Origin of the sequence: Acinetobacter sp. AS23 (genome assembly GCF_023612055.1) — a bacterium.
Classification (GTDB): Bacteria; Pseudomonadota; Gammaproteobacteria; order Pseudomonadales; family Moraxellaceae; genus Acinetobacter; species Acinetobacter oleivorans.
On record NZ_CP082274.1, the window covers coordinates 3,631,374 to 3,862,059 of the forward strand.

The 230,686-nt window shown below is 40.1% G+C and carries 207 protein-coding genes, 10 tRNA genes, 3 rRNA genes, 4 pseudogenes and 1 riboswitch (2 of these 225 only partly in view); of the genes and pseudogenes, 88 read left to right on the top strand and 136 right to left on the bottom strand.

Annotated features, from left to right (window positions below):
* Positions 1-164, top strand: the 3' portion of a protein-coding gene (locus K6I41_RS17215) for a DUF2798 domain-containing protein (RefSeq protein WP_250374840.1). It extends 97 nt beyond the left edge of the window; the window shows 164 of its 261 coding nt (coding positions 98-261); its start codon lies beyond the left edge, outside the window; the stop codon is at positions 162-164.
* 64 nt (positions 165-228) lie between these two features.
* On the opposite strand, the gene K6I41_RS17220 is transcribed toward K6I41_RS17215, so the two are convergent.
* The 3 genes from K6I41_RS17220 to gspF form a co-directional block, all read right to left on the bottom strand.
* Complete coding sequence (locus K6I41_RS17220; RefSeq protein ID WP_250374841.1) at positions 229-573, bottom strand: hypothetical protein; 345 nt, start codon at positions 571-573, stop codon at positions 229-231.
* Between the two features lie 269 nt (positions 574-842).
* Positions 843-1,292: a type II secretion system major pseudopilin GspG gene (gene gspG, locus K6I41_RS17225; RefSeq protein ID WP_167317673.1), complete on the bottom strand. Its 450-nt coding sequence runs from the start codon at positions 1,290-1,292 to the stop codon at positions 843-845.
* A 20-nt stretch (positions 1,293-1,312) separates the two neighbouring features.
* Positions 1,313-2,518, bottom strand: a complete 1,206-nt coding sequence (gspF, locus tag K6I41_RS17230; protein ID WP_005301929.1) for a type II secretion system inner membrane protein GspF — start codon at positions 2,516-2,518, stop codon at positions 1,313-1,315.
* Positions 2,519-2,666: 148 nt separating this feature from the next.
* Between gspF and K6I41_RS17235 the strand changes: the two genes are divergently transcribed.
* From K6I41_RS17235 to K6I41_RS17260, 6 genes are all read left to right on the top strand, one after another.
* Positions 2,667-4,895, top strand: coding sequence for a primosomal protein N' (locus tag K6I41_RS17235; RefSeq protein WP_250374842.1), 2,229 nt, complete (start codon positions 2,667-2,669; stop codon positions 4,893-4,895).
* A gap of 76 nt (positions 4,896-4,971) precedes the next feature.
* Positions 4,972-6,816: a monovalent cation:proton antiporter-2 (CPA2) family protein gene (locus tag K6I41_RS17240; RefSeq protein WP_192834273.1), complete on the top strand. Its 1,845-nt coding sequence runs from the start codon at positions 4,972-4,974 to the stop codon at positions 6,814-6,816.
* 163 nt (positions 6,817-6,979) lie between these two features.
* Positions 6,980-7,855: an Hsp33 family molecular chaperone HslO gene (gene hslO / locus K6I41_RS17245; protein ID WP_005301920.1), complete on the top strand. Its 876-nt coding sequence runs from the start codon at positions 6,980-6,982 to the stop codon at positions 7,853-7,855.
* A 135-nt stretch (positions 7,856-7,990) separates the two neighbouring features.
* Entirely contained in the window at positions 7,991-8,602 is a 612-nt protein-coding gene (locus K6I41_RS17250; RefSeq protein ID WP_005301917.1) for a LysE family translocator, read from the top strand.
* A 146-nt stretch (positions 8,603-8,748) separates the two neighbouring features.
* A complete protein-coding gene (locus tag K6I41_RS17255) occupies positions 8,749-9,705 on the top strand; it encodes a DnaJ C-terminal domain-containing protein (RefSeq protein ID WP_250374843.1) in 957 nt (318 codons plus the stop codon).
* Between the two features lie 11 nt (positions 9,706-9,716).
* Positions 9,717-10,046: a chaperone modulator CbpM gene (locus tag K6I41_RS17260; protein ID WP_151766772.1), complete on the top strand. Its 330-nt coding sequence runs from the start codon at positions 9,717-9,719 to the stop codon at positions 10,044-10,046.
* 242 nt (positions 10,047-10,288) lie between these two features.
* Here K6I41_RS17260 and K6I41_RS17265 read toward each other — a convergent pair whose 3' ends face one another.
* From K6I41_RS17265 to rpsO, 3 genes are all read right to left on the bottom strand, one after another.
* Positions 10,289-11,500 (bottom strand): magnesium transporter CorA family protein, encoded by a 1,212-nt coding sequence (locus tag K6I41_RS17265; RefSeq protein ID WP_005301909.1) that lies wholly within the window; start codon positions 11,498-11,500, stop codon positions 10,289-10,291.
* Positions 11,501-11,585: 85 nt separating this feature from the next.
* On the bottom strand, positions 11,586-13,673 hold the full coding sequence (gene pnp / locus K6I41_RS17270; RefSeq protein WP_250375806.1) for a polyribonucleotide nucleotidyltransferase: 2,088 nt from the start codon (positions 13,671-13,673) through the stop codon (positions 11,586-11,588).
* Positions 13,674-13,931: 258 nt separating this feature from the next.
* Positions 13,932-14,201, bottom strand: coding sequence for a 30S ribosomal protein S15 (gene rpsO / locus K6I41_RS17275; RefSeq protein ID WP_002114951.1), 270 nt, complete (start codon positions 14,199-14,201; stop codon positions 13,932-13,934).
* A 210-nt stretch (positions 14,202-14,411) separates the two neighbouring features.
* Between rpsO and K6I41_RS17280 the strand changes: the two genes are divergently transcribed.
* Complete coding sequence (locus K6I41_RS17280) at positions 14,412-15,710, top strand: serine hydrolase domain-containing protein (RefSeq protein ID WP_250374844.1); 1,299 nt, start codon at positions 14,412-14,414, stop codon at positions 15,708-15,710.
* Between the two features lie 700 nt (positions 15,711-16,410).
* Here the strand turns inward: K6I41_RS17280 and recD are convergent.
* The 3 genes from recD to K6I41_RS17295 form a co-directional block, all read right to left on the bottom strand.
* Complete coding sequence (gene recD / locus K6I41_RS17285; RefSeq protein ID WP_250374845.1) at positions 16,411-18,162, bottom strand: exodeoxyribonuclease V subunit alpha; 1,752 nt, start codon at positions 18,160-18,162, stop codon at positions 16,411-16,413.
* 108 nt (positions 18,163-18,270) lie between these two features.
* Positions 18,271-21,969, bottom strand: a complete 3,699-nt coding sequence (locus K6I41_RS17290; RefSeq protein WP_250374846.1) for a UvrD-helicase domain-containing protein — start codon at positions 21,967-21,969, stop codon at positions 18,271-18,273.
* 3 nt (positions 21,970-21,972) lie between these two features.
* Positions 21,973-25,608, bottom strand: a complete 3,636-nt coding sequence (locus K6I41_RS17295; RefSeq protein ID WP_250374847.1) for an exodeoxyribonuclease V subunit gamma — start codon at positions 25,606-25,608, stop codon at positions 21,973-21,975.
* Between the two features lie 169 nt (positions 25,609-25,777).
* On the opposite strand from K6I41_RS17295, the gene K6I41_RS17300 reads away from it, so the two are divergent.
* A complete protein-coding gene (locus K6I41_RS17300; protein ID WP_005301888.1) occupies positions 25,778-26,284 on the top strand; it encodes a hypothetical protein in 507 nt (168 codons plus the stop codon).
* A 22-nt stretch (positions 26,285-26,306) separates the two neighbouring features.
* Here K6I41_RS17300 and pap read toward each other — a convergent pair whose 3' ends face one another.
* Positions 26,307-27,725 (bottom strand): polyphosphate:AMP phosphotransferase, encoded by a 1,419-nt coding sequence (gene pap, locus K6I41_RS17305; RefSeq protein WP_250374848.1) that lies wholly within the window; start codon positions 27,723-27,725, stop codon positions 26,307-26,309.
* A 209-nt stretch (positions 27,726-27,934) separates the two neighbouring features.
* Here pap and K6I41_RS17310 point away from each other — a divergent pair, with 209 nt between their 5' ends.
* The 6 genes from K6I41_RS17310 to K6I41_RS17335 all read left to right on the top strand — a co-directional run bounded on the left by K6I41_RS17310 (position 27,935) and on the right by K6I41_RS17335 (position 33,901).
* Positions 27,935-28,642 carry a DUF8198 family protein gene (locus K6I41_RS17310; protein ID WP_250374849.1) on the top strand — a complete coding sequence of 236 codons (708 nt, stop codon included), beginning with the start codon at positions 27,935-27,937 and terminating at the stop codon, positions 28,640-28,642.
* Positions 28,643-28,789: 147 nt separating this feature from the next.
* Positions 28,790-29,737, top strand: a complete 948-nt coding sequence (gene ubiE / locus K6I41_RS17315) for a bifunctional demethylmenaquinone methyltransferase/2-methoxy-6-polyprenyl-1,4-benzoquinol methylase UbiE (RefSeq protein ID WP_005301878.1) — start codon at positions 28,790-28,792, stop codon at positions 29,735-29,737.
* An 11-nt stretch (positions 29,738-29,748) separates the two neighbouring features.
* Complete coding sequence (locus K6I41_RS17320; protein ID WP_005065906.1) at positions 29,749-30,417, top strand: ubiquinone biosynthesis accessory factor UbiJ; 669 nt, start codon at positions 29,749-29,751, stop codon at positions 30,415-30,417.
* Positions 30,418-30,429: 12 nt separating this feature from the next.
* A complete protein-coding gene (locus K6I41_RS17325; RefSeq protein ID WP_004794982.1) occupies positions 30,430-32,049 on the top strand; it encodes an ABC1 kinase family protein in 1,620 nt (539 codons plus the stop codon).
* Positions 32,050-32,174: 125 nt separating this feature from the next.
* Positions 32,175-33,488, top strand: a complete 1,314-nt coding sequence (locus tag K6I41_RS17330; protein WP_151988899.1) for an FAD-dependent oxidoreductase — start codon at positions 32,175-32,177, stop codon at positions 33,486-33,488.
* A gap of 26 nt (positions 33,489-33,514) precedes the next feature.
* Positions 33,515-33,901 carry a VOC family protein gene (locus tag K6I41_RS17335; RefSeq protein ID WP_013199069.1) on the top strand — a complete coding sequence of 129 codons (387 nt, stop codon included), beginning with the start codon at positions 33,515-33,517 and terminating at the stop codon, positions 33,899-33,901.
* Between the two features lies 1 nt (position 33,902).
* On the opposite strand, the gene K6I41_RS17340 is transcribed toward K6I41_RS17335, so the two are convergent.
* Positions 33,903-34,169, bottom strand: a complete 267-nt coding sequence (locus K6I41_RS17340; RefSeq protein WP_013199070.1) for a hypothetical protein — start codon at positions 34,167-34,169, stop codon at positions 33,903-33,905.
* A gap of 212 nt (positions 34,170-34,381) precedes the next feature.
* On the opposite strand from K6I41_RS17340, the gene hisIE reads away from it, so the two are divergent.
* From hisIE to K6I41_RS17385, 9 genes are all read left to right on the top strand, one after another.
* Complete coding sequence (hisIE, locus tag K6I41_RS17345) at positions 34,382-35,149, top strand: bifunctional phosphoribosyl-AMP cyclohydrolase/phosphoribosyl-ATP diphosphatase HisIE (RefSeq protein WP_250374850.1); 768 nt, start codon at positions 34,382-34,384, stop codon at positions 35,147-35,149.
* A 9-nt stretch (positions 35,150-35,158) separates the two neighbouring features.
* Positions 35,159-36,661, top strand: coding sequence for a UvrD-helicase domain-containing protein (locus K6I41_RS17350; protein ID WP_005301860.1), 1,503 nt, complete (start codon positions 35,159-35,161; stop codon positions 36,659-36,661).
* 23 nt (positions 36,662-36,684) lie between these two features.
* Complete coding sequence (locus tag K6I41_RS17355; protein WP_250374851.1) at positions 36,685-38,076, top strand: AAA family ATPase; 1,392 nt, start codon at positions 36,685-36,687, stop codon at positions 38,074-38,076.
* A gap of 316 nt (positions 38,077-38,392) precedes the next feature.
* Complete coding sequence (locus K6I41_RS17360; RefSeq protein ID WP_013199074.1) at positions 38,393-41,245, top strand: monovalent cation/H+ antiporter subunit A; 2,853 nt, start codon at positions 38,393-38,395, stop codon at positions 41,243-41,245.
* Positions 41,242-41,610 carry a Na+/H+ antiporter subunit C gene (locus K6I41_RS17365; RefSeq protein WP_003654595.1) on the top strand — a complete coding sequence of 123 codons (369 nt, stop codon included), beginning with the start codon at positions 41,242-41,244 and terminating at the stop codon, positions 41,608-41,610. Before K6I41_RS17360 ends, K6I41_RS17365 begins: the two co-directional genes overlap by 4 nt.
* Positions 41,610-43,421, top strand: coding sequence for a monovalent cation/H+ antiporter subunit D (locus tag K6I41_RS17370; RefSeq protein ID WP_250374852.1), 1,812 nt, complete (start codon positions 41,610-41,612; stop codon positions 43,419-43,421). The genes K6I41_RS17365 and K6I41_RS17370 overlap by 1 nt, the downstream gene beginning before the upstream one ends.
* A 2-nt stretch (positions 43,422-43,423) precedes the next feature.
* A complete protein-coding gene (locus K6I41_RS17375; RefSeq protein ID WP_005301847.1) occupies positions 43,424-43,951 on the top strand; it encodes a Na+/H+ antiporter subunit E in 528 nt (175 codons plus the stop codon).
* Complete coding sequence (locus tag K6I41_RS17380; RefSeq protein ID WP_004795001.1) at positions 43,948-44,223, top strand: monovalent cation/H+ antiporter subunit F; 276 nt, start codon at positions 43,948-43,950, stop codon at positions 44,221-44,223. The genes K6I41_RS17375 and K6I41_RS17380 overlap by 4 nt, the downstream gene beginning before the upstream one ends.
* A gap of 12 nt (positions 44,224-44,235) precedes the next feature.
* Entirely contained in the window at positions 44,236-44,640 is a 405-nt protein-coding gene (locus tag K6I41_RS17385; RefSeq protein ID WP_013199076.1) for a Na+/H+ antiporter subunit G, read from the top strand.
* A 55-nt stretch (positions 44,641-44,695) separates the two neighbouring features.
* On the opposite strand, the gene K6I41_RS17390 is transcribed toward K6I41_RS17385, so the two are convergent.
* The 9 genes from K6I41_RS17390 to tpiA form a co-directional block, all read right to left on the bottom strand.
* Positions 44,696-45,097, bottom strand: coding sequence for a ribosome-binding factor A (locus tag K6I41_RS17390; RefSeq protein ID WP_005301838.1), 402 nt, complete (start codon positions 45,095-45,097; stop codon positions 44,696-44,698).
* Positions 45,097-47,796, bottom strand: a complete 2,700-nt coding sequence (gene infB, locus K6I41_RS17395; RefSeq protein ID WP_005301836.1) for a translation initiation factor IF-2 — start codon at positions 47,794-47,796, stop codon at positions 45,097-45,099. Before infB ends, K6I41_RS17390 begins: the two co-directional genes overlap by 1 nt.
* Positions 47,797-47,806: 10 nt before the next feature.
* Positions 47,807-49,291, bottom strand: a complete 1,485-nt coding sequence (gene nusA / locus K6I41_RS17400) for a transcription termination factor NusA (protein WP_003654584.1) — start codon at positions 49,289-49,291, stop codon at positions 47,807-47,809.
* 36 nt (positions 49,292-49,327) lie between these two features.
* Positions 49,328-49,855, bottom strand: a complete 528-nt coding sequence (gene rimP, locus K6I41_RS17405) for a ribosome maturation factor RimP (RefSeq protein ID WP_004795010.1) — start codon at positions 49,853-49,855, stop codon at positions 49,328-49,330.
* A gap of 215 nt (positions 49,856-50,070) precedes the next feature.
* Positions 50,071-50,147, bottom strand: a tRNA-Met gene (locus K6I41_RS17410).
* Between the two features lie 88 nt (positions 50,148-50,235).
* Positions 50,236-50,312: transfer RNA gene (locus K6I41_RS17415), tRNA-Met, on the bottom strand.
* A 38-nt stretch (positions 50,313-50,350) separates the two neighbouring features.
* Positions 50,351-50,435 (bottom strand) — tRNA-Leu (locus K6I41_RS17420).
* A gap of 56 nt (positions 50,436-50,491) precedes the next feature.
* The gene (gene secG, locus K6I41_RS17425) at positions 50,492-50,821 is read right to left on the bottom strand and encodes a preprotein translocase subunit SecG (protein ID WP_004795012.1); all 330 of its coding nucleotides are present in this window, start codon (positions 50,819-50,821) and stop codon (positions 50,492-50,494) included.
* Between the two features lie 12 nt (positions 50,822-50,833).
* Positions 50,834-51,628 (bottom strand): triose-phosphate isomerase, encoded by a 795-nt coding sequence (gene tpiA / locus K6I41_RS17430; RefSeq protein WP_250374853.1) that lies wholly within the window; start codon positions 51,626-51,628, stop codon positions 50,834-50,836.
* 291 nt (positions 51,629-51,919) lie between these two features.
* Here tpiA and pilB point away from each other — a divergent pair, with 291 nt between their 5' ends.
* From pilB to coaE, 4 genes are read left to right on the top strand one after another with little or no spacing between them, the layout of a single operon-like run.
* Positions 51,920-53,632, top strand: a complete 1,713-nt coding sequence (gene pilB, locus K6I41_RS17435) for a type IV-A pilus assembly ATPase PilB (RefSeq protein ID WP_005301829.1) — start codon at positions 51,920-51,922, stop codon at positions 53,630-53,632.
* Positions 53,633-53,659: 27 nt separating this feature from the next.
* Entirely contained in the window at positions 53,660-54,886 is a 1,227-nt protein-coding gene (locus K6I41_RS17440; RefSeq protein WP_049837982.1) for a type II secretion system F family protein, read from the top strand.
* The gene (locus K6I41_RS19175; protein WP_284453895.1) at positions 54,886-55,746 is read left to right on the top strand and encodes a prepilin peptidase; all 861 of its coding nucleotides are present in this window, start codon (positions 54,886-54,888) and stop codon (positions 55,744-55,746) included. The genes K6I41_RS17440 and K6I41_RS19175 overlap by 1 nt, the downstream gene beginning before the upstream one ends.
* Before the next feature lies 1 nt (position 55,747).
* A complete protein-coding gene (gene coaE, locus K6I41_RS17455; RefSeq protein WP_049837984.1) occupies positions 55,748-56,344 on the top strand; it encodes a dephospho-CoA kinase in 597 nt (198 codons plus the stop codon).
* Here coaE and K6I41_RS17460 read toward each other — a convergent pair.
* From K6I41_RS17460 to K6I41_RS17475, 4 genes are all read right to left on the bottom strand, one after another.
* Complete coding sequence (locus K6I41_RS17460; RefSeq protein ID WP_250374854.1) at positions 56,341-57,255, bottom strand: DMT family transporter; 915 nt, start codon at positions 57,253-57,255, stop codon at positions 56,341-56,343. The two genes, coaE and K6I41_RS17460, sit on opposite strands and share 4 nt — an antisense overlap.
* A gap of 35 nt (positions 57,256-57,290) precedes the next feature.
* Positions 57,291-58,040, bottom strand: a complete 750-nt coding sequence (gene rlmB, locus K6I41_RS17465; protein ID WP_004795029.1) for a 23S rRNA (guanosine(2251)-2'-O)-methyltransferase RlmB — start codon at positions 58,038-58,040, stop codon at positions 57,291-57,293.
* A gap of 102 nt (positions 58,041-58,142) precedes the next feature.
* Entirely contained in the window at positions 58,143-58,469 is a 327-nt protein-coding gene (gene ppnP, locus K6I41_RS17470; RefSeq protein ID WP_004795031.1) for a pyrimidine/purine nucleoside phosphorylase, read from the bottom strand.
* Between the two features lie 76 nt (positions 58,470-58,545).
* Positions 58,546-59,856, bottom strand: a complete 1,311-nt coding sequence (locus K6I41_RS17475; RefSeq protein WP_250374855.1) for a tetratricopeptide repeat protein — start codon at positions 59,854-59,856, stop codon at positions 58,546-58,548.
* Positions 59,857-59,970: 114 nt separating this feature from the next.
* Between K6I41_RS17475 and recN the strand changes: the two genes are divergently transcribed.
* From recN to ruvX, 3 genes are all read left to right on the top strand, one after another.
* The gene (recN, locus tag K6I41_RS17480) at positions 59,971-61,638 is read left to right on the top strand and encodes a DNA repair protein RecN (RefSeq protein ID WP_250374856.1); all 1,668 of its coding nucleotides are present in this window, start codon (positions 59,971-59,973) and stop codon (positions 61,636-61,638) included.
* 125 nt (positions 61,639-61,763) lie between these two features.
* A complete protein-coding gene (locus K6I41_RS17485; RefSeq protein ID WP_003654562.1) occupies positions 61,764-62,318 on the top strand; it encodes a YqgE/AlgH family protein in 555 nt (184 codons plus the stop codon).
* A complete protein-coding gene (gene ruvX / locus K6I41_RS17490) occupies positions 62,318-62,758 on the top strand; it encodes a Holliday junction resolvase RuvX (RefSeq protein ID WP_004795038.1) in 441 nt (146 codons plus the stop codon). Before K6I41_RS17485 ends, ruvX begins: the two co-directional genes overlap by 1 nt.
* A 56-nt stretch (positions 62,759-62,814) precedes the next feature.
* On the opposite strand, the gene K6I41_RS17495 is transcribed toward ruvX, so the two are convergent.
* From K6I41_RS17495 to K6I41_RS17510, 4 genes and pseudogenes are all read right to left on the bottom strand, one after another.
* Positions 62,815-63,816 carry an HlyD family secretion protein gene (locus K6I41_RS17495; protein ID WP_004795040.1) on the bottom strand — a complete coding sequence of 334 codons (1,002 nt, stop codon included), beginning with the start codon at positions 63,814-63,816 and terminating at the stop codon, positions 62,815-62,817.
* A gap of 39 nt (positions 63,817-63,855) precedes the next feature.
* Positions 63,856-64,062 carry a DUF1656 domain-containing protein gene (locus tag K6I41_RS17500; RefSeq protein ID WP_004795042.1) on the bottom strand — a complete coding sequence of 69 codons (207 nt, stop codon included), beginning with the start codon at positions 64,060-64,062 and terminating at the stop codon, positions 63,856-63,858.
* Complete coding sequence (locus K6I41_RS17505; protein ID WP_250374857.1) at positions 64,055-66,154, bottom strand: FUSC family protein; 2,100 nt, start codon at positions 66,152-66,154, stop codon at positions 64,055-64,057. The genes K6I41_RS17500 and K6I41_RS17505 overlap by 8 nt, the downstream gene beginning before the upstream one ends.
* Positions 66,145-66,276 (bottom strand): annotated as a pseudogene (locus K6I41_RS17510) (hypothetical protein). The gene K6I41_RS17505 and the pseudogene K6I41_RS17510 overlap by 10 nt, the downstream one beginning before the upstream one ends.
* 367 nt (positions 66,277-66,643) lie before the next feature.
* Between K6I41_RS17510 and K6I41_RS17515 the strand changes: the two are divergent.
* Complete coding sequence (locus K6I41_RS17515; protein ID WP_250374858.1) at positions 66,644-67,417, top strand: IclR family transcriptional regulator; 774 nt, start codon at positions 66,644-66,646, stop codon at positions 67,415-67,417.
* A gap of 184 nt (positions 67,418-67,601) precedes the next feature.
* On the opposite strand, the gene K6I41_RS17520 is transcribed toward K6I41_RS17515, so the two are convergent.
* The 7 genes from K6I41_RS17520 to K6I41_RS17555 all read right to left on the bottom strand — a co-directional run bounded on the left by K6I41_RS17520 (position 67,602) and on the right by K6I41_RS17555 (position 74,299).
* The gene (locus K6I41_RS17520; RefSeq protein WP_151821438.1) at positions 67,602-68,213 is read right to left on the bottom strand and encodes an alpha-ketoglutarate-dependent dioxygenase AlkB family protein; all 612 of its coding nucleotides are present in this window, start codon (positions 68,211-68,213) and stop codon (positions 67,602-67,604) included.
* Entirely contained in the window at positions 68,210-69,064 is an 855-nt protein-coding gene (locus tag K6I41_RS17525; protein WP_350028587.1) for a methylated-DNA--[protein]-cysteine S-methyltransferase, read from the bottom strand. Before K6I41_RS17525 ends, K6I41_RS17520 begins: the two co-directional genes overlap by 4 nt.
* 125 nt (positions 69,065-69,189) lie before the next feature.
* On the bottom strand, positions 69,190-69,777 hold the full coding sequence (pgsA, locus tag K6I41_RS17535) for a CDP-diacylglycerol--glycerol-3-phosphate 3-phosphatidyltransferase (protein WP_004795051.1): 588 nt from the start codon (positions 69,775-69,777) through the stop codon (positions 69,190-69,192).
* A 118-nt stretch (positions 69,778-69,895) separates the two neighbouring features.
* Entirely contained in the window at positions 69,896-70,690 is a 795-nt protein-coding gene (locus K6I41_RS17540; protein WP_250374859.1) for a thioesterase family protein, read from the bottom strand.
* Positions 70,691-70,810: 120 nt separating this feature from the next.
* Positions 70,811-72,610, bottom strand: a complete 1,800-nt coding sequence (gene uvrC / locus K6I41_RS17545) for an excinuclease ABC subunit UvrC (RefSeq protein WP_049837991.1) — start codon at positions 72,608-72,610, stop codon at positions 70,811-70,813.
* A gap of 133 nt (positions 72,611-72,743) precedes the next feature.
* The gene (locus tag K6I41_RS17550; protein ID WP_191900600.1) at positions 72,744-73,274 is read right to left on the bottom strand and encodes a CHAP domain-containing protein; all 531 of its coding nucleotides are present in this window, start codon (positions 73,272-73,274) and stop codon (positions 72,744-72,746) included.
* A 188-nt stretch (positions 73,275-73,462) separates the two neighbouring features.
* A complete protein-coding gene (locus K6I41_RS17555; protein WP_250374860.1) occupies positions 73,463-74,299 on the bottom strand; it encodes a hypothetical protein in 837 nt (278 codons plus the stop codon).
* Positions 74,300-74,642: 343 nt separating this feature from the next.
* On the opposite strand from K6I41_RS17555, the gene K6I41_RS17560 reads away from it, so the two are divergent.
* Positions 74,643-74,915, top strand: coding sequence for a hypothetical protein (locus K6I41_RS17560; RefSeq protein WP_250374861.1), 273 nt, complete (start codon positions 74,643-74,645; stop codon positions 74,913-74,915).
* A gap of 45 nt (positions 74,916-74,960) precedes the next feature.
* Here the strand turns inward: K6I41_RS17560 and lpxO are convergent, their stop codons facing one another.
* Both lpxO and K6I41_RS17570 read right to left on the bottom strand, forming a co-directional pair.
* On the bottom strand, positions 74,961-75,875 hold the full coding sequence (gene lpxO, locus K6I41_RS17565) for a lipid A hydroxylase LpxO (RefSeq protein WP_250374862.1): 915 nt from the start codon (positions 75,873-75,875) through the stop codon (positions 74,961-74,963).
* A gap of 172 nt (positions 75,876-76,047) precedes the next feature.
* Positions 76,048-77,055 (bottom strand): hypothetical protein, encoded by a 1,008-nt coding sequence (locus K6I41_RS17570; protein ID WP_250374863.1) that lies wholly within the window; start codon positions 77,053-77,055, stop codon positions 76,048-76,050.
* 391 nt (positions 77,056-77,446) lie between these two features.
* Here K6I41_RS17570 and fadB point away from each other — a divergent pair, with 391 nt between their 5' ends.
* Together fadB and fadA are read left to right on the top strand one after the other, a co-directional pair.
* Entirely contained in the window at positions 77,447-79,600 is a 2,154-nt protein-coding gene (gene fadB / locus K6I41_RS17575; protein ID WP_009393257.1) for a fatty acid oxidation complex subunit alpha FadB, read from the top strand.
* Between the two features lie 12 nt (positions 79,601-79,612).
* Positions 79,613-80,785: an acetyl-CoA C-acyltransferase FadA gene (fadA, locus tag K6I41_RS17580; RefSeq protein WP_004795064.1), complete on the top strand. Its 1,173-nt coding sequence runs from the start codon at positions 79,613-79,615 to the stop codon at positions 80,783-80,785.
* A gap of 44 nt (positions 80,786-80,829) precedes the next feature.
* Here the strand turns inward: fadA and K6I41_RS17585 are convergent, their stop codons facing one another.
* Together K6I41_RS17585 and K6I41_RS17590 are read right to left on the bottom strand one after the other, a co-directional pair.
* Positions 80,830-81,321: a hypothetical protein gene (locus K6I41_RS17585; RefSeq protein WP_250374864.1), complete on the bottom strand. Its 492-nt coding sequence runs from the start codon at positions 81,319-81,321 to the stop codon at positions 80,830-80,832.
* Between the two features lie 244 nt (positions 81,322-81,565).
* Positions 81,566-82,213, bottom strand: coding sequence for an RBBP9/YdeN family alpha/beta hydrolase (locus K6I41_RS17590; RefSeq protein ID WP_250374865.1), 648 nt, complete (start codon positions 82,211-82,213; stop codon positions 81,566-81,568).
* 71 nt (positions 82,214-82,284) lie between these two features.
* Between K6I41_RS17590 and K6I41_RS17595 the strand changes: the two genes are divergently transcribed.
* Positions 82,285-82,650: a MerR family transcriptional regulator gene (locus tag K6I41_RS17595; RefSeq protein ID WP_250374866.1), complete on the top strand. Its 366-nt coding sequence runs from the start codon at positions 82,285-82,287 to the stop codon at positions 82,648-82,650.
* A gap of 21 nt (positions 82,651-82,671) precedes the next feature.
* Here K6I41_RS17595 and K6I41_RS17600 read toward each other — a convergent pair whose 3' ends face one another.
* Entirely contained in the window at positions 82,672-83,430 is a 759-nt protein-coding gene (locus tag K6I41_RS17600; RefSeq protein ID WP_250374867.1) for a hypothetical protein, read from the bottom strand.
* Positions 83,431-83,607: 177 nt separating this feature from the next.
* On the opposite strand from K6I41_RS17600, the gene K6I41_RS17605 reads away from it, so the two are divergent.
* The 3 genes from K6I41_RS17605 (at position 83,608) to K6I41_RS17615 (ending at position 86,834) form a co-directional block, all read left to right on the top strand.
* Positions 83,608-84,309, top strand: coding sequence for a DsbA family oxidoreductase (locus K6I41_RS17605; RefSeq protein ID WP_250374868.1), 702 nt, complete (start codon positions 83,608-83,610; stop codon positions 84,307-84,309).
* 360 nt (positions 84,310-84,669) lie between these two features.
* Positions 84,670-85,812 carry a hypothetical protein gene (locus K6I41_RS17610; RefSeq protein ID WP_250374869.1) on the top strand — a complete coding sequence of 381 codons (1,143 nt, stop codon included), beginning with the start codon at positions 84,670-84,672 and terminating at the stop codon, positions 85,810-85,812.
* 125 nt (positions 85,813-85,937) lie between these two features.
* Positions 85,938-86,834, top strand: coding sequence for a selenocysteine synthase (locus K6I41_RS17615; protein WP_250374870.1), 897 nt, complete (start codon positions 85,938-85,940; stop codon positions 86,832-86,834).
* 83 nt (positions 86,835-86,917) lie between these two features.
* Here K6I41_RS17615 and htpG read toward each other — a convergent pair whose 3' ends face one another.
* The 5 genes from htpG to K6I41_RS17640 form a co-directional block, all read right to left on the bottom strand.
* Positions 86,918-88,837 carry a molecular chaperone HtpG gene (htpG, locus tag K6I41_RS17620; protein WP_192455206.1) on the bottom strand — a complete coding sequence of 640 codons (1,920 nt, stop codon included), beginning with the start codon at positions 88,835-88,837 and terminating at the stop codon, positions 86,918-86,920.
* Positions 88,838-88,939: 102 nt separating this feature from the next.
* A complete protein-coding gene (locus K6I41_RS17625; protein ID WP_250374871.1) occupies positions 88,940-89,293 on the bottom strand; it encodes a lysozyme inhibitor LprI family protein in 354 nt (117 codons plus the stop codon).
* A 189-nt stretch (positions 89,294-89,482) separates the two neighbouring features.
* A complete protein-coding gene (locus K6I41_RS17630) occupies positions 89,483-90,064 on the bottom strand; it encodes an OmpW/AlkL family protein (RefSeq protein WP_250374872.1) in 582 nt (193 codons plus the stop codon).
* A gap of 330 nt (positions 90,065-90,394) precedes the next feature.
* A complete protein-coding gene (locus tag K6I41_RS17635; protein WP_005301747.1) occupies positions 90,395-91,819 on the bottom strand; it encodes a Na+/H+ antiporter family protein in 1,425 nt (474 codons plus the stop codon).
* A gap of 101 nt (positions 91,820-91,920) precedes the next feature.
* Positions 91,921-92,799 (bottom strand): alpha/beta fold hydrolase, encoded by an 879-nt coding sequence (locus K6I41_RS17640; protein ID WP_250374873.1) that lies wholly within the window; start codon positions 92,797-92,799, stop codon positions 91,921-91,923.
* Between the two features lie 117 nt (positions 92,800-92,916).
* On the opposite strand from K6I41_RS17640, the gene K6I41_RS17645 reads away from it, so the two are divergent.
* On the top strand, positions 92,917-93,402 hold the full coding sequence (locus K6I41_RS17645) for a DUF4442 domain-containing protein (protein ID WP_005301740.1): 486 nt from the start codon (positions 92,917-92,919) through the stop codon (positions 93,400-93,402).
* Between the two features lie 44 nt (positions 93,403-93,446).
* Here the strand turns inward: K6I41_RS17645 and K6I41_RS17650 are convergent, their stop codons facing one another.
* The 30 genes from K6I41_RS17650 to K6I41_RS17795 all read right to left on the bottom strand — a co-directional run bounded on the left by K6I41_RS17650 (position 93,447) and on the right by K6I41_RS17795 (position 122,730).
* On the bottom strand, positions 93,447-93,803 hold the full coding sequence (locus tag K6I41_RS17650; RefSeq protein ID WP_004795095.1) for a hypothetical protein: 357 nt from the start codon (positions 93,801-93,803) through the stop codon (positions 93,447-93,449).
* A 215-nt stretch (positions 93,804-94,018) separates the two neighbouring features.
* Positions 94,019-94,384 (bottom strand): hypothetical protein, encoded by a 366-nt coding sequence (locus tag K6I41_RS17655; protein ID WP_005301737.1) that lies wholly within the window; start codon positions 94,382-94,384, stop codon positions 94,019-94,021.
* A 180-nt stretch (positions 94,385-94,564) separates the two neighbouring features.
* Positions 94,565-98,758 carry a DNA-directed RNA polymerase subunit beta' gene (rpoC, locus tag K6I41_RS17660; protein ID WP_013199106.1) on the bottom strand — a complete coding sequence of 1,398 codons (4,194 nt, stop codon included), beginning with the start codon at positions 98,756-98,758 and terminating at the stop codon, positions 94,565-94,567.
* Positions 98,759-98,844: 86 nt separating this feature from the next.
* Complete coding sequence (gene rpoB, locus K6I41_RS17665; protein ID WP_199944907.1) at positions 98,845-102,933, bottom strand: DNA-directed RNA polymerase subunit beta; 4,089 nt, start codon at positions 102,931-102,933, stop codon at positions 98,845-98,847.
* 305 nt (positions 102,934-103,238) lie between these two features.
* Positions 103,239-103,604 (bottom strand): 50S ribosomal protein L7/L12, encoded by a 366-nt coding sequence (gene rplL / locus K6I41_RS17670; protein ID WP_005037257.1) that lies wholly within the window; start codon positions 103,602-103,604, stop codon positions 103,239-103,241.
* Positions 103,605-103,652: 48 nt separating this feature from the next.
* Entirely contained in the window at positions 103,653-104,159 is a 507-nt protein-coding gene (gene rplJ, locus K6I41_RS17675) for a 50S ribosomal protein L10 (protein ID WP_004699170.1), read from the bottom strand.
* 313 nt (positions 104,160-104,472) lie between these two features.
* Positions 104,473-105,168 carry a 50S ribosomal protein L1 gene (gene rplA / locus K6I41_RS17680; protein WP_005301727.1) on the bottom strand — a complete coding sequence of 232 codons (696 nt, stop codon included), beginning with the start codon at positions 105,166-105,168 and terminating at the stop codon, positions 104,473-104,475.
* Positions 105,169-105,171: 3 nt separating this feature from the next.
* Positions 105,172-105,600 (bottom strand): 50S ribosomal protein L11, encoded by a 429-nt coding sequence (rplK, locus tag K6I41_RS17685; protein ID WP_001074682.1) that lies wholly within the window; start codon positions 105,598-105,600, stop codon positions 105,172-105,174.
* Between the two features lie 109 nt (positions 105,601-105,709).
* Positions 105,710-106,243, bottom strand: a complete 534-nt coding sequence (nusG, locus tag K6I41_RS17690; protein WP_003654499.1) for a transcription termination/antitermination protein NusG — start codon at positions 106,241-106,243, stop codon at positions 105,710-105,712.
* A gap of 7 nt (positions 106,244-106,250) precedes the next feature.
* Complete coding sequence (gene secE, locus K6I41_RS17695; RefSeq protein ID WP_199943468.1) at positions 106,251-106,691, bottom strand: preprotein translocase subunit SecE; 441 nt, start codon at positions 106,689-106,691, stop codon at positions 106,251-106,253.
* A gap of 75 nt (positions 106,692-106,766) precedes the next feature.
* Positions 106,767-106,842: transfer RNA gene (locus K6I41_RS17700), tRNA-Trp, on the bottom strand.
* 60 nt (positions 106,843-106,902) lie between these two features.
* On the bottom strand, positions 106,903-108,093 hold the full coding sequence (gene tuf / locus K6I41_RS17705) for an elongation factor Tu (RefSeq protein ID WP_004794160.1): 1,191 nt from the start codon (positions 108,091-108,093) through the stop codon (positions 106,903-106,905).
* Positions 108,094-108,239: 146 nt separating this feature from the next.
* A tRNA-Thr gene (locus K6I41_RS17710) sits at positions 108,240-108,314 on the bottom strand.
* Positions 108,315-108,327: 13 nt separating this feature from the next.
* Positions 108,328-108,403: transfer RNA gene (locus tag K6I41_RS17715), tRNA-Gly, on the bottom strand.
* Between the two features lie 37 nt (positions 108,404-108,440).
* Positions 108,441-108,524, bottom strand: a tRNA-Tyr gene (locus K6I41_RS17720).
* A 52-nt stretch (positions 108,525-108,576) separates the two neighbouring features.
* Positions 108,577-108,652: transfer RNA gene (locus tag K6I41_RS17725), tRNA-Thr, on the bottom strand.
* A 98-nt stretch (positions 108,653-108,750) separates the two neighbouring features.
* The gene (gene trpE / locus K6I41_RS17730; protein ID WP_005301723.1) at positions 108,751-110,244 is read right to left on the bottom strand and encodes an anthranilate synthase component I; all 1,494 of its coding nucleotides are present in this window, start codon (positions 110,242-110,244) and stop codon (positions 108,751-108,753) included.
* A 108-nt stretch (positions 110,245-110,352) separates the two neighbouring features.
* Entirely contained in the window at positions 110,353-111,021 is a 669-nt protein-coding gene (locus K6I41_RS17735) for a phosphoglycolate phosphatase (RefSeq protein ID WP_005301721.1), read from the bottom strand.
* Positions 111,022-111,086: 65 nt separating this feature from the next.
* Positions 111,087-111,716, bottom strand: a complete 630-nt coding sequence (locus K6I41_RS17740; protein ID WP_013199108.1) for an FHA domain-containing protein — start codon at positions 111,714-111,716, stop codon at positions 111,087-111,089.
* A 39-nt stretch (positions 111,717-111,755) separates the two neighbouring features.
* Positions 111,756-114,023: a type II secretion system secretin GspD gene (gene gspD, locus K6I41_RS17745; RefSeq protein WP_005301716.1), complete on the bottom strand. Its 2,268-nt coding sequence runs from the start codon at positions 114,021-114,023 to the stop codon at positions 111,756-111,758.
* Positions 114,024-114,064: 41 nt separating this feature from the next.
* Positions 114,065-114,901 carry a type II secretion system protein N gene (locus K6I41_RS17750; protein ID WP_250374874.1) on the bottom strand — a complete coding sequence of 279 codons (837 nt, stop codon included), beginning with the start codon at positions 114,899-114,901 and terminating at the stop codon, positions 114,065-114,067.
* Entirely contained in the window at positions 114,901-115,644 is a 744-nt protein-coding gene (gene gspN, locus K6I41_RS17755; protein ID WP_250374875.1) for a type II secretion system protein N, read from the bottom strand. Before gspN ends, K6I41_RS17750 begins: the two co-directional genes overlap by 1 nt.
* A 332-nt stretch (positions 115,645-115,976) precedes the next feature.
* Positions 115,977-116,303 carry an H-NS histone family protein gene (locus tag K6I41_RS17760; RefSeq protein ID WP_002053185.1) on the bottom strand — a complete coding sequence of 109 codons (327 nt, stop codon included), beginning with the start codon at positions 116,301-116,303 and terminating at the stop codon, positions 115,977-115,979.
* Between the two features lie 194 nt (positions 116,304-116,497).
* A complete protein-coding gene (locus K6I41_RS17765; RefSeq protein ID WP_198308297.1) occupies positions 116,498-116,938 on the bottom strand; it encodes an acyl-CoA thioesterase in 441 nt (146 codons plus the stop codon).
* A gap of 7 nt (positions 116,939-116,945) precedes the next feature.
* Positions 116,946-118,139, bottom strand: coding sequence for a hypothetical protein (locus K6I41_RS17770; protein ID WP_005301703.1), 1,194 nt, complete (start codon positions 118,137-118,139; stop codon positions 116,946-116,948).
* A gap of 9 nt (positions 118,140-118,148) precedes the next feature.
* Positions 118,149-118,991 carry a hypothetical protein gene (locus K6I41_RS17775; RefSeq protein ID WP_198308296.1) on the bottom strand — a complete coding sequence of 281 codons (843 nt, stop codon included), beginning with the start codon at positions 118,989-118,991 and terminating at the stop codon, positions 118,149-118,151.
* 8 nt (positions 118,992-118,999) lie between these two features.
* On the bottom strand, positions 119,000-119,767 hold the full coding sequence (locus K6I41_RS17780) for a uroporphyrinogen-III synthase (protein ID WP_151826358.1): 768 nt from the start codon (positions 119,765-119,767) through the stop codon (positions 119,000-119,002).
* A 3-nt stretch (positions 119,768-119,770) separates the two neighbouring features.
* Complete coding sequence (gene hemC, locus K6I41_RS17785; protein ID WP_250374876.1) at positions 119,771-120,688, bottom strand: hydroxymethylbilane synthase; 918 nt, start codon at positions 120,686-120,688, stop codon at positions 119,771-119,773.
* Positions 120,689-120,789: 101 nt separating this feature from the next.
* Entirely contained in the window at positions 120,790-121,530 is a 741-nt protein-coding gene (locus K6I41_RS17790; RefSeq protein ID WP_013199115.1) for a LytR/AlgR family response regulator transcription factor, read from the bottom strand.
* A gap of 60 nt (positions 121,531-121,590) precedes the next feature.
* Positions 121,591-122,730, bottom strand: coding sequence for a sensor histidine kinase (locus tag K6I41_RS17795; RefSeq protein WP_250374877.1), 1,140 nt, complete (start codon positions 122,728-122,730; stop codon positions 121,591-121,593).
* On the opposite strand from K6I41_RS17795, the gene argH reads away from it, so the two are divergent.
* Both argH and K6I41_RS17805 read left to right on the top strand, forming a co-directional pair.
* Positions 122,721-124,154 carry an argininosuccinate lyase gene (gene argH, locus K6I41_RS17800; RefSeq protein ID WP_049838271.1) on the top strand — a complete coding sequence of 478 codons (1,434 nt, stop codon included), beginning with the start codon at positions 122,721-122,723 and terminating at the stop codon, positions 124,152-124,154. The two genes, K6I41_RS17795 and argH, sit on opposite strands and share 10 nt — an antisense overlap.
* Positions 124,155-124,163: 9 nt before the next feature.
* The gene (locus K6I41_RS17805; RefSeq protein ID WP_004795121.1) at positions 124,164-124,433 is read left to right on the top strand and encodes an oxidative damage protection protein; all 270 of its coding nucleotides are present in this window, start codon (positions 124,164-124,166) and stop codon (positions 124,431-124,433) included.
* A 307-nt stretch (positions 124,434-124,740) separates the two neighbouring features.
* Here the strand turns inward: K6I41_RS17805 and phoU are convergent, their stop codons facing one another.
* The 4 genes from phoU to K6I41_RS17830 all read right to left on the bottom strand — a co-directional run bounded on the left by phoU (position 124,741) and on the right by K6I41_RS17830 (position 128,475).
* Entirely contained in the window at positions 124,741-125,463 is a 723-nt protein-coding gene (phoU, locus tag K6I41_RS17810) for a phosphate signaling complex protein PhoU (protein WP_013199117.1), read from the bottom strand.
* A 105-nt stretch (positions 125,464-125,568) separates the two neighbouring features.
* Positions 125,569-126,915, bottom strand: coding sequence for a multidrug efflux outer membrane protein AbuO (gene abuO, locus K6I41_RS17815; protein WP_502800619.1), 1,347 nt, complete (start codon positions 126,913-126,915; stop codon positions 125,569-125,571).
* A gap of 80 nt (positions 126,916-126,995) precedes the next feature.
* Positions 126,996-127,901, bottom strand: a complete 906-nt coding sequence (locus K6I41_RS17825) for a DMT family transporter (RefSeq protein WP_250374879.1) — start codon at positions 127,899-127,901, stop codon at positions 126,996-126,998.
* Entirely contained in the window at positions 127,894-128,475 is a 582-nt protein-coding gene (locus K6I41_RS17830) for a TetR/AcrR family transcriptional regulator (RefSeq protein ID WP_192837156.1), read from the bottom strand. Before K6I41_RS17830 ends, K6I41_RS17825 begins: the two co-directional genes overlap by 8 nt.
* Positions 128,476-128,582: 107 nt before the next feature.
* Here K6I41_RS17830 and K6I41_RS17835 point away from each other — a divergent pair, with 107 nt between their 5' ends.
* From K6I41_RS17835 to gluQRS, 6 genes are all read left to right on the top strand, one after another.
* Positions 128,583-129,668 (top strand): hypothetical protein, encoded by a 1,086-nt coding sequence (locus K6I41_RS17835; RefSeq protein WP_250374880.1) that lies wholly within the window; start codon positions 128,583-128,585, stop codon positions 129,666-129,668.
* A gap of 34 nt (positions 129,669-129,702) precedes the next feature.
* A riboswitch (TPP riboswitch) is annotated at positions 129,703-129,837 on the top strand.
* 88 nt (positions 129,838-129,925) lie between these two features.
* Complete coding sequence (gene thiC / locus K6I41_RS17840) at positions 129,926-131,803, top strand: phosphomethylpyrimidine synthase ThiC (protein WP_004795134.1); 1,878 nt, start codon at positions 129,926-129,928, stop codon at positions 131,801-131,803.
* A 75-nt stretch (positions 131,804-131,878) separates the two neighbouring features.
* Complete coding sequence (locus tag K6I41_RS17845) at positions 131,879-132,514, top strand: NUDIX domain-containing protein (RefSeq protein ID WP_174766103.1); 636 nt, start codon at positions 131,879-131,881, stop codon at positions 132,512-132,514.
* Positions 132,511-133,323, top strand: coding sequence for a 3',5'-cyclic-AMP phosphodiesterase (gene cpdA / locus K6I41_RS17850; protein WP_013199123.1), 813 nt, complete (start codon positions 132,511-132,513; stop codon positions 133,321-133,323). The genes K6I41_RS17845 and cpdA overlap by 4 nt, the downstream gene beginning before the upstream one ends.
* A 211-nt stretch (positions 133,324-133,534) precedes the next feature.
* Complete coding sequence (dksA, locus tag K6I41_RS17855) at positions 133,535-134,071, top strand: RNA polymerase-binding protein DksA (protein WP_002121205.1); 537 nt, start codon at positions 133,535-133,537, stop codon at positions 134,069-134,071.
* Position 134,072: 1 nt separating this feature from the next.
* A complete protein-coding gene (gene gluQRS, locus K6I41_RS17860) occupies positions 134,073-134,969 on the top strand; it encodes a tRNA glutamyl-Q(34) synthetase GluQRS (protein ID WP_151821490.1) in 897 nt (298 codons plus the stop codon).
* Positions 134,970-135,018: 49 nt separating this feature from the next.
* Here gluQRS and ftsW read toward each other — a convergent pair whose 3' ends face one another.
* From ftsW to K6I41_RS17885, 5 genes are all read right to left on the bottom strand, one after another.
* Positions 135,019-136,215, bottom strand: coding sequence for a putative lipid II flippase FtsW (ftsW, locus tag K6I41_RS17865; protein WP_004795141.1), 1,197 nt, complete (start codon positions 136,213-136,215; stop codon positions 135,019-135,021).
* A 24-nt stretch (positions 136,216-136,239) separates the two neighbouring features.
* Positions 136,240-137,586 (bottom strand): UDP-N-acetylmuramoyl-L-alanine--D-glutamate ligase, encoded by a 1,347-nt coding sequence (gene murD / locus K6I41_RS17870; protein ID WP_250374881.1) that lies wholly within the window; start codon positions 137,584-137,586, stop codon positions 136,240-136,242.
* A 160-nt stretch (positions 137,587-137,746) separates the two neighbouring features.
* Positions 137,747-137,998 (bottom strand): DUF6587 family protein, encoded by a 252-nt coding sequence (locus tag K6I41_RS17875; RefSeq protein WP_013199125.1) that lies wholly within the window; start codon positions 137,996-137,998, stop codon positions 137,747-137,749.
* Positions 137,999-138,018: 20 nt separating this feature from the next.
* The gene (gene feoB / locus K6I41_RS17880) at positions 138,019-139,872 is read right to left on the bottom strand and encodes a ferrous iron transporter B (RefSeq protein ID WP_250374882.1); all 1,854 of its coding nucleotides are present in this window, start codon (positions 139,870-139,872) and stop codon (positions 138,019-138,021) included.
* A complete protein-coding gene (locus K6I41_RS17885) occupies positions 139,869-140,132 on the bottom strand; it encodes a FeoA family protein (RefSeq protein ID WP_013199126.1) in 264 nt (87 codons plus the stop codon). The genes feoB and K6I41_RS17885 overlap by 4 nt, the downstream gene beginning before the upstream one ends.
* Before the next feature lie 143 nt (positions 140,133-140,275).
* On the opposite strand from K6I41_RS17885, the gene xerD reads away from it, so the two are divergent.
* From xerD to thrC, 4 genes are all read left to right on the top strand, one after another.
* Positions 140,276-141,196: a site-specific tyrosine recombinase XerD gene (xerD, locus tag K6I41_RS17890; protein WP_049838278.1), complete on the top strand. Its 921-nt coding sequence runs from the start codon at positions 140,276-140,278 to the stop codon at positions 141,194-141,196.
* Between the two features lie 146 nt (positions 141,197-141,342).
* Entirely contained in the window at positions 141,343-142,158 is an 816-nt protein-coding gene (locus K6I41_RS17895; protein WP_013199128.1) for a DsbC family protein, read from the top strand.
* 243 nt (positions 142,159-142,401) lie between these two features.
* Positions 142,402-143,703 carry a homoserine dehydrogenase gene (locus K6I41_RS17900; protein ID WP_005301642.1) on the top strand — a complete coding sequence of 434 codons (1,302 nt, stop codon included), beginning with the start codon at positions 142,402-142,404 and terminating at the stop codon, positions 143,701-143,703.
* 54 nt (positions 143,704-143,757) lie between these two features.
* A complete protein-coding gene (gene thrC / locus K6I41_RS17905; protein ID WP_004795157.1) occupies positions 143,758-144,897 on the top strand; it encodes a threonine synthase in 1,140 nt (379 codons plus the stop codon).
* A 106-nt stretch (positions 144,898-145,003) separates the two neighbouring features.
* Here the strand turns inward: thrC and pbpG are convergent, their stop codons facing one another.
* Entirely contained in the window at positions 145,004-146,050 is a 1,047-nt protein-coding gene (gene pbpG / locus K6I41_RS17910) for a D-alanyl-D-alanine endopeptidase PBP7/8 (protein WP_147306163.1), read from the bottom strand.
* 212 nt (positions 146,051-146,262) lie between these two features.
* Here pbpG and gacA point away from each other — a divergent pair, with 212 nt between their 5' ends.
* From gacA to K6I41_RS17925, 3 genes are read left to right on the top strand one after another with little or no spacing between them, the layout of a single operon-like run.
* A complete protein-coding gene (gene gacA / locus K6I41_RS17915; protein WP_003654436.1) occupies positions 146,263-146,898 on the top strand; it encodes a response regulator transcription factor GacA in 636 nt (211 codons plus the stop codon).
* A gap of 10 nt (positions 146,899-146,908) precedes the next feature.
* A complete protein-coding gene (locus tag K6I41_RS17920; protein WP_198308288.1) occupies positions 146,909-148,477 on the top strand; it encodes a sensor histidine kinase in 1,569 nt (522 codons plus the stop codon).
* A 23-nt stretch (positions 148,478-148,500) separates the two neighbouring features.
* Positions 148,501-149,919: a sigma-54-dependent transcriptional regulator gene (locus tag K6I41_RS17925; protein WP_250374883.1), complete on the top strand. Its 1,419-nt coding sequence runs from the start codon at positions 148,501-148,503 to the stop codon at positions 149,917-149,919.
* Positions 149,920-149,921: 2 nt separating this feature from the next.
* Here the strand turns inward: K6I41_RS17925 and K6I41_RS17930 are convergent, their stop codons facing one another.
* The 4 genes from K6I41_RS17930 to lptF all read right to left on the bottom strand — a co-directional run bounded on the left by K6I41_RS17930 (position 149,922) and on the right by lptF (position 154,966).
* Positions 149,922-151,106 carry a S41 family peptidase gene (locus K6I41_RS17930; RefSeq protein WP_151989359.1) on the bottom strand — a complete coding sequence of 395 codons (1,185 nt, stop codon included), beginning with the start codon at positions 151,104-151,106 and terminating at the stop codon, positions 149,922-149,924.
* A gap of 15 nt (positions 151,107-151,121) precedes the next feature.
* Entirely contained in the window at positions 151,122-152,669 is a 1,548-nt protein-coding gene (gpmI, locus tag K6I41_RS17935) for a 2,3-bisphosphoglycerate-independent phosphoglycerate mutase (protein ID WP_250374884.1), read from the bottom strand.
* A gap of 126 nt (positions 152,670-152,795) precedes the next feature.
* Positions 152,796-153,866, bottom strand: a complete 1,071-nt coding sequence (lptG, locus tag K6I41_RS17940; RefSeq protein ID WP_013199135.1) for an LPS export ABC transporter permease LptG — start codon at positions 153,864-153,866, stop codon at positions 152,796-152,798.
* A complete protein-coding gene (lptF, locus tag K6I41_RS17945) occupies positions 153,866-154,966 on the bottom strand; it encodes an LPS export ABC transporter permease LptF (RefSeq protein ID WP_013199136.1) in 1,101 nt (366 codons plus the stop codon). Before lptF ends, lptG begins: the two co-directional genes overlap by 1 nt.
* Before the next feature lie 143 nt (positions 154,967-155,109).
* On the opposite strand from lptF, the gene K6I41_RS17950 reads away from it, so the two are divergent.
* From K6I41_RS17950 to K6I41_RS17965, 4 genes are all read left to right on the top strand, one after another.
* A complete protein-coding gene (locus K6I41_RS17950; protein WP_250374885.1) occupies positions 155,110-156,558 on the top strand; it encodes a leucyl aminopeptidase in 1,449 nt (482 codons plus the stop codon).
* Positions 156,551-156,958 carry a DNA polymerase III subunit chi gene (locus tag K6I41_RS17955; protein ID WP_111855735.1) on the top strand — a complete coding sequence of 136 codons (408 nt, stop codon included), beginning with the start codon at positions 156,551-156,553 and terminating at the stop codon, positions 156,956-156,958. The genes K6I41_RS17950 and K6I41_RS17955 overlap by 8 nt, the downstream gene beginning before the upstream one ends.
* Positions 156,959-156,995: 37 nt before the next feature.
* Positions 156,996-157,634, top strand: a complete 639-nt coding sequence (blhA, locus tag K6I41_RS17960) for a cell division protein BlhA (RefSeq protein WP_004795179.1) — start codon at positions 156,996-156,998, stop codon at positions 157,632-157,634.
* A 130-nt stretch (positions 157,635-157,764) separates the two neighbouring features.
* Positions 157,765-157,983 carry a hypothetical protein gene (locus K6I41_RS17965; protein WP_005301614.1) on the top strand — a complete coding sequence of 73 codons (219 nt, stop codon included), beginning with the start codon at positions 157,765-157,767 and terminating at the stop codon, positions 157,981-157,983.
* Positions 157,984-158,042: 59 nt separating this feature from the next.
* Here K6I41_RS17965 and K6I41_RS17970 read toward each other — a convergent pair whose 3' ends face one another.
* The 6 genes from K6I41_RS17970 to glnK all read right to left on the bottom strand — a co-directional run bounded on the left by K6I41_RS17970 (position 158,043) and on the right by glnK (position 163,548).
* Entirely contained in the window at positions 158,043-158,702 is a 660-nt protein-coding gene (locus K6I41_RS17970) for a riboflavin synthase (RefSeq protein ID WP_002121149.1), read from the bottom strand.
* Positions 158,703-158,745: 43 nt separating this feature from the next.
* On the bottom strand, positions 158,746-160,038 hold the full coding sequence (locus K6I41_RS17975; RefSeq protein WP_005301611.1) for a DNA adenine methylase: 1,293 nt from the start codon (positions 160,036-160,038) through the stop codon (positions 158,746-158,748).
* Positions 160,035-161,120, bottom strand: coding sequence for a bifunctional diaminohydroxyphosphoribosylaminopyrimidine deaminase/5-amino-6-(5-phosphoribosylamino)uracil reductase RibD (gene ribD, locus K6I41_RS17980; RefSeq protein ID WP_250374886.1), 1,086 nt, complete (start codon positions 161,118-161,120; stop codon positions 160,035-160,037). Before ribD ends, K6I41_RS17975 begins: the two co-directional genes overlap by 4 nt.
* Positions 161,121-161,135: 15 nt before the next feature.
* Positions 161,136-161,594: a transcriptional regulator NrdR gene (nrdR, locus tag K6I41_RS17985; protein WP_004795187.1), complete on the bottom strand. Its 459-nt coding sequence runs from the start codon at positions 161,592-161,594 to the stop codon at positions 161,136-161,138.
* A 164-nt stretch (positions 161,595-161,758) separates the two neighbouring features.
* Complete coding sequence (locus tag K6I41_RS17990) at positions 161,759-163,153, bottom strand: ammonium transporter (protein ID WP_004795189.1); 1,395 nt, start codon at positions 163,151-163,153, stop codon at positions 161,759-161,761.
* A gap of 56 nt (positions 163,154-163,209) precedes the next feature.
* Positions 163,210-163,548 carry a P-II family nitrogen regulator gene (gene glnK, locus K6I41_RS17995; RefSeq protein ID WP_000780326.1) on the bottom strand — a complete coding sequence of 113 codons (339 nt, stop codon included), beginning with the start codon at positions 163,546-163,548 and terminating at the stop codon, positions 163,210-163,212.
* 278 nt (positions 163,549-163,826) lie between these two features.
* Here glnK and K6I41_RS18000 point away from each other — a divergent pair, with 278 nt between their 5' ends.
* From K6I41_RS18000 to K6I41_RS19250, 4 genes and pseudogenes are all read left to right on the top strand, one after another.
* The gene (locus K6I41_RS18000) at positions 163,827-164,054 is read left to right on the top strand and encodes an accessory factor UbiK family protein (protein WP_151767111.1); all 228 of its coding nucleotides are present in this window, start codon (positions 163,827-163,829) and stop codon (positions 164,052-164,054) included.
* Between the two features lie 65 nt (positions 164,055-164,119).
* The gene (locus K6I41_RS18005) at positions 164,120-165,607 is read left to right on the top strand and encodes a YifB family Mg chelatase-like AAA ATPase (protein WP_250374887.1); all 1,488 of its coding nucleotides are present in this window, start codon (positions 164,120-164,122) and stop codon (positions 165,605-165,607) included.
* A gap of 90 nt (positions 165,608-165,697) precedes the next feature.
* Positions 165,698-166,243 carry an NADPH-dependent FMN reductase gene (locus tag K6I41_RS18010; RefSeq protein WP_250374888.1) on the top strand — a complete coding sequence of 182 codons (546 nt, stop codon included), beginning with the start codon at positions 165,698-165,700 and terminating at the stop codon, positions 166,241-166,243.
* A gap of 3 nt (positions 166,244-166,246) precedes the next feature.
* Positions 166,247-166,348: pseudogene (locus tag K6I41_RS19250) on the top strand (hypothetical protein); the annotation flags it as partial.
* A 25-nt stretch (positions 166,349-166,373) separates the two neighbouring features.
* Here the strand turns inward: K6I41_RS19250 and pdxR are convergent.
* Complete coding sequence (pdxR, locus tag K6I41_RS18015; RefSeq protein WP_250374889.1) at positions 166,374-167,807, bottom strand: MocR-like pyridoxine biosynthesis transcription factor PdxR; 1,434 nt, start codon at positions 167,805-167,807, stop codon at positions 166,374-166,376.
* A gap of 111 nt (positions 167,808-167,918) precedes the next feature.
* On the opposite strand from pdxR, the gene K6I41_RS18020 reads away from it, so the two are divergent.
* Both K6I41_RS18020 and K6I41_RS18025 read left to right on the top strand, forming a co-directional pair.
* Entirely contained in the window at positions 167,919-168,695 is a 777-nt protein-coding gene (locus K6I41_RS18020) for an aldolase (RefSeq protein ID WP_250374890.1), read from the top strand.
* A gap of 16 nt (positions 168,696-168,711) precedes the next feature.
* Entirely contained in the window at positions 168,712-169,590 is an 879-nt protein-coding gene (locus K6I41_RS18025) for a dihydrodipicolinate synthase family protein (protein ID WP_250374891.1), read from the top strand.
* Between the two features lie 43 nt (positions 169,591-169,633).
* Here K6I41_RS18025 and K6I41_RS18030 read toward each other — a convergent pair whose 3' ends face one another.
* Entirely contained in the window at positions 169,634-170,446 is an 813-nt protein-coding gene (locus tag K6I41_RS18030; RefSeq protein WP_049838290.1) for a TorF family putative porin, read from the bottom strand.
* Positions 170,447-171,406: 960 nt separating this feature from the next.
* Between K6I41_RS18030 and K6I41_RS18040 the strand changes: the two genes are divergently transcribed.
* Positions 171,407-172,723: an OprD family outer membrane porin gene (locus tag K6I41_RS18040; protein ID WP_049838291.1), complete on the top strand. Its 1,317-nt coding sequence runs from the start codon at positions 171,407-171,409 to the stop codon at positions 172,721-172,723.
* Positions 172,724-172,830: 107 nt separating this feature from the next.
* Here the strand turns inward: K6I41_RS18040 and ppa are convergent, their stop codons facing one another.
* Together ppa and K6I41_RS18050 are read right to left on the bottom strand one after the other, a co-directional pair.
* Positions 172,831-173,355, bottom strand: coding sequence for an inorganic diphosphatase (gene ppa, locus K6I41_RS18045; RefSeq protein ID WP_004795210.1), 525 nt, complete (start codon positions 173,353-173,355; stop codon positions 172,831-172,833).
* 127 nt (positions 173,356-173,482) lie between these two features.
* The gene (locus K6I41_RS18050) at positions 173,483-173,881 is read right to left on the bottom strand and encodes an MAPEG family protein (protein WP_004795212.1); all 399 of its coding nucleotides are present in this window, start codon (positions 173,879-173,881) and stop codon (positions 173,483-173,485) included.
* A gap of 106 nt (positions 173,882-173,987) precedes the next feature.
* On the opposite strand from K6I41_RS18050, the gene K6I41_RS18055 reads away from it, so the two are divergent.
* Positions 173,988-174,377, top strand: coding sequence for a hypothetical protein (locus tag K6I41_RS18055; protein WP_005301519.1), 390 nt, complete (start codon positions 173,988-173,990; stop codon positions 174,375-174,377).
* Positions 174,378-174,417: 40 nt separating this feature from the next.
* On the opposite strand, the gene K6I41_RS18060 is transcribed toward K6I41_RS18055, so the two are convergent.
* From K6I41_RS18060 to K6I41_RS18085, 6 genes are all read right to left on the bottom strand, one after another.
* Positions 174,418-176,097, bottom strand: a complete 1,680-nt coding sequence (locus tag K6I41_RS18060) for a long-chain-fatty-acid--CoA ligase (protein ID WP_004795215.1) — start codon at positions 176,095-176,097, stop codon at positions 174,418-174,420.
* Between the two features lie 296 nt (positions 176,098-176,393).
* On the bottom strand, positions 176,394-178,613 hold the full coding sequence (gene parC, locus K6I41_RS18065; RefSeq protein ID WP_013199151.1) for a DNA topoisomerase IV subunit A: 2,220 nt from the start codon (positions 178,611-178,613) through the stop codon (positions 176,394-176,396).
* A gap of 152 nt (positions 178,614-178,765) precedes the next feature.
* The gene (niaP, locus tag K6I41_RS18070; RefSeq protein WP_005301502.1) at positions 178,766-180,085 is read right to left on the bottom strand and encodes a niacin transporter NiaP; all 1,320 of its coding nucleotides are present in this window, start codon (positions 180,083-180,085) and stop codon (positions 178,766-178,768) included.
* Positions 180,086-180,164: 79 nt separating this feature from the next.
* The gene (locus K6I41_RS18075; protein ID WP_004795225.1) at positions 180,165-180,809 is read right to left on the bottom strand and encodes a trimeric intracellular cation channel family protein; all 645 of its coding nucleotides are present in this window, start codon (positions 180,807-180,809) and stop codon (positions 180,165-180,167) included.
* A 45-nt stretch (positions 180,810-180,854) separates the two neighbouring features.
* Positions 180,855-181,322: a YchJ family protein gene (locus tag K6I41_RS18080; protein WP_151822284.1), complete on the bottom strand. Its 468-nt coding sequence runs from the start codon at positions 181,320-181,322 to the stop codon at positions 180,855-180,857.
* A 72-nt stretch (positions 181,323-181,394) separates the two neighbouring features.
* The gene (locus tag K6I41_RS18085) at positions 181,395-182,987 is read right to left on the bottom strand and encodes a TerC family protein (protein WP_250374893.1); all 1,593 of its coding nucleotides are present in this window, start codon (positions 182,985-182,987) and stop codon (positions 181,395-181,397) included.
* Positions 182,988-183,313: 326 nt separating this feature from the next.
* On the opposite strand from K6I41_RS18085, the gene K6I41_RS18090 reads away from it, so the two are divergent.
* From K6I41_RS18090 to dinB, 4 genes are all read left to right on the top strand, one after another.
* A complete protein-coding gene (locus K6I41_RS18090; protein WP_250374894.1) occupies positions 183,314-183,937 on the top strand; it encodes an LOG family protein in 624 nt (207 codons plus the stop codon).
* Positions 183,938-184,108: 171 nt separating this feature from the next.
* A complete protein-coding gene (gene mdtD, locus K6I41_RS18095) occupies positions 184,109-185,500 on the top strand; it encodes a multidrug transporter subunit MdtD (protein ID WP_250374895.1) in 1,392 nt (463 codons plus the stop codon).
* Between the two features lie 77 nt (positions 185,501-185,577).
* On the top strand, positions 185,578-186,336 hold the full coding sequence (locus K6I41_RS18100; protein ID WP_250374896.1) for a glycoside hydrolase family 25 protein: 759 nt from the start codon (positions 185,578-185,580) through the stop codon (positions 186,334-186,336).
* A gap of 1 nt (position 186,337) precedes the next feature.
* Positions 186,338-187,393: a DNA polymerase IV gene (gene dinB / locus K6I41_RS18105; protein WP_250374897.1), complete on the top strand. Its 1,056-nt coding sequence runs from the start codon at positions 186,338-186,340 to the stop codon at positions 187,391-187,393.
* A gap of 4 nt (positions 187,394-187,397) precedes the next feature.
* Here dinB and K6I41_RS18110 read toward each other — a convergent pair.
* Positions 187,398-187,514, bottom strand: a pseudogene (locus K6I41_RS18110) (hypothetical protein).
* Positions 187,515-187,707: 193 nt separating this feature from the next.
* On the opposite strand from K6I41_RS18110, the gene K6I41_RS18115 reads away from it, so the two are divergent.
* The gene (locus K6I41_RS18115; protein WP_004795237.1) at positions 187,708-188,061 is read left to right on the top strand and encodes a RidA family protein; all 354 of its coding nucleotides are present in this window, start codon (positions 187,708-187,710) and stop codon (positions 188,059-188,061) included.
* Between the two features lie 147 nt (positions 188,062-188,208).
* On the opposite strand, the gene K6I41_RS18120 is transcribed toward K6I41_RS18115, so the two are convergent.
* The 4 genes from K6I41_RS18120 to K6I41_RS18135 all read right to left on the bottom strand — a co-directional run bounded on the left by K6I41_RS18120 (position 188,209) and on the right by K6I41_RS18135 (position 193,432).
* The gene (locus K6I41_RS18120; RefSeq protein ID WP_013199159.1) at positions 188,209-188,709 is read right to left on the bottom strand and encodes a DUF2726 domain-containing protein; all 501 of its coding nucleotides are present in this window, start codon (positions 188,707-188,709) and stop codon (positions 188,209-188,211) included.
* Positions 188,710-189,023: 314 nt separating this feature from the next.
* Positions 189,024-191,405 (bottom strand): YgiQ family radical SAM protein, encoded by a 2,382-nt coding sequence (locus K6I41_RS18125; protein WP_250374898.1) that lies wholly within the window; start codon positions 191,403-191,405, stop codon positions 189,024-189,026.
* Between the two features lie 212 nt (positions 191,406-191,617).
* A complete protein-coding gene (locus tag K6I41_RS18130) occupies positions 191,618-192,877 on the bottom strand; it encodes an esterase-like activity of phytase family protein (RefSeq protein WP_250374899.1) in 1,260 nt (419 codons plus the stop codon).
* A 150-nt stretch (positions 192,878-193,027) separates the two neighbouring features.
* The gene (locus tag K6I41_RS18135; RefSeq protein ID WP_005301469.1) at positions 193,028-193,432 is read right to left on the bottom strand and encodes a helix-turn-helix domain-containing protein; all 405 of its coding nucleotides are present in this window, start codon (positions 193,430-193,432) and stop codon (positions 193,028-193,030) included.
* A gap of 81 nt (positions 193,433-193,513) precedes the next feature.
* Here K6I41_RS18135 and K6I41_RS18140 point away from each other — a divergent pair, with 81 nt between their 5' ends.
* The 4 genes from K6I41_RS18140 (at position 193,514) to K6I41_RS18155 (ending at position 195,701) form a co-directional block, all read left to right on the top strand.
* Positions 193,514-193,999 carry a DUF2938 domain-containing protein gene (locus K6I41_RS18140; RefSeq protein ID WP_250374900.1) on the top strand — a complete coding sequence of 162 codons (486 nt, stop codon included), beginning with the start codon at positions 193,514-193,516 and terminating at the stop codon, positions 193,997-193,999.
* An 18-nt stretch (positions 194,000-194,017) separates the two neighbouring features.
* Positions 194,018-194,584: a flavodoxin family protein gene (locus tag K6I41_RS18145; protein ID WP_250374901.1), complete on the top strand. Its 567-nt coding sequence runs from the start codon at positions 194,018-194,020 to the stop codon at positions 194,582-194,584.
* 4 nt (positions 194,585-194,588) lie between these two features.
* Positions 194,589-194,801, top strand: a complete 213-nt coding sequence (locus K6I41_RS18150; RefSeq protein ID WP_250374902.1) for a DUF2798 domain-containing protein — start codon at positions 194,589-194,591, stop codon at positions 194,799-194,801.
* Positions 194,802-195,092: 291 nt separating this feature from the next.
* Positions 195,093-195,701, top strand: a complete 609-nt coding sequence (locus K6I41_RS18155; protein WP_111855775.1) for a lytic transglycosylase domain-containing protein — start codon at positions 195,093-195,095, stop codon at positions 195,699-195,701.
* Between the two features lie 52 nt (positions 195,702-195,753).
* On the opposite strand, the gene cysK is transcribed toward K6I41_RS18155, so the two are convergent.
* The 8 genes and pseudogenes from cysK to K6I41_RS18195 form a co-directional block, all read right to left on the bottom strand.
* The gene (cysK, locus tag K6I41_RS18160; protein WP_250374903.1) at positions 195,754-196,752 is read right to left on the bottom strand and encodes a cysteine synthase A; all 999 of its coding nucleotides are present in this window, start codon (positions 196,750-196,752) and stop codon (positions 195,754-195,756) included.
* A 275-nt stretch (positions 196,753-197,027) separates the two neighbouring features.
* Positions 197,028-197,570, bottom strand: coding sequence for a GNAT family N-acetyltransferase (locus tag K6I41_RS18165; RefSeq protein ID WP_250374904.1), 543 nt, complete (start codon positions 197,568-197,570; stop codon positions 197,028-197,030).
* A 142-nt stretch (positions 197,571-197,712) separates the two neighbouring features.
* A 5S ribosomal RNA gene (rrf, locus tag K6I41_RS18170) occupies positions 197,713-197,827 on the bottom strand.
* Between the two features lie 179 nt (positions 197,828-198,006).
* Positions 198,007-200,899, bottom strand: a 23S ribosomal RNA gene (locus K6I41_RS18175).
* A gap of 352 nt (positions 200,900-201,251) precedes the next feature.
* Positions 201,252-201,327, bottom strand: a tRNA-Ala gene (locus K6I41_RS18180).
* Positions 201,328-201,382: 55 nt separating this feature from the next.
* Positions 201,383-201,459, bottom strand: a tRNA-Ile gene (locus tag K6I41_RS18185).
* A 59-nt stretch (positions 201,460-201,518) separates the two neighbouring features.
* Positions 201,519-203,056 (bottom strand): 16S ribosomal RNA (locus K6I41_RS18190).
* Together the 16S, 23S and 5S rRNA genes with 2 tRNA genes alongside form the textbook arrangement of a ribosomal RNA operon.
* Before the next feature lie 519 nt (positions 203,057-203,575).
* Positions 203,576-204,146 (bottom strand): annotated as a pseudogene (locus K6I41_RS18195) (TetR/AcrR family transcriptional regulator).
* Positions 204,147-204,234: 88 nt separating this feature from the next.
* On the opposite strand from K6I41_RS18195, the gene K6I41_RS18200 reads away from it, so the two are divergent.
* Complete coding sequence (locus K6I41_RS18200) at positions 204,235-205,446, top strand: oxygenase MpaB family protein (RefSeq protein WP_250374905.1); 1,212 nt, start codon at positions 204,235-204,237, stop codon at positions 205,444-205,446.
* Between the two features lie 71 nt (positions 205,447-205,517).
* Here K6I41_RS18200 and K6I41_RS18205 read toward each other — a convergent pair whose 3' ends face one another.
* The 4 genes from K6I41_RS18205 to def form a co-directional block, all read right to left on the bottom strand.
* The gene (locus K6I41_RS18205; RefSeq protein ID WP_199988163.1) at positions 205,518-205,724 is read right to left on the bottom strand and encodes a hypothetical protein; all 207 of its coding nucleotides are present in this window, start codon (positions 205,722-205,724) and stop codon (positions 205,518-205,520) included.
* 54 nt (positions 205,725-205,778) lie between these two features.
* Positions 205,779-207,893, bottom strand: a complete 2,115-nt coding sequence (locus K6I41_RS18210; RefSeq protein WP_250374906.1) for a TonB-dependent copper receptor — start codon at positions 207,891-207,893, stop codon at positions 205,779-205,781.
* A gap of 72 nt (positions 207,894-207,965) precedes the next feature.
* The gene (locus K6I41_RS18215) at positions 207,966-208,391 is read right to left on the bottom strand and encodes a DUF2946 family protein (RefSeq protein WP_192834811.1); all 426 of its coding nucleotides are present in this window, start codon (positions 208,389-208,391) and stop codon (positions 207,966-207,968) included.
* 43 nt (positions 208,392-208,434) lie between these two features.
* Positions 208,435-208,965, bottom strand: a complete 531-nt coding sequence (gene def / locus K6I41_RS18220) for a peptide deformylase (protein ID WP_004795267.1) — start codon at positions 208,963-208,965, stop codon at positions 208,435-208,437.
* A gap of 122 nt (positions 208,966-209,087) precedes the next feature.
* Between def and K6I41_RS18225 the strand changes: the two genes are divergently transcribed.
* Genes K6I41_RS18225 through tsaC form a run of 3 tightly spaced genes read left to right on the top strand, consistent with a single transcriptional unit; the run spans position 209,088 to position 212,015 of the window.
* The gene (locus K6I41_RS18225; RefSeq protein ID WP_250374907.1) at positions 209,088-210,242 is read left to right on the top strand and encodes a LysM peptidoglycan-binding domain-containing protein; all 1,155 of its coding nucleotides are present in this window, start codon (positions 209,088-209,090) and stop codon (positions 210,240-210,242) included.
* A 20-nt stretch (positions 210,243-210,262) separates the two neighbouring features.
* Positions 210,263-211,396 (top strand): DNA-processing protein DprA, encoded by a 1,134-nt coding sequence (gene dprA / locus K6I41_RS18230; protein ID WP_250374908.1) that lies wholly within the window; start codon positions 210,263-210,265, stop codon positions 211,394-211,396.
* A gap of 49 nt (positions 211,397-211,445) precedes the next feature.
* Complete coding sequence (tsaC, locus tag K6I41_RS18235; RefSeq protein WP_250374909.1) at positions 211,446-212,015, top strand: L-threonylcarbamoyladenylate synthase type 1 TsaC; 570 nt, start codon at positions 211,446-211,448, stop codon at positions 212,013-212,015.
* Positions 212,016-212,407: 392 nt separating this feature from the next.
* Here tsaC and K6I41_RS18240 read toward each other — a convergent pair whose 3' ends face one another.
* Together K6I41_RS18240 and K6I41_RS18245 are read right to left on the bottom strand one after the other, a co-directional pair.
* Positions 212,408-213,328, bottom strand: coding sequence for a DMT family transporter (locus K6I41_RS18240; protein WP_128825334.1), 921 nt, complete (start codon positions 213,326-213,328; stop codon positions 212,408-212,410).
* 106 nt (positions 213,329-213,434) lie between these two features.
* Positions 213,435-214,088 (bottom strand): TetR/AcrR family transcriptional regulator, encoded by a 654-nt coding sequence (locus K6I41_RS18245; protein ID WP_250374910.1) that lies wholly within the window; start codon positions 214,086-214,088, stop codon positions 213,435-213,437.
* Positions 214,089-214,223: 135 nt separating this feature from the next.
* Between K6I41_RS18245 and K6I41_RS18250 the strand changes: the two genes are divergently transcribed.
* From K6I41_RS18250 to K6I41_RS18265, 4 genes are all read left to right on the top strand, one after another.
* Positions 214,224-215,438 (top strand): MFS transporter, encoded by a 1,215-nt coding sequence (locus K6I41_RS18250; protein WP_250374911.1) that lies wholly within the window; start codon positions 214,224-214,226, stop codon positions 215,436-215,438.
* Between the two features lie 21 nt (positions 215,439-215,459).
* Positions 215,460-216,224, top strand: coding sequence for an AraC family transcriptional regulator (locus tag K6I41_RS18255; protein ID WP_151767487.1), 765 nt, complete (start codon positions 215,460-215,462; stop codon positions 216,222-216,224).
* A gap of 121 nt (positions 216,225-216,345) precedes the next feature.
* Complete coding sequence (locus K6I41_RS18260) at positions 216,346-216,891, top strand: glutathione peroxidase (RefSeq protein WP_004795283.1); 546 nt, start codon at positions 216,346-216,348, stop codon at positions 216,889-216,891.
* 143 nt (positions 216,892-217,034) lie between these two features.
* Entirely contained in the window at positions 217,035-217,631 is a 597-nt protein-coding gene (locus K6I41_RS18265) for a PM1805 family lipoprotein (protein WP_250374912.1), read from the top strand.
* Between the two features lie 57 nt (positions 217,632-217,688).
* Here the strand turns inward: K6I41_RS18265 and K6I41_RS18270 are convergent, their stop codons facing one another.
* The 10 genes from K6I41_RS18270 to K6I41_RS18315 all read right to left on the bottom strand — a co-directional run bounded on the left by K6I41_RS18270 (position 217,689) and on the right by K6I41_RS18315 (position 225,865).
* The gene (locus K6I41_RS18270) at positions 217,689-218,108 is read right to left on the bottom strand and encodes a F0F1 ATP synthase subunit epsilon (RefSeq protein ID WP_004795288.1); all 420 of its coding nucleotides are present in this window, start codon (positions 218,106-218,108) and stop codon (positions 217,689-217,691) included.
* A gap of 17 nt (positions 218,109-218,125) precedes the next feature.
* Entirely contained in the window at positions 218,126-219,520 is a 1,395-nt protein-coding gene (atpD, locus tag K6I41_RS18275) for a F0F1 ATP synthase subunit beta (protein ID WP_004795290.1), read from the bottom strand.
* A 30-nt stretch (positions 219,521-219,550) separates the two neighbouring features.
* On the bottom strand, positions 219,551-220,420 hold the full coding sequence (atpG, locus tag K6I41_RS18280; RefSeq protein WP_002114131.1) for a F0F1 ATP synthase subunit gamma: 870 nt from the start codon (positions 220,418-220,420) through the stop codon (positions 219,551-219,553).
* Positions 220,421-220,497: 77 nt separating this feature from the next.
* Positions 220,498-222,042 (bottom strand): F0F1 ATP synthase subunit alpha, encoded by a 1,545-nt coding sequence (gene atpA / locus K6I41_RS18285; RefSeq protein WP_004795293.1) that lies wholly within the window; start codon positions 222,040-222,042, stop codon positions 220,498-220,500.
* Between the two features lie 46 nt (positions 222,043-222,088).
* Positions 222,089-222,625: a F0F1 ATP synthase subunit delta gene (locus K6I41_RS18290; protein WP_004795294.1), complete on the bottom strand. Its 537-nt coding sequence runs from the start codon at positions 222,623-222,625 to the stop codon at positions 222,089-222,091.
* Positions 222,626-222,637: 12 nt separating this feature from the next.
* Entirely contained in the window at positions 222,638-223,108 is a 471-nt protein-coding gene (locus K6I41_RS18295; RefSeq protein ID WP_004795296.1) for a F0F1 ATP synthase subunit B, read from the bottom strand.
* Positions 223,109-223,146: 38 nt separating this feature from the next.
* Positions 223,147-223,392: a F0F1 ATP synthase subunit C gene (atpE, locus tag K6I41_RS18300; RefSeq protein WP_000424060.1), complete on the bottom strand. Its 246-nt coding sequence runs from the start codon at positions 223,390-223,392 to the stop codon at positions 223,147-223,149.
* A gap of 84 nt (positions 223,393-223,476) precedes the next feature.
* Positions 223,477-224,352 carry a F0F1 ATP synthase subunit A gene (atpB, locus tag K6I41_RS18305; RefSeq protein ID WP_004795298.1) on the bottom strand — a complete coding sequence of 292 codons (876 nt, stop codon included), beginning with the start codon at positions 224,350-224,352 and terminating at the stop codon, positions 223,477-223,479.
* Positions 224,353-224,456: 104 nt separating this feature from the next.
* Positions 224,457-224,855 carry an ATP synthase subunit I gene (locus tag K6I41_RS18310; RefSeq protein WP_004795299.1) on the bottom strand — a complete coding sequence of 133 codons (399 nt, stop codon included), beginning with the start codon at positions 224,853-224,855 and terminating at the stop codon, positions 224,457-224,459.
* Between the two features lie 170 nt (positions 224,856-225,025).
* Positions 225,026-225,865 carry a metal ABC transporter solute-binding protein, Zn/Mn family gene (locus K6I41_RS18315; protein WP_215903578.1) on the bottom strand — a complete coding sequence of 280 codons (840 nt, stop codon included), beginning with the start codon at positions 225,863-225,865 and terminating at the stop codon, positions 225,026-225,028.
* 127 nt (positions 225,866-225,992) lie between these two features.
* Between K6I41_RS18315 and K6I41_RS18320 the strand changes: the two genes are divergently transcribed.
* The 3 genes from K6I41_RS18320 to znuB are packed head-to-tail and all read left to right on the top strand — an operon-like array spanning position 225,993 to position 228,064.
* Entirely contained in the window at positions 225,993-226,490 is a 498-nt protein-coding gene (locus K6I41_RS18320; RefSeq protein WP_005309148.1) for a transcriptional repressor, read from the top strand.
* Complete coding sequence (gene znuC / locus K6I41_RS18325) at positions 226,463-227,251, top strand: zinc ABC transporter ATP-binding protein ZnuC (protein ID WP_151767488.1); 789 nt, start codon at positions 226,463-226,465, stop codon at positions 227,249-227,251. Before K6I41_RS18320 ends, znuC begins: the two co-directional genes overlap by 28 nt.
* 3 nt (positions 227,252-227,254) lie before the next feature.
* Positions 227,255-228,064: a zinc ABC transporter permease subunit ZnuB gene (gene znuB / locus K6I41_RS18330; RefSeq protein ID WP_004795302.1), complete on the top strand. Its 810-nt coding sequence runs from the start codon at positions 227,255-227,257 to the stop codon at positions 228,062-228,064.
* A gap of 1 nt (position 228,065) precedes the next feature.
* On the opposite strand, the gene K6I41_RS18335 is transcribed toward znuB, so the two are convergent.
* Positions 228,066-228,692 (bottom strand): LysE family transporter, encoded by a 627-nt coding sequence (locus tag K6I41_RS18335; protein ID WP_049838245.1) that lies wholly within the window; start codon positions 228,690-228,692, stop codon positions 228,066-228,068.
* 160 nt (positions 228,693-228,852) lie between these two features.
* Here K6I41_RS18335 and K6I41_RS18340 point away from each other — a divergent pair, with 160 nt between their 5' ends.
* Positions 228,853-229,767 (top strand): Dyp-type peroxidase, encoded by a 915-nt coding sequence (locus tag K6I41_RS18340; protein ID WP_151767489.1) that lies wholly within the window; start codon positions 228,853-228,855, stop codon positions 229,765-229,767.
* 53 nt (positions 229,768-229,820) lie between these two features.
* Here K6I41_RS18340 and K6I41_RS18345 read toward each other — a convergent pair whose 3' ends face one another.
* Positions 229,821-230,686 carry the 3' portion of an NAD-dependent malic enzyme gene (locus K6I41_RS18345; RefSeq protein WP_013199187.1) on the bottom strand. The gene runs 832 nt beyond the window's last position, so the window shows 866 of its 1,698 coding nt (coding positions 833-1,698); the start codon falls outside the window, past its right edge; its stop codon occupies positions 229,821-229,823.

Genomic DNA, 230,686 nt, shown 5'->3' on the forward strand with positions numbered 1-230,686 from the left:
TAGTGTCCATGGTCAGTACTTTACGAAGTTTAGGACTAGAAGACTTTTCTATAAATGTCTGGATGTCTGCATGGGCAATTTCTTGGTTAATCGCTTTTCCAACGTTACTTTTAGTCTTACCTGTGGTTCGTAAAATCACGGCAATATTAGTACAACCTGCTTAACTAAAAAAATAAAACGTAGATGTTGAGTCTACGTTTTATTTAAAAATCTGGTTATAAAATATCATTAAAAAGCGATAGATAGTTCCAAAGATAAATAAGCAACTAGGCTTGATAAAAAGACCATGGGTACATAACGATAAGCTTTAAACAGTAATTGCTCATATTTAGTAGATATTTTTTTAGCTTGCCAGACACTCGCTTTTAATGCGGTAAAGAAGCTCACCATCAACCATGCACTCACAATACTTAATGCAAAGAAGCCAATCATAATTTGACTACTTCCCTCTGTACTCAGCCATAGCTTTAATGAAAATTCAGCAAGCGGCAATAAACCCAAAATCAATAGGACAGACTTGAGCATTACCCAAGGAAACTGAGTCAGTTCATCTAATATGAGAAATGCTTTCATTTAATCTCTCCTTTTTAATTGAATAAAGTGCTTTTTATTTATTATGCAAAGCTTTCATTTAAATATATAGCTTATTTTTCTCTACATTTTAACTTTCTTGTAACTATTAAATATGGGAATAATTCTTATTATAAATCTCAAATATCATTATTAATTTTAACTTATACTTTTCAAATATTTATTATATTTTCATGATTGAGAGAGATTATCAATTCGAATTTATCAGTTTATCTTTTTAACTGAATTGATAATCTCTATTATATTTTCAATTAAGGCTGATAATAAATATCCGCATCATTACCCTCACCACCATCTTTGCCATCTGCTCCAAATGAATACAAATCAAAAGCGCGACCATCTGCCCCAGGAATGACATATTGAACATCATTTTTCCAACTGTCTTTAGGATAGCCACCTTTTACATAGCCACCCGGCATCCAGTTTTTTGCTGTTGCAGGTTGATTAACTAAAGCATCTAGCCCGCCTTCTTGCATGGTTGGGAAATGTCCATTATCAAGCTTGTACTGATCTAAAGCTCCAGCCACACCTTTTAAGGTAATTTGAGTGGTATCAATTTTAGCTTTTTCACTACGCCCCATGACATTTGGTACGATTAACGCTGCTAACACGCCTAAAATTACAATCACGACCATGACTTCAATGAGGGTAAAGCCTGAGTTTTTATTTCGTTTGCGTTGCATAGGTTGTACTTTCATCATTATCTCTAATATCAAAGTTATTAAATCATATTGTTCATATTTACGATTGGCAGCATAACCGCGATTACAATAACCAGTACAATGCTTGCCATTAGAACCAGCATAAGTGGTTCAAGTAATGCCAGTAAGGTTGAAATAAATGTTGTAACCTCACGGTCTTGCATGGTCGATGCTCGTTCTAACATGCGGTCGAGCTCACCTGATGCCTCACCACTTCGAATCATTTGTACCATCATTGGTGGGAAATAACCACTGCGCTCAAGCTGCGTACCCAAGTTACCACCTTCTGTAACACGCTCAGCTGCATGGGCAATTGAATCTCGTATGACCCAATTACTGGTCACTGCTGCACCAATCTTTAAGGCATCGACCAAAGGTACGCCTGAACGAGTCAAAATAGATAAAGTACTGGCAAATCGTGCAGAATTAATACCACGTGACAGTTTACCGAATAATGGCAATTTGAGTGTTAATCGATCAAAAGCATAATGCCCAGCAGTCGTTTTTAAGAATCGTACAAATGCAACAATTCCCACAACTGCAAAAATAATAATAAACACCCAAGCATGACGGATAAAATCACTGGCTTTCATTAAAGCAACTGTAATCCACGGCAAGGCATCTTTGCTTTGGTCAAACGTTTTTACAATCTCTGGTACAACATAAGTCATTAAGCCCATCACAATACCAAAAGACATCAGCATTAAAATGATTGGGTAAATCATGGCGCCCTGAACTTTCTTTTGCATAGCAAAACGGTTTTCGGTGTAATCAGAGAGCTGATCTAAAATCAGATCTAAATGCCCAGAACGCTCACCAGCGGCGACCGTTGCAATATAGAGGTCTGGAAACCGTCCAGATTGCTGCATCCCTTGTGCGAGTGAATGCCCTTCTAAAACGCGAGAACGGACAGATAATAAAAGGTTTTGCACATGTGGTTTTTCACTTTGCCTGCTCACTGCACGTAAAGCTTCTTCTAGAGGAATTGCGGCTGCAACCAAAACAGAAAGTTGTCTGGTCATGAGTGCCAAATCATAAGCACTGAACTTTTTTTGGAATAACCCCTGACTTTGATGTTTATCTTTTTGTTCAACAGGGTCAACACTAATTGGTGTCCATGCTTTATCGCGTAATTGTTGGCGAATCTGGCGTGCTGAATCTCCTTCAAGCACTCCTTTTTGCTGCTTCCCTGAAGCATCAATGGCAGTAAATTGATATGCAGGCATGGTAATGTTCTAATTTTCCAAAAATAATAGTCGCTGCTGTTGCATCTATGCTACGCAATCATTCATATTCGTTCTATAGCCTGTGTAGAATACCCAAGTCCTCTTCACGACGCTATGCCGTTTTTTAAAATTGACGAAATGAGCCTCTATGACCATAACGCCAAAGCCAGATTCAGTTGTTTATCGTGTGCGTGTAGCCGTACCTGTGCATCTGTACGACACTTTTGACTATACACTCACCCAAGCACAATATGAACGGGCTCACGTAGGCTCACGCGTCGCTATTTCATTTGGGCGCCAAAACCTGATTGGCATCATTACAGAAAAAGTAAATCCACATGAGCCATTTACAGGTAAATTTCAGCTTAAAGCCATTTCTGAACTTTTAGATGAAGAACCAATTTTAGATGAACAAGTTTTAAGTTTATTGACATGGTCCGCGCAATATTACCAATTTCCAATTGGTGAAGTTATGCAAACTGCCCTACCCGCGTTATTGCGTCAGGGCAAACCGATGGATGTTTTGTTCCATCTTTGGAAAATCACACCCTGTGACAATGTTGACGCCCTGCTAAAACGTTCTGTTAAGCAACAAGATGCGTATCAAATTTTAAAATTACACCCTGCTGGAACTACAGAAAATATTCTCAATTTAAGTGGCGTAGAAACAGCAACGCTTAAAGCACTTCAAAAGAAAGGACTGGTTGACTGCACGCTCGAACCACATGACTTTAGCCCCACACCTGTTCAATTGGCACAAATGCCGCTCACCCTCAATGAAGACCAAAAGAAAGCAACTCAGCACGTCGTAAATGCACAGCATCAATACCAAGCCTTTTTGCTAGATGGTTTAACAGGAAGTGGTAAAACCGAAGTTTATCTGCACATCATGCACGAGGTGCTAAAGCAAGGTAAACAAGTACTGGTGTTAGTACCTGAAATTGGTTTAACCCCTCAAACGATTTCCCGTTTTAAGTCTCGTTTTAACTGTGATATTGCTTTATTGCACTCTGGCTTAAATGATTCCAAACGCTTACAAGCATGGCAACAGGCACAGACTGGAAAAGCGTCTATTATTTTAGGAACGCGCTCTGCCATCTATACGCCATTGCCACGTTTGGGCCTCATCATTTTAGATGAAGAGCACGACCTGTCTTATAAACAGCAAGAAGGCTTCCGATATCATGCGCGTGATGTCGCACTGTACCGCGGTCACTTGCAAAGCTGCCCTGTTATTTTAGGGTCGGCAACTCCAAGTATTGATAGTTATTATTTAGTCGAAACTGGCAAATTAACTGCACTGCAACTCAACAAACGTGCTGGACATGCACTTTTGCCTAAAATGCATTTGATTGACCTTAAAATTGTCAAAAAACAGCATGGAATCAGCCAGCCTCTTATTGAACAAATCAAGCATACATTAGCTAGAAAAGAACAGGTTTTAATCTTTTTAAACCGTCGTGGCTATGCACCTGTACTGGTTTGTGAAAGCTGTGGATGGCAAGCAAATTGTCCACATTGCGACGCGCATTTTACTTTACACACTCAGCCTTATTCTTATTTACACTGCCATCACTGCGGAACCATTCATCGCTTACCCGATCATTGCCCTGAATGTCAGCAAAAAAGCTTAAAAACTTTAGGTGCAGGAACCGCTAAGGTTGAAGAGCACTTACAAGAACTATTTCCAGATCATGATGTCATTCGGGTCGATCGTGACAGTACCAGTCGTGTCGGAAGCTGGCAAAAAATCTATGACCGTATTCATCAAAACAAACCAACAATTTTACTCGGCACTCAAATGTTGGCAAAAGGCCATCATTTTCCACATGTCACATTAGTTGCCATTTTAGATATTGATGCAGGTTTACTCAGTGTAGACATCCGTGCACCAGAACGTACGGCGCAGCTGATTGTACAAGTCGCTGGTCGTGCAGGTCGTGGTGAACACAAAGGCCATGTTTATTTACAAACCTTAAGACCTGATCATCCACTACTCACCACACTCATCGAAAAAGATTATCGCGCGGTTGCCAAACAAACGCTGGCTGAACGTAAAGTAGCTTTGCTGCCACCTTATCGTTATGCAGTTTTAATTCGTGCAGAATCTAAAGATCGTGACTATACCTTACAATTTTTAAATGAAGCTGCCGAGCAACTTCGTCAAGTCGCTGGTGAGATTGTTGATATTTGGGGACCTATTCCAGCGCCGATGGAACGTAAAGCGGGGCGCTACCGTGCCCACATGGTGATTTTATCTGCTGACCGTGCTCGCCTACATTTTTACTTAAGACAATGGTGGTCTCAATTGGTTCATGCACCAAGACAGCATCAACTCAGGCTATCAATTGATGTCGATCCGCAAGAATTTAATTAGATGATTTGAATATCATGGTGTGAAGAAGCCTTTTTGGCTTTACACTTAAAAGAGACTAATACATTCGAGGCAATGAATGTCATTCCTACTGCAAGCAACAATCTTTCTTGGAGCTTCTCTGATTTTAGTCCCTCTTGGCAAACGCCTAGGGATAGCAACAGTTTTAGGTTATTTATTTACAGGAATACTTCTAGGTCCTAGTGTTTTAAACATTGCACATGATCCTGAAGCAATTATGGAACTTGCCGAATTCGGTGTCATTTTATTGATGTTCCTTATTGGTTTAGAACTAAGACCACAGCGGTTGTGGGAAATGCGTGACTCTATTTTTGTAATGGGAAGTCTGCAAGTCCTCATTAGCGGTGGCGTACTTATGCTGATCATACTATTACTCTTTAAGCAGCAGCTTTCTGTTAGCTTTGTCATTGGTTTTGCCCTTGCGCTATCTTCCACCGCTTTTGTATTACAGCTTCTGACTGAAAAGCAGCAACTCAACACCACTTATGGTCAGCAGTCTTTTTCGATTTTGCTCTTTCAAGATATAGCGGCGATTCCCTTACTTGCCATCATTCCATTATTGGCAGGAACAGAATCAACCCATCACGGGATCGCTTATTTTGCGGCGATTATTGCAACCTTTACGGGCTTGTTTTTGTTTAGTCGCTATGTGATGCGTCCATTCTTCCGCTTTGTTGCCAAAAGTGGAGCGACTGAACTTATTACAGCAGTAGGATTATTTATTATCCTTGCAGTTGTCTTGCTTATGGATACTTTAGGAATTAGCACGACGTTAGGCGCGTTCCTCACAGGTGTATTATTAGCAGATTCAGAATTTCGTCACGAAGTTGAAGCGAGTATTGCACCGTTTAAAGGTTTACTACTTGGCTTATTCTTTATGACCGTGGGTATGACCACCCAACTGTCACTACTCATTGAAATGCCTTTACTTATTATTGGTGGAGCAGTCGGCTTATTGCTCATCAAAACACTGATATTGACTGCCATTGCCCGCTATAAAAAATACAGTTGGAACAATAGTTTGCTTTTGGGCACTTGCTTGGCACAAGGCGGAGAATTTGCTTTTGTAATTCTGAGTCTTGCCAAAAGTGAGAAAATTTTAACTCAAGCTCTATTAGAGCCAGTGACCCTTATTGTGACGTTGTCGATGGTACTTACCCCAGTGATTTACTGGATTATGGCAACCCAGGTCATTCCTCTGTTTAATAAAGAACGGCCACCTGAGTACGATGAAATTCCTCAGCAGGATAACCCTATTATTATTGCTGGTTTTGGTCGATTTGGACAAATTATTGCGCGTATTGCCCGCTTGCAGCACTTAGGCTTTACTGCAATCGACAATAATCTTCATCAAGTGGACTTTGTTCGTAGATACGGCGGTAAGCTCTATTATGGCGATGTGACCCAGCCAGATTTATTGCGTTCTGCGGGTATTGAAAAAGCCAAAGTATTTATTTTAGCGATTGATGATGTTGAGGATTCAATGAATGTCGCTCGCCATCTCAGATTAAATTATCCAAACTTAAAGCTGTTGGCTCGTGCTCGTGACCGTCACCATGTCCATCTTTTAAGAGATTTAGGCGTTGAATACATTTGGCGTGAGACGTATTTATCCTCATTAGGTATGGCTTATCGCGCCTTACGAGAACTTGGTATCTCAGATGAACAAGCCTATAACAATATCGAAATCTTTCGGGATTATGATGAGAAATTGCTCATACAGCAGCAAAGTATTTATACTGATGAACAGAAGATCTTTGAAACACATCGTAATGCCTTAGCCGAACTTGAACATTTGTTTGAAAGTGATGCGCAGCAACAGGCTACATCAAAACATGATGTGAATTTAAAGCGTCATTTACAGCCAAATCGCATCGACATTACAAGAGATCATCTAGAATAACTTGAGATTTCAGAAAATGGCTATATTAAGGACTTATTCACATTGCCTAAATAATTGGACAATGGGCACAAAGCTGCCCCTGTCCGGCTTGCGGCTTCGCTGCATTTCCTAAGCTTGATTAAAACGAAATAGTTATACTCTGCTTAGGGCCCTGGAGAATATTATGTCTGATTTACGCCAACGCTTTTATATTGAGAACTTTCCGGTTCGTGGGGAAGTAGTTCATCTAGAAGAAGCACTACAAACTATCTTAGCTCAACGTGACTATATGCCTGCGGTTAAAATTCTGTTAGGTGAAATGTTGAGTGCGACTGCATTACTTGCAAGTACACTAAAAATCAAAGGCCGTATCAGCTTGCAAATCCAGGCTAGCGGCACCTTTAAGTGGGCAATGGCTGAATGTAATCATTTGGGTGAAGTACGTGCTCTAGCTGATTACGAAACAGACCCACGCTTCATCGAAGCAACAGACAGTAGTACAGTTCTTGGCGCTTTAGTTAATCCAGTTTTATTTATTAATATTGAACCTGAATTTGGCGAGCGTTATCAAGGGATTGTCCCTCTTGATCAAAAAACTTTAGCGGGCTGTTTAATGCAGTATTACGATTTGTCTGCACAAATTCCAACTCGTATTGTGTTAGCAAGTACGACAAAACGCTCTGGTGGTTTACTGATTCAGCTTTTACCACGTCATGATGAAGAAGAGCAAAACTTGGTCGATGAAGATTTATGGCCACGTTTGACGATGTTGACCGAAACATTAAAAGCCGAAGAGCTGACCAATTTAGATGCAAACGAAATTTTATATCGTTTATATAACGAAGAAGAAGTTCGTTTACCAGAAATTGAAGCACTAAAATTTGGCTGTACATGTTCAAAAGAACGCTGTGCAAATGCGCTGATTCAAATTGGTGTAGACGCTGTTCATGAAACCTTAGAGGAACAGAACCCTATTCGTATGGATTGTCAGTTCTGTAATACTCAATACACCTTTACTGCTGAAGAAGCTTTAGCATTATTTGGTGAACATTTGAGTTAATTATTAAAATTTATAAAAAGGCGGATATACCGCCTTTTTATTTGTCTGTACTTTTGATGATAGTTTTCAATATTTTATTTTAAATAGGATAATATAAGGCTACTTTATAGCCTATAAATAGATCCTTAAAACGCCATGAATTATTTTGATTATTTTCTCTTTATTTTTAGCGTAATTATTATGATTGCGACCCCTGGCCCCGTAATGATTTTAGTTGCAAGCGCTGGACTTAAAGGAGGCTATAAAAAAGCGCTTGAAACCATTTTTGGTACAAATCTAGCATCTCTTGTCTTAATTTTTATTTCAGTACTCGTTTTAAAGGGAGTACTGAGTGTTAATGATAGTTATCTCAATATCATTCGAATTCTAGGCTGCCTATATATTGGTTATTTGGGTTTTAGTATTCTTAAAGAAGTGATTCAAGCACCTCATCCAGAAGCAATACAAACAGTTTCAGCACAAAATGGTGGCTTTAAAAAAGGCTTTCTCGTCGGTATTTCAAACCCTAAAGATATTATCTTTTTCTCGGCCTTCTTTCCGCAATTCGTCTCTATTACCCCTCAATTAAATTTAAGTCTAACCATACTCACCCTGACATGGATTGTTTTAGACTTCCTCACCTTATCTTTGGTTTATATATTCTTCCGTCGCCTCTCTAACAGTCATTTATATCCAAAAATATTAGGGCTATGCGGTTTATTACTTTTACTTATTGCCCTGTATGGCTTATATCAAAGTTTCATCTAAATCATGAAAGGTATGGGCCTCATTTGCCTATACCTTTTTCTATCAATTTCATTAGGGAATAGAACAACTCTTATACAATCTAGCTTATTGAAAACTCTAAAAATCGTTTCATAATGAAATAAACAACTCCATCGTGATAAAACATTATGGCAAAAAATTATTATGAAGAATTAGGGGTTACACGCAAAGCCTCTGCTGATGAAATTAAAAAAGCTTATCGGAAACTAGCCCGTAAATATCATCCTGACATCAGCAAAGAAAAAGATGCAGAAGAAAAGATGCAGGCCATTAATGTTGCCTACGACACGTTAAGCAATGCAGAAAAAAAAGCTGAATATGACCAGATGTTAGATCACCCTCAAGGTTTTAATAACTTTGGTCAGGGTGCTGCACAAGGCGGTTTTGATGGAGCACAGTTTTATCGCCAAGGCTTTACAGGTGGTGAACAAGCAGATTTTAGCGGTTTTGAAGATTTATTTGGACGCTTTGGTGCAGGATTTGGTGGTGGTCAGCAACAGTACCAGAGACAACAGCGTAGTTATCGCGGTGAAGACCAACATGCCAGCATAGAAGTTGATCTTGATATTGCCTATCATGGATCAACGCAACAGATTACCCTGCAAATCCCGACCATGAATGCTTATGGCGAACCTGAAGTTCAACGCAAAACCTTACAGGTGAAAATACCAAAAGGTATGAAAGAAGGTCAGCAAATTCGCTTAAGTGGACAAGGACAAAGTGGTATCAATGGCGGTGCCAACGGCGATCTTTATATTGAAATTCAGTATAAAGATACTGACCGCGTTCATGTTGAAGGTAGCGATGTATATTTGACTGTAGATGTCGCGCCATGGGAAGCTGCCTTAGGTCAAGGTATTGAGGTAAAAACACCAGCTGGACCTTTAAACGTCAACTTACCTCACAACGCAAAACAAGGACAACAGCTACGTTTAAAAGACAAAGGGATACCACATAAAACGCCAGGCCATCTCTATTTAATTTTAAATATTGTATTCCCACCCGCACATTCTGAAAAAGAAAAACAAGCTTATCAGCAACTGGCTGAAGCCTTTGCTTCATTCGAACCTCGTTCATCTCATTAGGGAGCAAGATCATGACAACCATTCATTATCGCGAAATTGTATATGACGGCCATACCTTTAGTGCGGAGGTCGTTGATGAACAATCTACATTTGATCTACAACAATTTGCTCAAGCTTGTGGTCAAAGCCCTGAGTGGATTATTCAGTTAATTGAATATGACATTTTATCAGTCGACAAAACACCAGAAGCACACCAATTTATCGGTGAAGATGTGGCACGTGCACGTAAAGCTTATCGTCTGCAACGTGACTTTGACGCAAGTTTGGCAGCAGTTGCGGTGATGTTAGATTTGATTGATGAAGTACAACAACTTAGAAAACAGTTGAAGCATTTTCATTGAGGAATAGCATTCATACAGCATAAAACCCTAGTTGAAATCTGATAGTCGGGAAAGCCATCTGCAACCTGCGTGGTATCAATCAGATAGTGCTTTTGTAATACTGTTATTTAAAAGTATTGAACAGGTTTTGCAGATGGCAATGGTTTTGCCTACTTTTGCCGAAACAAAAGTAGGTCGAACCGAAGGTTAATGACTATATTAAATAACAACTCAGCAAGACCCCGACGTGCAAAAATAAAAATTCATTTCAACCGAGTAATTTTCTCTAATTCCTTCACAGTCTGTTTAATCGGCTCATATTCCAAAAACCAAAACAAATTCATCCGATCTTGACGATGCTGTTGAGCCAGTAAATCAATCACACTTTTTTCACCACGCCCAACCAAGTGCTGCCGATAAAAATAGTACAACAGAAAAATCGTACTAATCAGCATGGCACCCAACATAATCCAGAAACCAACAGGTGATTTAAGACCAGGAATAAACTCAAAGTTCATTCCATAAATGCCCGTTAAAAGGGTAAGCGGCGCAAAGACTGCCGTGATAATCGCAAGAATCCGCATGTTTTCATTAGTTTGGTTCGCAATAGCAGAAAAATGTAAATCAATGGCCGACTGAATTGCGCTACGTAACCGTAAAGTATGTTTTTGAATACGTTCCACATGACTCATTAAATCATTTAAACGAACCAGTAAAATATCTTGAGAATTATGGATGTGACTGCCAACAACATGATGGTAATTTTCTACAATTTCATCTCGAAATTCTTGAAGGGTTTCGATTTGTTCTTCACATAAATTTTCGACCTGTTGAAAGGCCATATTCTCATGGAACAACTGGTGCCATTGTTTAAAACGACGATTACCCTGCAATAGTTGTTGTTGCCAATGCTCTACTCTTCTCGTCAATGGTGAGCGGATATCAAGATAACCATCAACCATACTATTTAACAAGCGTAACGATAAATCGACGGGTGAATTCGGTAATTTACGGGTTTTGTTTTGTTCTTCTAAAGTTTTACATAAAATATTTTCGAGACGTTGAATATAGTTTTCAATCGACTTATTCCCCTGCTCGCGCACACTAATCAGCACATCAGGTGTTAAAATAAAACTAATCGGCGTCGTTGCTAAGCCAAAAACACTATCTTGTGATTCTGCATGCTTAATTTCATCGTCAGGCGTAACCAATTTCTTAAAAATTAATAGGTCATATTCTTCAAGTGTGTCAAATGCACAGGGATGTTCAATGTTGGCAATATCCCGCATATGAAACTCATTAATAACCACACCTGAAAGCTTATGAATCTCTTGTTGCCATTCTTCGTTATGGTTAACCACATCCGTTCTGACACTATCAATCCAGAAAAACTCCAGAACATGTTCACTATGCTGTTCGCGGCTTAAAAAGACATAGCCGTCGCTTTGATGGCGATAAAAATAATAAACCTGCATACCACAACGATCTGTTTTTGTATTACTTGCATCATGCCATAAAAAAAGTCCGCATCAAGCGGACTTTTTCGTGTCATTCAAACAATTATGCTTGTTCGATGTCTTTCATAGTCAATTTAATACGACCACGATTATCAACATCAGCAACTTGTACTTTCACTTCTTGACCTTCTTTAAGAACGTCAGTCACGTTCGCAATACGTTCGTTTGAAATTTGCGAAATGTGAAGAAGACCATCAGTACCCGGCATGATGTTTACAAACGCACCGAATTCTACAATACGGATTACTTTACCGTCATAGATCTTACCTGGTTCAACTTCAGCAGTAAGTGCTTGAATTTTTGCAATCGCAGCACGAGCAGCAGCTTTAGTTTCACCAAATACGCGAACTGTACCGTTATCTTCAATATCAATTGCAGCTTTAGTTTCTTCAGTAATGGCACGAATCGTTGCGCCACCTTTACCAATAACATCACGGATCTTGTCTGGATTGATGTTAATCACTTCAAATGTCGGTGCATGTGCGCTGATTTCAGCACGAGCACGTGAAATGACTTTATTCATTTCATTCAGGATGTGCATACGACCAGCAAATGCTTGGTTTAATGCAACTTCCATAATTTCTTCAGTGATACCTTCAATCTTGATGTCCATTTGAAGCGCAGTAATACCATTTGCAGAACCTGCTACTTTAAAGTCCATATCACCTAAGTGATCTTCATCACCCAAGATGTCAGAAAGTACTGCAAAACGCTCGCCTTCTTTCACTAAGCCCATTGCGATACCAGCAACTGGTGCTTTAAGTGGAACACCCGCATCCATAAGTGATAATGAAGCACCACATACAGAAGCCATTGAAGATGAACCGTTAGATTCAGTAATGTCAGATACGATACGGATTACGTACGGGAAGCGGTCAGCAGCAGGAAGAACTGCTTGAACACCACGACGCGCTAAACGACCATGACCAATTTCACGACGCTTAGGGCCAGACTCACGACCAGTTTCACCTACAGAGTATGCAGGGAAGTTGTAGTGCAACATGAAGTTGTCAGTTTTAGTACCTGACAATGTATCAACCATTAATGCATCACGAGTATTACCCAAAGTTGTTGTTACCAACGCTTGAGTTTCACCACGTGTAAATAATGCAGAACCGTGAGCGCGGTCTAATACACCAACTTGAACGTCGATACCACGAACAGTTTTAGTATCACGGCCATCAATACGTGGTTTACCTGACAAGATGTTGTCACGTACTGTACGGTATTTAAGGTCTTCAAATAATTCATTTACTTCGTCAGCAATACCAGTTTCGTCATTTTCAGGAACGAACTGAGCTACAGCTTCTGCATAAAGTGCATCAAGTGCTGCATAACGGTCTTGTTTAACCGCAATTGTATATGCTTCAGAAATTTTAGCTTCGAAATCTGCTTTTAATTGCTCAAGAAGCGCTTCGTTTTTGCTTGGAGCAACCCAAGTTGATTCAACTGCACCAGCAGCTGCAGCAAATTCTTTAATTGCTTGAATCGCAATTTGCATTTCGTCATGACCGAAAAGCACAGCACCAAGCATTTGGTCTTCTGAAAGCTCTTTAGCTTCAGATTCAACCATTAATACAGCAGATTCTGTACCAGCAACAACAAGGTCAAGATCACTTTCTTTCAACTGTTCAAAGTTCGGGTTAAGAACATATTCACCGTTGATTAAACCAACACGTGCGCCACCGATTGGACCACGGAAAGGAGTACCAGCAATAGATAATGCTGCTGATGTACCAAGCATTGCTGCAATATCAGCATCCATAGTTTTGTCAGAAGAAACAACTGTTGCTGTTACTTGGATTTCGTTGAAGTAACCTTCTGGGAACAATGGACGAATTGGACGGTCAATAAGACGTGAAATTAAAGTTTCAGCTTCAGAAGCACGGCCTTCACGCTTACCGTAACCACCAGGGATACGACCAGCTGCATATTGTTTTTCTTGATAGTTAACTGTTAACGGGAAGAAGTCTTGACCCGCTTTTGCTTTAGGTTGAGCAACAACTGCAACTAAAACAGTTACGCCACCCATTGTAATTAAAACTGTGTTTGCTTGACGTGCAACGCGACCCGTTTCTAAAACGACTTGATGTTGACCGAATTGGAATTCTTTACGAACGATATTAAACATTGACATGTATTGTATTTTCCTAATTTTATTCTAGTGAGACCCCTAAGGTTTGGCATTCAGACTACAACTGTTGGTAGATAAATGACAAAGCTTAGAAGCCATCACACTAGGCCAAAAATTTTAAATAATATTAAACGCAAAGAAGGAGCGCACAAGCGCCCCTTCTAAACATCACTTAATCTAAAATTAAGTGAAACTCTCTTTTCAGCGATAAAGCATTGCGACATGCGAAATAGCGAAAACAAAGTGAAAATCGAATTAACGACGTAAACCTAAAGCACCGATCAAAGCAGTGTAACGACCGTGGTCTTTACCATTTAAGTAGTCGAGCAATTTACGACGTTGGTTAACCATACGAATCAAACCACGACGGCTGTGATGGTCGTGTTTGTGAGCTTTAAAGTGACCTTGTAAATCATTGATTTGAGCAGTCAATAAAGCTACTTGTACTTCTGGTGAACCAGTGTCATTTTCAGCGCGAGCAAATTTAGCAATGATCTCTGCGCGGTCTGCATTAGTTAAAGCCATTCGATTTCTCCGAGATGCTTAAAAAAGTAAACGATATGAATCAGTTGAGGCAACTGACTGCCGTGCATCACTACAGCAAGTTGCCTATTTTAAGGTATCTATAGGTGGATTGCAAAATAGTTTTCAGTAACTTGTCATTTTAGACACTGACATGAGCATGCTAACCCTGCACACTAGCTTTGAATAAAAAGAAAGAAGCGCGAGGGACGTGTGAAAATTTTTTCAACCAACACTTGTCCAGTACCGGACAATATTGAGCAAGTTATTCGTCATCAAGATGAAGTTGCTGCTGAACAGGGTGAAATGAGTGAGCGCCAGGTTAAAAAGATCTGGAACAGTATAGAAGCACTATATAAAACCGGAAATTATCCACTTATTACCTTCTGCTTACGTAGACAAGGTAAAGTTTTGCTGAACAGAAGCATTGGATATGCTCAAGGGAACTCTCCGGCAGGACTACAAGAGAATGCCCTGATTGCGACTCCAGATACGCCCGTTTGTCTGTTTTCAGCATCTAAAATGATCACGGCCATGCTCATTCATCTACTAGATGAAAAAGGCGAAATCAATTTGCTTGATCCTGTTAGCTACTATATTCCGGAATACGGCGTAAATGGTAAGCGCCGTGCAACTCTCTTTCATTTATTAGCACATCGTGGCGGTATCCCCTATATTGATGGCGATGTCACGCCCGAACTCCTATTTGATAAAGATGAAATTTTAAAACGTTTATATGCTGCCAAGCCTGTGTCTCCTGCTGGGAACCATCTTGCCTATCATGCGGTTACGGCGGGTTATATTTTAGGAGAAGTCATTGAACGGGTGACTGGGCAAGATTTACGTGAGTTTGTGCATCAAACTATCGAAAAACCGATGGGAATGCCTTATTTCAATTATGGCTTAAAACCAGAATACCGCTCAGAGGTAGCCTTAAACTGCGCAACGGGTCTACACCCTCGGCTTGGTACCGATCATTACCTGAACCATGTATTAGGTGGAGGGTTGCAACTTGCAGTTGATGTGACTAACGATAGCCGTTTTATGGATACAATTTGCCCAGCCGGCAACATTTATACGAGTGCAGAACAAGCTGGACGTTTCTTTGAAATGCTTTTAAGTGGTGGAAGCTACGGCGGTCAGCAAATATTCAGTGAGAAAACAATTTTCAGGGCAACACTGCCGACCACAGGCGTTAACATTGACCGTACTTTATTAATTCCTATGCGCTATGCCTTAGGTCCAATGTTAGGTAGTAATCCTGTAGGTCTTTTTGGTCCAATGACGGGGCAAGCTTTTGGTCATTTAGGATTCTCCAACATTTTATGTTGGGCCGACCCAGAAAGAGATATTAGTGTTTCTCTATTAACAACGGGCAAATCGGTCGTGGGAACTCACCTACCTGCTTTAGCCAACGTGCTTTATCAGATTTCAACACAATGCCCACGCATTCCTAGAGATCAGCGCCGGTCTTTGTTTGGCAGCGACGCTCATGAAACGAACTTAGTGTAAATCAAATAAAAAACCCAAGCATTTCTGCTTGGGTTTTTTGCGCTGTAGTTTTTGTTTATCGTGTTATTTCTATTTTTATTATCGTTGGTGAGACGCTAGTCACATCCTTCTTGTTGTTTTAACTGACTTCCGTTGTTTTGTTTCTATTTCCTTATGTGATGTATTGTGACATATCCAATTATGAAGAAAAGTAGTATTTTTCTTATCATCATGTAAGCAAAAACGTACAGGTCTGTCTAATATTTAATAAATAACGGTTTTTGCCCCATTATCGTACAGTTCTGTATAACATTTAACTTAACAATTCACAGGAAAAATGGGTGTTTAAAAATCATATTACAGATAAATATATTGATATTATTGATATAAATTTTTAAAAGAAATTGCACTCAATATTGGCTTAAATCCGAACTTTTCTGATAATTTTTAGAAGTAAATAAAATTGAGAATATAAAAAAGCCCTGTAGTCTCTCCCAAAACTACAAGGCTTAGCGGCTGTAAGTTTCCTCTTTATACACCTACATCATTGTAAGTTCGCAGTCTCTCGACTTAAGCTATTATTATTGTGCGATTTTGCCCGACATTCCTTGCCAAGCTCGTTGTGCGTTTATAATCTCAAAAACGTGGGGTGTACTCTAGCAGCAAATATCTCGAATCTATGTAAGCTTTTTCTTACAAGGGTAAAAATATTAAGTTTGGCTTAACGAACTAACCGATTAACTTTCTGAACTAAACCACTTTTTCGTGTCGTACGAACTGTAAAGGACTGTAGTAAAGCTTCGGGATGAACCAAAAGACTTACTACTTTTTTAGCGCGTGTAATCGCAGTGTAAATAAGCTCTTGGCTTAATAAATTCTTTGCGGCTTGATCTAAAACGACAGCAGTGTGTGTAAATTCAGACCCTTGCGATTTATGAATCGTTAAAGCGAAAGCACTTTGAATACTTTTAGGTAATCGATTTGCAGCGACCCATTTATTCAAACTTGGAAAATATACTTCAAACTGCTGAGGTTGAGTTCTGTGTTCAAAACACAGACCAATGTCACCATTTGAAATACCGAGCTGATAGTCGTTATAAGTCATCATTACCGGGCGACCCACATACCATCCCCCTACTGTCACTATTGAAAGTTGTTGCTGTATCCAACGCTGCGCATATTGATTTAACTGCTGTAATCCAAATGGACCATGACGAACAGCCGTTAAAATGCGGTAGTCATCAAATGCTTTTACTATGTTTTGGACTTGTTCAATCGAGCGTTCTTCTTTTAAATAATTTTTTAGGCTTTTTACATATCCTTGGAAACCGAGCATGAGCTTCTGATAGTAAATTTCAACTTCTGCGTGATTCCCTTCCGGCAAATACTCAAGTTGAACCACATCTGGCATATCAACTTCTAAAGGAATTGAACGTAACTCCGAAACCTGAACAATGTCGATTTCAAACTGTTGCAAAACCTGCTCATGATTGATCTGACTGGTTTGCATTTGAATAAAACGTGCCACCTGCCCAATCAACGCCCCTTCAGCAAAACGGCGACTGGTTTGTAATTGTATCCTGTTGTCGGCGAGTGCCTGTATTTGTTGCAAGTCAGCAAGTACCGCTCCCACATCGACGGAAGCGAGCTGATTTGCATCTCCTAATAAAATAATTCGACAAGACTCTGGCACCGCCTCAAATAGAAGAGTAGCTAGATTTAAATCCAGCATGGAAGCCTCATCCACGACAATCACGTCATAAGGAAGTGGTTGTTTTTGATTAAACCGTGGTGTTTGACTATGTCCCATCCCCAATAATCGGTGAATTGTTTGCGTTTCCTGATTCCTTAGTTCTTCACTAATTAATCCAGACTCAAGCAATTTAGGGTCATTAAACGAGTTCTGTAAGGCTTCTTGCATGCGCTGTGCAGCTTTACCCGTCGGAGCAGCCATCGCTACACGAATATGTGGAATTGCTTGGCTAAGCACTGCAATAATACGTGCAAGCGTATAGGTCTTACCCGTACCCGGCCCACCCGTAATGATACTCAGGCTCTGCCGAGCAACCATTTGTAAAGCTGCCTGTTGATGCGGGTCTGTGAGTAGGTCTAAGTGGTCATCACAAGATACAGGTTGAATTAATTGTTGCTTTAATCGACAAATTTGTTCTGCAAGTCGTTGCTCTAGATGCCAATATCGGTATAATGCCAACCCCTGCTCATCGTAGACGCATGGGGCAACATTTGAGGCGGCTTGATCGGCAGATATAGCAAGCTGACCAAGTGCTGCAATTTGCTCAGAACTGACATCGATACAGCTATCACCTTGTAAGCTCGCTTCAATAAGCTGCTGCAAGTAAGAAGTGGCTTCTGACACTTGCGATTGCTCAGTAAATGGAGCCTGATTTAAGAAGTTACTCCACGTTGTTACCCAGCTTAAATCGGCCTGTTCAGAGCTATTTAGATTGTCCACACACTTATCCACCTAGTTTTCCACACGCTTGTCCACATGGTTATAGACAGGCTTATCCACATGCCAAATATTTGTTAATATTAAAATTACATACTTTATCAGCATTTTTCATGCAATTTTATCCTCAGCAAAATACCCTAAAATGGCATCAAGACGCAGAATAAACTCAATGCTAGGCTGCCAGTAATAATAGCCCTGCTCAGCTTCACCATTCATGCCACGTAAATAAAGATAAGTTGCCCCACCTAAGTGTTGCTCAATTTGGTAATCCTGCATTTTGACTTGCAAATAGCGATGTAATGCAACGAGATATAAACCTGCCTGTAGCCAATAACTTGCTAAAGACATGCTTTGGGCAATGCTATCGCTACGATAATCTGCAAGATCATCACCTAAGTAATTACTTTTATAATCGGCAATGTGGTAACGCTGCCCATCAAAATAAACTAAATCGATAGAACCATTGAGGTAACGTGCTGAACGTGCTTCAAGTAATTCAGGCATATTCAAACCATACTCAGCGAAAAGCTGCTGAATACGTGTCATCGCTAGAACCCGATCTGACAACGCCAAATAAAAAGGAAACTCTGACAAATACTGCTCTTGTTGAAGCTGATTTAGTCGGAAACCTTGATCAAGCGGCGTTCGCAAAATATCTTTCAGCCACTCGGCAACGGACTGGTAAAGCAGATTTTTGGCATCTTCTTGCTCTGGGAAGCTCTCGTTATATTTATTAAGTAAATCTTGCCAAAGACTACTATAGTCATTTTTAAAACGACGACGTATTTCACTTACCCAGTCATCTGAACATTGAAAATCGATGTGCTCAAAGATTTCATGTAAGAAATTACCAGCAAGCGTTCCTCGCGGAAAGTTACTCTTGATCCAATCAATCGGCTGAGCACTGATTGCTTCAGCAGTGTTAATTAAATCCAGCTCATCTTCTGCTAATACAGCATCATTGCTCTGACTCGCTAATAAATCTGTGCCAGCCTTATGTTTTAAATGCTGTGCCAAGTAACTGAAACTGGTTTTACCTCTCGAATAAAAACGTTGTTCAGGAAACCGTTGTGCTTGTATTTCAATAATACTTGTTTGTTTGGCTAAATGAATTGCCTGTGGAATCTGCTCTAAAACCATTTCATCCGTACAGCAACGGTGTTGAAAAGGCTCAGTCCTATTTTTCCAAAACGCGAGGCCTGATACTGATTTACCATCAAGATCTTGTAAAAGCGCGTAGACGCGGTGGCTTGCTCTCGTTAGAGCCACATACCAGAGGCGATTCTGTTCAGCTGATGCCCGCTCTTCATGCTGCTTAAGTTCAACTTCATTCAAATAAGTTTTATCAGCAATCGCAACGACACGTTGAGTCAAGGTCTGACTTGAGTCTGGTTGGACTACATCTTGGGTCGAAAAATTCAGAGTTTTGTTATTTTCTCGAAAGGGCTTGTCTGCACCTAATAAGAAAACAATCTTAAATTCCAGTCCTTTTGACTGGTGAATTGTCATGAGCTGAACACCAGCTTCACTCGACAATTTACGCTCTAACTCCCAATCACGATCGAGAGGAGAACTCAACTGTTTGAGATACCAATGATAGAGGTTTTGCGCGCCTGAGTATTTCTCACTATGCTGACTCAAAATTTCAGTTAAATGACGCAAGTTCACCACAACCCGTTCATTATCTTTACTTTGGGCAGCGACCAAATTTTGCCATATATCAAACTGGATGAGGCATTGTTGCCATGCCACTAAAAAGCCTTGAGCGAACCACAACTCTCTAATAGTGTCAAAACCAGTCATAAACTGGCTTAACCCTTCGGCTGTCTGCTCAAGCTGCAATAGTTGTTTTAAATCCATGGCAAATAGACGGCTAATTAAAGCCCGCTTCACTTTTGCCTCATCGTAAGGGTGAAGTATTGCTGTCAATAAAGCACCGACGTCTTGAGCAATCGTGCAATCAAAAACACTTCGTTTCGATGGACGATTAACCCGAATGCCTAAACGCTCTAACTCATATTGAACTTTATCAAGCCCATCATGATTACGGGACAATACTGCAATATCATCTTCGTTTAAGGCTTGAGTCTGAGAGTCTTTTTGAAAATATAAATGACCCTCATGAGAACGGTTGAGTAAATCCCGAATCTTCCATGCAACTTGCTGAGCCTCTGTTTCTTTGTCTTTGAGCATCAACCAGCGCAAAGGATGAGGATTATTATTGTTGTGTTCAATCAGTACAGGATGAGGTCGAGTACCTGCCCGAATCGGGTCATATTGAACCTGTTCACCAAAGTCAATTTGCCGTTGAAATAACGCATCAACAACTTCAACCAGATCGGCTACCGAACGGTGGTTATGAATTAACTTATATTCGCGCCCATGTTTGGCTTGAATATCTTTATAGGCATTTAAGAAGGTGAGCATATCCCCACCACGGAAACCGTAAATCGCCTGTTTACGGTCACCCACCATAATCATGCAACCTTTTTGGTAGCGCTCTGGATGGCGCCAAATGCTCGCCAGCATATCGTCTTGATCTTGGTTAGTGTCCTGAAATTCATCAACCAAAATTAAGGGATAACGTGCCTGAACAAATACAGCAAAACGCTGCCCCTGCTCACCTTTTAAAGCTTCAGAAAGTGTACGAATTTGCTGAGAAAAAGTCGTCTCACCCTTGTTTTGCAAAACCTGAGGTAAACGTTTTTTCACCTCTACACATAAATAGGCTTTTAAAAAAATATGAAGCTGGTCGAACTGCTCGGCGTAGTTTTTCAGCACACCAAATAGCTGTTGAATCTGTTGGATACAAGGATGTTGATAGAATCCATCTGAAATTTCAGCAGGACATTTCTTGAAAACTTTCTGATCGGCAAGTTGACCTAAAAACTTAAAAACAAGCTCACGTTGTGCAGTCAAAGACCCATCAAAAACCAAAATGCTGTCGCTTTGCGTTAGAACTTGCAACAGCTGCGGTAAGCATTCACTAAATAATTTGTTAAACGCCCCATTACGAAATACGGTACCACTCACATGTTTATAGTGTTCGCCATCAAGCTGGTAATAGTTTTCTAAAAGGCTTAAGTCAATTTCTGTCGCCAACTGTTTGAGCTGAGCAAGTTGTTCAAACTGAATGGTTGGTTTTTCAGGAAGTTTAAAATGAGCAGAACTAAAATTCAGTGAGTCTTCGACAAGTTTGACAAAACTATCGACACTTTTTAACTCACCTGCCAGATACAACGCATCAATCACGGTCTGAGGTTGAGACTGTATCCATTCACGCAAAACATCATGAATTAGTTGTCGACTATAAGTTTTGGCATCATCAGTAATTTGAGCACGTTCAATTTTGCCACTCTCAAAGGCAAACTCACGTAACAATTTTTGGCTAAAGCTATCGAGTGTTCCGACAAATAACTCGTCTAACTGATCGATGACCAGTTTTAAACGTTCACACGCATATGCAATACGCGTCGCAAAGCTTTTTAAAATATGTTGGAGTAATAAGTCAGGCTCTTGCTCAGCCTGCGTCATTAATTCGTGTTCTGTAAAACTGCGTTTGGTCTCTAAGTAACGATACGTTTCGACCAGACGGGCGCGAATACGACTTTTTAACTCAGCAGCGGCAGCACGGGTAAACGTGGTCGCAATGACTTGTCTAGGCAAGTACTTTTCAAGAAAGATACGGACCATCAAACTTGATAAGGTATAGGTTTTTCCTGTACCTGCCGAAGCTTCAATTAAGTGTAAGCCACTAAATTCAATATCAATAATAGGTTGATAAGACACCTGTACTCTTGAGTTCATGTCTTACTCCGAATGTTGAAATTGAAAAACCGGATGATACAGATCATACGCAAACTCATCACAAGCATGTTGAAGCAAAGCTTGCGCATCTTGTTCTTGTAAAATAAAGCTCCAGTCTCGATGCAACTTGCAAGCTTCATTTTGAGTCATATCCATTGTGGTAAATGACCCTGTTTCATTCCAGTATTTTAACAGCTCAGTGTAGCTCTTCTCATCCAGTTTTGCTTTTTCTGCCTGATTTGTTGTTTCCCACTGATATGCTTTGGCTTTTTCTAATGGTTTTAATAATAAGGCTGCTGGTAGAACCAATGGTTGTTGCTGTGCATGACGCCAGATTTTAAACCATGGTTGTAAATATTGCCGAGCTTGCTCAGAACTAACCCCACTACAAATCACAGTTTGATCGCTAAAAACAACAATACGGCGTTTTTCAGCTCCTGCACTTCTCTCATTCAAATAAGCTAACCAAAGTAAGTGTTCCAACCAGACTTTCGCGCGTCTTTTTGCGCGGGCACTTGAAGGTTCCATACTGACCCAATCCTGAGTTTCAGACTTTGGAACCGTAATATTCATATGAAGCTGTTTAGCAATTCGCCAAATACGCTGAGTTGTTTGTGTCACTGCTGGTGCATATTGATGAAGGCGTTCAAGCAAACATTCTTGCTCAAACACACCTTGTTGCCATGCGCTATATTTGACTTTACCTACAGGCAACTGATCAATTAATACTTCTGGTTGTGCGTGCTGTTCCGATTGCTGTAAAAAATGTCGGATCGCATAGCGCCCTAAACCATCTAATAATAACGGTTCATTTTGGTCGAGCACTCCGACACTTCCTAAGTTTTCTACCCCTAAAGTTTTCAAATATAAACGTGCAGGAAACGTCACATCCTGTATCCACTGCTGGCTATCTAAAACCAACATGTCAGGGGCTTGTAGCGGATAGGTCGTATTTGCCCAAGGTTGGCGGTTTCCTGAGACTTGCTGAATTTGTGAAGCGACTTTAAACCAGTGATCTTGATAACGGATCACACTTTTTTGTACAGTAAAACCTTTCGGGTCGAATGGCTGTAAGTCATGTAAGTGATAGAGTTGTTTTAATTGTGATGGAATCTCAATTCCTTCAATAACTACATTTTCAGGTATATCGTCTTCAGCTTTCACAATCAGGGCAAGGTGTTCACGGAACTCTTGAAGAATACTGGAAGGATCCCGTACCTCTCCATCGTTCACATCAAACCCGTTATAAAACAGCCATAAATTGTCTTGGGCTAATAATAAAGCATCTAAAAAAGCACCTTGATCGTCTTCAAGACGAGAGCGGTCACCTAACTGTTGACGCAGTGCATCCATTAAATCAAATGGCACATGGGTATCACGGTTTGGAAATTGCCCTGCATCCAGATTTAGCATGACCATTAAGCGATAAGGTAACGGCCGAATATGTCCAATTTGAGCAAAGGTAATCTGCCCTGTTGGTTCAGCTTGTGCACTTTGGCTTTCTAAAGTTCGCTGAATTTCTTCAATAATATAAGGCAGAGGCAACGTAATTTTGCGCAAAGTTCCGGTTTCTGTCTCGGCGTAATAGCTTGCGAGCGTCAACATTCGCTCTTGTTTCTTAACAATTTCCCGAACAGCTTTTAAAGCAGCAACACCGACCTGCTCAAATTCAACAATATCTCTGCCCAATACCTGAAGCCAATATTCAACCGTGTAGACTTTCCCCTGTTCATGTAGAGTCAGCCAATCACGGCGCTCATTCAAATCTTGATAAATTTGAATGAGTGTACCAATCAGCTCGAAATCGCTCGGTTGGACTTTGGCATAACTCAACACCTGATTAAATGTCGCATGCACAGGCACGGCAATACCAAGAGCCAATCGCTCTAAGGCAAATTTAAAGCTATATCGGTAATCATCATCACCGTCACACAAACTTCGCTTGAGATGTTCTGCATCAAGCCCTCGTTTAAAGCCTGCATCGGCGAGTAAATTTAAAATTCGCTCAACCTGAACATATTCAAGTTCATAACGTTGCTGAGTCGCATGTAAGCTTAACCAGTCAGCAAAATCATCAAAGCTAAAACGTCCCTGCATCAGTTGAATACGCCCAATCACGGCGCGCCATGCATTCAGTGCATCAAGTGATGCAACACCTGCGATTTTCACAGGCAAATGCACACCTTGCTCTGTGGCCATAGCAGGAAATACACTTCGAATTAAAGGCTCTATGTCAGCCAAATTAGGAACTAAAACTAAAATATCGTTTGGTCTGCGCGGCTGCTCATGCGTTTTAGCCAACCAACAGATTAATTGCTCTTTTAATACTTCAAGTTGACGTAGCGTCGAATGACAAACATGAATCTGAATAGAGTCATCGTCTGGGCCAAGCTCATATTGTTTAGCTTGGGGCTCCACTAAATGCAAAATATCTGACTGAACTTTACCGAGTAAACTTTCAGGAAAATCATCCACAAAAGCATCAACCCACTTACCTTCTTCACCCGTAGATAAATTTGATAATAGTGAAAAGTGGTCGCGGGCTTGTTTACCCAGTCTGGTTAAAAGCGGATGTCTGGACTCACGCGCTTCTGCATTAAAGTTGAGTGTAAATTTATTAAAGAAATCACTAATTTCAGCATCTGTTGCCTTGGGATTTTTTGCAATAAAACGCTCTTTTACCCCTAGGTCATAACGCTGCTTCCACAGTGGATCGACACTATCGGCCCAATATTCTTGTGAAGGGTTATAGTGCAAAATCAATACATCAATATATTGACCTAAACGGCGCAAGAACTGTAACTGGCTTGGTGGTAAATCTAACAAAGTAAAGATCACCACCTGATTAGGTAATCTTGAAATAGCGTGCTTACTACGGTCCGGATGATCTAACTCTTGCCAGAACAACGCATCAATTTGCTGCATCTGCACAAAATCATCATGAAAATGTTGCTGCCACAACCAACGCTGCCAGCGTTCTAGCTCCACTGTTTGGTGCAATGCAAAAGCAGTCACTTCTTCATCTTTTTGTACAATATATTTTTCAATATCGAGTGCTCGACCCTGCCCCCAAGCAGACAACCAGTTTTCAGGGCAAGTGCAACCATTTTCACAACCACGCTGGCACTGTCCACGATAAATCATATAGTTGCTAAATAAATCAGCAACCTGCTCAGCGACCCAATACAGCATTTTTTGTTTTTTTAATTGTTTATCTATGCCTTGTTCGAGTCGATCTGCGCTGTCATAAATACGCTGAACTATAGAATGTAAAGGATGCGATGTATCTATACTCATCGTGTCAGGTTGGATAAATTCGTGCAAAGCCTGATGCACCCGCCATTTAAAAATCAAACGGGGGATGTTGGCTTTACGGACCTGTTCTTTATGCGCAGTTAAGACTTGCTGATAGGCATACCACTGGAAGCCGCGTACTCGTTGGTGAAACTGGTAATTGGCACTCATGCCTTGCTGTTCTGCAAGTTTTTGTATCAGCCACTGCTCGACTGCAGGACTTGGAACAATAAAATGCTGGGTTTTCAAAACCTGTAATGGATGCGCTGAAGCTTGAGATGTAGACGCTAATACACCTTGCAACAACACATCAATACGTTGACTTTGAATAACATGGATCCCCATTTATTTCATTTCCTGCTTGCATAATTTATGCACAAAATCATAAACATTCATTACTATACAACTGAATCTGACTATGTCACGTTGGTTTAAACACAGCATAATTTAACTTCAGGTGTCACTTACACTTGGTTTGAATGACGCCATCAAGAAATTTATACAGGTAGACATTATGAAAATTGACAAGATTCCTGACTATATTGATCCTAGCCTAAATCTGGAACAAATTCGCGATGAGTGCCATGATCTCATCAAAAAAAGAGCTTACGTCTCAGCAGGGGCGGCAATTGTACCGATTCCTTTTTTTGACGTGGTGATAGATTTGGGAATTTTGTCGTACCTGATTCCAGATATCAATTCCCGTTTCGGTTTAGCCCCTGAACACGTAAGTGTCTATGACCCAAAAACTAAAACAATTCACTGGGATGAGCTACGTAAACGTGGTTTTGAATTTTCAGGCTTTGTAGTGGCACGCACGACCGTTAAAAAAACATTTAATGGCTTTTTTGGCAAAATCGTAACGAAACAGGTGACTAAATTTATACCGCTAGGCGGACAAATTGTAGCAGCTAGTTTAGGCTATTTCATGATGAAAAAAATAGCAGAAACTCATCTTACTGACAGTTATAATCTTGCAAAACGTATTCAGCAAAAAAGCCGAACCACCATTGTAAATTAATATATGCCTTATGGCTGAGAGCTTAATCTGCTCTCAGCTGTTTTAAAACCGCCCTTAATACTTCTAGACGTGCCGTATATTTATCATCAGTTGCAACAATATACCAAGGTGCGTAGTCAGTACTGGTTCGCTCAAACATATCTGCTGCGGCTTTTAAATAATCATCCCACTTATCACGATTACGCCAATCTTCTGCGGTAATTTTAAAACGTTTATGCGGTGTCTCTTCTCTGGCCTTAAAGCGCTGCTCTTGCTCATCTTTGCTAATCGCAAGCCAAATTTTTACAACAATTGTTTGGCTATCAAATAAATCTCTTTCAAAACGATTAATTTCGTCATAAGCGCGCTGCCACTCTAAAGGTGAAGCAAAACCTTCAACACGTTCAACAAGTACGCGCCCATACCATGTCCGATCAAAGATTGTGATTTTCTCGGCTTCATTAATGCGGTTCCAAAAGCGCCATAAGTAAGGATGTCGTGCTTCAAAGCGTTCAGGTGCTCCAATACAATGAATATCATATTCACGCGGGTCTAGGTTTTTAACAATTCGCTTAATTGCACCCCCTTTACCAGCAGCATCCATTCCCTCAAAAGCAATGACGACATTACGTTTATCGAAACGCATGGCATCAGCAATTTTTTTGCTTAGTTTATCGAGCTCTTTTTTGTATTCGGCTTTTTCAAGGGGTTCATTAGAAGGTTTTAATAAACTCTCTGGAATTTTAGCCTGCTGCCATTTTCCTTTGACTTCGGTTTGATGATCAGGAAGCTGACGCATGTGTTGTAAAAGGTACTGAGCAAAAAACTGATCACGTTGCTTTTCATCTTCGCCATCAATAATGTACCAGTCGTCGGTAAAGCGACGGCGTAACTTTTGCAAAGTGTCATATTGTTTCTTGTTACGCCAGTCTAGGCCATGGAGCTTATGCCAGTGTTGCTCAGATGGGTCAATTTTGTCTAAACGCTTTTGTAATGATTTCCATGAAAGATCGAACCAGACTTTAACCACATCGACATAGTTATTTTTTAGATCTTGTTCAAATGCCCGCATATTTTCAACATAAGCATCAAAGCGTGCCTCATCTAAAGGTTCAGATACATGCGTTGCTGTAACGAGCAAATCGCTATACCAATTACCAAACATCACCACAATTTGACCTTCGGTAGGAATAAAACCCGAATAAGATTGCCAAAATGCTTCTGTATCTGTCAGTACACGTGGTGCATCTGCTTTGACTCGTAAATATCTAGGGTCTAACCACTCGCGAAGCTGCTTAACCGCTTCCCCTTTACCTGCCAGCTCAATACCACTCATTAAAATCAGCGTGCTTTTAGCGTTGGGTTTTCCCCGACTTTCTTTTAACGCATATTGTGCTTCAATCAAGTCAACTGAAAGCAGTTCTTCATCTCGAATTTCAAATTTTGGTTGTTGTTCACTCATAGTCCACGGCTCTAATCTTTTATTGTTTAATTTCGATGATCTTTAACTTATGCGGTTAAATGATGAATTGCTATACAAATTATGTCATTGCGACAAAAATCTGTCTAAGAATTGACGCATGAATCATTTTTTTTACATCTACTCGCCATAGTACAAGGTTACAATGCCTTTTATGATTTTTTGCAAATAGCCCAATATTAGAGCCTTAAATGTCTAAACTCGCTGCTTTTGATGATCTTTTACAACAATATAAAACATTTAATTATCACGATAATCCAGTGCTTGCCCAGCGTTTGCAAGATGTACAAACATGGCTAAAAGAGCGGATGAAAGATACGCATCACGACTTTTTTAATCTGCCTGAACATAAACTCATGTCAGAATATTTTTTAAATCGTTTATATGGTGGTCCAGAGTTTGATGCTCTTGCCGCTCAAATTGAACGCTTATTGAAATATGCTCATAAAGCCGAAAAAGTATTGCCTGAAAATGCAATTAAAACTGGCACTAAATCAGTAAGTTTAGCTGTACTTGCAACTCAACTTGATGAGCAAGTAGCTATGCAGCTTCTTGAGGACTATCCGGCTGATACAGTACTCACTGATGAGATTATGCGTTTAACCTTAATCAAGCTTGACCAGGCAGAAGCTCGTTATCAACAGCTTGCTCTTCTTGATGATTTAGGCGCAGCACTCGATAAATACATGCGCTCATTTATGATGTTTACGGCCTTTAAAATGTGTAAAGGTATTGCCCAGAAATATCAATTCGAATTGATGTATGATTTTATCCAAGATGGTTTTAGTGCGATGAAACCGTTAAAATCAGCTGAGAACTTTATCAAGACTTTTACTGAAAAAGAACGCCAAATTATTGAAAATGTACATTCAGGGCATCCGAATCCGTTTAGAGTGTGATAAGGTCGGCACAGAGAAAAAATCAACCTTACGAAGTTGAGATTTTATTCATTATATTTGCATGATGATGCCTGTAAAAATAGACAAAATCTGTCATCATGCAGAACTTATTCCGTTTCACTTGAGTTTGAGTCTAGGAGAGACAATATGTCTAACGAAAACCAAAAGCCAACATCTCCAACTGAGCAGGCACAAAGTTCAGACAAAGTTAGCCCATTCCTAAGCTCACCTTTACCGTCAGGTACCCCTCAAGGGCAACAACAATCTTTACAACAAACCTTAACCGACACACCTGTTAATGGTTCTGTACCGAAATACAATTTACCACGTGGTGCTGGCAATACTGGCAACGTTGGTGAAACCACCCACTTCGGTTATTCAACTGTTAGAACTGAAGATAAAGCTCAAAAAGTTGCAGAAGTATTCCACTCGGTTGCAAGCAAATATGACTTGATGAATGACTTAATGTCATTTGGTATTCACCGCCTATGGAAACGCTTCGCAATTAACATGTCTGGCGTACGCCGTGGTCAACACGTATTAGATATTGCTGGTGGTACAGGCGACTTAGCAAAAGTATTTAGCCGTGAAGTTGGTCCTCAAGGTCATGTCGTTCTTTCAGACATTAACGAATCTATGCTGAATGTTGGTCGCGACCGCCTAATTGATGCAGGCTGTACCAATGTTGACTTCGTACTTGCTAATGCAGAAACTTTAGAGCCTTTTGCAGATAACAGCTTTGACTTACTCACCATTAGCTTTGGTTTACGTAACGTTACGGATAAAGATGCAGCGCTTGCTTCTATGTTCCGTGTGTTGAAGCCAGGTGGTCGTTTACTTATTCTTGAATTTTCTAAACCTGTATTTGAGCCATTCTCAAAACTTTATGACCTCTATTCATTCACTGCTTTACCGATTATGGGTAAATTGGTTGCGAATGACTCAGAAAGTTATAAATATTTGGCTGAATCAATTCGTATGCATCCAGACCAACGCACCTTAAAAGGTATGATGGAAAATGCTGGCTTCCAGAACTGTGACTATCATAACCTTACTGCTGGTATCGTTGCCGTTCACCGTGGCTTCAAACTGTAAGGGATAACGATATGTGGTCGATTCTGGCACTCGGTGCAGTCGAACGTATCATTCATCATCTGATCGATCTGGATGCGGTTACACGCATTCAGCTTAATCAGTTACAGGGCAAAATGTTGCGTGTTGTGATTGATAGCCCGCAGCTTTCTGTCGATGTATTCTTTGACCAAGAAAAAGTACGTCTTGAACCTACTGCAACAGGGCACAGTGAAAAGCCTTCTATTTTTGAACAACGCCCTTTTGATGCGCAATTCAAAATTTCTGAAGCAACAGCAACTTTGCATGTTAAAGATGTCGTCGAACTGATTAAATTATTGGTCAGCGATCCAGATCAGATTGGCAATATCCCATTGCAAGGTGATTACCACCTGCTACAGGATATTCAAAAGATTATGCAGCAAGCTGAACCAGATTTAGCTTCGCACTTATCCAGATGGGTCGGTCCTCAACTCGCCCACGAAATTGGCAAGATTCAACTTGCACCAAAACATTTAAAACGCTCTCTTCAAAGTCATCTATTTTTTGCAGAAGACGCATTAAAAGAAGACAGCGGTCTATTTGCCCCTCGTTGGGAAATGGATGATTTAACTCAAGCAACTCGCAAGCTTAATCAAGACATTGACCGTTTAGAAGCAAGATTGCAGCAACTCAACACACAACTACAACCCTCTCAAGACTAGGTAAGACCGTATATGATTCCGCACGTTTCACGTTTACTCGAACTTTGGCGTATTGCAGCGCACTATAGACTCGATACGTTGTTCCCTGCGGATGAATTACCAGTTAAAGCTCAACGTGCATTAAGTGTTATTAAAATGCACCCAGCTGCATGGTCTAGTCGCGAACGTAAAAATCCTTTAAAGCTCAAAGAAGCTTTGGAAGAGATGGGACCGCTTGCAATTAAGCTTGGACAATTACTGTCAACTCGACGTGATTTGATTCCACCTGAAATACTCGCTCAATTGGTCTTACTTCAAGATCAGGTAAAACCTTTTGATAGCAATGTTGCCAAACAACGTATTCAAGAATCATTAAAAGCTGACGTAAATACCTTGTTTGCACGATTTGATGACCAGCCATTAGCTGCTGCTTCAATTGCACAAGTTCATACTGCTGCTTTGCACGACGGTCGAGAAGTTGTTGTTAAAGTGACTCGCCCCGACATTCGCAACCAAATTTTGCAAGACTTTGAGATTTTGGCATGGTTAGGCAACACATTAGAAAGTCGCCTTGAAGCTGCTCGTGCCTTACATCTCTCTGAAATTATTCAAGACTACCGCCAGATTATTTTAAATGAGCTGGACTTGAGTATCGAAGCAGACAACACCCGTCGTATGCGCCATTATTTTACTGGCTCAACCATGATGTATGTGCCTGAAGTCTACATGGACACCAAAGATGTCATGGTAGCAGAGCGCATTACAGGTGTTCCTATTTCAGATACGGCAACCTTTGACCGTCTAGGCATGGACCGTGCACAACTTGCAGAAAAAGGATTAACCATTTTCTTTACGCAAGTATTCCGCGATAACTTTTTCCATGCCGACATGCACCCTGGCAATGTCTTTGTAGAAACAATTAATCCAAGCAATCCACGCTTTATTGCACTCGACTGTGCAATTATGGGTGAGTTGTCTAAGCATGACCAGATGACCATTGCCCGCATGTTGCTTGCTGTAATGAACAGCAACTTTATGCAGCTCATTCAAATTGTGCATCAAGCTGGTTGGATTCCACCGGGTACAGACCAAGATGCGCTATCGCGTGAAATGCGCCGCACGGTTGGGCCAATGGTGTCTAAACCAATGGATCAACTTGATTTTGCTGGCATCTTGATTCAAGTAATGGATATTGCCCGTCGCTTCCATTTAGAGATTCCACCGCAACTCATGTTGTTGCTAAAGACTTTAGTGCATGTCGAAGGTCTAGGTACCGATCTTTACCCGCAGCTCGACATCTGGAAATTAGCAAAACCAATTTTGACTGAATGGGTTAAAGCCAACATGAACCCAGTCAAAAATATAAAAGAGTTAGGACAGCAACTACCTGACCTGCTTTTAGGTGCTCAAGATTTCCCAAGCTTAATTGTTGATAGTTTAAATGGTTTAAAAAATCAGTCTGCTTGGCAAGACCGTCAGTTACGCGAAATGCAGCAACTTCGTTTGCAAATGGAACATCAACAACGCCGCAGTTGGATGTTCGGTAGTAGCATGCTGATTTTATTGACCATCGCGATTATTAGTCCTTGGTTTGTTTCTATTATTTTAATTGTGCTAAGCAGTTTATTAGCGCTTTGGCGTATATTGAAATAAGTTTTAAATCCCTTGCCCACGCAAGGGATTTTTTATGTGAAAACTTTTAATTTTCAAAAAAAATTATAGATCAGCTATTCGTTGATTGCTAAATTGAATCTATAAATGCATCAAAAGAACAAACAATGAAAACACCTCATTTTGCGATTATCGGTGCCGGTACCGCAGGTTTAGCCACTGCAATTTTGCTCGCCCGTGAAGGTAATGACGTTACTATTTTTGAACAAGTTGATGAGTTATCTCCAGTAGGCGCTGGTTTATTACTACAACCTGCAGGCTTAGCAGTATTTGAACATTTAGGGGTGCTCGATAAAGCTCTGCCATTGGGTGCAAAAGTAACGGGCTTAGAAGGACAACTTCCCAACAAGCGTCTTTTAGTCAACAGCCACTATCACGAAGCATCCGCAAATCTTTATGGCCTAGGTATACACCGAGCCACTTTATGTCATGTACTCACTCAAAAACTTAGTGAATATTCGAGCCAAATTACTTGGTGTATGAACCATTCTGTTGAGAGTTTTGAAGAACATAATAATGAAGTTCGACTATTCGGAACTCATCAAAATCAAAAGTTTGATGCTCGGTTTGACTCCGTCCTTATTGTGAATGGTGCTCGTAGCCAATTACGCCCCAAAGCATGGGTCAAAGTTGATCAAGCCTACCCTTGGGGCGCTGCGTGGAGTATCGTGCCTGAGTGCCAAGTACTCGACTCTGAAATTCTGCATCAATTTTATGATCGCTCGAAAATCATGATGGGGATTCTTCCTACAGGAGCGATTCCAACAGAACCTCAACAGCGCCTTTCAAGTATCTTCTGGAGCTTACCTACCCCACAATTACAAAGCTTCTTGCAAGATGAGCAAGCTAAACAAACTTGGTTAAAGCAAGTCTCAGAGCGATGGCCCAAAGTTGCAGAATGGCTAAAAGAGATTTTATACGACAGTCAAACTCAGCCTAAATGGCTATCTGCAAACTACCGTGATGTCGTCATGACTCAATTTGGTCAAGGCAGAATTGGAGTGATTGGCGATGCCGCTCACGCGATGAGTCCTCAGTTAGGACAAGGGGCCAATATGGCATTATTGGATGCTTGGGCTTTCTCTCAATCGTTGCAACATGCCCAAAAGAATCAAAATATTGATTGGCCCCTGCTCTGGCAGCACTACCACCAGCTTCGCCACTCATCTACTCAGTTTTATCAATTTCTTAGTCGCTTACTGACACCCCTTTATCAATCTGACCATTGGTGGGCTGGAGGCTTAAGAGATTTAGTTTTCCCTTGGATGTATCAAATCCCCTATTTTCGAAAAGAAATGGCAATCACGATTTCGGGATTAAAGACTGGTCCATTTCAGCAAATTGATTATGATCAAGTCGCTCAAACGCCTAGAGAAAGCCGTGCTTTCAATTTAAAAAACGAATCTTTGTCTGACTATTAACCCAACTAAATGATAGTGAACAACACATGAAAATTAGCCATCTTGATCATCTTGTTTTAACCGTCTCAAATATTGAAATTACCTGTAATTTCTATCAAACCGTATTAGGGTTTGAGGTCATCACTTTTAAAGGTGATAGAAAGGCTCTACAGTTTGGAAATCAAAAAATAAATTTACACCAGCAAGGTAACGAGTTTGAACCTAAGGCATTACAGCCAACTCCTGGATCTGCCGACCTGTGTTTTATTTCAGAAACTCCCATTTCCGAAGTGATTGCGCATCTTAATCAATTAAATATTACAATTGAGGAAGGCCCCATTGAACGTACGGGTGCGGCGCACCCTATTCTTTCAGTTTATATTCGCGATCCAGATCAAAATTTGATTGAGATTTCAAATAACATAAAGTTATAAGTCATTTATAGTTTGCAGGGATATTTTGTAATTGTTTTTCAATATCCCAATCTTTGGGTTTCTCTTTTGATGTCCACCAATTAGCACCTGCCTCCAACCATTTCTTGCGGTACGTTTTTACAGATGCTTTAGTATAATCCTCATATCCAAATTCAACACCACAACAATCACAAATGTCAAAGTTTGGATTTTCCCCATCTTCACCCCATGGTTCTTCAGGTTGTATAAGCCCACATATTCGACAAGCAAAATTTTCTATTTTTTCCAAAATTTATTTTCCTAAGTTATGCAAGACGATTAAATAATTTTATAATAACGATAACTTCGCAAATCAAAATTAATTTGAACAACTCTTAAATTACAATTTACTCATAACGATCTTATAGACAAATCATATAACCGATTTTTTATACAACAAGCATAGCCAACCCTAAGCACAAGCGCTACACTAGCTGCTTTCCACCCAATGGATTTCCACTCATGTCAAACTGGTTAGATGAAGTTAAATTTGATTCCAATGGTCTTATCCCTGCCATTGCTCAACATCATCAAACCGGACGTATTTTGATGGTGGCGTGGATGAACCGTGAAGCACTCGCGCTCACAGCAGAAAAAAATCAGGCTGTTTACTTCTCTCGCTCTCGCCAAAAACTTTGGCACAAGGGTGAAGAATCAGGCCATTTCCAAACTGTTTATGAAATTCGTCTGGACTGTGACGGCGACGTAATTATTCTACAAATTGAACAACACGGTGGTATTGCATGCCATACGGGTCGTGAGTCTTGTTTCTATCGTAAACTCACACCACAGGGTTGGGAAATTGTCGATACACAATTAAAAGACCCTACTGCAATTTATGGTGACAAAGCTAAAACTGAAAGCCACGATCATGCTCACACCACAGAACAAGTCGATGTACTTGCTCACTTAGGGCAATTGATGCAAGAGCGTAAGCAAGCTGAAGCTGATACTTCATATGTTGCAAGCCTCTACAAAAAAGGTATCAATAAAATCTTAGAAAAAGTGGGTGAAGAAAGTGTAGAAGCAATTATTGCTGCTAAAGATTTTGCTGCACAGGATTCAGAAGCTCACTTAAACGATCTCGTTTATGAAACAGCAGATTTGTGGTTCCATACTATTGTGATGTTGGGTTATTTCGATCTTAATCCACAACTTATTATTGACGAATTAGCTCGTCGTCAGGGTTTATCTGGTTTAGTTGAAAAAGCTAACCGCAACAAGGTTTAAAATCACTCAGTGTCGAATATTGAAAAACCTAAAGCCACCTATGAGCAAGCCATTGCCATAGATAACGCACGTCTTGGGCAATCATTTAAAGTGATTGCCTATGCTGGCACAGGTAAAACCACCACTTTACAAATGATTAGCGATGCCATGCCTGAACGCCGTGGTATGTATCTAGCATTTAACAAAGCTATTGCTGGTGAAGCACAAAACAAATTCCATCGTAATGTAGACTGCCGTACTTTTCACTCGCTCGCTTTTCGGAGCGTGCCGCGCGGTGTGACTGATAAATTACGCTTGCCTCGTTTAAGTCCAAGTTTTATTGCTAAAGAATATCGATTAGAACCCATTACGCTGCGACGTATGATGGGTGGGCGTTATGAAAAATATGTCTTAATGCCAAGTCGTCTAGCGAGCCTTGTCGCTAATGCTGTCAGCTATTTTTGCTCGACCAGCTCGCAATACCCTGCTCCTCGACATATTCAAGCGCCCAACTGGTTGCATCCAGACGATATTATCGAATTACAAAATCACCTTTACCCTGCTGTGGAGCGACGTTGGTTAGAGTCGATTGACCAAAACCATCAAGCTGGTATTGGACATGATATTTATCTCAAACTTTGGGCATTGTCTGAGCCAAACATTCCTACTGACTACGTATTATTTGATGAAGCACAAGATGCTGACCCACTAATGCTAGGCATTCTGCTTCGCCAAAAAAATACTCAAGTTATTTATGTCGGTGATGCACATCAACAAATCTACGCTTGGCGTGGTGCAATTAATGCCATGCAACAATTGCCCTTGCCAGAATCTCGGTTAACCACTTCTTTTCGTTTTGGCGAAACGATTGCCGATGTGGCCAATGCACTGCTTGGCGGTTTAAATGAAACTGTTCCCTTACTTGGTAATCCAAACCAGAAATCAAGCGTAGTGAATAAACCGCATACCAAAATGCGTGACGCGATTTTATGCCGCACCAATGCTCGTGCAATGGAACTTTTACTGGCAGGCTTAGTTCACGGCGATAAAGTGAGTTTGCAGGCGGATCATCAAAAGCTAAACCGTTTTGTAGATGCCGCAAGCCTTTTAAAACAAGGCAAACGAGTTACTGACGTTCCTGAATTGGCATGGTTTAACTCCTGGCACGATGTTCATGAATACTGTGAAACCAATGAAGGAAGTGACATTAAACCATTGGTTAAACTGGTTGATGATCACGGTACAGACCCACTAAAAAAAGCACTTGCAAAGATTACTCCACTTGAGCAAGCTGATTATGTCATCTCCACAGCTCATAAAGCGAAAGGGCTAGAATGGAATCGCGTTCATATTGAAGATGACTATCAATTTAAAATTAATGGCTTAGAACACAAGATTAGTGATGAAGAGTTAAGATTACTTTACGTTGCCTGTACTCGTGCTAAAGTAAGTCTAAATATCCATCATCTTTATGATCTGATACAACAATTAAAACTAAGGGCGCCTTTAAGTCTTCGTCAATCGGTTGGTTGAAGCGCTCATAATTAGGTGAGCCTATGCAACTTGAATCTATCCAATTTAAACATATTGCTCTGTTTCACGATCTTAAAATACAGTTTCAATATGAAAAACAGCCGATTACCTTAATTTTAGGTGAACAAGCAACGGGTAAAAGTATGTTGCTCAAACATACTTACCATGCTCTAACTTGGTTCCCTGCCCGTTTTAAAGATTTACGTAGTCCCGGTATTGTTATGCCTGACCAAGACATTACTCAATCGCGTCTACAGTCAAAAATCGAAGTGACCCTTCAAGTTCCACCAGAAATTGGCTCTTTGCCAGAAAGTACTTCTGCACAAGAGGTAGATTCTTCACTGTGTAGCTGGAAACTTTTTAAAACCCTAAATTCAAGTGGCATTGGAATCAGCCAAGTTGAAACTCAGCAACTTGACCAAACTATGGCCCTTTATCAACAAGTCATCAAAAAAGATCCATTACAAGGGTTACCCTTAATCGCTTACTACCCAACCGAGCGATTTGTAAATGATATTAATCTGCTCAATAAAAATTTACCCGGCATCACTCAAGCCATTTCAGCCTATGATATTAGTCCAGTTCCGTTCACAACCTTCACTCGTTTTTTTGAATGGTTACGTGAAATTAGTGATATCGAAAATGCTCAAGCTGCACATCTAGTACAACGCATTAAATCTAAACAATCAGATCCACAAGATCAGACAGAACTATTAAATGAGCTTCAAAAAGAGTTATCTGGGCAGCCTAAACAGCTCACCGCACCTAACCTCTACGCTCTTAAAAATGCATTAAATATTGTTTTGCCTGAGCTCAAAGACTTATATTTACAATATCAGCCTAGGCTTCAACTTATGGCTGATTATGATGGCCAAACCCTACCTTTTCATCAACTTTCCAACACTACAAAAACATGGATTGCTTTAGTAGGCGATATTGCCCGCAGGCTCTGTTTACTCAATCCGCTAAGCCTAAATCCTTGCCTTGAAGGTGAAGGAATTTTATTGATTGATCAAATTGATGCGCAACTTGATGCACAGCATTGTTCAGAAATTTTAAACAAACTCCATCAGGCATTTCCACGCTTACAAATTATTGCAACTGGAAGTCGTGAAGAGTTATTAGAACATGCCTCGGCTTATCAATGTTTAAAATTAGAGCATGGTAAAATTAGCCATCTTGATTTAAATACCACCAAACAACAGCTTGAACACATCTATACATTACTCCAAAGAAGTGAGTCATTAGTTCCACATATAGAAGCACAGCTTCCAAGTTTAATAGACCCTACTCCCTCTCCAGCACAGGTTGATGTTTTATTTCAGCAAATTCAGGGCTTAAATGAACAACAAAAAAACGAATTGCTACGCATGATTCATGCAGGAGACACACCAGAAGAAAGTCCTTCTGTTTAAATTTTATAATCAATCGGCTCTCTTTTTATAATTAAAAAGTAGAGTCACAAAATATATGGTTAAGTCAGGTTTTTTAGCTTTAAAAATAACTAGATGTTGTTACTACATGTAATAACATCAGATTTTTACTGCTTTTTTAGTGTACAATAAATTTCATTTTGCGTTTTTATTCTTCAAGTTGCGCAATACAACTTGTTTCTCGCTTTATTTTCTAATTTGGTTGGGTTTTCAGAATAACAAAGTCTTGGAACTCTCTTTGAATTCCTATCTATTCTGAAATTAAAAATTCACCTTTAGGTTTCGGCCTAAATCACATATGGATACGAGTGTGCTACCGATAATTATCTTATTACCGTTAATATTAGGCACCACCCTTGTTTCATTGCTTCAACGGTTCTCGCGTGGAGTAACGGCTTTAGGGGCAATTGGAGTCAGTTTAACCAGTTTTGGTTTATTACTGACTCAAGCTAAAACTGTGCTTGGTGGTGCAAGCATTCAACAAAGCTGGGATTGGTTACCTCAACTAGGAATTAATCTAAGCTTCAGACTCGATGCTCTTGGTTTACTATTTTCTTTACTTATTACCGGTATCGGTACCCTCATTTATATATACGCCTATTACTATCTTGGCCCTAAAAACTCTTTAAGCAAACTCTATGCTTTACTCATGCTGTTTATGGCAGCAATGCTGGGAATTTCGCTCTCTAATAATCTTATTATTTTATTAGTCTTTTGGGAGCTCACCAGTATTTCATCTTTCTTATTAGTGGGTTACTGGAGTCATTATGAAGCTGCGCAACGCGGCTCTCGAATGGCGCTCACTATTACAGGAATGGGTGGTTTGGCGTTATTGGGTGGATTTGTTCTATTAGGGCAAATCACAGGAACCTATGAAATTAGTGACATCATGGGGATGAAAGACGCCATTCAAGCCCATGCTCTATTTATTCCAATGCTATTGCTTATTTTGCTTGGTGCATTTACGAAGAGTGCTCAGTTTCCATTTCATTTTTGGTTACCTAACGCAATGGCAGCACCAACACCGGTATCTGCCTACCTACACTCTGCGACCATGGTAAAAGCCGGGATTTTTCTACTTGCCCGCTTACTGCCAATTTTTGTAGGCGCTGCGATCTATCACAATATTGTGACATTTATCGGCCTGTTTACACTTTGCATGGCCGCATGTTTTGCCATTTTTAAAGAAGATTTAAAAGGACTGTTAGCCTATTCAACGATTAGTCATTTAGGGCTCATTGTTTGTTTACTTGGTATCGGTTCGCCTTTAGCAGTTGCTGCTGCTATTTTTCATATTATTAACCATGCAACATTTAAAGCTGCACTCTTTATGATTGCAGGGATCATTGACCATGAAACGGGTACACGTGATCTTCGAAAACTCAGTGGTATTTGGCAATTACTTCCTTTCACTGCCACATTAACCATGATCACCGCTGCCTCTATGGCAGGTGTACCACTCACCAATGGCTTTATTTCTAAAGAGATGTTCTTTACCGAGCTATTGGCGAATCTTTCTGGTTCAGCAGTTATTTTTGCCAGCATCATTGCAACGCTTGCTGGTATTTTTGCAGTGAGTTATTCAATTCGCTTAGTACACGGCGTGTTTTTTGATGGTCCAATTGGTAAGCAAGTGCCAAATAAAGATGCACATGAACCGCCTATGGGCATGCGCGCACCAGCCCTTCTTCTTGCTGTGCTATGTATCTTGGTCGGTGTTTTACCTTCTTTGTTGGTAGAACCACTAGTAAATAGCGTAACCAGAGCAAGCTTGATGCAACCAGAGTTTGCAGGAACTCATCTTGCGATTTGGCACGGATTCAATGCTCCTCTTGTGATGAGTATTATTGCTTTAGTCGGCGGCTCACTGTTCTATTTTGCTTTGGCAAAAGATGGCATGATTCGTAAAATTGACCTTGACCCACGTCTTGGTAGATTACAAGGCCGCATTTTATTTGATTTATTTTTAAAACATCTGTTGCTTACAAGCCGAAAAATCAAACAAAAAACTGAAAATGGCTCACTGCAAAGTTACTTGTTCTTGATCATTGCTTTTAGCGTCATCATGGTCACTATGCCTCTACTTAATCAAGGACTCACTACAGGCACACGTGAACTTACCCATGCCCCATGGATTGCCATCGTTCTATGGCTAACCCTGTTCTCAGGTTGCTGGATGATGCTGTGGTTCCATCATGAGCGTATTAAAGCAGTCCTTATTAGTGGTGCAATTGGTTTAGTGGTAACAATGGTGTTTGTTACCATGTCAGCACCAGATTTAGCACTGACTCAAATTACCGTGGATGTTGTAACCACTGTTCTTCTATTAATGAGTTTATCTTTACTTCCACAGCTAACCCCGTATGAATCTCTTCGCTCTAGACGTTTAAGAGATGCTGCTTTAGCGATTATTGGAGGCTTAGGAATAGGCTGGATCGCGTGGCTCATTTTAACCCGTGATCATAATTCGATTTCATGGTTCTTTGCGCAGCAGTCTTTACCACTAGGTGGTGGCTCAAATATTGTAAATGTCATTTTAGTTGACTTCCGTGGTTTCGATACCTTTGGTGAAATTACGGTACTAGGCATTGCTGCTATTGGTTCACTTTGCCTCATGGATGGTATGCGTGTACATGGTACAACCATAACCCAAGGTCTCACCTACCGTTTTAATCCATCTCCACTCATGTTCCGTATTACAGCTTCTTGGGTATTACCATTGGCGCTTGTCGTGAGTGTTTATATCTTTATGCGAGGCCATAACTATCCAGGTGGTGGATTTATTGCAGGTCTAATCACCTCAATGGCGTTAATCATTCAATATATTGCGCTAGGTCAAGACCAGACAGAACAATTACTTAAAGCAAAATCAGGTCGTCTTTACGAAGTGTGGATTGGTTCAGGTTTAACTATTGCTGGGCTTACTGGTGTAGCTGCATGGTTCTGGTTACGCCCATTCCTAACTAGTGCGCACGTCTATGTTGAATTACCAATTTTAGGAAAACTACATTTGGCTTCGGCTGCGAGTTTTGACTTAGGGGTTTATATCACCGTGGTTGGTGCAACGATGTTGCTCATCTCGGTATTGGGAGACTCTCGCCACTCAAGTATGTCTGGTCCTGTAGTACCACATCGGGAGGAATCATCATGATCAGTTTAGAATTCTTATTGGCTTCTGCGATTGGTTTACTTGTTGCCACAGGTATTTATCTGATTTTACGTGCTCGTACTTTCCCTGTCGTGCTTGGATTAGCTGTAATTGGCTATGCTGTAAACCTATTTTTATTTGCGATGGGCCGATTACAAATTAGCTCACCCGCGATTTTAACCGAGACAACAAAAATAACCGATCCACTTCCTCAAGCACTGGTGTTAACAGCCATTGTGATCGGTTTTGCAACCACCGCTTTTATTGTACAACTGGCACTGCGTAGCCGTTATGAATCAGGTAGTGATCATGTTGATGCTAAAGAAGACATCTCTCCAACATACGACCCACGTGAGGATGAGCCGTAATGTTTGATTTTTTATCTTTCTGGCAAGAACATGCGCCGATTTTTAGCATTCTCATTCCGGCATTCACTGCTTTTATCTTATTACTGCTAGGCAACCCAGGTGCAGGTGCTTTAAAAGATGACTGGCGACAACCATGGCGTCGTGGCATTAGTCTTGTTTCCGCAATTGCTGGATTAATTACTGCAATTGTATATTTAAGCTTTGCAAGCACAGGCCAAATTACCACTTACCAGCTGAGTGAATGGTCAGCACCGTTTGGTATTGTGCTCGTATTAGATCGTCTTTCTGCTTTTATGCTGGTACTGACCTACGCGTTAGTCGCTCCAGTTCTATGGTATGCAAGCGACAATTGGGATACTCGTGGTCGCTATTTCCATGCCATGGTGCATTTCTTATTAATGGGTATCTGCGGAGCATTTTTAACAGGCGATTTATTTAACCTTTTCGTCTTTTTTGAGATCTTGTTGATGGCTTCGTATGTTTTGCTTTTACATGGGCAAGGCAAACCACGTTTTCAGCTTGGCGTTCACTATGTCATTATCAATCTTCTAGCCTCTGCCCTATTCTTAATCGGCCTTGGTATGATTTATGGCAGTGTAGGCAGCCTCAACATGGCGGATGTTTCACGCCTTATTCCGACACTTGAAGCAGATCAACACAAATTAGCCGTAGCAGGCGCCCTGCTTTTATTTGTAGTGTTTGGCATTAAAGCAGCGATGCTTCCTGTAGGTTTTTGGCTACCAAAAACTTATGCTGTTGCAAGTACACCTGTGGCTGCAATTTTCACCATTATGACCAAGGTCGGGATCTATTCGATTTTGCGTGTAAATGGAACAGTATTTGACGATGCGCTTAGCCAAGAAATCTTAAAAAGCTGGTTACTTCCGATTGGTTTGATTACTTCACTTTACGGTGTGATTGCAGCAATTGGAGCAGATCGTTTACGTCGCTTTGTCGGCTTTATGGTACTTTCTTCAATTGGTACATTGCTCACAGCAATTGCCATGTCAAATACTCAAGCATGGTCTGGTGCTTTGTATTACTTAGTGCACAGTACGCTAATTGGCGCGGCCTTTTATCTATTTTGTGGATGGATAACTTCACAACGTGGAGATTTTAAAGATCATTTAAAAGTTGCCCCAAGAATCAAACAAGAAAAAGCGGCTATGGTGACTTATTTCTTGATTGCCATGATGCTCGCGGGTTTACCACCTTTTAGTGGTTTTCTTGGAAAGGTATTTATTTTACAAGCGACAGTCGAAGCCAGCTATCAAGGTTGGATCATTGGTGTTGTGCTTGTTGTGAGCCTATTAAGTATTATTGCTCTAACGCGAGTTGGTTTTATCTTGTTCTGGCGAGCAACACCACCAGAGGAAGATCCAATTCATCCGGCTTATATTCTTTATCGAGCATTACCAGAACGAGCACCACCACGTAATGATCAAGTGATTTATGTGTTACTTGCTGGCTTAATCGCTTATGTCGTCTTTGCTGCACCTATTCAGCATTACACATTAAGTACTGCCCAGCAGATTCAAGACCATGCACTTTACCAACACACTATTCTTAAAGTAGATAAAAATGGTGAAACTATCAGCGTACAACCATTTGACCCTGCTTACCTACCAGAAACTAAATATGGTGGTGAGGTTGAAGATCATAATGCTTACCTCGTTCCAGATATTATTTCGAAAGATACCTTCAATGGTGAACATATTTCGGAATATAAACTTCGACAAATTCAGCAACAGGACAAACTACAAACGCCTACCATTGTTGATGAAAGTCAATTGAAACCTATGGAGCCATAAAAATGCAGTTATCTCATTTGCTTGAACGCTGGTTTCCACATCCATTTGTTTCCGTTCTTATCATTTTATTTTGGCTGATGCTTTCACATAGTCTTGATGCTAGTGACATTCTGACGGCAGTACTGTTAGGTTTAATTATTCCTCGTTTAGTTAAACCGTTTATCACCCGTACACCGCATATTCACTGGAAACCAGCTATTAAATTATGCTTTGTGGTTCTTTGGGATATTGTCATTTCTAACTTTCGGGTGGCAAAGCTTGTTTTGGGACCTACCAAAAATTTACATCCTAAATGGTATCGTGTGCCATTAGAAACGGAACATGAGCAGGTTAATACTTTACTGGCAATGATCATTACCACAACACCAGGTACGGTTTCTGCGGGTATTGATCAGGAACGTGGAGATATTCTGGTTCATGCGTTGAGCACGGATAATACCGAATCTGATATTGAAGACATCAAACAACGTTATGAAATTCCACTTATGGAAATTTTTGATGTAAAAAGCAAAACGGAGGCAAGTGCATGACCATCCTACCCTATGCTCTAGGTATTAGCTCAATTGCCATTACGATTTCTATGCTACTTTGCCTCTTCAGATTGGTCATAGGCCCATCAATTGTAGATCGGCTTTTAGCACTTGATACTCTCTTCTTAAATGCAACTTGCCTCATTGTTGTTTTAGGCATTTATTGGATGACGACCTCTTTATTTGAAGGAGCCTTACTGGTTGCAATGCTAGGTTTCGTATCTACAGCAGCCTTAGCACGTTACTTCACAACCGGTCATGTAATCGATTAAGGAGGGATCAAAATGCAATTTACAATGGAAATTATTGTTTCGGTCTTTCTAGTTTTTGGTGCTTTCTTTATGTTAGTCGGCTCGATTGGTATGGTGCGCTTGCCTGACTTATTCATGCGCTTACATGCCCCCACAAAATCGAGTACGTTAGGATTAGGCAGTTTTTTGATTGCATCTATGATCTTTTTTGCTTTTCAAGGCCGCTTTGGTTTTGCCGAGCTACTGATCACACTTTTAGCTTTTATTACCGCACCGGTTTCAGCAAATTTAATTGCTCAAGCTGCGCTACATTTACGTTTGCGCTCATTGAGTGGAGAAGTTCCTGAGTCAATTGAACGTCCCTTGCCGTGGGATCGTTATAAAATTGGACAGCGTTTCTCGCAAAATAAGCCTCCTATGGACCCTCCTAAAGACTAGGAAAAAGTCCACCAATAAAAAAGCCACCCGAAGGTGGCTTTTTTATTTTTTTACATTACTGTTCTTCGTCTGAATCGCGTTTCGGTAAATCATTTACCGCTTTTTCGATCAAACCAAACATATAGTTACCATAAGCATTCGTCTTGTCATAATGGAAACGCAATCTCGGCGTAATACGTGTCTTGATACGACGGCTCAATTCATGACGCAAGAAACCAGAAGCTTTATTTAATACATCTAAAGTTTCTTTATTTGCTGCTTCACTTTGCTCATCGCCAAGCTCACGTCCCATTACGGTGACATAAACTTCAGCATAACCCATGTCTGCACTGACTTTCACCGCAGAGATGGTCACTAGACCACCTAAGCGAGGATCTTTAAGCTCTTGACGAATCAGCTCAGACAACTCGCGTTGAACTGAATCCGCCATGCGCTTTAAGCGTTGGCTACCCGCCATTAAAGACTCCGTTTAATCAATTGAACATCATAGACTTCAATTTTATCTTTCACTTTGATGTCTTTATAACCTTTCACCGCAAGACCACATTCCATACCGGCACGAACTTCTTCAACCACTTCTTTATAGCGACGAAGAGATTCAAGCTCACCTTGGAACACAACCACGTCATCACGTAATACGCGAATCGGTTTATTACGATGCAATACACCTTCAAGTACCATACAGCCTGCTGCTGCACCAAACTTACTTGAGTGGAATACTTCACGTACTTCAGCAACACCCAAGATAGTTTCACGATGTTCAGGAGCAAGTTTACCGCTCATGGCATCTTTCACATCATCAATTAATTCATAGATGATGCTGTAGTAACGAATATCGATACCGTCTTGGTCACTTCTCTGACGAGCAGTCGTATCAGCACGAACGTTAAAGCCTAACAATACAGCTTCTGAAGATTCAGCAAGAATTACATCAGACTCAGTAATCGCGCCAACACCCGAACTAATTACACGAACTTTTACTTCATCAGTAGATAATTCATGTAAAGCTGCATTCAATGCTTCTAAAGTACCACGTACGTCTGTTCTTAAAACAACATTCACTGTAGGAACATCTTTTTTGCCCATTGACGACATGATATTTTCAAGGCGCATTGCGCTTTGACGATCAATACGTTTTTGACGTTCACGGTCAGCACGAGCATCAGCAACTTCACGCGCTTTCTTCTCGTCATTTACAACAAGAACTTCATCACCTGCCATTGGAGCATCTGGAAGACCCAGAATTTCTACTGGAATAGATGGTCCTGCTGATTTAATCGGCTTACCATTTTCATCAGACATTGCACGGACACGACCATATGACGAACCTGCAAGAACGAGGTCACCAATGTTTAATGTACCGTTTTGAACAAGAATAGAAGTTACTGCACCACGGCCTTTATCAACACGCGCTTCAATAACAACACCTTGTGCAGCACCTTCAGCAGATGCTTTTAATTCCATCAATTCTGATTGAATAAGAATTAAGTCAAGGAGTTCATCAATACCTTGTCCACTGTGTGCAGAAACCTTAGCAATCGGAACATCACCACCCCATTCTTCTGGAACGATTTGTTTCGTTGTTAATTCATTTAACACACGGTCTGGATCAGCAGATTCTTTATCCATTTTGTTGATTGCAACAATAATTGGAGTTCCTGCTGCACGCGCATGGTCAATTGCTTCTGCAGTTTGTGGCATTACACCGTCATCTGCCGCAACAACTAATACCACGATATCCGTTGCTTTAGCACCACGTGCACGCATTGAAGTAAACGCAGCATGTCCCGGTGTATCAAGGAATGTAATGATTCCTTTGTCTGTTTCAACGTGATATGCACCAATATGCTGGGTAATACCACCTGCTTCACCTGCCGCCACTTTCGAACGACGGATACGGTCAAGCAATGATGTTTTACCATGGTCAACGTGACCCATAATGGTAACAACTGGCGGACGAGTTGTTTGCTCACCACGAGCTTCTTCAGCCGCTTCAAGCAAGTTATCTTCAGCTTGAGTATCAGAAACTAAAACAGGGTTATGGCCCATTTCTTCAACAACAAGTGCTGCTGTATCTTGGTCAATAGCTTGTTCCTGATTAACCAACTCACCCATTTTCATAAGTGTTTTGATAACTTCACGTACTTTAATCGCCATTTTTTGAGCAAGATCGGCAACAACAATGCTTGAACCGATTTCTACATCATAAACTTGCTTTTTAACTGGTTTTTCAAATCCATGCTTATTAGCTTGGCTTGATTTTAAACCACGTTTGTTATGGTTAACAAAGCTTTGCTCTTCTTGACCACGACGACCACCTTTTTTACCCGCACGAGGGTTAGTGGTTGCGCCACCGCGTTTAATTTCACGGTCTTCCTGCTTGAAAGAATCTTCATAAGCTTGGCCTACTAGACCTGAAGCAAGTGGAGAATCATCAATTACACGAATTGTGGTAGTAGCTTCGTCACTTGAATACTTAGACGCCATTTTGCGCATTTGTTCAAGTGTACGTTGCTGAGCTTCTTCAGCCGCTTTACGACGCGCAGCTTCTTCAGTTGCTTTCAACTGAGCTGTTTGTGCTTCACGAGCTTTCTTTTGCTCTAATGTTTCTGCTGGTTTTGGTGCAGGTTTTACTGTACCACCACCACGTTTTTTCACTACTACAGCAGCTTTAGGAGCTGTCTGAGCAGCGCTATCTTGTTGATGAGCAGCACGCATCGCATCTAAAGTTGCTTTTGCTTTTTGCTCTGTTTGAAGACGCGCGTTTTGCTGTGCAGTGTCACGCGTTTGCTGTTCTACACGTGCTTTAGCTTCAGCTTCTGCACGTGCTTTAGCTTCAGCTGCAATTTGTTCAGGGTTTGGTTTAGCAAAAACCTGTTTTTTACGTACTTCTACGTTAATTGTTTTTGCCTTACCTGAAGTACTTGCAACTTTAGCGGTACTGGTTGTTTTACGTTTCAACGCAATTTTTCCTGTGTTACCACTTTCCTGACCATGCACTTTTTTCAAATGATTGACTAAAGTATCCTGTTGTTCAGTGGTAATAATGTCGTCTGCTGTACGTTGAGGCAAACCTGCTTCACGAGCCTGTTCTAGGAGCTTCTCAACAGGACGTTCTACACTGAGAGCTAACTCTTTAATCGACTTGTCCGTCATATTTCATCTCCTAGTTAAACCATGATTCGCGAGCTTTCATGATCAATTGACCTGCTTTTTCATGATCAAGTCCTTCAATATCAGAGATATCGTCAGTAGCTTGATCTGCCAAATCATCGACAGTAATAATACCGCGAGCGGCAAGCGAGTAAGCGATCTCAGAAGTCATGCCTTCCATAGTGAGAAGGTCTGCGCTCGGTTCTTGAATATTTTCTTGCTGTTTCAAAGCATCAGTAAGTGCTGCTTCTTTTGCACGACTTTGCAATAACTCAACCAATTCAGCATCAAGCTCAATTTCGTCAAAAGTTTCAGCTGGAACATAAGCAATCTCTTCTAAAGAGGTAAAGCCCATTTCCACCAATGCCATTGCTAAATCTTCTTCAATATCGAGACGTGATACAAACATATCAAGATATTGCTGAGCTTCATTTTGCTGACGAGCACGATACTCTTCTTCAAGCATCATGTCGAGTTTGTAGCCAGTTAAATCAGAAGCCAAGCGAACATTTTGACCTTGTGAGCCAATCGCGCGAGCCAATTGATCGCTGGTTGCAAAAATAATATCGGCACTTCTTGCATCTTCATCAAGCACGATGCCTGAAACATCAGCTGGTTCTAATGCACTTGCAATGTACTGAGCTGGATCATCAGACCAGACCACTACATCAATACGTTCACCGTTTAACTCTTGTTGTACTGCTTGAATACGTGTACCACGCATACCAATACATGCACCTACAGGGTCAATACGATGGTCATTTGTTTTCACTGCAATTTTAGCACGAACGCCTGGTTGACGTGCCGCTGCTTTAATTTCAATAATTTCTTCAGAAATCTCAGGAATTTCTTTTTTCATTAAAGCAATTAACATTTCAGGCTTAGCGCGTGATAACAACAACTGAGCGCCACGACCTTCACGGTTCACATTGTATAAAATAGCGTTCATACGTTGTTTCGGGCGAAGAATTTCTTTAGGAATCATTTCTTCGCGCGCAAGATAAGCTTCAGCGTTGTCGCCTAAATCAATAATAAAGCCGTCTTTGGTTTGTTTTTTCACTTCACCGTAAATTAACTCACCAACTTTAGACTCGTATGCATCAGCAACTAAAGCACGCTCAGCTTCACGAATTTTTTGTACGATAACTTGTTTTGCAATTTGTGCAGCGATACGACCAAACTCAATAGATTCCACTTCGAGTTCACGAACATCACCAATTGACCATTTAGATGGGTCAAGGTCAGAAATCGCATCTTGGCAAGCTGGCATTTCATGATCTTCATCTGCCACAACAGTCCATTGACGGAATGTACTGTAATCACCAGTTTTACGATCAATTTCTACACGAAGCTGAGCTTCTTCAGCATGCGTACCTTCGTAAAATCTTTTCTTCGTTGCAGCAACTAGAGCTTGTTCTAAAGCCTCGAAGATCGCTTCACGACTAACACCTTTTTCATTACTAACCGTTTCAACAACGGTAAGAATTTCGCGGCCCATAAGTCACCTACCGATTTCTTATAAAATTTAATAAATTTAATCTTGATAGATCAAGTTTGCTTTATCGATATTGTTGCTGTCGATCTCAAGCACGTGCTTCCCATCAACTTCAACCTGAATTTCTTCATTTTCAAGGTCTACTGCAATAAGCTTTGCTTGAAATTTACGACGGTTTTCTACTGCTGCAATCAAACGCAAAGCAATTTGTTGTCCGATGTAGCCTTGTAACTGTTCTAGTTGAAAAAATGGACGATCCCAACCTGGTGAAGAAACTTCTAATGAATACTCACCTGAAATTGGATCATGAACATCCAACATTGCGCCAACTTGTTGTGTTACACGCACACAATCTTGTACACCAATACCACGGCCTAGTTCTACTTCACCATCTTCATTAAGTACTGGCTCAGCATCTTCTTCACTTACCGCTTTGTCGATATAAATACGCAATAATGAACGTTTACCTTGTGGGAGAAACTCGATTCCCCAAAGGTCGACACCACATGCTTGTACTGCAGGAACAATTAAGTCATGCAATGCTTGGGATTTATTTGATAATTTCATTTACTCTCGTCATTCTCGTGCGATTCAATCGGTTGTTTTAACCGACACAGACCTACTATAGTGAAGCATGACTATTTGACCAATTGATGTCGAAACTACACGATAGCGATACGATAACCAATAAAAAAGGGCGTTAATCGCCCCTATGTAGCACAGAAAACAATAGTCCACTGTGCAAAAAGGCCCACTTGTCTGTGAGCCTCTTTTAAGAAACTTGGTAGCGGGAGCTGGATTTGAACCAACGACCTTCGGGTTATGAGCCCGACGAGCTACCAGACTGCTCCATCCCGCATCAACGTGCAAAAATTATATACAAATATCAAATAAAGTCAATGTAAACTTTCTAGATACTGTCTGATTAAGTTGCACCTTAATCAATTTGGTAGCGGGAGCTGGATTTGAACCAACGACCTTCGGGTTATGAGCCCGACGAGCTACCAGACTGCTCCATCCCGCATCAAAAAACTGCTTGCACTCAACTTTCTGGTTCAAAGTTGGTGCGGAAGGGGGGACTTGAACCCCCACGCCCGAAGGCACTACCACCTCAAGGTAGCGTGTCTACCAATTCCACCACCACCGCAGCTTGTGGGACGCATTCTAGTCCTTCCAATTATAAAAGGAAAGCCCTATTTCGAATTATTGACCCGTTTTTGGTGCATTTGGTGAAGTTTCAGGCGATGTTGTTTGAATTGGTGCTGTTGTTTGTACAGATTTCAAACTATATGCCTCAGTAGTCTGTTTTTTTGCAAAAACAGCCAAGGTTAAACTCGTCACAAAAAACAGTGCCGTTAAAATAGCAGTAAGGCGAGTAAGGAAATTAGCTGAACCCGATGCGCCAAATACGGTTGCTGCTCCGCCGCCACCGAAAGAAGCACCAGCATCCGCACCTTTACCGTGTTGGACTAGAATCAAGCCAATCATCAGTACCGCTAAAATAATATGTACGATCAGTACAAAAGAGTGCATACCCTATCCTCGTTATTTACTTTGTGCAAAGGCATGTACGATTTGGTAAAAAGATACTGCATTTAACGAAGCACCTCCAACCAACGCGCCATTAATATCTGGACATGCTGCCAACTCGACTGCATTCTCAGCTTTTACACTACCGCCATATAAAATCGCAATGTCTGGACCCGCAGAAGTAATCTGACTTAAACCTTCACGGATTTTAGCATGCATTGCCTGTGCATCTTGTGGTGAAGCAGTTTTACCTGTACCAATTGCCCAGATTGGCTCATAAGCAATTACAATTTGCTTTTGCCATTGCTCTGCAGTCACCACAGGAGCTATATCACAGATTTGTTGCAATACAACCTGCTCTGCCAAATCTTGTTCACGTTGTTCGAGACTTTCACCCACACAATAAATGACAGTTAAGCCTGCATTTAAAGAATTTTGGAGTTTTGCCTTCAAAATTTCAACGTTATCACCTAACAAATCACGGCGTTCAGAGTGACCCACCAATACAAAATTAATTTGGCTATCTTTTAATAATTCTGCACTGACTTCACCAGTATAGGCGCCTGTACCTGCTACACGTGATACATCTTGTGCAACTGTATATACTGTTTTTGCAGCATCTTGCAATTGTGTTTGTACCATTGCAAGTGCAATAGAAACCGGAGCAACTCCGACATGGCAGCTTTCATCTGCAATTTCGTTTTGTTGCAATAGTTGTTTAAATTCTTCTATAAGTTGTTTGGCATTGGCACGCATTGGGTTCATTTTCCAGTTGCCAACCACCCAAGGCGTAATCGTCGAACCCGACATACGGCTCACCTTTCATCAAAAATGCAGCACATTCTACACGCATTTCTACAAATTTCAGATACTTTTCTTTAACGGCTTTGCTCATATCTTTTCTACTATTTAAAAACAGTCATAAAACTTTATTAAGACTAAAGCTCCGCGTTTTAAAAATTAATGAATAAAAACTTCGACTGGTTCAAGCTTTAATATATGGATCAAGACGAGAGCATCATTTTCTCAGGTAGTAATTTTAGATAACAAAAGTATAATTTTTTATATACCAATTATAAACATATGAGCACAGGTAGGCAGATGTCAGTCATACATACATCTCCAAAATTTTCGGGGTTTTTTCGACGATTAGTCGAAGAAAAACATGTGTCGGCAGCGACCATGCAAGCAGCACTAGATGCAGCAAAAAGAGCTAAACAGGATACTGTTGCGTACCTGATTGAAGAGGTTAATCTCTCCCCTTCTTTATTAGCTGAGACAATTTCTATTGAATTTGCTGAACCATATTTTGATCTGGACGTTTACGATACCAGCCAGATTCCTAAAGATTTGGTCGACCAGAAACTGATTTTAAAACATCGGATCTTGCCTCTCGTACAAAGAGGACAGATTTTATATGTTGCAACCAGTAATCCCAGCAATATTGATGCTATTGATGCTATTCGCTTCAACAGCAAGCTTATGGTTGAGCCAGTTATTGTCGAGCACCATAAACTCGAGAAAATTCTGGTACAGCAATTTACTGAAGAAAGTAATTTCGAGTTTAGTGATGAAGAGTTTGATCTAGATGTAGATCTTGATACCTCAACTGCTCCAGAAGAAGATGAGGATACTCCGCAAGGCGATGAAGCACCTATTGTTAAATATATTAACAAGTTATTGATTGATGCGATTCGTATGGGGGCTTCTGATTTACATTTCGAACCTTATGAAAAATCGTATCGGGTCCGTTATCGGGTGGATGGCGTTTTGCGTCAAATTGCAAATCCACCTCTGCAACTGGCTAATCGTTTGGCTTCACGCTTAAAAGTGATGTCTCAAATGGACATTTCTGAAAAGCGTGTCCCTCAAGATGGTCGTATCAAGCTCAAGCTATCAAAATCTAAAGCAATTGATTTTCGTGTGAACTCTCTTCCGACCTTATTTGGTGAAAAGCTAGTTCTACGTATTCTCGATCCATCGAGTGCTATGCTGGGAATTGATGCTCTAGGATATGAAGAAGAGCAAAAAGCGCTCTTTATGGAAGCATTAGATAAGCCACAAGGTATGCTTTTAATCACAGGTCCGACAGGTTCTGGTAAGACTGTATCTTTATATACAGGCCTCAATATCTTAAATACTGAAAGTTCTAATATTTCTACTGCCGAAGATCCAGTCGAAATTAACCTTGAAGGCATTAATCAGGTTAACGTGAACCCTAAGGTAGGTCTGACTTTTTCAGCTGCACTTAAGTCATTTTTACGTCAGGACCCTGACATTATTATGGTCGGTGAGATTCGTGATTTAGAAACAGCTGAAATCGCGATTAAAGCGGCTCAGACAGGTCATATGGTGATGTCCACGCTACATACCAACAGTGCGCCTGAAACACTGACTCGTCTACGCAATATGGGGGTTCCGTCTTTCAATATTGCGACATCGGTCAATCTGGTCATTGCTCAGCGTTTGGCACGTCGACTATGTTCTCAATGTAAAGTACCTACTGACATTCCTAAACAAAGCCTATTGGAAATGGGTTTTACCGAACAAGATCTGACACATCCCGATTTTCAAGTTTTTCAACCAGTCGGTTGTCCAGAATGTCGTGAGGGTTACAAAGGTCGAGTTGGTATTTATGAAGTAATGAAAGTCACACCTGAGATTTCCAAGATTATTATGGAAGATGGCAATGCTTTAGAAATCGCTGCCGCTTCTGAAAAACTGGGGTTTAATAATCTACGTCGCTCAGGTTTAAAGAAAGTTATGCAAGGTGTGACTTCTTTACAAGAAGTCAATCGCGTAACCAGTGAATAAAAGACAATTTAAAATAAGGATAATGTCATGACTGTCAAAAAGGCACAATTGATGCCGACTTTTGCTTATGATGGGGTTGACCGTAAAGGTGTAAAAATTAAGGGGGAACTTCCGGCTAAAAATATGGCTTTAGCCAAAGTCACCCTACGCAAGCAAGGTGTAACTGTTCGTAATATTCGGGAAAAGCGTAAAAATATTCTTGAAGGTTTATTTAAGAAAAAAGTATCAACGCTCGATATCACGATTTTCACGCGACAACTTGCAACTATGATGAAAGCTGGTGTCCCACTGGTACAAGGCTTTGAAATTGTGGCAGAAGGTCTAGAAAACCCAGCTATGCGCGAGGTGGTACTGGGTATTAAAGGTGAAGTTGAAGGTGGTAGTACTTTTGCCTCAGCTTTAAGAAAGTATCCTCAGCACTTCGACAAACTGTTTTGCTCTCTTGTAGAGTCTGGCGAACAGTCTGGTGCGCTTGAAACCATGCTGGACCGCGTGGCAATTTACAAAGAAAAGAGTGAATTGCTTAAGCAGAAAATTAAGAAAGCTATGAAATATCCAGCAACGGTTATTGTGGTTGCTGTGGTTGTTACCATTATTTTGATGGTTAAAGTAGTTCCCGTCTTCCAAGATCTGTTTTCTTCCTTTGGCGCAGATCTACCTGCTTTTACACAAATGGTCGTAAATATGTCGAAATGGATGCAGGAATACTGGTTCATTCTGATTATTGTGATCGGTGCAATCATTGCCGCATTTTTGGAAGCTAAAAAGCGCAGTAAAAAATTCCGTGATGGTTTAGACAAACTTACCCTGAAACTACCTATCTTTGGTGATCTGGTTTATAAGGCGATTATTGCCCGTTACAGCCGTACTTTAGCAACAACTTTTGCAGCTGGTGTTCCTCTCATCGATGCGCTTGAATCAACGGCTGGTGCAACCAACAATGTCATTTACGAACAAGCCGTCATGAAAATTCGTGAAGATGTTGCAACAGGACAACAACTCCAATTTGCGATGCGCGTTTCAAATCGTTTTCCATCTATGGCTATACAAATGGTCGCAATTGGTGAAGAATCTGGTGCACTAGACAGTATGCTCGATAAAGTTGCAACGTACTATGAGAATGAAGTTGATAATGCCGTTGATGGTTTAACTTCAATGATGGAACCTTTAATTATGGCAATTTTAGGGGTACTTGTAGGCGGTCTGGTGATTGCTATGTATCTTCCAATTTTCCAAATGGGCTCAGTTGTATAATGCAAGAAATTATTGCTTATTTTATTCAAAACTTAACTGCACTTTATATTACAGTTGCATTATTGAGCCTATGTATTGGTAGCTTTCTGAATGTGGTGATTTATCGCACCCCAAAAATGATGGAACAAGATTGGCAACAAGAATGTCAAATGCTACTCGACCCTGAACAACCAATCATTGATCATGAAAAACTGACATTAAGCAAGCCTGCCTCATCATGTCCAGAGTGCCATCAGCCCATCCGTTGGTATCAAAATATTCCTGTCATTAGTTGGTTGGTTTTAAAAGGTAAATGTGGCCATTGCCAGCATCCAATCAGTATTCGCTATCCAGCGATTGAACTATTAACAATGGCATGTTCACTGGTTGTGGTCATGGTGTTTGGTCCAACCATTCAAATGCTTTTCGGGCTAGTCCTGACTTGGGTCCTGATTGCCCTCACCTTTATAGACTTTGATACTCAGCTGCTACCTGACCGTTTCACCCTACCTTTAGCTGCGCTTGGTTTGGGCATTAACACCTTTAATATTTACACCTCACCTAACTCAGCCATTTGGGGTTACCTGATTGGTTTTTTATGTCTTTGGATTGTGTATTACTTATTTAAAGTGATTACAGGCAAAGAAGGCATGGGCTACGGCGACTTTAAATTGCTTGCCGCATTAGGCGCGTGGATGGGGCCATTGATGCTGCCATTAATTGTGTTATTGTCATCTTTACTCGGTGCAATTATTGGCATCATTTTATTAAAATTACGCAATGACAATCAGCCCTTTGCCTTTGGGCCCTACATTGCCATTGCAGGTTGGGTTGCCTTTCTATGGGGTGACCAGATTATGAAAATCTATTTGGGAGGTTAAGATGGCTTTTATTCTGGGAGTCACAGGTGGTATTGGCAGTGGAAAATCTGCTGCAACACAATGGTTTGAATCCCAAGGAATACAAGTCGTCGATGCCGACATCGTTGCTCGCGAAGTGGTTGAAAAGGGCCAACCTGCCCTGCAAAAAATCCAACAAACTTTTGGAGACTGGGTGCTTCAATCCGATGGTAATCTCGATCGTCGTGCCCTACGCGAATATATTTTTCAAAATCCTGAAGCAAGACAAACACTCGAGAAAATCACGCATCCAGCTATTCGCCAATCTATTATTCAGCAGTTGCAAAACCCAAAAAGTCCTTATGTGATTTTAGTTTCACCACTACTTTTTGAAACCAACCAGCATGAATTGGTGAACCACACCTTATTAGTTGATGCGAGTGAACAAACTCAAATTCAGCGTGCAAGCCAACGTGATGGGCAAAACCAAGAACAAATTCAGAAAATTATTGCAGCGCAAATGCCACGCGAACGTAAACGCGAACTTGCCAATGATATTGTGTTTAATGATGGATTACTCGAACATTTACATCAGCAATTAGAGCCGTTACATCAAAGTTATTTAAAGCGTACAAACTAATTTGATTTATTTTGCTGCTTAATTTGTTGTGCCAAGCTATCTGGTCGGAACCATCGCCAAGGTTGTAAGGCACCGATTCCCATTCCGACCAAGCCCACAACAATAGATGGACTTAATGCTTCACCGAGTAAAGGTACCGCTAAAATGGCAGCAATAAACGGCGCCAAAGTTACAATACTTCCTGTTTTAAAAGCGCCAAGTCGCTGAATCGCTGCCACATAAGTCAGAGTTGCAATAATAACCACAAATACACCATGGAAAATGCCCTGTATCGCTAAATGGACAGGACTAACTTCCATAAAATGCTTTGGTAAAAATAAAGCATAGATGGGCAAGTAAATAATTGCAGACCAAATCGCAACACTTGCCATAGAGTGCCATGCAGAAAGTTTCCACTGTTTAAGTAATACAGTGAAAATACCCCACCAAATCGCACTAATAAAAAGAAGTAAATCACCCACGCCAAAAGCAGAAGCATTACCTTGCAACATCAACACACTCATGAGCATCAAGGCAGTAATCATAATTACCAGACTCACCCATGTATGCTTATCAAACGGTTGCCTAAATAAAATGTATGCTGCAAAAGCAGTACAAATTGGGATACAACCATTTAAGAAAATTGCAGCATGCGCAGCGGGAGCATAGAGAAAAGCGGTATAGACGGTGAGACAATAAATGACCCCGCCAATCAAGGCCAAAATAACAGCATGCTTACTCCATAAAAAAGCGAGATCTTTTTTATAGATTAAAATCGGCATCAAAATCAGGAAGGCTATAGCGAAACGCAGTGCGGCAATGTCCCAAGCACTGATATGCCACTGTGCATTTAAACGGGCAAAAAGCGTAAACCCGCCCCAAATGCACATGGTCACCAATACAAAGAAATAACCTTGCTTACGGGGAGACATATCAAGATGACTTAAAAACTAGAAAGGCAGCGAGATTATACCTCAGAACGCTGACGGCAAGCCTCATAAAGTGCCATACCTGTCGCTACGCTGACATTTAGACTTTGTAGATTTCCTGACATCGGAATATAAACTTTATGATCACACTGCGCCTGTGTAATAGGACGCAAACCAGTGTCTTCAGCTCCCATTACAATCACAACTGCGCCAGAAAAATCACATTTTTGTAGTGGCAATGCACTTTCATCAAGCATAGTGCCAATTACGCGTACATGAGTTGTTTCTTTAAGATGAGCCAATGTACGAGCTAAATTTGTGACTTGAATAAATTTAACTTTCTCGGCTCCACCCGCTGCAACCTTACGAGCAGTTGGTGTCAAACTAGCCGAACGATCACGAGGCACAATAACAGCTTGCACGCCCATCGCAGCAGCGGTACGGATGCAAGCCCCTAAGTTATGCGGGTCTGTCACCTGATCCAATGCCAACAACAAAGCATCTGGAGTTTCTCTTAAAATTTGATCAAGATCTTGCTCATTCAAGACAGGATGTGGACGTACGGCGGCAACTACACCTTGATGAAATGGTAGACCTGCAAGTTTCTCAAGACTATCACGGCTTGCTTTTTGTACACTGATTCCAAAAGGCTCTGCCAATTGCAAAATCTTTTGCAAACGCTGATCATCCCGTCCTTTTAAAGTAAACAGGGTTAGCACACGCTCCGGCTCAAGTTCTAACAATGACTCCACTGAATGAACGCCATAATAATATTCCTGTTTTGCCATGCATGACCTCTAACAACGTTTGAGCAAAAAAATAAAAATCCTGCAAAGCCAACTTCACAGGATTTCTTTGGGCATAGTGTACCCGATTTGAACAGGAATTTCTTAGCCTTCTAAATGGCATACATAATCGAGTACTTCGTCAGTTTCGATTTTAAAAAGACTGTTGCCCGGTACATAAAATGATTGGCCTGCACGGAACAATTCACTTTCAGTACTGTCTGCAATTGTTACGCGACATTCACCTGAAATAATTTCCATACGTTCAGGAACATGCGTTTCAAAAGTTAAAGCTTGCTCAGTCGGCAAAATAACACCTAATGTTTTTTTAGTTCCATCTTCAAATTGCACGGTATGGCTGATACATGCTCCACCAAAATAAACGTTTGATTTTTTGATGACCGTTACATGATCAAATTGGGTTGAACTCATGCAGATTCTCCAGATAATGCCGTATTTATATAAATTATGATGAATGTAGTTTAATTGTGCCTAAATAACTAATCAATCAGTTTTCATACGGATAGACTTGTAATTTCCACTGCTGTGCCTGAATTTTTTTGGCAAAAGCATAAGGTAAGTTAATCTCAATATTTCGACTATTCGACACAATTGCATCGTATCTGCAAACTTCGACCTGATTTTCATCTAGGAGTATCCAACACACTTTTTGCGCCGTTGGATGGACAACTGCTGTAGCAATTACCGGTGAACCGTCATTCATTCCTACATGAAAATTTTCACTGTCGCTTTGCATTAACGCCAGATCATAAGCTGGAAAATCGATAGCATCTGAATCGAATTGCTGACTATCGTGTATAAGCACACTTTGTTTTAAAGTCGGCCAAATACAGTAGCGCAAATAATGTTGATCCATCACCCGATTATCCAGATAACGTCCGGTGGCAACATAATCTCTGATATGTGCTTCAATATTATGAAAAATCCCTGTACACCCGCCCCACATTCCAGCCAAAATTAACTCAGTATGAGAATAATTATCGCGCATTAAATGAAACCATTTATCACTCTTGAGCCATGCATCTACAGCCGCCTTTTCGCGGTGCGACACAATAGAGTCGGCATCACGTATTAGAAAACGCTTAATTGTAGGATCATCCATCACAAAAAAGCGCCAAAACAGGCCAGATAGTTGTTTTTGAGAATCTGTAACTTGAATGACTTGCGCACCCTTTTCTTTTAACCGCTGTTGTACCAGTACTGGCACACTATCATCGACATAAAATCGACACGTCCATTCTGGATAAATCTGTTTGGCTAGCTGAGTATTTAAAATAGAGGTTTCACAATAACGAGGATTTGCCCCAAATAATGAGAAGGCAATAATATTTTCTGCAGGGTTTGTACTAAATGCTGGTGGTGCATGATCTGGAATCGATAAAATAGGTTCGCTCTTGGCTAGCTCTTTTTTTGTTGTAATTGCTAAGCGTCCAAATTTGATTGTTTCTTCTTTTTTATTTAAATGATGACAAACCTCTGTGAGTCCATCATATAAGTTTGTATTTACGTTAGTTCCACTGGCCTGAATCGCTTGTAAATAATGTTGATAGGCTTCGTTATAACGGCCTAAGCGTAATTCGGTATAAGCCAAGTCAGATAAAGCTCCCGGATGCTTAGGAACTAAGCTAACAGCTTGTTTAACATGTTGATAAGCTTTGGCATAATCACCTTGTGCAGCTGCTTGTTTAAATGCATTAAAATGTTGATTTAAAATTTTATTCATTTCCGCAGGATTGTTTTTTTTATGACGATTGACCATCCCTATGGGTGGTTTCGGTAAGCTGAATGTTTTTTTCATTGTAAATATCCGCAATCTTGCTGTTCTATAATTTCAGTTAGAATAATAGATCACTTGTAGCAAATTCAAAACTTCTCTATCTTTAACCCATAATTTGGCGCGTTGGATGCGTTTATGCTCACACATTTAACTTTAATTAATTTTGCATTAGCTGATCATTTAGCTATTGATATAAAACAGGGATTTAATGTTCTAACAGGCGAAACAGGTGCCGGAAAATCATTATTACTGGATGCACTTTCTGCCTGCCTCGGGGAACGTACAGATACAAATTATGTCCGTTATGGTTCGGACAAAGCGGATATTACCGCGGTTTTCACCTATCAGAATAATAGTCCTGAAGCAAAATGGCTCCAAGACCACGAGCTAGATGATGATTCTGGGGAAATTCATTTACGTCGTGTTATTTTTGCAACTGGCCGTAGTAAGGCATGGGTTAATGGGCGCCCGAGCAGTCTATCTGAACTTAAAGAGTTAGGGCGTTTACTGGTTCAACTCTATAGTCAGCACAGCCAGCAGCAGCTACTTGAACCGCCTTATCCAAAGCATTGGCTAGACCGTTATAACAATTTTTATGCTGAAGCTAATGATGTCCGTGAAGCCTATAGCTTATGGCAACGTACCATTCGTTTGCACCAAGCAGCCCTAGATGCACAAGCAACCCGCCTACAACGGATTGGTACTTTAGAGCATCAAATTGAAGAACTCGAAGAGGTCATTCAAACCGACTATAAAGAAATTGAGCAAGAGTTTGATCGACTTAGTCATCATGAACATATCATGCAAGACTGTAGCTTTAGCTTAAATGTCTTAGATGAGGCTGAGCAGAACATTACTCAAGAAATATCTTCGATTATTCGCAGATTAGAGTCCCATGCGGGGCGCAGTGAACAACTTTCTGAGATCTATAATTCTCTACTAAATGCTCAAAGTGAAATAGATGATGCAACGGCAAACTTGCGTCAATTTATAGATCGTCAAAGTTTTGATCCCGAGCGAATGGAAGAACTAAATTCCAAATTGGAAGTTTTCCATCGTCTGGCACGTAAATACCGCACTCAACCGGAAATACTTAAAGAAGAATACGAAACTTGGCAGAGTGAGCTTGAGCAATTGCATCAACTTGAAGACCCAGAAACACTGGCAGAACAAGTTGAAAAATCGCATGAGGAGTTTTTAGAAAAAGCTCAGCATTTAGACAATATTCGTCGTGAAGCTGCCGCTCCGCTTGCGAAACAATTAACTGAACAAGTGAAACCTTTAGCACTACCAGAAGCACACTTCGAGTTTAAGTTCGAACCATTAGAGCAGCCAGGCGCAGAGGGTTTAAGCTTTATTCAACTTTTATTTACTGCCAATAAAGGTATTCCTCCACAACCATTGGCACGAGTGGCCTCAGGTGGTGAGCTTTCTCGTATTGCCCTCGTAATGCAAGTCATGAATGCAGAAAAAACTGAATCTGAAGTTTTGGTGTTTGATGAGATTGATGTCGGGATTAGTGGTGGTACCGCAGAAGTTGTAGGACGTTTACTTGCTGACTTAGCACAACATGTCCAGCTCTTATGTATTACTCACCAAGCACAAGTTGCTGCACAGTCTGATCAGCATTTATTAGTTAAAAAACAACAAACTGACCCAGCCAGCAGTACAATTGTAGAACTTGATGAAAATCAAATCATTTTTGAGTTAGCTCGCATGTCAGGTGGTGTTGAAATTAATGAAACAACCTTGCAGCACGCAAAACAATTACGCCAACTTAAATTTCAGGCTTCTTCAAATTAATAAAGAAAATGAGAGAAAAAGATTGGCGAAATCCGATTAACTCTTGTATGTTGATAAAAAGAACCTATATAGATAAAAGGGTCGAGAGACCCTCTAGTGACATTTTTTGAGGGAGAACCGCTTAGGTGACCAAACAATATCTGACTCACCGTTGTCTGATTGCCCCGCCAGAAATGGCAGATGACTTTTTCGCAAACACTGTAATTTATCTTGCCCGTCATGATGAAGAAGGTGCTCAAGGCATTATTATTAATCGTCCTTCTGGTATTCAAATTAAAGAATTACTCAATGATCTCGACATTGAAGCAGACAATGTAAATCCACATGCGGTTTTACAAGGTGGGCCATTACGTCCTGAAGCTGGATTTGTTCTTCATACTGGACAACCAACATGGCATTCATCTATTGCTGTAGGTGAAAATGTTTGTATTACCACCAGTAAAGATATTCTTGATGCGATTGCCCATAATGAAGGCGTAGGTCGATATCAGATCGCTTTAGGCTATGCGAGCTGGAGCAAAAATCAGTTAGAAGACGAAATCACGCGTGGTGACTGGCTCATTTGTGATGCTGATATGGATCTGATTTTTAACCTGCCTTATGACGACCGTTGGGATGCAGCTTATAAAAAAATTGGTGTAGATCGTGCGTGGCTAGCATCTGAAATCGGACACGCTTAATGACCGAAACACAATCAAAATCGATTATGGCTTTTGACTTTGGTACTCAAAAAATGGGAATGGCGATTGGCCAGTCTTCAATTGAAAGTGCCAACCCTCTCCCTCTATTTGTTATGAAAGATGGCATCCCAAATTGGGATCAACTCTTAAAAATTGTGAAAGAATGGCAACCCAATTTATTTTTGGTTGGCCTGCCATTAAATATGGATGATAGTGAGTCAGAACTCTCTACACGTGCCCGCAAATTTGCGAGACGTTTACGCCATCAAACCAACATAGAAACATTGATGGTAGATGAACGTTTAACTACTCGTGAAGCAAGAGAAGAGCTAGGTTTTTACCAAGAACAAGGTCGAGCAAAAAAGCTCTCGGCTGATAGTTTTGCTGCTGCACTACTCATTCAGAGTTGGTATCGAAATCCAGTTGGATTAACGCCATAAAACAAAAAAGCATGTAATTAAAACTACATGCTTTTTTTAATTAAATCATTTCGATTTTATTTTTCAACGATATGCACAGTCGCAGTTCGTCCAGAGACAAAAGCAAGTTCATTCTTCGGTGTTTCATCTAATACAATTTTCACAGGCACACGCTGCGCTAAACGAACCCAACTAAAAGTTGGATTTACATTAGCAAGAAGCTTAGAACTGCTTGAGCGCTCACGATCTTCAATACCCGATGCAATACCTTGTACATGACCTTTAATTTTCTGGTTATCACCCATTAATTGCACAGTAGCCTGATCGCCTACATGAATACGATTTAACTTCGTCTCTTCAAAGTAACCCACCACATAGAGCTGTTTACGATCAAGTAATGCTGCAACAGCCTGTCCAACTTGAACATAGTTACCTGGGCGCATATCAAAGTTAGATAATGTACCATCAGCTGGAGCAATGACTGCGGCACGATGCATATTAAGCTCGGCCAAATGCAAATTGCTCGTTGCAACCTCAATGAGGGCCTGTTGTTGTTTAACAGTTGCTTCCGCCTGCTGAATTGCTGCTTGGAGTTGCTCATGCTCTGCAAGGGATTGATCACGTGTGGCAAACACTTGGTCTTGTTCTTGTTTAGAGATAGCGCCATCCATTAGGTTCGAGTAACGACCAGCATTTTTCTCGGCCAATTTGATATTACTGGCCGATTTAATCAAGTTCGCTTTTGCTTGTGCCAAACCCGCCTGCGCTTGAGCAAAGGCAGCGTTTGCTTTTGCTAAATCCGATTTGGCCTGCTCTACATCTAAAGCTCGACGAGAAACATCAATTTTAAAGAGCACCTGACCTTTTTTTACAGTCTGGTTATCTTGAACCAATACTTCTGTGACAAGGCCAGCGACATCCGAAGATACTTGAATAACATCACCACGCACTCGACCATCGCGTGTCCACGGCGCTGCATTATAGTAGTTCCACAAATGCACAATGGTATAGACCGCCACCATTAATGCGACAATCAAAATTACTGGACGGATGACCTTTTTCAAATCCACCTGATTCATTTCACTCACCTAACTCAATCTTTAATTTCGCAATCATCTCTATGCACCCACTCCAACAAAAATTTGATGTATTACCAAAAGCAATAAAAGGTAAAAGCACAAATTGAAAATACTAGGTAATGCAATCCAGCCTTGTGCAATCCACTTGTTGGTCAAAGGACTTAACCCACGAAAACATATATATGCCAAGAGGGCTTGAACGAGCAAAGAAGGCACGTAAATACCATAAACATTAAACTCACCCATTTGCTGTCGCTCCTCTCAAGGTACTGTTCTCATTCATTTGATCTGATGAAACATGACACATGCTATAAGCAATATTGTTAAGTGAAATGAGTAATCTTTGTCGCATCGTCATATCTTCAATATTTGAAGCAAGCTGTTTTAATTCAAATAAACCGTGATGGATTTGCTCAACCAAAGCCACCGTATTATCTACATCATTTTCTTTGGCTCTAAACAATTCATCTAGATTTTGTTGCAAATTTCCGATGTGATGAGCCAGTTCTGAATTTTGCGGAGACTGATTTGCCAGTTCTTGTAATCTACTTAAATCGACAATACTGCTCGACTCAATCAATGCTTGATGAATTGAGGTTTTAATCTCATTAGATTGCACTACTTTACTGTTAAGAATTCCAATTCGGTCCAGCATACTGCGTAGGTGAACTTTAAAATCAAGACCATAAGGCAAATAGATCGCTTGTCTCATTGCACGATAATGCAAGGCCAGAATACGGCTGGCACTCGTGTCTGGAGACATTGCACGAACAACGTCGATAACAACTAAAGACACTAAGACACCTAAAATCATGGCAAAAGAACCATCAAGATAAGACACCGCATCCATGCTATAAGCATTATGTAGATTTAGGCCCATCATGGTATTAATACCCAACACCATACCTACTGGCATAAGCATTTGATTGGCCATCATAGACACAGCAAACAGGAACATCGGCAATAGAACCAGTCCAAGTTCCCAGAATGTGGTGACATGAGGGAAAATACCAAATGCATAAACAAAGACTAAAACTGCTGAAGCAATACTGCCCCAGATAAAAATACGTAAAACCGGAACGGGATTATCTAAGGCCGTTAAAATACAGGCTGTTACTGCGCCCATTTGCGCCATCATAAATCCAGCTTTCCATCCCGAAATAATCCAGACCCCAGTCACAATAAATGTAATAAGAACTGCACTAATGCCACCTCGAATAGCCACACCATGGTCACGGTGTAAACTTGGATATTTGGTGGTCATTGGCGTAATGTTGTCAGGGATTTCTTTATTGCCTTGCTGAATTCTTTGCCACAAGACTTTAACCGCTAAAACATTGCTAATGAAATGGCGTACATCCATTTTCATAGCTGCGACCAAAACTTGCTGATGTGTCGAAGCCGATTCCATCAAACTCAAGAAATCACTTTCAAACTCATCTGGTAACTGCAAAATATTTTCATCAATAATTAAATCTTTTTGCTCCAGAAAATGAACAACATGTGCTGAGAGCTGTTGCAGTTTTTCTGAATGAGTTTCGATAAACCGAAGTTCTTGAAGCTGCTTAATACGTTCAGATAAAGCAACCAGATTCGCAACGACCATTGAGATTTGATGAAGCATTTCCTGCAAGGGTTTGGTCATGCCATGCAACTCACCCTTCTCATAACTCAAATGTACTGCCAAAGCATGAATATCTGTGGTGTCGCGAGTAATAGTGGCTAAAAGTTGAGTATTGTTCTGCTGAGGGTCAGCAGTTAATAAATTAGCAAACAAATTCTCTGTATCTTTAAGCGTTTTGATGACGCGCTGCTTAATCGCAGAACCAATGTGCATTGGAAGAATCGTGGCAGAAACCACAGCGCTTGAAATTACCCCAATCGAAATCTCAATGACCCGAGCTAAAGCAATATCAAAAATATTGTATTGATCAATATACGTAATCGCATTGAAGACAATCATGGCTGTCGAGTAACCCACCAGCATAAAAGCATAACTGCGTGGAGTCCGGTCAAGTAAAGACACATAAAGTGCAAAACCTACCCACAACGACAACACTACGGTAAACAACCAAGGTGTATTAATGAGATGTGGCGTTAGTGTTAAGGCAACCACTGCCCCACCCATCGTTCCTATAACACGATAGACACACTTAGAGGACACCATCCCTGAATAAGGATTGGCAATAATCAGGACTGTACCAATCGACCACATCGGGTTAATCAGATCTAATTCAAATGAAACAAATAACGCCAACATTCCGGCAATAAATGTTTTTATTGCAAAGATCAGATCAAGCCTACTCGGGCGAAACGCCAGTATTTGCTTTAATAACATGAACTCATCTCAAATACAGATTTGAACTGATGAGCATGCCCTTCAATGTTCAATTGTCTTTCTAGAGACAACAAAACTTTGCCATTTGCCTAAAAGCAAATGAGATGAGGAGCATCCTTCAATACAATGATTTTTCCACATCCTGCCTGATTGGCCCAGATGATTTCAATTTGGGCGCTATTTAAACGGCCAAACTTTGGAAAGAAGAGGTATCAAGAAATTCGCCTAGAACCGACTAATTTCTCGATTAGATATTTTGTTTGGCAATTTTTTCAAAATAAAGCAATTTAGTCAACTAAAATATCTCCATTTGATAATTTGATATGTTTTTTAATTATCGTATATGATGTATTAGCCAAGAGAAGTTTTCTCTTTGTCAGAGTAAAATACTCAAATCAGGCATTTATTTTAGAATTGAGACAAATTCTCTTTTTTTCTGTTATAAAAACTCAAAGATGACTCATTGTTAAAGGATACGAACAAGACACTATGGCAATTTCAAGTTTTGGCAAAATTTTAACCGTACTGGACTTATTTTCAGTTTCGCGTCCAGTCATTAATGTCGATATTATTTGCGAAGAACTTGGCTTGTCTAAACCAACCAGTTACCGTTACCTCAAAGAACTAGTGTCTACTGATCTATTAAAACGCATTAATGGGACATCTGGCGATTATACCTTAGGCTCAAAAATTGCAGTTCTTGACTATATATCTCGCACAACAGACCCATTAGTTCAAATCAGCACACCGTTTATGCGAAATATTGTAGAGCGCACCGAACTGTGCTGCTTGCTTACCTATTTAAATGATGACTATTGCATCGACATTCATCATGAAATATTTAAAGACACCGAATTACTTTCATATGGCCGAGGCTGCCCAAGACCGATTTACGTTGGGTCATCTCCAAAAACGATGGTTTCGCATTTAAGTAAACAACGGATGCAAGATTACTATCATCGCTATCAGCAAGAATTAAAACAATCAGGTTTTGCTGAAGATGAACCGAGCTTTATTCAGCGTATGCGTAAAATTAAAAAACAAGGCTTCTATTTCTCACAAGGTGAGATTGACCCAAATGTTTCTGGGCTTGCCGTTCCAGTACGTTTTTCGAACAAAGAAGTACCTTTAGCTTTAACTCTAGTTGCCTCTAAAAATCGTTTTGATTTTTTAAATGTTGAAAAGCTCATAGAAATTTTACAAGAAAATGCAGGACTTATTGAGCAGCGTTTTATGGAGTTATCTGAAAAAGGTGAAATCTAAAACCCCACCTTATGATAATTTAACCTTTTCTTACACTTTAAAATATTGAATATCTCACAATATTCTCATATTATGATTTTAGCTCCTATTGATGATTCTTTTCATCAGCAGCTCATCAATAGAAGCATCCCCCTCAGAGGAATAAGCTCATGTTGCCATCATGGGCTTTTTTCTTGCCCAATTTTTATAAGAACTGAAATTGTCGAAAAGTAAGATTAATACGTGGCTGTAAAATTTTTGTTGAACGATTTAAACGGTGTTGCCAATATTGTTGCGTCTCACCACGCATCACAATGAGTTGACCTGGCTGGAGCCACAATTCAACTTTCTCTTTACTTTGAATATGTCTAAAAGAAAATTTTCGGGTAGCACCAAAGCTTAAAGAAGCGATTGTTGTGGTTTTTGCCAAAGACACATCCGAATCGCTGTGCCAAGCCATGCCTTGAGTTCCATCTTCATAGAGATTTGCTAAGCAAGAATTAAATTTCTCTGAAAGTATTCGCTCTACCTGTTGTTTTAGTTTGGCGAGTGCTTTGTCCCACGGCAAAGAATCACGTGCGACACCCGAATATTTATATTGATAGTAGTCATCTCCATACCATGCAACTTTTCGAGCTGTAATAAAGTGCTTGCCATACAACTTAGCCTCGTCATGTTTCCATGCGAGGTGCTGGTAAAGATAGTGAAAATATTGTTCAGCTTCTTCAGGGCTTAAAATACAACCATAGTCCTGAACTTCACCATCGTAGGGTAATAAATTCTCACAGGGCTCTGGAGAAAATAAATCCAAGGTCATACGGTCTCTCCAGGTTGCTTTGACATCTCCCAAGCTAACAATGCCAATTTACGCCCCTTTTGCCAATGATATTCTCCGACCATTCCTGTTGCGCGGATCACTCGATGACAGGGAATCAAATATGCAATCGGATTTTGTCCAATTGCGGTGGCAACGGCTCGAACTGCTTTAGGTTTGCCAATTTGCTCAGCAATATCTTGATAGGTTCGTAATTGACCTTCTGGAATAGTCAATAACGCTTCCCAGACTTGCAACTGGAATGGAGTTCCAGCCAAATTAAGAGGAAGTTTCTGCTGTAAGTGTTCTGAAAAGTCTTGTTCGAACCACTCTGCAACTTGTTGATGCCAAATCGGTGACTGATTTTTCAATTGAGCTTTTGGAAAATACTGCTTAATTAAATCTTCAATATTGTCGTGAGTTTCGATAAACCGTATAGAACATATGCCTTTTTCACTACTGACAACCAACAACTCACCGAAGGGGCTTGTCTCAACCGAATAATTAAGAATAACGCCTTCGCCTTGCTGTTTATACTCACCAGGTGTCATCCCTTCGAGCTGAATAAACAGATCATGTAAACGACCAGTACCCGACAAACCTGTGTTTAAAGCAGTTTCTAATAAGCTTCGCTTTTGTAGCAAATAATATTTAGCCTGCTGCAAACTCATATATTGGACAAATTTTTTCGGGCTAATACCCACCCATTCCTGAAACTGACGTTGGATATAACCTGAACTTAAATTCATATGACTCGCAACATCGTCCAGACTCGGTTGTTGGTCTAGATGTTCATATAAATATTCAATTACATTGGCAATTACAGCAAATTGCCGAGAAGAAAGCATTTGCATGTGTCACCTCCTTAGCACTTATATCTTACATTAAAGTAGCTAAAGCCCCATGACGACCCGATTCTTGCACTTTTGAAAATAAAAAAGCCTTTCATTATAGAAAGGCTTAATCATTCAATATGTGCTTAAGGTTGCTTTAAATACGGCCAAGCTGCTTTAAGGTAAATAAACATTGACCATAAAGTTAAAATGACTGCTGTATATAACAACGCGTAAGCCAACATTTCTAAAGGTTGCCAATTGAGTAAGAACACACTAATCGCAATCATCTGAAAAGCTGTTTTATATTTACCTACTGTCGATACAGCCACACTCGTTCTTGCGCCAAGTTCTGCCATCCACTCACGTAAAGCAGAAACTGTAATTTCCCGTGAAATAATAACAATTGCCGCAAAAGCCATGGAAATGGTTGGATTCCACTGCACCAAAACAATAAGTGCTGCCGCCACCATGAGCTTATCTGCAACTGGATCTAAAAAACGGCCAAATGCTGAAGTCTGGTTTAAAGTTCGTGCCAAATAGCCATCAAACCAATCGGTAATAGCAGCCAACACAAAAATAGCCGTCAAGATAATATGACGACTCATATTTCCTGCTTGCTCACCAATACCCATTGCAGGCGGCCAATACGCAATCACCAAAAATACAGGAATAAGCGCGATACGCGCCAACGTTAGGATATTTGGGATATTCAGGATTCGCCCTGTGGTCATAAACACCGCCAATTTAGTCTTCATGCATCTTGTAACAGACAAAAATACATTCTTCAATATTGTATCTATCTGTAACAGCCACTTTATACGAAATATACGAATCGAGGAAGTGGACTGCTTAGGTAAATACCGTAACAGTTTGCCGTAAAATTGCAATTAAATGATCATTTTGGTCCCAAAGATGGGCATATTCCGTGGAATAACCTTCACCAGCATATTCAGTCACCACTTTATATTTAAACCAGTCACATAATTGATGTGGAAATGGATGGACATAGGTAATGTGCCAAGTTAAAGAACTTGCAGGTGCAACTTGTTTAAACATCGGCAATACACCAGGTGGCCAAATATCCATCAAAACAATTAAATCTGGCAATGTCATTTGACGATTTTCATGCTTCTCTGGAGAGAACCTTGACCATCCTCCAAAGTCAGCATACTGACTTCCTGTAACAGGATAATGACCTTCTGCCCAGCATACATCAAAATGTTGATAGCATTCTGGCATTTGTCTAGCAAAAGGAATTGATTGTAAATCTTCTGGTGGTGCATAAATTGGAACAATAGGTTCTTGTCGTACTTCAATATTCGACGTACGAGGCACACCAAAGCTTGCAACCAAAATGGTTTGTACCGCGCCATCTTGCCATAAACGGGTTTCAAGTGTAGTAACCGATTTCCCTTCCCTTAAAATTTCAACAGTCAATTGAGCGGGACCCTGCTGTACAGGCCCCACAAAAGTAGCACTACAACTCAATAATCTTTTATTTGGATCTTGAATATTGGCGCACGCTTTTTGCATCAGCAATCCCGCAACAAGACCGCCAAACACTGTGCGTCCCTGCAACCACCCTTCGGGTATTTCAATCCATTCCTTTTGTTTTATTTCTTCAAACAATTGCAGCAAAGACATTCCTTTCCCTAAAACAAAAGTGTTATTAGGGACGATCTTTCATCATTTTGATTGGAATGTGAATGGTCAATCCTTTAGTAATTGGCGAGTTATTTTGTCACTCCGCCTTTAAAACGATACTTATTCATGCAGAATTTTATAAATCGTTCGAGCCATCATTTCACCAAAACCAGGCACAAGCGTAAGCTCTTTTTCAGATGCTTTTAAAACACCTTGAATCCCACCAAAATGAGTTAATAAATCTCGACGGCGCTTTGGACCCAATCCCGGAATCGCTTCTAAAACTGAAGTGCTACGGCGTTTATCACGTTTAGCTCGGTGTTTAGTAATTGCGAAGCGATGGGCTTCATCACGTACCTGTTGAATCAAGTGCAATGCTTTATGATCTTCGGGTAACTGGATTTTTGTGCCATCTGTAAAATGCAGGGTCTCAAGGCCCGGTTTACGCCCTTCACCTTTCGATACGCCCACCATAAAAGCATCGAGCCCAAGCTCTTGCATAACTTCCATCGCCATGTGAAGCTGACCTTTACCACCATCAATCAACAACAGATCAGGCAATATGGCTTTTTTATAACGGCGTGTTAAGGCTTGGCGCATAGCAGCATAGTCATCGCCTGCGGTAATGTCTTGAATGGCAAATTGGCGATAGTCACGCTTACGAGCACCACCTTGGTCAAACACCACACACGACGCAATTGGAGCTTCGCCCATGGTATGGCTAATATCAAAACATTCGATGCGATCAACGGGTCTTCCAATCACTTGCTCTAACTGATGGAAACGTTCATTGAGTTCTAAATGGTTACTCAACTGCCCCTTAATGGCATGTTGAACATTCATTTCAGCTAACTCTAGCCACTCGGCACGAGTTTCTCGAACATTACTCTTAATCTGAACCTTTTTGCCAAACTGCTGTGCCAACGCTTCTTCTAATTCTTTACGGTCAGGCAATGCAATGTTCACAATCAGTTCATTGGGTACTTCATCTGCAACTTGAAAGTAAAAGTTTGCCATAAAGTCACTCAGCATTTGCCCAAGATCATCACCAAGCATGTCAGGGAAATAGCTTTTTCCACCTAGCATTCGTCCATTGCGTACATACATAATCTGTACGCATGTCACGCCAGCCTGATATGCAATAGCCAGAATATCTGCCTCACCTTTGACTTTAAACACAGCTTGTTGCGCTTGAACTTCACGAAGTAAAGATAGTCGATCACGGTAAAACACAGCTTTTTCAAATTCAAGTTCAGCTGCCGCTTGTTCCATTTTGGCAATAAGCTCTTGATTGAGCTCCTTCGTATCACCTTGCAAAAAGCGAATACTATTATTAATGTCTTCTTTATAATCTTCGGGTGAAATCAGCCCTACACAAGGTGCAGAGCAACGCTTGATCTGATATTGCAAACACGGGCGCTTGCGCTGTGCAAAATAGCTATTTTCACACTGACGTACATTAAAAAGCTTTTGTAGAACAAGTAAAGTATCACGCGCACTATAGGCACTTGGATAAGGTCCAAAGAACTTACCAATTTGGTGCTTCCCTTTGCCGCGACCACTAGCAAGCCGAGGATAGGGCTTATCTGCCGACACAAAAATATAGACATATGACTTATCGTCCCGCAGCATGATGTTATAAGGCGGACGATGTTGCTTAATTAAGTTTTGCTCGAGAAGTAATGCTTCAGTTTCTGAACGAGTGACTAACGTTTCAATATCATAAATTCTGGCAACTAAAGCCTGAGTTTTAGGATGCTCAATGGTTTTAACAAAATAACTCGATACCCGATTCTTTAGGTTTTTCGCTTTGCCGACATATAACAATTCTCCCTCTTTTCCTAGCATTTTATAAACACCTGGAAGTTGGGTCATGTGGGCTAAAATTTTTTCAATATGGGGACGAGCGTTTTGATTCACTATCGGCAGACATGGCTTAATACTGAATACCTAATGTGATGTTTTCAACCTGAGTTTTCAAGTGCTTTACTGTGCCACAAGCCAAATTTGGAAACAGATTTGGATATGCCCCGACAGACTATGTCGTACTCGCTTAAGAATCTAGGCGATAGTAGCTATATTTCACATCTTTTTCTTTATAGACCGCATAGGTTTTTTGACGAAAATCTGAGAACCAGCCATTCCCTGTATATCCCGCAATATGACCATATGTGTGGCCACTTGTCCGCTCAATAATATAAATATCGCCTTCTTGAGGACGATTAAAAGCAGGTTTAATTTTCTTATAACCGTTCTTCTCAAGCGTATGTCCCCAGTCTGAAGCTGCTACCGGATGCTTAGACACATCGGCGCCTGCTGCTTGTAAAGCAATGCGAATATTCTTGGCGCATTTCTCTTTACTATGGTTGGCAGATATACTTTCAAGCTTACTTGAGAACTTATGCAAATTAATATTTTGATCTTCAGATTGATGATTTTTCACATCAGATTTTTTATGTTTTTCAGTCGACGAAGCTGTTTGTCTTAACATCACTTTCATTTTTAAATCATCCTGAGAGCTTTCTTCTTTTCTCTCTGCGATATGATGAACATGTGCATGAACTGCGTGATGAGCATGAGCCATTTTAAAACCTACTTCCGCTAACCAGTCTTCGAAAAAACCGCGCCATTGTAGAATCAAAATTGGTCCTTGGCTTTTAATAGTTGTAACAAAATGCCAGCACTGTGAAATGAGTCACAAATTCTATTAAGTACTGTACAGCATAAAAAAACGCCCTTTCGGGCGTAATAAAAATACTTATTTATCTATCATTACTGGGTTAAAGATTCACCTTTCCAAGCCTTAAGCATAGTATTCGCAGCATTTTCAGTGACAAAATCACAATATTTACCTGCATAAGGTGGAACATATTCGTCAACACCAGACTTATGATGGTACTGTCCAGAATATTCGGTATCGTTTATTGTAAATTTCATTGCTAATAATAACTCATCACGCGACCAGTTAATACCTTGCCATGTTCCCATTACAGGCGCAGTAGCATTTGATTCTGTATATAAAGGTGCAGTACCGTCACTAGAGAACCCAATATAATCTTTATTGCTGTAGGTTTTATTAATCATCCAACAGGTTGAACCTTTAGGAAAATTAGCTACATTTTGTTGTAATAATGCATTGTAATAATCTTCAAAAAAGCCCTGTTGACTAAGTGGTAATGACTCATAAATCCACTGGCCTAAATATTTAGTCACTGGTTGACCGGAAATATCAATTTTAACTAAATCTTGATTTAGAAATAAATTATCGCCTTTCACTAAGTTGGCAGGTTGATAGTTTAAAGCTGTATCAGAAAATTGGACTTGAGAACCTAACAAATACCATGTGCCATCAGTTGTTTTAATCGGATCTAAAGTCACTCCCTGATCAGTGAAATAATGCTGACTAAGTTCATAACCTAATGGATGATTATCAGGATAGCTTATATAAATCTTATTATCCTGAATCTTATAGTTTTTCTTCTCAAGCATTGGATTTCCAGCGATCTGACTCGCAGAAAAACCGACAAGTCTCTCACCTTGTTCCTCTGTCTCATCATTACATGCCGAAAGTCCAAATGCACATAAACATGAAAGTATTAACTTTTTCATTATGTTCCTAAATTATTAATATAATGTAATCCGTATTATCAATGATTTGCTTTTTTTGGCAATGCAAATATTAAACAATTCAGATGAGAGGTAATATAGTTTTATTAAAAATTATTCTATAAAACTTAATATAAGACTAACTAAAACCATATAATTAGATAGGATAACTCACTGCTATCATCTTTTTCCCTAAATTATTTCATAGTCATTTTTATTTTAAAAAAGAGATCTAAAATTTTCTATGCTAAATTAATCTAAAAGTCTTCAATATTAAAATTTAATTATTGACATCACGAACCTTTAAAAAAGTTTTATGATAGTTCGAATAACAGGTTAGATCCCATTGAAATACCCCCTATCCCTACAAGACATGATATCAAATATTGAATATATTTCTGATGAGCACACCATCTATGCTGAACAACCTTGGGGTATTACATCCAAGGCAATTGCTCTATCAAATGATGAAAAGATGGAGATTATTATCAAAGATAAGTGTTACAGCTATTTTCTTGAAGTATTTATTATCAAAGAGTTAATAGAAGACCTAGATGACTCTTTAAATAATCAAGAGCTTGTATTTAAGATCATTCAATACGCAATAAATGATGCATGATAAATATCATTATTTAAAATAAAAACGCCCTTTCGGGCGCTTTAATTAAAATATATATGGTCGAACAAAAATCAGGAAGAAAATTCCAAGCATCAAGAACCATTTTAAGAAGTAATACAACTTACGGTTTTTAGCTTTTAGTGCTTTGGCTTTAATGCGAATTTGATAAACATAACCAAAAGCTTTATTTAAACCACCTGTTTGGTCACCTGTTTCATTCGGTGAACTTGCAGCAGTCATCACTTTACGACCAAACCAATGATTGAAACGTTCCATCCATTTCACTTTCATTGGTCGTTCAACGTCTGCGAAGAAAATAATACGGTTTTGATCAGTCTTATTTTCAGCATAGTGAATATAGGTTTCATCAAACACAACACTTTGGCCATCTCGCCAAGAGTATCTTTCACCATCAACATCAATAAAACAAAGATCATCATTTGGCGTAATTAAGCCCAAGTGATAACGCAGTGAACCTGCATATGGGTCACGGTGTCTTACCAAACGGCTGTCAGGTGCAAGCTCTGTAAACATTGCGGCTTTAATTGTCGGTAATGTTTTAAGAAGTGCTGTGGTTTTAGGGCAGAGCTCAGCAGCAGACGGATGGCTCGATTCGTACCATTTTAAGTAAAAACGCTTCCAACCCGTTTTAAAGAATGAGTTAAAACCTAAGTCGTTATATGTACTTGAAGCTTTGATCCCACCTTGGTCATATAAAGCTTTCGCTTCATCACGAATCATTTCCCAATTTTCATCCAACACTTTTAAATCTTTAAAATGCTGGGTGTCGATATAAGGTTGATTCGGCACCTTTGAAAAGATGTACATTAAAAAGTTAATCGGTGCGAGCAAGGTTGAATGGTCAAAAAACTGACGATAAAACGAATGCTTTACTTTCCCACGATGCTGAATATACAACGCTGAAATGATAAAAATCGCTAATATGATCCACTTAATCATATAGTTACTCGCATTTAAGTATTTTTAAAGATACTTTGAAGAAATTTGAAATTGGCAGGAATAATAACAAACTCTAGAAGAAAATTCAGACATAGATCGGCAAGTATTATTTTTAATAAATAGAAATCTCAAAAATATTCATTTTTGAGATTTCTTAAACTTAGCTTTTGAATTAGTTTTGATATGCTTGCCAATTTAATGCAGTCAGAGAATCAAGTGCTTTTGCAGCAGTTTCATTGTAGACATAACAACCAGATTTCAATTGTGCAATTCTTAACTGAGCGAGACGGATACGCTCAGGAGTATCGGCATTTTTCAAGAATATTTCCCAATGCTTAATTTCTTGATCAGCCGTCCAGCCAATATTACCCGTATAATCTGCTCTATATGTGTTACCTTGATATTGCACCGCAACACTACTACTCTCACCAAAACCTAAAGTAGTATCATAAATCGTTGTCCATAGAACATTTTGCCATGATCCCTTAACTGCTTTATAAGTAAAGCCGAATGGATTCGTTTGGTTCAAATAATTCAAATACTGAGCGTTTTCAGCATCAAAATCCTCAAAACTTTGATCAATTTCGTGATTTTGATCAACATTAAATGTGAAGGTTTCTTGATTAGATTTTTTTGAAATGAAACGATAACAACTACTTCCTTGAGGGAATTTACTCTGTCCGTAAGTATTAAGAAATATACGCCCATTAGTCGTACTATCATCGCTCACTGGAAAACCTAGCGCTCGATAACCAGGTAAAACTGTATCAAACATATTCTTATCAGACAGATCAACTTTTTGAAATTTCCAATCCTCTTTGACATCTCCAATGACGTCAAATCTCCAATCTGTCATTGAATTAAAATTCATGACATTGATTGCTTTATCAATAGGGAAATAGAGTTTTTTCTCTGTTAACAAATACTCACCTAAAGCTTGATTAGAAGAGCCATCCGTTGATTTTTTATTAAATATTTCAAAATAAGCCTTATCTAACTCATCTGTTTTTCCATCAGAATAGTAATCCATAAAATAATAACGGGTACCATTAGCAATAGAATCTTGCGAAGTACCACTTTGATTGTTATTCGCTGAATTATTATCACTAGAACCACCACCTCCACATGCACTCAACATAAAAGGAAGGATGGCTAAAATCATAAATTTATTTTTTAACATAATACATACTTTATTGAACATTTTTATAACACAAAGTTTATCCAAAGATAAAAAAATAGACAATACTTTCTGTCTAATAATTCACAAAGAACCTTATTTTTTATTACTAGTTCAAAAATTAAAGTAATCAACTATCTGCTAGTTTTTCTCACTTCATTATTAGATTCCTGCTAGAAATCAGTTTTTAAATAAAAATGTATTTTTCATATATATAGTTCAAGAAAGTTGTTTAAAAAAAATTGATGACCCTTGCGTCACGGCTTGATACAACTTGTCAGGTTTTTTTTAGATATAGTTATCGTAAGATTAGCGAAGCATAAATGTGTACCAAAGCTGTGCACACGCTTCATAACATCAACTTAGAAGTCCTCCAAAACCAAGGAGATCAGGCATGATCCACGCTGGCAATGCCATTACCGTCCAAATGCTTTCGGACGGAATTGCAGAATTCCGCTTTGACTTACAAGGTGAGTCGGTCAATAAATTTAACCGTGCAACAATTGAAGATTTCCAAGCTGCTATTGCTGCGGTAAAAGCAAATAACGATATTAAAGGCTTAGTTGTTACGTCGGGCAAATCAACATTTATTGTTGGGGCAGACATTACCGAATTTGGTGAAAACTTCGCTCAAGGCGAAAAAGCGATTGTTGACTGGCTTATGCCTGTTCACGAAATCTTCAATAGCTTTGAAGATTTAGAAATTCCAAAAGTTGTTGCTATTAACGGTATGGCGTTAGGCGGCGGTTTTGAAATGTGTTTAGTGTGTGACTATCGTGTGATGTCAGAAGCTGCACAAGTGGGCTTACCAGAAATTAAACTTGGTATTTACCCAGGTTTTGGCGGTAGCGTACGTTTAAGTCGTGTTATCGGTATCGACAACGCGGTTGAATGGATGGCAATGGCTGCTCCTAAAAAACCGGCTGCCGCCCTAAAAGATGGTGCTGTAGATGCGGTTGTAGCTGCTGATAAATTACTTGAAGCTGCAACTGACTTAGTTAAGCAAGCAATTTCTGGTCGTTTGAACTGGAAAGCGAAACGCCAAGAAAAACTTGATGCTGTAAAATTGAACCCACTTGAACAAATGATGGCGTTCAACACAGCAAAAGGTGCTGTACTTGCTAAAGCAAATCCTGCTCAATACCCTGCTCCAAAATTATTACTTGACTCATTACAAGCAGGTGCAAGCCTTGCGCGTGACGAAGCATTAAAAGCAGAAGCCGAAGGTTTTGCAAAAGCTGCGATTACTCCACAAGCTGGTGCATTGATTGGTTTATTCCTTAATGATCAAGTTGTTAAGAAAACCGCTAAAAAACATGAAAAAGGTGCACACCCAGTAAACCAAGCAGCTGTACTTGGCGCTGGTATCATGGGTGGTGGTATTGCTTACCAAGCGGCAAGCAAAGGCACACCAATCATCATGAAGGATATTGGTAACCCACAACTTGCACTAGGTATGTCAGAAGCGAACAGCTTGTTAACTAAACAAGTTGAACGTAAGAAAATGAAACCTGCGCAAATGGGTGAAACCCTTGCACGTATCCGCCCTACTTTAAGCTACGATGAGTTTAAAGAAGTTGATATCGTGATCGAAGCGGTTACAGAAAATCCAAAAGTTAAAGAAATCGTTCTTGCAGACACTGAAAAGCATGTTCGTGAAAACACAATTATTGCGTCTAACACGTCTACAATTTCAATTACACGTTTAGCTAAAGCTTTACAACGTCCTGAAAACTTTGTAGGTATGCACTTCTTCAACCCAGTTCACATGATGCCGCTTGTAGAAGTCATTCGTGGTGAAAAGACTTCTGAAGAAGCGATTGCAACTACTGTAGTTCTTGCTCAAAAAATGGGTAAAACACCAATCGTTGTAAATGACTGCCCAGGGTTCTTGGTTAACCGTGTATTGTTCCCTTACTTTGGTGCATTTGACCTTCTTGTAAAAGATGGCGCAGACTTCCAGCAAGTTGACAATGTAATGTCTAAGTTTGGCTGGCCAATGGGTCCTGCTTACCTCATCGACGTTGTTGGTATCGACACTGGTGTACACGGTGCAGAAGTCATGGCTGAAGGTTTTCCAGACCGTATGAAGCCAGACTACAAAGGTTCAATCCAAGCAATGTACGAAGCTAAACGTCTTGGTCAAAAGAATGACGTTGGTTTCTACAAATACGAACTCGATAAGAAAGGCAAGAAAGCAAAAACTGTTGATCCAACAGCGTATGAAATCATTGCTCCTTTCGTAACGGGTGAAAAACGCGAGTTTGATAACCAAGAAATCATTGACCGCATGATGCTTGCTTTCTGTAACGAAACAGTTCGTTGCTTAGAAGACAACATCGTTGCAACTGCTGCTGAAGCAGACATGGCAATGATTATGGGTGTAGGTTTCCCTCCATTCCGTGGTGGTCCATGTCGTTATATCGACCAGACAGGTGTTGCTGAATATGTTGCGCTTTGCGACAAATATGCACACTTAGGTAAGGCTTATGAAGCGCCACAAATGTTGCGTGACATGGCTGCTAACAACAAAAAATTCTACGGTTAAGGAGCAACGTGAATGGCTACTTTAAATCCACGTGACGTTGTCATCGTTGATGGCGTACGTTCTGCAATGGGTAAAACCAAAAACGGTATGTTCCGCAATGTACGTGCTGACAGCTTATCTGCTGAGTTAGTTCGTGCACTCGTTGCTCGTAACCAATTTGACACCAATGAAGTTGAAGACCTGATCTGGGGCTGTGTAAACCAGACTTTAGAACAAGGTATGAACATTGGTCGTAACATCGGCTTATTGGCTGACTTACCAAAAACTGTAGCAGGTCAAACTGTAAACCGTCTTTGTGGTTCATCTATGCAAGCACTTCATACTGCTGCTGCACAGATTGCAACTAACCAAGGTGATATCTTCATTATTGGCGGTGTAGAGCACATGGGCCACGTAGGTATGATGCACGGCATCGACCTAAACCCAGAAGCATCTAAACACTATGCTAAAGCATCTAACATGATGGGCTTAACTGCTGAAATGTTAGGTCGCATGAATGGTATTAGCCGTGAAGAGCAAGACGCTTTTGGTGTTGAATCTCACCGCCGTGCTTGGGCTGCAACTCAAGAAGGTCGTTTCAAAAACGAAATCGTTGGTGTTGAAGGTCACGATGCAAATGGCTTTAAAATCCTTTGTGACATCGACGAAGTAATTCGTCCAGACGCAAACCTTGAGTCGTTCAAAGCATTACGTCCTGTATTCGATCCGAAAGGCGGTACGGTAACTGCGGCTACATCTTCAGCTTTGTCTGACGGTGCTTCTGCAATGTTGCTTATGTCTGCTGAGCGCGCACAAGCGTTAGGTTTAAAACCACGCGCTGTGATTCGCTCTATGGCAGTTGCAGGTTGCGATGCTGCAATCATGGGTTACGGTCCAGTTCCAGCAACTCAAAAAGCGCTTAAACGTGCTGGTTTAACGATGGCTGATATTCAAACTATCGAATTAAACGAAGCATTTGCTGCTCAAGGCTTATCAGTAATGAAAGGCTTAGGTATTTATGACAAGCAAGACATCATTAACTTAAATGGTGGTGCAATTGCTTTGGGTCACCCACTAGGTTGTTCTGGTGCGCGTATCACCACTACGCTGTTAAACGTAATGGAACAACAAGATACTCAAATCGGTCTTGCGACCATGTGTATCGGCCTTGGTCAAGGTATTGCAACAGTGATCGAACGTGTTTAATTAACACCAAGATAAAAAAATCCCCGCTCAATGCGGGGATTTTTTTATCGACCAGCTAAACCATTCTCGATTTTCTTCTGTAAATCTCTAATATCTTGAATATTCACTTTCATCGTACCCTCACGATAAGCATCGACATTACTTCGATTAATATTCAAAGGTCTTAACATTTCAAAGATACCATTGGTTGGATCAGAAGACTGTATTCCACCCGCTACCGCTAAAATGTATTGTTGTAAGAATGGAGAAAGTTGAGACAAATCAGGTTGTGCCATAACTGGCTGATAATCTACTGTAGTCATGCCTTCAAGGACTAAAGCATTCTGTATATCATTATGAATTTTATACTCACGGTGTTGCAAAGCCTGACGCACTTTTTTATCTTCTTGGAAGGGTACAAATCCCACCTCTTCACGTAGCTCAGATTCAGCCATAACGCGAATTGTTGGTAAAGTAGCCACTTCTTCTGCTTGAACAGTCGGTAAACCCATAAAAGCAAATGCAGCAATGAAGGCTGATTGTTTTAGAAAGTTCATAACTTGCTCCAAAAATCACTCATCCTATTCAAATTAAAAAGATGATGATTAAATTAAAAGTATCTATAAATAGGCTACAACAAAGTCGAATTTGATTCAGTAATGCTCAGATAAACGGTAAATATAATTAAATTTTTTAATGTAATAGTACGGTTCTTCTATTTATTAAAACTGCATTCTATAAAGCACTCTATAATTTGAACAAAAGTGTTCAGATTATAGAGTGCGATTTATCTTATAAATTTTATTTGCTCTCTAACACCCCTTTTAAAGAATTGACGACTTGTGGAAACGTCGTAAAACCTTCTCTACCTAAAAAGTGCCCGCCATTAGGTACTGTAATGTACGGCGCATCAATTTCTTTCGCTAATTCAATAGTGAGTTTAGGCGGAACCAAATCATCATTATCAGACAAATACACCAGCTTTTTCTTTATGTTCTTAAAGTAGTTCGTATCGACTTTGCTTTTTGTTATATAGGCATCGAGTGGAGAGAAGTCTGAAATTGGGCCAGAAAATCCAGATACTAAAATCATTCCTCCTATATGTTGATAATCATGACGTTGCAAAAAGTACAGTAAAGTAATGACACCCAAACTGTGCGCAACAAAATAGGTATTTTCATCCACACTCGGGATCTGTTTGTCTAAAACCTTTTGCCAAGCATCCACATCTGGATGCTCAGAATCTGGAAATGGAATTAAGGTAACCGTTGTATGTTCATCTTCTATTTGATGTTTTAAATCTAGAAACCAATGATCATCTATAGAAGCAGAGTAACCATGAAGCACAAATATTTGACGCATGTTCTTCTCCTGAAGTTCCAATGTTTTGGCATTTGCAACAAATGACATTAATCCGAATAACACCAATAAAATGAGTTTTCTGATCATGGAACAAGTACCATTTTGAAAGATAAAAACATGCTAAACTATGACACCACTGTTAAGGTCAACCCCATTTTATGAACCTTGCCAAAGTTGCCGAACTCACAAAAGTCAGCCCGCGTATGCTGCGTTACTATGAAAGTTTAGGACTTATACAGCCTCATCGAGCAAGTAATAACTATCGAAGCTATACACACAAAGACATTGAAAATATTAAGAAAATTAAAATATTAAATGATGCAGGCATGCACCTAAAAGACATTCAAGCCTTGCTGCCTTGTTTTGATTTAGATGAACGCGTATTTACGCTGTGCTCAGTGGTTCAAGAAAAACTGCAAACTGAACTCATGCATGTGTCTGAACAATTAAACAAACTACAAACTTCTCAAAGTTTATTACAATCTTTTTTAACCAAAGGAAAAGCTGAGAGCACCAAATCATAATTTTTGATGCTCATGCCACGCTTATTCTTTTAAATCTCCTTCGAGTGCAGCTACATTCTTTTTCTTAATTTTTTCAATTTTTGCATTTAGTTTTAGAACATCTTGATAAAGCCCATTAAACTTTTTGACCTGCGCATTTTCATGAAAAAGAATCATCTGATCTTTCTTCTGCCATTCATAATTTTTTAGAAGCTTAAACATTTCTTCTGCTTTATCTAAAATTTGTAGCTCAATCATAAAAATTGCATGATCTTGATCAGCTTTTTGCTGAGTTCCTAATTTCATTTCAAGGAGTTGTCTCATCTCTGCATCAACAGATAATTCTTGAACCTTTGCTAAGAAAGTTTTATGAATTTTTTCATATTCAGTTTGATATTTATCTGAAGCCATCCTGACATCAGCTAGCATCTTTTCAGTTTCTACAAACTTTTGCTTTTTATCAAGATCTAGACGATCAACATTTAAAAAAGTGTCCCATTTGGCTGCTTTGAGTTCTCTTAAATATGCATTTCGTGCATTAATATTTTGAATCCAATAACTTAAAAGAAATTCTGAAATTTGCTTATAGTGTCCTGCCAACCGTTTATCGTGAATATTAAGCTCGACGGGTTTAGACCAGTCTTGTGCTTGTTCATAAAGCTGATTCATTTTTTCAGTCATGACCACATCAAACATTTGACTACTGTCTTTGGCCTGCTGCTGTTTGATATGTTGATAGGTGAAAAAAATAATGCTTATGACAACAATCAGACTTGCTATCGCAATCAAAACTCGGCGCATACACACCTCCTATTTCCCTTCTTATAGTTTTGCTCTTTATAGTTATAAAATAGAGCTTATTCTTCTTTATATGCCATTTATTTCACAATACGCAACACTGTATTCGCTACTCAAAGCTTTAAATCCTTGTGCATCATCCCTATTATGATGGGTAATTAAAATTTATGAGATTCTCCCATGCGTGTTGATGTCTGGTCTGATGTAGTTTGCCCTTTCTGTTATATCGGCAAAAAACGCCTTGAACATGTAGCTGCGGAAGCAGGTATTGAGCTTGAAATTCACTGGCATAGTTTTGAATTAGATCCTGATGCGCCAGCAAAACATGACACATCAAATACTGAGCGTTTAGCTAAAAAATATGGCCGCACCTATGAAGAGATGGAAGAAATGGAGCGCAATATTGCGGCCATGGCTGCCTCTGAAGGTATTGATTTCCAATGGCAAAAGGCGAATTCTGGCAATAGTTTCAATGCACACCGTATTATTCACCTTGCGCAAAGCAAAGGCTTAGGCAACCAAGCAAAAGAAGCTTTTTTCCATGCTTATATGACCGAAGGTCTGGCAATTGGTGAACGTGAAGTTGTAGAAGAAATTGCTTCTCGTATTGGTCTTGATAATGCGGAAGTTGAATTTGTATTAGATACAAATGAACTATCTGACTTTGTTCGTCATGACGAAAAGATTGCTAAAGAGCAGTTAAATGTTACGGGTGTGCCATTCTTTGTATTTGATCAAAGAATTGCTCTCGCTGGTGCTCAACCACGTGACGTCTTTTTAAAAGTCTTAGAGCAAGCACAACTTAAAGCAAATTCTGAAGCTGTTGAGCAAGATGATGCTGCTGTTTGTAATGATGAATCATGTGATATTCCACAGAAATAAATCAACACAATTGAAAATGTGATGAAATCGTATGTTTTATCACCATTTTAGCAATAGAGCGTTCTAAAAAAAGAACTATCTAATTGTTTAAAATCAGTTTATGATTGCTTCTTAGAATATTCGCGCTGTAATGTTCTGTTTTTTATGTGTTTAATGATCGGAATTTGAAGTTTCCTTGATCTATCATCCCCCTTAATTGGGGGATTTTTTTTGCTTAAAAATAATCGCTACTAGCTTAAACTTTTTCATTTATTTCAAATATGTAAAAAAAGTTAAATTTACTTAACTTTTGTGTCGTCCTCTTGATTTTATTAGAAAAATCAACAAAAGTGGAAACAACAACAAAACATAAAGATAGATATGAAAACATTTCACGTAATGCCTTATCGGCAGCTTTTTGCACTTTTAACTCTTGGATTCGGTTCGGTATGCATTGCTCATGCAGAAACGAGCTCTTCCTCTCAACACCAACAAGTAGAAGGTTTGTCATCTGGAGTTCAAACCGAAGCTACAACAGATGAAAATCTGTTAGATCAGATCCCCCGTTGGGTAGATGCGACCCCAACCATTTTTCCAGAGCAGTCTAGTCAACCTATTGTTCCCCCTACCGAACAAACAGAAGATCAAACGTGGGTTGACCGTAAGCAAAAGAAAATTCGTAATTGGGCCGATCGTACTTCTGAAAAAATTGATAACTGGTTTGGAGAAGTCGATCCACAGAAGCCAGCTACTGCAACCATCCGCGTAATGGTCGATAACTATTGGAATGAATACGATAATTTTGAAATTAAGCCCAGAATACGAGGCAGGATTAAATTACCAACGCTAGAAAAACGTCTAAGTGTGGTATTTGGTGATGACTCTCTCGATAACGAATTTAATAACAGTCCGGCCAATATTAACCAAAACCCAAATCAAGACTCCAATAAGAAGTTAAATGGTAAACAAACGAGAGATGACAACAGTTCTATTGCTTTACGTTGGTCAGACTTCTCAAAAAAATTGCCTTTTGAAACAGATGCTGACTTAGGTATCCGTTCCGGAGATGATATTTATGTTCGTTTAAAAGCATCAAGAAATTGGCAACTCCGTAATGATTTTAAATTTTATGCTGAGCAAATTTATCGTTACGGCATAGACAGTGAAAACTACTTACGTACCAATCTTGAACTTACCCATGCCAGACCAAATCAACCGATTTTATCAAATCAGTTCAGCTTAACTTATGCCGATGATCAAGATGATGATCTAAGTTGGGAAAATAGAGTTTTCCGTGAACATAGTTTCTTTGCAAATAACCGTTTTAACTATGGTATTTATACAGGTGGTTATTACAACGACAATGACTTGCGTTTAAATAGTTGGGGACCATTTGTTTCATGGCGCCAACCTGTTTTACGTGAATGGTTCTTTGTTCAAGGAGATGTAAATTACTTTAATGATCACCGTGAAGATCGCAACCATTTCGTCAGCACCTTCTTGCGCTTAGAAGCTCTTTTTTAAGCTGCCAAACATCACCTTGGAACCCATCCAAGGTGATGAATAATAAAATACTTTTAAATAAATTTTTAAGCTTAGCCTTTTAAAGTATTGTTCTAGTTTTTATTTTTGATTCCTTCTCCTTAAAAATGAATCAATTCTCCTCTTTTTCATTTCAATACAAATCAGCTGCCTTAGTTTGTATTTATAGTTTAGGCGTATTGGCTTTAATTCCGCATACTCAATTTTTTTATAATACGTTCAAGCACCAACGGTCACGGCGTTATCCTTATTCTTCTACGAGTTTTACTAAAGTAAAAAGACAATCACTTTCACTCTCTCCTTGTGAAATAGAGACAAATAATGCTTTACCTGATGACACCTTAATTCAAGAACTAATGGCTGTATTTGGAAATGATACGTTATGGAAACGTGCGACTCAGCCTGAACTAACTTATAAAACCTTTGGTAAGAAAAAGAGGAAGAACTCTTCAGCTCAGGTTTCGACAACTAACCCACTGAGTGCAAGCTGGGCGACTATTTCAACCTGGATGCCTTTTGAAAATAATCTTGATTTAGGTTCAAACTCAGAAAACGATGTTTATGTACAATTTTTGGCAAAGAAAAAATGGAATTTAAGACATAACATTAGTTTGGATACAGAACAGGTATTTCGCTACGGCTCTACTAGCCGGAACTACACCGAAACAACGCTAAACCTAACGCAAAAAATGCAAGACAACACTCTTTTCGCTAATAAATTTAATGTGAATAAGAGTGAAAATGAAGATTATATTTGGGGAAATTGGACTTTCCAGCAGTATCAATTTTTAAAGGATAATCATCTTACTTACGGTGTCTATAGTGGTGGCGTATATACCAAAAATGACATTCGACTAAATAGTTGGGGGCCTTATATTTCATGGCGGCAGCCTGTGTGGCGAAATTGGCTTTTTATGCAAAATGACCTTAACTTTTTTAACCATATTGATGATGATTCGAAACATCAGCTCAGTGTTCAAATGAATCTCGAAGCTAATTTTTAATCAAAAAATATCAAATTGTGGATAACTCTTTCTTTATCCACAAAAAAAGCCCCTGAAAGTTCAGAGGCTTTTTTTACACTGAATTATTTCAGCAATAAGCTATTAATGCGTTTTACATAAGCTGCTGGGTCTTCCGGTAAACCACCTTCAGCAATAACAGCCTGATCAAAAATGACGTTAGCCAAGTCATCAAACTGTTCTGAACTTTCGAGTTTCTTCACCAATGGATGCTCAGGGTTAATTTCTAAAATTGGTTTGATTTCTGGTACTGCCTGTCCTGCTTGTTTAAGCATACGAATAAGTTGAGGTGATAATTCACCTTCACTTGTCACTAAACATGCAGGAGAATCAACTAAACGCGTTGTTACACGCACTTCTTGCGTTTTAGCTTTCAATGAGTCACTTAGTTTCTCAACAACAGGCTTAAACTGTTCAGCAGCTTGCTCAAGTGCCTTTTTCTCTTCAGCATCTTGTAAGTCACCTAAATCAACCGCGCCTTTCGACACATTCTTTAATGGTGTACCGTCAAACTCTTGAACAAAATTCATTGCCCATTCGTCAACACGTTCAGCCATTAATAATACTTCAATGCCTTTTTTCTTGAACAACTCAAGCTGCGGTGAGTTTTTCGCTGCCGCTAAGCTGTCAGCAGTCACATAGTAGATAGCTTTTTGGCCCTCTTTCATACGTGCCTTATAGTCAGCAAAAGAAGTTGTTACTTCATCATTTGTTGATGTCGCATAACGTAATAATTTTAAAATACGTTCGCGGTTACCAAAGTCTTCGCCCAAGCCTTCTTTAAGTACTGAGCCAAACTCACTGTAGAACGTCTTGAATTTTTCTTGGTCTTTTTCATCTTCCGATTTAGCCAAGCCATCAAGTACAGTTAATACGCGGCGTGCATTACCTTCACGAATCGTTTTAACATCACGGCTTTCTTGCAACAACTCACGGCTGACATTCAGTGGTAAATCAGCACTGTCCACTACACCTTGAACAAAACGTAGATAATTTGGAATTAAATTATCCGCATCATCCATAATAAAGACACGTTTTACATAGAGCTTAATACCCGCTTTGGCTTCACGAGTAAAAATGTCATGTGGTGCTTTACTTGGAATATAAAGTAACTGCGTATATTCGGTACTACCTTCAACACGGTTATGCGCCCAAGCCAGTGGTGCTTCAAAGTCATGCGTTAAGTTTTTATAGAACTCAACGTACTGCTCTTCTGTCACTTCGCTCTTGTTACGTGTCCATAAAGCACTTGCCGAGTTAATCGCTTCCCACTCGTCAGTTTTAACCATTTGGCCGCCTTTAGGCTCTTCACCTTCAGCAACCTCTTCTTCTTGCCAAACTTCTTTTTGCATTTCAATTGGCAAGCTAATGTGGTCAGAGTATTTATTAACGATCTGCTTAACTTTATAAGATTCTAAATAATCAAGCGCATCATCACGTAAGTGCAGAATAATGTCGGTACCACGTGAAGCCTTATCAATTTGCTGAACTTCAAACTCGCCTGTACCACCACTAATCCAACGCACCCCTTCAGATGCATCTAGACCTGCACGGCGTGATTCCACGGTAATTTTATCGGCAACAATAAAACCTGAGTAAAAGCCAACACCAAATTGACCAATCAACTGAGCATCTGCTTTTTGATCACCAGTCAATTTTGACATGAAATCTTTAGTACCCGATTTTGCAATCGTACCTAAGTTATCAATCGCTTCTTGCTGATTTAAGCCGATACCATTATCAGAAATCGTTAAAGTTTTATCTTCTTTATTTAAAATGACTCGTACATGTAAATCGGGATCATTTTCATAATATTCAGGATGATTAATTCCTTCAAAACGCAACTTATCACATGCATCTGATGCATTAGAGATCAGTTCGCGTAAGAAAATCTCAGGGTTAGAATAGAGAGAATGCGTCACTAAATGTAAAAGCTGTGCAACTTCCGCTTGGAAACTATAATTTTGTGATGCTTGTTCACTCATAAATCACTCCTTAAATTTTGAAGTCTGTTTGTTCTCGAATGCTTTATGAATGGAGTACTTCTAGAATTTTTCAATCCTGAATATTAAAAATTTTTACTCTAATTAAAATGGACCGTGGCTTAACACTCTATCTTGCAATATCGCGTCTAGCTGCTGTTGTCGTTGTTGATAAGCTTTGCTAATACAACTTACACCAGCCACACAGGCATTTCTTTTTTTCAGCCATTGCTGCTGAGCATCTTTTTGGTTGTCCCGCCCGCCCATTGGTAAAGCATGCAGAACAATTTGATAGGTCGTCGCCATTTTCACATCGGCATCATTTAAAGAACGGTTTTTACAAATACTTTTTTCCGTTTTCGTTTTTGCAGCATCACATGAGAAACTTGCGGCTTGCAAACTCTGTGTAAAAGCAATACCACTAAAAACAGCCAAACACATCGCTAATTTTTTGTTCATGATTTTATTCCCATGTTTTGTAATGAATAGAAATTAGTTTAGAAAAAAATTGGCATAAGATATGTATAAAACTGTCTGTTTTATGCTTTTTTTAGTGCAAATAAAATCCATAAAAAAACCTCACATAAAATATATGTGAGGTGCCTGAGTCTAGGTTTATTATTATATTTTTTCTATTTATTATTATGCTTAAAATTTATAGCTATAACCTAAAGTGTAAACAAACGGATTGATATCAAGATCAAATTTATAATCATTTGTTAAAGTAACTTCCGGACTAATATCCATATAACGAACATCTACAAATACTCCCCAGTTTTTAGCATCCGCAGGTTGGAAGTTAAAACCAACTTGTCCTGCCACACCAAAATCTTCTTTAACTTTTACCGCTGCTCCTTGTTCATCCCAAGGAATAAATGCTGTAGCACCAACACCAATATACGGCGTAAAACGAGTCGAATTTTTAAAATGATATTTAGCAGTAATCGTTGGTGGCAACTGTTTAATACGCGCTACATTTTTACCATCTAACAATACGTCATGATTAATAGGTGCTGCTAATAATAATTCTGCCGAAAATGGAGACTGGCCAAAAAAGTATTCTACCGATGGTGTAAATGCATATTCATGATCTGCTTTTACCACGCCTAAAGGTGTTGTTATATCTTCTGATGGAGCAATAACACTACCACCAAATTTCACTTGCCAGTTACCAGCAAAAGTAAAAGAAGACATCCCCATTAATGCAACAACCAAAGCTTTTTTGAACACTTTAATATCTCCAAACTTATTTATATTTATAATAAACATGTATTTTAAAATCATGCAATACACATTATAAAATTAATTTATCATTTATTTTTAAATAACTGTTTTAAATAAAATTATATATTAACCAACTATTTTAATTGGTTTTTATTCCAACCTTATTAATCAAGATTATTTTATATTACCAACCATTTTAATATACTTTATAACTCTGAGTGTTTTAATATAATTTATTTTAAATACATCTTTTTATTTAGCCAATAAAAAACCTTCTTAATTTAAATCTAAAGATCATCATTAAGAAGGTTAATAATTTAATATTTTATAAAAAATCTATAAAACCATTGCAGCAATCCAGCCAAAAATTAATAGCGGAATATTAAAATGAATAAATGTAGGTACAACCGTATCCCATATATGGTCATGTTGCCCATCTACACCTAAACCAGCTGTTGGGCCTAAGGTCGAATCAGAAGCTGGTGAGCCTGCATCACCTAATGCTGCTGCTGTCCCAATAAGGGCAATCGTCGCTAATGGTGAAAATCCAAACTGTACGCATAAAGGCACATAAATAACGGCCAACACAGGTACACTTGAGAAAGATGAACCAATACCAATCGTGACAAATAAGCCAATACAAAGCATTAAGAAAGCTGCAAGTGCTCGATTATCCCCAATGATTTCAACTACACCTTTTACCAGTTGATTGATATCCCCTGTATGCGTCATTACCGATGCAAAGCCCGCAGCAGAAATCATAATGAAACCAACCAAGGCCATCATTCGCATGCCTTGTACAAAGACATCATCTGCATCTTGCCATTTAAAAATTCCGGCAGTAGATAGAACAGCAAAACCGACTAAACCACCCAAAATCATTGAACCTGAATAGAGCTGTGCAGCGAGTGTCAGGCCAATTGCAAGCAATGCCATATAGATCGTTTTCTTTGCAATTACGGGCGCTTGCTCTGCCTCATGCTTTAACTCTTCTGCATCTGCTTTTAAGTCAGCTGTTTCATCTTGCGCTGTTGCACGAAGAGGTTTATCTAAATCAATCGTTGTAGTTGGTGTAATAGCACGATCAGCATAAATCCTTGGTTTACGGTAGCTAATAAATACAGCAACCAAAGTACCTAAAACCATTCCCAAAACTGGAATAGCCATGCCAATTGACATCATGCCACGCTCTACATGCAAGCCATACGCTGCACCAACTTTGTTGATATTCCCCATCAAAATTTGTTCAAGGAAAATTGCACCAAATCCAACCGGAAGAAAAATATAAGTTCCGACTAAACCTAGCGTAAGCACACAGGCTGCTGCTCGACGATCTAACTTTAAATGGTTCATTACCCGTAATAATGGCGGAACGAGTACAGGAATAAAGGCAATATGAACCGGAATTAGGTTCTGAGAGAAAATAGCAGCGATGAGTAAAATACCTAAGAGTAGATATTTCACTTTCGTTTCGCGGCTTTTTCCAGCTTCCATTCCCAACAAACCAATCAGTTTATGGGCAAGTAAATCAGGTAAACCAGATTTTGAAAGTGCCAGAGCAAATGCCCCTAACACAGCATAGGCAAGTGCAACTTCAGCACCATCACCAAGACCAGCATTAAAGGCATCAACGGTTTGAGAAAGGCTTAAACCTGCTACGAGGCCGCCTACAATGGCAGAAACCACTAAAGTCAGTACGACAGAAACGCGCGCCAGTGATAATAAAAACATCACTGCAATCGCAATAACGACAGCATTCATGAATAAATTCAGAGCAAAACAAAAGGCGACATTCTATCAGATTCAGACCTATGAAGCCGAAAATATCGCCGAATTAACAGTTTTATGCAGTCACTCAATGATTAAGCTTGGGCCTTAATAAACTGACGAATATGATCTGCAATTTTTGCCGGCTCACTTAGAATTGCCCAGTGATTTGCTTCAAGCTCTACATATTCAAAATTTTCTACCCACTTTGGCATAGCCTCAGTAATATATTCAGGACTCACAAAAGTGTCATATTTTAAAATAACGGCTTTAACTGGACATTGAGCATAACGCTGACGAGGGCCAGTTAAACGAGGAATAAAATTTGCTCGGTATAAATTAATGCCATATTTACCATCTGCATTAATATTATTATTTAAAGGTAAATTACTTTTTCTCTCCAGCTGAGTCAGGACTTTCCCCCATTTTTCAGGGCTAAAAAGAGACCATACTGTTGGTGCTAACAAAGGAAGATGGAATGCACCGATATACCAAGATTTGGTTAATATTTTTAGGATCTGAGCTGGTGAAGATTTAAATTTATCACGCAAAAATAAAGCTGCATGGTCAAGACATGGTCCAGAAATGGTTGTGTATGATAATAACCGTCCTTTAAATTTAGGCTCAGTTACCGACTCCCAAGATTGAATTGAACCCCAATCGTGTGCAGCCATATGGAATTGACGATTTGGTAATAATTCATCAACCACTTCTTGTAAATCTAGAGATAACCGCTCTAAACGGTAATCGCGTATACGTTTTGGTATAGACGACAAACCCGCCCCACGTACATCATAAGTGACAATGTAAAAGTCATTGATCAAATGTTCAATGATTGACTCCCATACTTCTTGATTGTCAGGATAACCATGTACTAAAACCAACGGTGTATTTTTATCGTCGCCCCATGTTTTGGCACAAAGGGTTTGTTGGTCACTTGTTGTTACTGTATGAACTTTTGGCTGCATAATCATTTCCTATCTTGTTTTTCAATCGATCATGTCGTTAGTCGGATAGAGCATTGCCATCAATATAAAAAAGATGATACTTATCTAGTATGAATACTGTTTCAATAAAAAAAATTGACTATTATGGCTATTTTAAGAAGACTTCAGAACAATCCTACGATTTCAAAATTTCTATTTAATCACTACCCACCTTATCGTGGTGCAGGGATTTATATTGAAATCATGAATTTAGAACTTTGCCATGTACGTGTAAAAATGCCGCTGACTTGGAAAAACCAAAACTTGGTCGGAACACACTTTGGGGGCAGTCTTTATTCAATGGTTGATCCATTTTACATGATGATTCTGCTGCATCATCTCGGATCAAAATATATTGTCTGGGATAAAGCTGCTGAAATTAATTTTCTTTCCCCAGGTCGAAGTACGGTACATGCAGACATTCGAGTAGATTTAGCTGAGATTGAGCAAATACGTGAGCTTGCCGAAAACTACGACCCTGTTTTAAGAACTTATCATCTAAACATTTTTGATGAATCTGGGGTAAGAATTGCCGAAGTTAAAAAAACGCTTTATATCAGACGTAAAAAAGCAAAACCTTTCCCGCAATGAAAATAAGCGCTAAAAAGCGCTTATTTTATTCAATCAATACTGTGTTATCTTTTTTCTTCAATCGCTGCACCAGCACCACCACCGATCGCACCGCCAATTGCAGCACCAGAGTCACCACCCAATATTGCTTTACCTACCACAGAACCGATACCAGCTCCGATCGCACTCTTAGTCGTGGTTTGCTTACTACCGCCTTGGCTATTTGAACCAACACCAGCACCTACTGCTGCACCTAAGCCTGCACCAACACCACCACCTACATGGTTACCTAAGCCACCACCTAGCGCTCCACCTGCTGCTGCTGCACCAATACGCTGATCAGACGGACTCATATTTTGACAACCCGTAATCATAAGCGTAGACAACATTAAAGCAGAAACTAATCCTATTGTTTTTTTCATGGCCATACTCCTACTACCTGTTCTAATAAAAAGAATAATCCTCTTTTATGAGGAATTTGATCAGATTGTGTTATTCATCTGTCCTAATCGATTGATATTTTGTAAAGCTCTTCTATTTATGATCATCAAGCAAAATTTTAATTATAAAAAAGACATAAAAAAGAAGTCTCTAACAGGTTAAAGACTTCTAGGTTTAAACATCATTAGGAATAGTTTTAGTACTTCCCTTTCTTCTCTTCATAAGCTGCACCCGCACTGCCACCCAGTGCACCACCTGTAGCAGCACCAGCATCGCCACCAATGATTGCGCCACCTAACACCGCACCCACACCGGCACCAATTGCACTATTACGCACGGTTTTACTACTAGATCCTTTTGCATTAGCTGCAACGCCGGCACCGAGAGCCGCTCCTAAACCTGCGCCAATATTACCGCCCACATGTTTACCTACAGCACCACCTGCACCACCACCGATCGCAGCCGAACCAATACGTTTACTTTCTGGGCTTGCATTTTGGCAACCAACAAACAAAGTTGTTGACATCAGGCCAACACTCACAATCATCATCATTTTTTTCATTAGATTTACTCCAGTCTTCATAAGCATGTAGCCTAATCTGTTTTTGTGGAGCGTTTATCCCGCTTAAGTAATAAAATAATGACTCTTTAATATGTTTATGTAATTACCACTTTTAATTGTTATAAATAAATATAAATAAAAAAGGCACCCTGAGGTGCCTTTTTTAGTGCCAGTCTAAACTTAGAATTGTTCTGAGTTTAATGCTTGGCTAAATGCTTGGTCTACTTCGCTGAAGTCATTGTGAAGCTCATGTTCAGCAGCTTCTGCTTCTTGACGACGACGTTCTAAGTGGTATGCAAGACCAGTACCAGCTGGAATCAAGCGACCCACTACAACGTTTTCTTTCAAGCCACGTAAATCATCTTCTTTACCTGTTACAGCAGCTTCAGTTAACACACGAGTTGTTTCCTGGAACGATGCAGCAGAGATGAACGAGTCTGTAGAAAGCGATGCTTTCGTAATACCCATCAATTGACGTTCAAACTTCGCAGGGAACTTGTTCTGAGCCAAGACAGCTTGGTTCTCTTGAACAACGCGGATGTAATCAACTTGCTCGCCTTTGATGAAGCTTGTATCGCCGCCATCAGTGATATCAACTTTACGCAACATTTGACGTACGATAACTTCAATATGTTTGTCGTTGATTTTTACACCTTGGAGACGGTATACGTCTTGAACTTCGTTCACGATGTAGTTAGTTAATGCAACTTCACCTTTCAAACGTAAGATGTCGTGCGGGTTTTGTGGACCATCAGAAACTGTTTCACCACGGTTCACATGCTCGCCTTCGAACACGTTGATTTGACGCCATTTTGGAATCAATTCTTCGTAAATCTCAGAACCATCATCTGGGGTAATTACTAAACGGTTTTTACCCTTAGTTTCTTTACCGAAGCTTACAACACCTGAAACTTCAGCAAGAATTGCATGTTCTTTCGGTTTACGTGCTTCGAATAAGTCAGCTACACGCGGAAGACCACCGGTAATATCACGAGTACGTGATGTTTCTTGTGGTACACGACCAATTACGTCACCGACACCAATCGTTTCGCCATCGCGAACAGTTACGATTGTGTTTTGTGGCAAGAAGTAGAACTGTTCGCCGCCATCTGTTGTATCCAACACGATTGCAGGACGTAAATCTTTACCAGAAGCAGGACGAGCTGTTACAGGCAAGATTTCAACAGTAGTCATACCAGTTGCATCATCAGTTTTCGATGTTGCAGTTACACCATCAGCGATTTGACTGAAACGTGCTTTACCAGCAACTTCTGTTACTAATGGATGTGTATGCGGATCCCAAGTCGCTACGATGCCGCCAGCTTCTACAGCTTCACCATCTTTCAACAAGATGCTTGCACCGTAAGGAAGTTTATAACGCTCGCGCTCACGACCTAAGTCATCGGCAATACCAATTTCACCTGAACGTGAAACTGAAACCAAGTGGCCTTTTGCATGTTGTACAGTTTTCACGTTATGGAAACGTACAGTACCTTTATTACGTACTTGAACACTGTTTGCAGCAGAAGTTCGGCTCGCAGCACCACCAACGTGGAACGTACGCATCGTTAACTGTGTACCTGGTTCACCAATAGATTGTGCTGCCATTACACCAACTGATTCACCTGGGTTAACCAAGTGACCACGTGCAAGGTCACGGCCATAACATCTAGCACATACACCAAAAGCAGATTCACAAGCAATTACTGAACGTACTTTGACTTCATCCACACCCGCTTCTTCAAGATGAGCTGCGATTTTTTCGTCAATTAACGTACCACGAGGTAATACAACTTCATCATCAGATGCACGACGTACGTCTTCAGCAGTTACACGACCTAATACGCGGTCACGTAATGGCTCAATGACATCACCACCTTGAATGAATGGAGTCATTACCAAACCACCAGCTGTACCACAGTCAGGCTCAGTAATTACCAAATCTTGTGCTACGTCTACAAGACGACGAGTCAAGTAACCAGAGTTCGCAGTTTTCAATGCCGTATCGGCCAAACCTTTACGCGCACCGTGTGTTGAAATAAAGTACTGAAGTACTGTTAAACCTTCACGGAAGTTCGCTTTAATCGGTGTTTCGATAATCGAACCATCCGGTTTTGCCATCAAGCCACGCATACCAGCAAGCTGACGAATCTGTGCCGCACTACCACGGGCACCAGAGTCAGACATCATATAGATGCTGTTGAATGATTTTTGTTTCTCGTCTTCACCTTGTTTGTTTTTCACAAGTGTATAAGACAAGTTATCCATCATCGCTTTAGCAACTTGGTCGTTTGTACGCGCCCAGATATCGACAACTTTGTTATAACGCTCACCAGCAGTTACGAAACCTTGTTCGAACTGTTGTTCGATTTCACGAACTTCTGTTTCAGCTTTATCAATAATTGTGTGCTTAGTAGGTGGAATTAACATGTCTTCCATACCTACAGATACACCTGAACGAGTCGCTTGACGGAAGCCCAAGTACATTAATTGGTCAGCAAAGATAACAGTATCTTTCAAACCAAGTTTACGGTAGCAAGAGTTGATTAACTTCGAGATATTCTTTTTAGTCATCTCAAGGTTGATCATGTCAAAGCTTAAGCCTTGTGGAACAACTTCCCAAAGCAAACAACGACCTGGTGTCGTATCAACAATAATAGTTCCGTGTTCACGTTCACCATTTTCATTGATAACAGTTTGATGCACACGTACTTTAACACGAGCATGGATCGCAACCTGACCAGTTGCAAGTGCACGGTTTACTTCGTGAGTATCAGCAAACACCATGCCTTCGCCTTTAGCATTTACTGCATCACGCGTGATGTAGTAAAGACCCAAGACAACGTCCTGAGAAGGAACGATGATCGGCTCACCATTCGCTGGTGACAAGATGTTGTTTGTTGACATCATCAATGCACGAGCTTCTAACTGTGCTTCAAGTGTCAATGGAACGTGTACCGCCATTTGGTCACCATCGAAGTCGGCGTTAAACGCAGCACAAACGAGTGGGTGAAGACGGATTGCCTTACCTTCGATAAGAATAGGTTCAAATGCTTGAAGACCTAAACGGTGAAGTGTTGGCGCACGGTTCAACATTACTGGATGTTGACGAATTACAGAAGCAAGAACGTCCCAAACTTCTGGAGTCTCGCGCTCAACCATTTTCTTCGCAGCTTTAATGGTTGTTGCTTGACCTGAAGCTTGTAGTTTCGCAAAAATAAATGGCTTGAATAATTCAAGTGCCATTTTCTTCGGAAGACCACATTGGTGAAGACGTAAAGTAGGACCTACAGTAATTACCGAACGACCAGAATAGTCAACACGCTTACCAAGTAAGTTCTGACGGAAACGACCTTGTTTACCTTTGATCATATCTGCCAAAGATTTTAATGGACGTTTGTTAGAACCGGTAATTGCACGACCACGACGACCGTTATCAAGCAATGCATCTACAGACTCTTGTAACATACGTTTTTCGTTACGTACGATAATGTCTGGTGCTGCAAGATCAAGAAGACGCTTCAAACGGTTGTTACGGTTAATGACACGACGATATAAATCGTTCAAGTCAGAAGTCGCGAAACGACCACCTTCAAGTGGAACCAATGGACGTAAATCAGGTGGAAGTACAGGAAGTACATTCATCACCATCCATTCTGGCTTATTGTTTGAATCGTTGAATGCTTCCATCAATTTCAAGCGTTTAGACGCTTTTTTCAACTTCGTTTCAGAAGTTGTCTGAGGAATTTCTTCACGTAAACGTGCGATTTCAGCTTCAAGATCGATATCTTTTAATAGGTCCTGAATCGCTTCTGCACCCATTTTCGCAGTGAATTCATCACCGTGCTCTTCAAGTGCATTGAAGTATTCTTCGTCTGTTAAAAGTTGATACTTTTCAAACGGAGTCATACCAGGATCAGTTACAACGTATGATTCGAAATACAATACGCGTTCGATATCACGAAGCGTCATATCAAGTAATAAACCGATACGAGATGGTAACGATTTTAAGAACCAGATATGTGCAACTGGAGAAGCGAGTTCAATGTGACCCATACGTTCACGACGAACTTTCGCTGTAGTTACTTCAACGCCACATTTTTCACAAATGACGCCTTTGTATTTCATACGCTTGTATTTACCACACAAGCATTCGTAATCTTTTACTGGACCAAAAATTTTGGCACAGAACAAACCGTCACGTTCTGGTTTAAAAGTACGGTAGTTAATTGTCTCAGGTTTTTTAACTTCACCATGAGACCATGACTTAATCATTTCTGGTGACGCAAGACCAATACGGATACGGTCAAACTCAATTGGTGCATGACCATCTGAGTCCGTTTTCTTACGCATGATATCGAGCAAGTCTTTCAATTTTTTTCTCCGTGTGTCGGGAAGCAACGCTTACCCGACTGGGTCACAAATATTGTTTTTTCCTAAAAAATCGTGAGTCTTACGACTTAGTCACCATTTTTCAGTTCAATGTTGATACCTAAAGAACGGATCTCTTTGGTCAATACGTTGAACGATTCAGGCATACCCGGATCCATATAATGGTTACCATCTACAATATTCTTATAGATGCGTGTACGACCTTCAACGTCATCCGACTTAACAGTTAACATCTCTTGAAGAGTATATGCTGCGCCGTAAGCTTCGAGTGCCCAGACCTCCATCTCACCGAAACGCTGACCACCGAACTGTGCTTTACCACCAAGCGGTTGTTGTGTAACAAGTGAGTAAGAACCAGTTGAACGCGCATGCATTTTATCATCAACCAAGTGGTTCAATTTGAGCATGTACATGTAACCTACAGTTACAGGACGATCAAACTGTTCACCCGTACGACCATCAAACAATACTGTTTGACCAGTACGTGAAATGTCAGCTAATTCAAGTAAGTCTTTAATTTGGCTTTCTTCAGCACCATCAAATACAGGAGTAGCTAAAGGCACACCAGCACGTAAGTTGCCAGAAAGAGCTAAAACTTCAGCATCAGTTAAGCTATCAAGATCTTCTTGCTCGCCACCAACTTTGTTATAAATCTTGTCTAAGAATTCGCGAAGTTCTAAAACTGTACGCTGTTCTTTCAACATTTTTTCGATTTTATCGCCAAGCCCTTTAGCCGCCATACCCAAGTGAGTCTCAAGAATCTGACCCACGTTCATACGAGATGGTACACCCAATGGGTTCAATACGATATCTACTGGTACACCGTTCGCATCGTGTGGCATGTCTTCAACAGGTAAAATGTTAGATACAACACCTTTGTTACCGTGACGACCAGCCATTTTATCACCAGGCTGAATGCGACGTTTAACTGCTAGGTAAACTTTAACAACTTTCAGAACGCCTGTTGTTAATTCATCACCAGTCGAAAGCTTACGTTTCTTCTCTGCAAACTTCTCATCAATTTCTGCGCTCTTCTCTTTCAAGAACACTTGAATTTGAGATAAACGTTCAGCAATTGCTTCGTCTGTAGGTTGGATTTCAAGTAAGTCAACAAGCTCTAGACCAGACAACATCTCTTCAACAAGTTTGTCGCCACGTTTAGTCGAACCACCACCGTTAGATTCTTGGCCTTTAAGCAAACGAATTACACGCTCACGAGCTGCTTCTTCAAAGATCTTGTATTCTTCTTTCAAGTCTTTACGGTAAGAGTCAAGCTGTGCTTTTTCAATTGCTAACGCACGGTCATCTTTCTCTAAGCCATCACGAGTGAAGACTTGAACATCGATAACTGTACCTTTAGTACCAGATGGAACACGTAAAGATGAGTCTTTAACGTCAGCTGCTTTCTCACCGAAGATTGCACGAAGCAATTTTTCTTCAGGAGTTAACTGAGTTTCACCTTTAGGCGTTACTTTACCAACAAGGATGTCACCAGCAGTAACTTCAGCACCGATATAAACGATACCTGATTCATCAAGTTTAGAAAGTGCAGCTTCACCTACGTTAGGAATATCGGCAGTAATTTCTTCTGCACCTAACTTAGTATCACGCGCTACACATGATAATTCTTGAATATGAATAGAAGTTAAACGGTCTTCTTGAAGTACGCGCTCAGATAACAAGATCGAGTCTTCGTAGTTGTAACCGTTCCACGTCATGAACGCTACACGCATGTTTTGACCAAGCGCAAGCTCACCCATATCTGTTGACGGACCGTCTGCCAAAATGTCACCGCGAGCAACTTTGTCGCCCAAATTCACGATAATATTTTGGTTAATACAAGTGTTTTGGTTAGAACGTGTATATTTAATGAGGTTGTAAATATCTACACCAGCCTCACCTGCAATCATTTCATCTTCGTTTACACGAATAACGATACGAGAAGCATCTACATATTCAATCGCACCACCACGGTTTGCGATCACACATACACCAGAGTCACGTGCTACGTTCGCTTCCATACCTGTACCTACAAGCGGTTTATCCGCACGTAGAGTAGGAACGGCCTGACGTTGCATGTTTGAACCCATTAATGCACGGTTCGCGTCATCGTGTTCAAGGAATGGAATAAGTGATGCAGCTACAGATACAACCTGCTGTGCAGATACATCCATATGCGTCACTTTTTCAGGTGGAATACGTACGAATTCACCTTGATGACGAACAGAAACAAACTCTTCTGTTAAGTTACCATCTTTATCTACAGCAGAATCGGCCTGTGCAATAACAGTACCTACTTCTTCAATAGCAGAAAGGTATTCAACAGCATCAGTTACTCGGCCATCTACCACTTTACGGTAAGGTGTTTCCAAGAAACCAAAATCATTTGCTTTTGCATAAACAGAAAGCGAGTTGATCAAACCAATGTTTGGACCTTCAGGCGTTTCAATTGGACATACACGACCATAGTGAGTTTGATGTACGTCACGTACTTCAAAGCCCGCACGTTCACGCGTTAAACCACCAGGTCCAAGCGCTGAAACACGACGTTTATGTGTAATTTCAGATAATGGGTTGTTTTGATCCATAAACTGAGACAATTGGCTTGAACCAAAGAATTCTTTGATTGCAGCTGCAACTGGTTTCGCGTTAATGAGATCTTGCGGAGACAAATTATCTGTTTCTGCTTGGCTTAAACGCTCTTTAACAGCACGTTCAACACGAACTAAACCAACACGGAATTGGTTTTCAGTCATTTCACCAACAGAACGTACACGACGGTTACCCAAATGATCGATATCGTCGACTTCACCTTTACCGTTACGGATTTCAACTAATGTACGTAATACATCGATGATATCTTCGTGCGATAAAATACCTTCTACTTCACGTGACTTCTGGTCAGTACCAACTTCGTATGGGCGACCCAAACGACGGTTGAACTTCATACGACCTACTGGAGATAAGTCATAACGTTCAGAAGAGAAGAATAAGTTATTAAATAAGTTTTCAGCAGCTTCTTTTGTTGGTGGCTCGCCTGGACGCATTACTTTATAGATTTCAACTAATGCTTCTTCACGACCAGATGTTGTGTCAGCACGTAATGAGTCAGCAACAAATGAACCACGGTCAATATCGTTCGTAAACAAGATATTGAATTGTTTAACGCCGCCTTCTGCCAGTTTCACCATAACTTCATGGCTTAACAATGTATTTGCAGCAATCACATCACCATTACGTAAAGTAATATCTTCAGCAGTGATACGCTCATACAAGTACTCATCAGGAACTGATAGCTTAGCTAAACCAGAAGCTTCCATTTGACGTACGTGACGTGCATTAATACGTTTACCTTGTTCAACAATGATTTTACCGTCATTGTCAGCAATATCAAATTGCGCCATTTCGCCACGCAGACGATCCGGAACGAGGTCAATTTGATAGCTACCCATATCAAGATATACAGGCACTTTCTCATAGAACAAATTCAAGATTTGTTCATTGTTATAACCCAATGCACGCAACACAACAGTTGCTAATAATTTACGACGACGGTCAATACGTACATAAACTAAATCTTTAGCATCAAATTCGAAATCTAACCATGAACCACGGTAAGGAATAATACGTGCAGAATAAAGTACTTTACCACTTGAATGTGTTTTGCCTTTATCGTGATCGAAGAACACACCAGGTGAACGATGTAATTGAGATACAATTACACGCTCAGTACCATTGATAACAAAGGTACCATTGTCTGTCATAAGTGGCATTTCACCCATGTAGACTTCTTGTTCACGTACGTCTTTAATAGATTTAGTTTCGCGATCTTTAATAATCAAACGAATTTTTACGCGCATTGGTGCCGCATAAGTCGAACCACGTAAAATACATTCACGCACATCAAACTCAGGCTTACCAAGGCTATACTCAACAAATTCTAAAGCAGCATTGCCAGAATAACTTTCTATAGGAAAAACTGAACGAAATGCGGCTTGGAGACCGATATCTTCGCGGTTTTTTGGAGATTTGCCACCTTGCAAGAACGTTCTATACGAATCGACCTGAATCGAAAGTAAGTACGGTGCTTCCATTACTTGGGGCAATTTACCAAAATTCTTACGGATCCGTTTCTTTTCGGTATATGAGTATGCCATCTGGAGTCCTCGGAAAGTAAACCAAGCCCGCCTGCAGAACGGGCTCAGAAGGAATTACACAGGCCGATATGGCCACCACTGTTTACAAATGCTGCAATTTTTAGTGGTATTAAAACGCTTAACAATATTTTTTAAAAAGAAAAATATTGGTAAGCATTTGAAATTACTTTGATTCTTCTGAAATATAACAGTTATTGTACAGAACAAACAAAAATCGAGCCGATTATTGTAACGCAAAAAGGCTGATGACCCAAGAGCCATCAGCCATTTTATGGAGCCGATTTAAAAACCGACTCCTTTTACAATTACTTAAGTGTAACTGTAGCACCAGCTTCTTCAAGTTTCTTCTTAAGTTCTTCGCCTTCTTCTTTAGAAACGCCTTCTTTAAGAACTTGTGGAGCACCTTCAACTAGGTCTTTAGCTTCTTTAAGACCAAGGCCAGTTGCTTCACGAACTGCTTTAATTACAGCTACTTTGTTAGCACCAAAAGAAGTCAACTCAACGTTGAATTCAGATTGTTCTTCAGCAGCAGCAGCAGCAGGAGCAGCAGCTACAGCTACAGCAGCAGCAGATACGTTGAATTTTTCTTCAAAAGCAGAAATAAGTTCAACAAGTTCAAGAACAGTTTTTTCAGCAACTGCGTTTAGGATTTCTTCGTTTGTTAAAGCCATGAGATTAACTCCAAATGGGTATTGAATGGTGTGGAAGTAGATTTAAGCTTAAGCAGCTTCTGACTCGTTTTTCTCTTGAAGCGCTGTAAGTAAGCGACCCAATTTCGAAATAGGAGCTTGAAGAACAGATGCGAGCATAGTAAGCGCTTTTTCTTGGTTTGGAAGATTTGCGATAACGCTAACATCAGCACCTTGATAAAGTTTGCCGTCAAATGCAGCAGCTTTTAATTCAAATGCTTTGTTAGTTTTAGCAAATTCTTCAAACAAGCGTGCAGCTGCACCCATATCGTCTTCAGAAGTTGAGAATGCTAAGATTGTTGGGCCAACAAGGTTGTCATTCAAGATTGCAAATTGCGTATCTTGAAGAGCACGTTTAGCCAAAGTGTTACGTACAACACGTGTAGCAACACCTAGTTTACGAGCTTCAACACGAAGAGTAGTTAATTGCTCAACGGTTAAACCTTGATAGTCAGCAACAACGGCAGCGAACGCTGTAGAAGCAGTTTGAGCCACTTCAGCAACGATCTGTTTTTTGCTTTCAATAAGAAGAGCCATTGTAAAACCTCCTAACGGTGATTTATGTACTCAAAAAAGTACACTCCCAATTCGCAAGTCAATAAAGATTTGACTTGCACGCGGAGGAGGAATAAATCACACCACCGCGTCTACGCAGGCTGGGCTATTAAGAAGATATTCAAAAGAAGTCTCTTCGCCTGTGGTCTTTGACGCTGATAAATTTACATTTATCAATTCAAAGTCCGCCTGATGAGTGAGGAAACAAAGCAATACTTTGAATGGGTATAAAAACCTATGATTTTTATACCCTGCCCTCAATCAGGACTTTAAAATTCTTGACCAAGTTTTAAACTTAGTTAGAAACGTTGCTTACATCAACAGTAAGACCAGGACCCATAGTTGAGCTCAAAGTGATCTTTTTGATGTATACACCTTTAGAAGTTGCAGGTTTTAACTTTTTCAAGTCAGCAACTAAGGTTTCAACGTTTTGACGGATAGCAGCAGCTTCAAAGCCTAATTGACCGATCGCAGCATGGATAATACCCGCTTTGTCTACACGGTAACGAGCCTGACCAGATTTAGCGTTTTTAACAGCATTCGCTACGTCAGGAGTTACAGTACCAACTTTAGGGTTTGGCATTAAACCACGTGGACCAAGAATTGTACCGAGCTTACCAACAACACGCATAGCGTCAGGAGCAGCGATTACAACATCAAAGTCAAGGTTTCCACCTTGGATGCTTTCAGCAAGGTCATCAAAACCTACAACATCAGCACCAGCTTCTTTAGCAGCTTCTGCTTGCGCGCCTTGAGCAAATACAGCTACACGTACAGTTTTACCAGTACCTGCAGGTAATGTAGTTGCACCACGAACAACCTGATCAGATTTACGTGGGTCTACACCAAGATTTACAGCTACATCCAAAGATTCTTTGAACTTTGCAGCAGGTAGGCTGTTAAGAACTTGCACTGCTTCTTCCAAAGTGTAAACTTTGTTTGCTTCAACAGCAGCAGCAATGGCTTTTTGACGTTTAGTTAACTTTGCCATGTCTTATAGCTCCACTTCCAAGCCCATAGAACGCGCAGAACCAGCAATGGTACGTACACGTGCGTCTAAATCAGCACCAGTTAAATCTGGTTCTTTAGTAGTCGCAATTTCTTCTAACTGAGCACGAGTCAACTTACCAACTTTAGTTTTGTTTGGTACAGATGAACCCTTTTGGATACCAGCAGCTTTCTTAAGAAGAATAGAAGCTGGAGGAGTTTTCATGATGAATGTGAACGACTTGTCGTTGTACACAGTAATCACTACAGGAATTGGAAGACCTGGTTCAACTTTTTGTGTAGCAGCATTGAATTCTTTACAGAATGCCATGATGTTTACACCACGTTGACCTAATGCAGGACCAATTGGTGGAGATGGATTTGCTTTACCAGCTGGAACTTGCAGCTTGATATAGCCGTCAATCTTCTTAGCCATTTTAAAATACCTCTGGGTACGAACGCCGCTAGGCTCCCCAATCTTTACGCAACACTACTGTTACAACAACAATGCCCGATAAAATCGGGCGCTTTTCAACCAATTAAGATTAAATCGTTTTTTCGACTTGGCGAAATTCGAGTTCAACCTGAGTTGGTCGATTAAATACATTAATCGTCAACGTTAAACGTGACTTTTCGTATTGAACTTCTTCCACCACACCTTTAAAGTCTGTGAATGGACCGTCAATAACAAGTAATTCTTCACCAGGCTCAAACATCGTCTTAGGACGTGGTGCTTCACCTGTATTACGTACACGCGCAAGAATCGCATCTGCTTCGCGCTGAGTGATTGGTGCTGGTTTTTCAGGTGTACCACCAATGAAACCTAGAACCTTTGGACATTCTTTAACGATATGCCAAGTATCATCATTCATCTCCATTTCGACTAATACATAGCCAGGAAAGAATTTACGCTCAGATTTACGTTTCTTACCATCCTTCATTTCTACCACTTCTTCGGTAGGAACAAGGACATCACCAAAGCTATCAGCAACAGCGCTACGCTGGATTCGTTCTGTAAGCGAACGCAACACTTGTTTTTCATAGCCAGAGTAGGCATGAATAATGTACCAACGTTTCATAGCTCTTTTACCCGATAATCAACTTAATTAACCAACCCAAACCATAGTCAAAGCACCATAAAACCAATGATGCAACAACTACAACCAATAGAACCTGCCACGATGTAGTGACTGTTTCTTGTTTTGTTGGCCAAGTTACTCGACGCAATTCGACTCGTGCATCTTTTAGCAAACGAACGAAGCCTTTACCTTGATGGGTGGCGTATAATAAACCTAAAGCCACAACGATACAAGCAAAAATTGCCCCAACGCGCACCCAAACATTATTTGCAGGCGCCCAATACGCTGGTAAATACTGATTCACCATAGTAGCTAAAAGCAAGAATGCAATTGCAATCACCCATAGAACAATATCTAGAGGCGAACCAGAACGAACAACTTCAGCAGAATTATTTCTTTGAGGAATTGGCGCGTCGCTCAATGCGTCACGCGATTTATCATTCGACATTTTTGTACTCGTCGTAGAACTCGCGACTTATTATATGAACAACTAAGCCAGCATCAAGCTTTTTATTTCAAAATATGGCAGGTCAGGAGGGACTCGAACCCCCAACATTCGGTTTTGGAGACCGACGCTCTACCAATTGAACTACTGACCTATAATGCAAGTTGAGAGCCAAAGCCCTCAACCTGAGACGTAATCCGTCACTATATTATGCTTATGCAGTTACTTTCGCAACAACACCAGCACCTACAGTACGACCACCTTCACGGATCGCAAAACGTAGACCTGGGTCCATTGCGATTGGGTGGATTAATTCTACTGACATTTCAACGTTGTCACCTGGCATAACCATTTCAACGCCGTCTTGTAATTGGATTGCGCCAGTTACGTCAGTTGTACGGAAGTAGAACTGTGGACGGTAACCGTTAAGGAATGGAGTATGACGACCACCTTCTTCTTTAGAAAGTACGTATACTTCTGCATCGAATTTAGTGTGCGGCTTGATTGTACCTGGTTTAGCAAGTACTTGACCACGTTGTACGTCTTCACGCTTAGTACCACGTAAAAGAACACCACAGTTCTCGCCTGCACGACCTTCGTCAAGAAGTTTACGGAACATTTCTACGCCAGTTACAGTTGTTTTAACTGTATCTTTAATACCAACGATCTCTACTTCTTCACCAACTTTAACGATACCAGCTTCTACACGGCCTGTTACTACAGTACCACGACCAGAAATTGAGAATACGTCTTCGATTGGCATTAAGAATGCTTTGTCGATAGCACGTTCTGGTTCTGGAATGTAAGAGTCAAGCGCTTCAACAAGAGCAAGAACTGAAGACTCGCCATATTGACCAGCATCACCGTTAAGAGCAGCAAGAGCTGAACCACGGATAACAGGAGTGTCATCACCTGGGAAGTCATAAGTAGAAAGAAGTTCACGAACTTCCATTTCTACTAATTCAAGTAATTCTTCATCATCAACAAGGTCACACTTGTTCAAGAATACGATGATGTAAGGTACACCAACCTGACGAGAAAGAAGGATGTGTTCACGAGTTTGTGGCATTGGACCATCAGTCGCAGCACATACAAGGATCGCGCCATCCATCTGAGCAGCACCAGTAATCATGTTTTTAACATAATCGGCGTGGCCCGGGCAATCTACGTGAGCGTAGTGACGGATTGGAGAATCGTATTCTACGTGTGAAGTATTAATTGTAATACCACGTGCTTTTTCTTCAGGTGCTGAGTCGATTTGTGAGTAATCTTTCGCTTCACCGCCGTAAGTTTTTGCACAAATAGTTGCAATCGCAGCAGTTAAAGTTGTTTTACCATGGTCAACGTGACCAATTGTGCCCACGTTTACGTGTGGCTTATTACGTTCAAACTTAGCCTTAGCCATGTTTATAGTCCTCGTTTACGTCGAACACAATTCTGAGCAAGACTCAGCATCGACATATCGCCTAAAAAATCAAACACCCAATACTTGAAAAGCAGACTAATAAGCCTGCTTTTTAAATCTTTGTAGAAAACCTACTAAACTGTATCTGGAGCTCTTATCGAGATTTGAACTCGAGACCTCTCCCTTACCAAGGGAGTGCTCTACCACTGAGCTATAAGAGCGATTATCCTTCGATGGAGCGGGAGACGAGGGTCGAACTCGCGACATGCAGCTTGGAAGGCTGCCGCTCTACCAACTGAGCTACTCCCGCACGATGCTGGTATACTTAGCACTTCAATCGAAGTTAATGGTGGTGAGAGAAGGATTCGAACCTTCGAAACTTTCGTAGCGGAGTTACAGTCCGCCCCCTTTGACCGCTCGGGAATCTCACCATATCACACTTATTTCAGTGTTATCCTACACTTAACAACTTTACACTTTAGATGGTGCCGGCACACGGATTCGAACTGTGGACCTACTGATTACAAGTCAGTTGCTCTACCAACTGAGCTATGCCGGCGCTTCTTAGTGTTTCGTACGTTTCGTATCGGAACGGTGTGCAGTTTAGCAAAACTTCCAAACGATGCAAGCAGTTTTTTTAAAAAAACTGCTAAAAACTCATAAAATCAATCCGTTTGACGATAATTCAACCGCTTTGATCACTGCGCGAGCTTTTATTTGGGTTTCATTCCATTCCGATTCAGGATTTGAGTCAGCAACTAAGCCCGCTCCAGCCTGTACATACACTTTTTTATCACGGATTACACACGTACGGATTGCAATCGACATATCCATTTCACCATGCCATCCTAAATATCCCACTGCCCCACCAAAAACACCTCTTTTCACAGGCTCTACTTCGTCAATAATTTCCATTGCACGAATTTTCGGTGCGCCAGACAAAGTACCTGCTGGAAAAGTTGCCTTAAATACGTCTAGTGCATCGATATCATCACGCACCTCACCTTGTACATTTGAAACGATGTGCATGACATGCGAATAGCGTTCAATGACCATTTGATCAGTCACTTTGACCTTACCAATTTTAGAAACTCGCCCAACATCATTTCGACCAAGGTCAATCAACATTAAATGCTCTGCGATTTCTTTTTCATCAGAAAGCAAGTCTTTTTCTAAAGCAATATCTTCTTCTTTAGTTTTTCCACGTGGTCTCGTACCAGCCAATGGGCGAACTGTCGCAATACCATTTTCAAGACGAGAGAGAATTTCAGGTGATGACCCTACAATATGGAATGGTTTTTGATCCGTAATTGTTTGACCTTGTACTAAGAACAAATAAGGCGAAGGATTTAAATGGCGTAAAGCACGGTAAACCTGTAAAGCCTCTCCATCAAAGTCAGAAACCATACGTTGACCAGGAACAACCTGCATAACATCACCCGCACGAATATATTCTTTAACCTTTTCTATGGTCTCTAAGAATTTCGCTTTACCCGTAATCGATTCAAAATGTGGGGGTGTATGTGGCTTAGCCTGCAAACTAACTGGTGTAGCCAACAACTGTTCCAATTGATCTAACTTTTGCTGCGCATCTTCATAAGCATTTGGCTGTGCTGTATCGGCATGAACAATTAAAAACAGAGTATCTTTAAGGTTATCAAAGACAATGACCGTTTTTGATAGCATTAACCATAAATCCGGCAATGTGATTGGATCAGCCGCAGGAACATTTTTTAAACGTGGCTCTATGTAGCGAACTGCATCATAGCCTAAATAACCAACCAGCCCACCAGTAAAACTTGGTAAGTCTGGTAAAATCTCAGCTGGTGGAACTGTAAATTGCTTCTGGAATTCACGAATATATTCAAATGGATCTAGACAATCTTCTTGTGTGATCGAACCATCAGCATGCTGTATAGATAAAACGCCAGCATTACATGAAAAAACTGTCGATTCACCCAAACCAATCATGGAGTAACGCGCCCAGTTTTCACCACCCTCAACCGATTCAAATAAATAAGCTTGTTTTTGCTCCTTAAAACGAGCAAAAACAGATAAAGGTGTTTCCGTATCTGCCAAACGTTGACGATAAACTGGAATAGTGTTGTAACCTGATGCTTTAAGCTGTTCGAATTGCGCTAAAGTAGTCATGAATTTTTCTCTAATATGGTTTCGATTTAAAAGTGTGTTTTCTAGTTTCGATTTAGACACGCCATCGAAAAACCATACGCTTATTCATGCTGATCTCCATTTCACTCATTAGATAATTAACTCAGCCAAACTATCAACCACTTGCTGAGGTTTGCAATCATAGATATTTTCTCCATGATTATAGCCATAGCTAACCACAATACAATCAATTCCCGCACGACGCGCAGCCTCAATATCATTGCTTGAATCGCCAATCATTAATGATTGTGACGCAGATATTTTTAGACTTTGCATGCAATGCAATAAAGGCAATGGATGTGGCTTTCTCTCGGGCAAACTATCGCCTCCAAGTACAACTTGAAAATAAGAAGAAAGTTCTAATGCATCAAGTAACCCTTGAGCAAGTTGCACAGGCTTATTGGTAACACATGCCATATGTATATTCAAAGTTTTACAATGCTTTAAAAACTCAGTTACACCAGGATAAATTTGAGTATTCACACAAAGTTCAGCACGGTATATGTCAACAAACTTCTGCAAGAGGACTTTATGCTGTTCAGCATCTAATTTTCCAAAAATATGAAGCAGAACACTTTCACAGAGTTTAGACACTCCCTTACCTACCCATGCTCGGATCTGGGCTTCTGTTATTAAAGGCCATTTTAATTCTTGTAAACTTAAATTCATTGATCTATATAAATCAGCAGCAGAATCAACTAGTGTTCCATCTAGATCAAATAAAATTAAATCGCGCTTACTTAATTGTGCAACAGACATCTTCTTCTTCTCAAAATTTAAAAGGCATGCGTTTAGCATGCCTTGATTGTAAAAGCAGCAATGGATTATTTAAAGAATAACCATGCCAATAAAGCTAAAATTACTAAAATAATAATAGTGATTAAACCAACTGAGGCATTCTTCTGTTGCTCTTTTTCTTCAGCAACACGAGAAACAGGCTCCTCAAAGGCAACAGGTGATGGTTGTTTTACATTGACATCCACACCCTCTGGAATAGGTGCAGGCTTTGGTATAGAGATATTCTGTGGCATACCATCACGACGAACTTCTGTTTCTGCAGCACGCTCTGCAAGACTTGGCATTCCTTGATCACTTAAGTCTTGTGTTAGTGCAGCAGTTTGCACTGGTTCTGCTTCGATTTCGGGTAAATCCAATATTTCTTTCGCAGGCGCTAATACAGAAAATTTAAAGCTAGCAAATTGAACAATATCACCATCATGCAGCTGTTTTTCTTGCTCAATACGAATATCGTTTATGAATGTACCATTTGATGAATTAAGGTCTTGCACCCATAGCAATTGATCTTTTAAAAGCAATGCAGCGTGGCGACGTGAAATTTCAGCGGCTTGCAACAATACATCAGCATCTTGATGGCGCCCGACTAACATATCACGATCAACACTAATTTCTTGGCCAGTAATCTCGCCAGTAATTGCTTGTAATTTCCAAGTCATGCGTATGTCCTATCATTTTTTATCAATCATAACATGCTACTACGGTGCTGTGCTTGGACGCAGTGTCGTTGTTGTTACGGTATTTTTAGTACGATTAACTTCAGGTTCAGGCAACTGTAAGGCTTGTCTTTGAACCGATGGCTGTACAGCTACAGGCGTTGTTACTGTCGAGCTTTTGCCACCTGAAGGAACCTGCTGATAATTTTTTGGCTGTGAGGCAATACTTGGCGGTGTCATCTTTTGATTATAGACATCATCAACCTGTTCAGGCAATTTGGCAAAGTTGCCATTTTTATCCATCGCCAATTGTAAGCTGTAAAGCTGATTGTAGCGCTGCTGAGACAAACGGCGCACATCATTTGCATCACCCACAATTGTTGGATGAATAAAGACGAGAAGATTACGTTTTACATTGCTTCGAGTATCCGAGCGGAATAATCGACCTACATATGGAATACTGCTTAACCCAGGAATACCTTGACGGTTAAATTCAACATCGTCAGAAACTAAACCACCCAAAACTACTGTCTGCCCATGCTCAGCCAATACAGCTGTTTTAATCGCACGTTTATTGGTAATTAAATCGGCCGCTTGACCTTTACTCGCCTGAACATTCGAAACTTCTTGTTCAATTTCAAGTCGAACTGTGCCATTTTCACCTATGTGAGGTATAACCTTTAATGTCACGCCTACGTCTTTACGCTCAACAGTTGTGTATGGATTGATGCCTGTACTGTTTGTAGTGACCGATCCTGTTACAAATGGAACGTTCTGGCCAACAACAATATAAGCTTCTTCATTATCCATCGTCACAATAGAGGGCGTAGACAACAAATTAGAAGCTGTATTCTCTTTTAGAGCTTGAATTAAAGCTCCATAAAGTTGGCGAGAACCATCTGCACCCTCTTTATACTTTCCTAATGCAATTGAACTACCTGCTCCAATTGCACTTCCCAAACCAGAAGCACCGCCCGTTAGATAACCAGCTGCCAGTGAAGCTAGACTTGAACCAGCGTTCGTAAAATTAATTAAACCAATACCACTATTGATATCACCAAGTGCCCATTGCACCCCTAATTGATCGGCATCTTTACCCGAAACCTCAATAATGGCAGCTTCAATAAGAACTTGCTGACGGCGAACATCTAGCTGCTGAATCGCAGATTCAATTTCACGCATTAATTGTGGGTCAGCCTTAACCACTAACGAGTTTTGGGCATTATCCGCAATAATGCTCACACCATTTTGGCTAAAGCTAGAGATATTGTTTTGATTACTACTATTTGAATTGCCATTTAGGTTAATAGATGGCGTAGAAATTGAGCTACCATTTGAACCCGAGGTATTTGAACTGGAATTTTGGTTATTACCCATCAAATTATTGATCGGATTCGATGAGTTAGAAGAACTATTATTATTTGACGAAGAAACCGCTTGTCCTGTTACGAGGCCTTGCAAAATCTCAGATAAATTTTTTGCACTTGCATATTTTAATCGAAAAACTTTTAAGCCACCTAAACGGTCTGCTGAAGGCACATCCAGCATTTCAATCATGTGACGAATACGCTTACGTGTTTCAGGATCACCCTTTACTAAAATACGATTCGTTCGGTTGTCTGCAATAATACGAATACGTGCACCGTTAAAATCTTTCGAAGCCCCCGTTGCGCTCATTGCCTCAAGTTGAGTAATGATTTCTTCTGCCTGACTTGATTGTAAGTTAATAGCTTCAATATCATTTTGCCCCGTACCGTCGAGGTTACGAATAATATTTTCAAGTTGATAGATATTTGCAGCTCGGTCCGAGACAATCAGCGCATTAGTGCCTGCTATCGCAGCCATATGTGCAAATTGTGGCATTAAAGGACGAAGTGCTGGAATTAAATCATTTGGATTCGTATTTTCAAGCCAAATAACTCGAGTAACAATTTGATCACCACGCAGTCTATTTCTAGAATCGTAAGGGATTCCTGAATTCTTAACATTACTATCTGGCACAAGCTTGATGGTATTCCCTGAAGGAATTGCCACCACCCCATTTACATTCAAAACCCCTAGAAATAGGTCATAAACTTCATCTTTATTAAGGGGTTTATTCGATATTACTGTGACATTGCCACGCACTCGCGGATCTACTGCAAAGTTTTTCCCCGTAATGTCTGCAACTTCATTAATAAATGCAGTTAAGTCAGCATCACGTAAATTGATCTTCCATGTCTGGGCATAGACGCTGCTGCTCACTGTCGCAATCAATGGGGCTGCTGCAAGTAATGCCCAAAGTGGACGTTGATGATTCAATAAAGCCATAACTTGCGATAATTCCTAACTCTTATGGTGACGTGTTATCACTAAAAATTTTGTTGTATGGTCATCACTTGATCACCACGTTTTATTTCTAATTTCACTTGCCCAGCTCGACGAGCCTGTTCAAGTAACTGCACATCCGTTTGTCCTTGCCCAACCGTTTGACCGTTTAAAGAAACAATTCGGTCACCCGGCCTTAAACCTAACTTATTTCGAAGCGCAGTGGGTGTACGTTCTGTAACTTCAAAACCCTCACCGGAGTTCCCACTAACACCCATGTCACGTAGATATTGTTCACGGTTGCCTTGCATTTGCTGAATAGCCTGTCCTAACGCCTCTTGAGTCGTATTAACAGGTGCCGATGACTGAGGCGCAGTAGCAGTTGGCTGTGAAGCATCTGGCGTCATAGGTTGATATAAACCGTTTGGCAAACCTTTAAATTGGAGTTCACGAGTACTTCCATTACCTTGACGTAATATCACGTGATCCCAATAAACTTCTGCCAACTGATAAGAAGTAGAACCTATTGTTTCTCCCACCCGATACCGGTCAGCAGTATTATCAAGCTTAATAACAGCCGAAGAAAAACGGTTGGGATAACCCAGCATCACGCCTTGTAATTCTAGGTTGACATTTTCCTGAGGTGCATTGGCTGAAGGTTCATTAAAAAGCGAAAAAGTACTAATGTTAGGAATTTGTGGTTGCTGTGATCCTAACTCTACCCGATCAAACTGCATCATTTGAGGAGGTGCAATCACCCACCAAAATAATGAAGCCAATTTCCAGCACAGCCACAGAATTAAAACGGCAAATACAACCACACTTAACCGATCTAATTTTTGCCATTGTAGGTGCTGTAATTTCTCAATCCACACTTTCATTAGTTACCCCCTTGTATTAAGGGCTGACGAGAACTAATGACAAATGTATCTAAACCAGCTTTTCCATCATAAGATGGAATATTCAGTAATAATCTTTGCGTAAGCTGCACATCAAGCATCATGTTGCCATCTAATAAAAGATTCGCCATTTTTTGACTGCGTTGATCACGTATATCAACTTGTAATTGACCGTTTTGATCCGTTAGTTGCCCATTTAAAGAAGGCATATTCATCCGGTCTTGACGGTCACCAATATTATAAATTAAAGCACCGCCACCCCAATGCAATTGACCATCAACTGCGGCGAAACCCTGCTCTTTTTTATAATTAAAATTAATATCTTTTAACTGGATACTATTCACAGGCCATTGCCAGTTCACAATTTGTTTTAATGTTTCAGGCGCAACCTGACCATTCATAGCTTTTACAATTACTTTTTTGCCCACGCCATAGCCCATTACCCCAGATAATTGGGTATTTCCACTATGGATATCTACATCAGCAGCGAACCGTAATAAAAACAGGTCAAGAGGTCTAGTTTTCCAATGAATCGAGCCTCTCAAAGTACCACGCCGCCAATCTGCTTGGCCTTGCCAGATATTTCCACTTACATTGTGTAGAGTTTGATTATTCTTTGAAAATTTAGAAATTAGCCACGTCGCCGGGATCTGTAAAATAATAAAAATTAAAAATGCAATGAGTGCAAATAACCACCACTTCCATTGCTTAGACTTTTTCTTCATTCAGCCTTACCAACATGCAAATTATCGTCCTTATTTTGAGAGTAGCTCCCTAGTCTGACATTATGCATACTTTTTCAACATCGCCAATTCACTTCATATAAAAAAACCAAGCAATCGGGCTTGGCTTCGGTATTAAGACTATAAGTTGAACGTATGACAAAATCATGAAAACCGAGTGCTAAAAGAACTAAATGCAAATTTGATCTCAACAATCTATTTAAAGATGAATCTAAACACCCAATTTCTTAAATAATTTTCAAAACACACTTTAGTTATTTTTATGCATAAAAAAACCAGGCAAATCTGCCTGGCTTTTTAAATCGGCAATACGATTAGATTAAGAAATCTTCAAGTTTTGCGCCTTTTTCAATTTCAGCAACTAACCAGCGTGGTTGTTTACCACGGCCAGTCCAAGTCTCTTCAGAATTGTTTTTGTTGCGGTAACGTGGCTCAACAGATTTACGTGTTGTTTTCTTACGTTTTTGAGCACCAAACTCAAGAAGTTGTTCAACACTAAAACCTACATTTTCAGCGATTTCGATAATTTGATTATAAGCATCTTCGATTGCTTGATCTTTTTTACTTGCAATTAAAGCTTCCGCTTCTTCTTGTAAGCGTTTTAACTCTTCAACAGATAATTCACTGATATCCGGTTTCATTAATAAATACTCCAGTCTTACAGACAATTCAAAATAATACAGACAAAATTTAAAAACATAAAATCAAGACCAATATTATTTATAATCTATTCAATAAGCAATAGTTTGAAAGCCGTGTTCATCAGAATAACTAAAAAAATTACCTTTTAATTACATTATCAATTATAAATGAAATATATTTTATTAATATTTATTTAAGATAAATGTATTAAGTCATGCCCAACAGATTTTTCTAGCTCAATAATTTTTTGTTTTATTTCCTGAGGTATTTCACATTTTCGTTCTGTTAATTTATCTACGCAGACCATAACTGCTTCGCCAGTAGCCACGATTTGTTGCTGTGTTTCGCTCCATAATATATAAGCCATACGGAATGCACTATTACGGAGCTCTTCCACGCGAACACCGACTTTCAATATATCTGGATAAAAAACTGGCTTTAAATATTTACACTGACTTGAGGCTACAACGGTATATAATTGTGGCGTTAATATATTTATAGCTTCCATATATAAAATACGCGAGCTTTCAATATATCGATAATATTGTACATTATTGACATGACCGAAAGCGTCCATATCTCCCCACGCTACTTTCTGTTCATATATTATCGGGTAGACAGACAGTTCTTTCATTTTTGCCTCATATTTTAAATTTTAAAAAATTCGCATCATTTTCAAAGATTAGGTTTAACTGTTTGATTAACACTTCATCTTCATTAAGCGTAGACTTAATACGTAAATAGCTCATTAAAATATTATCTGGATATAATGATAATAATGTTTCAGCCTCCGCTTGACGTCCAGTTGCCATATAGACATGCCATTTTGCAAAGGTTAAAACAGGCAAATTCATATATTGATTTTCAAACTCGATAATTTTTTCTTCGACATCTGCATAGTCTGGAACCTGTTTAAGCAGTTGCTGTTGAAACCACAGATAAAACACTTCCGGATCGAACTGTTCTTTTAATAAGTGTAGTGTTAAGGCTGCGTGCTGCATGCTCATATCAGGCATACGCGCCAATAGTTTGAGCCATAACAACTTACTGCTATAAGGTCGAGTTTGAATTTCAGACTCTAAATCCAGATAACGTTGTTGCAAAGCATGCAGATCATCAACAGAAGCTTCATCAAACTGCTGAAGAAGTTGCTGTAACCATAAATCACGGTGCTCAGCATCTAGCAAACCATACTTCATTGACCGTAAATACACCCATGGGTGTTGCAGCGCCAATTGCCCCCATAACGCTGTTAATCGTTGCTGGTAGGCTGTTTCTATTTCCTCAAGCCAAGGCGATAACTGATGCTGGTATAAAAACTCAAGATGAGTTAATGCACGTTCAGCTTCGTTTTGGGCTAAAAAGATTTCGATTCGCTCTAACTCTGCCAGTTCAAATGCCATGGGCGGTGATTGATCTAAAGCAGCCAATGCTTTTGGATAGTCTCCACTTAAAACCAGAAATTTGGCATCAATAATATTTTTTAAAAGCGCTGACTGAGTAAAAACACGTTCAATAAATACACGTTGATCTTCGGCGGCCTCTAATAACCAGACAATACCTAATTGTTCATAGGGATGAAGGTTTTTAAACTGGAAGATGTTTTCACTTTTCCTCTGCTCGCGAGAGGAATAACGTTTAACCCAAAGCCATATAAGTTGAGCAATAAAACTCATGGCAACAAAAGCAAGGGTTAAGCCCCAGACATTTGTTTGCAACTGCAATTGTCGCCAGTAAATGTAGACATACCCCATTCCATAGCCATAACTCAATAAAGCTAAAGCGGCAAAGAGTATTAAACTAATTACGAAATAAACCGACAGGAGGTGTTTCATATCTCCTCCTTATGAGCCAATTAGACCAAGTGTAGATAATTTAGGAACAGGCACTATCGATAAATGTGCCACTTTAGCAATACGTTTTTTTAACTGTTGACTCGTTGCATCAGGCATTTCATCTAGTTTTTGCATCACAGATTGCAACTCGTTTTGGTACTCTGTCATTTTGCCTTGATTGAGTGCCTGTTCAGCAATTAATAGTCTTAATTGCACTTCTTTGAGCACCACACTTCGATTCATTAAATTAATAGACGGCGTTTCTACTTTTTCTATGCGGAACCATTTTTTCCACCAAGATACAGACTCGGATTGATCCATCTCAAGCTTAGGCTGAGCTAAAGCGTGCTGAATATTTTTATCAATCGTCTGTAATAAATCATCAATCAATTGATGGCGCTGATTTTGAGCCAAAGTGAATTGTTGAACTGCTTGCTTATCCTGCTCAAGCGATTGGTTCAAGCTATGTTGCAATGCTGGAGCAATTTCATAGTGCATGAGAGATAGCTGCAACTGATTTAATTGATCAACTGCATAAATCAATTGCTGCTGATCAATTGCAAATTGAATTAAATCTAACTTTTGTTTAATTAAAACTGTAGGAGCAATACCTGTCGGTGGAGCATCTGGATGAGCCACTGAACTTAGTTTATCGCCTGTATTTACAGGTTGATTCTGTAATTGTCGCTGTAAAGCAACCAATTGATCATTTAGATTGGCATAGTGCTGTTCTGATTGAAGCAGACTTTGCTTAAGCTCGGGAACAGTACGAGAAATTTGCCACATATCGTAACTGAGCTTAGCCAACCAAGCCATGCCCAGTAAAATGATGATAGAAACAAGTTTTCTCATACGAATCCTTATAATGCCTGAATGTGATGAATCATCCCCGAAGGCGATAAATTTTCAAGTTGAATAATGTGAAAATGAGCCTGTTGTTGATCGCGATATTCTTTAACAATTTGAAAAAGACGTGGTCCTAAAACCAAATATACACAATCAGGTTGTACATTATTTTTTGAACAAAGCTCTAACCAATATTTCCAGCTGGCCTCACTGGTAATTAAGACTAGCCATTTGTGTAAATTATAATTTGAATTCTGTGTCAGATGTTTGAATGTAGAATATGAGGTTTCTGGGCATTGCCGATGATATAAAACGAAATTTAAAATCTGAATACCTTGCTGCTGCAAAGTTTCCATCATAAATTGACGTCCACCCTCTCCTCGCCAGAAAGCGACACTACCGGCTTGCTTCATATTATGAAGAATCGGTAGGTTTAACATTCCCTCAGAAGTTTCAACATCTGGAATATGTGCGTCAACGCCATATTCATGAAGGTGATTAGCAGTAGCCTGCCCGACCGCAATCCACTGAATATGTTTTAAGTCATCTAGCTTTAAACCACTTTCTATTAAGTACTGCATACCCACATCAACAGCAGTTGGGCTGACCACCACAATAGCTTGTGCTTTAACTAATTGTTGGTAAAGCTGAAGTAAGTGTTCGGAAAAGGGTTTAGCAACGAGTTCTAAAAGAGGTAAAGACTCAACCTGATAACCTTCATTTTGCAAAGCATCTGTTAATTCAGCTGCACGAGAATCAGGTCGAGTATTAATAAACAACATGGTTTAGTAGAGAGCCTTTAATAGCTCGCCCGCGCCTTGGTCTAGTAAGTTTCGAGCAAGATTTTCACCCAGTTGATGAGCATTGCTAGCTTCATCTGTCAGTTCAGCACGTAATAATGTTTGCCCATCAGGACTTCCGACACGACCTTCAATATGGATTTGTCCATTTTGTAGTGTGGCATAACCTGCAATTGGAACCTGACAACCACCTTCAAGATAGGCATTAAAAGCACGCTCAGCACGAACACAAACATCTGTTTCTTCGTGCAATAGTGGTTGAATTAAAGCTAATACATCTTGGTCAGCTGCACGGCATTCCAAGCCCAACGCACCTTGACCCACCGCAGGCAAACTAATATCTGGTGTTAAACAATGACGAATGCGTTCTGACAAACCTAAACGTTTCAAACCAGCGCTAGCTAAAATAATAGCGTCATATTGACCATCATCTAGTTTCGCTAAACGTGTGCCAACATTTCCACGCAAGTCAATAATTTGCAAATCAGGACGTTGTTTTAAAATTTGGGATTTACGGCGTAAACTTGATGTGCCCACTTTTGCACCTTGAGGTAGGTCAGCAAATTTTTCAAAAGTATTTGAAACAAAAGCATCTAATGGGTCTTCACGTTCGCAGATGACTGCCAAAGTTAGACCTTCTGGTAGTGCCATCGGGACATCTTTCATTGAATGTACAGCTAAATCTGCACGCCCATCTAAAAGTGCTGCTTCTAACTCCTTAACAAACAGCCCTTTCCCACCAATTTTTGCTAAAGGCGTATCTAAGATTTTATCGCCTTGCGTGACAAATTTAACCAACTCCACCGTTAAATCTGGGTGAAGCTCCTGTAATCGGGCACGAATATATTCTGCCTGCCAAAGAGCAAGTGGGCTTTGTCGTGTAGCAATTTTCAAGGTTTTCATAAATTCAAGCATAGGCTGGTCAAACGATACACCCTAAACTTAACTTGATCCCTTAAAATTGCAAGTAAAATCTCGCACGCCCAAGATAACTCTTTTTAACTTTAGAGCTGATGGATCCGCTCTCTAAGCATAGATAAATGTCGACGACTCACAGAAAGTCGCTCATCTAAGCCACGTAAACGAACCTGATATTGCCCAGAGCTAACGAGCTCCAGTCCATCTAAATATGCAACTGCAACTAAGGCATTTCGATGAATACGAATAAATTGATCTGCAAATTCGGTTTCAAGCTCTTTTAAAGTTTCATCAATTAATACACTGCCATTTTGATGACGCACCGTGACATATTTTTGATCGGCTAAAAAATAATAAATATTTTCAACAGGAATTAGCTCAACCCCACGATAGGTTTTTGCAGCAATTTGATGTCGTTGTGTTTTTAGATCATGTAAAAAATCATGTTGTGGTAAAGCATTAAGCTGTGCTTGAGTAAGCTGAGTCAATTGACTAAAAACTTGTTCAAGTTCTTGAGGATCAATGGGTTTAAGAAGATAAGCTTGAGCTTGAGACTTAAATGCTTCCAATGCATGTTGGTCATAGGCCGTACAGAATACAATCGCAGGTCGAGGATTTAGCTGGCTTAGCTGTTCCGCACAGACAAGACCATTCATACCTGGCATTTGAATATCAAGTAAAATTACATCCGGTTGATGAAGCCGCGCCTGTTCCAAGGCTTCTTGTCCATGATGAGCCGTTGATACAACTTCATGTCCCATCTTTGAAACTAAACGTGATAATCGCTCCACTGCAAGTGGTTCGTCATCACAAATCAGCACCTTCATTCATCCTCCTTGTCACCGTTAACTTGATCCATTTTTTTATGGTTAACTCTGACTAACTTATTATTTTGTTTGATATTGATAGCTCATAATGGTGGTATATAAGGTTTCACCTTTATAAACCTGAAATCTTACGGAACTCCCATAATATGCTTTCAGGCGCTGCTTAACATTTTCAAGCGCGATTCCATGCCCTTTCCTTGAATTTATTGTATCGTCTGTATATGGGTTGGTAATGACTATACTGACCTGATTTTGCAATATTTCAACCAATACCCCTATGGTTGCCTTACCCATCATTGGTTCTACCCCATGAAAAATACTATTCTCTAACAAAGGTTGTAATGTCAATAAAGGAATGGTGATCTGTTTGAGTTGCACAGGTGAAAGCTCGATTTTCCAATCTACTTTTAAACGCTCCCCCAAACGTACCTGCTCAATCATTAAATATTGTTTACTTAGCTCAATTTCTTCATGCAGACTCACCAATTTCAATTCTTGGAAGCTGGCACGAAATAAACGTGACAGACTAATGAGCATGCTTTCTGCTTTATCTGGATCTATCGCAATTAAACTGACTACATTATTTAAACTATTAAATAAAAAATGAGGATGAATTCGCGCTTGCATGGCCTGAATACGGGCATTTAATTCTGCATATTGCTGATGTAACCATTGTTCTCTGACATATAAATAACGTAGGCAGAAAGCCCCGAGTAATATTCCATAGCTTAGATATAAAGGTACATTGGTAAAATAAATACTCCAGCCCTGCGTTAAAGAAGCATGTTTATTTAAAAGACCAAACTGAAAAAAATTACTCATTAAGGTGGTTAAAACAACAATACCTTGCAACATGACAAAACCAATAACCAAAGCAAATTCTTGACGTAAGCTGCTAAAAAAACCTTGAAAGCGTTCAACCAATGCAAAAAATGACAATATTACCCAGTTAATAAAAACGATGTATTGTAAAAGCCTTCCCCCGCTTAACGCTTGCCAAGACTGTGCTTCAGCCAATGCTAAGACCAGTGCCAAAACATTACTTGCGATAATTAATTCGAATAAGTGTTGCCAACGCCCGTTTTTCGTAAAAAAATAGGAGGAATTTTGATTTCGGTATGCTGTAGGAAACAACTTTGTTTGTTGAGCTTCGGCAAGTGATATACTCTTTTTTATTTTACTGAGCCACCATGACCACATCTTCAAATCCCCCTAATTCAGTAACCCCAGACCAAACCTCAGGTATGTGGGGTGGTCGTTTTTCTGAAGCGACGGACGCTTTTGTAGCCGAATTTACCGCCTCTGTTCAGTTTGACCAACGTTTTTATAAACAAGACATCGCTGGTTCGATTGCGCATGCTACCATGCTTGCGAAAGTTGGCGTACTCACAGAAGCAGAACGCGATGACATTATTGAAGGTTTAAGCACCATTCGCTCAGAAATTGAGGCTGGAAACTTTGAGTGGCGCATCGATCTTGAAGATGTTCACATGAACATTGAATCACGTTTGACTCAACGTATTGGCATTACAGGTAAAAAATTACACACAGGTCGTAGCCGTAACGATCAAGTTGCAACTGATATTCGTCTTTATCTACGCGACGAAATTGATGATATTTTAAAATTATTAGAACGTTTACAAAAAGGCTTGTTAGGCTTGGCTGCCAAAAATGTAAATACAATTATGCCGGGCTTTACACACCTACAAACTGCTCAGCCTGTGACTTTTGGTCACCACTTGTTAGCATGGTTTGAAATGTTGATTCGTGACTCTGAACGTCTTCAAGATTGTCGTAAGCGCGTTAACCGCATGCCTCTTGGTTCTGCTGCTCTTGCTGGTACAACTTATCCGATTGACCGTGCCTATACAGCAGAACTTTTAGGTTTTGAAGCAGTATCTGAAAACTCTCTTGATGCTGTATCTGACCGTGACTTTGCCATTGAATTTAATGCTGCTGCTGCACTGATCATGATGCATTTATCACGTATGTCTGAAGAACTGATTCTTTGGACTTCTGCACAGTTCAAATTTGTGAACATTCCTGACCGCTTCTGTACTGGTTCTTCAATTATGCCGCAGAAGAAAAATCCAGATGTTCCAGAGCTAATCCGTGGTAAATCTGGCCGTGTATTTGGTGACTTAATTAGCTTGCTTACGCTCATGAAAGGTCAACCATTGGCGTACAACAAAGACAACCAAGAAGACAAAGAACCTTTATTTGATGCAATCGATACGGTTCGTGGTTCACTCATGGCTTTCGCAGATATGATTCCTGCATTGGTTCCAAATATTGAAATCATGCGTGAAGCTGCACTTCGTGGCTTTTCGACTGCAACCGATCTTGCTGACTACCTAGTGAAAAAAGGCGTTGCATTCCGTGATGCGCATGAAATTGTAGGTAAAGCTGTTGCATTAGGTGTTGCTGAAGAAAAAGATTTATCTGAGTTAACACTTGAGCAATTACAACAATTCTCTGACTTAATTACAGCAGATGTATTTGATAAAGCCTTAACACTAGAAGCTTCTGTAAATGCACGTGATCATATTGGCGGAACTTCACCAAAACAGGTTGAAGCTGCGATTGCTCGTGCCCATACACGTTTAGAACAGTTATACGCTTAAGGATAAACCATGAGTCGACAAGTATTTTGCCGCAAATATCAAAAGGAAATGGAAGGTCTAGATTTCGCTCCTTTCCCGGGTGCTAAAGGCCAAGATTTTTTTGAAAATGTTTCTAAGCAAGCATGGCAAGAATGGTTAAAACACCAAACTACGCTGATTAATGAAAAACGCTTAAACGTGTTTGAACCAGATGCGAAGAAGTTCCTTGAAGAACAACGTGAGAAGTTCTTTAACAATGATGAAAGCGTAGAAAAAGCTGAAGGCTGGAAACCAGAATAATCGGTTTATTTTAGCTTCTTCATCATTAAAAAGGCGGGTCCTATACACATAGACCCGCCTTTTTTTTTACGTGAAACTTACACAAGCATAAAAAGCCTTACATAGAGCGAACAGGACTCTACATGACATCAAAAAGTAAAGAACTTAATATCAATTCATAGCAAGAAGAACACGATCCCTGTCGTGTTTATGCACTTGATTTTCTGTCCTGAACTTCCCCCCAAAGTTCGGGACATTTTTTTATCTATTATTTTGAAAATAAAAAAGCCTTGTTTTAAACAAGGCCTTTAAATATTTCAGCTCAAAATTACTTTTCGTGGACTTTAGCTTCAATTTCTTCAATTTTGGTATGACGAGCATCAAAGCCTTTTGCCATATAAATGACTTGCTCAGCAATGTTACGTGCATGATCACCAATACGCTCTAAAGAACGTAGAACCCACATGACATTAATAACACGGGCAATGTGGCGTGGATCTTCAATCATATAGGTCATTAATGTGCGGGTTGCTGACTGATATTCACGATCAATGTCAGCATCGGCTAAAAGTACACGTAAAGCTTGATCTGCATCTAAACGTGCAAAAGCATCAAGTGCATCATGAATCATGACACGAACTTGGTTACCAATATGACGTGTTTCCATGTAGCCACGAGGCGAACCACCCTCTTCACAAAGGTTCTGTGCAATACGGGCAATTTTTGCTGCTTCGTCACCAATACGCTCAAGGTCTGTATTGGCTTTACTCATGGCAATAACCATACGCAAGTCAATCGCTGCTGGATGACGACGCGCCAAAATTAGCGTCAAGCCTTCATCAATATCACGTTCATATTGATTGACTGCATTATCTTTAAATTGAACATCAATCGCTAAATTTGCGTCTGTATCAAGTAAAGAATGAATTGCATTTGCGACCTGTTGTTCGACCAAGCCACCCATGGTCATAAACTTTGTGTTTACATCTTGCAAATCTTCATTAAATTGAGAAGAAATATGATGGGTTAACACCGGATTACTTGGACTCAAGGGAAGCCTCCAACATGATGGCGCAGGAATAAAATGATTGAGCATTAAAACACAGCAATCATTAAGTTTTTATGACAAAATTAAATTTCAGATAAAAGCAATTTATTACTGATAAGTTAACCAGCTATTAAGCTCAACCAGATCTTTTTCACCGAGCTGGCCTACCGCAGCTTTTAAACGAAGCACATTCAATAAATAGTCATATTGAGCATTAAGATAATCCTGTTTTGCAGAAAAAGCATTACGCTGCGCCAATAAAACATCAACCATACTTTTCAAGCCTTCGTTATAACTCGCTTTTGAAGCTTGAGAAACTAAAGAAGAGGAATCCATTGCAGCCTTTCTTGCTTCAAGTTTGGCTTGATCTGTATCTACCTGCATAAACGCACTTTTCACATCGACATTGGCACGGCGAATGGCTGCATCAAGTTGTGCCTGCGCTTTACTGGCTTCTACAGTGGCTTTTTTAATTGATGTTCGGGTCCGTCCACCATTAAATAAATTCCAGTTCATTTCTACACCGACCTGATCAAATTTTCCGTCAGTCGAAATGAGTGTCTCTGGTGTTTGTTTGGTATAGCCATAGCTCGCCACAGCATCTATTTGAGGATAAAGCGCGGCCTTTTCGACACGGCGCTGGTCTTCACTATATTTTTGCTGTAAACGGACTTGCTGGATCTTTAAGTTTTTTTGCTGTGCCAAAGAAAGCCAGTCATTAAGCTCTGCTGGATAAGGCTTTTGAAAATTAAAATCACTTCGCAGTACAGCGAGTTTATCTTGATAAGAACCAATATATTCAGACAGCTGTTCTTGGGCTAAAAGTAATTGAACATTGGTTGAAATACGATTGGCTCTGGCATTTTGATATTGAGCATTGGCTTCACTCACATCACTACGCGCCACCAAACCTTCTTTGAGTTTGGCATTCATCATATTCAGCTGCTCAAGCAAAGCTTTTTCTTCTTGTAGGTATGCAACACTCAATGCCTGCTGACGCAACACATTAAAATAGGCTTCTGCTACATTTAAAACATGATCTTGTTTTTGCAGTCTTAAGGTAATTTCACTTAAGGCAACCGAAGTTTTAACTTGCTTATAACCTTCCCAAGCATCCATTCGAAATAATGGCTGACGCGCTGTTAAGGTCGCTTGCCGAGTCGTTGAGGTATTACTCACCAAAGCATCAGAAAGACCTTCTTGATCAACACCTGGAAAGTTTGAACGCTTTACAGTTTGTCGATTACGAGTAATGTTTCCAGACAGTGTAACGGTGGGTAATAACGCTCCTGTTGCCAAGCCTAAATTAAGTTGATCTGCTTCAAATTGTTGTTGATTGGCTTGCCATGTCGGATCATTTTGTTTTGCACGCTCATAAGTCTCAACCAAATCTAGAGCAAAACTCGAAGATGCAAAACTCCAAAGGCCAACAGCGACCATTAATTTTATTTTCATTGTTCAAATCAACGATAAAACTTGCCTTTAAGACTAAGAAAAATTCGAATCAAACTCAAGCCATTAAAAGTTTTAGTTTTTTAAGCGTTCTCAGTTTTTGACAATATTAAAATACAAATAAAAATCAAAAGCATGCCTATCCAACCCAACCATGAAACATGCTCACCCACCAACACAATGGCAAAAATCGCAGCAACTAAAGGTTCAAATAAAGTTAAGGTCGTCGCTTTGCTGGCATTTACTGTTTTTAGTCCAAAACCGAAAAGTAAATAACCCAAAAACATAGGAATTAGCATCATATAACCAGCCACAAGTAAATTGGTTGAGCTTTGTAATAACCCACCACCTGTAACCAACAAAGTAGGAAGCAAAATAACTGCCCCACCACCCATAATCATGCCCATTGCAGCTTTAGAGGCAACACCCCGATCTATTAATCTTTTTGCAGCCCATGAATAAAGTGAATAAGTTGTAGCTGCGACAAGCCCAAGAAAAATACCGAAGTATTTATTCCATTGACTTGTACCGTCTACAACTACATGACTTTCACCCATCGACAACATCGTTACGCCAAACACACCGCAAATAAAACTTAGAAACCAGATGGCAGACAAAGCTTTGCGATCAAAGAATCGCTCTAAAATTGCTGCGATTAGTGGAGCCGAACCAATTGAAACCACAGTGCCAATCGTAATGCCTGCATAATGCATTGAGGAATAAAAAGCCAAAGGATAAATACCAACCGCCGCTACACCTAAAAGCAGTATTAAAAGATTTTCTCTTATAAATTGTCGGTTTTCACGTATCGCTCGTGATGCAACCAAAGCTTGTAAAAGACCACCTCCGCCCATCGCTACGGCACCAATAGCGAGTGGGCCAAGTGTTGGTGCAAATGCGGCCGCAGTACCTGTTGTTCCCCACAAAACAGAGGCAACTAAAATCGCGATTGTGCCTCCATAACTACTATTTTTAATGAGGCTAATCATGCGGACATTCTCTATTTAAAATATCTTCTGCCATTTGTTTTGCTAATAGAAGTTGACGACTGTTTCCTTCTAAGCCTGCTCGTGCCATAGAGCCTTCTAAAAGAAATGAAAGCTGTGTAGCCACATAGTTAACACGCTGCGAGTCTGGTATTAATTTTTTTAAATGCTCAGCAACAATAGCCTCAACTTCTTCTTTATGTTGTCTTACCGAACTTCGCCCTGAACTATTTGCAGGAAACTCTGCGGCAGCATTCAATAACCCGCAACCTCGAAAGCCTTTTTCATAGGCAAATTCCGCATGGTCTTGATAGGCATCAAATACGGCCAAAATGGCTTCTTTAGCTGTTTTTATTTTTTCTAAACGCTTTTGGTAGAGATCAAGCCACTCTTGATGGCGTGCAGCAATGTAGGCATCGACAAGCTCACCTTTTGAAGAAAAATTATTATAAAGCGACATCTTAGCAACATCTGCTTTAGCCGTAACCGAGTTAATTCCAGTTGCAGTAATGCCATCGTTATAAAACAAAGTTGAAGCGGCATCGAGAATTTTCTGTCTTGCTGTTTTATCATTCATAGCTTTAATTTAAGTAGACCGACCTACCTAATAATAAAGATTTCTAACAATGATGCAATCTTTTTCCGAGTTATAATTTGAGCAATATTCACTTTGATAAAAATACAATGATGAAAAAAGTTCTAATGATGAGTATGTGCAGCGCACTACTTTTAGCTGGATGTAATAAAACATCAGAGCAAGATCAGACTATATCTAAAGAGCAAAAATCAACTGAGCAAAAGGCCACTCAAAAACAAGACAGTAGCTGCTTACAAATTATGGTAGCTATGCACACGATTAATCAAAACAGCAAAATAGAAGACTTAAATCAAATTAATGAAAAGCTTAAAACCTGTGTTCCGTCTTTAAAAAATGATGAACAGCTTAAGCTGATTGATGCATCAACCGCCATGTATCAACGTTTTATTAAACAAGACTACACTGAAAAAACAGGTAGAGCGTTTGAGGCTTTTGGCTATGCTGTTTTAGAACATAAACAACAAGACCTTAAAAAGGTCATTCAAAGTCAGAAAAAACTCTTTGGCCAACTGAGCCCACGTGATCAATATTTACTTCAACATGAAGGTCAAGCCTATATTGAACTACTCTATCAAGGCGAAGGCATGTTTACCTATCGACGTCAACCAAACTATTTAGTTGATGTTTTTTCTAAAGCCTTACCTGCTGACCAAAAAGATTTTTTAACTCGTATGGCGAAAGACAATCAAAATATTTTTTATAACGATGGTGCGTTGGCTATTTCATGGAAAGAGCTCACTGAACGTGCATTATTTTGGGAAAAGTTTATTCAAAAGTATCCAAAAAGTCATTTTATTAGTGATGCAAAACTACTCTTTAACGAATATCGCTATTTTATTTTCTTTGGTCTCGATAATACACCTGTGTCAGATGAATATGCTCCGAACACATGGTTTGATAAAGATGCGCTTCAACAAATTCAGTTTCTATCTACACAAAGCCAATCGAGTTTAGCGAAACCTGCTCAACTATTTCTTAAGTTTATTGCCACGCCTGTAGAGGAGCGTAATAAGCAATTTAAAATAGATTTAACTGATAAGAATGGCGATAAAAAATCAAATTATCAGATGACCCATGAACAACTTGAGCAGCTATTAAAATTAGACTCCCCATGGAACACTGAAGTGTATCGTGACTGCCATATGGATGCGGTTTGTATAGATACAAATTGACAATGCCACCCAACCTAAAACATGTTAGTCTGTAAATCGCTTGACGGAGCGCGAGTAATAACTCGCTGAGATTGTGTAAATTTCGTGTTATCGCAACACAAGTTTGAACATGAGTACCGTTGAACCTGATCAGGTTAAGACCTGCGTAGGAATCAAGCCATCTGAAAACTTAAGCCTTAAATTTATCTAGCAAAGATAAATCCGCCATCGTTTTTGGTCGTGCTTGATTCGTTGATGTTATTCATAAGGATCATGTAATGAACCAGTTAACGAATCTCTCTTCTGCTGAAATTTCAGCACAACATGAACAAGATGCAAAAGATTTAACCCGCATCTTACCCGCTTCTAAAAAAGTTTATATTGAAGGCTCTCGTCCTGATATTCAGGTTCCAATGCGAGAAATTTCTTTAACAGATACTCCAACTGGTCTGGGCGGTGAACATAATCCCCCTGTTATGGTCTATGACACTTCAGGTGTTTATACAGATCCAAATGTTCAAATTGATTTAGACAAAGGTTTACCTTCAGTTCGCCAAAACTGGATTGAAGAACGTAACGATACTGACGTACTTTCTGGTTTAACTTCAACTTTTGGTCAAGAACGTTTAAAAGACATTCGCACCGCTGACATTCGTTTTGCTCATATTCAAAACCCACGCCGCGCTAAAGCTGGCAAAAATGTCACTCAAATGCACTATGCCAAGCAAGGTATTATCACACCAGAAATGGAATATATTGCAATTCGTGAGAATCAGCGCCAGCGTGAAGGTGTTGATATGCGTCAACATGCTGGACAAAATTTCGGTGCAAAAAACTTAAAAGAAATTACACCTGAATTTGTTCGTCAAGAAGTTGCTGAAGGTCGTGCGATCATTCCTGCCAACATTAACCATCCAGAACTTGAACCAATGATTATTGGCCGTAATTTCTTGGTTAAAATTAATGCCAACATTGGTAACTCAGCGCTTGGTTCTTCAATTGACGAAGAAGTTGCCAAAATGACGTGGGCAACCCGTTGGGGTGCTGACACCATTATGGATTTGTCGACAGGTAAAAATATCCATGAAACACGTGAATGGATTATTCGTAACTCACCTGTTCCAATCGGTACCGTACCAATTTATCAAGCACTTGAAAAAGTTGATGGTGTTGCAGAAGACCTAACATGGGAAATCTTCAAAGACACACTGATTGAACAAGCTGAACAAGGCGTTGACTACTTCACGATTCACGCAGGTGTATTGCTTCGTTATGTGCCACTTACAGCAAACCGTTTAACAGGTATTGTGTCTCGTGGTGGTTCAATCATGGCGCAGTGGTGTCTAGCGCATCATGAAGAAAACTTCTTATACACTCATTTCGATGAAATCTGTGAAATCATGAAAGCCTATGACGTTTCATTTAGCTTAGGTGATGGCTTACGTCCGGGTTGTATTCAAGATGCAAATGACGAAGCACAGTTCAGCGAACTTAAAACCCTAGGTGAGCTTACTCATCGTGCATGGGAACATGATGTTCAAGTCATGATTGAAGGCCCTGGTCACGTACCAATGCACATGATCAAAGAAAATATGGATCTCCAACTAGAAGTATGTAAAGAAGCACCATTCTATACACTTGGGCCTTTAACGACAGATATCGCTCCGGGTTATGACCACATTACATCTGCAATTGGTGCAGCCATGATTGGTTGGTACGGCACAGCGATGCTTTGTTATGTGACACCAAAAGAACACTTGGGTTTACCAAACAAAAAAGATGTTAAAGACGGAATTATTACCTACAAGCTTGCGGCACATGCTGCTGACCTTGCTAAAGGACATCCGGGTGCACAGGTTCGCGATAATGCCTTGTCAAAAGCACGTTTTGAATTCCGTTGGGATGATCAGTTCAACTTAAGTCTAGACCCTGACACAGCACGTAGCATGCATGATGAAACCTTACCAAAAGAGGCGCATAAATCTGCTCACTTCTGTTCAATGTGTGGACCAAAATTCTGTTCAATGAAAATCACCCAGAATGTTCGTGACTATGCCAACAACCTCACTAATAGCAATTCAGAGGTTGAAGAAGGCCTCAAAGCGATGAAAGAGGTTTATCAAGAGCAAGGTCAAAAACTGTATCATAAAGTGTAAATATTCAAAAAAAACACTTGCCTAGCCATGATTCTCGGTTAGGATGAAATAAATAGATTTCGTCCTGATCGAATCATGAGTATTGTTGAACGTCCAAGTTATACATCTAAAGATGTCGAAGTAACATCACGTGAATCTCTATTCCGTGGTTTTATTCAAGTTGAAAAAGTCAGCCTTCGACATCGTCTATTTAATCAAACTGAATATACTCATGTATTACAACGTGAACTCATTCATCGGCCTGAAGCGGCTGGCGTTCTACTCTACAATGATCAAAGACAACAGTTTGCGCTGATTGAACAATTTCGTGTAGGTGCAATTAATGATCCCGATTCGCCGTGGCAATTGGAAGTAATTGCTGGTGTTTTGGATGGAGATGAAACGCCGGAGAGCTGTATTCGCCGTGAAACACTTGAAGAGTCAGGATGCATAGTTAATCATTTACATCATCTATTTAGCTTTTATCCATCTGCTGGGGCGTGTTCAGAACTATTTCACTTATATGCTGCTGAAACAAACTTACCCGCTGAAGGCGGGGTTTTTGGCATGCCTGATGAAGGTGAAAATATTCTTTTACACCTGTTTGACTACAGCGAAATATCAACATTATTGAGTCAAGGACGTTTGAGAAATGCCCCTGTCATTATGGCGTTACAATGGCTATCTCAACACATCACAACGATAATAAAATCCGACGAGGTAGGACGGTGACTTTTCAAGTCTCAACACTTTCACAAAAAGACCATGTCATTATACAAATTACCGATACCCACTTATTGGAGTATCCACACTTAGAATTTGTGGGGATGAATCCTGAAGAAAGTTTTCATGCCATTATTCAACAGATCCTGAAAAAACATCCTGAAGCTGATGCCATTATCCACACTGGAGATTTGGCTCAAGCACCAACGCCTATTACCTACAAACGTTATATTCAATATATGCAAACGTTAGGTCTGCCATTTTTCCAGACACTGGGCAATCATGATAACGTTGATCATTTTCCATTACATAAAGAAAATCATCAGGAACCTGTGGTCATTTGTCTAGGCAACTGGCGCGTTATTTTATTAAATAGTGCAGTAAAAGGTCAGATTAATGGGCACCTGTCGCCAGAACAACTACAAAATTTAGCGGCATTACTCGAAGAATTTTCAGATAACCCTGTTTTATTGGCTTGCCATCATCATCCTTTTGCAATGAAATCCAAATGGATTGATCATCACAAGTTACAAAATTCTAATGCTTTGCTTACTACATTAGCTCCATTTAAAAATGTAAAAGCTTTAATCTGCGGGCACGTTCACCAAGACTCACTAAACACTTGGCAAGGGATCGAATTTTTCTCGACCCCCTCAACAAGCGTTCAGTTTAAACCGTTTAGTAATGAGTTTGCCCTAGACCAAAATGCTCCCGGCTACCGTTACATTCGTCTAAAAAACGATGGTAGTTTTGAAACAGAAGTCTTCCGTCTTGAAAATTTTCAAGGCCTTATAAATACCAATATTTCAGGCTATTAGCTCTATTTTATATATGCTTATATGCAATTATGACTAGGGTAAACACGTTTTGAAAATATTTACGGGACGGAATGACTATCATCTTGCAGGAAAAATCTATATGATGACGACCCGATGGGAAAATCCCATCGATGGTTTTCTATAAAAACACTTGCATATCACCATATTTTTTGCGTATAGATAATACGTGTATGATGAGGAATGCCCTATTATGGCGAATGACAACCACAACCAAGTTTTGGATGAACATACAGAAGTTGTAGTGGAAGGTGACAAAGCTTCTGCAAAACGTGCACGTAAAGTGAAACCTAAAACTTCTGACATAGGCACAACTGCAAGTTTATTTGGTATTGCACCTTATCAACCTAAGAAAAATGAAGAGTACATGTCTGAAGGACAGCTCGAGCATTTCCGACAAATTCTGCAAGCATGGAAAGCTGAATTAATGTCTGAAGTTGATCGTACGTTGAATACGATGCAAGACGAATCAACTGCATTGCCAGATGTAAATGACCGTGCCACCCAAGAAGAAGAGTTTGCAATTGAATTGCGTACACGTGACCGTGAACGTAAGTTGATTCGTAAAATCGAACAATCTATGGAAGCAATTAAAAACGAAGACTACGGTTTCTGTGAAACATGTGGTATCGAAATCGGTTTACGTCGTTTAGAAGCACGTCCAACTGCAACGTTATGTATTGACTGCAAAACTTTGGCAGAAATTAAAGAGAAGCAAAATAACGGTTAATATGACCGCTGTAGCTACTCAAGAAAAGCCTAGCTTTTCATACTCAGGTCGGTTTGCGCCCTCGCCAACCGGCCCTTTGCATTTTGGATCACTCATTACCGCCGTCGCCAGTTATTGTGATGCTAAAGCTCACCAAGGCAAATGGCTGGTTCGTGTCGAAGACACAGATATCCCTCGTATTTATCCGGGCAGTGAAGAGCATATTCTCACTTCACTGGATGCCTTCCAGTTCGAACCCGATGCAGAAATCATCTTTCAAAAAAACCGTTTAGACATTTATGAAAGTGTACTAGATCAACTTAAAAAAGAGGGTCTAATCTATGCGTGTCAATGTACACGCAAAATGCTGGGTTCAAATGCTATCTATGCGGGAACATGCCGTAATCTCAATCTTGATTTTCAAGACCAAGCAATTCGCGTAAAAGTTAAAGATCAACAAATCTGTTTTGATGACCGACTACAAGGACTTCATTGTTCTAATCTGCAACACGACCTTGGAGACTTTGTTCTTAAACGCCGTGATGGGATTATTAACTATCAACTTGCTGTCGTCGTGGATGATTATCTACAAGGCATCACCCATGTCGTTCGAGGCTCAGACCTATTAGATAACACCGAACGTCAGATCTGGCTTGGCGAGCTTTTAGGATACCCTAAACTGAGCTATATGCACCTTCCTCTCGCCATGAATGATCAAGGGCAAAAGCTTTCTAAACAGAATCTTGCTCAGGCACTCGATTTAACTAAAGCGCCTGAATTGCTACAACAAGCCATACAAGCACTGGGACAACCTAACGTTGATTTAGACCTCCCCGAAGTGATGCTCAAGCAAGCTGTAGCACAGTGGAATATTGATTTAATTCCACATGGACAAGAGCTCAGCGGAATATACCTATAAATAAAAAAACCCGATATCAAATCGGGTTTTCTCATGCCTAAATGTTCAACTAGAAGTTTGATTCTTCCCTTTCTGGGTTTACTTCTTGGGTTGAAGCATCAATCTTTAAGATCAAACTAATCATCGCAGCACACATCATTAAAGATGTACCACCATAACTAATAAATGGCAGAGTCAAACCTTTAGTCGGCATCAAACCCATATTCATGCCCGCATTTACTAAGATCTGGAGCAAGAAAATAATACTAATACCGTAAGCCAAATAGCCTGCGCGAAGATAATGATGTTTCAATGCACGATGACCAATTTTGATACAGCATGCCAACATCAAGAAAGACAAACCAATGACAATCGAAATACCAAAGAAACCAAACTCTTCACCTAACACCGCCAACATAAAGTCAGTGTGCGCTTCAGGTAAATAAGATAACTTTTGGACACTATGTCCTAAGCCTGTACCAAACCACTCACCACGGCCAAAGGCCATTAATGCATTTGATAACTGATACCCCACCCCTAATGGATCTGCCCATGGGTCAGTAAATGAAATCAAACGCTGGAAACGATATGGTTCAAACAAAATCAAAAATACGATACCGGTTACAATCGCACCTAACATAATTAAGAACTGTGTCGGCGGTGCACCAGCTAAAAAGAATACCCCGACCATCATCAATACAATTACGATCGTAGCACCCAAGTCAGGCTCAGCAATAATCAAACCAACCGTAATTGCCATGACCCCACTTAAACGTAATAAGCCTTTCCAATGAGTACGAACCTCTTTGGCACGGCGCACAACGTAGTCTGCGGTAAAGATTGCCATCATGACTTTGGCAACCTCGGTTGGCTGTAAGGTAAAGCCACCAATCTTAATCCAACGTGTAGAACCGTTCACTTCTGAACCTACCACCAAAGCAGCAAGCAGCAGAACCATGGTCAACAGCCACAGCGGGAAAGTATTTTTAAACCACGTATTGAGTGATATCCGATAGGTCAAATATGCCACCACAGCCGCAGCGACAATCGAAATACCATGACGAATCACATAGTGAAACGGGTTTTCATGCATATATTCAGCATAGGGCATCGAAGCAGACGCTACCATCACTGAACCGATACACAACAATGCAACGACACAGAAAATCAGGACATTACGTGGCGTCACTTCCGCTGGCCATTTAGGCAATATCCGTTCATACCAATGATTGATTTTCTGGATTGTGGTCTGAGCTAAGCCTGCCATACTACATTCCTAATCATGTTTTCTTTAAACCAACGAATTGACGCAGGCAACAAACTGCTGACCACGATCATTATAACTTTTAAACATATCAAAACTTGCACAGGCTGGTGATAACAACACCACATCTTCAGCTTGTGTTTCACGTTGACACAGCTCTACAGCTTCTTTGAGTGTTGCTGCATGCAAAATTTTGGTTGCGCCTTGAATAGCCTGTTCAATAACTGGAGCATCTTCACCAATCAATACCACAACTTTGGCATATTTTTCGATAGAAGAACGTAATGGAGCAAAATCTTGACCTTTACCCTGCCCACCTAAAATCAAGGCAACCTTACCTTTTTTAACCTCAATTGCAGCCCCTAAACCATCAATTGCTGCAAGTGTAGCACCAACGTTAGTCCCTTTAGAGTCATTATAATAACGTACATCATGTACTGTTCTCACATACTCACAGCGGTGCTCTAATCCTTTAAATTGTTTTAAGGTTTCAAGCATAGATTCCATTGGCAAACCAATTGCTTCACCTAATGCCAAACAAGCTAAAGCATTAGCTACGTTGTGCATGCCTTGAATATATAAATCTGAGCTTTTAATTAAACGCTTCAAACCACGTGCAAGCCAAAGCGTGCCATCACCATCTCTTAAAACACCATATTGATTTAGGTCTGGTGCATTTAGACCAAAGCTTTGCATTGGTGTTGTATCTGGAACAAGAGGGCGACTTAAAGCATCATCACGGTTAAATATAACTTTTTTAACCCCTTGGAAAATACGATGTTTTGCTTGGTGATAACCCCACATATCGCCATGACGATCTAGGTGATCTTCACTCATGTTAAGAACCACAGCAACCTCAGCATTTAAATGTGATGTGGTTTCCAACTGAAAACTTGATAGCTCAAGTACAAGCAACTCTGGTTGGTCTTTTAGCAAGTCTAGAGCTGGGCGTCCTAGGTTTCCGCCCACAGCAACTTTTTTACCTGCATCTTTAGCCATTAAACCAATTAAAGTCGTTACTGTACTTTTGGCATTAGAACCCGTAATAGCCACAATAGGCACTTCAGTCGCACGGCGTAATAGTTGAATGTCACCTACCACTGAAATCCCTTGAGCAATAGCTGCCTGAATTTCTGGTAATTGCGGTGCAAGGCCTGGGCTTAAAATAACTTCTTCTGCTTGTAATAATAATTCTTGGTCGAGTTGACCAAAACTGGTTTTAACACCAGCTGGAATCTGGTCATGACCAGGAGGGGTTGGACGAGAGTCCGTTACTGCAACTTGGTAGCCTTGTTCATGCAGGAAATTAACAGCAGAAACACCTGATATTCCTAAGCCTGCGACAACTTTTAATCCACCACGTTGTATTAACATTTTTGCCCCACAATTTATCAATCGACAGAATGGCAAAAATGTTAGCACTTTGCTGTTTTGAATGCTTTTTCAGTTTGAACTTTATTCATCTTTTTTTGTGTCAGTGCGTAAAAAAGCCATCAATATGATGGCTTTTTAAACGAAACAGGAAATACTAAGTTTATTGCCATTTAATCGGCTTAATTTCTTGAACTGTATTGGTTGGTTTATCTTCGCTTGAACAACCACAGCCACCAGCACAGCCAAAGGTCATTTTTGGTTTAAGCCATTTTGCCAAGGTTGTCCAACCCTGCTTTTCACAAAATACAGAGAGTGAAGAAAAGACTGAATTTGCTGTTTTTGGAAATACTTTCTTAAAAACAACAACCGCACTCCAACTCACTACAACCGCAATAATCAGATATTGAATCATATACAACCTCCTTTCTTGCTTTAACCCCAATAGTGGGAAGCAATTTGATAGGTAACAAACGATGCCAAATAAGCCAAACCGAACAGATATGCAGTCATGGCAGCAACATGTTTCCATGAACCTGTTTCACGTCGTACTGTTGCCAACGTAGCCAAACAATGTGGGGCATAAATGAACCACACTAAAAGCGACAATCCTGTTGCCAAAGACCAACCTGTGCCATCTGCACTAATCAGATGTGACAAACCTTGAGCTACAGCATCGTCACTCGTTGCAGACAAGGCATAAACCGTACCTAATGCTGCAACCACAACTTCACGCGCAGCCATAGCTGGAATTAAAGCAATACAGATTTGCCAGTTAAAACCAATTGGAGCAAATAAAGGTTGAATAAGGTGTCCGAGCATACCGGCAAAACTATAATCTATAGCAGGTAATGTCGCCCCTTCTGGTGGTTGGGGGAAAGTACACAAAAACCAGAGCAAAATAGAGAGCGCAAAAATGATTCCGCCGACGCGCTTCAAGAAGATCTTTGCACGGTCCAGCAAACCGATTCCCACACTTTTTAAATCAGGGAAACGATAACTCGGCAGCTCTAGCAATAAGGCATGTTGAGACTTATCTTTTTGGAAGAATTTCATTAAAAATGAAACACAAAGTGCACTCACAATACCAGCCATATACAGACCGAATAGCACCAGACCTTGTAGGTTGAAAATACCCCAGACCATTTTCTCTGGAATAAATGCAGCAATCAGCAAGGCATATACTGGTAAACGTGCCGAACAAGTCATTAATGGCGCAACCATAATGGTCGTAAAACGATCACGAGGGTCACTAATACTACGCGTTGCCATGATTCCCGGTACTGCACAAGCAAAGCTTGAAAGTAAAGGAATAAAGGCTCGTCCGCTTAAACCAGCTTGAAACATTAATTTATCAAGTAAAAATGCTGCACGCGGTAAATAGCCCGATTCTTCTAATACTAAAATGAAGAAGAACAAGATTAAAATTTGTGGCAAGAACACCACAACGCCACCTGCACCCGCAATAATTCCGTCAACAACCAAACTATGCAGTAGTGGCTGTGTAATCACAGTTCCCACCACTTCACCCAACCAGCCGAAGAAACCTTCAATGCCATCCATGAATGGGGCTGCCCATGCAAAAACTGCTTGGAACACAATAAACATCATGAGTGCAAGGCTAAGTAGGCCTAAAACTGGATGTAAGAAAATTCGATCTAGAAAATCAGTACGCTTATCGCCCTGATCGACATATTGAACAACATCTTTAAAAATCATATCGATTTTTTGATGATGAGTTCCAGTCAAGCCACTCAGTTCAGTCTGTGGCACACTGTATTTTTCTTGATCAAGGGCATGTAATAAATTTTCAATGCCCGCATTACGAACAGCAACTGTTTCAACAACGGGCACACCCAAACGTTGAGATAACTTTTGAGTATTAATTTGGATACCACGACGACGCGCTTCATCCATCATATTCAGTACAAGTAAAATCGGACGGCCTAGCCCGATCATTTCGAGTACTAGTCCTAAATGCAATTTTAAGTTAGTGGCATCAACCACACACAAAAATGCATCTTGCTGCCCTTCTTCTGTAATCTTACCCAAACAAACGTCACGGGTAATAACTTCATCAGGACTAGTTGCATTTAGACTATATGTACCCGGTAAATCGAGTACACGCACTGCTCGACCTGACGGTAACTGAAAATGACCTACTTTACGCTCAACAGTTACGCCCGCATAGTTTGCAACTTTTTGTCGAGTTCCAGTTAAGTGGTTGAAAAGAGAGGTTTTACCACAGTTCGGGTTTCCCACAAGGGCAATACGTAACGCATCACTCATGCGGGTACTCCTTCTTCTACTAAAATTTCAATTTTTTCCGCTTCTGCTTTACGTAAAGCGAAACGAGTAAAGCCAATTTGGATCAAGATCGGATCACCACCAAAAATACCCTTGGTAATCACTTCCACTCGTGTGCCTGGTACAAAGCCCAGACTTTCCAAACGAATTGCGACCAAATCTTGCTGCTCGGACTCTACTTCTATCCGATTCACTTTGGTGATGGTCGCCGCTTGCTTCACTTTTAAAGCTGATAAACGCACCGCATCCGATCCTAAACCTTTTTTTCTAGTATACATATAAATGAGAATAATTACCAAATAAGGTTAAATTTCACTTCTTATTCAGTGTAATCGACAAACCTTAAAGTTTCTTTTAAAGTACAGAGGTTTAGAGGATGTAGTGTATGTTGAATAAAAAACCGCGTATTCCAAGCCCAGTTCAAATTCCTGAACATTTAAGCTTTTTACAAGGTTTCCGCGACTATTTAGTTGCACAGACAGTAAGTCCACATACACGAAATGCTTATTTATCTGACCTCATTCAATGCAGTGAACTTCATAAAAAAACAGCTCTTCCAGAGTGGACAAGTGATGATATCGCTGATGTTCTAATTGAACTGACAAAAGCAGGGAAAAGTCCCCGCTCGATTGCTCGCTGCTTATCTGCTCTACGCCAGTTTTACAAATTTTTACGTGAACAGAAATTACGAAGCGATAATCCTGTAGCAACTCACCATTCTCCAAAAATTGGACGGGCCTTACCCAAAGATTTATCTGAAGAAGATGTTGAAGCACTGATCCAAGCACCCGATATCAATACAGCACTTGGCTTACGTGATCGAGCAATGTTTGAAGTACTTTACGCCTGCGGTTTACGTGTTTCAGAACTACTTAACTTGCGATTAGAGCTCATTAATTTAAAGCAAGGCTATTTACGTGTTACAGGTAAAGGCAATAAAGAACGTTTAGTTCCATTAGGACAATTCGCTTGTGAATGGGTAGAACGCTATTTGCATAATGCTCGGCCTCAGCTCTACAAAAGCTCGACTGACTATCTTTTTTTGACCCAACATGGCGGAATTATGAGTCGGCAGAACTTTTGGTATGCCATTAAACGCTATGCGCTTCAAGCCAATATTCAAGCTGAACTCTCACCTCACACCTTACGTCACGCCTTTGCAACACACTTACTCAATCATGGCGCTGATTTACGCGTAGTACAAATGTTACTGGGTCATAGCGATTTATCTACAACACAAATCTATACACATGTTGCACAAGTACGAATGCAACAATTACATGAAAAACATCACCCTAGAGGATGATAAAGATTTAAAGTTCCAGACAATTATTTCATATCAATCGTTTGATTTCGTTCACAAAGGTTAAGAAAGTTTTAACAATACACATTAGATTTTTTGTTATGCTTAGCAGCTTCTGACTATAAATACTGATGAAATAAGGGTTATCTATGTCTTTTACCCGCTCTCAAATTTTTCTTGCCTGCACTCTGGCATCTAGCCTTTTGTTCAGTGCTTGTTCTAAAGAAAACAAACCACAAAAAGAAGATGCGCTCACAGCGACTGCACCTGCTACTGGGGAAGCTTCAACCATTATCGAACGTAATGATAAGCAGCGTTTAATTGAAACTTTGCAGAAACAATTTAAGAATGCAAATATCAATGCCAAAATTTTAGATATCAAGCCGACAGAAGTTCCTAATTTGTATTGGGTAAATCTCGAAGGGATGACATCGATTTATACAACCAGTGATGGAAAATATTTAATTCAGGGTGATGTAATCCGATTAGGAGGCAAAGAGCTTCATAATATTGGAGATAATCTTCAAGCTTCAGAAAATAAAAAGCATCTTGCTGCGTTAAAAAATGAAGATTTGATTGTTTACCCAGCGAAAGGCGGTAAAGCTAAACATGTGATTTATGTGTTTACCGATGCAAGCTGTCCTTATTGCCATAAACTACATGAGCACATACCTGAAATTAATGAAAAGGGTATTGAAGTACGCTATATCGCTTGGCCACGTGGTGAGCAATTTATGCCGACCATGGAAGCTGTATGGTGTAGTGCAGATCGTAAAGCTGCCTTTAGCCAAGCAGTACAAGGTGTCAATATTCCGCCTGCTCAATGTAAAAACCCTGTTCGTGAACAATATCAACTTGGCTTAAACATGGGTGTAAATGGTACACCTGCTATTTATAGTGTTGATGGCGAGTACTTAGGTGGATATCTAACACCAGATGAATTAATTAAACGTCTGGATAAATAATCCATTTAAAGTTGATGAATGATTAATCATCTATCTCTTACAAAAAGCGCTGCTCTCATTGCAGCGCTTTGTTTTTTCAATAAATAATGCTTTAACTCTCTGTGTTTAAAGACTGATCTACTCTTCTTTTCCAAACATCGCACTCTAATTCATTGAACAGGCACTAAAAGCGCTAGAGTCTGGCGTTTTTTTTAGCTATGATCTAGCTTCAACTAAATGATTAAATGATGAATGGAGTGTGACGTGAAACCAGTTCGCCTGGCAATACTCGGTCTAGGAACCGTAGGTGGAGGAGCCCTTAAACTACTACAAGAAAATGCCGCTGAAATTAAACGTCGCACCGGTCGAGAAATTCAAATTACCCACGTTGGAACACGCCGCCCTCGTCCAGATCTAGAATTGGAAGGGATTAAACAAAGCGCCGATTTACTTGACATCGTTCGTCAACCAGACGTTGATGTAGTTGTAGAAGTTATGGGTGGGATCCACCCTGCTTACGAAGTTATCATGGAAGCGATCAAACACGGCAAACAAGTCGTGACTGCAAACAAAGCGTTACTCGCTGAACATGGCAATGAATTATTTAAAGCAGCAGAAGACAATGCTGTGCAAATTGCTTATGAAGCAGCAGTTGCTGGCGGTATTCCAATTATTAAAGTCATCCGCGAAGGCCTTGCTGCAAACCATATTGAATGGTTGGCAGGCATCATTAATGGTACAGGCAACTTTATTCTGACTGAAATGCGTGAAAAAGGCCGTGCATTTGATGATGTATTAAAAGAAGCTCAAGAACTTGGTTATGCAGAAGCAGATCCAACTTTTGACGTTGAAGGTATTGATGCTGCGCACAAGCTTACAATTTTAGCGTCTTGTGCTTTTGGTATTCCTCTTCAGTTTGATAAGGTCTATACCGAAGGTATTAGTAAAATCACTGCACAAGATGTGAAATATGCAGAAGAACTTGGTTTCCGCATTAAACACCTAGGAATTGCACGTCGCGCTGAAAAGGGTATTGAACTACGTGTTCACCCAACGCTCATTCCAGATGAACAGCTTATTGCGAATGTAAACGGCGTTAAAAATGCTGTTTTAGTTCAAGCGCATGCTGTAGGCCCAACGCTCTATTACGGTGCTGGTGCGGGTGCTGGTCCAACAGCTTCTGCTGTTGTTGCCGATGTAATTGATATTGTTCGTGACATCTCTTATACCGAAGACGGTGCAGGAACAATTCCTCAGTTGGCTTTTGAAGCATTAACAAATGTGCCAATTTTAAGCCGTGAAGAAATGACTACAGGTTATTACATCCGCTTAAATGCAGAAGATCAAACTGGCGTACTTGCAGATGTTACTACCATCTTAAGCCGCGCTGGAATTAGTATTGATGCCATCATGCAACAATCCCGTTTAAAAGACCTTATTCCAATCGTGATTCTGACCGATCCAATCGTTGAATCTAAAATGGATGAGGCTCTTGCACAAATCCAAGCATTACCTGCTATTCGTGGCGAAATCGTAAGAATTCGTTTAGAATCGCTCGATAGTTAATCAGGTTGAGGGAAAGATTCCCTCTCCCGCTTCACCTCTAATTGGAACACCATCATGTCTAATGCCAATCGTTATACTGGTCTTGTAGATCGTTATCGTGACCGTTTGCCAGTTTCGGCAACTACTCGTGCTATCTCTTTGGGTGAAGGCAACACCCCACTCATTAAACTTGAGAATATTCCACGTATTATTGGCAAAGATGTTGAAATTTATGTGAAATATGAGGGCTTAAACCCAACTGGTTCATTTAAAGACCGTGGTATGACCATGGCTGTAACCAAAGCGGTTGAAGAAGGCTCTAAAGCGATTATCTGTGCATCTACTGGTAACACTTCTGCTGCTGCTGCTGCTTATGCTGCACGCGCAGGTATCAAAGCATTCGTTTTGATTCCAGAAGGCAAAATTGCAATGGGTAAAATGGCGCAAGCGATGATGTATGGTGCAATCACTATGCAAATTCGTGGTAACTTCGATGATGGTATGCGTCTTGTAAAAGAAGTTGCTGATCAAGCACCTGTAACAATTGTAAACTCAATCAACCCTTACCGTTTGCAAGGTCAAAAAACTATTGCTTATGAAATCGTTGAAGCTTTAGGCCGCGCACCTGATTATCACTGCTTACCTGTTGGTAACGCAGGTAACATCACAGCTCACTGGATGGGTTATACCGAAGCTGTAGCAAACCAACCTGCTGATCAGTTTGAACAAGTGATTTATGATGCAGCTACTGATCAATTCACTGGTCCAAAACCTGAAGGTTTACCAACAATGGTTGGTTACCAAGCTTCTGGCGCAGCTCCATTCTTACGTGGTGCTCCAGTTGAAAGCCCTGAAACAGTTGCAACTGCAATTCGTATTGGTAATCCACAAAGCTGGAACCATGCAAAAGCTGTAGTACGTGACTCTAAAGGCTGGTTCGATGAACTTCAAGACAGCGAAATTTTAGAAGCTCAACGCTTACTTTCTATGTATGAAGGTGTATTTGTTGAGCCAGCATCTGCTGCTTCTATTGGCGGTGCGATTCGCGATATTAAAGCAGGTAAGATTGCTGAAGGTTCTGTAATTGTATGTACAGTAACTGGTAACGGCTTGAAAGATCCTGACACTGCAATCAAACAATGTGCTGATGCAGTGATGTTGTCAATTGATGCGACAATGAGCCAAGTAAAAGATTCGATTTTATCTAATATGTAAAATCTGAGTTTTCAAAAAACGGCTGTTCAACACAGCCGTTTTTTTATGTCTTTTTTATAGCCATAAAAAAACGCTTCTTGATAGAAGCGTTTTTAGAATATTTAAATTAAATACGTTTTGGTAAATTACTTAACCAACCTAATAGGTTAGTTGCATCGTTATTACGTGCCTGCGTACTTGGCTCGCCAAGCAATACAATCACTGCTGGACGCGAGTTTACAGTCGTATGCATGACAACACAGCGACCTGCTTCATTGATATAACCTGTTTTAGACAAGTTAATATTCCAACCACCATTACGCACTAGAGCATTCGTATTGTTAGATTTCAACACACGATAACCCAAGTTAAAGTCATAGGTCGGTGTAGTTGAGAATTGGCGAATCAAACCATATTGAGAAGCTGTACTCGCTAAAATCCCTAAGTCACGCGCAGAAGATACATTGCGTGGATCTAAACCAGTTGACTCATAATAATGAGTTGCATTCATACCTAAAGCACGTGCTTTAGCGTTCATTGCCGCTACGAATGCAGGACGACCACCCGGATAAGTACGCGCTAAAGCTGCCGCTGCGGGATTTTCAGACTTCATCAAAGCAAACAACAATACTTCTGCACGGTTCATTTTGTCGCCAACACGAAGTGTTGAACTTGAATTTTTACCGTTTGCCCCAGCAAAATCAATTTGCTCAAGCATAATTTCTTCTGACATGTTCAAACGAGCATCTGCCGTTACCACTGCTGTCATCAACTTGGTAATAGACGCAATTGGCACAGAAGCATTGGTGTTTTTACTAAACAGCACTTCACCCGTTTGCGCATCCATCACTAACGCAGCTCGAGCACTGACGCTCGGCTGAGCATTGTAACCACTCGTATCACGAATTGGAGCAAGCTTAGGAGCAGATGCTATAACTTTAGGTGCATTACTACCACGTAAAGTTGTAGTTACAGATGTTGATCCTTGAATAGTCGGCTCATCATCTTCATCATTCAACAGTTGACTAACGTCAGCTGAAGACCAATTTAAATTTGCAGTCCCAGTACTCCCTGAGGACGGGTTATTGACGAGTTCTGCAAAGCTTGTTGAACTCAAACTAAGCAAAATAGACATGCTTAGCACATGTATTAAAGACTTTTTAGAATTTTTCACGGCACAATACTCGACTCAGGGTGATACACATTTGCGCTTACTATAATTATGCCTTACATTTGAGGTATAAGGTATAACGCTTTTACCGACACAATTGTGCACAACTATTCGCTCACTATATAAGAATAGGATTGCTAATTTTGTCATTCCATTGCAAGCTAATTTTGCTTTATGTAACAAAAAACTTGTTTTTTGAAAGAAAGGAGGTCTTCTTGATTACAGTTTTAGTTGTGGATGACCATGAACTTGTACGTACAGGCATTTGCCGTATGTTAGAAGATCATGCCGATGTAGAGGTCATTGGACAAGCCGAATCGGGTGAAGAAGCAATTGCTATTGTTCGTCAGAAACATCCTCAAGTTGTGTTGCTTGATGTCAACATGCCAGGCATCGGGGGCGTAGAAACGACACGTCGTTTACTACAAACCGCACCAGACACAAAAGTTATTGCTGTAAGTGGTTTATCAGAAGAACCGTACCCTTCTCTTCTGCTTAAAGCAGGAGCTAAAGGTTATATCACTAAAGGTGCTCCAATTACCGAAATGGTTCGGGCAATCAACAAAGTCATGCAAGGCGGCAAATACTTCAGTGCCGATATTGCTGAGCAGTTGGCGAGTTCCTATCTATCTGACACGCAACAATCGCCTTTTGACGCTTTATCCGAACGAGAAATGCAAGTTGCAATGATGGTTGTAAATTGTATTAGCGCTCAGGAAATTGCGGACAAACTTTTTGTAAGTGTCAAAACGGTGAATACTTACCGCTACCGTATTTTTGAAAAACTCGCTATCGATAGCGACGTTAAACTCACTCATCTTGCAATCCGTTATGGTTTGATCAAGCCATAATTAAACTTATATGCAATTTCCCTTAAACTCATCGTTGTCCCATACGATTTTTCGTTTGGGCACGTGGTATGGTTTATATCGTCTTATTATTGCGGTTAGCCTCAATATTATTTTGGTTTTAACCGATGCTCAAATCGACAATAGTCTACAACAACCTTCTTTATATTCTTATACCCTGCTCGGCTATTCCATATTAAGCCTTCTTCAGCTTTTGTGTTTTAAGTTTGTTGCAACTCAGGCAACCAAACAGCTTATTTTATTTTTTGTAGTTGATGTTATCTGCCTGAGCTTACTTACATTTTCTGTAGGTGAACCAAATCTACAACTCAGCTTGCTGTATGTTATTGCTATATTTACCTCGGCAATTTTACTCAGCGCAAGAATGTCTTTACTCATTACATTACTTGCTGTCATTGCCGTTATTTACCAACGTTTTGTTGGTAGTTTGTTTGACTACAATAATCTAAATACGATTGGTAATAGTGCCTTATTAGCCTTCTTATTTTTTGTGGTGCATGGCATTGGGCAAATTGCGGTACAGCGCTTTAAACTACTTGAAGCACTGACTTTCCACCAATCCATAGAACTCTATCAACTACAAAATATTAACCGCTATATTTTGGAACAAATTGAAGAAGGCTATTTGGTTCTAGATGAAAACTATGACATTGTTTTAAGTAATCCGGCTGCCTGCTCTCTGTTAGGGATTCCTCCTCAATTTGCTAGTGAAAAATACCCTTTAGCGAAATGGCACCCCGATTTATTTGAAATTCTTAAGTTTGATAACCTGCAAGAAGGCGATCGATTTATTTTTGAGTCTCGGCTGTCGGCGTATTCTATTAATATTAAAGTGCAACATCTTGTGGTGCCACAACAAGCATTGACACTACTCATCTTACAAGATGCACAGCAAATTAATCAGCAAGCTCAACAACTCAAACTTGCTGCCTTAGGGCAACTTTCAGCCAGCATTGCACATGAAATCCGTAATCCCCTAGCAGCCATTGTTCAGGCAAATGAATTACTTAAAGATAGTGATTTAGAACAGCAAAATACTTTACGTCGTATGATTGGTAAGCAAACAAAGCGCATCGATAGTATTGTTCAAGATACATTAGGACTGGCCAGCAGCGAAAGAACTTACCCAATCCAGATTGAATTAAACAATTTCATAAAGACGTTATTAGACGAAGATCTTTTAGATGTTAAACATTCTATACAGCTTAAAATTTCCGATTCATCCTTAAAATTATTATTTGACGAGAAACAACTTAGGCAGGTGCTCATTAACCTTGTCAGAAATGCTTTACGACATAATGCACCCGATTCACCCCATGTTCTGATCAACATTCATTCACAGACAAATAAAATTTATATTGATGTGATCGATTACGGCGAAGGGGTTTCAAAACGTGATATATCTCAATTATTTAAACCATTTTTTAGTACCGAAATTAATGGAACTGGTTTAGGATTATATTTGTCTCATAGTTTTTGTGAGGCAAACCATGCAAAGCTCACTTATGTAGAGCAAAAACAAGGGGCATGCTTCCGAATGGAATGCCCAATAATATATTGATTTTTTATTAGGTTTTTGGGGAAATGGCAGAACAGCAACCACTGGTTTTGCTTGTAGACGATGAAGAAGATTTGTGCCTTTTAATGCAAATGACTCTTGCACGAATGGGGATTAAAACACATCTTGCTTATCGGGTTGAACAGGCCAAACAACTCTTTACTCAGTTTCATTACGATGCATGTTTAACCGATTTAAACCTACCCGATGGTAGCGGTTTAGAATTGGTTAAACACGTTTCTCAAACTTACCCACACACACCAATTGCAGTTTTAACTGCATACGGCAATATGGATATTGCAATTGCAGCGTTAAAAGCAGGAGCTTTTGACTTTGTAAGTAAACCTATTAACCAAATTCATTTAGATCAGTTATTAAAAAAAGCGCTTAACCAGCCAAAACCAGAACATGAGTTTGGTGAAACAACTTTGGAAAATGACCTATTAATTGGTCGTTCTCCCCCAATACAAAACTTACGAACAGCTATTAAAAAAATAGCTCGTTCTCAAGCTCCTGTGTTTGTTACAGGTGAGTCTGGTACAGGTAAAGAGGTTGTTGCTAATCTTATTCACCGCTTGAGTAATCGCAGCGAAGGCCCGTTTATTGCGATTAACTGTGGAGCCATCCCAACTGAGCTCATGGAAAGTGAACTTTTTGGACATAAAAAAGGAAGTTTTACTGGAGCGACCCAAGACAAACAAGGCCTTATTTTGTCTGCGCATGGCGGCAGTTTATTTTTAGATGAAATTGCCGAATTGCCATTAAGTATGCAGGTTAAATTGCTTCGGGCAGTGCAAGAGAAAAAAATTCGTCCAGTAGGTTCAGATCAGGAAATTGATGTTGATTTTCGAGTAATCAGCGCCAGCCACCAAGATTTAGATTTGTTAGTCCGACAAGGTAAATTCCGTCAGGACTTATTTTTCCGTATTCATGTGATGGATATCATGTTGCCGCCACTACGTGAGCGCGGTGGCGATATTTTGTTATTAGCCAATCATTTTATTCAAAAAGTTTGTATGGAATGGGAAATTCCAAGCAAACAATTAACTACAACTGGTGAAACTTATTTATTGCAGCAAGATTTCCCGGGTAATGTTCGTGAATTAAGAAATATGATTGAACGAGCTATTACCTTAAGTGATGATGAATTTATTGATTTAACACATCTAGCACCTCTTCTCAGAGGCAGTAGTGTTAACTCTCAAATCACCACCCAACCATTGAATGACACCTCAAATGCGATTGCCCAAACTCGACCAAAACTACCAATGGAAGGTTTAGAACGCTACTTAGAAAATATTGAAAAAGATCTTCTATTGAACGCATTGGACATGACACATTGGAACCGAACATTAGCAGCTAAAAAGCTAGGAATGACCTTTCGTTCTTTACGCTATCGACTGAAAAAGTTTGGCTTAGATACCGAATTAGGAGAAGAAGTATAAAACTACTTTTTCTTTAGAAATAAGTCTGCAACGCGATCTAAATAAACGTCTTCTTTCATTTCTGGGGGCAAAGGATAGGTCTGATTAGGCTGAATACCTTGCCCTTCAATCATATTGCCGTTTGGCGTGTAGTAATGTGAGACTGTCATTTGTAGTGCAGCACCACTTGGCAAAGGAAATAGCTTTTGTACTACGCCTTTTCCATAACTTTTTTCACCCATGACCCATGCACGCTGATGTTCTTTCATGGCTGCAGTAAAAACTTCGGCTGCCGATGCAGAGCGATGATTAATTAATATACCTAATTTTATATTCTGAAATTCATTGCCGGGCAAAGCCTGAAATTGCTGGTTACCTTCCGAGCGGCTTTTTGTTGAAACAATAATTCCGTTATTTAAAAATAAATCTGCCGACTCGACTGCTGCCGATAACAGTCCACCCGGATTGTTTCGCAAATCGATTAAAACGGCTTTTAAACGTGGTGAACTATTTTCTTCAATTAACCGTTTAATTTCATTTGCCGTATCTTGCTGGAATACTCTAATTTTGAGTACTAAAACCTGATTATGTAGCATTACAGGTTCGATATCGGTTTCTATTTTTTTATTACGAACTAAGTTAATGTTTCCACTTAACTCTTCTGCTTGTACTTGAAGCGTACTTCCAATAGAACCGTAAAGCAGACCAAGTACCTGATCTTGGTTTAAGTTTTTTAGGTCTTGATTATCAATCTTGAGAATCGTCTGACCATTTCTTAAGCCTAATTTATATGAGTCTGAACCTGTTTTAAGATCACGAATCATCCATTTATGGAGATGCAATTCAGGGCTTAACGCAAAATCGACCGAGGCAAGATCACCTTCGGTATATTGAATGAGTTGACGATATTCTTCTGCCGACAAATAACGTGAATAACGATCTAATCCACTCACTAGCCCTTTAATGGCTTGTTGAAATAAAGCATCGTCAGACTTCACATCGACATAGTTATCTCGAACGATTCCATAGATTTGTACAAACTGTTGAATCGACTCGATCGGCACCTCTGCATAACTATGTTCCGGTTCTTCCGAATCAGAATGCAAAGGTGACAATTTCTCTTTTACAACGGGCGCCGCAAAAGCAAATTGGCTGCAACACAGCAACATACTTACAATAAGTTTTTTATATTTAATGTGTTGCAGCATCCAATCACCTTTGGTTTATGCAGATAATGTAATCAGGTTACGTCCTTGCATTTCAGCAGGAACAGGAATCTGCATTAAATTGAGAATCGTTGGTGCTACATCGGCAAGCACACCACCTTCTGCAATTGTTGCTTGTGTTGGGCCAACATAGATAAACGGTACAAGTTCCGTTGTATGTTGAGTATGAACTTGACCACTCTCGTAGTCTTGCATTTGTTCAACGTTACCATGGTCAGCGGTAATGAGCATGTGGCCTTTTTTCGCCATAACTGCCTCATAGACACGACCTAAACAAGTATCAACCGCTTCAACTGCTTTAACTGCCGCATCAAAAATACCTGTATGGCCTACCATATCACCATTAGCATAGTTCACAACCAATAAATCGTATTCACCAGAATTAATGGCTTTAACCAATTCATCAGTTACTTCATAAGCACTCATTTCAGGCTTAAGATCGTATGTCGCAACGTTTGGAGATGGAATTAAAATACGTTTCTCACCTGGATATTCATCTTCACGCCCACCACTAAAGAAGAACGTTACATGAGCATATTTTTCAGTTTCGGCAATACGCAACTGAGTCTTTCCAAGAGAAGATAAATATTCACCCAATGAATTTTTGAGAGCTTCTGGCATGTATGCAACTGGCGCATCGATGCTAGCCTGATAACGTGTAAGCATCACAAATTTAGAAAGATTTGGAACAACTTTACGTTCAAAGCCAGCAAAATCTTTTTCTACAAATGCGCGAGTAATTTCACGAGCTCGGTCAGCACGGAAATTCATAAATACAACGCTATCACCGTCTTGGACTTTAGCAATATCACCAATACGAGTCGCTTTTACAAACTCATCGTTTTCATTGGCTGCATAAGCTAACTCTAATCCTTCTACTGCTGTTTGTGCAGTACGAAGTGCTTCGCCTTCAGTTAACAAGCGATAAGCTTGTTCAACGCGATCCCAACGGTTGTCGCGGTCCATTGCAAAGTAGCGGCCAATCATCGTCGCGATACGGCCTTGACCTGGATATTGAGCAAATAACGCATCCAATTTTTCTAAAGATGGCTGAGCACTACGTGGAGGTGTATCACGACCATCTAGGAAAGCATGTAAATAAACTTTTGCACCACGTTTTAATGCAAGCTCACACATCGCCACAATATGGTCTTCATGTGAATGGACGCCACCTTCTGAGAGCAAGCCCATAATATGAACAGCGCCATTAGCACCTTTGGCCTTTTCAACAGCGTCTATCAACACTTCATGTTTAAAAAAGTCGCCAGTACGAATATCTTTAGTAATACGGGTAAAGTCTTGATATAACACACGGCCTGCGCCAAGGTTCATATGACCGACTTCAGAGTTACCCATTTGTCCATCAGGTAAACCAACATCTTCGCCAGAACCAGAAATTAGACTATTTGGATGCTTTGCGGTCATTGCTGCCAAATTCGGTGTTTTTGCTGCAAGGAAGGCATTATCTTCAGTCGCTTCACGGTGACCAACACCATCCATAATGACCAGAACGTGAGGGATCTTGCCAGCAGTTGCATCCGTCATAATCTATTTCTCTTTTGTCTACAATTTCGTCACAATATCTTACCGAATTTTCGGTCAAGACTCTATTTTTTCCTATGGCTTTCACCAATATCTACGATTGATGAAAACCATAAATTTCAATTATTACTAGCGGGCGCGGTAAAGCAAATAACTTCCGGCACCAAACATTAACAAGATAGGTACGAGTACGAACCATGCAGGAGATGGGGCATAAACCAAGCTGGCATAACCCAAGAAATCCTGCAAATAATAGAAACTCAAACCAATAAACAATGCGATCACCAAACGGAAACCCATCGATTGTTGGCGTAATGGCCCAAAAATAAATGAGCATGCCACGAGAACCAGAGCAATCAACGAAAATGGTGAGGCAACTTTTTGCCAGAAAGCCAATTGATAGGTCTTTGGAACCTGACTATATTCATCCATATAGCGCATGAAGCTGATGAGCTGGCTTGGTGATAAGTCTTCAGGATCTAAAGTCACCATGTGCACATATTTAGGCTGTAATGCTAAAGAAAGTGATTGTTCATCATGGTCGGTTTTGATGGCATTTCCTGCCGCCAAAATATCCATTTGTTGTGCTTTCTTCAAAGCCCATTGACCATCTTTTACGAACTGTCCTTGCTGAGCATTGATTAATGATTGTAAGTAATAGTTCTGGTCAAAATCGACCACTTGAATATCTTTTAAATTGCCTTGAGAGTTAGCATAGTCGATATAGATAAATCGCTGCCCTTCACGTGACCAATAACCTTTCACTTCGCCTAAAGCAGCTACAGAGCGGTGACTTTTAACACTTGCTGCTTTTTCATTAGTATATGGAATAACCCATTCACTTAAAGCGAAAGACAAAATAATAAGCAGTAAAGCTGAGCGCATCACCCAACCAACAATACGCCATAAGCTAATGCCAGCAGAGCGCATAACAATAAGTTCACTGCTAGTTGCTAGTGACCCTAAACCAATTACCGCACCAATCAAGGCAGAAATAGGCAAAATTTCATATAGATAACGAGGAGCACCCCATAACACATAGATGAGAGCTTGCCATGCGTTATAGTCTGGTTTGAGCTCACCCAACTCGCCCAGATACGTAAATAAGATCTGTAAAATCGACAAAACAACTGTGGTGCCAAACATTGCAAGCGCAGTGGTTTTCGTCACATATTTGGCGACTATTCGACGTGCTAACATTATAATTTCACTCGCTTGATCTGTTTCTTGATTTTTGGTGCCAACTTTTGTTTACGTGAAAATAAGGCTGCTGCAACGCCATAAACCACCAACACGGCAGGATAAGCCCAAATATCGAGTTCTTCTTTACTAATACGAGTCTTGATTGCAATCATTAATACGATCAGACTGGAAAAAATAAAAATCGCCGGAATAAGACGGTAATAACGACCTTGTCGTGGACTCACCTCAGACAATGCCACAGAAAGCATTAAAGCAATAATAATGGTGAATGGTCCAAACAAACGCCATCCCAACTCACTTCTTATGACTGGATCATTTGTTTTTGAAAAGAGTTTAGTCGTTGATAATGCTTCCACATCACCACTCTCAAACTTAACATCTTTGTCATTTTCTAAACGTAGACGATAAGACTGAAACTCTGCTTGCGTATATTTTGGTTGTCCCGGAAATATTTCATAACGACGGCCTTGCACCAGATCAACGACATTGGCTGTGTCATTTGCAACTTCTACACGAGTCGCTTCTTTTGCCAAGATCATGACATCTGGCTTATCTTCTTTGGTCGCACGTTGATAAAAGAAAATGTCCTTTAAATTCTTTCGGTCTTCCGACAATGAACCTGCATAAATCGTATAGGGTCCAGAAGAAATAAATTCTCTTGGGCGAACCAAATCGAAGCCTGTCCGAACCGCTTGGGTGGTGGTTAATTTCTCAAACTCACGCAGTCCCCACGGCGTCATCCAGAGCATAAGCACAGACTGACAAACCATATAAACAAGCGTCATTGGAATGAGTAATCGTGCTAATTGATGACGGCTCACACCACTACCGTTCAGTACTGCCATTTCATGGTCAACATATAAACGACCAAACACCAACATTAAACCAATGAAAAAACCCAGTGGTAAAATGAGGGTTAGAAATTCAGGTAAACGATATCCAATGATGCTAAACAAGATACTGGCATCTAAACGCCCCTGCGCCGCCACACCAAAGTATTTGATCAGACGACCACCCATCATGATTAAGGTCAATAAAGAAATGACCACCAATGAGGTAGAGACAACTTGCTTGACGAGATAACGCCGAATAATCAAAGTAATACTTCCAAAAGGCTAATCGGGACGACTGCTAGTTTACCCGAATGTTAAAAATATAAAACCGCACATTGCAACGCTATGCTTGAAAGTGTTTCAATGTTTTAATTCATCATAACTTTCTATAGGCAATCACGACAGCCATGAAATTTACAACTTATACAACTTTTCCCGAACAGACATCTAATGAATCTTTGTGGGTTTTAGTTGATTCAGAACAGCTACAAAGCAACGTCAACACATATCAAATCAATAACCTAGAAAGCGTTCTGAACGCTACCCAATTTAAAGGTAACTTCAATGAAACTCTGCCTTTATTTGGTCAGATTTCAAATCAGCCTCACAGCCAATTACTTGGCTTAGGAAAAACAGCTGAACTTCAGGCAGTCAAGCTCGCTAAACTTGCCCAAACGATTATCAAATCGACACAAAATAAATTTAAGCATATCGCAATTGATATTGCTGCTTTACCTGTCGAGCACCATTATTTATTTGCTTTAAGCTTAACTCAAGCAGCTTATGGTTATGATGAGTTTAAATCGAAAAAAAATGAATTTGTGTTAAAACAGGTTGATTTAATTAGTTCAAAAACTAGCCTAGATGAAAAACAACTGGCTTTAGTACATGCAGTACAGTCTGGTCAGTCTTATGCACGTGATCTTGGCAACCGTCCGGGCAATATTTGTTTCCCAGAATATTTGGCAGAACAAGCTCTAGCTTTAGCCGCAGAATTCCCTGACTTACTTAAAGTAACTGTTTTAAATGAGCAACAAATGGCTGATTTAGGCATGTATGCTTTTCTTGCAGTCAGTAAAGGATCTGAACGTCCGGGCCGTATTGTAACGCTCGAATATCAAGCACAGATTGATCAAGCTCCGGTTGTTCTAGTAGGTAAAGGCGTAACTTTTGATACAGGTGGTATTTCATTAAAACCAGGCCTTGGCATGGATGAAATGAAATTCGATATGTGCGGTGCAGCATCTGTGCTTGGTACCATTCGCGCCCTATGCGAAGCAAAACTTCCTATTCATGTAGTTGGTGCAATTGCAGCAGCAGAAAATATGCCTTCTGGTAAAGCAACTCGTCCAGGTGACATTGTGACCACCATGAGCGGTCAAACTGTTGAAATTTTAAATACAGATGCTGAAGGCCGTTTAGTACTGTGTGACACATTGACCTATATTAAACGCTTTAATCCAGCAGTCGTGGTTGATATTGCGACCTTAACAGGTGCGTGTGTAGTTGCTTTAGGCAAAGTACTCAGTGGGTTATTCTCACCAGATGATGCTTTGGCAGCAGAGCTCCAACAAGCTGGCGAACAATCATTTGACCGTGTATGGCGTATGCCAGTGATTGATGATTATCAAGAATTACTTGATTCACCATTTGCCGATATTGCAAACATCGGTGGTCCATACGGCGGCGCGATTACAGCTGCATGTTTCCTTGAGCGCTTTACACGTGAATATCGTTGGGCTCATTTAGATGTAGCAGGAACTGCATGGTTATCTGGTCCAGCTAAAGGTGCAACAGGTCGTCCAGTACCATTACTCATGCAATTTTTAGCGAATCGTGTAAATACGAATGGCTAAAGTTAGTTTTTATCTGTTTGAAACCAGCGAAGAACGGCAAGTCGATAGTGCTTGCCGTTTATGTCGAAAAATATTACAGAAGCATCCCAAAATCTGGTGGTATTGCCCAGATGTGCAGCTACAACAGATGCTTGATGAAAGATTATGGGAATTCGATCCAGTCAGTTTCATTGCGCATGGCGTTGATCAGACTGATGCTGCTGTATGTATTTCGGCTAAACAACCACTTGAACAAGGCCTGTTAGTATTTAATTTTAACAATCATGCACTTGAACAAGTTGATCATTTTAGCCACATTATAGAAATTGTTGAAAATAATGAAACAGCCAAGCAAATTGGTCGAGAAAAATTTAAAATGTATCGCCGTTTGGGTATAGAACCGCGGACCTTTAAATTATAACGCGCTAAAATGTAAATACTGTTGATCAAGGAGAAACATGGTGGCATTAAATGTCGGGCAAGATTTTAAAAAAAGATGGTTAAATGCGCCTGAAGCTGTCCGTCATACCTATCAACAGGATCTGGCACGTATTTGTGACTTACTAGAGCCTCAAACGCCTATTCAACTTTGGGTTTTAAATGATGAAAAAGCGCAGTTAGAATCACAGCAAAAAATTGAACAAGCTTACGCAGATCTTAAAGCAGAGCTCATTGAGCAAGCACGTATTCGTCGTCAACTCGCTTTAGAAAAATCGCTTGCTGACAAACGTGCATCAGAAGCTGCTTATGCTGCGGAGTTGCAAGCAGACGAAGTTCGAAAATTTAATGAACAGACTGAAACATTACACACATTACGTAGCCATTTAGAACAAGAAGTTGCAGAGCAAACTGCGCGTTATCAGAAAAACCCTGAAACACCAGCAGTCAATTATTCTGCTGGTGTAAAACTTAGTATTACCGATGATCAAATCTTATCTGAGCTTGAAAGTTTACGTATTCGTTTAGAACTTGAAGCTGAGAGCTTAATTGAACAGTCTGTAACAGCTTTCCGAGCAAAGCTAAATTCGGCAGCTCAAGAAGAAATTGAATACATTTTAAAGAATTCTAAGTTTTCTGATGAAAAAATAGAAAAGTAAAGTTTTTAAGACTCTCTTTGTCATAAAAATGACATTTAATTGTCACAGAATAGTCATGCACAATATTCTTTTAGTTCAAATAATTATTAGAATACCGCATGGTTATTTATGAAAATTAATGAGGGTAAAAATGGACATTCCGCATCAGATTTCAATGCAACTTGAGCAGCTTAATCAGGGTGAACAATGGACATTTTCAGCACAAGAACTTTATATGAGTCATAACGACTTTAACTCTTTATCTATCTTACTCACACGAGAGTCAGAAAAAGGCGAATTTTCAATTACACGCACCCAACATAATAAACCATGGGTCGGCACAAACTCGGTTACGCTAACCAAGCAATAAGTTTTCAAAATAAAAAACCGGAACAAGTGTCCGGTTTTTTATTTTAACGATTTAGCTTTTTATTTTAAAAAACCATTCTCAGCTAAAAAAGCCATACTAATATTTGACTCTGTTTTTTGTTCAGCTGCTTTGTCACCTAGCAATAAACGCTCGATATAACGCGCCAAAACATCGACTTCAAGGTTTACTTTGCTACCAACTTGCCATGTTCCAATGTTAGTACGCTCTGCTGTATGCGGAATTAAGTTTAAGCTTAAAATATTTCCACGTAAGTGGTTAATCGTTAAGCTAATCCCATCTACGGTCACAGAACCTTTTTCGGCTAAATATTTAGCAAGTTCTGTCGGTGCTGTAACTTCATAATAGATTGAGCGAGCATCTTCACGTACTACAGTAATTTCACCCACACCATCAACATGGCCACTCACAATGTGTCCACCAAAGCGGGTTGTCGGTAACATTGCCTTTTCAACATTGACACGTTGCCCAACTTTCCAGTTACCTAAAGTCGTACGATTCAAGCTTTCACGAGAAACATCCGCTGCGTACCAATTATCGCCCCATTCAATCACGGTGAGACAGATTCCATTGGTCGCAATTGAGTCACCCAAATGTACATCTGACATATCCAGATCAGTCTGAATACGTAAACGCACATCACCACCTACGCTTTGCAGGCTTTCGACTTTTCCTAAACTTTCAATAATGCCTGTAAACATGGCTCAATCTCCAAATCTTTTTACACTGCTTAAATTGCAGCGCTTACCAAAGTGCGAGCTGTGTACTATTACCTGAGGTATCTACACCACCTAGCTCGGCGAAGTGGTAAAGCTGGCCTAATAACTGACGTAATGGTGGTCCTGACTTAGCATGAGTATCAGTAATCACAATAAACTCTAGTACGCGTGCACGTTCAGACTGTCGCTGTTTACTTACTCGATAGCGTGGAACATCTTGTGTTAACAAGGTCACTTTGCCGCGCTCCAGATTGGCCATAAGCAAATCTTTAGGCTCGATATTACCATCAGTTGAATAACTGGTCAGAATATAGCGGGCATTGATGGTTGAAAGTAACTTTTCATACGCATCTTTCGCATATTTAGAAGAGTTATATGGACTTGGACGCTCTTTACGCCAAGCTCTATCAATTCCACTTTTATAACCTTTAGTATCTGGTGATGGTAAATCGACCTGATCCCATAAAGTTAATGCATTTAAAACATGGTAATTACTGCTATATGCATGCTGGTTATAGGGTGGATCGAGATAGGCAACATCGACTTCAAAACCACTCATTTGATTTGCTAGATGCTGTGAATCTACACACCACATTTCAGCAGCAGGACGTTTACGGTCACCAATCTCGCAAAAACGGCTTGGTGTTAACCAAAGCAATGACTCAATTCGTTCTAATGCAGTTTGTGTACGTCCGCCCCACCCTTGGTGGAAGCTTTTAAATACACCACTGGTGTTACTGACAAAACTTGCTGAATAGAGTAATGGAGCGAGCAAAGCACTCATCTCTACATCATTAATTGCGCCTTGTGCCTGCCATGTTGCAATCTGCTGGCGAATCGCATCAATACGCATACCATTACGGCGTTTAAAGAACAAACGGTCACGGGTTGGATCGTATACATCATCGTTACGTGGGCAAAGGTTATGAGTTACCCAACCTTTAACTTCAGGTAAGCGATTTAAATAGTCAATTGCCTTCTGATAACCACCCAGCTCTTTAAAAGCAGGTGCATCGGTACAAGCTAAAATCGCATGATTTAAAGCATGGCTGTAAGGTTCCCAGTCATTTGCAATCACACGGTAACCATTTTGACGTGCTAAACGAGACACGACACCACTGCCGGCAAAAAAGTCGGCAAAAATCGGAGGATTCTTTTTCTTGCTATTCAGTGTCCCTGTAATTTCAAGGGCTTCTAAAATTAGATGGAGCAATCGGCGCTTGTTACCTAGGTAAGGAACAAGCTGATGGAAAAGATATTCGTCTGTCGTACGGGCCGCATGACGACGTTTGTGATAAACCGAAGGCTCTGAATTCATACTTTCTCTTGCGTAGGGATTAACCTTAAGCGTATATCTTGATCAAGTTGTGTCACATCAAGAAGTGTAAAACGAAGTTGTTGTGCCATATATTCAAACTCTGCATTGAACATGGCTCTTGCACTTTTCCCCAAGAATGTTGGGGCAATATAACTGATCAACTCATCTACCAAACCTTCTTGTAAAAAGGCAGTAGATAATGTCGCACCGGCTTCCACCAATACATCATAAATTTGATGTTGCTTAGATAGGGTCTGTAACAGCATTTTTAAAGGCTGAATATCTAATTGTATCACGCCTAAATCGGCAAGTTCTTCACGATATGGTCCCATGACCATCACAGTTTCAGGGTTTTCTAAAATTTTAGCATTAAGTGGCAAACGCCCCTGACGATCTAAAACAACCCGTTTTGGTTGAGCAACTGTCTCAATATCAATATGACCGAGTGAGCGCACATTAAGCTGACAATCATCTGCAATCACAGTTTCAATACCTGTAATCACTGCTCCTGAAATAGCACGCCAATGCTGGACATCTTGACGGGCAGCAGAACCCGTAATCCACTTCGATTCACCAGATGCCATTGCCGTACGTCCATCTAGACTTGAAGCTACTTTTAAACGTACATAAGGCATGCCCGTAGACATCGCCTTTAAGAAACCTTGATTTAATTTCTCTGCTAAATCTTCACAAATGCCAACGTCTACTTCAATTCCGGCATTTTTCAAAATCTGAACGCCCTTACCCGCAACGAGCGGATTTGGATCAGGACATGCCACAACCACCCTTTTAACCTGAGCCTTAACCAGTGCTTCAGCACAAGGAGGAGTTCTTCCATAATGCGCACATGGCTCAAGTGTGACATAGGCTGTTGCACCTTGTGCTTGTTCAGCTGCCTGACGTAAAGCAAAGACCTCTGCGTGTGGTTGACCCGCTTTAGGATGGAAGCCTTCACCAATTAACTGATCATCTTTGACAATGACACAGCCAACATTTGGATTAGGCTTAGTCGAATATAGACCTCGTTTGGCAAGTTCAATGGCTTGCTGCATCCAATATTGATCTTGTTTCAACTCAGACATAAAAATCTCAAATAGTTATTGTTCACGTTGCTGCATTTGCTCAATTTGACGGCGAAACGCCTCAACATCCTGAAAATCTTGATATACAGAAGCAAATCGGACATAAGCGACATGGTCAAGGGCAAATAGCGATTGCATGACGATTTCGCCAATTGTTCTAGATTTTACGTCACGTTCACCTAAACGGCGAATCTGCAACTGAATATCACTTAGAACTGTTTCGATCTGCTCTTGTGTGACCGGACGTTTTTGCAGAGCATGCATTAACGAACGACGTAATTTGGCCTCATCGAAAGGTTCATTTTTTCCATTCGATTTGATCACACGGGGCATTACCACTTCATAGCTTTCAAAAGTGGTAAAACGTTCACCGCAACTTACACACTCACGACGTCGACGAATCTGACAGCCTTCGGCGGCTAAACGTGAATCGATGACTTTACTATCTGCGGCGTTGCAAAATGGACAATGCATAGCGGATTTATAGGGTCGATTACTTTGACCTAGTGTAGCAAAATTTCTACACTTACAGAACCAGCATTCTATAAGACAAAAAAACAGCCCTGAGCAAGATCAAAGCATCGCTTTGATCACAGCTCAAGACTGTTCTTTTCAGACAGCAGATATATTAATGATGATTATTCAATACGTTCGCCATGTTGGCTTAAATCCAGACCCATGCGCTCATCATCAGCGTTCACACGGATACCGATTACAAGATCAATCACTTTAAGAATAACGAAAGTCGCGATACCACTGTAAACCATGGTTGCCAATACGCCTTCAACTTGTACCCATAATTGGCCAGCGAATGTTGGAGCTAAGGTAACGTTAGCTGCTTTAATAATTTCGTCACTGTAGAATACGCCAGTTAAAATCGCACCGACAATACCACCTACAGCATGTAAACCAAACGCATCCAAAGCATCATCGGCTTTAAGTAAGCGTTTAAGTGCAGTAATACCCCAGAAGCACACTACGCCACCGATAAGGCCCATGACTAAAGCACCGCCTACACCGACAAAACCTGCTGCTGGTGTAATCACAACCAAACCAGCTACAGCACCAGAAGCACCACCTAATACAGATGCTTTGCCGCGGATCATACGTTCAACAACTAACCAAGAGAATGCAGCAGCAGCGGCAGCAACTTGAGTCACTAAAATTGCCATACTTGCACGAGCACCCGCGCCTAAGGCACTACCACCGTTAAAGCCGAACCAACCCACCCAAAGTAAGCTTGCACCAACAACTGTTAGAGTCAGATTATGAGGAGCCATAGATTCACGGCCAAGGCCAATACGCTTTCCAAGCATGTAAGCAGCAACTAGACCTGCAACACCTGAGTTGATGTGTACAACTGTACCACCAGCAAAATCTAACGCGCCTGCTTTAAATAACCAACCATCTGTTGCCCAAACCCAGTGAGTAATTGGTGCATAAACAACAAGTACCCAAATTGCAATGAATGCCATGAAAGCTGAATATTTCATACGGTCTGCAATAGAACCACTCAGGATTGCAACTGTAATGATGGCAAAAGTCATTTGGAAAATAACAAAGAGACTTTCGGGAATTGTCCCGCTCAATGCATCAAACGCGACTCCGTTGAGCATGGCTTTAGACAAATCACCAAAAAATGCACCTGTGCCAGAGAACGCGATTGAATACCCTGCAATCACCCACAGCAAACTTACTAAAATTGCAGCGGAAAGGCTGAACATCATAGTACTTAATACATTTTTCTTACGTACCATACCGCCGTAGAATAGTGCCAAACCAGGAATGGTCATTAATAGAACCAAAGCTGTTGAAACTAAAATCCAAGATGTATCGCCTGTATCAAGTTTTGGTGTTGGTGCTGGAGCTGCTGGAGTTTCAGCAACTGGTGCTTCTGCAGTGGTTGCAGTAGCTGGAGATGTTGATGTAGCCGCAACTTCCGATGTAGGCGTTGTTACAGCATCTTCTGCCCAAACGGCAGTACCACCCAAAAGAGCGCCTGATAGACTCAGCGCCATAAGCATTTTTTTCATTCGTGTCCCCCAACCTCATTTGCGAGTTATTTTCTACTCAGCAAGCTTTGTGCCAATTAGACAGCATCTGGTCCAGTTTCACCCGTACGGATACGGATAACTTGTTCCAGGTTAGTCACAAAAATCTTACCATCGCCGATTTTTCCAGTGCTTGCTACACGAGTAATTGATTCAATTACCGCGTCAACCATTTCATCACTAATCGCAATTTCGATTTTTACTTTAGGTAAGAAATCAACCACATACTCTGCGCCACGGTAGAGTTCTGTATGTCCTTTTTGACGACCAAAACCTTTAACTTCAGTTACGGTAATCCCTTGTACACCAATGTCAGAGAGCGCTTCACGCACATCATCCAATTTAAACGGTTTTACAATTGCAGTTACAAGCTTCATGTTTGTTTCCTTCGGCTTCTTTTCACCAGTAAGGTTTTATGTTCAATTTTCATGCCAATATTTCAAAGGTTGAGGGAAATGAATCTATTGCATGAACTTTCTTTATAACCTATTTAGTGATCAAGATGTAGATGAGCTATTAAAAATAAAATGAATTTTCAGTATCGTTGAGTGCTTATTTAATGTTCTATTTGTACTAAAAGAATTGAAACCTATATCCCAAGTTCAAGCAGTGTTAAACTGTAAACTATAAGGTAATACAACACTTTGGATATTTTATGCTAGAAACATTACTACAGGCCATTTTGGAACAAATTGATGAGCCTAAAAAAGATTTGGAAAAAAATTTACGTGCATTATTAAATGAAGCAGTCGAAAAGTTGGATCTTGTGTCCAAACAAGAGATCGAACGTCAAAAGACCGCACTTCAATCGGCCACTCAACGTTTAGAAGAGCTACAAAAACAAGTAAGTCTGTTAGAAGAAACTTTAAAGAATAAAAAATAAGCACCAACGTAGCGCACTTATACTTTACAACGATTAAAAATGAAGCACCATAATGGAACAATAAGATGTCTTTTTCTAAAATTTATACACGGGGACTTTTGGGTTTGCATGCACCTCTAATTGAAGTTGAGGTACATGTGAGTCAAGGCTTACCTTCTCTTACCATTGTCGGACTAGCAGAGGCGGCTGTAAGAGAGAGTAAAGATCGAGTTCGCTCAGCCATTATTAATAGTGGATTTCAATTTCCAACTAAACGGCTGACCATTAATCTTGCACCAGCAGATTTGCCCAAAGATGGGTCACGTCTGGATTTACCAATTGCTGTAGGCATTTTAATTGCCTCTGGTCAGCTTCCCGAAAGCTGTGCCGAAGATTTTGAATTAATTGGTGAATTAGCGCTAGATGGTCATGTAAGACCAGTGTCAGGTACTTTAACTTTGGCAATGGCCTGTCAACAGGCCAAGCATAAAATGCTTTTACCTCTCGATAATAGTCAAGATATTAACCATTTACCGGACCTTGAGTGTTATCCGGTGAGCCATTTAAAAGAAGTCTGTGAACATTTTCTGGGCACGAAATCTCTATCTTCGATTGAACCTTCAACAACATCAAATCAAATGCCTTATAAATTTGATTTGGCAGATGTAAAAGGTCAGCTACGCCCACGTCGCGCACTAGAAATAGCCGCAGCAGGGGGACATTCTCTGCTCTTTAAAGGACCACCGGGCACAGGTAAGACTTTACTCGCTTCACGCCTTCCTTCAATTTTGCCACCTCTTTCTAATCAAGAAACACTTGAAGTTGCGAGTATTTACTCGATTTCGAATACACCGCATACGTTTGGACAGCGTCCTTTTCGTGCGCCCCACCATACCGCATCAGCAATTGCACTGGTTGGGGGCGGATCTCATCCTAAACCGGGTGAAATTACCCTATCTCACTTAGGTGTTCTATTTTTAGATGAACTTCCAGAGTTTGACAGAAAGGTGCTAGAAGTTTTACGCCAGCCGCTTGAGTCAAAAGAAATCATTATTTCACGAGCAGCTCGGCAGATTACTTATCCGGCTAACTTTCAATTGATTGCTGCGATGAACCCCTGCCCATGTGGTTATGCGTTTAATCAAGACAGCCGTTGCCAATGTTCACCTGACAGCATTAAGCGCTATCAAAACCGTATATCGGGCCCGTTACTTGACCGTATCGATTTACATATTGATGTACCGCCTTTAAAAGCTCAGGAACTGCAAGATCCAACACCTGTTGAAGGTTCTACGGCTGTAAGACAGCGTGTGATTTCTGCTTATGAACAACAAATGCAAAGACAAAATTGTTTAAATCAAGCGCTTTCACCGAAGCAACTAGAACAATATGCTGTCCTTGATAGTACTTCACAGCGAATGATTGAAATGGCACAGCAACGTTTAAATCTATCAGCTCGTGCTTATCATCGTGTTTTACGAGTAGCGCGGACCATTGCCGATTTGGCTCAAAGCGAGATGATTCAAAGCATTCATCTTACAGAAGCACTCTCTTATCGAGGCAATCATTCTTAAGGTAAAACAGCGGATGATGAATCCGCTGTCTATACAATGTCTTAATTAAAGAAGTTATTACTGCCTATGTAAGAAGGCAAAGAGGACGCTATGAAAATTTTGGCTATCTCAGGTAGTACAAGAAAAGCATCGACAAATACAGCGCTATTACGAGCAATGAAAGATATAGCACCGTCCAGTATTAAATTTTCAGTTTTCGATCAAATTAATACTTTGCCTATCTTTTCTCCGGATGATGAGGGAGAAAAAACGCCTGCTGTAGTAGAAGAATTTATCAAATCTGTTTCTGCATCAGATGGCATTATCATCTCAAGTCCTGAATATATCCGTTGTATTCCAGGCGGTCTCAAAAATGCAATTGACTGGATGGTTTCACGCACTGAAATCATAGATAAACCTATTGTTCTAGTTCATGCATCTAGCCGCGGCGACGATATGCTAGTTTCTTTAAGAAGAGTACTTTCGACAGTGAGTAGCAATTTTTTTGAAGATTTATTTTTACGCTTCTCTCTTCTTAGCAAATCGCCTGAACAAATTGTTGAGATGCTACAAACTGAAGAATATAAATCACAAATTACACCTTTTCTGCTGAGCTTTGTCTCAGAGATTCAAAAGTATAAAGATCAATTAGAGTGAACTTTTCATCGTGTTTTACAAGTAGTGCAGATCATTGCCGACTTAGCTCAAAGTGAAGTGATTCAAAGTCCTCTCCTTACAACAGCGCTGTCTTATCAGAGATAATCAGCCCTAAGATTAGAACAAAGGATTATGAGTCGGCTGCTCTTTTATTAAGAACCTCATTTAACTTCTCGATTAAAGAAGTAATTTCTTTCTCTGATAGGGCAGCAAAACCCAAGCGAATACAACGATTAGAAGACTCGTTTTGTTTAAACTTATGCTCTGTATCAATGTTGAGTTCTTTTAATTTTATAAGCTGATCTCGATTAAATGGTTTCTGGAATTTCACCCATAACGCCATTCCACCCGCGGGTGGTTGTACCTGAACCCGCTCTGCAAAAATTCGGTGGAACTCAGCTAACGCATGGTCTCGGCGTAGTTGATATATTTTTTTCATTTTACGGATGTGTCTTTTAATTTCACCTCGTTGCATTAAATCTGCCAACGCAAGTTCAGTAATGTTATTACCTTGACGATCAATCAGTAAAATATCTTCAGTAATCGATTGAATGATTGGCGAAGGTGCCACGATGTAGCCTAAACGGATCCCTGGCGCAAAAACTTTAGACAATGAACCCACATGAATAACCAACTCAGAATGAGGCAAACTCGCTAAGGGTGGCATAGGCCGACTGTCATAATGGAATTCATGATCATAGTCATCTTCAATAATATAAAAGCCCCATTTTTTTGAAAGCTCTAAGAGTTGAAGACGGCGATTCATTGGCATCGTGACAGTTGTGGGATATTGATGATGCGGAGTTGTATAAATGGCAGCAACCGAATGTTCTTTTAAAATACGTTCTAAATCCTCAATGACAATACCTTGTTCATCTAATTTGACAGAAACGACCTGAAAACCATTCGATTGGAACGCTTTAAAAGCAGATGGATAGTAAAGCTCTTCAACAACGATAATACCCTGCCGATTAGGTAGTGCACGAGATGCAAGAAAAATTCCCATCTGGCTACCACGTACAATACAAATCTCACCTGCGGCAACATTCATAAAACGTTCCATCGACAACATTTGTTGTAAGGCTTGTCTTAACCCAATCATACCTCGTGGGTCACCATATCCCATGTACTGGTTTTGGGTAATCTTAATCAGTGCATGCCGATAGGCGCGTGAAAATAGTTCGTAGGGAATGAGCCGTGGATCTGGTACACCATCGTTATGTGGATATAAAGCAACTTCTTGACTAATTGGCTTCTCATTAACTTTTCGCTCAGATACTGACTCTATTTTGAGTTGTTTTTCAGGCAAAATATCTGCCACAAATGTGCCTTTTCGGGGGCGAGTCACAAGCCATCCTTGTGCTTCTAATTCTTCATAGACCGCTTGTACTGTTTTCCGATTAATTCCTAATTCTTTTGATAGGCTACGAGACCCCGGCAGCATAGTCCCTTGCGCCAACCGGCCACTTAAAATTTCCTGACTAATCAAGTTGGTCAGTTTTAGAAAAACCGTCTTTTCTTCTCTTTCATCGATACGAAAATGTACTTGCCAAGGTCTTAGCATATTTGCCCCATCTGGACCATATAACTTATTAAAACTGGATGTATTGATTCATCCAGTTGTTTTCTATTCTGCCTTCACCTACTTAATTTGGTCAACTGGACTGGAGAAGAGATGAAGACTGCTTCTGTAAACAAACAAGACCTTATGCAACACGCACAGCAAGACATGCAAAAGTGGATTAGCGACTCACATCTAACTGACCGCCAAAAGCTTGCACTCACTTGTCGTATTTTATTTGATCATGGCCATGATGCTGGTTTAGCAGGCCAAATTACTTGCCGTAGTGAAAATAAAGAATCCTTTATTACCCAACGTTTTGGTTTAGGTTTTGATGAAATTACTGCCTCAAACTTGCTTGAGGTGAATCAAGACCTAGAACCCATTAATCAAGAAGGAATGGCAAACCCAGCCAACCGTTTTCATACATGGATTTATAAAGAACATCCAGAAGTTAACTGCATTATCCATACGCATCCGACTCATGTAGCGGCTCTTTCCATGCTCCAGATTCCACTCATAATTTCTCAAATGGATGTCTGTGCACTTTACGAAGATTGCTCTTTTGTAGGCCATTGGCCGGGTGTTCCTGTGGGCAATGAAGAAGGTATTTTGATTTCTTCTGCTCTGGGTAAAAATCGCGCTGTTTTGTTGTCTCACCATGGTCAACTGGTCACAGGAAAAACCATTGAAGAAGCCTGCAACTTGGCGCTTTTAATTGAACGCGCAGCTCAACTGCAACTTTTAGCCATGTCGGCCGGGCAAATTCAGCCGATCCCACACGATTTAGCAACAGAAGCTCATGATTGGGTATCTACCGATAAACGCAACAAAGTGAACTTTGCTTACTACGCACGTAAAGCTTTGAAAAAACATTCTGACTGTATTTAAAAAAGAGACTTCAACCATGAAACTAAACGGCATTATTGGCTACCCTGTTACCCCATTTTCTGATGACAACACTATTAACCTTCTTGTTTTAAAACAGATGCTCGACTTGCTGATTGCAAATGGCTGCGATGCAATTGCACCTTTAGGCAGTACTGGTGAAAGTGCTTATCTTGAATGGGATGAGTGGTGTTTAGTCGCTAAAACTTCAATTGAAAGCATTAATAAACGCTTACCTGTCATTATTGGAATTTCAGAACTCACGACGGATCAAGCCATCAAAAAAGCGCAGATCGCGCAAAGCTATGGTGCAGATGCACTTATGGTGATTCCTGTATCTTATTGGAAGCTAACTGATCAAGAGATTTTTGAATATTATCAAGCGATTGCTCAGGCAACGACTTTGCCAATTATGATTTATAACAACCCTGCAACGAGTGGTGTTGATATGTCTCCAGAATTAATCGTGCGCATGTTTAACAACATTGCAAATATTACGATGGTAAAAGAAAGCAGCGGTGACATTCAACGTATGCATAAAATTCAAGAACTCTCAAAAGGAGAACTTCCGTTTTATAACGGATGTAACCCTCTAGCTTTAGAAGCTTTATGTGCTGGAGCAAGTGGTTGGTGTACAGCAGCACCAAATCTGTTAGGTCAACAACCTCAACAACTTATCGAACATGTAAAAAATGGTGAATTACAACAGGCCCAAAAATCATTTTATCAACAACTTCCTCTACTACGCTTTATTGTAACTGGGGGTTTACCCAAAACGATTAAAGCAGGTTTACAGCTAAAAGGTGTTGCTGCGGGTTCACCCCGTAAGCCACTGTTCAAAGCCACAGATATTGAGCTTAATCAGTTAAAACAACTACTTTCTGAAATAAAAAACTAATAAAAAAAGCGGGTCAATAAACCCGCTTTTTATAACTCAAAGCTTAGAATGTTTTAGTTAAACTAAACACTAAACCTGTGTCATAAGGTTTTTTCTGAGCATCGGTCATGCCAGAAGTACTAATGTCCGTACCCACTACATCTAGCTCAGCAACAATACCCAAGATGTTATAGTTTACGCCGACTTTATAATCGATATAGCTATCGTCTTCACCTGGTCCACCCGCAACTACAAGTAAAGAGTCTTTATTTTTGAGCTTGTTATAACCAACTGAAGCAAGGCCTGTAAATCCTGTATCTGCAATTGGTGCTGAATAGCCAACGTTGAAATACCAGAACTCATCAGAGTGGCCCCAATAATCATCTGAGTAGCTTACACCCACACTAAGTGCATCACCTTTAAATAAAGAATCAGCAAAAGTTAATTTTCCGTAAAATTCGTTAAAGTCAAAACCAGTATCCCCATTGTATGGGTTAGTAAATTTTGAGTCAGAACCAATATAGCCGTAATGAATTACACCCACGTCATAGGTTGGTGCCAGCTTATCTGATAGTTTTAAGGTATTGGTATAACCTAATGAGATATCAGTTTCAGTTGAAACACCTGGCGTATTAAAGTCAACGCTTGAACCCCAAAGCGCAACATAAGCACCCGACTTATGAGAAAAAGTAAAACCACCTTGAATGGCTGGATTATTTGATGATTGGGTAACTCCGCGGAAGCGGTAGTCTGTGGTTGCTGCGACGCTCCCTGTTGCGGTGATACCATAAAAAGATGGTGCATCTTCAGCCATAGCCATGGTTGAACCTGCTGCAAAGATACCAAGACCTAAGGCCTTAAGTGCAAATTTCATCATTCTGATCTCCCCCATAATGAATGCACGATTTATGTATATAAAACACATTGTGTTACTTAAGCTTTAGCAATTGCTGTGCCAATTCCATATTTGCTATCAACGCACTTCATTAATTTTGAGATCAAACTTGTTTTACAATGAAACCCCTGCTTGTTTTTTATAAATATATATCTATAAAAAACAATAAAATAAAATAAAACTCTTGTGCACTTAGAAATAATAAACATATGAAAACCCCTTATCGGAAACTAGTAACCGAGATGGGAAGTATTCATTTACTCAATGTAAACTTTCTATTTAACCTTGATTAGGAAATATAAAAATTACGTAAATTTCTTAAAGCTAGGCTTTTAATGATCTGTAAATGGGCATTTCATTTAATTAGATTTCTTTATTTTTTCTATTTTTAAACTTATGAACTATTTTGGGTCTTTTTTAATCAGCAATATAAGCAAAAAGAGTAATGCACAAAATTTACGCAGAATATCGCACTAAATTTGACCAATTAAACTAAATTCTATTGGCCTTTTAGAGTGGTCTATTTTTGCACATCACTCTTCAAAATAATGTTATAAAGTAACAATTTAAAAAATATTTAAAATAATTTGTCGAAAAAATCAACTCAAGAGAAGATTAAAAAGTAAACATATCCACCAAAAAAGATCAAAAAACAAACAGAAGAATCAACTATTTTTTGAGCTTGGAATATAAAATAAATGGTAAAAATACACTAAAAAATAAATTACTTTTTTTATTTTAAACAATACATTAAGTATAAAAGGTTAATAGTAAATTTAGTCAACAAGCAGTAGCACATTAATCAATTTCTGCATAGCATATATAAAATAAAATCAACAAAAATATATCTTTTTTATAGATTACTTATACAATTGATTCAAATCCTAGGCCCTGAACAATAACAAGGCACAGGATTTATCGTTTTTATGAGGTTCTTTAAATATGCTAAATGCACAAAAACTTACATTAGCAGTTCTCATTTCTGCGGCAATAATTTCCTCAGCTCAGGCAAGCGAGCAAAGCGAGGCAAAAGGATTTGTTGAAGATGCGAACGGTTCTATTCTCTTCCGTACAGGTTACATCAGCCGTGATAAAAAACAGGGCGCAAAAGATACTAGCTCATTTGCTCAATCAGCAATTGTAAGTATCGATTCAGGCTTTACCCCTGGTATTGTTGGCTTTGGTGTTGGCGTTGTTGGCGATGGTTCATTTAAGATCGGTGAAAATAAAAATGCCGGAAACCAAATGATTCCTAAGCATAATGACGGTTCAGCTTACGATCACTGGGCTCGTGGTGGTGGTAGCGTTAAAGCACGTTTCTCGAATACAACAGTACGTTACGGTACTCAAGTACTCGATTTACCTGTTCTTGCAAGTAATACTGGACGTATGGTTCCTGAATACTTTACAGGTACTTTATTAACTAGCCATGAAATCAAGAACCTTGAATTGGTTGCTGGTAAATTTACTAAAGACCAAATGTCTGATCAAATTAATACCGATGCTGATGCTTCTGGCAGAGGTCTTGATCGTGCCATTGTTTGGGGTGCGAAATACAAGTTTGATGATAATTTAAATGCATCTTATTATGGCTTAGACAGCAAAAATGCTCTTGAACGCCATTATGTAAATGTAAACTTTAAACAGCCTTTGGCTAATGACAGTTCATTAACTTACGATTTTAGTGGTTATCACACTAAATTCGATGCAAGTGCACATACTTACTCAGCAACTGGGGCTGTAGCACCAAATTATGGTAATGATGGTATCGCAGGCGAAGAAAAGACAAATAATATTTGGGCAATTTCAGGAACTTATGCAACTGGCCCACATAGTGTGATGTTAGCATACCAACAAAACAGTGGTAATGTTGGTTATGACTATGGTCAAAATGCTGATGGTTTCCAAAGTATCTATTTACCGAACTCTTACATGTCTGACTTCATCGGTAACGATGAAAAATCTGCACAAATTCAGTACAACGTTGATTTCGGTAAGTTAGGCGTATTGCCAGGTCTAAACTGGACAACTGCATTTGTATACGGTTGGGACATCAAAGTTAGAAATGTAACTGACAGTGCTCAAGAACGTGAGTTCTTTAACCAAGTGAAATACACTGTTCAAAGCGGTTTTGCTAAAGATGCAAGCCTTCGTATTCGTAACTCGTACTATCGTGCAAGTGATTCATACCAAGGTGCTTACATTGGTGACACCAATGAATGGCGTTTATTCCTTGATATTCCTGTGAAATTATTCTAATTCACAAATTTATCAAGTATAAAAAAACCTACGTCTGGCAACAGGTGTAGGTTTTTTATTAAGCTCAGAATATCAATTAAGGCATTCTGAGCCTTATCAATTAAAGCTTATTTAGCAGCTTCAATTGCTTTTAATACTTCAGCTTTAGCAACGTCAGCACCTTCCCAACCACTGATTTTTACCCACTTACCTGGTTCTAAATCTTTATAGTGACTGAAGAAATGCTCAATTTGGCTAATTAATAACGGAGGAAGATCTGTATATTCCTTAACGTCTTTATACAATGGAGACAATTTTTCGTGTGGAACAGCGATTAATTTCGCATCGATACCACCATCATCTTCCATTTTTAATTTGCCCACTGGACGGCAACGAATGACTGAACCAGCAGCAACAGGATGTGGAGTTACAACAAGTACGTCTAACGGGTCACCATCTTCAGACAAAGTATTTGGAACATAACCATAGTTCGCTGGATAGAACATTGCTGTGCCCATGAAACGGTCTACAAACAATGCATCAGAATCTTTGTCGATTTCATATTTAATTGGTGCTGCATTTGCAGGAATTTCAATGATGACATAGATGTCATTTGGGGCATCTTTACCTGCTGGGATATTGCTGTAACTCATATCAATACTCTTTCGTTATGAAGTCAGATGTAAAATCCACTCGATTATAGCGTGGATATCATCAAAATGATGCCGATTATACAATGCGCACACGCGAAAGTTGATATGAATGATGACAGAATGACACTCAAGTCAGTTTAATCGTGACCACTAATAAGAAGATTGGGCACAATATAGATAAGAACCAGACAATCGAACGTAAAGTTGCCCAGTTACTTAAATAACAGATCCCATAAATAACTCTTAAAATAATATATGCCCAACCTAATCTCAGAATAAAATATTCTGGAACGACCATATATTCAGCCATTAAAATAGCCGTTAAGAATAAAGGTAAGCTTTCAAAGCTATTTTGTTGTACGGCATTTGCACGAGCAGCCAGACCAGTTGTTTTGGCAAAAAAAGCTCTCGGGTTTTGATTATCGGCAGGCTGAAACCCACCTGTAAACTTTGCAATTACGGTAAATGCGTATGGCAGCAAACATGCCACTAAAATAATATAGATAATGCCGCTGATGCCCTGCATAGTGCCATCCATCACTGAAAATACTGTTGATCATGCTATCATAACATTGCGTTTTTACCTGAAATTTTATGCAATCACTTGTCATCACTGATTAATAGGGCCATGTATGCAACAACCTGATCAAAAAGAATTGTTTGAAGTCTTGGATAAGCAAAAACAGAATCAACTTCAGATAGATCGCATATTAAAGATCGTACTCCCTATTATGGCTTTTTTACTTAGTGTGATTTGTGCAAATTTGAATTGGCAATCGACACTTGGCACCTTTGTTATTTTAACAATTACCTTTATTGCAGTCGGTATTAAACGACTTACTTTGTGGCACTGGCTCATTGTGATTACGATATATTGCTTAGCAGATAATTATTTAAGTTATGGTCAGCTTGATTTAACTCACTTACGTCTGCAACTCGGCACAATGCTTGTTTTTGTTGGGATGGTCGGAATTGGACGTCCTTATATAGACCGCTGGTTTATAAAAAGCCATAAAAACTAAAATAAAAAAAAGCGCCCTAAGGCGCTTTTTTATTAACAGATTAGGCTGGTTTACGTAAGTCTTTACGTAAAATTTTGCCTACATTTGACTTTGGTAATTCATCCATAAACTCAACATAACGAGGGCGTTTATAGCCTGTTAAGTTTTCTTTAGCGAAGCTCAAAACTTCTTCAGTCGTTAAGCTTTGATCTTTTTTCACAATAAAGAGTTTTGGCACTTCACCTGATTTTTCATCTGGAACACCAATAGCTGCAACTTCCAATACTTTTGGATGTTTAGCAATAACTTCTTCAATTTCACTTGGGTAAACGTTAAAGCCAGAAACCAAGATCATATCCTTTTTACGGTCTACAATTTTTGTATATCCACGGCTATCCATCACACCGATGTCACCCGTACGGAAGAAACCGTCTGCTGTCATGACTTTAGCTGTCTCATCAGGACGATTCCAGTAACCCTTCATCACTTGAGGACCACGAATTGAGATTTCGCCTTGCTCACCTAAAGCAACTTCTTTACCGTCATCATCTAAAATAGCAACTTCAGTTAAAGGTAACGGAATACCAATAGTGCCGCTAAATTCAGTAGAAGCAGGTGGATTTGCAGTTGCTACCGGTGAAGTTTCTGACAAACCATAGCCTTCAATAATGGTTGTACCAGTAATTTTCTTCCACGCTTCTGCTGTAGAAGGTAAAACGGCCATACCACCGCCCATCGCCATTTTTAAATTGCTATGGTCAAGTTGTTTGAATTCTTCATTGTTCACTAAAGCATTAAACAATGTGTTTACCGCTGGGAAGAATGATGGTTGATATTTACGTAATTCGTTAATAACAGCTGGTAAATCACGAGGGTTCGGAATCAAGATATTTGCCTGACCTTTATACATACCGTACATCGCGCAAACCATGAACGCAAAAATATGATAAAGCGGTAAAGCACAAACAATACGGTCGCCTTTAGCACCATCGTTTGCTCCAAATTTACTTTGGAAAATACCATCACACTGAAGTAAATTTGCTACAAGATTACGATGAGTAAGCTCTGCACCTTTTGAAACGCCTGTTGTACCACCAGTGTATTGAAGTACAGCAGTATCACTTAGAGTTAAAGTCGGACGCTTATAATTACTCGCATTTTCTTTATTTAATGCTGAGTTAAATTTAACGTGCCCTGGAATATTCCAAGCTGGAATTTGTTTACGTACTTTACGTAATACAAAATTCACCAGAGTACCTTTGAGTGTACCGAGCATGTCTCCTACTGATGCAACTACAACATGCTTCACTGGAGTTTTACCTAAAATGCTTTGGTAAACACTGGCAAAGTTTTCGATAATTACAAGTACTTCTGCACCTGAGTCATTTAATTGATGCTCAAGTTCACGCGCAGTATAAAGTGGGTTAACGTTTACTAACACTAAACCTGCACGTAACACAGCTAATGCAACTACAGGATACTGCAATACGTTCGGCATCATCACTGCCACACGAGTTCCTTTTGCTAACCCCAAATTTTGCAAATAGGTCGCGAACTTACGGCTTGCAAGCTCTAACTCATTAAATGACATCGCTTTATCCATAAAGATAAAGGCATCGCGAGAACCAAATTTTTGGAAATTACTCTCAAAAATATCAACAAGTGAGGTATTTTCCGCAGGCAATGCTACTGTTTCTGGAATCCCTGTTTTTTGGTATTCTGCAAACCAAATTTTTTCCATAATGCCATTATCTCCGATTCGTAATCCTTAGTAATAACTGTTATTCAATGCCCCAGCTATTCTTTAGCTTCTTGGTGCCAGAACATATTTAAAACTTATTGGCACATTCATGACACTTCGAACAAGATTATGAGACAGAAGTTTTGACAATTTAACCCTGCCAAATTTTTTGCATGGAGTACAAATTACGTACTCCAAATTGCTGTCCTTTTAATCGTTATTCAATACCAACAAGTTCAGTTCATTGCTTGAACATGTTGCCATATATAGCGTATTTATGTTGCCAGACGCTAGCTTTATCTCTGAATCAACAGTTTATTTGCTTTTTGATATCCACGTGGTAAGAGCTGACCTTTTGAAGCTCGTTTACCCATATATTTTTGTAGATCATCACCTTTTAATTTTAGATGTTGCTGACCCGCAACCACCTGAATTATTTCATCTAAGTTCAGGGTTGTCATGGATAAAATTTGCTCTTTCGCATCAAGTTGTATCAACTTATTACCTTTACCCTTATTTAGATTTGGTAGTTCTGCCAAATCAATAATCAAGAGTCGACCTGCTGAGCTGAGCACCGCTAAGTGCGTCATATTCTGAGCAGATATTAATGGTAAAGCTTTTGATTTTTCAGGAACAGACAAGAATGTCTTACCTGCCTTGGCATTGGTATCTAGCTGTTTGGTTTGAGTTTTAAACCCGTAACCAGATGTACTTGCAGCGATAAGTTCAGACTCTTCGTCTTCTAGATAAACCTGAATAAACGACACACCACTTGCAGGAGCAAGTTTAGAACTTAAAGGTTCGCCCAAACCTCTTGCTGATGGCAAACTGCTAATAGGCAAGGCATAACTACGCCCTGTCTCATCAAGGAAATAGATCCGTTGATTGGTTTTACCCACAGCGTGGCTTAAATATTGGTCACCCGCACGATAGTTTAAATTCTCTGCATCAACATCCGCACCTTTTGCAGCACGAATCCATCCCGCTTCAGATAAAACCACCGTTACCGCTTCAGCTGGCATTAAATCCTGTTCTTTAATCTGAACAGCTTCAGCACGCACCACGATTGGAGAACGGCGTTCGTCACCAAACTTTTTCGCGTCTTCTTTTAATTCACCAATAATCAGATTTTTTAAAGATTCCGGATTTTCTAATTGCTCACGAATAATGGCAGCTTTTGCAGCAAGCTCATCTTGTTCATGACGGATTTCCATCTCTTCAAGTTTTGCCAAATGACGCAACTTGAGTTCTAAAATTGCTTCTGCCTGTATCTCATCAATATTGAAATGTTCCATCAACACTGGTTTAGGCTGATCTTCTTCACGGATAATACGAATCACTGTATCAATATCAAGATAAGCAATTAAAAGACCTGCCAAAATATGCAGACGTTTTTCAATTCGGTTTAAATGATATTCTAAACGGCGAGTTACCGTTTTTTTACGGATCTCAATCCATTCAAGCAAGATACGACGAATCGATTTAACTTGAGGACGACCATCCTCACCAATCATGTTTAAATTAACACGGTAGCTCGACTCTAGATCGGTGGTTGCAAATAAGTGGCTCATTACCGCTTCTGCATCAATACGGTTAGAGCGAAGTACAATCACTAATCGTGTTGGGTTTGCATGATCCGACTCGTCACGAATATCAACGACTAATGGCAGCTTTTTGGCCTGCATTTGGTCGGCAATTTGAGTAATCACCTTAGAGCCCGATACTTGATAAGGCAGTTCGGTAATCACGATTTCATTTTTTTCAATGGTATAAACCGCTCGCATGCGGTAACTGCCACGACCAGTGGTCTGGATTTTGAGTAATTCTTCTGGCGGAGTAATAATTTCAGCTTTTGTTGGTAAATCTGGCCCTGGAATATATTCAGCCAATTTTTCATCTGAAGTTTGCGGGTTACGAATTAATGCAATCGTGCCTTTAATCACTTCACGTAAATTATGTGGAGGAATATCCGTCGCCATACCAACGGCAATACCAGTTGTGCCGTTGAGTAGAATATTAGGAATACGCGCTGGCAACGTAATAGGTTCTTTTAATGAACCATCAAAGTTATCTTGCCAGTCAGTTGTGCCCTGACCTAACTCATTTAACAACAACTCACTGTAAGCAGAAAGCTTTGCTTCGGTATAACGCATCGCAGCAAATGACTTAGGATCATCTGGTGCCCCCCAGTTACCTTGTCCTTCAATTAAAGGATAACGATAACTAAATGGCTGAGCCATCAATACCATCGCTTCGTAACATGCCGAGTCACCATGAGGATGGTATTTACCGAGCACATCACCTACTGTACGCGCTGATTTCTTTGGCTTGCCGCTATTTTTTAAGCCTAGCTCGCTCATGGCATAGACAATACGGCGCTGTACAGGCTTTAAGCCATCACTGATATGCGGCAATGCACGGTCCATAATGACGTACATGGCATAATTCAAGTAAGCCTGTTCAGTAAATTCGGCTACAGAGCGGTTTTCTGTCGCTTGATGCGCAAGGCTGGTCATAGTCAGCTTATCTTCCAAATCAGTCGTTATTTTAAATGAGTCTTATGCTAAGTGGGCTATGTTACAGACACAAGAGGGAGTCTGTCACCTGAGCGTCAAATTATGTCTCATCTCTCTATATTTTTAGTTACTTGCTATAAAGTTAGGCAAAACTACAAGCCTATCGACTCTAGTCTTTTCCCTTGGGTTTCTTCACCTAATATTAAAATTACAGCCGCGACCAAAAGTAAAACAACGGTAAACATCATAAAAACATGGCTAAACCCATGCTTTGCAACCATCATATGGGTAACAACGATCGGCGCCAAAATCCCGCCTAAACGCCCCATTGCCGAAGCCCAACCAGAACCAAAAGCTCGAATATTGGCTGGATATTGCTCTGGCGTATAGGTGTATAACACGCCCCATGCCCCTAAATTGAAGAACGACATGAGACAACCCCAAAACATAATGCTATTTACGCTATCGGCTTGTCCAAAGAAATATGCAGACAGTGCACAAAACCCGATAAATGAAGCAAGAGTAATTTTTCTACCCAATCGTTCTACAAACCATGCCGCCGCCAAGTACCCCGGCAGTTGCGCCAAAATCATCAGCAAAACATATTCAAAAGATTTAACAATGTCATAGCCCTGCTTCACCAATAAACTTGGCAACCACGTAAAGATACCGTAGTAGGAATACACAATTCCAAACCAGATGAGCCACAGCATTAAACTACGGCGTGCAAAAGGACCACTCCAAAGTTGTTTAAAAGAGACCTTTTGTTGTATGGCGACAGGCACAACTTCAATGTGATGAACAATTTGAACACCCGCCTGAGCTTCTAGTTTTTGTACTAAAGCATGCGCTTCTTCGATACGTCCACGGTTAATCAGATACGGTATCGACTCGGGAAGTTTTTTCCAAATCACTAAAATATAAATTAGAGGGAGGCCGCCCATCAGAAATGCGATATGCCAGCCAAATTTAGGAATAATAAAATAAGAAATTAACGCAGCAACTAACCAGCCTAAACCCCAAAAACTTTCAAGTAATACAATAAAACGACCACGCACATGTGAAGGTATATACTCACTCACCAATGTCACTGCAACAGGTAACTGCCCGCCAAGTCCAAGGCCAACAATAAAACGGAAAATCAATAACCATTTTAAATCTGGAGCAAATGCACATAAGGCAGTCGCAATACTATAAATTGCCATGGTCGTGGCAAATATTGTCTTTCGACCAAAACGATCTGCTAAGGCTCCCGAGCAAACTGCTCCAATAGCCATTCCGACAAAGCCAATACTGACAATCCAACCGCTTTCGGCTGGTGTTAATGCCCAGTCTTTAACAAGCGTTGTCATGATAAAAGCAATGATACCGGTGTCCATCGCATCAAACATCCAACCTAACCCAACCACCCACAATAAAGTGTAGTGGAATTTGCCAATTGGAAGATTTTGTATACGTGAAACCAGATCCATAAGAAAACTCTACTGGAAAGAATAAGTGAGCAATACAATATTTAATTGTTATAGCATGCTCACATCGTATTCTGCATGATTAATGTTCATCGGTTGATGAAGCTGATTCTGCATCGTCATCTTTATAAATAAACTTAGGCATTTCTAAGCCGAAATAGATCGCAATCAAACGCAGAGTAAAACCGAAAATTAAGGTTGAAATAACAGTTAACTCTAAACTGAATCCCAAATCTAAGCATACCCAATAGCAAATGACCGCTACAAAAGAAATACTCGCATAAAGTTCGCGACGGAAAACGAATGGAACATCGTTACATAAAATGTCACGCAAAATACCGCCAGAAACCCCAGTTAACACCCCTGCTACTGCCGACACAACAAAACCATGCCCCATTTGTAAGGCAATCTGACAACCAATAATGGTAAATCCAATTAGACCTAAAGCATCGAGCACCAAAAAGATGTTATGTAAGTGACGCATCCATTTGGCAATAATAATTGTGACAAAAGCAGCACAACAAGTCAGAACAAGATATTCAGGATGTTTTACCCAAGTTAAAGGATAGTGACCAAGTAATACATCGCGTACAGACCCACCCCCTAAAGCAGTCACACAGGCAATCAGTACGACACCGAACCAGTCCATACTCCGTCGCCCAGCGGACAGTGCGCCTGTCATGGCTTCGGCAGTAATCGCAATAATATAAATAACGGTGAGTAACATTGCCCTTTCCCTCAGGCCAAACGGTGCGCGTATTTTAAGATAAAGTTATAGGAATTGTGCACAGCATTGTTTAAATTTTTTTCCAGAGCCACATATACAAGGCTGTTTCATGGTGACATGCATATCGACCGTTGGATCAAGAAAAAACCATTGTTGTTGATGATATACAAAATGTGAAACCTCATGGTGAACCTGAGCTTTTTGTCCATCATGATAATGTGCCTTGAATTCAACCTGTGCATGGGTTTTATCGAGTTTTTCTTTGGCGTTAACGACGTCTAAACCCAACCATTGATTTTGTTTACTCCAGTCTGCAATGGCATCTTTATCAAGTGCAGTTTGCTGGCCTAAAGCGGTTGTTTTCACAATATAATCAATTTGCTGTAATGCAAAAGCACTATAACGCGAACGCATAAGCTGCTCTGCCGTCAGGGCTTTTGCTGTGCCTAAATGTAAAGGCTCACAACATTCTGCATAGCTGCCTTTTCCACATGGACAAGTGTGTTGAGTCATTCTGTGTTTCTCAAATAAAAAAATAGCTCAGAGTTGAGCTATTTTATGATGTTTCTAGGCTTAAAATGTCATTTAATCTTTTGATTCATCTTGTTCGATAGAAACAATATGAACTTTCTCGATTTTATGGCCTTCCATCGTCACCACTTCAAAGCGATAACCATCTGCTTCAACAGTTTCACCATTTTCAGGCAAGCGACCTAAATGGAATAACAAATAGCCCGATAAAGTAGAATACTGTTCACTTTCATCAACCAAATCACGACCTAATAACAAAGATACGTGACGAATGTCCGTTGAACCTTCAAGTATTAATGAACCATCTGCCAAGCTCTCAGCGGCTGCATCTAGCTCATCTTCATCAGGGAATTCACCCGCAATGGCTTCTAAAATATCAATTGGCGTTGCAATACCTTCAATTGAACCGTATTCATTTAAAACGATTGCCATTTGTAACGGTGCTTGACGTAATTGCTCCATCACCATAAGTACTTGAGCATTTTCATGCACAATGACAGGTTCACGTAAATGCTTTTGGAAATCGACCACACCTGTTTCAATAAAGCCATTTAGAACTTTATGAGTAAGTGCAATACCTTCAATATTATCAAGCTCACCACGTGCAACAATCAAACGAGAATGTGTCATTGACATTAAACGTTCTTTTAAAACTTCTGGTTCGTCGTCTAAATCAATCCACTCAAGTTCAGGTCGTGGAGTCATAACAGACTTTACAGGACGCTCTGATAAACCAAGAACACCTTGCACAAGCACACTATGATAAGCGCCATTTTCTTCGTCAAAAACTTCATCTGCAAAAGCTTGTGTAGCCAATACATCTTCTTTATCAGAAGATTGCGTATCTGAGCTAGAACCACTGCTTTTACTTCCTAGCATACGTAACACGGCTGAAGCAGTGCGATAACGTAAGTCGGTGGTTGTAACCAGTTTTTCCTGATTGCGACGCATGCTCTGGTTGATAATTTCCACCAAAACCGAGAAGCCAATTGCAGCATATAAGTAGCCCTTCGGAATATGGAAACCAAAACCTTCCACCACCAAAGAGAAACCAATCATCATCAAGAAACCAAGACACAGAATAACGACCGTTGGATGCTTATTCACAAAGTCCATGAGCGGTTTCGATGCCCACAACATGATTCCGACAGCAATTACAACTGCAACCATCATGATTGACAGCTCTTTCACCATACCTACAGCGGTAATCACACTATCTAACGAGAACACGGCATCAAGCACAACAATCTGAACAATGACCATCCAGAACGCAGCATGAACAGGATTATCTTCTTTATGAAGTTGATTACCTTCCATGCGTTCATGCAATTCCATGGTGCCTTTAAAGAGCAAGAACACACCACCAAACAACAAGATCAAATCACGCCCAGAGAATGGGTGATTAAAAATATGGAAGAGTGGTTCTGTCAGTGTCACGACCCAAGCAATCGAAGCTAAAAGTATTAGCCGCATTCCTAAGGCGAGTATTAAACCAATTATACGTGCTTTAGCTCGCTGCTCTGGCGGCAGTTTTTCGGCCAAAATAGCGATGAAAACGAGGTTATCGATCCCCAATACAATTTCAAGAACGATTAAAGTTGCTAAACCCACCCAAGCAGATGGATCAGACATCCATTCGAAGATCATCGATCCTGCTCCTGTGCTGATTGGATTTTATCTTTATTTGGCAACACAGCAGGCATGCCCATACAAAGGAGGGAAAATGTTTTTTTAGGACAAGAAATTAAAACGGAGCGACTACAACCACTACCCATATTTGTTCATATGTTGTTAAACGAATTTTTAGTATAGGCAAGATTTAACATAAATTCATCATTTTTATTTGTTCATGACAGGCATTCACTAAACCCATACAAAACGTTAGTCTTTACTATAAATCTGCTTATAAAGTTGTCATATTTTTTGCTTAGTGTAGACAAGAAATATGAACGTGATAAGGTGAAAATAAAACAATGAATAGCGTATTAACAATGGCAGTAAATGATTCACCAATAACAGCTGTAAAAACAAAACAACCTCTTATTGCATTATATTGTGGTTCACGTGCAGGAAATAAACCGATCTACCGAGAAAAGGCAATTGAACTCGCTCATGGAATTGCTGACCAAGGTTTCGGTTTAGTCTACGGTGGTGCCAGCATTGGTTTAATGGGACAAGTTGCTGAAAGCGTTCTCGCAAACGGCGGAGAAGCTGTCGGTGTCATTCCTGAATTTATGCTCGACTATGAAGTAGCCCATGCTGGCTTAACTGAATTACATGTCGTAGAAACCATGCACGAGCGCAAAGCCATGATGGCAGAGCGTGCAAGTGCATTTATTGCGTTACCCGGCGGTTTAGGAACATTCGAAGAAATATTGGAAATAGCCACTTGGGGCCAACTTAATCAACATCAAAAACCCATGATTTTGTATAACGTAAATGGCTTTTATAATGCATTGATTGCCCAACTAGACCATGCGGTTCAAGAAGGTTTTCTTCCCCTTCAGCACCGAGCTAAATTAATTGTATGTGATGATGTCGATCAAATTTATAACGTCATTAAAAATTTAAAAATGCCGAAAAGATTTGTTGTTTAGTTACCCACCTACTCTCCATAAAAAAGCGGTTCTGCCGCTTTTTTTGTTTTAACTATTTTCACCGCTACCTTCAAAAGCACTTAGATTTATTAAAGGGGTAATCAACATTGTCTTACTTTTTTTACTTTCAATTTGTTTTACACTAGACCAAAACGTTAACTTTCAAATGTTATGAATGCCACGCCGACTCACCAAGCCTTGCAACCTGAATATCGCTTACTCGTACTTTTGGTTTCCATTGGCTTTTTTATGCAGGCTTTGGACACAACAATTGTAAATACAGCTATTCCTGCCATGGCTCACCATTTAAATGAAGACCCTCTACGCATGCATAGCGTAGTAGTGGCCTATGTTTTATCAGTAGCTGCCTGCATTCCTTTAAGTGGATGGTTAGCAGACCGCTTTGGTGTTAGAAATATTTTCTTATCGGCAATCGTTATTTTTACTTTAGCCTCTTTAGGTTGTGGTCTTTCTCAGAGCCTCAATGAACTCTTATTTTTCCGGGTCATCCAAGGCGTAGGCGGGGCTTTACTACTTCCTGTTGGTCGATTATCACTTTTAAAGATTATTCCCCGAACTCAGTTTTTAGCTGCAATGAGCTTAATGAGTCTTGCAGGTTTACTCGGGCCGTTGGCTGGTCCAACTTTAGGTGGCTGGTTAGTTGAAGTTGCAACGTGGCATTGGATTTTCCTCATCAATATTCCCATGGGTATCTTAGGTATCTTAATGACATTAAAAGTCATGCCTAATTTAAAAGAGCCTTCAGTTAAAACATTTGATTTAGGCGGCTTCATCTTATTAGTGGTGGCCATGATTGGATGGTCTTTGGGTATCGAACATTTAGCCTCCCCTGAATATTCAAAATGGTTCAGCATTTCACTATTGGTCGTCGGCATAATCGCAACACTTTGGTATGCCTATCATTCTCATACTCATCAAAATGCGTTGTTCCGCAGTCGACTCTTTAGAAATAAAATTTATGCGATTGGTATTTTAGGTAATTTCTTTGCTCGCTTCGGTGGTAATGCTTTACCTTTTGTTTTACCGCTCATGCTACAAGTCGCTTTTGGCTTTGAACCTTTTATTGCTGGTTTAATGATGATTCCTTTAGTCTTGGGTTCATTATTTTCAAAGCCAATTGTCAGACCGATTATTCAAAAGATTGGCTATCGACGTTTTTTACTCATCAACACAACGCTGGTCGGGCTATGTATTGCCTCTTTCGCCATCATGACAGTCGACACTCCAACTTGGTTTAGAGCCTTGCACTTTTTCTTATTCGGTACATTAAACTCACTGCAATTTGTGGGTATGAACACATTGACCTTAAAAGATCTGCCTCAACAAGATGCAAGTAGCGGTAATAGCTTTTTATCGATGATCATGATGCTATCAATGAGTATTGGCGTGGCACTTGCGGGCACACTCATTAATATCTTTACTGATTATTATGGAGCTGACCATGTGACCACTGCATTCCATGTCACTTTAATTTGCCTCGGCTGTATCAATGTCATTACAGCGTTTATTTTCTGGCAAATTCCAAAAAATACCCCCGTATAAGCCGTTGCATTTTTAGCGTGGTTTCCCCCTCTTGAATCACGTTATGATGTCGGCTTCAAATCTTTAATGAGTTTTGCATGACCAAACTGGCTAAAACCTTTTTCACAGCACGGTACAATACCTTTATCGGAATTGGCTTGGGATGTGTTATGGGAGTTCTGGCTTATTTTGGTCTGTTCTATCAGCAAAAAGCCGTTGCACAAGATTATCCGGTTCAAGGATTCGATGTCTCTCATCATCAAGGTGATATTGACTGGAAAAAAATATCACCGGAAAAATTCCAATTCGTTTATTTAAAAGCAACTGAAGGCGGCGATTACAAAGATTCAAAATTTCAAGAAAACTGGCTCAAAGCTCGTGAACATGGGCTTCATGTAGGGGCTTACCACTTTTATCGTCTATGTCGTGATGGAAAGACACAAGCTGATAACTTTATTGCGACTGTACCTAAAAAATTAGATGCTCTTCCTCCCGTCATTGATCTGGAATATGACGGTAACTGTATTAATTCGCATACCAAAGAACAATTACTTAAAGAAATAGGCATCATGCATGATCGCCTAAAACAGCATTATGGCAAACAGCCTATATTTTATATTTCTAAAACTTTTTATCACATTGTGTTAATCGGTAGTTTTCCTAATACACCACTTTGGGTCAGAGATTACGAAGGAAAACCTGAACTTAAAGACAAGAGAAAATGGCTCTTTTGGCAGCATAGTAATCAGGGTAAAATTGAAGGAATAACAAAGCCCGTAGACTTAAATGTTTATGAGGATTCAGTCAAAGAATGGCACCAATTCTTACAGCAGCAAAGCATCGTGAAAGCACAATAATATGCGCAAAATCATTCATATCGATATGGATGCCTTTTATGCATCAGTCGAATTGCGAGAGCGTCCTGATCTAAAGCATCTCCCTGTGGTTATTTCTTCGCATCATCCGCGAGCTGTCATTGCTGCTGCATCCTATCCTGCCCGTGAATTTGGTCTGCGTTCAGCCATGTCGATGAGTCAGGCAAGAAAACTATGCCCTCAAGTCTTTATTATTGAGCCAAATTTTGAAAAATACCGCACAGTTTCCGCTCAAATTCACTCTATTTTTCAGCAATATACTCTGCTTATTGAGCCTTTATCGCTCGATGAAGCCTATTTGGATGTCACAGAAAATCTAAAACAGATTGCGAGTGCAACCGAGGTTGCGATGCATATTCGGGAAGATATTTTTAGGTTAACTGGACTGACAGCATCAGCAGGTGTAGCCCCCAATAAATTTTTGGCAAAAATTGCTTCGGACTGGAACAAACCTAATGGCTTATGTGTAATCAAACCTTCGCAGGTTGCTAGTTTTATTCAAGAGCTGCCACTTAAAAAAATTCCTGGCGTCGGCAAAGTCACTCAGGAAAAATTACAGCAACTTCAATTACATACTCTGGGCGATTTACAGAAAATTGAAGAGGCTGTTTTAGTTCACCACTTTGGTAAATATGGACAACAACTCTATCTATATGCACAAGGGATTGACCATAGACCTGTTCAAGCTGAAAGAGCTCGCCAACAAATTTCGAAAGAGACCACTTTCGATAGTGACTTTACTTTAGTTCAATGTCAGCCTTATTGGCAGGGACTAGCCGAGAAAGTCTGGCAAAGCTTAGAGAAAAAACAGCTCAATGCACGTGGTGTGAATATTAAGCTTAAACTCAAGAATTTTCAGACTTTACAACATAGTAAAAGCTTTAAAAGACCGATCCAGTCGCTACAGGACTTAATCCAAGTTTTATTTTTATTATTAAATGAAATGCAGATTCCTGAACATTTTCAGTTCCGCTTAATTGGTATAGGAGTTTATCAATTACAGACCCAAGCGGATGACTTCCAACTTAACCTTTGGTGATTGGTTAATTTTCACCCAAAAGAGCAACTTTTAAACAAAATAGACTCCCTTTTACTGAGACTTTAGAGTAACCTAATCAACGCATATTCATTACCCATGTATTTGCAACATGCCAAAGCAACCTTTACTTTCGGCATATCGTCCTGTGATTGGCGTGACGACCAAATCCGAATATTACAGGGCTCTTCTGATACATGGCTTAGATATCCCTTCATCACAATAATCTACTGAAATTCCTTTCTGCTTGCTTGCACCAACCCAGTAACTCTTCATAAAATCAAAACTATTAAATAAAACCACCCTAGAGCATTTTTATGACGGTAAAGCGTTTACACGTGACTTCACGCTACTGCGAAGTTGCGATTTCAGGTAATTTGGTACATTTAGCTGGCCAACTCGCAGATGATACAAGCGTAGATGTTACAGCACAGACTCAACAAACTTTAGATAATATTGATCGTCTATTGGCAGAAGCTGGAACAGATAAAACCCATATTCTTTCTGTTATGATTTTTCTAAAAGATATCGACAAAGATTATGCAGCAATGAATGCTGTTTGGGATGCATGGATTAGTGAAGGACATCCACCAGCACGTACTTGTGTAGAATCTAAACTTTATGCGCCGGACGTGCTTGTAGAAATGACGGTTGTTGCAGTACTTCCATAATTTTTATAAATATAAAATGACACTAAATTGAGCAATATCCCTAGTTATATTGCTCAATTTTTTAGTAGTTTTAACATTTTTAATGTCAGCATGTTATTAAGATCTTCTTTAATGAGTTCTTTAATCAATTGCTATAATCTCTAATTTTTAAGACTTCACAAACGCATTTGACATTCTTTCTAGTTGCGGCGTTGCATGTAAAGTTGCCATCTCTGTTTCTGGTGTCAATAAGTCCCTTCTTAGATCGTGATAATCAGGCACCTCACTGTAATGCAGTACACGATAGCCGGCCAATTGTAATAGACGACGTTCATATTGCTGATGTGCACGGCGTAAACCATTTTCGCCAAGAACAACAATGACAACAACCTGATAATTTTGATCAAGTACAACAAAATCAGCTGCCATATTTTGATATTTTCGACGTGTATGCGCATATTTTGTAGTTAATAATGCATCAAAGGATACATGTGCCAACACGGTAAATTTAGGTAAAACTGTTTGTAGTCTGGTTAATGTCATTTGCTCATGGCTAGTTAATACTGCACGGCGCTTCAAGGCACTATCATGTTGATGCCTTCGTGAAAGACTTTTCACTGCCATTACAACAGCCAAGAATAATAATAAGATCGTAATTAAATAGTACATGGGTCCAATCCTTTAGGTTTTTTATAATGATTTTGCTAGATCACACTTTGTTTTAATTGATAACGACACAGCCGTTTTTTAAAAGGTTCACTTAGTAATTTCACTTGTAGTTATCAAGCTTGGCTTAAATTTAGCCACCCTCACATTATTTATAATCATAGAGTCTACAACAATCAAGTGCAGCTCGTCAGATTTTTGCTATTTATCATTATTCGTTACGTTTTTTGTACTTTTAATCTTCAAAAATCTCACTATACGATTTAAATAGATACTTTAAAAACAAAACAGGCTCTATTTAAGAGCCTGTTTTATCACTATCCACGAACCTTGCTTTTAGGTTTACTTTTTCCACCAAATGGTCTTTTCTCACCTGTTTCACGAGGAGGCAAACCAGTGTGCTGGGTTAAAACCTGTCCTTTTTGTGGACGTTTTTGCCCTGCTGCTGAACGAGATTGTCCCTGACCACGTTTTGCTGAATCACCCGCTACAGAAGAGTTCTTCTTACGTGCCGACTTATATTCACCTTCAGCAGTGCCTTGTGGCTGATAGGTCGGAATCAAGTGCTGCTTTGAATTACCAATTAAATCTGCACGGCCCATTTCTTTTAAAGCTTCACGAAGCAATGGCCAGTTGTTTGGATCATGGTAGCGTAGGAATGCTTTATGCAGACGACGGCGTTTCTCACCTTTTACAATATCAACTTTTTCAGTATAGCGAGCGACTTTAGCAAGCGGGTTTTTGCCCGAATAATACATAGTTGTTGCAGTTGCCATTGGCGATGGATAGAACGTCTGTACCTGATCGGCACGGAAACCATTCTTTTTCAACCAAATTGCAAGGTGCATCATGTCATAATCTGAAGTACCCGGATGTGCTGCAATAAAGTAAGGAATTAAATATTGCTCTTTTCCTGCTTCTTTACTAAAGCGGTCAAACATTTGTTTAAAACGATCATACGTACCAATACCCGGTTTCATCATCTTAGATAACGGGCCTTGCTCGGTATGTTCAGGAGCAATTTTTAAATAACCACCTACGTGGTGCTGTACCAGCTCTTTGACATATTCAGGGTTGAGTACGGCAAGGTCATAACGTAAACCTGAACCAATTAGAATCTTCTTCACACCTTTAATCGCACGTGCTTTACGATAAAGCTGCACTAAAGGTGCATGATCAGTATGCAAGTTTTGACAAACGCCCGGATATACACAAGAAGGTTTACGACAGTTCTTCTCAATTTCTGGGTCTTTACAGTGCAAACGGTACATGTTTGCCGTTGGACCACCTAAATCTGAAATAATGCCGGTGAAGTTTGGTGCAGTATCACGGATTTTTTCAATCTCACGTAAGATCGAATCTTCAGAACGGTTTTGGATAATACGTCCTTCATGCTCTGTAATCGAACAGAATGTACAGCCGCCAAAACAGCCACGCATAATATTGACCGAGAATTTGATCATATCAAATGCAGGGAAACGCGCATTACCATAAGTAGGATGTGGCAAACGTGCATAAGGTAAATCAAACACATAATCCATTTCCTCAGTCGTTAGAGGAATTGGTGGTGGATTAATCCAGACATCACGTTCACCATGGCGTTGCACCAACGCACGGGCATTACCCGGATTAGTTTCAAGGTGCAATATACGGTTTGCATGCGCGTAAAGCACGTGATCATTCGCCACTTCTTCAAAAGAAGGTAAACGAATCACCGCTAACTCGCGTGGAGGTAACTTGTGTTTAATTGCTTTTGACGGTGCTGGCTTTAATTGAACGATTTGAGTGTCGTCATCTAGTTTGTCGCCTTCACGCACAATCGGGTTTGCAACAATCTCTTTCTGGAAATCTTGATACTGAGCTAAAGAATTACCCTTTTCTTTTTCAACCTCACAGCCATCAATATCTTCAGTCATGACATATGGGTTAATAATTGGGTCAACACGTCCAATCGTATCTACATCATTACTCGCAACTTCAACAAACTTTGCTTTTGATGCTTTGTTATGTTTATTAATAATAAATGCTGTACCACGAACATCAGTAATCTCGTGGATTTTTTCACCTTTCGCCAAACGATGCATCACATCAATAATGGCACGCTCACCATTACCATACATGAGCAAATCGGCTTTTGAATCCATCAAAATCGAACGACGGACTTTATCTGACCAATAATCGTAGTGAGCAATACGACGTAAACTACCTTCAATACCACCTAATAACACTGGTACATCTGGGAAAGCTTCACGACAACGTTGACAATATACTGTTGCTGCACGGTCAGGACGTTTATTTGGTTCATTGTTTGGTGAATATGCATCATCAGAACGGATTTTACGATCTGCCGTATAACGGTTAATCATCGAATCCATATTACCTGCGGTCACGCCCCAAGCAATCGTAGGCTTACCTAAAACACGGAAGCTTTCAACATTGGTCCAGTCTGGCTGCGCAATAATTCCGACACGGAAACCTTGTGCTTCAAGTACACGCCCAATCACACCCGATACAAATGATGGGTGGTCAATATAAGCATCGCCACAGACTAAAATAAAGTCACATGCATCCCAGCCGAGTTGGTCCATTTCTTCTCGTGACATCGGCAAAAATGGTGCGGGTTCAAAACACGACGCCCAATATTTGTCGTAATCAAACAGCGCTTTGGGCGCAGTCTGCATGGTGTAGGCAGTAGACATGGCTTGCGAATCTCGGCTAGCAGATGGAGGAGAGACATCTAAAGATGAAAGCCGATCATTTTAACATGAATTTCATTCATTTTCCCTGTTTATAAAACATGCGAAAACAACAATATAGAAATTAATTTGATTAAACTTTACTCAATATTTTATTCTGCGAATAAATGCGGCGGAACAAAATCCGCCGCAGTTTTAATTTTTATTTATAGAGCTTAGAACAAAGCTTTTGGCAAACGAATCTGAATAATTTCATTATCATCAGCCAATTTTACATTACGTCCTGTCGAACCAGGGAAGTTATTGTCATTTAGTACCGTGAGCGTTGTGCCATTTTCAATAACCACATCTTCAATGGTTTCAAACGGGAAAGCAAAAACCTGTCCCGTCCCAATATCTCCTGCTCTAGCTGTGCCATACAACATATTCGGGTTAGCAATTTTAATTAAATCAACTAAATCTTCACGGCTTACTAGCTGACCTGACTCATTCAATTTAATACGGATTAACTTTTTATATCCGCCTAAATTATTCTGAGTCGCATCACGTTCAATAATTATGCCTTCTTTATCATTAAAGAGTTGGAAGTCACCAATATTGGTTGCCTTGCTATCTAATTGGAACCAATAATATTTCCCTGTATACGCTTTTTTCTTAATATCGAATTGAGAAATCAGCAGTTGTCTTTCCGTTTCCCGAATTGATTTAATTGGCTTTTCTATAAGAGGGTAAAGATACTGCCCGTCTGGTGAAATTGCCATTCCTTCAAAACCACCACTTTGCTGAACCAAAGGCTCTACAAAATTAATTTGTGCTTTATTAAACTGATTTTGTGGTGAACGTAACTCCTGAGTTGGGTTTAACGGATTTGGTAGAGCAATCGGTGCATCTAATAACACACCATCCGCTGAAAAATGAAGTAAATAAGGTCCAAATTCATCGCCAATCCAGTAAGTCCCATCATTAGTACGTTGCATTGATTCTGGGTCAAAATCAGCACCGGTTAATAAACGCTCAGCTGTATCACCATTCACGATATTAAATGGAATTAATTTGTTCGGATCACGCAGCTGGATAAAGCTTTGCACAGTTACTTGACCCGTGCCTTTAGCTTTAGTTTTGAAATCAGGCTTTAGTTTATAAATACGAAGTAAAAAATCTGCTGAATTATCTTGAGTCCCAAAACCATTATCAGCCATTGCCATATAGCTACCATCTTCATTTTTTAATGCAGCAGAAAAGCCTTGTACAGGTTGACCCTTAAATGGAGGATAAATTCCATTTGCGCCTTTCACATATGCCCCAGAGTCTGGGCCAGCTGCATAAGTTTCTACAGGTAATTTGGCAAAAGAAATTAAGGTCGGTTCAGTAACTTTTTCATTAGGTGAAGTTTGTTCTTGATCGTTATCATCATTACATGCCGTCAATCCTAAACTGGCACAGCATAATAATGCGACTAAAGTTTTTTTGCTCATAGTTTTATACAGTTGGTAAAAAATTAAGCAAATTTAATCAAGCTTATATGAAGTTTTTACTTCAAAAAGATGAAATCTTTATGGCGAAAATATGACAAGACTAACTATTTAATAGAACCTTAAAAATTCAGCCTCTTCGCTAAAAACTGATTAAAGTTTTGTTGGCTGATATTCTCCAGCAATTGCTGCTTTTAAAAATTTTTGGAAAGTTGGACATTCCATATGATTTTCAGCAGGACATACAGCAGCATGCTCTAATCCTTGGCTGATAAAATGTAATCGCTTTGCCATGTGCTCTAGCTGTTCAGCTTTATCTTTTAGTTTTTGCCGATCAAGCTCTGGCTTACCATCTTGTCCAAACATTGTTGCGATTTCATTTAAAGAAAAACCTGCGGCACGACCTAAAGCAATGAGTGCCAATTGATCAAGCACTTGTTTCCCATACTGCCGACGTAAACCTTGCCGCCCTATCGATTTAATTAATCCTTTCTCTTCATAAAAACGTAGTGTAGCGGTTGTGACTTTTGCCTCTTTAGCGACTTCACCAATATCCATAGCAACCTCTTGACTTCAAGTGAACTTTAACTTGCACAATAAATTTATCACGTTTCAGACGTATAAAAGCAAGGTTTCAAAATGAATCTCTCCACATTGTTCTTTCAGGCTTTATGCCTCGGCATTGGCGCAACAATTATGATGGATATCTGGCTGTTAATATTAAAGATATTCAAAATTCCGACCTTAAATTTCTCCTTTCTCGGACGCTGGGTGGGCTGGATATTTAAACGGAAATTCATCCATCAATCTATTGCAAAAAGCCCTCAAATTAAGGGTGAATATTTATTAGGTTGGGTCGCTCACTATAGTGTCGGGCTGATCTTTGCATTGAGCTTTCTTTTAATTGTTGGCTCAACTTGGATGAGCCATCCTCAGTTTTATTCAGCACTTCTTTTTGGTGTAGTCACCGTTCTCATTCCTTTTTTTATTATGCAACCCGCCATGGGTAGTGGTTTTGCTTCATCAAACACACCTCATCCTTTTTTGAACTGTCTAAAAAGTTTGATGAACCATAGTGTTTTTGGTTATGGCTTATATCTCACTGCAAAATTATTTCAAATTTAAATAAAGAGGAAACTACTCATGAAAACCATTGCCATTATTTACTATAGTCGCCAAGGCCACACCCAATTTATTGCTCAGCAAATTCAAACGGGCATCTTAAGCCAAGAAAATATCGAAGTAGATTTACTCAATGCTGAACATCTTGTCGAAAACCCAGAAACCCTAATTCAATATGATGGCTTAATTTGGGGATCCCCCACTTATTTAGGTGGTGTATCTTCCAAGTTAAAACAACTCATGGATGTGACGGGGCCATTATGGAAAAAACAGAGCTTTAAAGGAAAACTAGCGGCTGGCTTTACTGTATCTTCCCTTCCCGCAGGTGATAAACAATCGACACTAATTTCACTTTTTACCTTTTGCATGCAACACGGCATGTTATGGGTCGGCAACCCGATTATGCCTGAGCAACATCAAGGTATTCCTTATACTCAAGCAGCCAATCGTCTAGGCTCATGGTCAGGCTTAATGGCTCAGGCTGAACATGGCAGTAATGCCGATAGGTTTGATGAAGGAGATATTAAAACTGCCCAACAATTTGGAGAAAATTTTGCATTGACCTTAAATGCTTATCAAGGAATATAAGACCATGAAAGCACAGAAGCTTTTATTCCTCTTCATTTTATCAGGAATGATGTCTTTTATAGTTTCAGGTATTTCAACTTTTAAAGTAGTGGGACTAAATCATCATTTCCTTTCATTGTGGGTATCGGCTTGGATTATTGCATGGATATTGGCTTTTCTAAGTGTATTGATTTGTGCGCCTATAGCCCAGAAACTTGTCGACATCGTATTTAAGTAAGTTGATCTGTAAGTTAAAACGTACAAAACTTGCGGTGATTTGCGGATATTCGTCTTTAGTATTTTTTCATAATATATGAAACATAGAGAGACAGGATGTCTCATTGAAGAAGAATAAGAACGCAGGAAGCGGTAGTTGACAGGAGTTAGCTACATAAGCTGAATACGAAAGAACCTCGACAGGAAGTCGGGGTTCTTTCATTTTAATTATACAAAATTCTCACTATTTGCTTGTGCTGAGCAACAGAACTTATATTGATCGATTAATTACAGCTGAATACCATGATTTCATTTGAAATTTGATTATCGGTTTTGTATTTTGCTTACCTCATCTTTATCTAACAATTATTTTAAACCGACTCAAATAAATATTTTGAGTCTCAAATTTTTCGTAATTGCTTTAATGACAATAATGACTGGGTGTACAAGCTTAGGCCCGAATAGTGGTTCATTTTCATGGCGTTCAAATAAGCTCTCGTCTGGTCTACAAAAAGCTTATTCTGTTCCACAAAGCACAGCGAATCGGTTATCTCCGATTATTATTCAAAGTGCTGACCAATATAATGTGCCCCCTCTTTTACTTGCCGCGGTCATAAGACAAGAATCAAGTTACAATACTAATGCCCTCTCGCCTACGGGTGCAGTAGGTTTAACTCAAATTATTCCCAGCTATTGGCAACAAACTTGTGCTGGTAATTTGTATGATGAATCTACAAATATTCAATGTGGTGCTTATATCTTAAATCACTATTACCAGTCAGCGGATAGTTGGTTTAAGGCTACGGCTTATTATAATGTTGGCCCAACTGGATATGAGCGAAGTTTCTGGACACGGCACAAAGCTAAAAAATATGCTCGATCTGTTAAACGTCATCAAAAAGCTTTAAAAAGTGCTTTATAAATAAGCTTAAATAAAAGCCCATCAATAGATGGGCTTTTTTATACAATTAATTTTATTCGTCAAATAAACCGTCAAACAGAACAGAAGATAAATAACGCTCCCCACTATCTGGCAGAATAACAACAATAGTTTTACCGGCATTTTCAGGGCGTTCTGCAATTTTTGCCGCCGCAGCCAAAGCTGCGCCACTTGAAATACCCACTAGAATACCTTCTTGGGTTGCACAGTTTCTTGCCCACTGAATTGCTTCTTCGCTAGTCACTGGTAAGACTTCATCCACAAGATCTAAATCAAGATTCTTTGGAATAAAATTCGCACCAATTCCCTGAATTTTATGCGGCGCAGGTGTAATGTCCTCTCCATTTCTAGTTTGAGTAATAATTGGAGACTCAGCAGGCTCAACAGCTACAGAATACAAAGGTTTATTTTGAACTTGTTCGAAATAACGAGAAATACCAGTAATTGTGCCGCCAGTACCTACGCCAGCAATCAGAATATCGACTTGTCCATCTGTTGCTTGCCAAATTTCAGGACCAGTTGTATCTACATGGATTTGTGGATTCGCTGGGTTTTCAAATTGCTGAGGTAAGAAATAAACATCTGGCTGTTCAGCTGCTAATCGTACCGCTTCATCAACTGCACCTTTCATCCCTTTCGCTGGTTCAGTTAAAACCAAATTGGCACCGAGAGCTTTTAATACTTTTCTACGCTCAAGACTCATACTTACAGGCATAGTTAAGGTAATTGGATAACCCTTAGCAGCTGCAACAAAAGCCAATGCAATACCAGTATTACCACTGGTTGGTTCAATAATATGCATGCCTTCTTTTAGCACACCACGCTTTTCTGCATCGGCAATTAGTGCCGCTCCGATACGACATTTCACAGAAAATGCAGGGTTACGGCTTTCCACTTTTGCTAATACGGTTGTACCAGTTTTAATCAAACGATTGATGCGAACTAAAGGAGTATTGCCAATAGCTTCTGCATTATTTGGATAAACTGCTATTCCTAAATTATTGGGTGTTGGAAATTGCTGATCAGTAGACATGTTATATCCTTATTAGATTTGGAATGATTCTGAATCATTATAAGCTTCTAGAGTAAACAGGAAAGTAGAAAAGCTAAGTAATGCCTGAATTCTCAAGTGAACAATATGCCTTGTCATAGATTTCTTTTTAATAAATAAAATTTAAAATTATTTTAAAAATCAAATTATTAGATTAAATTATTTTATTTTCTCATCCATATCTTACGTTATTAACACTACCCTAATCTTCTGGTTACACACTAAAGTAAGGTTTTTCCAAAATTTTATATAGCGAGTTACCAAAGCTCACCCTCTCTCCAATCGGCACAAATAGTATCGTCTTCTAAATTATGAGTTAGTCGCTCTTTCAGCATAGCGCTCAATGGAAATAGCATAATTTGATAATCAGCTGTTAAATAAATTGAAGCATCTTGCTTGATGTATAAATCCCCCCCCCACGAAATCCAATCTAATTTTTTATAGAATGTCTCATCTTCAGGCTGTAATGCAGCGAGTCCATAACCTAAAGTAGTTAAAACATCGGTTAAATATTTTAATAATTTAGATGCGAGTCCTTTTCCACGCATTTTGAAATCAGTAGTCACATATTCTATGTAAGCAGTTTTTACAGTAATACCATCTTTTAAGGTGAAAATTCGATCTGTCCATAAAGCATGTGACACAATATTACCATCCAGTATGCCTATTATATGCACAGCGGTTTGCATGAAGGTATATTGACTCCAAGGATCTTCATCAAAGGCAGCAAAACACAGCTCAGCGATTTGTTGCTGTTGTTGCTTATTTAGGTCATGAGCTGCGATGATTTTAAACTGCATAGGCAGAAACTCTATTTTAATTATTTAAATCATAAGCAAATATCAAAATAATATGAATTTTTTAGTTAAAACTCTTCAATTCATTTAATTTCCCATAAGTAAACACCCCGGTTTCTTTCGAGACCGGGGTGTTAGAATAATGAGCTGGCGATGACTTACTCTCACATGGGAAACCCCACACTACCATCAGCGCTAAGAGGTTTCACTTCTGAGTTCGGGAAGGGATCAGGTGGTTCACTCTTGCTATGGTCGCCAGCACAACTGGTATGGATACTTGCATTGGTCTTAATGTGCCGATGCGTTTTCCAAATCTTTACAGATGGGCTGATTGAATCTTACTTTATTTGTTCATTTTAGCTAAGCGTATAACTAAATCAAGTTGCTTTGCATATTAATGAATCGATTGATGCTTTATATACAACTGCTTGGGTGTTGTATAGTCAAGCCTCACGAGCAATTAGTATTGGTCAGCTTCACATATCACTATGCTTCCACATCCAACCTATCAACGTCCTAGTCTCGAACGGCTCTTTAGAGGACATAAAGTCCTAGGGAAATCTTATCTTGAGGTAGGCTTCCCGCTTAGATGCTTTCAGCGGTTATCCCTTCCGAACATAGCTACCCGGCGATGCGACTGGCGTCACAACCGGTACACCAGAGGTTCGTCCACTCTGGTCCTCTCGTACTAGGAGCAGATCCTCTCAAATTTCCAGCGCCCACGGTAGATAGGGACCGAACTGTCTCACGACGTTCTAAACCCAGCTCGCGTACCTCTTTAAATGGCGAACAGCCATACCCTTGGGACCTGCTTCAGCCCCAGGATGAGATGAGCCGACATCGAGGTGCCAAACACCGCCGTCGATATGAACTCTTGGGCGGTATCAGCCTGTTATCCCCAGAGTACCTTTTATCCGTTGAGCGATGGCCCTTCCATACAGAACCACCGGATCACTAAGACCTACTTTCGTACCTGCTCGACTTGTGGGTCTCGCAGTTAAGCGCGCTTTTGCCTTTATACTCTACGCGTGATTTCCGACCACGCTGAGCGCACCTTCGTACTCCTCCGTTACTCTTTAGGAGGAGACCGCCCCAGTCAAACTACCCACCAGACATGGTCCTCGCCCCGGATTACGGGGCAGAGTTAGAACCTCAACATTACCAGGGTGGTATTTCAAGGACGGCTCCATTGGAACTAGCGTTCCAACTTCAAAGCCTCCCACCTATCCTACACAAGTAAGGTCAAAGTTCAATGTCAAGCTGCAGTAAAGGTTCACGGGGTCTTTCCGTCTAGCCGCGGGTACACTGCATCTTCACAGCGATTTCGATTTCACTGAGCCTCTGCTGGAGACAGCGCCGCCATCATTATGCCATTCGTGCAGGTCGGAACTTACCCGACAAGGAATTTCGCTACCTTAGGACCGTTATAGTTACGGCCGCCGTTTACTGGGGCTTCGATCAAGAGCTTCGCTTACGCTAACCCCATCAATTAACCTTCCAGCACCGGGCAGGCATCACACCCTATACGTCCACTTTCGTGTTTGCAGAGTGCTATGTTTTTAATAAACAGTTGCAGCGGCCTGGTTTCTGTGGCTGCCAATAGCTCAGACCGCAAGGGTCATCACCGTCAGCAGCGTACCTTCTCCCGAAGTTACGGTACCATTTTGCCTAGTTCCTTCAGCAGAGTTCTCTCAAGCGCCTTGGTCTACTCGACCTGACCACCTGTGTCGGTTTCGGGTACGATTCCTGTGTAACTGAAGCTTAGAGACTTTTCCTGGAAGCATGGTATCAGCCACTTCGCTGTACAAGTACAGCTTGCTATCAGATCTCAGCATAGAGCACCCCGGATTTGCCTAAGATGCATGCCTACTTCCTTCCACCTGGACAACCAACGCCAGGCTGACTTAACCTTCTCCGTCCTCTCATCGCATTACACAGAAGTATTGGAATATTAACCAATTTCCCATCGACTACGCCTTTCGGCCTCGCCTTAGGGGTCGACTCACCCAGCCCCGATTAACGTTGGACTGGAACCCTTGGTCTTTCGGCGAACGGGTTTTTCACCCGTTTTGTCGTTACTCACGTCAGCATTCGCACTTCTGATACCTCCAGCATACTTCTCAATACACCTTCATCGGCTTACAGAACGCTCCCCTACCACTTGACTAAAAGTCAAATCCGCAGCTTCGGCACATAGTTTTAGCCCCGTTACATCTTCCGCGCAGGCCGACTCGACTAGTGAGCTATTACGCTTTCTTTAAAGGGTGGCTGCTTCTAAGCCAACCTCCTAGCTGTCTATGCCTTCCCACATCGTTTCCCACTTAACTATGATTTTGGGGCCTTAGCTGGCGGTCTGGATTGTTTTCCTCTTGACTACGGACGTTAGCACCCGCAGTCTGTCTCCCGGATAGTACTCATAGGTATTCGGAGTTTGCATCGGTTTGGTAAGTCGGGATGACCCCCTAGCCGAAACAGTGCTCTACCCCCTATGGTATTCGTCCGAGGCGCTACCTAAATAGCTTTCGGGGAGAACCAGCTATCACCAGGCTTGATTAGCCTTTCACCCCTATCCACAAGTCATCCCCTGGCTTTTCAACGACAGTGGGTTCGGTCCTCCAGTTAGTGTTACCCAACCTTCAACCTGCTCATGGATAGATCGCCTGGTTTCGGGTCTATACCCAGCAACTAAACGCCCTATTAAGACTCGATTTCTCTACGGCTCCCCTATACGGTTAACCTCGCTACTGAATATAAGTCGCTGACCCATTATACAAAAGGTACGCAGTCACCGAACAAGTCGGCTCCCACTGCTTGTATGCATGCGGTTTCAGGATCTATTTCACTCCCCTCACAGGGGTTCTTTTCGCCTTTCCCTCACGGTACTGGTTCACTATCGGTCAGTCAGGAGTATTTAGCCTTGGAGGATGGTCCCCCCATATTCAGACAAGGTTTCACGTGCCTCGCCCTACTCGTCATCATTATGTGTGCCCTTTCGTGTACGGGAATATCACCCTCTACGTTCGCACTTCCCAGAGCGTTCCACTAAAACACACATAACTTAATGGGCTGATCCCCGTTCGCTCGCCGCTACTAAGGGAATCTCAATTGATTTCTTTTCCTAAGGGTACTGAGATGTTTCACTTCCCCTCGTTCGCCTTGCAACACTATGTATTCATGTTGCAATACCTACCTTAAAGTAGGTGGGTTCCCCCATTCAGAAATCTCCGGATCAAAGGATATTTGCCGCCTCCCCGGAGCTTATCGCAGGCTATTACGTCTTTCATCGCCTCTGACTGCCAAGGCATCCACCACATGCACTTAATTACTTGACTATACAACCCCAAACAGTCGTCAACACTTACAAGTGAGTGTTGTCCGTGCGATTCTTCATCGCTACTATCTGTTGTCCGTGTACTTAAACACTGTACAGCTTCAATCTAAATTCATATACCAAAACGCTTGATTCAGTTAATTTGCTAGTTCTCAATTCATCTAGATTAATTGCTTAATCTAAACTCTTGAGTGAACAATTTATTTCAGACTCAATTTTGCCAATCTGTTAATGAATAAACACGCCTTCGTCAGGTCATGCTTAATACCGTGATACTTAAATCACAGAAGTTAATAAACCAAGATCTAAATCTCTATTTACTAATTTCTGTAATCCGAACTTCTCTTAAGTTCTGGTGGAGACTAGGAGAGTCGAACTCCTGACCTCCTGCGTGCAAAGCAGGCGCTCTACCAACTAAGCTAAGTCCCCAGCTTACATCATCAGTCATGTATCTTTTATCTATAACTTCAACCAGTCAAAGTCATGGTGGGTCTGACAAGACTTGAACTTGTGACCCCACGCTTATCAAGCGTGTGCTCTAACCAACTGAGCTACAGACCCTCAGATACATCTATGAAGAACAACTTGTTGTGGATTCTTACCAATCGTCAATCTTTCGTTAAGGAGGTGATCCAGCCGCAGGTTCCCCTACGGCTACCTTGTTACGACTTCACCCCAGTCATCGGCCACACCGTGGTAACCGCCCTCTTTGCAGTTAGGCTAGCTACTTCTGGTGCAACAAACTCCCATGGTGTGACGGGCGGTGTGTACAAGGCCCGGGAACGTATTCACCGCGGCATTCTGATCCGCGATTACTAGCGATTCCGACTTCATGGAGTCGAGTTGCAGACTCCAATCCGGACTACGATCGGCTTTTTGAGATTAGCATCCTATCGCTAGGTAGCAACCCTTTGTACCGACCATTGTAGCACGTGTGTAGCCCTGGCCGTAAGGGCCATGATGACTTGACGTCGTCCCCGCCTTCCTCCAGTTTGTCACTGGCAGTATCCTTAAAGTTCCCGACATTACTCGCTGGCAAATAAGGAAAAGGGTTGCGCTCGTTGCGGGACTTAACCCAACATCTCACGACACGAGCTGACGACAGCCATGCAGCACCTGTATGTAAGTTCCCGAAGGCACCAATCCATCTCTGGAAAGTTCTTACTATGTCAAGGCCAGGTAAGGTTCTTCGCGTTGCATCGAATTAAACCACATGCTCCACCGCTTGTGCGGGCCCCCGTCAATTCATTTGAGTTTTAGTCTTGCGACCGTACTCCCCAGGCGGTCTACTTATCGCGTTAGCTGCGCCACTAAAGCCTCAAAGGCCCCAACGGCTAGTAGACATCGTTTACGGCATGGACTACCAGGGTATCTAATCCTGTTTGCTCCCCATGCTTTCGCACCTCAGCGTCAGTGTTAGGCCAGATGGCTGCCTTCGCCATCGGTATTCCTCCAGATCTCTACGCATTTCACCGCTACACCTGGAATTCTACCATCCTCTCCCACACTCTAGCTAACCAGTATCGAATGCAATTCCCAAGTTAAGCTCGGGGATTTCACATTTGACTTAATTAGCCGCCTACGCGCGCTTTACGCCCAGTAAATCCGATTAACGCTTGCACCCTCTGTATTACCGCGGCTGCTGGCACAGAGTTAGCCGGTGCTTATTCTGCGAGTAACGTCCACTATCCCTAGGTATTAACTAGAGTAGCCTCCTCCTCGCTTAAAGTGCTTTACAACCATAAGGCCTTCTTCACACACGCGGCATGGCTGGATCAGGCTTCCGCCCATTGTCCAATATTCCCCACTGCTGCCTCCCGTAGGAGTCTGGGCCGTGTCTCAGTCCCAGTGTGGCGGATCATCCTCTCAGACCCGCTACAGATCGTCGCCTTGGTAGGCCTTTACCCCACCAACTAGCTAATCCGACTTAGGCTCATCTATTAGCGCAAGGTCCGAAGATCCCCTGCTTTCTCCCGTAGGACGTATGCGGTATTAGCATTCCTTTCGAAATGTTGTCCCCCACTAATAGGCAGATTCCTAAGCATTACTCACCCGTCCGCCGCTAAGTGATAGTGCAAGCACCATCACCCCGCTCGACTTGCATGTGTTAAGCCTGCCGCCAGCGTTCAATCTGAGCCATGATCAAACTCTTCAGTTAAAAATCATTTTGCACCTTATTAAAGACAAGGTGCCAATTCTGGCTCATCAATTTTCTGACTTAAATTTCGCTCAAATAAACTTCGAGTAATTTAAACCAATCAATCAATGATAATATTTCGATCAATCAATCAGTAAAAATCCACACAAGTTGTTCTTCAATTCTCTTAATGATCTTCTTCCTGGTTCGTCACCAGCAAGCTAGGTCGGCTATATTACTCTTAATCTCTTAAAAGTCAACAGGTAATTTCGATATTTTTAAAACTTAATCTCAAAACCAACTTCTCATCAAATTCATCACTTAAAGTAACCAATCTAATTCCAAGTAACTGTTTTTCAACAAGTTCTTATCTGCATCACCGCCGATGGATGTGCATTATAGAGGATTAATATCCCTTTGCAAGCGAAAATTAGAAACTCATGACTTGAGCGTTCACTTTTAAATCAACAAACAATTTAACCTATTGTTTTATATAAGTAATTATTTTAATTATTTATTTTTGACCTAAATAAGCCAAGATCATGCTCGACAATTCGCGCTTAAGTTGTTGTTCTGATATAAGAAAATTATTCTGACTCACATATCGCATCATCGTAAAAAGCGTACTATTAATAATTACAAAGGATTTATGCTTCACCTGTTCGAAGTCCCACTGATGAGGATTTCTACTAAATGTATATAGCCCGACTTCAAAAAAATGCTTTTCTAAAATCTGAGCAGCTTGCGAATGGCTATAGTCATGCCAATGTTTCAGCACTTCTATAAAAAATCCATGATCGGCTTTTAATGCATTAAACCCTAGCTCTATCGCCAAGGGGATGAGCAGGTCTAAAGGAATATTTCCTTGCTGCATAACTAGCTCTTTAAGTTGATGTCCTAATAGTTCACTTTTACGGCGTAATAGTTCTTCAACGATTTGATCTTTATTCTCAAAGTATTGGTAAATCGAACCTACACTTACTCCAGATTTCTCTGCAATTTTAGGAGTTGTAGTATGTAGTAAGCCATATTGGGCAATACAGTGCTGTGTCGCCTCTAAAATATGGTCAACAATAATTTTTGAACGCTGTTGCTGTGGAGCTTTTCTCATCAGTTAGTTATTCGTTAAATGCGAATTGAATGCGAATAATTATTCATATTAGCCTATTTATTATTCAGTTCAATAAGTAAGTAACGATATGCAAACGATTAGCCCAACTCGACTTGCTTCTTTTAATGACATGCAAGACAGTAATTTCTTTACTCAGTTTTTAAATATCTGTTGCGAAAAACCAGCTCAACCAAACTATACGGAATATGTGTCTTTACAACGTGCTCTTTGTGAAGGGGACGTTGAAATGGATAAGGTGATTGATTGGGTTATGCAAAACCCCAAAGATCACCGAATGATTTTTGAGAAGATATTATTTCAAGGCCGCGATGACCTATCTGAGCCGCTACCTACTGAGTTAGAAAATTTCTTTAATTACATGGAACAAAAGCCCGAATGGTTAGACCAGCGCCAAATTGATGAGGCTGTTAAATTTACTCATCGTTTAGGAGTAAATAATGGTTTTATCCTTAGAGATTTATCTTTAATGGCAGGATACTTATATCCGGGATTTAATCAGCCTCTAATTTTAACGGGCGCATTAAAGAAACAGGCGGGTACTCGCTTAGCAGAGACTACAAAATGGTGGGTTGATATTACTGAACCTCAGGGGCTTTCTCATTTAAACTCAGGTTTCACGTCAACGATTTATGTTCGCTTTATTCATGCACTTGTTCGCCGACAATTAAAAAAGTCTGATCGTTGGGATAGTGAAATTTGGGGAATCCCTCTTAATCAATTTGATTTAGCAATGACTAATTTAGCTTTTAGCAGTGTGGTTTTACTTGGTATTAGAGCTTTAGGTGTATGGCCAACGAAACAAGAAGCTAAGAGTTTTTTACATTTTTGGCGTTATGTTGGCTGGTTAATGGGTATTGATGAAAAATGGCTTATTCAATCTGAATCCGAAGGTTGGCGGTTACTTTATTGGATGCAGTTTGCTCACCCTCGCTCTGATCACAGCAGTGTTGAACTAGGTTCAAGCTTATCTAAAGAGCCTTTTGAGAGAAAATATCTGCATTTACGCTCTTTGCAGCAGAAGCTTGCTTACCGCCAACATTTAGAACTTACCCAATTTTTTATTGGTAAGAAAAGAATGAAACTACTTGGATTGCCTCAGCAGTCTGCTTCATGGTTTGCTTATTATTTGATTGTGCGCAATTCACTACTTTATAGTGGTGCGAAGCTTTCACCAAAAGTTGAAAAATTTTTATCCAAATCAGGGCGCAATATACAAAAGCTTGGCTTAACGCTTTATCAGAATCAAGGTAAGGCAAAAACCTTAGCAAGTATGCATTAATAATTTTTAAAACCTAAAAATAACAAAAGGAAGCCTGTTAACCAGACTTCCTTTTTCAAATATCAAGACACTTATTGAGCTGATGAACTATGCATTTCAGCGTGATTCATTTGCTCAGGTGTTTCCACCATTTGCTTATTTTTTTGACTTGGCATGTAGTCAGGCTCATTGTTGATCGCCAAGTAAAAAATAATCATAAACAATAGACTCAAGATACAAGCCACAATAAGTGACTTCCATCCCCACCACGATTGTTCAGGCGATAATTTATTTGTCATTTCATTTCTCTCATTCAATTAATATTTTCAGTTCATTTCATTCGCTATAGCTTATTAAAACTTCATGCTCATACGAACCCAGTAATTTCTTCCGATATTGTTGAATTGCTCTTCACTCGCAAATCCAAAACCTGCACTACCCGCTTTGTTTAAGTGTTCGGTATAGGTTTTATCTAATACGTTATCGACACCAACAGAGACATCAATATCTTTACGAAGGTTGTAACTTCCGTTTAAAGAAAGAGTTGAAAAACCTTTACTTGGTTTGAGGTCATACCCCACGATGTTACCTTGATGTAGACTCACACGGTTTTGCTCAGCAACAGCTCGCCACAACAGACCTAAATTATATTTGTCAGCCACATAGCGGATATTTAAACGACCTTCTAAAGGTGAAATTTGAGGTAGCGGTTTGTCATCTGTTGTGTTTTTACCCCATGCATACATCGCACTCAAATCTGCCTGAATATGATCGGTAAATTGATATCCAATACCAGCTTCCGCGCCTGCGATGGTTGCATCGACATTTTTAGCGCCCGCAGTAATATCATGACTCATGTCATGCCCATCCATTCCCATACTTGGATGATGGTGGTAACTCATTAAAATGTAGTCATCTACTAAGCCTGCATAAGCAGAAGCCCATGTATTTAAAGCACCATGTTGCTGCTGGAAGCCCATATCCAACTGTAATGTTTTTTCAGGATTTACACCGTTAAATGTATTGGTTGAGCCAGCATTACCGTGTTTAGGCGAGAAAAGCTCCCAATAATCAGGCATACGCTCTACATAACCTAAACCGATATAGCTTTTTAGGTCATGCTCAGGATGTTGGTTTTCCCAGCGTACAAATGCACTTGGTAAAGTCTTTTCAAGTTTGGTGTTAAAGCCTTGTGCTTGAGAGTCGGCTCGTTCATCTTCAACTGTGACTCGATCTAAACGCACACCTGTGACCAGTTTGTTGAGATCGTTCCATTGATAACCAAGCTCACCAAAAGCACCGTATGATTGAAAACGCATATCTTGACGATATGGAACATTCATAGAAGGCATATTTGGCGATGACATGCTACCGCCATGTTTATTGAATTGAGAATCTACACCTGTAATCAAACTCCACTTATTCCATTCAGAAGTCATGGCTAAGCGCGAGTTTAGTGTACGGCGCGTTACCTGCATTGCCATCGCGTTCGGCATCAGCATGGTCATACCACCATGATTCATTTCAACTAATGGCGGAGTACGTAAGCTAAAATTATCCATAATATGGTCGTTATAGCTGTAGTTCACCTGCCCTTCAATTTTCTTAATGACATCAGTGATATTTTTCTTTTCGAACCGCAGACCTAAGCTTTCACGCGCAAACTGAGAACCATCCATTGAACGCCCAGCATAAAGCGATTCACCATCAGATTTCCCACCCGTGAGTTCAATCCATGTGTCTTCATCTGGGGTGAAACCAAGTGCTACATCAGCATTCCACTTTTTCCATGCTGAAGGCACGGTATTGCCATCACCATCTTGATAACTATTAGACTCTGAACGGTTGGCATTTAAACGAATATATTTCTTTTCATCACCAATTGCTGCTTCAACATTATGATCAATACGCCCATAGGAACCTAATAAGACACTCGCTTGTCCACGATAAGGTTTTTCAGAGGTAAGTTTCTCAGGCTGACGTTCAAAAAGCACTGTTGCAGCAGAACCTGTATTGGCATATTGAACAGTTTGCGGACCTTTAATGACAGAAATACGATCATAACTTTCTGGTGAAATATAAGAAGTTGGAGCATCCATACGGTTTGGACATGCACCAAGGTTTTCTGTTCCATCTGTCAAAATTTTGATGCGTGAACCAAACATGCCTCGGAAGGTCACATCACCATTTGTTCCACCGCTTTGTATTGAGTTAAAACCCATAATACTTTGTAGATAGTCTGCCCCATCTGTAGCAGGTACTGGCTGAATTGGCTGCTTTGGATCTGCATGTACAATCAGACCATTTGCATCGTTACCTTGTTGTGCTGTAACAACAATAGGTGCTAATGAGTGAAGTGTTTTGGTATCAACATCATTTCTTTCTGAATCAGCAAAAACTAGGCCTGAATGAGAGACAGCAAGCATCGCAACCCATAGAGGTTGTAATAAGAATTTAGAATGTGGCATTTTTATACGCTCTAAAACATAAATAAAGTGATATTGAAGTCAGTTAAGACCCCAACAAAAAATTGCTTTTATTTATGCAAATAGAGGCGGTGCGCGCCCTTGCGGGAGTAGGAAAAGTCGCTGTAGCGCAAAGTAAACATGTCGAAATGCTTGTTGATAGGCAATTAAGCGGACTTGTATGCGGACTAAAACTTCTTTTACACCAAACTCAGGTGGTAAAACCAGATTGGCATAGACGGTACAATATTGACACTGGTGATTTGCATCATGATGATCATGTTGCCCAGAAGCTTGTGCCTGTTCAATATGATGTTCATGATGTGAATGCATGGTATGTGACATGGTTTCCATCTGTGCTTTGGGTTTAAGCAAAGCACGAGTAATAGTTTCACAGACCGGAGCAATTTGATATTGCTTCGGTAATAGCGGCTGTAGAAATACCGCAACCTGTAAAAATACTGCTGCACATGCAAGCAGTAACCCACTACGAAAAACCAAAAATCACATCCACACTATATTAATGTTTCAAGAATAGAAATTTTTAACGTTTTACTGCAACTTTTTCACGCTCACGTTGACGAACAACTTTTTCGACTTTTTCTCGAGCACGCTGACGTTTAAGTGGCGACAAATAATCCACAAATAATTTGCCATTTAAGTGATCCATTTCATGTTGGATACAAACAGCGAGAAGTCCATCAGCTTCTATCTCAAATGCTTGACCTTCAAGGTTAATTGCCTCAATTTTCACACGTGACGGGCGCTCAACTTTGTCGTATATTTGTGGCACCGATAAGCAGCCTTCTTCGTACTGCTGCTTATCTTCTGTCAGTGGAGTGATTTTGGGGTTAATAAAAACCAAGGGTTCATCTTTAGCTTCAGATAAATCTATAACGATTAACTGAATATGACGATCTACTTGTGAAGCTGCTAAACCAATACCAGGTGCGGCATACATGGTTTCAAGCATATCTGCTGCAAGTTGACGAATTTCATCAGTAACTTCTTCAACAGGCTTAGCAATGGTACGAAGACGGGGATCAGGAAAACTTAAAATAGGTAATAAGGCCATACTGACGTCCTCACTTATGCCATTGATTGAAAAACCAAATGAAGGAAATACTTCATCGAAAAATTGTGTGTTAGCCGCCTATTATAACGCATCTGCACGCATAATTTTTAGGAATTATCATAATGAAAAAGGTTTTTAACGGCATGGTTGAATTTCATGCTTTGGGGATAAAAAAGCATTTACTTGCTTTCGCACTTTTTACAGGGGTTGCAATGGGTACAGTAGCAGAGGTTCAGGCTGCTAGTCCAAACCATAATCCACCCTCTCTAAAAAGTAATGCACCACATGTCTACGTTGTAAAACGCGGAGATACGCTGTGGGATATTTCCGGTCATTTCCTAAGTAAACCTTGGCGCTGGCCAGAAATCTGGGCAAATAATCAACATGTCAAAAATCCACACTGGATTTATCCTGGTGACCGATTGTTGTTATGCAGTTTGGCGGGTCGACCATTGATCGGTAAAGATGAGGGAGATGGTTGCGTTGGCATTATTCGTCGCTACACAGGCCAAATGACAAATTTGCAACCTCAAGTTCGTGTGGAGTCACTTAACGACAATGTGCCAGTTATTCCACTTGAACATATCAAACAGTGGTTAGAACACAGCACAATTTTGCCAGCCGATGCAATTGAACACACTCCTTATGTAGTAGGAACTGCTGATCAACGCGTGCTTGCCGCAAGAGGCCAAACCATTTATGCGCGTGGACAAGGTTTAGTTAATGGTCAACGTTATGCAGTCTACCGTGAAGGTGAACCTTATTATTTCACAGACAGTAAAGGTAAAAAGCATAGTCTAGGTATTGAACTGCAACAAGTTGCCTCAGGGATTGCGATCTCTTCTGAAAAAGACATAACAACACTTGAGTTAACGGATAGCTACGATTCCGAAGTACGCCGTGGTGATCGGGTTATGCCGGAAGAAGAAGCAACATTACCTACTTTATTTTATCCGGTAAACGCCACTCAAGTTACAGATGCTGGCAAGATCATTCGTGTAATGGGTTCAATTGGCAGCGCTGCAAAAAATAGTGTGGTGACTTTGGACCGAGGCACAGCACAAGGGATTCAAGTAGGACAAGTTTTTGATATTACTCAAAAAGGTGAAACCATTCGAGACCCTAAAACCAAAGAACCAATACAGTTGCCTGGCCAACAGATTGGTAGTCTGATGGTTTTCAGAACCTTTGATCAGCTTAGCTATGCCTACGTATTAGAAAGTGACCTACCTATTAAAGTTGGTTCAAGTATTCAGCCACCTCGTTTTGATGATTAACGCTGGATATACCCTTTACAATGCTTACTCAACTTTCTTCACACCATTACCACACGCTTAAAGTGTGGTATTTGGTGCAACACTCCTTAGTTAGCTTCAAAAAAATTGTCAATTATTTTGGTAGCTGTGAAAAGGCAATCCAACCTGCTGGGTTATCTCAATGGCGCAATCTCGGGTTACATGCTAATCATTTAAAACGCGTAGATGAATTTCAAACTGCTCAGGGTCAAGCTCAGTTTGAAAAACTAATTGAGCAGATCCAGCAATATACCGACTTTATTTTAACGTCAGAAGACCTTGGCTATCCTACGCAATTACTACCTTATACAGACCATCCACCCATCATATTTGGAAAAGGCCAAGCGCAAGCTTTGTTACAACCACAAATTGCGATTGTAGGTAGTCGAAAACCAAGCCGGCATGGTCGTCAGGTTGCTTATGATTTTGCCTATTACTTAAGTGAAAAAGGATTTTATGTAAGTAGTGGTTTGGCATATGGGATTGACGAAGCTGCACACCAAGGAGCTTCAGCACATCAACGTACGATTGCTGTGACAGGGACCGGTTTAGACAGTACCTACCCTGCTCAAAATAAAAAACTTGCAGAACAGATCTTGGCTCAAAACGGCGCCATCATTACTGAGTTTTTGCCGGGTACGCCACCATTACAGCAACATTTTCCTCGTAGGAACCGAATTGTCAGTGGTCTGAGTTTAGGTGTGTTAGTGGTAGAAGCTACTTTAAAAAGTGGTTCTCTCATTACTGCGAACAAAGCTGCTGAGCAAGGTAAAACCGTATTTGCCATTCCTGGTCATATTTACAGTGAGTTTCATCAGGGTTGCCATCAACTTATTCGTGAAGGAGCCATTTTAGTTGATCATCCTGAGCAGATTATTGAAGATCTTGCTTTACCTACTCAATGGCAAAGTCAGCAACAAAACTCAACTGAAGAGGTCGTGGTTTCTTGTGCCCCAGAAATTCCTGAACATTTGATTAACCTTTATCAGTCTTTAGACTGGGTCGGACAAAATATTGATCAGCTTGTCATACACCACTCTCAACCTGTGGCAGAACTCACCTCTTCACTCATGGAACTAGAACTACTTGGTTTATGTATGCAACAATCAGGGCTGTATTTACGTTGTCGCTCTTAGTGCTGGAGCACAATAGCAATTCTGTTTGATTGAAAGGAAGAGTATTACCATGATTACCACCTCAGTTACCGAAGCAGCCGAATGTTTACAACAAGGTCAAGTTTTGGCATATCCAACTGAGGCAGTTTGGGGGTTAGGTTGCGACCCTTTTAACGAACAAGCTTTTCAAAAGATTCTTGAGTTAAAGCAAAGGCCTATTGAAAAAGGAGTGATTTTATTAGCAGGTCATATTAGCCAAGTTGAGCACCTACTAACTTCGCTACCTCAACCAACCCAACAAGAAATTATTGATTGTTGGACGAATCATCAACCTTCAGAAAGAGCCACAACTTGGCTATTACCTGCTGGCGAACATATTCCTTCATGGATTAAAGGTGAACATCCACTTGTTGCTGTTCGAGTCACCACACATCCTTTGTGTGTGGCATTATGCAATGCTTTTCATGGTTTTATTGTCTCGACGAGTGCTAACCAAAGTGGGCAAGAACCTGCTCATTCACTACAAGATGCCTGCCAATACTTTGGTTCACAATTAAACTATCTCAATGGCGACTTAGGCCAAAGTCAGCAACCAAGTAGAATTATTAATGCTCTCACTGGAGAGATTATTCGCGCCTAATTTCAGACAAAAAAAAGCTCAGTTATATAGGGATAACTGAGCATAAAAAAGGATGGGTATATACCGCATCCAGAGGGTTTGGATATCTCTGCAACGAAAGATAATTTGCAAAAAAAGCACGTCTTTCGTAGTGGTCGCTATTATGTAGTAAGAGATCAAATGAGAGAAATATATTATTTCTCTAAAAAAAGCATGAAAAGTGTAGGGAATTTACGAATTTTCGCTTATAAATTAAAATTATATTAATATTTTTACTCGGCTTTTTTAATATTTATATTTCAATCTATTCTTATAAACTATTTATAAATCATATAGAAAAACTTTAACTAAGAAAAAAAATGGCATATTTTCATTAGTTTTTTTAAAAATATGCCATAGTTTTTTTAACGACTTTAGTTTTGCTCTTGCATTAAGCTGCTCTTTTTAGGACTGACTTTTTTCTGAGCCATAATGATACCAATTAAGATAACAATCCCACCTATTGTGTGATAGATGGTCCATTGCTCAGACAACCAAATGCTTGCAATAACTGCTGTAAAAACAGGAACCAAGTTCATAAAAATACTTGTTCTATTAGGGCCGAGTTGTTGAACAGCTAACATCCAAACTAATGGTGCAATAAGTGAGGCGAATACACCTGCATAAATAGCACTTGGCGCGTTTTGTGCATTTAAAGCATCTAGTCCAAACCAAAAAATTAAAGGCAGATGAAATATTACAGAGAATCCAATCTGAACATATAAGCTTGTCATGATTGGAAGTGGAAGCTGCCATTTTTTAAGGAAAACCCCATAAAATGCATAGAAGAATACGGCAATAATCATCAATGCATCACCAAGATGCCCGCCTCCACTTAATAAGTGGCTAATATTCCCTTGGGACATGACATATAGCAAACCTGCGAAAGATAAAATACTGCCAAAAACTGCAAATCGATTAGGCACATCTTTTAAAATCGCAAGCGAAACAAAGATCGTAAAGATAGGAATAAATGCATTCACAATTCCCATATTGGTTGCACTGGTATAATGGGCAGCCGTATAAGCAAGTCCTTGATAAAGCACCATCCCAAATGCACTTAACACAGCCAGCTTAGGTAAATATGGTATTAATAATCGTCTTTGTCTCCAAACAGGTAAGAGCATAAACGGCGTTAAAATAATAAAAGCGATTAACCACCGATAAAAACTAATGCTGACAGGAGAAATATAATCTGAGACATAGCGGGTGACTACAATATTTAAAGACCAAATCAGTACTGCCAAAATGGGGAAAATAAATGCCCATTTGTGATATTTCATGACCTGACTCATAGTAATACACCATCTACAAAAGAGATTTTATTTTGGAGAATGTCTAAATAAATTGAAATATCGCATTTCCGACATTGATATTGAACTTAGGACATTACTAATTTTTTTAAAATAATGCCCAAGCTTTCATGGCATGCTCTACCACTTTGTGTAGTTGCTCGGTACTCGCGCCATCTCTCGCTTGAATCGTCAGCCCTTGAATAACTGTGGCATAGAAATCTGTCATTTCTTGAAGAGGTGCATCAGCAACTAAATCACCCTGTTCTACCCCCTGTTCAAGACGTTTTAATAACTTTTCTTTGGTCTTTATTCTCTTATCTAATAAATTTTGCTGTACGTCTTGCGTTGCATCAGAACAATTCATAGCTGCAACCACCAACATACAACCAGCTGGCTTATTAGGTTGAACCAATCTTTTTACATTGTCATAAAGATATAATTCAAAAGCAATTTTTGCTGTTTTTGCTTCTAAAAAAATTGTTTCTATAGGACATGCTTCATGAGCTAAGTAGTAATCAATACTCTTATAAAACAAGCCTGCCTTATCACCAAAAGTACTGTATAAACTCGGTGCTGTAATTTCTAAAGCCTGCGTTAAGTCACTAATAGACGTTGCTTCATAGCCATGTTCCCAAAAAAGTAACATTGCTTTCTCTAACACTTGCTGCTCATCAAAGCATTTAGGGCGTCCACGCTTCTTTTTCAGCGTGTCTTCGTTAACAGCAAGATCTGTTTCATGCCTATTTGTCATAAAGATCACATCTATTTTTATAACAATCGTTATTAAATTAATTGACGTCCGTTTTTTTATCAACTATTTTATTTTCATAATGATCGTTAGTTAATTATAAAATTGCATTTCTTCACTCCAGATTAAGCCAAGTAAGGATTTATTATGGACCAATCTTCTATTTCTAAAGCGCGACCCACGACCTCCCCTCAAGGGAGCTGGTTTGCCATTTTGGCCGTTGCTATTGCAGCATTTGCATTAGTAACAAGTGAATTTTTACCAGTCGGTGTTTTAAATAGCGTTGCAGCTGATTTAAATATTTCTGTAGGTACAGCTGGTCTTATTATTACTGTACCCGGCATTATGGCAGCAATTGCCGCCCCTCTATTACCTGTATCTGTGAAACAACTTGATCGGCGTTATGTGCTTATCTTGCTGACAGCTATTATGGTTATTGCTAATACCATTACTGCGTTTGCAGAAAACTTCCATATTTTATTACTCAGTCGCTTAATTTTAGGTATTTCGATTGGGGGCTTCTGGGCGACAGCAATTGCTTTAAGTGGGAAATTAGCTCCCTCGCATCTTCCTATTGCTAAAGCAACAGCTGTAGTGATGGCTGGTGTAACTTTTGCGACAGTTTTAGGTGTTCCGATTGGAACATGGTTAAGTGAATTTTATGGTTGGCGCAGCGCTTTTGGAATTACAGCAGGAATTGGGTTAATTGTTTTAATCTTACAATTAATCTTTTTACCTAAACTTGTTCCAGACTCCGCAATTCACATAAGAGATTTGCCAGCACTATTACGCACCCCTAAAGCACGTAGCGGGATGTTGATTGTTTTACTGATTGGACTTGCTCATTTTTGTGCCTATAGCTATTTAGCACCTTTCTTCAAAAATATTGCAGGATTCAACGGCACAACAATTAGTTCATTACTATTACTCTATGGAATTGCAGGTATTTTCGGAAATGCATTCGCCGGATATAGCGGCAATTTAAATGTCCGATATACACTTGCCTTTGTTAGTGCTTGTTTTGCAATTGTATTTTTTGGATTCCCACTTTTTGCCATTCATGAATTTGGTGCTATTGTCTTAACAGCTTTATGGGGCTTCGCATTTGGCGCTTTCCCTACCTCAGCAAATATCTGGATGTTTGTACATGCACCAAATGCAGTTGAAAAGGGTATGCCACTTTTTGTAGGTATGTTTCAAGTGATGATTGCGACAGGTTCATTATTAGGTGGATATGTAGTTGATCATTTCAATGAAAATACTTTAATTTATGGCGTATTAAGTTTTGTTGCCCTAGCATTACTAAGTACATTTACCTTAGCAAAAGGTTTAAATAATCCTAAAGCTACTTGTGAAAATTAAAATATAAGTCAGAGCACCTAAATGAAAAATGAGGACCAACAATTTTCTTTATTGAACAGTATAGAAGTTCATGAATTTCTATACCAAAAAGAAGATATTGTTCGTCCTCATGCATCCCTCTGGGGAGATTTTAATTTCAGTTTGAATGGCATTTTGGAAATGCAAGTAGAGGAACAAATCTACTTATCTCCTCCAAGCTATGGGCTTTGGATTCCTCCTCAAACAGTTCATCAATCTACTCACATCGACCATGAAATTCACTATATCTGTATTCGATTACACCCTAGCCTCTGTTCTATTTTAGGTGACGTCTGTAAATGCTTTAGTATTCAGCCTTTCTTTCGAACCTTAGTTTTACAAATTCTCGAACAGCAAAAACAAACTGGAAAACCTGAATATTTAGAACATCTTTTACAAGTTTTATTCGATCAACTTAAACAAGCTCCTGCATATTCACATTATTTACCGCAAACGCGACATCCTGTTTTATTGCCTATACTAGAAAAACTCTCAGACCCATTACTTTTTGATCACTCTTTACAACAGTTGCTACAAAATTTCTCGGTCAGTGATCGTCACTTATTACGTTTAAGTCAACAAGAGCTTCAGCTTTCGTTGTCGGAATGGCGTAATCGAGCCAAAATTGTTTATGCCATTCATCAGATCCGCCAAGGGACATCCATTAAGCGTTTAGCATACGATTTAGGTTACCAACATAGCTCAAGTTTTATCGAGTTTTTTAAACGCTATACAGGGCAAACGCCTATACAAATTAGAAATAACTAAAATTAAGTTTAACTTTTAAAAACTTTTTCTTTTTTGAACACGAATATTATTGCACTGCCCATCAATAGCAGTTAAAACAAATGCGTTACTTGATATCAATTACAATCTTTAGGAAAGACTCATGACACAATCTGTATATCACATTCCAGTAAAAGCCATTTCAGGTGAAACGGTTGACCTCGAACAATATAAAGGTAAAGTTTTACTTATTGTAAATACTGCTTCTAAATGTGGTTTAACTCCACAATACGAAGGCTTAGAAAAGCTTTATCAAGCCAAGAAAGATCAAGGTCTTGAAATTTTAGGTTTCCCTGCAAACAACTTTAAGGAACAAGAACCAGGTTCTGATGAAGAAATTCAGCAATTCTGTTCATTAAATTACGATGTTCACTTCCCTTTATTTTCTAAAGTATCTGTTGCAGGTGAAGATAAGCATCCACTGTATGCAACTTTGACATCAGCTCAACCAGAACGTACTGGTGAAGGACCTTTCCGTGAGCGCTTAGAAGGCTTAGGTATTCCAACTAATCCAGCTCCAGAAGTTTTATGGAACTTCGAAAAATTCTTAATTAATAAAAATGGCGAAGTAGTGGCTCGTTTTGCTCCAAACCTAACTGCTGATGATGAACAAATTGTTAAAGCAGTTGAAGCAGAGTTAGCAAAATAACGTTTTTAAAAACGTGAAAAAGAGCGTTTTATATGCTCTTTTTTATTATCTGCTCAAAGTGTTGTTTGTTTGCAAAAATACAATCTTTCTCCATATTTTATGCCTATAGTACCTATTTGCTTTATTTGATGTTGTTTGTAGTTATGAAAAAAGTTTTACAGGGTGCATTTCTTCCTTTTGTAATTTTTGCCTCAGGCATGCTTTTACTCGGGTGTGATCAAGCACGAGATCATGCTACTGAACAAGAAAATACTGAAATAAGTGAACAGGCATCGGATCAAGCTATTCAACGACAAGAATCAGATATTGCTCCTAGCAAAACTGAACTCAAAAGCGGCAATATTTTTTATATGGTCCGAGATGCTGCTAATTTACAGCTTAAAGCTGGAGATTATGTTGAACAACTTAAAGACACTCAACTTAACGTTGAACAAGCCATCCAAGATAAGAATCAAAGTGAATTAAAAGCAACTGTTTCAACTTTAAAACAGCAATTACAAGGTTTAAATCAAGCTCTTCTCACCTTAGATATCAAAAGTCAGGAAATTGAGAATATTCGCCAAAGTTTACTACATGCCAATCAACAAGCTCTTAGTATGCCGTTATTAAATGGGAAATTAGATCAAATCAATTTTGACCAAATTGAAAAACAGCTAAATACTATTCAAATGGATATGGTGAAGCTTGCTGCCATGATTATGGCTGGAGATGAAAAATCAGATTCAAAAACTGAATCTTAAAAATTAACTTATAAAAAAAGCCACCTTACGGTGGCTTTTTCAATCTCGAACCGCGTCTTATTGAGCGCGGTTTTTGATTTTACGGATTGTTTCAAGCTGGCCTGAGATCTCTGATAGAGATGCCAAAGCAGCAGCTGAGTCCAAATCACTCTTTTGGTTCGCAAGCAATTGTTCAGCATTTTTACGTGCTTCTAAAATTGCAGCTTCATCCAAATTGTCTGCACGGATTGCAGTATCTGCAAGAACCGTTACAACATGAGGTTGAACTTCTAAAACACCGCCAGATACATAGACGATTTCTTCTGTACCATTTTCCAACTGAACACGAATCGGGCCCGGTTGAAGCAAGGTTACGAGTGGAGCGTGTCCTGGTAAAATACCAAGCTCACCACCAGCACCTTTCGCGATTAACATCGTCACTGCGCCAGAGTAAATAGACTCTTTAACACTTACGACATCACATTGCATAGTCGCCATGAGATGATCTCCTTAAATTAGAGTTTCTCAGCTTTAGCAATCACTTCGTCAATACCACCAACCATATAGAACGCTTGTTCTGGGATGTGATCGTATTCACCAGCTAATAGACCTTTAAAGCCACGAATCGTTTCTTTAAGTGGTACTAATTTACCAGGAGCACCAGTAAACACTTCAGCTACGTGGAATGGTTGAGAGAAGAAACGTTGGATTTTACGCGCACGGTAAACAACCAATTTATCTTCTTCGGCTAACTCATCCATACCCAAGATTGCGATAATGTCTTTAAGCTCTTTATAACGTTGCAATACGTTCTGTACAGAACGAGCAATTTCATAATGCTCTTGACCAACAACTAATGGGTCTAACTGACGTGAAGTTGAGTCAAGTGGATCGATCGCTGGATAGATACCAGAAGATGCGATGTCACGGCTCAATACTACTGTTGCATCTAAGTGAGCAAATGTAGTTGCAGGCGATGGATCTGTTAAGTCATCGGCAGGTACATATACTGCTTGGATCGATGTGATCGAACCAGATTTAGTAGATGTAATACGCTCTTGAAGAACACCCATTTCTTCTGCAAGTGTAGGTTGGTAACCTACCGCAGATGGCATACGACCTAACAATGCTGATACTTCAGTACCTGCAAGTGTATAACGGTAGATGTTGTCGACGAATAATAATACGTCACGACCTTTACCATTTTCGTCTTTTTGATCACGGAAATATTCAGCCATAGTCAAACCAGTTAACGCTACGCGTAAACGGTTACCTGGTGGCTCATTCATCTGACCGTAGACCATTGCTACTTTGTCAAGAACGTTAGAATCTTTCATTTCGTGATAGAAGTCGTTACCTTCACGAGTACGCTCACCAACACCAGCAAACACAGATAAACCTGAGTGAGCTTTCGCGATGTTGTTGATCAACTCCATCATGTTAACGGTTTTACCAACACCCGCACCACCGAATAAACCAACTTTACCACCTTTTGCAAACGGGCAAAGTAAGTCAATTACTTTAATACCAGTTTCTAAAAGATCAGTAGAAGCTGCTTGTTCAGCATAAGAAGGTGCTTCACGGTGAATCGGCAAACGCTCTTCAGTCGCAACAGGACCTGCTTCATCAATCGGGCGACCCAAAACGTCCATGATACGACCAAGCGTAGCTGGACCTACTGGAACAGAAATCGGTGCATTTGTGCTGGTTACGTTAAGGCCACGTTTAAGACCTTCTGTAGAACCCATTGCGATGGTACGAACAACACCATCGCCAAGCTGTTGCTGAACTTCTAATGTAGTTTCAGTACCGTCAACTTGGAGAGCGTCATAGATCTTAGGAACGCTATTGCGCTCAAACTCGACGTCGATAACCGCGCCGATGATCTGAATGATACGACCGCTACTCATTGCTGTCTCCTCAATTCAAACTTAATAATGTTAAACGGCAGCGGCACCGCCAACGATCTCGGAAATTTCCTGAGTAATCGCGGCTTGACGCAGCTTGTTGTAAATGAGTTGTAGGTCTTTAATCAGTTGTCCTGCGTTGTCTGTCGCTGCTTTCATCGCGACCATACGAGCTGACTGCTCACATGCAACGTTTTCAATCACACCTTGATAAACCATAGACTCGATATAGCGAACCAACAAACCATTTAACAATTCTTCTGCTTCTGGTTCGTAGATATAGTCCCAACCATAAGTACGGTTGAGATCATCGCCTTCTTCTGCTGGTGCTAAAGGAACAAGTTGTTCTACTTTAGGCTGCTGAGTCATTGCATTAACGAAGCCATTTGATACGAGGTAGATACGATCTAATTCGCCTTTATCAAATGCATCAAGCATAACTTGGACTGAGCCAGTTAACTGTTCCAAACTCGGCGCATCGCCAAGTTGGGTAGTTGCACCAAGCACTTTACCGCCGTAATTCTTAAAAAACGAAACCGCTTTTTGACCAATTAAAGCAAATTCAACTTCAATTGACTGCTGTTGTTGTGCTTTGACATGCTGCACAACTTTCTTGAACAAGTTAATGTTCAAGCCACCTGCCAAACCACGATCTGAAGACACTACGATATAGCCAACACGCTTAACTGGGCGGTCAACCATATAACGGTGTTTGTATTCAGGGTTTGCTTGGACCAAGTGAGCAATTACACGGCGCATATTATCGGCATACGGACGGCCCTGAGCCATGCGCTCTTGCGCACGACGCATTTTAGAAGCAGCTACCATTTGCATCGCGCGAGTAATCTTTTGCGTGCTCTTGATACTAGCTACTTTGGCGCGAATTTCTTTTAAATTTGCCATACGCTTAACCTAGTATTCGAAAGCTCTTTCGAGCTTCCGAAGGTTGATCCGTGAACCAAACTTAACTAAAACTGAACTTAGTAAGTTTGAGTCGCTTTAAAGCTTTCAATACCTGCTTTGATTGCTGCTTCGATGTCTTTGTTGTAATCACCAGTTTCATCGATTTGTTTCATCAACGGAGCATATTCTGCGCGGAAGTAAGAAATTAACGCAGCATCAAAGTCTACGATTTTCTTAACTTCTACGTCAGCCATATAGCCTTCGTTAGATGCATAAACAGAAACAGCTTGGTCAGCAATTGAGTAAGGAGCATATTGCTTTTGCTTCATTAACTCAGTTACACGTTGACCATGTTCAAGTTGCTTACGAGTTGCTTCATCAAGGTCAGAAGCGAACTGAGCAAACGCAGCCAATTCACGGTATTGTGCTAAAGCAGTACGGATACCACCAGACAATTTTTTGATGATCTTAGTTTGAGCAGAACCACCAACACGAGATACAGAGATACCCGCGTTCACAGCAGGACGAATACCTGCGTTGAATAATGATGTTTCTAAGAAGATCTGACCGTCAGTAATCGAAATTACGTTCGTTGGTACGAATGCAGATACGTCACCTGCTTGAGTTTCAATAATTGGCAATGCAGTTAAAGAACCAGTTTTACCAGTTACTGCGCCATTAGTGAATTTCTCAACGTAGTCAGCAGATACACGAGAAGCACGTTCAAGAAGACGTGAGTGAAGATAGAATACGTCACCCGGATACGCTTCACGACCTGGTGGACGACGTAAAAGTAATGAAATTTGACGGTAAGCAACTGCTTGCTTAGACAAATCATCATAAATAATAAGAGCGTCTTCACCGCGGTCACGGAAGTATTCACCCATTGTACAGCCAGAGTACGGAGCTAAGTACTGCATTGCAGCAGGATCAGCAGCCGCAGCAGCGACAACAGTTGTATACGCCATAGCGCCAGTTTCTTCTAGCTTACGTACAACGTTTGCAATTGTTGATTGTTTTTGACCAATCGCAACGTATACGCATTTAATGCCAGAATTTTTCTGAGCGATAATCGCATCGATCGCCATCGCTGTTTTACCAGTTTGACGGTCACCAATAATCAACTCACGCTGACCACGACCCACAGGAATCATGGTATCAACTGATTTGTAACCAGTTTGAACAGGTTCGTCTACAGATTGACGCCAAATTACACCTGGTGCTACTTTTTCAACAGCATCAGTTAATTTTGCATCAATTGGGCCTTTACCATCAATTGGGTTACCCAAAGCATCGACAACACGGCCAAGAAGTTCCGGACCAACTGGAACTTCAAGTACACGACCTGTACAACGAGCTTTTTGACCTTCTTGAAGGCTTAAGTAGTTACCTAAGACAACGGCACCCACTGAATCCTGTTCTAGGTTCAGTGCCATACCAAATAAGCCGCCGTCAAATTCGATCATTTCACCGTACATTGCATCAGCAAGACCGTGAATGCGCACGATACCGTCGGATACCATAACAATGGTACCTTCGTTTTTAGCGGTCGCGCTGGTGTCCAGATCGCTGATACGCTGTTTAATGAGCGCACTGATCTCGGATGGATTCAGTTGTTGCATTGCGCTATTCCTCAATCTTTTATTAGTTCAGTCTTCATCATTTGCATTATGCAAGAAGACGAGTACGCATTTTTTCAAGCTTGTTAAGCGCAGAATCATCTATCACTTGATCGCCTGCACGAATTACAACACCTGCAATAAGCTCAGGTTTAACTTCAACTGAAACAGTTACAGTACTGTTGAAACGCTTTTCTAAAGCAGATTTCAACAATTGCTCTTGTTCAGCAGTTAATGGGAAAGCCGATTCAATCACGACATCCACATTGTTGTTATTCTGTGATTTAAGCTGTTCATATTCTGCTTCAATTTCAGGTAACAACATTAAACGATCGTTATCTGCAAGAAGTGTCAAAAAGTTAGACACTGCTTGAGATTGACCTTCACCTAAAACTTTAGCAAAAAGCTTCACTTGCTCCACAGGAGTAAGTTCAGGGCGATTTAAATAAGCGGAAAATGCTTCGTCTTGCACCGCAGCACTGAGCACTTGTAACGCATTCGACCAATTGTCTGTTGCACCTTGCTCAGAAGCATAAGCAAATGCTGCTTTGGCATACGGACGTGCCAACGTCAAGAGTTCAGCCATGATTCGCCTCTCTTAAAGTTTAGCAGCCAGCTGAGACAGCATGGCATTATGAGCTTCTGCGTCAACTTGCTGGTTCAGGATTTTTTCTGCGCCAGTTACTGCCAAAGCAGCTACTTGTTGACGTAATTCTTCGCGAGCAGAATTGATATCTTGATCAACAGCTTCTTTAGCCTGTTGACGAATACGCTCACCTTCAGCCGCAGCTTGAGTACGAGCTTCTTCGATCAATTGTGCTGCACGACGGTTCGCTTGTTCGATCAATTGAGCCGCTTGTGCTTTAGCTGCATCAAGCTCTTGCTTTACTTGCGATTGTGCATCGGCAAGATCAGCTTTCGCTTTTTCTGCTGCATTTAAGCCATCAGCAATTTTACGCTGACGCTCACTAATCGCATTGATTAGTGGTGGCCAAACAAACTTCATGCAGAATGCAACAAAGAATGCAAACGCAATCGCTTGACCAATCAATGTGAGGTTGATATTCATTGCAATTCCTCAAATAGTGGATTTAGGAATTAAGATGATTAACCTACAAATGGATTAGCGAAGATGAAGAACAAGCCAATACCAACACCGATCATAGGCACAGCATCAAGAAGACCCGCGATTAAGAACATACGAGTTTGAAGTTGTGGAGCCAATTCTGGTTGACGAGCAACAGCTTCTAAAAAGCGACCACCCAAAAGACCAAAACCAATCGCAGTACCTAAAGCACCGAAAGCGATCAAGATAGCAGATGCAATTGCAACTAGACCTAAAGTGAGTTCCATGAAAAATTCCTCAGAGGTTAGGTTATTACCAAATTAAATTAAAAAAATTCAGCCCAACCATCGTTTGATAGTTAGGCAATACCATTAATGTTTTTCGCTTGCCATGCTCAAGTAAACGATGGTAAGCATCATAAAGATGAATGCCTGCAACGTGATTACAAGAATGTGGAAGATCGCCCAAGGCACAGACAACGCCCATTGAATCCAGAACGGCAATAAAGCAATTAGGATAAAGATCAACTCACCAGCATACATGTTACCGAATAGTCGGAGAGCTAATGAAATCGGACGAGCAAGGAATGTTACCAATTCCAAAATCAAGTTCACTGGAATAAGCAACGCTTTTGCAACTGGATTACTTGGGTTAAATGGGTTAAGTGCCAGTTCACCAACGAAACCACTAACACCCTTTTCGCGGATGCTGTAGAACAAGATAAGTACAAATACAGATAAAGACATACCTAAAGTAATGTTTGGATCTGTAGATGGAACGATCTTGAAGTAAACGTGGTGAGGGTCCATACCAAATACGTTTGCACCTACAAACGCTGCAACTTGAGGAATCCAGTCAACTGGGATCAAGTCCATTAAGTTCATGAGGAAAATCCACACGAAAATAGTGAGTGCAAGCGGAGCGATTAAACGTGATTTGCCATGAAAAGTATCACGGACACTTGAGTCAACAAACTCGATGATCATTTCAATTGCAGACTGGAATTTAGTTGGAACACCTGCATTAGCAGCTTTCGCAACGATCCAGAACATCAAACAGAAAATAACACCAAGGCCAATTGACCAACCCATTGAATCCAAGTGAATTGCAGTGAACCCCATCGAATGAGCTTCTTCAGCAGTCTCAGCCAATTTCCATGTACCGTCTGGCATTTTGCCATAGGTCATATTGGTCAAGTGATGCTTGATATACTCTGTCGAAGTGAGGGCATGTTCTTCAGCAGCCATAAATCACACCTGGTCAATGTCAATTACTAAAAAGAAGGGAAACGAACATCGGCGCACTGTCGATATCTCGCTACCCTCCAAAAAATCTTCAATTCTTCTTGTTTCTACACCCGTTTTTGTAGACGTGACACCCAAAACGGAGCGACCCACGACATTGTCTGAACGAGAATAAAACCAAACAGCAATGCTAACGGTGATAAAGGTTTAACATTGCTCAAAATCAAAATAAATCCAACGATCATGATTGCAAATTTGCCTAACATGCCCCTATACATGTTAGACAGCACTTGTTTTGATGCTCTCGCACCTGCTGTCCTGAAGGATTGCCACGAGAAATAACTCATAGCAAGCCAGCAAACCAGTGCACCAAGTGCCGCACTTAATGCTGCTGTCATGTCTTTTATGCTCCACGCCACTAGGGCGGAAACAGGGATCATACATGCTTGTAAGAAGACCAAAGCTTTTGCTAATCGTCGGTCAATCAAGCGACTAGTTTGGCTCATTATTTATCCACTCACAGCATAAATGCTTGACAAGTTTAGCTGATGATCGCTTTTAATCGCAGGCATTATAGAGTTACACCCCTGAACATGCAATCTTTTCCCGACTTTAGTCGGGGTTTTTCATGACAGGTGGTGCTGACGCTACAGTCAGCCTTTGTTTATTTTTTATCTTACTTTTGCGTACTTAATACACATTTATCTGTTTTTATAGCCAGTTTCTTCCATGCAGTGACGAAATCATCCTCGTTATTCATGCTCTCGTCTACGGGTTGAAAAGTAATGTTACCTAATTTTTGATACTGACTTTTAGTGGTAAAACTTTCCGCTAACAAACACATCTGATCTTTTGGTCGATTATCATTAAGATACTTAATTTGAGCTGCTGTTGGTGCAACATGAGGATCATCTGTCAAAGCGCCTGCGAACTTTAAATTTAAAGAGCGTTCTAAATATTGATAGGCATCATGATATGACCAATATGGTTTACCATTACTTGTACTGTCGTAAGCTTGTGCTGCCTGAAACATTTTGCGAGCAAAGAGATTAGCATTATTCCAATATTTAGCCTTATTTTCAGGATGCTGCTGAGAACGTAAAGCTGCAATAAAGAAACCGATTCGAACTGCATTGTTTGGTTCTAGCCACACATGGGTATCTACTGTATTAGGTAACGCTACACCGCGTGTACTACGCAGGGGTAAAACAGAAACTATGCCACTATCTAATAAGGCAATTGCTTTCTTATTATTACCTAACAATTTATTTAGAGGTGCTTCATGAGCCTTACCCAACCAAATGACCAATGATGCATCATTAATTGCTTTACGGTGCGCTGGGGTTAATTGTACGTCATGCCCAGTTTGTCCCTTTAATAAGAGTTGTGGTTCCTCAATACCTTGAGTGACTTCTTTTGCAATCAGATAGATCGGGTGTGTAGAAACCACCAAACCCTGACTCCACCCTAACGTACTCAAAAGAGAGAACATACTGAAAACAAAAAAACGGAACATGACAGACCATCAATTTAAATTAGCTCGAAGCATGTTATAATATAACAAAGTTACAAAAATACCTAAGATTAATCGAATGAAGCATCGCTTCATGCTAATATTCCGTTAAAAATTCGAGGTTATTTCTATGAGTTCCTGCTCGCATGAACATCATGATTCTTTGCATGGTGTGCATGATCACCATAATGTCGCAAACCGTTTAGCTGAAGCAGAAAATTTATGTTCTGCGACTGGCGCACGACTTACGCCTTTGCGCAAAGAAGTTTTGGAACTCATTTTAAATGCTTCGGGTCCAATGGGCGCCTATGACTTACTCGCACGTATAAAAAGCCAAACTGATCGTCCGGCTGCTCCTCCAACTGTTTATAGAACTTTAGATTTTTTATTAGAAAAAGGTTTGATCCATCGCCTAACTTCTATTAATGCCTATATTCCCTGTTGCCACCCTCGCGAAGGTCATCAAGCAGCATTCCTAATCTGCACCGAATGCCACATGGTTAAAGAAGCCTCTTCTCAAGGTTTAACTCACCAGCTTGACCAACTTGCAGCGTCAGATGAGTTCGTGGCTCAACACAGCATTATTGAAATTTCGGGGAAATGCCAACAGTGCCGCACAACTCGTTAAATCCTGTATTAATTCAGCTTGAGCAGGTTTCTGTTCATCGTGATAATCGGGAAATTTTAAAAAAAGTTGATTTTGCTCTGCATCAAAATGAAATTGTGTCTTTAATTGGACCAAATGGTGCTGGCAAATCAACACTGATTAAAGTTCTACTTGGTATTCTCCAACCGAGTAGTGGACGCATTGTTAATTATAAAAAACTCAAAATGGCGTATGTGCCACAAAAATTTAATCCTTCACACAGTCTACCTTTGCGTGTTCAGGATCTACTTGATTTAGAAAAGTGTAGCCCTGCCCTTCGTCAGGAAATTACTCAAGACACAGGCATCTCCAAGTTACAACAATCAAAAGTACAACAACTTTCCGGTGGTGAGCGCCAACGCGTATTACTAGCGCGTGCTCTACTTCGTCAGCCAGATATTTTAGTTCTTGACGAACCGATGCAAGGTTTAGATATTCAGTCAGAAGCTGAACTTTATGAATATGTCCGTAGTCTGCCAGAACGATATGGTTGTGCAATCTTAATTGTTTCTCATGACTTACAATGGGTGATGGAAGGAACACACCGCGTAGTGTGTTTAAATAAACATATTTGCTGTAGTGGGTTACCCGAGAATATTCAACAACATCCTGAATATCAGGCGATCTTTGGAACTCAACGAGTTTTCTACCAACATCATCATGATCATTGTGCTCACGGTGATGCAGCACACCCCTGCCCTCATAATGACCGTCCTCACATCCACCCAGAACCGGAAGCTTAAGCCATGATGGAATGGTTACAATTATTGTTACCCGCATGGATTATGGGAACCTTATTGGTGTTTTTAACCGCACCTCTGGGTTGTCTAATGCTTTGGAGACGCATGTCTTTTTTTGCTGACACCATGGCACACGGAACACTACTTGGGGTTGCTATCGCAGGTGCTTTAAGCCTTCCTCTTTGGCTTGGTGTTGCAGGCACTGCGGTTTTACTGGTCGCAATTTTATGGGCCCTACATGACAATCGCTTACCCAATGATGCGCTCTTAGCCTTATGTTCAGCGACATTACTTTGTAGTGGCCTTCTGTTTATTCAACATGTTCCAAGTTTAAGACCTGAGCTTTTAAGTTATTTATTTGGTGACTTACTGAGTATTGATTGGCCTGACTTACCTGTTTTCACTTTAATCATTGCACTATCACTCGCAATTCTTTATCGCTTTTGGCAGCCACAAATACAGTTTGCAATTGATCCAGACATTGCAATTAGTGAAGGGGTAAATGCAAACTGGCAACGTCTTATTTTCATGCTGTTATTGGCTTTATTTACTGTATTAGCCTTACGTGCGGTAGGTTCTTTGCTTATGGGTGCATTACTCGTAATACCAGCTTTAAGCGCTCGCCTACTAGCAAACTCACCAAAGCAAATGGTCGTTTGGGCATTTGTGTTAGCTCAGCTTGGGGTGAGTGTGGGATTATGGTCAAGCGCAGCACTCAACATCTCTACCGGCTTAAGTATTGTTTTATGCATGGCCTTAACTTTCGCCGTTATTTTCATAACTCAAAAGCTAAAAAATCAGACACAGGCGGCCTAAATTAGGACGCCTGATGAACTGTACTTAATAATAAAGCCGCACAACTAAACATTACAGCAAAACCCCGATTCAAATATTTTTGCTGCTTAGGAGAGCGAAGTAATCTTAGAACCTTTGATGCTAGCCCTGTATATCCAGCCATTACAATCAAATCAATCGTAATCATTGTTATAGCCATAATCAGGTACTGTATCCATTGAGGCTTACCCAAATCTAGAAACTGGGGTAAAACAGCTAATAGAAATACAATCGCTTTGGGATTACTAATATTGACCACAAAGCCATTTAACAATAGCGCGAATACAGATTTATCTCTTTTTTCTTGTTGGATTTCTATATCTTTTATAGGTGCTGTCCACTGTAAGTAAGCAAGGTATAACAAATAAATCACACCAAACCATTTAACAAACTGAAAAGCCAAAGGTGTCGTTGCAAATAAAACTCCCACACCTGCTGCAACTACCATAATTTGAAGTAGCAAAGCGATTTGCAAACCAATCGCATTCCAATAGCCATGCCTAAAACCATAGTTTAGACCACTCGACATTGAAGCAATTGCTCCTGCACCCGGTGAGATACTAATAACCCAACAGGCCAACATATAAGCGAACCAAACTTGCAGAGACATAACAAAAAATAGACTATAAAAGTGGAATTATACTGTTTTATAAAGCTATCTTAGTCAGAATTCAAACAATAAAATCAACAAATAGACTACTAACGGCTCTTCGCATCAGGCACAATAATTAAAAGCTCATACTAAATTATAATTGAGGAGATACCTTCCAATGACTGCTCAATCCGTCATTTTGCCATTGCCATCAGATCATGCTCGCTTCATTGTTCTTCGTTTAAAAGACTTATCAATTGATGAATTAAAAAAACAAATTGGGGCTTTATTTGAAGCAAGAGACCGTCTAATTACTCAGCATTCTGATGCTCAAATTAAAACAGCAGTCGCTTTTGGTCCTGAACTATGGAAACAGCTCTATTCGCAAATTCCTGTAGGATTTAAACAGCTTGAGCCAGAACAAGGCGCATTCAACATGCCAGCTGTGCCAGCAGATGTACTCATTCATATTGCCAGCATGCGCTCTGATATTTGTTTTGCATTAAGCCAAGCATTTTTTGAAGGTATTAAAGATAAAGTCGAAGTTCTTGATGAGCGTGTTTGCTTCCGTTATTTCGATGGACGAGATATTACAGGTTTTATAGACGGTACTGAAAACCCTCAGTTCCCAGATGATCGTGCAGAAACAGCTCTTCTACCTGAAGAGGCTGGAGTATTTGCCGATGGTAGTTTCATTTTCGCGCAGCGCTATGCTCATGATTTAGAAAAATGGAAAAAATTGAAAGTTGATGCGCAAGAAAATGTCATGGGTCGCACCAAACTTGAATCTATTGAATTAGATGATGACGTTAAGCCAGAAAATGCCCATGTTGCCCGCACTGTTGTTGAAGATGATGAAGGCGAAGAAATGGAAATCTTGCGCCATAGCCTACCTTATGGCGATGGTCGAGGCGATCAGGGCTTATTTTTCATTGCTTACACAAAAGATCTCAGCATTATTGATGCCATGTTAAAGCGTATGTTCGGCACAAGTGGAGATGGTATTCATGATCGTTTATTGCACTTCGTGACACCACTTGATGGTGCTTATTACTTTGCACCAAGTGAAGAATTGCTAGAAGAAATTCTATAGAAGACTAAAAATAAAAAGAGGAGCATAAAGCTCCTCTTTTTAGATTCTAATTCTTAGAAAGGAATACGCTTATATTTGCGGTATTCAGGTTTCCAGAATGATTGATCAATTTTCTGTTTCAACAAATCATCACTAATCGTTACAGCTACACCATCAGCCATAGCTGCTTTCGCAACTTCAAATGCAATAACTCTAGAAACTTGTTGAATTTCACCCAACGGCGGCAACAAATCAGCTTGTGGATCTTTAAGCAATGGAGAGCAATTTGCTAAAGCACTACTTGACGCCATTAACATATTTTCAGTAACGCGTTTAGCACCCGATGCCACTACACCTAAGCCAATGCCTGGGAAAATGTATGAGTTATTACACTGTGAAATATTATAGAGTTTGCCGTGATGATTCACAGGAGCAAAAGGACTACCTGTTGCAATTAACGCTTTACCTTCAGTCCACTCCACAATATCAGCTGGTACAGCTTCAACACGTGAAGTTGGGTTTGACAATGGCATGACTATTGGGCGTTCACAGTTTGCCGCTAAGGTCTTAATGATTTCTTCGGTGAACAAACCAGGCTGACCAGAAACACCAATTAACACTGTAGGCTTAGCATTTTTAACAACATCAAGCAGTGAAATCACTTCTTCAATATTGCCCCACTGATCAACTACCTCAGCTTTTTGCGCCAACTTACGTTGGAAGTCGAGCAAGTTTGGCTGATTCTCAGTGATCAAACCAAAACGGTCTACCATGTAAACACGAGCACGCGCTTCAGCATCGGTTAAACCTTCAGCAACCATTTGAGCAACAATTTGCTCTGCGATACCACAACCTGCCGAACCAGCACCTAAGAAAGCAATTTTCTGATCTTTTAATTGCTTGCCCGCTGCACGACTCGCAGCAATTAAACTGCCAACCG

Excerpts from the sequence above, each read along its gene's own strand:
- K6I41_RS17360 (WP_013199074.1), top strand. The coding sequence starts at position 38,393 with ATGGATACGAGTGTGCTACCGATAATTATCTTATTACCGTTAATATTA.
- K6I41_RS17570 (WP_250374863.1), bottom strand. The coding sequence starts at position 77,055 with ATGTTAAAAAATAAATTTATGATTTTAGCCATCCTTCCTTTTATGTTG.
- K6I41_RS17830 (WP_192837156.1), bottom strand. The coding sequence starts at position 128,475 with ATGAATGATAAAACAGCAAGACAGAAAATTCTCGATGCCGCTTCAACT.
- K6I41_RS17525 (WP_350028587.1), bottom strand. The coding sequence starts at position 69,064 with ATGCAAATGCTTTCTTCTCGGCAATTTGCTGTAATTGCCAATGTAATT.
- K6I41_RS17380 (WP_004795001.1), top strand. The coding sequence starts at position 43,948 with ATGACCATCCTACCCTATGCTCTAGGTATTAGCTCAATTGCCATTACG.
- pap (WP_250374848.1), bottom strand. The coding sequence starts at position 27,725 with ATGAGTGAACAACAACCAAAATTTGAAATTCGAGATGAAGAACTGCTT.
- K6I41_RS17735 (WP_005301721.1), bottom strand. The coding sequence starts at position 111,021 with ATGTCTGTTGCACAATTAAGTAAGCGCGATTTAATTTTATTTGATCTA.
- hemC (WP_250374876.1), bottom strand. The coding sequence starts at position 120,688 with ATGAAAACCTTGAAAATTGCTACACGACAAAGCCCACTTGCTCTTTGG.
- K6I41_RS17265 (WP_005301909.1), bottom strand. The coding sequence starts at position 11,500 with ATGCAGGTTTATTATTTTTATCGCCATCAAAGCGACGGCTATGTCTTT.
- pnp (WP_250375806.1), bottom strand. The coding sequence starts at position 13,673 with ATGTTTAATATCGTTCGTAAAGAATTCCAATTCGGTCAACATCAAGTC.
- K6I41_RS17920 (WP_198308288.1), top strand. The coding sequence starts at position 146,909 with ATGCAATTTCCCTTAAACTCATCGTTGTCCCATACGATTTTTCGTTTG.
- K6I41_RS17520 (WP_151821438.1), bottom strand. The coding sequence starts at position 68,213 with ATGACCTTGGATTTATTTTCTCCAGAGCCCTGTGAGAATTTATTACCC.
- K6I41_RS18315 (WP_215903578.1), bottom strand. The coding sequence starts at position 225,865 with ATGTTCCGTTTTTTTGTTTTCAGTATGTTCTCTCTTTTGAGTACGTTA.
- K6I41_RS17760 (WP_002053185.1), bottom strand. The coding sequence starts at position 116,303 with ATGAAACCGGATATCAGTGAATTATCTGTTGAAGAGTTAAAACGCTTA.
- rpsO (WP_002114951.1), bottom strand. The coding sequence starts at position 14,201 with ATGGCTTTAACTAATGCAGACCGCGCAGAGATCATTGCTAAATTTGCT.
- gluQRS (WP_151821490.1), top strand. The coding sequence starts at position 134,073 with ATGACCGCTGTAGCTACTCAAGAAAAGCCTAGCTTTTCATACTCAGGT.
- K6I41_RS19175 (WP_284453895.1), top strand. The coding sequence starts at position 54,886 with ATGCAAGAAATTATTGCTTATTTTATTCAAAACTTAACTGCACTTTAT.
- K6I41_RS18250 (WP_250374911.1), top strand. The coding sequence starts at position 214,224 with ATGGACCAATCTTCTATTTCTAAAGCGCGACCCACGACCTCCCCTCAA.
- K6I41_RS17770 (WP_005301703.1), bottom strand. The coding sequence starts at position 118,139 with ATGAAACACCTCCTGTCGGTTTATTTCGTAATTAGTTTAATACTCTTT.
- pgsA (WP_004795051.1), bottom strand. The coding sequence starts at position 69,777 with ATGACCACAGGGCGAATCCTGAATATCCCAAATATCCTAACGTTGGCG.
- ruvX (WP_004795038.1), top strand. The coding sequence starts at position 62,318 with ATGACCGAAACACAATCAAAATCGATTATGGCTTTTGACTTTGGTACT.
- gspG (WP_167317673.1), bottom strand. The coding sequence starts at position 1,292 with ATGATGAAAGTACAACCTATGCAACGCAAACGAAATAAAAACTCAGGC.
- K6I41_RS18130 (WP_250374899.1), bottom strand. The coding sequence starts at position 192,877 with ATGAGCAAAAAAACTTTAGTCGCATTATTATGCTGTGCCAGTTTAGGA.
- tsaC (WP_250374909.1), top strand. The coding sequence starts at position 211,446 with ATGATTACCACCTCAGTTACCGAAGCAGCCGAATGTTTACAACAAGGT.
- K6I41_RS17950 (WP_250374885.1), top strand. The coding sequence starts at position 155,110 with ATGAAATTTACAACTTATACAACTTTTCCCGAACAGACATCTAATGAA.
- dksA (WP_002121205.1), top strand. The coding sequence starts at position 133,535 with ATGGCGAATGACAACCACAACCAAGTTTTGGATGAACATACAGAAGTT.
- nusA (WP_003654584.1), bottom strand. The coding sequence starts at position 49,291 with ATGGGCCGCGAAATTCTTACCGTTGTTGAAACGGTTAGTAATGAAAAA.
- ppa (WP_004795210.1), bottom strand. The coding sequence starts at position 173,355 with ATGAGTTACAGCAATATCCCAGCAGGTAAAGATGCCCCAAATGACATC.
- K6I41_RS18055 (WP_005301519.1), top strand. The coding sequence starts at position 173,988 with ATGCAACAACCTGATCAAAAAGAATTGTTTGAAGTCTTGGATAAGCAA.
- rplK (WP_001074682.1), bottom strand. The coding sequence starts at position 105,600 with ATGGCTAAGAAGATTGACGGCTATATCAAGCTGCAAGTTCCAGCTGGT.
- K6I41_RS17780 (WP_151826358.1), bottom strand. The coding sequence starts at position 119,767 with ATGTTGTTTATTAATACTCGACCTGATTCTCGTGCAGCTGAATTAACA.
- K6I41_RS18085 (WP_250374893.1), bottom strand. The coding sequence starts at position 182,987 with ATGATCTTCGAATGGATGTCTGATCCATCTGCTTGGGTGGGTTTAGCA.
- K6I41_RS17460 (WP_250374854.1), bottom strand. The coding sequence starts at position 57,255 with ATGTCTCCCCGTAAGCAAGGTTATTTCTTTGTATTGGTGACCATGTGC.
- rplA (WP_005301727.1), bottom strand. The coding sequence starts at position 105,168 with ATGGCAAAGTTAACTAAACGTCAAAAAGCCATTGCTGCTGCTGTTGAA.
- K6I41_RS18205 (WP_199988163.1), bottom strand. The coding sequence starts at position 205,724 with ATGACAAATAAATTATCGCCTGAACAATCGTGGTGGGGATGGAAGTCA.
- K6I41_RS17835 (WP_250374880.1), top strand. The coding sequence starts at position 128,583 with ATGATGAAAAAAGTTCTAATGATGAGTATGTGCAGCGCACTACTTTTA.
- rplJ (WP_004699170.1), bottom strand. The coding sequence starts at position 104,159 with ATGGCTCTTCTTATTGAAAGCAAAAAACAGATCGTTGCTGAAGTGGCT.
- K6I41_RS17825 (WP_250374879.1), bottom strand. The coding sequence starts at position 127,901 with ATGATTAGCCTCATTAAAAATAGTAGTTATGGAGGCACAATCGCGATT.
- K6I41_RS18010 (WP_250374888.1), top strand. The coding sequence starts at position 165,698 with ATGAAAATTTTGGCTATCTCAGGTAGTACAAGAAAAGCATCGACAAAT.
- K6I41_RS17600 (WP_250374867.1), bottom strand. The coding sequence starts at position 83,430 with ATGCGCCGAGTTTTGATTGCGATAGCAAGTCTGATTGTTGTCATAAGC.
- K6I41_RS18060 (WP_004795215.1), bottom strand. The coding sequence starts at position 176,097 with ATGGAAAAAATTTGGTTTGCAGAATACCAAAAAACAGGGATTCCAGAA.
- K6I41_RS17655 (WP_005301737.1), bottom strand. The coding sequence starts at position 94,384 with ATGAAAAAAATGATGATGATTGTGAGTGTTGGCCTGATGTCAACAACT.
- K6I41_RS18210 (WP_250374906.1), bottom strand. The coding sequence starts at position 207,893 with ATGCCACATTCTAAATTCTTATTACAACCTCTATGGGTTGCGATGCTT.
- trpE (WP_005301723.1), bottom strand. The coding sequence starts at position 110,244 with ATGACTACTTTAGCGCAATTCGAACAGCTTAAAGCATCAGGTTACAAC.
- K6I41_RS17235 (WP_250374842.1), top strand. The coding sequence starts at position 2,667 with ATGACCATAACGCCAAAGCCAGATTCAGTTGTTTATCGTGTGCGTGTA.
- K6I41_RS17965 (WP_005301614.1), top strand. The coding sequence starts at position 157,765 with ATGGACATTCCGCATCAGATTTCAATGCAACTTGAGCAGCTTAATCAG.
- nusG (WP_003654499.1), bottom strand. The coding sequence starts at position 106,243 with ATGAAACGTTGGTACATTATTCATGCCTACTCTGGCTATGAAAAACAA.
- K6I41_RS17970 (WP_002121149.1), bottom strand. The coding sequence starts at position 158,702 with ATGTTTACAGGCATTATTGAAAGTTTAGGAAAAGTCGAAAGCCTGCAA.
- K6I41_RS18295 (WP_004795296.1), bottom strand. The coding sequence starts at position 223,108 with ATGAATATCAACCTCACATTGATTGGTCAAGCGATTGCGTTTGCATTC.
- K6I41_RS17975 (WP_005301611.1), bottom strand. The coding sequence starts at position 160,038 with ATGAATTCAGAGCCTTCGGTTTATCACAAACGTCGTCATGCGGCCCGT.
- K6I41_RS18090 (WP_250374894.1), top strand. The coding sequence starts at position 183,314 with ATGAATAGCGTATTAACAATGGCAGTAAATGATTCACCAATAACAGCT.
- abuO (WP_502800619.1), bottom strand. The coding sequence starts at position 126,915 with ATGAAAATAAAATTAATGGTCGCTGTTGGCCTTTGGAGTTTTGCATCT.
- K6I41_RS17895 (WP_013199128.1), top strand. The coding sequence starts at position 141,343 with ATGTCTTTTACCCGCTCTCAAATTTTTCTTGCCTGCACTCTGGCATCT.
- K6I41_RS17515 (WP_250374858.1), top strand. The coding sequence starts at position 66,644 with ATGGCAATTTCAAGTTTTGGCAAAATTTTAACCGTACTGGACTTATTT.
- K6I41_RS18020 (WP_250374890.1), top strand. The coding sequence starts at position 167,919 with ATGAAGACTGCTTCTGTAAACAAACAAGACCTTATGCAACACGCACAG.
- K6I41_RS18225 (WP_250374907.1), top strand. The coding sequence starts at position 209,088 with ATGAAAAAGGTTTTTAACGGCATGGTTGAATTTCATGCTTTGGGGATA.
- atpD (WP_004795290.1), bottom strand. The coding sequence starts at position 219,520 with ATGAGTAGCGGTCGTATCATTCAGATCATCGGCGCGGTTATCGACGTC.
- recN (WP_250374856.1), top strand. The coding sequence starts at position 59,971 with ATGCTCACACATTTAACTTTAATTAATTTTGCATTAGCTGATCATTTA.
- secE (WP_199943468.1), bottom strand. The coding sequence starts at position 106,691 with ATGTCGAATGATAAATCGCGTGACGCATTGAGCGACGCGCCAATTCCT.
- atpG (WP_002114131.1), bottom strand. The coding sequence starts at position 220,420 with ATGGCAAATTTAAAAGAAATTCGCGCCAAAGTAGCTAGTATCAAGAGC.
- feoB (WP_250374882.1), bottom strand. The coding sequence starts at position 139,872 with ATGAGTGATGCGTTACGTATTGCCCTTGTGGGAAACCCGAACTGTGGT.
- K6I41_RS17440 (WP_049837982.1), top strand. The coding sequence starts at position 53,660 with ATGACTGTCAAAAAGGCACAATTGATGCCGACTTTTGCTTATGATGGG.
- K6I41_RS17370 (WP_250374852.1), top strand. The coding sequence starts at position 41,610 with ATGTTTGATTTTTTATCTTTCTGGCAAGAACATGCGCCGATTTTTAGC.
- K6I41_RS17500 (WP_004795042.1), bottom strand. The coding sequence starts at position 64,062 with ATGGGTGAGTTTAATGTTTATGGTATTTACGTGCCTTCTTTGCTCGTT.
- K6I41_RS17335 (WP_013199069.1), top strand. The coding sequence starts at position 33,515 with ATGAAAATTAGCCATCTTGATCATCTTGTTTTAACCGTCTCAAATATT.
- dinB (WP_250374897.1), top strand. The coding sequence starts at position 186,338 with ATGCGCAAAATCATTCATATCGATATGGATGCCTTTTATGCATCAGTC.
- K6I41_RS18140 (WP_250374900.1), top strand. The coding sequence starts at position 193,514 with ATGAATCTCTCCACATTGTTCTTTCAGGCTTTATGCCTCGGCATTGGC.
- K6I41_RS17375 (WP_005301847.1), top strand. The coding sequence starts at position 43,424 with ATGCAGTTATCTCATTTGCTTGAACGCTGGTTTCCACATCCATTTGTT.
- infB (WP_005301836.1), bottom strand. The coding sequence starts at position 47,796 with ATGACGGACAAGTCGATTAAAGAGTTAGCTCTCAGTGTAGAACGTCCT.
- K6I41_RS18310 (WP_004795299.1), bottom strand. The coding sequence starts at position 224,855 with ATGAGCCAAACTAGTCGCTTGATTGACCGACGATTAGCAAAAGCTTTG.
- parC (WP_013199151.1), bottom strand. The coding sequence starts at position 178,613 with ATGACCAGCCTTGCGCATCAAGCGACAGAAAACCGCTCTGTAGCCGAA.
- K6I41_RS18265 (WP_250374912.1), top strand. The coding sequence starts at position 217,035 with ATGAAAAAAGTTTTACAGGGTGCATTTCTTCCTTTTGTAATTTTTGCC.
- K6I41_RS18135 (WP_005301469.1), bottom strand. The coding sequence starts at position 193,432 with ATGGATATTGGTGAAGTCGCTAAAGAGGCAAAAGTCACAACCGCTACA.
- coaE (WP_049837984.1), top strand. The coding sequence starts at position 55,748 with ATGGCTTTTATTCTGGGAGTCACAGGTGGTATTGGCAGTGGAAAATCT.
- ftsW (WP_004795141.1), bottom strand. The coding sequence starts at position 136,215 with ATGGCAGGCTTAGCTCAGACCACAATCCAGAAAATCAATCATTGGTAT.
- pilB (WP_005301829.1), top strand. The coding sequence starts at position 51,920 with ATGTCAGTCATACATACATCTCCAAAATTTTCGGGGTTTTTTCGACGA.
- K6I41_RS18100 (WP_250374896.1), top strand. The coding sequence starts at position 185,578 with ATGACCAAACTGGCTAAAACCTTTTTCACAGCACGGTACAATACCTTT.
- pdxR (WP_250374889.1), bottom strand. The coding sequence starts at position 167,807 with ATGCTAAGACCTTGGCAAGTACATTTTCGTATCGATGAAAGAGAAGAA.
- gpmI (WP_250374884.1), bottom strand. The coding sequence starts at position 152,669 with ATGACGGATGCAACTGCTGGCAAGATCCCTCACGTTCTGGTCATTATG.
- K6I41_RS17640 (WP_250374873.1), bottom strand. The coding sequence starts at position 92,799 with ATGATTATGCAGCCAAAAGTTCATACAGTAACAACAAGTGACCAACAA.
- K6I41_RS18115 (WP_004795237.1), top strand. The coding sequence starts at position 187,708 with ATGACGGTAAAGCGTTTACACGTGACTTCACGCTACTGCGAAGTTGCG.
- K6I41_RS17875 (WP_013199125.1), bottom strand. The coding sequence starts at position 137,998 with ATGATTCAATATCTGATTATTGCGGTTGTAGTGAGTTGGAGTGCGGTT.
- K6I41_RS17385 (WP_013199076.1), top strand. The coding sequence starts at position 44,236 with ATGCAATTTACAATGGAAATTATTGTTTCGGTCTTTCTAGTTTTTGGT.
- K6I41_RS17750 (WP_250374874.1), bottom strand. The coding sequence starts at position 114,901 with ATGAAAGTGTGGATTGAGAAATTACAGCACCTACAATGGCAAAAATTA.
- atpA (WP_004795293.1), bottom strand. The coding sequence starts at position 222,042 with ATGCAACAACTGAATCCATCCGAGATCAGTGCGCTCATTAAACAGCGT.
- K6I41_RS17805 (WP_004795121.1), top strand. The coding sequence starts at position 124,164 with ATGAGTCGACAAGTATTTTGCCGCAAATATCAAAAGGAAATGGAAGGT.
- K6I41_RS17505 (WP_250374857.1), bottom strand. The coding sequence starts at position 66,154 with ATGTTATTAAAGCAAATACTGGCGTTTCGCCCGAGTAGGCTTGATCTG.
- K6I41_RS18145 (WP_250374901.1), top strand. The coding sequence starts at position 194,018 with ATGAAAACCATTGCCATTATTTACTATAGTCGCCAAGGCCACACCCAA.
- K6I41_RS17595 (WP_250374866.1), top strand. The coding sequence starts at position 82,285 with ATGAACCTTGCCAAAGTTGCCGAACTCACAAAAGTCAGCCCGCGTATG.
- K6I41_RS17765 (WP_198308297.1), bottom strand. The coding sequence starts at position 116,938 with ATGAAAGAACTGTCTGTCTACCCGATAATATATGAACAGAAAGTAGCG.
- thrC (WP_004795157.1), top strand. The coding sequence starts at position 143,758 with ATGTCTAATGCCAATCGTTATACTGGTCTTGTAGATCGTTATCGTGAC.
- K6I41_RS17605 (WP_250374868.1), top strand. The coding sequence starts at position 83,608 with ATGCGTGTTGATGTCTGGTCTGATGTAGTTTGCCCTTTCTGTTATATC.
- tpiA (WP_250374853.1), bottom strand. The coding sequence starts at position 51,628 with ATGTCGGGTTCGACGATTACGCCTTGGGTGGTTGGCAACTGGAAAATG.
- rlmB (WP_004795029.1), bottom strand. The coding sequence starts at position 58,040 with ATGGCAAAACAGGAATATTATTATGGCGTTCATTCAGTGGAGTCATTG.
- znuC (WP_151767488.1), top strand. The coding sequence starts at position 226,463 with ATGCCAACAGTGCCGCACAACTCGTTAAATCCTGTATTAATTCAGCTT.
- K6I41_RS18340 (WP_151767489.1), top strand. The coding sequence starts at position 228,853 with ATGACTGCTCAATCCGTCATTTTGCCATTGCCATCAGATCATGCTCGC.
- rplL (WP_005037257.1), bottom strand. The coding sequence starts at position 103,604 with ATGGCTTTAACAAACGAAGAAATCCTAAACGCAGTTGCTGAAAAAACT.
- K6I41_RS17775 (WP_198308296.1), bottom strand. The coding sequence starts at position 118,991 with ATGAGAAAACTTGTTTCTATCATCATTTTACTGGGCATGGCTTGGTTG.
- K6I41_RS18030 (WP_049838290.1), bottom strand. The coding sequence starts at position 170,446 with ATGATGAAATTTGCACTTAAGGCCTTAGGTCTTGGTATCTTTGCAGCA.
- K6I41_RS17645 (WP_005301740.1), top strand. The coding sequence starts at position 92,917 with ATGGCTATTTTAAGAAGACTTCAGAACAATCCTACGATTTCAAAATTT.
- blhA (WP_004795179.1), top strand. The coding sequence starts at position 156,996 with ATGGTGGCATTAAATGTCGGGCAAGATTTTAAAAAAAGATGGTTAAAT.
- gspN (WP_250374875.1), bottom strand. The coding sequence starts at position 115,644 with ATGAAGAAAAAGTCTAAGCAATGGAAGTGGTGGTTATTTGCACTCATT.
- ribD (WP_250374886.1), bottom strand. The coding sequence starts at position 161,120 with ATGTCTGAGTTGAAACAAGATCAATATTGGATGCAGCAAGCCATTGAA.
- K6I41_RS17585 (WP_250374864.1), bottom strand. The coding sequence starts at position 81,321 with ATGAACTTTCTAAAACAATCAGCCTTCATTGCTGCATTTGCTTTTATG.
- K6I41_RS18335 (WP_049838245.1), bottom strand. The coding sequence starts at position 228,692 with ATGTCTCTGCAAGTTTGGTTCGCTTATATGTTGGCCTGTTGGGTTATT.
- K6I41_RS17930 (WP_151989359.1), bottom strand. The coding sequence starts at position 151,106 with ATGCTGCAACACATTAAATATAAAAAACTTATTGTAAGTATGTTGCTG.
- ubiE (WP_005301878.1), top strand. The coding sequence starts at position 28,790 with ATGTCTAACGAAAACCAAAAGCCAACATCTCCAACTGAGCAGGCACAA.
- K6I41_RS17740 (WP_013199108.1), bottom strand. The coding sequence starts at position 111,716 with ATGACTTGGAAATTACAAGCAATTACTGGCGAGATTACTGGCCAAGAA.
- K6I41_RS17795 (WP_250374877.1), bottom strand. The coding sequence starts at position 122,730 with ATGTGGTCATGGTGGCTCAGTAAAATAAAAAAGAGTATATCACTTGCC.
- cysK (WP_250374903.1), bottom strand. The coding sequence starts at position 196,752 with ATGTCTACTGATCAGCAATTTCCAACACCCAATAATTTAGGAATAGCA.
- K6I41_RS17255 (WP_250374843.1), top strand. The coding sequence starts at position 8,749 with ATGGCAAAAAATTATTATGAAGAATTAGGGGTTACACGCAAAGCCTCT.
- K6I41_RS18050 (WP_004795212.1), bottom strand. The coding sequence starts at position 173,881 with ATGCAGGGCATCAGCGGCATTATCTATATTATTTTAGTGGCATGTTTG.
- mdtD (WP_250374895.1), top strand. The coding sequence starts at position 184,109 with ATGAATGCCACGCCGACTCACCAAGCCTTGCAACCTGAATATCGCTTA.
- gspD (WP_005301716.1), bottom strand. The coding sequence starts at position 114,023 with ATGGCTTTATTGAATCATCAACGTCCACTTTGGGCATTACTTGCAGCA.
- K6I41_RS17295 (WP_250374847.1), bottom strand. The coding sequence starts at position 25,608 with ATGGGGATCCATGTTATTCAAAGTCAACGTATTGATGTGTTGTTGCAA.
- K6I41_RS17330 (WP_151988899.1), top strand. The coding sequence starts at position 32,175 with ATGAAAACACCTCATTTTGCGATTATCGGTGCCGGTACCGCAGGTTTA.
- murD (WP_250374881.1), bottom strand. The coding sequence starts at position 137,586 with ATGTTAATACAACGTGGTGGATTAAAAGTTGTCGCAGGCTTAGGAATA.
- dprA (WP_250374908.1), top strand. The coding sequence starts at position 210,263 with ATGCTTACTCAACTTTCTTCACACCATTACCACACGCTTAAAGTGTGG.
- K6I41_RS18025 (WP_250374891.1), top strand. The coding sequence starts at position 168,712 with ATGAAACTAAACGGCATTATTGGCTACCCTGTTACCCCATTTTCTGAT.
- atpE (WP_000424060.1), bottom strand. The coding sequence starts at position 223,392 with ATGGAACTCACTTTAGGTCTAGTTGCAATTGCATCTGCTATCTTGATC.
- K6I41_RS17355 (WP_250374851.1), top strand. The coding sequence starts at position 36,685 with ATGCAACTTGAATCTATCCAATTTAAACATATTGCTCTGTTTCACGAT.
- K6I41_RS17300 (WP_005301888.1), top strand. The coding sequence starts at position 25,778 with ATGAAAATTGACAAGATTCCTGACTATATTGATCCTAGCCTAAATCTG.
- K6I41_RS17290 (WP_250374846.1), bottom strand. The coding sequence starts at position 21,969 with ATGAACTCAAGAGTACAGGTGTCTTATCAACCTATTATTGATATTGAA.
- gspF (WP_005301929.1), bottom strand. The coding sequence starts at position 2,518 with ATGCCTGCATATCAATTTACTGCCATTGATGCTTCAGGGAAGCAGCAA.
- rpoB (WP_199944907.1), bottom strand. The coding sequence starts at position 102,933 with ATGGCATACTCATATACCGAAAAGAAACGGATCCGTAAGAATTTTGGT.
- K6I41_RS18255 (WP_151767487.1), top strand. The coding sequence starts at position 215,460 with ATGAAAAATGAGGACCAACAATTTTCTTTATTGAACAGTATAGAAGTT.
- K6I41_RS17310 (WP_250374849.1), top strand. The coding sequence starts at position 27,935 with ATGTCTAAACTCGCTGCTTTTGATGATCTTTTACAACAATATAAAACA.
- K6I41_RS18120 (WP_013199159.1), bottom strand. The coding sequence starts at position 188,709 with ATGTACTATTTAATTACGATCTTATTATTATTCTTGGCTGTTGTAATG.
- K6I41_RS18240 (WP_128825334.1), bottom strand. The coding sequence starts at position 213,328 with ATGAGTCAGGTCATGAAATATCACAAATGGGCATTTATTTTCCCCATT.
- K6I41_RS17990 (WP_004795189.1), bottom strand. The coding sequence starts at position 163,153 with ATGAAAAAAATGCTTATGGCGCTGAGTCTATCAGGCGCTCTTTTGGGT.
- lpxO (WP_250374862.1), bottom strand. The coding sequence starts at position 75,875 with ATGATTAAGTGGATCATATTAGCGATTTTTATCATTTCAGCGTTGTAT.
- K6I41_RS17320 (WP_005065906.1), top strand. The coding sequence starts at position 29,749 with ATGTGGTCGATTCTGGCACTCGGTGCAGTCGAACGTATCATTCATCAT.
- K6I41_RS17365 (WP_003654595.1), top strand. The coding sequence starts at position 41,242 with ATGATCAGTTTAGAATTCTTATTGGCTTCTGCGATTGGTTTACTTGTT.
- def (WP_004795267.1), bottom strand. The coding sequence starts at position 208,965 with ATGGCCTTATTACCTATTTTAAGTTTTCCTGATCCCCGTCTTCGTACC.
- nrdR (WP_004795187.1), bottom strand. The coding sequence starts at position 161,594 with ATGCATTGTCCATTTTGCAACGCCGCAGATAGTAAAGTCATCGATTCA.
- ppnP (WP_004795031.1), bottom strand. The coding sequence starts at position 58,469 with ATGAGTTCAACCCAATTTGATCATGTAACGGTCATCAAAAAATCAAAC.
- K6I41_RS18290 (WP_004795294.1), bottom strand. The coding sequence starts at position 222,625 with ATGGCTGAACTCTTGACGTTGGCACGTCCGTATGCCAAAGCAGCATTT.
- K6I41_RS18075 (WP_004795225.1), bottom strand. The coding sequence starts at position 180,809 with ATGTTACTCACCGTTATTTATATTATTGCGATTACTGCCGAAGCCATG.
- hslO (WP_005301920.1), top strand. The coding sequence starts at position 6,980 with ATGTCTGATTTACGCCAACGCTTTTATATTGAGAACTTTCCGGTTCGT.
- K6I41_RS17955 (WP_111855735.1), top strand. The coding sequence starts at position 156,551 with ATGGCTAAAGTTAGTTTTTATCTGTTTGAAACCAGCGAAGAACGGCAA.
- K6I41_RS17540 (WP_250374859.1), bottom strand. The coding sequence starts at position 70,690 with ATGTCTTTGCTGCAATTGTTTGAAGAAATAAAACAAAAGGAATGGATT.
- K6I41_RS17610 (WP_250374869.1), top strand. The coding sequence starts at position 84,670 with ATGAAAACATTTCACGTAATGCCTTATCGGCAGCTTTTTGCACTTTTA.
- K6I41_RS18270 (WP_004795288.1), bottom strand. The coding sequence starts at position 218,108 with ATGGCGACTATGCAATGTGATGTCGTAAGTGTTAAAGAGTCTATTTAC.
- K6I41_RS17615 (WP_250374870.1), top strand. The coding sequence starts at position 85,938 with ATGAATCAATTCTCCTCTTTTTCATTTCAATACAAATCAGCTGCCTTA.
- K6I41_RS18040 (WP_049838291.1), top strand. The coding sequence starts at position 171,407 with ATGCTAAATGCACAAAAACTTACATTAGCAGTTCTCATTTCTGCGGCA.
- K6I41_RS18260 (WP_004795283.1), top strand. The coding sequence starts at position 216,346 with ATGACACAATCTGTATATCACATTCCAGTAAAAGCCATTTCAGGTGAA.
- K6I41_RS17845 (WP_174766103.1), top strand. The coding sequence starts at position 131,879 with ATGAGTATTGTTGAACGTCCAAGTTATACATCTAAAGATGTCGAAGTA.
- K6I41_RS17650 (WP_004795095.1), bottom strand. The coding sequence starts at position 93,803 with ATGAAAAAAACAATAGGATTAGTTTCTGCTTTAATGTTGTCTACGCTT.
- K6I41_RS17240 (WP_192834273.1), top strand. The coding sequence starts at position 4,972 with ATGTCATTCCTACTGCAAGCAACAATCTTTCTTGGAGCTTCTCTGATT.
- K6I41_RS18005 (WP_250374887.1), top strand. The coding sequence starts at position 164,120 with ATGTCTTTTTCTAAAATTTATACACGGGGACTTTTGGGTTTGCATGCA.
- lptG (WP_013199135.1), bottom strand. The coding sequence starts at position 153,866 with ATGTTAGCACGTCGAATAGTCGCCAAATATGTGACGAAAACCACTGCG.
- K6I41_RS17550 (WP_191900600.1), bottom strand. The coding sequence starts at position 73,274 with ATGGCTCATGCTCATCACGCAGTTCATGCACATGTTCATCATATCGCA.
- K6I41_RS18200 (WP_250374905.1), top strand. The coding sequence starts at position 204,235 with ATGCAAACGATTAGCCCAACTCGACTTGCTTCTTTTAATGACATGCAA.
- znuB (WP_004795302.1), top strand. The coding sequence starts at position 227,255 with ATGATGGAATGGTTACAATTATTGTTACCCGCATGGATTATGGGAACC.
- K6I41_RS18080 (WP_151822284.1), bottom strand. The coding sequence starts at position 181,322 with ATGACTCAACACACTTGTCCATGTGGAAAAGGCAGCTATGCAGAATGT.
- xerD (WP_049838278.1), top strand. The coding sequence starts at position 140,276 with ATGTTGAATAAAAAACCGCGTATTCCAAGCCCAGTTCAAATTCCTGAA.
- K6I41_RS17495 (WP_004795040.1), bottom strand. The coding sequence starts at position 63,816 with ATGAATCAGGTGGATTTGAAAAAGGTCATCCGTCCAGTAATTTTGATT.
- K6I41_RS17260 (WP_151766772.1), top strand. The coding sequence starts at position 9,717 with ATGACAACCATTCATTATCGCGAAATTGTATATGACGGCCATACCTTT.
- K6I41_RS17325 (WP_004794982.1), top strand. The coding sequence starts at position 30,430 with ATGATTCCGCACGTTTCACGTTTACTCGAACTTTGGCGTATTGCAGCG.
- K6I41_RS17555 (WP_250374860.1), bottom strand. The coding sequence starts at position 74,299 with ATGAAAAAGTTAATACTTTCATGTTTATGTGCATTTGGACTTTCGGCA.
- K6I41_RS17250 (WP_005301917.1), top strand. The coding sequence starts at position 7,991 with ATGAATTATTTTGATTATTTTCTCTTTATTTTTAGCGTAATTATTATG.
- K6I41_RS17390 (WP_005301838.1), bottom strand. The coding sequence starts at position 45,097 with ATGGCGGGTAGCCAACGCTTAAAGCGCATGGCGGATTCAGTTCAACGC.
- secG (WP_004795012.1), bottom strand. The coding sequence starts at position 50,821 with ATGCACTCTTTTGTACTGATCGTACATATTATTTTAGCGGTACTGATG.
- htpG (WP_192455206.1), bottom strand. The coding sequence starts at position 88,837 with ATGAGTGAACAAGCATCACAAAATTATAGTTTCCAAGCGGAAGTTGCA.
- K6I41_RS17790 (WP_013199115.1), bottom strand. The coding sequence starts at position 121,530 with ATGAAGGTGCTGATTTGTGATGACGAACCACTTGCAGTGGAGCGATTA.
- K6I41_RS18000 (WP_151767111.1), top strand. The coding sequence starts at position 163,827 with ATGCTAGAAACATTACTACAGGCCATTTTGGAACAAATTGATGAGCCT.
- niaP (WP_005301502.1), bottom strand. The coding sequence starts at position 180,085 with ATGGATCTGGTTTCACGTATACAAAATCTTCCAATTGGCAAATTCCAC.
- K6I41_RS18320 (WP_005309148.1), top strand. The coding sequence starts at position 225,993 with ATGAGTTCCTGCTCGCATGAACATCATGATTCTTTGCATGGTGTGCAT.
- K6I41_RS18150 (WP_250374902.1), top strand. The coding sequence starts at position 194,589 with ATGAAAGCACAGAAGCTTTTATTCCTCTTCATTTTATCAGGAATGATG.
- rimP (WP_004795010.1), bottom strand. The coding sequence starts at position 49,855 with ATGAAATTATCAAATAAATCCCAAGCATTGCATGACTTAATTGTTCCT.
- fadA (WP_004795064.1), top strand. The coding sequence starts at position 79,613 with ATGGCTACTTTAAATCCACGTGACGTTGTCATCGTTGATGGCGTACGT.
- K6I41_RS17925 (WP_250374883.1), top strand. The coding sequence starts at position 148,501 with ATGGCAGAACAGCAACCACTGGTTTTGCTTGTAGACGATGAAGAAGAT.
- thiC (WP_004795134.1), top strand. The coding sequence starts at position 129,926 with ATGAACCAGTTAACGAATCTCTCTTCTGCTGAAATTTCAGCACAACAT.
- argH (WP_049838271.1), top strand. The coding sequence starts at position 122,721 with ATGACCACATCTTCAAATCCCCCTAATTCAGTAACCCCAGACCAAACC.
- K6I41_RS17475 (WP_250374855.1), bottom strand. The coding sequence starts at position 59,856 with ATGAAAAAAACATTCAGCTTACCGAAACCACCCATAGGGATGGTCAAT.
- K6I41_RS17625 (WP_250374871.1), bottom strand. The coding sequence starts at position 89,293 with ATGAACAAAAAATTAGCGATGTGTTTGGCTGTTTTTAGTGGTATTGCT.
- atpB (WP_004795298.1), bottom strand. The coding sequence starts at position 224,352 with ATGGCTGCTGAAGAACATGCCCTCACTTCGACAGAGTATATCAAGCAT.
- tuf (WP_004794160.1), bottom strand. The coding sequence starts at position 108,093 with ATGGCTAAGGCTAAGTTTGAACGTAATAAGCCACACGTAAACGTGGGC.
- fadB (WP_009393257.1), top strand. The coding sequence starts at position 77,447 with ATGATCCACGCTGGCAATGCCATTACCGTCCAAATGCTTTCGGACGGA.
- glnK (WP_000780326.1), bottom strand. The coding sequence starts at position 163,548 with ATGAAGCTTGTAACTGCAATTGTAAAACCGTTTAAATTGGATGATGTG.
- K6I41_RS17635 (WP_005301747.1), bottom strand. The coding sequence starts at position 91,819 with ATGAATGCTGTCGTTATTGCGATTGCAGTGATGTTTTTATTATCACTG.
- K6I41_RS17220 (WP_250374841.1), bottom strand. The coding sequence starts at position 573 with ATGAAAGCATTTCTCATATTAGATGAACTGACTCAGTTTCCTTGGGTA.
- hisIE (WP_250374850.1), top strand. The coding sequence starts at position 34,382 with ATGTCAAACTGGTTAGATGAAGTTAAATTTGATTCCAATGGTCTTATC.
- K6I41_RS17590 (WP_250374865.1), bottom strand. The coding sequence starts at position 82,213 with ATGATCAGAAAACTCATTTTATTGGTGTTATTCGGATTAATGTCATTT.
- K6I41_RS18125 (WP_250374898.1), bottom strand. The coding sequence starts at position 191,405 with ATGTCTACTGCCTACACCATGCAGACTGCGCCCAAAGCGCTGTTTGAT.
- K6I41_RS18165 (WP_250374904.1), bottom strand. The coding sequence starts at position 197,570 with ATGCAGTTTAAAATCATCGCAGCTCATGACCTAAATAAGCAACAACAG.